Here is a 162,702-nt window from a genome sequence, read left to right as displayed (position 1 = left end):
CCAAAACGAAAGGAGCTAAAAACACAGAACAGCTAAACTTATCCACAACCGAATAAGCCAATTCTTTAAAAACCAGTGGCTCAATATTCGATGCAAACACTGGCTCAGTTTGTCTGGCTAATCAACACTTTGCTGCTGTGTGCCATCTCTGGTCTCAAGCGTTACGCCAGAAAAATTGGTTGTACCGTCGGCGTTCTGTATGGGCGTGTCGTCCAGATATACCGATTGGAGCCCATCGACCAAGCCCTCAATCTCTCCCTCGGAAATGAGATCAACAACCCGTGCATAGGCTTTGGAGCGTAAGCTGTCAGGCGCTTCTTGGGCTACGCGTGCGCTAGCACCTCCGCCCCCTTTGCCACCACCTCCTGCGCCGATGATTAGTTCAGTCATGCAGGAATCTCGTCGACATCAATACCTGCACTGATCACAGCCGAGCCCACAATCAATCGACCATAACCCACAGGCACGGGGTGACCCTGTGCCGTCGTGTTGACTGCACCGTTGAAGCTGTAGCTTGGCTTGTTTTCTGGACGCTCAGATGGTTCAGTTGCTTTAGGTGTGGGTGCAATCATCTGCGCAACACCGCCAAGAATCATGGCTGTGCCCACCGAATAGAGCGTGGCCTGAGACAGAAATGCACCTGATGCAGCCCAGCCAAGTGGGTTCCACCATGCGACGGCAAGCAATGCTGCGCCAAGCAAGATTTGCCCCAAACCATCTCCGCCAGCGCCAGACAATACCGGCGCAATCGTGATGCGCTGGGAGCTGGTGGGCTCGTGCAATCGCTCCAAATTAAGGGAATCTCGGCCAGCAAGCACCCGGTAGCCAACCCCGCGTTCACCGGACGCAACCAACTCCCTCTCAAAGGATGGAAAGTTGGCACTAAGCGCGCGAATCGCTTCTGCGGCTGATGAAATGGCAAGGGTATGCCTGCGCCCAAAGCTGCGTCCGAGTTCACCGAGAAGTATGACTGTGACCATATCGAATGACGTGCGTTGTAACTTTTTGCCAGTACCCACCGTAGATATCCCGGCTGGAAAGACGTCCTTGCAAGTGATGCAGGATCAGTCCATCCCCGAGATAGACGGCAGCGTGATTGGGAACAGGCGAAGCAACCTGCATCAAGATGCAATCGCCCATTTGGATTTCCTCTGGCTTGACTTGCGTAAAACCTACTTTTTCGAAGTTGTCGATGTACAAGTTCTCACCACGTTTCCACCAATCATCAAAGCGCACGAAGTTTGGAAGCACAACCCCACGCTCCGACTGGAACCAGTCCCGCAGTAACGCGTAACAATCAAGAACACCGTGAGACCATTCACGCCCCACAAGCGGTGCGAGATAGCCAGAAGGCTGAATTTGCGCCCATTGACCACTGGGAAAACTGATGATGTGCCAAGGCAAACCACTGGCTTCACAAGCCACGCGATCGGCCTGACTCGCTGTCGGAGGTAAGCCCGGATGGCTGTGCACCACGCCTACGATCTGCCCCCTCGAGTCAGCTTGTGCGAAGTCCTCGGGATGAATAACGAATTGATCGGTGCCCACGCCGATGTTTCGGCAAGGCACATACACCTCACGGCCCCGGCGGATCACAAGCAAGCCACAAGATTCGCGCGGATACTCCTCGCGGGCGTGATCCATTGCCAGAGACTGGTTCTCGCTTTGCATCAACGAATCAACCCAGCTGCGGGGAAACCGCCGAATGGAAGCTCAGCGTTTTGTCCAAACCGCACTTGGCATGAAGCCAATCGCTTGCCACAGATATCCTGAATGCTTGAAACTACCGACTGATCGTTAGCGTTGAAATAATTTGAGCCTGTGTAGCCACACTCAGATCCCCGGTAACGCCAGGGACATACGTTTTGAACGATCTGCCTGCGCGGCAAAGTTACGCCCTCAAGATCAAATGAAGCCGCGAGTTCGAACTCAACAACATCTCTAGTCTCACGCGACTTTCGATCCACGTAATAAATGTCATCGGCAAACTCCGCCAAAGGGTCAGCAGTTGGGTTTGATCCACCGGAAAAATTAACTGCGTCAAGGTATTTGGCAAGCGTTCGCTTGCGTGTGATCTTGGCACCCACCAAGTCCTGATAGGTCAGTACAAGCGCCGTAATGGCTCCAGTGACGTTCGCCACGCGCAGACGCGGCCTTGGCACCTGGCCATTGCCGTTGAACTCGAAACCCTCGACCTCAATTGGAAATGCTTCGTAGGCGTTCCCCTGCCAGACCACGCGCTGCTGCAACGCATTTGTACCTGCATGAAAGCGCACTGGCCCCTGTCCAAAGATCGCCAGATCCAAAACGAACAGCTCAATGACACTACTGGGTGCGAGCTTCTGGATTTCCGAAGAGATGGCGACAGCAGTCATGAGAGATCAAATACCTGCTTAAAAGTTGCTCGGACAGATTCAATATTTGGCTCGTCCACGGAACGACTCCATTCATCACAAACAAACTTGGCAGGCAATCCACCTGGAGGCGTCCAATCAAAGGCCTGGACTGCACCACGAGCCCGAAGAAAGTTGTCGATTGCTACGGCATCACTACTGGTGCGTCCGCGAAACTCCAGCGACCACACCTGCGGCTGTGTATTGATTCCGAATCCCAAGCGCTGTTCATAGCCATCACCAAAGGAGACACGGCGCACTGTGGGACGCATTGACAAATTGGCACCAACAGAAGGAGTCCAAGTAAATGTGGCCATTTACGCCCCCCTGCGACCGTCAAGCAGGCCACCGGCACGTTTTTGCGCAAGGAGTTCTTGCCGCACTGCACTTGCTATAGCGCGGCCTAAATCGCGCCCACCTGGGTCATCACCACGGCTAGATGCACCTGAGTCAGTCAAACTGACGGAAATGTTGAAGACATCCCCACCGCCCCCAGCCCCACTCATGGTTACGGGAATTGAACGACCATCAGGCAGCGGTACATAGGCTTCTGGGCGAGAGCCTTCACCAAAAAGGGCTAACTGAGGTGAGTTGGCAATACCCCCGCTGGCATAACTGCGCAGTGCAGTTGGACCTGCAGAAGTCATGACACCTCCGCTGGCAAAACCAAAAAACCCGGCCATGGCGTTGGCCAGGGGCAGTGTGATGGCCCTCTGAATCTGAATCCTGATCAAGTCAGAAATGATGGAGTTTGCCAAGGTTCTGAAATCAAGCTTGCCGGTCATCACAAAGTTCACCAAAGCATCGGTCATCCCGTTAAATGCTCGGGTGGTGGCTGACTCCATTTGCTTGCCAACCTGCTCGGCCTCTTCGGCAACAGAGCGCAGGCCCTTGGCAAAGCCAGCTTCCGGATCAGACAGTTCCTTGACACGTAAAGTCAAAAGAGATGCGCCATCAGCTGCCTGTCGAGCCGCTTCCTCGATTTTTCTGAGGGCATCTGCTAGCTTTTCGTTACCAGGCGCTGCCTCAGCCAATTCACGTGCCTGTCGAGCAAGCGCTGACAATTGAAGACCACTTTCTTGGCGTGCCGTTGCCAGTTGCTGCAATGATTTCAGTTCACTGATAGCGCCCGTTTCACGCAAAGTTTTGATTTGCTCTTCAACCGCACGAAGCTCCCCAAGCCCTCGGGCTGCTTGCTCTTGCAGATCCTTCATCGACTCGCCAGGCAACCGAATCTGGCGCTCCAAATTCGACTGTTGAGCTTCACGCTCTAGTCTTTGCCGTTTTAAAGTGATTTCAGCCAGACGATCCTGAAGCTTAAGTTTGTCTTGGGTGGTCTTAGCGACTGTCTCTAGGCCTCTGCGCAAGATCGTCTCTTCATCTGCAGACAGTGCACGAAGCTTTTCCGTGAAGTCCTCTTGCGCAGCCAAGCGCGCCTCACTTGCATCTTTAAAGCTCAGGTAGCCCTGACTTTCGTAGAGGTCGATGATTCTTTGCCTGTCCTTGAGGATGGCACTTTCGACATCCACCTGCCCCTGAAGACGCTTAATCTCGCTGTCTATTCCGGCCATTGCATTGGCCGAAACAGCGCCAGTCGCAGTGCTGTAATTCAACTGCTTTCTGGGAGCGGCTGCCTGAGTGGCTGCGTTGGAAGCCTCCGTACCTTTGCGGATCTCGTCAAATCGTTTAGTTACCGCATCCGCCAAAAGCGGCATATCCCAGAGCTCAACGTAGTTCTGGTTGGACTGCGCCACGATGGCATTTCGCTTTTCAAGCGCGGCCTGCAAGCGAGAACGGTTTTCATCTGAAAAAGGATTGAGCCCTTTACCCCCCGCCAAGAATGTTCCCGCCAATTCAATATCGGCCCAAACAGCAGAAAAGCTGCCGATGACCGATTTGATTGTGTGGCCAATACCTCGAAGTGCATCAATAACGACGGCAATCGCATAGGCCGTTTTCTCTGCCCAGTTGGTCAGCGTACCTTCAGCGCGCATGCGCTGAATTCCCTCTACTGCGTTATCTGTTCCCAGAAAAACACGCTTGAGTTCTTGTGTCAAAACGGACATTGAAGGAATTGCCGCTGTCACCAAAGTCTGAGCAACGAAATTCGACTCTGCTCTCATGCGGCCCATTGCCTTGGAGGCGTTGTCTGCCTCCTCAATTTGCTTAGCCGTTAAGCGAATATTTAGGTCTTGGTTTTCAGCCAAATCTTTAAGGAACGGGAGCATGGTGGCCCCCGACTTTCCAAAGAGCTCCATTGCAATTGCGGTTTTTCCAGCACCGTCCTCAAACTCCGCCAATTTGAGCGCGACATCATTCATGACCTCTGCAGGATCACGCAAAGTTCCACTGGCTTCTTTTGCGCGAATACCTAAAAACTGCAGCGCCTTCGTTGCCCCAGCAGTCTCATCATCAACACCTGCCAAGCCTTTGGAGAGTTTGGCGAGATTGCCGCCAATTGCCTCCATGGCCGTGCCTGAAATAGTGGCCACGGGTGCAAAGCCTGAAAGGGCCGCAGCACTTGCGCCTGTCTGCTCTGAAAGACCCTGAAGAGCCGCAGCGGCTTCGATGGTCTGACTAACAAAGTCTCTCAAGGCGGCAACAGAGGTCGCACCTATCGCTACCGCAAAGGTTGTCCTGGCAATGGATGAGACCTGCTGCAGCGAGGTCTTCATGTCATTGGCATGTCGATCTAAAAGTCGCGCCGTCCGTCCTAGATCGGCACGAAACTCAGAGGTTTCCGCCGAAAGCTTTACGACAAGTGAGCCAAGATCAGCCATGCTTTTTGACCCTGTGTGCAAACATTGACTTAAGACGAGCGACGTTCAATCGGGCCTCATCAATTGGCTCGGGTCGGTCGATAAATGGCATGAAATCTTCTGGCGTAAAAGGACGTGCGTGCTTGGTACGGTTGGCGTTGGCAAAGGTTGACGCAATCACACCACTTCTCAAATCAGCCCGCATGTCGCCAAAGGGTTCCAGTTGATAAAAGGCCATCCACTCGGTGATCTCGTCTGATCCGATCCGCTGCAATAGCTCACGAACCGGCATGCCCAGCGCAAGCGCCAAGCGAAAAGCGAAGCGACGAGTGAGATTGGCCTTTAGTCCTTTTTTGCTGATTCAGCCTGCTCGATACCGATACCGTTTAGACGCTGAGCAACAGCGAAAACCCTGTCTAGTGCACGCGCACTTTTTCGGCCAAGCGCAACAATTTCACCATCTTCAAAAAGACGGCTGCCCGTCGCATCGCAAAGGGTTAGAGCAACAAGTCTGGCTCGAACGTTTTCCATACGACCATCCTTTGCACCATCGCGAGCAATAAGGCTGCTCTCAAAGGCATCGCGGTCCGTACCGCTCATGGTGCGGACGTAGACGTCTCCGCCCCACTCAGGTACGAGGACTGTTTCGCGCGGCAGATCATCGGCTGCAAGGATGGCTTCTTTGGTCAAAATATTCATAGTCTTTATGCCTCCGTGATGTCGCCATCGATTTCGATCGTGACGCTGGCTTCAACTACAGCATCCACACCACCTTGAACACTGAACTGTGTAACGTAGCCGTAGAAAGTCCATGTCGCAGCGGGCGTGGTGTCGGTGAAGGTGATCTTGAACTGGCGGCGCACGCGATTGGCTCGATCTGTACGAAGGCCCTGATGGACCGTGTCGTCAGGATTGAAGTGCAGGCTCAGTGAGAGTTGACCTTCATCGCGAAGACCGACTCTCTTCTCTTTGGCTGTTGAAGCAAGATTGGTGACGTCAATAACTGAGGCTTGACCCCCAGGCCCCTGAAAGGAGACTACGTTGGGGATGGTCTCAAAGGTTGTGGTTCCAAAACGGGCAATGGTGATGCCCTGCGCGGTGATGGCAGTACTAGGCATAAAAGGCCTCCATAAAAAAATGAAAAGACAACCTGACCACCGTTACCGGTAGTAGGTGAAGTCCACGGATATCCGGTAAGTACCGGCTTCATCGTCGAAATCGGTAAGGCCCATGCGTACATCGGCCACCGTTTTGATACTGACTAGCAATGCCGCAAGGACCTGCTCTTGCAGTTGTTCGCAAGCGACCAGCGTTAGTGCGTACGCATCGACTTGCACTCGCGAGCGCCGCAGCTGGTTTGGTCCGTCAAGCGACGCAACGTTTGACTGATCAATAGGGGTGTAAACAAGCGTCGGATACTGAGCACCCGCAGGTGCAACGATGGCGTACACCTGCCCAGCGGCCAGATGTTTGATCGCGTCATAGAAGTCCTGCATCGTTATCGACCATTCAAGGCTCGCGCTTCTATCTCGATGCGCTGGGTCAGTCGCTGCTTAATGGCATCAACGGCTTGGCGACGTCGAGATTCCAGTGCCGGACGCAGAAATGGACGAGCCGCCATCTTGCGAGTACCGAATTCAACAAAGCGCCAATACCAAGCATCTTGCGATAGGTTCCCTCGCTTGCCCTGATTGCGGTACTTTTTACCGTGGCGCACCAAAACATAAAAGGTCTGGCGACCCCCACCAGATAGCTCGCGAACGTGCTTCATGATCACCGAACGCTTGAGCGTTCCGGGTGGTGGTTGCTTAGAGCCAAGCGACTGCGCAGCTTTTGGAGCCTGAGTACGCGCCTCATCACGTATGACCTTTGCTCCTGCGTAAACCGATGCCCTGAGCCCTCGATTAGCAACACGGTCAGGCAGTTCGCGAAGTGCACGATCAAGTTGTGCCAGTCCTTCAATGCGAACTGTTTCAACTTTAGCCATTGCGCGCCCCTTCACTTGCCAAAAGCATGATCGAGACATTGGCCTCGTCTTCATTAAGGGCAGCATGGATTGAAAAAATACGATCTCGAAACAGAACTCGCATTTGTGAAACGCTTTTGGGGTCGTTGAACTCGGATCTGTAACGCACAGTAATTTGATGACTCACCACCGCAGCTATACGATCTGCAATTCGTGCCTCGCGCCCTGATATCGGTTGGATATCAGCCCAGACAGTCGCTATATCGCTCCAGGTCTGTGTCGGCGCACCCAATGCATCCTTTGCAACAGTGGGCTGCTGAATGCGAACACGCTGGCTCATCTGACCTGCACTGATTAAGCTCATACAACGCTCACGCGGTAACCGTCTAAAAGTCCATCTACAAATGACAATGAGTCGATACGACCGCGCGTTAGCACTGCAATTTCCTCACGATGTCCGTAGAGACTTCCCACTCGCAACTTGATCCAACTCTTGATTCCCTCTGGAACTTGCGCTGCGGTTCCGTACCCGGCATCGAATGTGACCGACACTGCACCTATTTGCGGCAGGCAAATAGGCCAGATCTGTCCGAATACGGGCGTGATACGCGCAGGCTCACACGCCGCGTCCACGGTATAAGACAAGGCAGGCATGGTCTGATTCACTGAACTCATGTCCAGGTAATTGATCGACACCACGGACTGCACCGGTGCCTTGGCCAGCAAAATTGCATGGCCTGGCAAAGTGAAAGCCTGACCAGCTGGTACACCCATCAGCGACGGTTCCGGGAAGCAGTCAAGCACTTGCTTCCAGCGGGCAGTGATGAACTGCCTGCCAGTCAAGGTCTCTGCTGCTTGCCTGGCCGCCGTGATGAGCGATGCAATCAGCGTGTCATCATCGTCAAAGTCCACCCGCAGATGCAGCTTTGCCTCAATGAGGGTCACTGGTTCCTCAGCGGGTGGCGTGACGAGTTGAATGGACATTTAGATGACCTGCACCACAGACGATTGGTTAGAAGCTTCAGCAGGCGCAAAGCGCGGATTGACACCAAGCACCTGGGCTGCAGTCTGGCTTGCAGCCACACCAACCGTAATTGACAGGCGTACAAAGCCAAAGCCGTTCACCGTGTCGAGCTCTTCGGGCTTGACGTTGATCAAGGCCTGCTTGTTGTCGCCAGTGGCTTTAACGATCTGGGTGATCGCTTTGCCAGTGATGTCCTTGGCGCTGGTGCCGGTTGAATCAACCGCCTGCTGCAACTTGGCATCTACTGTGGCGCTGGTGCCCAGCACTCCCGTCTGGACCAGAGAAAGAAATCCGTGGTGGTTGGCCACAGAAATCCAGCCCGTGGTGATTGTTCCTGCCGCTTGTGCGGCAGGGTCGATGGTGGCGAGAACGGACAGCAGTTCGCTGCCTTTTGCGTTGGGAAACATAGTTTTCTCCTAAGGTTTGGGCTGCTTAGCGCGCGCCCAGTTGGATGAAGGGCGACATCGTTGTGCTGCCTTTGGCAGGCGTGATGGGGCTGTTGAGCTTGGACTGGCCGTCCATACGGAAGGTGGTTCGAAACGCCGTGAGATCAGCATCGAAGTACAGGTGCATCGATGTGGCGGTCTGCATGCCACCTGCCTTGGTGATGGTCTGGTAGTACTTCAGGTCCACCAGCAAGATGTCCCCTTGGGCCGAGAAGGTGTTGGCGTGCTGAGACACAAACACCGGGCGACCCAGCAGCGTGCCGTAGGGAGAGACCTGCATGCCGCCAACGTTCAATCCGGTAGGCAGGTAGATCGGGTAGTTCCCCAAGGTTAAGGTGAACAATGCTGGCAGCACGTCGTTGTTGACGATCCATACCGCATTGGCCAGGCTGCCCGAGGGAAGTCGCGCAATCATCTTGGCCAGGTTTTGCGGAAGCAGCGTTTGAGTCAACTGCCCAGTCTCCTTGGCCACACTGACCGTAGCGCCAGCATTGAGTGCACCTACCGGTACGCCAGAGCCCGAGCCGAACAGGATGGATTCATTGGTTTTCCAGCGAATGGAGTGTGCAATTTTCTCGGGCAGATAGGTCGACAAGGCATTGGCGTCTTCCAACAACTCATCGGTTGTTGGCACCAGAGCCATCAGCTTTTTGAGCCGCAAAGTAGACAGTCCTAACACGGGCTTGGTGGTCACCGAAGGCGCCGCTTCGCCTTGCCAGTAAGCGCGAATGCCGTTGGTGCCCCAGGGCGTGGTTTCATCCTTAGGAAACGCCATGGTGTTTCCGCTGATCTCCACATTGTCAGTAAGCGGCAGCAATGAGTCCTCGCCCAAAGACAGCTGGAAAATCTCCTTTGAGAACTGTGGCGGTACAAAGAAGCCACCGTCTTGACCGGAGCCTTCACTGCCAAAGGTGGCTGGAGCGGCAGCACCACGACCGCTGCCAATCAGCAGGCGATCGTCTATCGGGTTGCCTGGCTTTTGCGCATGGCAGACGTTTTGCAAAAAGTCACCCAGGCTTTGAAACCCATGTTTGGGGTCGAGTTCGCGGTTATCGCTTACCACGACGCTTGGGAATACCGAACCATGACCAACACCAGAGTGGTTGCCTACATGCGCCCCCATCTGAACCTCTTCAGAAATCAAGGCCGACTCGCGGTCAATTGCCGCCGATGCGGTTTCAATTCGACTCTTGAGTCCATTGAACTTGGTCACCTCCTCATCTGAGAGGTCACGGTTTTCTTGGGCGGCGATGTCCGTTAAGGCACGAGCCTCTTTGACAAGATCAGACTTACGAGCTTGAAGCTCGCGCAATTGCTTACTCATTTGGGTTTCTCCAGACGTAAAAAAACCACCTCTTGGGTGGCGGGTTTGCAAAGATTAAAAAATGCGCGAAGCTAGTCACGCATGAGGGTTGCGACCTACGGGTCGCCGTTCGGACCGGAGGCGCTCAACGGAGCAACTCCTGAGCAGTCCAAATTACAAAATCCCAAGCTCTGATCGGGCTTGGGCCAATCGGGAGGTTTTGGGCTTGGCAGGTGGACTGGACTTAGCACTTGACGCCGCGTCTTTATGCATCTTGCTCAAGACCTGATCAAAGCTGGCGATGCCGTCCACCATGTTTTGAGCCAAGGCTGCATCAGCCCCCAGGACACGGCCTTGGCCCATGCCATCGCGGACCTGGGTGATGGGCACACCACGCCCCTTGGCCACAGCCTTGGTAAATGCGGCGTAATAGTCATCTACGCGGGACTGCATAAATCCTTGCGCTTCTTCGTCCAGTGGTGCATAGGGATTGCCCTCGACCTTGAACTTGCCCGCCGATATGAGCGTGGTCTTAACGCCTGCCTCGTCCATGGCTTTGCTGTAGTCCTGGTGCGCCTGCCACACGCCAATCGAGCCCACTTCGCCACCGGCGGTGACGTAGAACTCACTGGCCTGGGAACCGACCCAGTAAGCAGCCGAAGCTGCCAGACTGTTCGCAATCGCCACCACGGGCTTTTGTGCACGGGCACTCAAAATCGCATCACCCAGTTCAGAAACGCCGTAGACGCTGCCGCCAGGGCTGTCGATATCGAGCAGGATCTGACTGACCGCGTCGTCGGCAACAGCTTGTCTGAGCATTTGGGTGACGATCTGGGTGCTGACCATGCCAGGGCCGGAGACGTCATCCACCATATTTCCACGCTGTGTGATGACGCCGTAAATCGGGATGACGGCAATGCCGCCACCCGAAATGGCAGCCGAGGTCTGTCTGCGGGTGTCTCGCAGCACCCGGTCTGTTTGGACCTGAAACATGGCAGCGTCGCTGGCAGGCGCGCCTTGTGTCCACCGGGAAATGACGGTGACCAGAGCACTTAAACGCTCAGGCATCAAGGCCCAAGGCGTTGCCAAAAATTCAGCCACTAAAAGTTGGTTTTTCATAAATTCTGTCCGAGAGAGATAAGTGATTCGGTAAGCTTTTTTTGATCTAGCGGCTCGTCTATCTGGCTTGCCCAAAGCTGAACCTGGTCTAGCGGTACGGCCAAGGCTTTGGAGATCAACAAGATGTCTTTTTCTGCCAGATGATCTGATCGGCTGATGCGGCGAGCAAGTCGCTCAGAGGTCGTTTGAACAAGGGCGCTATATCGCCCACTGAGTCGGGTAACACTCTCATCCTCCGAAAGCTTGATCGCTTTTTTCTCCAGTGGCTCTGCCGCTTCTGCTTGTGTATCGATTTCCAAATCCTCTGCCACGTCCTCCTCGACCATATTGAGTGGTCGTAGTGGCTGATCAAGTCCGTCAATGGGATTGAGGTTTTCTGCAATGCGTGCTTCGTTGCGGGTGAGCCAGCCGTTCTGAATTCCGCTTTGGTAGTAGCTTGAGCGGCTAGACGCATCGCCGCGCATCAGATTGGCGAAATCAAACTCAATTTCTATATCGTCACTCTCAAGAAGTAACTCAGATTGAATGCTGGCCTCCCAGCGCTCAGCCCAGGGCGTCATGGTGTGCATGACGAACTCCAGACTCTGCTGCTCGATATTGGAGAAGGTCGCTCTATCAAGATCAGCAATCATGTGCGGTGGCACACGAAAGAGTCTGGCCACGTCGGTGATCTGAAACTTGCGCAGTTCCAGAAACTGGGCGTCTTTGTTGGTGACGCCCACTTCGTGAAACTTCATGCCGTTTTCTAACACCAGGACCTTGCCCCGGTTGGAGCCGGACTGCGCCTGCTGATAAGACTCACGAAACACCTTCTTAGCCTCGGAGTCCTTGAACGAGCCAGGAAATTCAATCCACCCTCCTGTGGGCTTGGCGTCATTGGCAAAGAAACGTGCGCCATAGCCTTGGGCTGCTAGTGCAGTACCGAGATTCTCCCGGGCAAGCTCAATCGGGCTCATACCCATCAAGCCGTCCGAGGACAGGCCACGCAAATGCCAGACCTCCCCTCTTGGCAAGATCACCTCAGAGCCAGAACGATCGCTAATTCGGTAGCGGTATTCACCTGATGGCAACAACTCAATCTTGACCCGGTCCGGGTGGATCGGCATGAGTTCGATAATCTCGCCACGCGGGTTGGTGATGATCTGGTTGAAGGCGTTACCTCGCAAAGCCAGGTGCCCTTGCAGCATCTCACGCCACTCAAAAGGATTTTGAAACCGATTCGGCCGCTTGGCCATCAAGCGGTAAAGCCAGTGGTCCGTGACCCTGTCCTTGCCGCCGTCAGGGCGGCGCTGGTAAACCACCAACGGCAGTGATGCAATTGTTTCGGCCAGGATCCGCACGCATGCATACACAGCAGCTAGGCGCAGCGCGCTATCGGGCGAGACACGCATGCCACTGCTGGTACGCGCAGATATCGACTCAAATGAAAAGTCACCCCATGGCGACCTATCTCCACCTGAGGCGTTGGAGCTACCAGATCCGCGAAAGCGATCAAAAAAGGTAAACAGTCCCATCAGTTCATAGCAACATCAACTCGTAGTCGGATCCCAGCACCACCGAGTCGCCCGGTTTGATCGCGCGCGACAGCGCCATGATCAGTGCCACGATGCCGTCGATCTTGTTTTCTGCTCGCTCCTTGCGTGGATAAATGTTGTCTTTGGCGTCCAGGTGGGCCACCACGTTGCTGACCATCCAGCCGAGCACCGGGTCACCGTCGTGAACCAATTTCTTTTGAAGCACCAGGGCTTCAAGCGTCTTCATCGGCTCTGAAAAATTCAGCACCGTCGGACGCACTTCAATCATGGGCAGACCCTCACTCATCATTCGGGTCGAAAGTTGCGTCGCCTGAAACGGATCAAAGGCGACGGCCTGCACCGCAAAGCGGGAAGACAGGTCGTTCAAATCCGCTTCAATCCAACTGAAATCAATCACATTGCCTGGCGTCACCGTCAGCCTGCCCGTGTGCATCCATCCGGGGTACTGACTGTTGCCATTGGCATTGACCGTGTCCTCTGGCAGGTAGTACTTGCCAAAGACTGCGAACGCATCGGCAATCTCAGGATGGGCAAACACAATGACCAAGGCGGCAATATCCGTCTTGCTGGCCAGGTCCAGACCCACCCAGCAGGGCTGGCCCGCAAAGGACTCGATGTCCAAGTCCTGATCAGCACAGGCGTCCCAGGAGCGCATGTCCATCCATGCGGTGTCTGCATTCACCCACTCGTTCAAGTGTTTGGTCTTGAAGTTGTTCATCGCACTGGGCAACTGCATGGCCTTGGCCTGCAGAGGTCCCAGAATTTCCGGGCGCACAGAGATACCCCAGTTGGGGTTGGCCTTCATCAGCGAGTCTTCGCTGGTCCAGTCGTCCCCGTCATCCAGCCCGTAGACGATGCCAAACTGGCTGTCATCCTCGAACACGCCATCGAGCAGTCGGGTTACAAAGGTGCGTACCTCGTAGCAAATACCTGCGCGATTGCTGCCAGCGGTGGTGATCACCCACAGAAGTGAGTTGTCTCGCTTGCCGGTGCCGGTCTCGACCACGTCGTAGACGGTGCGTGTCTTGTGGGCGTGCAACTCGTCAATGCAGCCAAAGTGAATGTTCAAGCCATCGAGCGTCGAGCCTTCAGCCGAGAGTGCTTCAAACTTGGAGCCTGTCTGCAGCACGTTCATGTTGTGCGCGCCGACGTTGACAGAAAAACGGCTGCGAAAGCCCTGTGACCTGCGCGCCATGGTCTGCGCATCACCAAACACGATACGCGCCTGGTCACGGGTGGTGGCCAAGGAGTAAACCTCAGCACCGCCTTCGCCGTCAGCGGCTAGCATGTACAGCGCAAGCGCAGATGACAGGGTCGACTTGGCGTTGCCGCGTGGCACTTCGATGTACGAGCGCCGAAAGCGACGGTTACCGTCGGGCTTGACCCAGCCGAACACAGTGGTCAGGATGAACACCTGCCAGGGTTCCAATTTGATCGTCTCGCCTGCCAGCGGCCCCTTGACGTGGGGCAGCCGCTCTATGAACGCGCACAGGTTGTCGGCGGGATGGAACTCCCGCCCGTCCTTGTCGGTGAGCTTTGGGTTGAACTGGTAGGGACTTGCCTTGCCCTTGAACTTTGCCAGATCGTTCAACTGCCTTTGGCATGCTCGCTGGACCCATTTGCAGGTCAGGATGTCACCGGCAACGACTGCCTGCGCATACTTGCGGGCTACTGCTGCGTAGCTTTGCTGCCGACCTTGACCCTGTACATCCATGTGTTTACATTCATTTCTTCTTGGGTTAAGATGTACATGTACATCCAAAAGGGGTTCACCATGGCCAATACCAAACTTTTCAAGAACGGCAACTCGCAGGCCGTTCGCATCCCCGCAGAACTTGCCTACAGCACGTGGGACGTTGATCTGGTCATCGAGCGCCAAGGAGACGAGTTGCGCATCCGCCCGGCGCAGCGCCGCATGGGCGATGTGCTGGGAAAACTTGCCAAGTTCTCACCAGACTTCATGGCCCAAGGCCGAGGCGAAAACGTCGAGGGCGAACGCGAAGCTTTATGAATCCAAAGTACATGCTCGACACCAACATCTGCATCTACCTCATGAAGCACCAGCCGCCTGAGGTGCGCGAGCGATTCGCCCAGTGCTTTGTGGGGGACGTGGTGATTTCAGCGGTGACTTTGGCTGAGCTTGAATTTGGTATCGCGTGCTCAAGCACTGCGGCACAGGAATCCAACCGGTTGGCTCTGGAAAGCTTGCTCGACGACATCATGGTTGCGCCTTTTGATGCACAAGCTGCCAAGGCCTATGGCCCCATCCGAGCTGCCTACAAAGATCGCAACCGCGATGCTCTGGACAAACTCATCGCATCCCATGCGGTCGCTTTAGGGGTGACACTGGTCACCAACAACGAAGCGGACTTTGTGAACTACACCGGGCTGCATGTTGAAAACTGGGTCAGCAACCACTGAGATCAAATCTCTTTGATCCAATTCACTATTTCATAAGGCCACTTTCATGACCAGCACACCAGATATAAATTCAACTGCTGTGGCTCAGGACTGCTTGGATCAAGTGCGACTCACGATGGACGAGGAACAAATGCAAAAGTTCATGGCGCTTTTAGATGCCCCACCGGTGGACAAACCCAAGTTGGCCAAACTAATGTCCACCCCATCGCCTTGGGAACAAAAAACGGTTCAGCGCTGATCAACAACAAGCTGACTTCAGCCTGCAATATCGGCCCAAGGATCCAAATCGATCTGCGTGTCGGTGGGCTGCGTGATGCGCGAACGTGATGCTGGCGTGAAGCCCATCTCCACCGCCGCTTTGGTCATGATCTGGGCCTGCTTGTTGGCGATGGCCAGGTACGGCGACTGCATCGGCACACCGGTGTTCGGCGCTTTGATCAGCAGTCCCGTCTTGGTGATTCCGATCTGGGCCTTGCGGTATAGGTCAGCGGCGCAGGACCAAACCTCCAGCACCGACATATCGAGCTTGCGCAGCAAATGCTCGGGCGCGCTGTCAATGGCATAGCGCCAGGCCTGCTTGGCTCCGTCCGACATGTACTCGGGCGGCGCAACCAGATCCCCTTGGGGCTGCGGCTCATGCGGGTTGGTCCTGCACTTTTGCAGGGTTCCCCTGAGCTTTTTAATCTCCGTGGGGAGTGGTTTTCTTCCGGCCATCTGGGTTCAGTCGTTGGTAATCGTTAACATGGAGGCTTCAAACCCACCGGAAAACTCCCAGTGCGCAAAGCCGACGTCATCGCAAAATGCCTCGTTCAGTCCGCTCTGGCGGCTGATATGAAAGCTGGGCGTGAGGCGGTCCGATCTGCGTTTGACAAGAGCGTGACGGACAAGAGCTTTTCCAAATGGAACAGCGTCGTTGAAGAAAACGTCGCCAACTCCATCATTCGCTCGGTGGGGAAATCCAAAGCCATCAATATCGAAAAGTTCATCGCCGATCTCAACTGATCGGCTCTTAGCCCCGACCGGCGAAGCCCGGCATTAGGCTGCCTTCGGGGTAACCCCCCTAGGTTTCAATTTGCACGCGCAAAAATCTTGGCAGGCGCACGCATCTCTGGCCGTCGTCTGTAGAGATTGAGACCCCCCTACCCCCTATGGGGGAGTGGTCAGCGCCGACCTGCGGTCTCGCGCGCCGTCTTTCGGTTGTGACATGAGACGCACAGCGCCTGCAGGTTGGCCGTGTCAAAGCGCGCACCGCCGTCCTTGAGTGGCGTGACGTGGTCAGCCACGACGGCTGTCACCACGCGACCACGCTGCTCACACGCGCCGCACACCGGGTGCTGACGCAAGAAAGCGGCACGCACCGCACGCCACTGGGCTGATTGATAAAACCCCAGCTCCGCATCGAAGCTGCGCCGGGCACGACCGTAGTCACGGTGCACCGCCTTGCGATGGGTATCGCAATAGCCCGGCCTTGCCAACACAGCACCACAACCGGGGTGTCTGCAAGGGGTTGGCGCTGACAGTGGCATGAAGTCGACAGTCTTAAAAATGTTCGCAACTATTTGCGGGACTTGTGGGTTCAGGACTTGGCTTTACTTGTGTTCAGAGCGTTCATACGAACACCAGCAACAACCCAAAGGAAACAAGGCATGTCCTACACCAGCAACGAATTCACGGTCGACGAGGTCGGCTTCATCCAGATCGCATTGACCAAGGTCTTAGCAGCGGTTGCTCGCGGAGAGCTAGACCTCAACCGACTGGCTCGCGAAGAGCTCGCATCACGTGGGTTGAACGACCAGGGCAACTGGATCGGCTTTGACGCCGCCAAGAAGCACCACAACGTTTAAGAGGCCGCACCATGAGCAACAGCACCCGAGACCAGCAACTCCAGCAAATCGCACTGGAACACTTGTTTATCGCAACCCTTGAGACTCGCAGCAGCGACAGCCTCGACTTCCATGACGTGAGCGTGTGGGCCATCAAGACCGCCTTGCTAGCCGCCTTTGAGGCAGGCCGCAACGCCGCTGCCAACCATTCACAAACCCAAGCAAAAAAGTAATCAGGAGATCGACATGACCACACCAGCCACAGCGCAACTGAGCGCATCGCAGCAACAGATCCTCAACCACGCCGCCGTCAACACGGATGGCAAACTGGTCTGGTTTCCCGAGACCCTCAAGGGCGGTGCCAGAAAGAAAGTTCTCGACAGCCTCTTCAACCGGGCGTTGATCACGACTGACGGCACACATTGGTTCGTAGCCGCTGAGGGCTACGAAGCGCTGGGGATACCGCGTCGAGCGCCCATCACGATGGCGGCTCTGGAAACAGTGATTGAGTCTGCTGAAGCAAGTCCTGCAGCCAAGCCACGCACGCGTGACAACAGCAAGCAAGCCCAGGTGATTGCGATGCTCAAGCGAGCCGAGGGCGCAACGATCACGCAAATCTGCGAGGCCACCGGATGGCAATCCCATACGGTGCGCGGCACCTTTGCCGGAGCCTTTAAAAAGAAACTCGGACTGGAGATCACCTCCAGCAAGTCCGAAGGCAGCGAGCGGACCTACCGCATCACCACGAATTGAGACCAGCCATGACATCCATGACCATCACCATTGAACGCACGCCTCGCACCCTGCAATTTGAGGGCACTGCCATTGAGGTTGAGGAGCTGAGCGTTCGCCTGCCATTTGCCCGCAAACCCGCCGACCTCAGCGAGGTGGGCGGCGAAGGCAACTACAAAGTGTTTGTGACCGAGACCCGGGAGATGACCCCTGCGGAGTTCGATGGCTTTGCCTGCCAACTGCTCAAGTCACGCGACTGGCTCAATGGCAAGGGTGGCTACCTTGCGGATGGCAGGCTTTGCGTTGAGGTCCGTGCCAGCGGCAGGCCCACCTTGTACGTCGACCCCTCCGGTGGAGATTACGGTAGGTACGTTGCCCGTCTGGGTTAAATCGTTGAAGGCCACTCCGTCGTTTTGACGGGTAGCTTGCTTGCCACTGAAGTCCTGCCAGCGTTTGACGATCACATCCACGTACTTTGGATCGAGCTCAATGAGTCGGGCACGACGGCCCGACTTTTCACAGGCGATGAGAGTGGTGCCAGAGCCACCAAACGGGTCCAGCACGATGTCTCGTGTTTTGCTGCTGTTGCGCACCGCACGCTCCATCAACTCCACCGGCTTCATGGTCGGGTGCAAATCGTTCTTGTGTGGCTTCTTGATGTGCCACACATCACCCTGGTCGCGTGCACCGCACCAGTAATGCTGAGCACCGTCTTTCCAGCCGTAGAGGATGGGCTCGTACTGGCGCTGGTAATCCGCGCGGCCCATGGTGAAGGTGTTCTTGGCCCAGATGATGAAGGTGGACCATTTGCCGCCTGCGGCGCGAAACGCTGCCTGCAAGGTATCGAGTTCAGATGAACTCATGGCGATGTAGACCGCACCCTTGGTGACGTCCAGGATGTTCTGGCATGCCGACTGCAAGAACGCTCCAAAATCAGCGCCCATGTTGTCGTTCAGGATGGGACGGTCCTTGCCGCGCATCTTGTCCTTGGCCGTGTTGGCGTAGTTGACGTTGTAGGGCGGATCGGTGGCAGTCATGTCCACCAGTTCATCGCCCAGCAGCGCCTTGTAGTCTTCTGCTTTGGTGGCATCGCCACACAGCAGCTTGTGCTCGCCAAGGACCCAGATGTCGCCGGTTTTGGAGACGGCTGTCTCGGCCACCTCGGGTGCCTGGTCTTCGTCGGTCAGGCCGTCGTTGCTGGGATCGCCCGCGATGAGCTTGTCCCACTCTTCGGCGGTAAAACCGGTAAGACCCAGATCAAAGCCAGCTTCCTGCAGCTCAGCCAGTTCAAGGCCCAGCAGGTCATCATCCCAGGAGGCGTTCTCGCCGATCTTGTTGTCGGCCAGGATCAGTGCTTTGCGCTGGATCTCGGTCAGGTGTTCCATGGCCACGACGGGCACCTCGGACATGCCGAGCTTGCGGGCAGCAAGCAGTCGGCCGTGACCAGCGATGACGTTGTTTTGTCCGTCCACCAGGATGGGGGCACCCCAGCCAAACTCGGTGATGCTGGCCGCGATCTGTGCCACATGGGCGTCCGAGTGCAGCTTGGCATTTCGGGCGTAAGGGATCAGGGACTCAATCGGCCGGTATTGGATTTTGATGGTGGGCTTCATGCTGCTTCGAAAACGAAAAAGCCCGCAAGAGTCTTACTCGTCGCGGGCTGTTGAATGGGGGTGGCTGCAAGACACATCTCTCGCAACCGTAGACAAAATGTAAGCGAAATTCCGGTAAAACGCGACACGCTCAAATCCGCGTTTTCTCCGCAACAGCCCGCAGGAGCACGTATCACTTGTATCTGGCACGCAACTACCTGCAACTACCTCACCAAACTTCCCCGCACTAGATTGCTGGCCACGATGTACATGGCAATTTCCCAGCGGCGCTGAGCAGTGCGTGGTGCGCAGCCGAAGCGTTTGCCAATGTCGTACCAGCGGTAACGCGCTGCCCGCATCCAGACCAGGTGGCGCTGCTCGACCTCGAGCCACTGGACCCAGCCCATGACCTCGAGCATGCAGTCCACCTCGGCCGGGGTGGGTGGAAACCGGTAGACGGGGGCATCGTCACTGGCCATGCGCTCGTAATCGGTTCGCACAATGGTGGGCCAGACGTTGAAGTGGCCCTGCACCCGAACTGGCGGGAGTTTGTGGGCCGTGCGTGAGGCCTGGATGAAATAGTCGGCAACCTCGTCCGCCGACCAGCCGCCCCGTGGTGTTGGTATAGCCATCTCACACCTCCTGCGTGTCAATGGCCCAATGCAAGAGCGCCAGCGCATCGGCCTCGTTGTCATCGGTAACCGGGTGGCCCAGCAGGCGCATGGCTGCAATCACTTCGCCCTTGCCCGCGTTGCCTTTGCCGGTGGCGTGCTTTTTGATCGTGCCCACTGGCACGCCCTGATAGGCAATGTTGTGGTGCTCGCACCAGGTGGTGAGCGTGGCCATCAGGCCGCCGTAGACATGGGCTGCGTCCACCCCTGCGTGGCGACGCACTTCCTCGAAGTAGACGGTGTGGATGTCGGTGGCCAGCGCTTTGATCTCGGTGAGCCAGCGTTTAAAGCGCAGGTAGCGCATACCGCCGCCTTCAAACCGCTGTGGTTTGAAGCTGGCAAAGCCGTGCGCGATCTGTCCGTCTTTGGATCGCAGTGCCCAACCGGTTGTTGTCCCCAGGTCGATGGCCAGTACCACCACCCGGTTTCCCGGCGACGGTGTATCGACCGATGAAACACTCCGACGTAGGTCAGAGGGAACCACAGGTCCCTCTCCTACGTAGTAGGAGGGGAGTTTTCTCCAACTGGATTTTTCAGGAAAACCCAGCATCCATGCGGGTTTGCGGCCAGTTGGCAAGTTGGCAGCGTTGCCAACTGCCAACTTTGCCAACTTACGCGTAAGTGGTTGATCTATATGGGAATGAAGTTGGCAAGGGTCTGCCAACTGAATCCAGTTGGCAAAAAGTGGGGTCCAGTTGGCAAAAGTTTTGCCAACTTGTTTGCGCAAACTCTTGCGGGCCCCTGCGTACTCCTGCGGGTCCATGCCAGCCGTTGCTAACGGATGGCCATTGTGGGTGTTTGCAGGTGGGTGCGGGTCAATGCGGGCGTATGACAACGCTGTACCTGTGCGGGTTCTATCTTGGCAAATCGTGTTCATTCTTGCTCCTGCGGGTCGTTGCTAATTTCTTGATAAACCCACACATCCGGGTTTTCGACGGGCATCGCGGCCCCGGATTGCGGGCATTTGTAGTGGGTTGGAAGCACCCCGAGCGGGCGCAGTGGCAGCTCGCCGGTGTCTGGATCGGGCTCACCTGTGTGCGTGTTCAGGACCATGCCCTCGACGCACAGGTAGCCAAACTTGGAGCGCCCAATGGAGGGCAGCCCGTAGTCCGTGCTGTTGCGGAAAAACTTAATGTAGCCCTGCGTGGACAGGGCCGAGATCCGCTCGCGGATCGTGCGCTCGCCGCCCAGACCAGCCTTGCCCTCAAAGGACTCGGCCAGTTGGTTGGCGGTGTAGCAGCGCCCCTGGGCCGCTTCTTCAAAAAGGATCTGCAAAATCGCATCGCGCTTTCGCCTGCGCTCAGCATCGAGCCGCTCGCCGTACTCTTTGAGCACCAGCCTGTCGTTCACGTCGACCTCGTGCCACTGGCCGTCCATCTTGTCGACGAACTTGGTCTCAATGGCCGGGCCGTTGCGCAGCTCGTAGATCAGGTGTCGGGTGGATTGCGCCTCATCGGGGCGAAACAGCAGCATCCCGGACGAGTAGTAACCGCGCAGGCTGCCCGCACCCGCCAAGGCCTGAAACGGGTCTTCCTCAAACTGGCGCTTGCCCAGCTTCTTGGTGTGGTGCGCCAGGATCACGCCTGCTTCGGGGTTCACGGCCTGACGAATGCGCTCCACGCGCTGCGACAAGAAGTACAGCATCGCGCCGTTGTCGTTCTCGCCGCCTGCGTCGCCGCCGTCAAATACGTTACGGATCGGGTCGATCACGATGATGTCTGGGGTCTGACCGTTGAAGGCGGCCACCATGGCCGGGATGACCTGCGCCAGCCCGTCGTCGTCCAGGATCAGGCGCAGTTGCGGCGTGGCCATGAAATTGGTGCGCGCCAGAATCAGGTGTTCTGGCGAGAGGCGAATGCCTTTCACCCGCTCGCGCAGGTAGTGGTACTGGACCTCGGCTTGAAGGTAGAACACCCTCAGTGGCCGGGGCGGCCTCATCCCCAAAAAGGATGCACCAGCGGCCATGTGGGTGAGCCAGGCCAGCAGAAAGTCGCTTTTGCCGACCTTGGGCGCACCGCCAAACACCAGCAAGCCGCCTGGTGTCAGCACGCGCGGCTCAATCAAATCTTCGGGCAGCGGCGAGTCATCATCAAGCAATGCGCCAAGCGTGAAGGTCGGCACCATAGGCACTGCCGCTTTGATCACCCGACGCTCAGCCTGCGCGATGAAGGCGGCGCAGTCAAAGCCATCCTGCGCTGCGTCGGCAGCATCCCACTTGAGCGGCTTGTCAGCAGGCGGCACGAGGATAGCCACCGACTGGCAACCAACGGCTGCGCAGGCGCGTGCAGCGCTCTCAGCGTAGTCCCAGCCCGGCGCATCGCGGTCGGGCCAGATCAGCACCTCTTTGTTCTTGAGCGCAGACCAGTCAGTCTTGTCCACCGGTGCTTTGGCCCCGTTCATGGCGGTGGTGGCAACGATGCCTGCGCCAATCAAGGCGTCGGCGCACTTTTCACCCTCGACCAGGATCACGGTTCGGGCCGTCATCAATGCTGGCAGGTTGTAAAGCGGGCGCGGATCGGGGGCACGCCACATCCGTGCGCGGACATCCCAAGGCCTGAACTCCTTGCCCGATGGTGGGTCGTAGCGGTAGACGCAGGCAATCAGCTCGCCATCGAGCCCGACGTAATCCCACTTGGCGGTGTAGGGACCGAGTTCATCCATCGGGACCGTTCGCATATCGCGCCTGGCCCCAGGATCCACGGGCGGCGCAAAGCCAAGCCACTGACGGATTTCATCGGCGATGCGCGGAAAGTCCTGCTGCGTCGACAGCCCCCGTGACTTGGCCCAGGCTGCGATCAGGTCGCCGCCATCGTCATCGGCGAAATCCTTCCACAGCCCGCGCCGGGGACCATCAAGCTCCACCACCAGGCTCTTGCCCGGCGCGCCATCAATGTCACCCACATAAAACTTGTTGCCGCGAATGCGGCCACTGGGAAACAGGTACAGCAACACCGATTAGAGCCGGTCCAGCAAACCATCACGCAGCGCCTGCGTGTCAGCCGCTGTTTCCAGCCTTTGTTCTGGGGCGTTGTTGTAGTCCAGCCAGACGATGTTTCCAGCCGTCATTGAGTCCCCCAGCAGCGGTCCTGCCAAGCGCAGAACTTGCACTCCATGTGGGTAGGTGTGGTGGCAAAGCGCGGCAAGACCTCGCTTGCGCTGGTGGCGGTGATCACGCGCACGGCGCGGTCGGACATACGCTGCGCCAGCCCGCCGTCAAAGGGCAGCAACTCGAACCAGATTTCCTGGGTGTCTTTGTTGATGGCGGTGAAAAGCGCCGGGTTGGCAGAGATGCCCGGAATGCTGGCTTCCATGTAGGCCTGGTAGACCGCGACCTGCGCGGCATAGACCGGCTTGGACTTGGCAACCCCGTGCTTGACGGTGTCGCGCCAGGACTTGTCGTTCATGGTCTTGAACTCCCAGAGCGCCGGGTAGCTCACGCCCAGATCGGCCGGACCGGTGTTCAAGATCCCGTCGACGTGACCACGGATCCGTCCACCTGCCACGGAGAAGCCGAACTGCCCCCCTTGAACTTTGCGCGTGTACAAATCAAACCCCGCCATGCGCAACCAGCGGATGGCCAAGTCTTCCAGCGTGTGGCCTACCTCAAAGATGCGCAGCAGGCGGCCTGAAAAATCACGGCCGTCGTCCACTGGTGTTTGCGTGTACTCGTATTGCAGCGCGCGCTCACACGAAACGCCCAAGCGCGATGCGCCCAGGTAGTCGCGTGGTGTCTGGCCATCGCGCTCGCGGGTCAATGCTGCATCAATGAGCTGGCTGATCTGCTCCTGAATTTTGGGGCGGGCGTTGAAGTCCAGCATCACACACGACCCTTCTGCAAGCTCAGGCGCTCTTGCAAAAACGCACGGTCGCGCGCAGCCATACGTTCGTGTTCAGCCGTCATCTGGCACTGGTAGGCCGTGACCACGACATCAATCAGTGTCAGCACCTCAATGCGGCTGTAACTGGCCAGCGGACGGTCCATACCAATTGAGCCCACGAACTCGCCCAGTGGTTGCAGGCACGCGCCCATGGCGGTGGTTTCCATTTCACTTGGATCAATCATTTGTCCCTCCGTCTCATTCATGAGTGTTGAGAAGGCGTTTTGGCAGCGGCGCGAGCAAAACACCCATTGGTCTGAGTAGCGACCGGGGTCGCTTCGTTTGAGGCTGGGGTTAAACCAGCCGTAGCCTTTGGCCTGGCGGGCACAGACCGCGCACTTCAAGCTGCCTCCAAAACATAGGGGTAGCTGCTGTGGCTGGTGGCGCTGCCGTGATGCGCGTCATTGGCAGCGGTGACCAGGCGCTGAATCTCTTTGCGGTTGAACTGAAACGACAACAAAGCGGAGGCCTGGTAGCGGGTCATGCCAAAGTCGGTCCGCATCGCCTCTGGCAGGTAGACCAGTTGCTTGACCGTGGGTGGTTCGTTGAGCCAGCGCCGGGTCTTGTGCGCCGAGTCGGCAGACTCGTGGTCGTTGAGCCAGTCATCAGCGCGCGCCATGCACACGGTGCGCTCGCCCACAGCCAGCAGGGTGGGACGCAGCGACTTGGCTCCACCAATGGCATGCCAGCGCCCATTCAGGAAAAACACGCCGCCCCAGGCCGTAAAGCCCGTGGCCATCAATGCGTCGTCACAACCAAACAGATCGCACCACCGGAAATTCGAGCGCTTGAGCAGATCGATTTCACTCATTATGAAATCCGACAGTGCGCCGGTGTCCTCTGGCTGGCGCTCCCAGACATGGCCGCACAACGGGCACTCCATGCAGGACAGCGGCACTACGGCCTCGCACTCCGGACACTCTTTGGTGGGGGCTTCACCCTCATGCGTGTGGCCATCGAGGTTGACCTCTTGCTCCAGCGCACCGTGCATCAGACTGGCTGTGCCGAAATCCAGCACCACGCAATCGGACTTGATGACGCCAGGAAACTCCTGCGGATCCACTGTGCGAAGACCACGCCCAACCATCTGAATGAAGGTCGACTTGTAGGAGCTCGGGCGTAGCAACACCACACAAGACGTGGGTGTGTAGTCGTAGCCCTCGGTGAGCACCGCCACATTGACCACCACCTTGGCGCTGCCGGTCTCAAATGCTTGCAGCCTTGTTTGGCGTTCAACCTGCGACAGCTCGCCATGGATCAGCACGGACGACACACCGGAAGCCACAAACGCATCGCAGACACTCTGCGCGTGGGCCACGGTGGAACAAAAAACGATGGTCTTGCGGTCTGCCGCTTTTTGCTTCCAGTGCGCAATCACGGCCTCAGTGATTAGCGATTTGTTGAGAATCGTGGCCACCTGCTCCATGTCGAAGTCGATCGCTGTGCGGCGCACGTTCTGCAATGCTTCCTGCGCACCGACATCAATCACAAAGGTTCGCGGTGAGACCAGATGGCCGCTGGCGATCATCTCGCCCAGACTGATCTGGTCGGCCACGTTAGAGAACACCTCGCGCAGGCCCTTTCCATCACCCCGGTTGGGCGTAGCGGTCAGCCCGCAAATGGCAGCCTTGGGATTCTTGGCCAACACCTGGTCGATGACCACCCGGTAGCTGGGTGAGGACGCATGGTGCGCCTCATCGATGACCAGTAAATCAAGCGTGGGCATCTGAGCAAGGTTCATGGGCCGCGAGAGGGTTTGCACCATCGCAAAGGTGGCATCACCCGCCCAGGACTTTTCCTGGGCATCAAACACCGAGGTGCTCAAGCCCGGATTGACGCGGGAGAACTTGGCCCGGTTCTGACTGGTCAGTTCGGTGCGGTGTGCCAGCACACAGGCCTTGGCATCCGGTTCAGACAACATCTTGCCGACCACCGCCGACAACATGATGGTCTTGCCAGACCCGGTGGGCGCGACAGCCAGCGTGTTGCCATGCTGGGCGAGAGCGTCCAGGGTGCGTTGGACCAGCAGGGATTGGCGGGGTCGAAGCATCATGGTGGTGACCCTCGCTTACTGCGCCCAGCTCGGACGACCGGGAACCGGCGTACGACCTGTGGCTTGGGCATAGGCATTGGCTGCGGGCGCAGCACCGGCAGATGCAGAAGCTGGAGCTGGTGTACGCGGCGCACCCATGGCAGCGGCGTAGTCCTTGTTGTCAGGCGTCACTGCCGCCTTGATGACCGCCTTGTCCTGGCCGTTCTGGTCTTTGTCCCAGTCCACCTTGCCCAGGAACTCAATACCATCCAGATCCGCAAAGCCACTGATACGCCGGGCGTTTTGCGCGGCCTGGCTGTTGTCACCCGGCTGGACGTTGCGCGCCGAGTTCAGGATGGCCTTCACCATGGTGCGGCCCATGTTGGCCCACTCAGGTCCCTTGGGACTGTGCAGACCAATGAGTGACCACATCTTGCGGCGTGCAAACTCACCATCGGTCACCACGAATTCGCAATTCAGGTATACCGAGCCGGTGCTGCTACTCCTGGTGGCGTAACCGCCGGTCCAGCCTTGCGAGGCGTCGTCGAAGCCGCCGGGTTTGATGGTCATGCGCACGCGCACCAGCGTGCCTTTGGGGATCAGGTCGAAAGAGGTTTGTTCAGATGCGGAATTGAAATCGAAGTAAGTCATGTTCAGGACTCCTGAGTGGGGTTGAAGGAAGTGGGGTCGAAGCTGGTGTCTGTGCTTGTCTCAGCTGAGGTGCGGGCTTCTGGCAAAGCAGGAACATTGCTGGCGGGCCTTGCAAAGTCGAGCCGCTCTGGTGCGGGCTTGGCCGGGCCAGCAATCTTTTCCATGAGGCGGCCCAGGTCGGGCTCCTCAATGGCGTCCAGGCGACCCGAACGGTCTTTGGCCGGATAGCCCCAGTTGTTGAGCGTGTGGCAAACAAAGGCGCGGTAGCTGGTGCCGTCATCACCTTTGAGCTCGGTCAGCGTGACCACCTCATCGACGATGCCGGGCAACTCCAGTCCGGTTTTGGATCCATCAACCTGCAGAGAAAAAACGCGGCGGTTGAAGTCGTCCAGCGCTTCGTTCAAGATACCGACGAACCACACGTTCTTGCGACGGGTGTGCTGCAAGTGGGTGAGCCATCCGATCATTTCCTGACCCATCAAACCGTAAGCACCCCGGCTATCAGGCTTGCCGGTTTTTTCTGAAAATGCCTGGGGTTGTCCTTTGCACCACTGCAGGCACAAACGCCCAGCCACGGTGATCGAGTCCACGAACACGGTGTCGTACTTGTCCATGGCCGAGGCCTGGCCAAAGCGCTGGCACACCGCATCAAAGTGCGCCTGGCTGTAGGGCTGGTCATCGCGCAGCGCCGGGTTGGGGCCGCCAATGAAGACGGCAAAGTCACGGCACTCCTGCCATGTGCGTGGGCGCACCGTGTCACCGGCCCAGCCTTCTACTGCGAGGTCGCCCGCTTCCAGGTCAAAGAACAAAGTGGCGCTGGGTTTGAGGGTCCACAGCTGCGAGGTTTTGCCGATGCCGCTTTTGCCGACGAGTACGCCTTTGACGCCACGGCGTTCGGCCAGCCGCTGGTCAGCCGTGATGATGGGAAGGCTCATTTGTTTTCTCCTTGAAGTGCGAGGCGAAAGCCCGGCTTGCCGGTTTTCAGGGTGCGGGCCGCAGAGAACGAACTCTTGAGCGATTCGGGCCACGCGTTGAACTTGGTTTCCGAGACGCGGTAGCTGATCTCGACGTACTCGGCCGGGTTGTCGCCGTTGGCGGCAATGCGCTGCGTGATGTCAGCGAGGCGGGCCTGGTCCCACTCGATCTTTTTGGGAAGATCAGCAGTGATGTGCACGCGGCCGTCATCGAAATGAACCACGCCGGTGTCTTTGCCTGCAGCCAGGCGCAGTTGGTGGGCCTGCGCTGAGTACTTCAAATCCAGCGCGCGGTCGATGTGCTCGACGATGGTCTTGGCCATCACCAAAAAATCGGCTGCATTGTTTTTGAGCTGGAACAGCGACTCGCCGGATTGCTCAGCCAATGTGCCCACGGGAATGGACAAAATTTGATCGGGATGATCAAGCGGTAGCGTGCTCATGCTGCACCTCCCACTGCACTGGAGGTGCTTTGGCGCAAGCTGTCGGACTCGAAAGCTTCGATGTCTTCGACGCGGTACAGCACGCGGCCCTGGATCTTCATGAAGACCGGACCGATGCCGTCGCTGCGCCATCTTTCTAGCGTCGCTTCAGCGACGTCCCAGCGCTCTGCTAACTGGGTTTGGTTGAGGTGCTTGACCTTTTCTGCGAATTGCAATTGAATCTCCTTGGTGTTGAAAAAACCCCGGTTTTTTGAAGCTCGTTTGCCTCGCTAACCAGTGAGATGAATTTCAACAATCGGGATTCCTCAAGCCGTTCCTCAGACTCCTCAGCGGCATTCCTCAAATGCGTTTCGTGCGGACAAAATGCAAAAAACCCGGGCTCGTACTAGTGAGCGCCGGGTTTGGGATGGACCTGCGGGCTGTTGCAGGTTAAAGCTTAGGCTTGAGAGGTTTGCAGTGACTCAGGTCAGCCAGTCACGGTCTTCCTCCGGTATTTGCAAGGCGTAAACGCCGTCACCGGACTGGTACTTGATGAATTGCTTGTAGACCACCGGAATTCGTTCAAACACCTTGCTTGGCGAAAACGAATCGGCTTGTGATCTGCATGCTGTACGCAATGCATCACGGTCCATCTCACGATCAAAATCGTCCATCAGCGCCAGCAATAAATCTTTCTGTCGTGGCTCCAGCGCATAGTCAACGCCATCCACGCGCGCCTTGCTCTCAGTGCGAACCAGGCGCAGGGTAGTTCGAAACTTGGGGTCCTCAACCGGAGCGGCAACGGGCACGGTCATGCGGTCACTGAAGAACTCAAACTTGCTTTGCGAGATGCGTGCAACGTCACTGAGGTGGACCACATCAAAGTCACTCAGGGGCGAGCCCTCGGGCAGTGGCAAAGCGCTGCTGGTGAGCACCTTTGCAGACTTGTGCGCCTGGTCCTGCTTGATAGTTTCCACCAGCCGCTGCGCCACCCTGTGGTCATGCAGGTGGCGAGCAAAGTACCAGGTCAGCGGCTTGCCGCGCACAGGCTCCGTGACCCCGATACGCCAGGCCACCTCGGTGGCAACTTCTTTCTTGACGTTGGGCTGGATTCCCAACCCAAGCATCAGCCGATCGATGAACTTGGGCAGGCTCACCTTGTAGGTTTCTTGCAATGACCTCGGGCTATTGACTTCGCCGCATTCATCGCAGGAGAGCAGGATGTTTTCATGGGCGAGATCACGAACGACGCGCGCCAATTCCACTCCACACTCAGGGCAGGTCACATGCGAGAGTGACGCGCCAACCACGAGCAGTCGTTCACGCAACAAATCTCGTCCGGCGTTTCCATATTCACCACCCAACAGAGTCATGCCATTGACCTCGGGCTTTTCTCGCTCAAGGAGTTGGCACAACACGCTGGTGGCACTGATTTGCGCAAGACTCACGCCGCAACCTCTTCTGCTTCGATCACATTCAGTGAACGCAGGACAGCCAGCGCCGTTGGCTGATTCTTGTCGGACAAGTTTTTGATGGTCGAAGAGCCCGTGGCGGAGATGTCAAAGCTGAAGTGTCCGGCCTTGCGGCTTTCGGTAGCCAGTGTGTAGACGATGACCGAGGCACTGCTCATGTTGTACTCCGACTCGAAAGAGTGATGCACCCTGAGGCCTTTCAGCGCCAGCCGGATTGCATCGTCCTGGTCTTTGGCTGGTAGTGCTTCCACCTGAAACGAAATGCCGGTGCGTCCCATGGGTGTAAAGCGTGCACGACGCAAACGAACCTTCTCGACGCCATAAGCTGACCAGTCCTCAAACGGCTCCATCATGCCGTCGCGCAATGCGTTGAGTTTGTAGCGCGTCTTCTCAATTTCTTCAGGCTTGATGGCTGTCTCCACCACATGCTTGCCAAAGAGTTCCAGCACTGCGCCATGGTTTTTAGCGCCACCCTTGACGATGGTTTCAATGAAGCCGGTCGACGGCTGGTACACCAACGCGGTCTCCAGCGCGATGCGGGTGTTGATGCGCTTAAAACTATTCTCGGAAAAATGTGCGATCGCCGTGACGGGGCCTTCGATGTAAATGGTCAGTTGCACGCTACCGTCGGCGGCCCGTTTGCTGACCTCAATGTGAGTGCCATCGCCACCGCCCACGCTTTTGTAAAGCTTGGCCACCTCGTGGCAAAAGGCATCGAGTTTGATGCGGTCTTGCATTGGGTCGAGCCCAGGCTGGATGCGGTGTTTTTTCCAGTACTTGCCATTGGACTTGGCCTGAAAGGCAATGTGCAATTCAACTTGGCGAAACAGGTCATCCCGAAAGGTCAGCATCCACAGCGACTTTTCACGGGCGTCCCGGCTGACAAATGCCTCCCGAACCTCGCGGTCACCGGCGCACGACGTTTGAAACTCTTGGATGGAGAGATCGTTGGCCATCAGGTGTGCACGGCGCAAGTCGTCGTGCCAGAGGTGCAGCTTGTATTCAACCGACTCGCGCTCGGCTTGCGTCATCTCTGCACCCTGCATAGTCGCTTCAAGCAACGCGACTGCGTCATTGACCACGGTGGGCAACAGTTCCTGCGCCAGGCTCCAGTCAATGGCCAGGCCCTGGCCCAGGGGATGCGCGTCGGTGAATTCGCGCAGGGTGGGCATCGAAATGTGACGCAGGAAATGTGCAGGGTTGAATATTTTCATTATTGGTTTGCCTCATGAGTATTTGCGCACAAGGCCAACCAAAACCCCAAAAATCTCAAGTTTGCCGTTGGGCCGGATGGTGGGGAAATCCGGGTTGGCGGGAAGCAGGTGATATCCGTCTTTGTCTCGTCCGAGTGTTTTTAGTGTGAATTCATCATCAACGACCGCGACCACCACTTCTCCGGGGTTGGCCTGGCTGCGTCGCTCGACCACAGCCAGATCTCCGCTGTGGATCCCGGCATTGATCATTGAGTCGCCTTTGACCCGCACCAGCACCGTGTTGGCTGGCCGGGCGATCAAAAATCGGTCCAGCGTCATCTGCTCGCCACCCTCGTCGGCTGTTGGCAGGGGCATGCCAGCGGCAACCGGCAGGTTGGCAATTGAGCGGTCAAAGAAGCGATCAGTCGGGGACCAATCGCCATCAGAGGTGCGCTCCAGCATGCCCGCAGCCTCCAGCCGCTCCAGCACCTTTTTGATACCGGACTTGGAGGCGAACCCCAGGAGCGACATCAGACGGGTGTACGAGGGCAACACCCGGTGTTGGGCGTAATAGTCCTGCAAGGTGGCCAGGTGTTCGAGATCGTTGATTGTTTTCTTCACGGAATCATTGTAGAGAACGATCGTTCACTTTGCAATGATCTTGTGTCTTCAATCGCAAAAAACCTTTTTTACGATGATTTCAGGCGTTAACCCGCAGGAACCCGCACTAACCCACACCAGCCCGCAACTCCCTGCTGGCCTTGGAAGCAGCCCTTAAAGACAATTTTGTCTACACAAGTTTGTCAACACGGAACGCTACCCAATGAGCCTAAAAAACAGCATCAACCACCTCCCGCCAGAGCGCATGACACCTGATCAGCGTCGGCTGGAGATCGCCGCCATCCTCGCAAAGGGCCTGGTCCGGCTGCGCCAGTCAAACCTGGTCAAGCGTCAGATACCTGCCACTGAGCGCAAAGTTTTACTTGGCTTCTCTGGTGACCAGAGCGTTCATACAGACCTCATCAACAAATGAACGAGGTTCACATGAAAACAAGCAAAACGCCCGCAACCGCACCCCGGACTGCGGTGGCACAGGTGCATGAACTGCCCAACCTGCCGTTTCCCGAGATCAAAGCCCTGTGGCGAAAGCTGTTTGGCGGAGAAACACCTACCCACAACCGCCAGTTTCTGGAGCGCCAGCTTGCCTACAAACTTCAGGAGGTCGAATTTCGCAAAGTCGACCCGGGGCTGCTGGAGCGCAACAACAAGAAGATCGCCTCGCTGATTGCCACCGGCAAGCTCAGAAAGCGCGACCGGGATTTCCACCCCACGCCCGGCACACTGTTCACACGCGAGTACCACGGCAAGGTGCACCAGGTGATCGCCACGGCCGACGGCCAGTACGAATTTGAAGGTCGCCCTTACCGCAGCCTCTCGATGATTGCGCGAGAGATCACCAGCAGCCGCTGGTCTGGGCCTGTCTTTTTTGGACTCAAGGACTACGCCGCCAAATCCACCGCCAAGAAAGGCGGCTCCAAATGAGCGAAGTATTGAAACGCCGCATGCGCTGCGCGGTTTACACGCGCAAGTCCAGCGAAGAAGGACTGGACCAGGAATACAACTCTATTGATGCCCAGCGCGACGCCGGGCATGCCTACATCGCCAGCCAGCGCGCCGAGGGCTGGATCGCTGTGGCCGACGACTACGACGACCCAGCTTTCTCCGGCGGCAACATGGAGCGGCCCGCACTCAAGCGACTGATGACCGACATTGAGGCCGGGAAAATTGATGTGATCGTGATCTACAAGATCGACCGGTTGACCCGCAGCCTGGCTGACTTCTCCAAGATGGTCGAAGTCTTTGAGCGGCAAGGCGTGTCCTTTGTCTCGGTCACCCAGCAATTCAACACGACCACGTCCATGGGCCGACTCATGCTCAACGTGCTGCTGTCCTTTGCGCAGTTTGAACGCGAGGTGACTGGCGAGCGAATCAGGGACAAGATTGCAGCAAGCAAACGCAAGGGGATGTGGATGGGCGGCATCCCCCCGATTGGCTATGACGTTGCCAACCGTCGTCTGATTCCCAATGACGCCGAAGCCAAGACGATCGCGCACATCTTCCAGCGCTTTGTGGAACTGGGCTCGACCACCAAGTTGGTGAAGGAATTACGACTGGACGGTGTGACCTCAAAAGCCTGGACTACTCAGGACGGTCGAGTACGGGAGGGCAAGCCCATCGACAAGGGGCTGATTTACAAGGTCCTGAACAACCGCACCTACCTGGGTGAGTTGCGTCATAAGGAGCTTTGGTACCAGGCGGAGCACCCGCCGATCATCACGAAGTCCATTTGGGACGATGTCCACGCGATCCTCAGCACCAATGGACGTGTGCGAGCCACCACGACCAGAGCCAAGACGCAGTACCTGCTCAAAGGCATCGTCTTTGGGAGCGACGGCCGCGCGATGTCGCCATTTCAAACCGCCAAACAAAACGGTCGCCGCTACCGTTACTACGTGCCCCAGCGCGATATCAAGGAGCACGCCGGTGCATCGGGCCTGCCCCGCATGCCAGCGGCGGAGTTGGAGTCGGCGGTACTGGAGCAACTGCGTGGCCATTTACGCTCGCCGGATGTGGTCAGAGATGTTCTGCCGCAGGCCCAGAAATACGACCCTACGCTGGACGAGGCCATCGTCACGGTGGCCATGAAGCGGCTCGACGATGTCTGGGACCAGTTGTTCCCTGCCGAGCAGATGCGGATTGTGCGGTTGCTGGTTCGTCAGGTGAATGTCTCGCCCAACAACATGTCGATGGATTTGCATCCCACAGGTATCCAGCGACTGGTGCTTGAGTTGCATCACAATAAACTGCAGCCCGAGCCAGCCACAGAAATGGAGTCGGAGGCCATGGCATGAGCGAGATTCAAATCAGATCCACTGGCACTACAGAAGTAATTCAATCCAGCGACGGACGGATCACGCTTTCGGTACCGATTCAGATCAAGCGCCGCAGTGGGCGCAAACAAATGACGCTGCCTAACGGGCAATCAGGTCAGCCGGGCAAACTGCTACGGCCGTGGGACGTGGCGGCCACACCGCTGCAACTGGCGCTGGCCAGGGGCCACAGGTGGCTGGCCATGCTGGAGTCCGGCAAGGTGAAAAACCTGACTGAAATTGCAGCACTGGAGGGAGTCGACAACAGCTACGTCAGCCGCATGGTGAACCTGACCACGCTGGCACCCGACATCGTCGAGGCAATCCTGGAGGATGGGCTGCCGGACCACCTGACGCTGTTTGATCTTGCTGTGGATCCGCCTGCGCTGTGGGAGGAGCAGCGGGAGCGGATTTGGTGATACGGCGACTGTAAAAGAATAGTCATGGCGACTGACTTCAATGCAGCGGTTGCTGCCGTTCGAGTTTTCAACGTGAATGCCCTTGGCGTGCCGGATTGCGATCACTCCTATTCATGCATCGTGGTAATGCGCAGAGACAGGTTTCAGGCGCGCAGTTGACATTGCTAGAGAGTTGACAACAGCGTGCAGAGATCTGCAAGCTCGACGAGCAAGACTGCAGCAGCATCAAGCATGGTGCGATCAATCACCTGGGCGTGTCGCCAGCGTTGATGGCTTACCGCGAGCACAAGGCCATGCTGGGCAAGACTTAGGCCGGCGAGAAGTTCCCGGCGGTTGTGATGATGGGGGCTGGCTGGATGGTGGTCCCCGACATCAAACCAGGCAAGTGATGGTGAGTGGCTGACCCGCCCTGGGTCAGCCACTCAGTCGGGATCGCTGTTTGCAGGTGATCCCGTCCTTTTTGTCAGTTGGCGCAACAGCGCTGTGGCCAACCAGCCATCACTTTGATCCACCCGAAGCCTTGGCCACGTAGGCCGCCAGGGCGGCAATTTGCGCATCACTGAGTTTGCCGTTGTAGGACGGCATCTGCCCAATGCCGTTGCGCAGCGCGGTGGCCACGCGCTTGGCATCGGGCTTGAGCTCGTCCAGGCTGGGGCCCACGGCGCCTTCGGCTCCCGCGTCCTTGAGCGCATGGCACAGGGCGCAGGCAGGCACCGCGCCTTGGCCGAACAACACCTTGCCTTGTTGAAGTTGCGCGGCATCGTCGGCGGCGTGCACGGGCAGCACTGTGAATGCCAACGACCACAGGGCAGCGACCAACGCGTGTTTTTGGATTGTGCGCTTCATGCCACGCTCACTTTCACGGCGTGGTCGGCCCAGCTGGTGTTGTTGTAGCCGCCCGCGTTTTCCATGCGTTGTTCGGGCTGCACGTTGCCTGCGGTGTCGGTGGCTCGGCTCGCCAGGGTGAACTGGCCCGCCGGCAGGCGCGCCGCAAAAACAAACTGCCGCCACGCAAAGCGGCCGAGGTCGGGCCCCACCATGCGCGCGAGCTGCCAGGTTTTTCCGCCGTCCAGAGAAACCTCGACCTTGGCCACCGCGTTCATGCCGCCAAACGCCACGCCATGGATCTGTGTGTCACCCGCTTTAAGCGGGGCGCCGTCCGTGCCGGGACCGTTGATCCACGACTTCACCGTCATTTCCTGCACCGATGGCTGCGACGGGTCGCCCTTCGCGCCGGGCGGTGAAATGCGGTAGCCGTGCGACATGATGCGTGCGTCGGTCTCCTGAGCGGTGAAGGCCAGGCGTTTGACGTACTTGATGTTGTTCACGCCCGTGTAACCCGGCACGATCAAGCGCAGTGGGCCGCCGTGGGCCAGCGAAATCGGCACACCGTTCATTTCCCAGGCCAGCAGGGCATCGGCGAGTGCGGCAGCAGGCACCGAGCGTTCCACGATCACGCTCTTGGGGTCCAGTCCATCGGGGAGTTTTTCGCCGCCTGTGCCGGTGAGGTAGGCCATGCCGGCCTCCACGCCGCCCAGGGCATCCACCACCCAGCGCACCGGCACACCGCTCCACACCACACAGCCTGCTGCGCCCACTTGCCAAGGCGTTCCACTGGGCTTGTTGGGGAAGTAGCCGCGTCCGTTGCCAGAGCATTGCAACACCATCGCCGTGGTCTCGATGCCTATGCGCTTGAGGTCGCCCAGCGTGAGTTTGCGCGGGTTCTTCACCCCCTCGATGTTGATCTCCCAGGCATCGCGGTTGCCCAGGATCGAGGCGTCGGGCGCGGGCAGGTTGTTGCGGATGTAGAGCTGCTCGGACGGCGTGATTACGCTGGTGCCGAACACACTGCGCTTGGTCTCAATGGTGGTGCTGCTGTGCACGATCAGGCTGGCCGGGTCCTTCCAGCCCACGTACGCTGGCAGAGGCTTGGCAGCACCGGCCAAGGCGACGGGCGCGGTCTCACCAGCAGCGGCTGCGGTGCGGCCAAAGCTGGCCAGACCAACGGCAGCCAAAGCAGCGCCGCTGCCGGCCAGCAGGTGGCGCCGGGGGAGCGAGGTGGGTTGTTGGTTCATTTCTGGGGTCTCCGGTGGTTGGGCGTCGTGCGCCGGTTGGGGTGAAAGGGGTGAGCGGTTGATTCGTTGACAGGGACGCGGTGCCTCAGCCTGGCCCGGACACGGGAGGTGCCTGCAGTGCCGTCTGCGCGACCGCCAGTGCCTTCTTTTTCTGGGCCACCAGCAACAAGGGCTTGCCCTCGCGCGAGCGGATCACCTTCCAGTGCACGTTGCTCCACCAGCCGCTGGCCTCGCGCAGGTCCACAGACTGGTCAAAGGCATACACCGTCACCATGCCGCCCTTCTCGAAGAACGTGGTGAGGTGGTAAGCGAGGTGACCTTCGATATCGCATGGCCGCATGAGTTGGGGAAACCCGGGCACCACGTTGGCGTCCCGCATGCCCAGGTGCATGAGCAACTGGCGCTGCTCCATGAAACTGCCCCGCAAGCTGCGCTCGTGGTATTCGTGGTCGATCGCGTCGCGCACCATCGCTGGCGGTCGCACGGCGAGCACCCCGCCGCTGGTGCCACCGGCCAGCAAAAGCGCAGCCAGAAAACGCTGCAAGCCGCGTCGCGCCAGCAGCGGCTGCGGCTTTCGGTACAGGTGTGCCGGTGCGTCGCTGGCCTCTAAGGCGATCGCCAACTTGGCGCGCGCGCGCAAATCGAATTCGCTGTCGGGCAGGAAAGGCGCGTCGGTATCGGGGCTCATGTCTTGGTCCTGCGAAACGGGGTAACGTTGACATCGGCCTTGGGTGTCGCAGGTACCCCCATGGCCAGCTTCAAAGCGTCGCGCGCACGGGCTAGGCGCGACAACACCGTGCCGGGCGCGATCTCCAGCGCCTCGGCCATCTGGGCGGTGGGCATGTCGTCGAAATAAAACAGCACCAGCACCTCGCGGTGGATGGGCGCCAGGCGCGCGAGCGCCTTGACGACATCGAGTTTGTCGTCCAGCCCCGCGTCGGGCGCCGCTTGCTCGGGCTGCTCTTCATCGTCCAGCGACTGCATGCTGGGTGCGGCCTGGCGAAAGGCGGCGCGGCGCATGATCTGAAAGAGCCAAGCCCGTGCCAGCGCAGCGTCGCGCAGTTGCTCCCGGTGCTTCCAGGCGTTGGCAAAACAGTCTTGCACCACGTCTTCGGCAATGGCGCGCGAACCAGTGAGCGCCCACGCACTGCGCAGCAAAAAACGGTAGTGCTCACGCACCCATTGGTTATAGCGGGACTCGGCAGACTGGAACAGCATGGTGATCAAGAGCGCTGCATGGCTTGGTTCATTCCGTGGCGCTCATTGGTACTTTCCCTAGGGCTGTCGATCAAGGCCCCCGCGTCCCACCCAGCGACGGAAATTCCGCTTCCGCACCTTTGGCTGTGCGCTGCTGCAGGGTGTGCAGTCGGCGTTGCATGCTCTGGATCTCCACCGTCTGCCCGGCAATGATTTCCTCGGCCAACTGCCGGGTGACAGGATCGCGCCCATGCTGCAACACCAGCCGCGCCATGTCCACAGCGCCGGCGTGGTGCGGAATCATCATCGCCAGAAAGTCCTGGTCGGCCTGGCCTGCGTAGCCCGGGCTGTGCATGGCCTGCATCATGCGGGCCATCGATTCGTCCATATCCCGCTGGAATGCGCTGGTGTGCGCGGCGCTGGCGCCGTGGCTGGTGTGCGCGCCGCTCATGCCGTCTGGCCCTTCTCGCCCACACGCACGTAGACGAGGTTGATGCTCTTTTTGTTGCGCAGCGCGCCAGAGGGCAGCGTCAGATTGCCCAGGGGGATCTGCGCAATGAAGGTCGGGCGCAGCGGGTCGCTCACATCAAATGCACTGCACACGGTCTGGCCCGCGTTGGGCGTGCCGGGCAGCTCGTCCTGTTCGTGGGCCACATACAGCAGCGTGTTCTCGGGGTTGGTCCACAACCCGTGCGACTCGCGGCCACGGCTGGAGAAGGTGCCCACCACCTTGCGCTGTCCGCCCGGAGCGCTGCGGTCGATGATGGCGATCGGGCTCGACGCCACGCCGCCGGGGCCACCATCGTCGATGCGCGCCAGGCTGGCATAGACCACGCTGCCGCGCGCATTGCGCACGAACTCAACGTGGTTGGGCCGAGCGCCCATGCCGAGTGGCACGGTGTCGATCAGGTCGAAGCCACCCTGCGTCGAGCGGCAAGACACCGCATCAGCCAGCTTGTGCGAGAACCACACCTCGGCACCGTCGGGTGTGGTCTTCATGAAGGGCGTGAAGCCGGGTTTGTCCTGTGCGCTGATGTCCAGCGTGGTCAGCCGCTGCGGTTGGCTGTGGCCATCCGCGCCGGGGTTGACGCGGAACACGTCGATCTTCGACACCTTCTGGCTGGCCACAAAGGCCAACGTACCCTCACGGTTGAACCACACCTGCGCCGGGCCGCTCAGTGTGGGCAGGTATTGGCGAACCGCGCTGGAGCCCGGGCTGTCGGCCCCCTTGAGCTGGCGAACGGCACGATCGACGCCGACGATGGCAATACGGTCTTCACCGCGCAGCGTGACCCACAGCTCGCGGCCGTTGCGCGTGAAAGTGGGCTCGTGCGGTTCGCGGCCCAGCAGCAGGCCACTACTCAGGCGCTCGGGGTTGGTGGTGGGCCCAGACGCAGGGTTGGGTGTGTTGCCGATCACGCGGCGCTGCTCGGCGTCGATCAGATAAATGTTGCTGGAGCCGCGCCCGCTGGTGGCCAGCAGCCGGCCGTCGGGCGACGGCACCGCGCCGTGGGCGTCGATGCAGCCGTGGTACAGCGGCTTGTGGATCATCGCCGCGTGTGTCGGCGCCACGCCGGCGGTGACGTAGCGAAATGGAGGCCGCGGGTCTTCGTCGAAGCTGGTCAGGTTGATCGTGCTCTCGACGGTGTTCGTCTTCGGATCGATGACGACCAGCGTGTTGGAGTCTTCATTGGTGATGAAGACGCGGTCGCGCGGGTCGATGCCGGTGGCTGCGGCTCCCGCTGAAGCGCCGGACGGGGCCTGGGCATGTGCTGCGGGCAGCGCGCTGGCTGCCGCGGCGGCCAGGGTGTACTTGAGAATGTCGCGGCGTTGGGTGGTCATGTGTGCTTTCTGAGTTGGTGTGGAGAGTGATCGCTTGGGTCGTGGGCCGGGAGCCGCCGATGAACCACTGCCCAGCGCTTGCTTCAGGTCAAGAGCGCGGCTCGGGCCGTTTCATTCCCTGGGCATGCCGACAGCGCGTCGCGCCGACGCCGCCCTGGCCTTCAGCGCGGGGTGCCAAGTTGCCGATAGACCTCGGCCGACACCTGCGCCAGCACGCTGCGGTCGGCGTCGGACGACAGGGCGTAGCCGAAGGGACCGTCGACCCAGTAGAAGACATTGACCACACCTTCGCGTGCGAAGCGGAAGGCCGTGTCTGTGTTCTTCACGCTGGCCTGCAGTGCCTTGTCCGGCCCCGCGGCACTGCCCACGTCGGCGACATCGTTGGATACGTACAGCGTCAGTTTGCTGCCGAGCTCGTTGCGGTACATGAACTGCGCCACCGGCCCCTGGCCGCCCGGCAACAGGCGCCCGCCTTCCAGCGTATAGCCCTGGGCCTGCAGGTACGGCGGCTTCATCGGCGCGCCCATGCGCTTGGACAGCCAGGCCACGAGCTGGTCTTCGTGCGCCGCGTCCACCTCGACCGGGCGGCGCGGGTCGGGACTGTATACCGCGTGAGCCACCGCCGCGCGCTGCGCGAAGCCGCCCGCTGACGCCAGCGTCAGGCCGCGCTCGGCGGGTGCCGCGGCGGCCATGCGGCCGGCATCGTCGCCCCCCGCGGGCAGGCCGCCCCGCAAGCCCCAGCCTGTGGCGCCGCTGATGACGGCGATGGCGATCCCAGCGGCCAGGCGCTGGAGGTACCAAGGCGTCTGCGGCACGGCGCGCGGGCGCGCCGATTTCAGCAGGCGCTGCGGCGGCTGTTCATCCAGCACGGGATCGAACAAGGCGTGCAGTTCGCGCTTATGCGCCCAGTAGGCCTCCAAGCGCTGCGCGTCTTCAGGGCGTGCGGCCAGATAAGCGGCGATCTCGACCTGGCGCTCAGCGGGCAGGCGGCCATCAACGAACGCATGCAGGTCGGCCTCGGTGACCGGGGGAATGGACGGTGGCGGACGGTCGGTATTCATGGGTTGCTTCGCAATACATTCATTTGACGACTTTCAGCCGCACCGGTTCTGCGCGGCCTTCCATCAGGCCGCGCAGGCGCTTACGGCCTCGCGACAGGCGCGACATCACGGTGCCGATGGGGATACCCAGGGCCTGCGCCACATCGGCATAGGCCATGTCTTCCAGCGTCACCAGAAGAAGCACTTCCTTCTGCTCGACGGGCAGCAAGTCCAGTGCAGCCTGCAGATCCAGTACAGCCAGCCTGTCGGTTTGTGTCGGCGCCACCGGCACTTCGGGCGTGTCGTCGTCCATGGTCACGGTGTGCAGCCTGGGACGGCGCACGCCATCGACGTGCAGGTTGTGCATGATGCTGAAGAGCCAGGCGCGCATGTCGGCCACGCCGCCCCACAGGTTCGACTTGGCCCAGGCCCGCTCCAGCGTGTCCTGCACCAAATCGTCGGCGTCGTCACGGTTGTTCACCAGTGCGCGCGAATAGCGGCGCAGGCGCGGCACCCAGCTCAGCAGGCTTGCGTCGTCTTGCATCGGGGGGTCGTGGCCTGAGGGTCTGGACGGAAGTCGACAGCAAATGTCATTCCTTGATGATGTGCCAGACGTCTTTGAAGTTGTCGCCGGCGCGGTCGCCGGGCTTCTGGTCGGCCTGGTAGGTGTACACCGGCTTGCCCTTGTAGGCCCACTGGCGCGCACCGTCGTCGCGCATGACGATCGTGTATGCACCGGCGGGTTGGTCGCTGGCGGCGGCCATCGCGGGCGGCCACAGCGCGGCGCAGCCGCCGTTGCAGGTGCTTTTGCCGCTGCCTGCCACGTCCTTGTCGAAGGTGTAGAGCGTCATGCCCTTGGCGTCGACCAGCGCGCCGTTGGCGAGCTTGGCCGGCGCGTCGGCAGCCATAGCGCCGGTGAGTGGTGCCGCGAAGGAAGCCGCTGTGATCAGCAGCGCGGCCAGAGTCGAAAGGTGCTTCATGGGGTTGTCCTTTAGGGTCTGGTGGAGAGTAGCCACGCTGCGTGCCGTTCAGTAAGCCGCAGCCACCGCCAGCTTGGGGTCGATCTGCCAGGTTTCACTGACGATCTTGCCTTCACGGAACGTCAGCACGTAGCGCACCTTGATGGGCATCTTGCCTTCGAAGACGACGTTGGCCGAGACGGTGGCGCCCTTGGGGTTGGCCGATTCTTCAATCTGGCCGACTGTGAGCTTCAGTGGGCCGACGGCCTTGCCGAACTTCTCCCAGGTGCCGCGAATGGCATCGGTGGTGGCATAGGTGCCGTCGAGTGGGCCGCCTACCCAGTTCAGCTGGGCCTGGTCGGCATAGGCACGCATGACGATCTGGGTGTCGCCCGAGGCGATGGCCTGGAAGTGCGTGCGGGCGTCGTCGCTGGGGGCGGCGAAGGCGCTGCCGGAGGCGAGCGTCAGGGCGGTGGCGGCGAAAGCGAAAGTCTTGAACATTGTGGGCTCCGATGAAGGGTTGGTGTGAAGTGAAGGGGGGTGAGTGCTGGACGAAGGGTCCGATAGGTCCCGACAAAAGAGCAGACGGCGTCGGCATGCGGTCTATTCCAGAGCGTGCAAAGAAATTTAGGGTCAGGGCCCTGGGCCGTGAATTCGAGGCTTCAGCCCAGCAGGGCCGGCACCCAGCGGTTGATGAGCGCGCCTCCGACGATGAGCCAGCCGAACAAGATCAACGCCAGCAGCAGCGGCTTGGCCCCGGCCTTGCGAATGGCGCCGATGTGCGTGGCCAGGCCGAGCGCAGCCATCGCCATCGCCAGCAGCGCGGTGTCAATCTCGATCGTCACTGCCACCACCGACGCCGGCAGCCATTGCAGCGAATTGAGCAACACAACCGCGACGAAGCCGAAGGCGAACCAGGGCACAGCGAGTTGACCCTTGGCGTGAGCATGCTCTGCCTCCACCAGGGCTTGCAGGGTGCTGTCGCGCGCCAGCCAAGCCGACAGCATCACCAGGAACGGCGCCAGCATCATTACTCGAACCATCTTCGCGATGACGGCCGAGTTGGCTGCGTCCGGGCCCACCGAACGTGCTGCGGCCACCACCTGGGCCACCTCGTGGATGGTCGATCCGACGTAGATGCCGAACCCGTTGGCGCCGCCGGGGATCAGCGCCCAGTGCCGGTTCAGCTCGAACAGCGCCGGGTACAGGAAGATCGCCAGCGTGCCGAACACCACCACCGTGGCCACCGCCACCGTGACCTGCTCGGCGCGCGCCTTGACCACCGGCTCGGCGGCCATCACCGCAGCAGCGCCGCAGATGGCACTGCCAGCGCCGATCAGCATCGCCGTCTTGCGCTCCAGGCCCAGCCAGCGCGTGCCGATGAGGCAGGCCAGTGCGAAGGTCGAGCCCAATATCATTGTGTCGATGGCGACACCAGCTATGCCAACATGGTCAATGTCCTGCACGGTGAGCCGCAGGCCGTACAGCACCACGCCCAGGCGAAGCAGGTTCTGCTTGGAGAAGTTGACGCCGGCGCCGCTGGCTACCGCCCAGCGCGGGGCCCACGGGTAAACCGTGTTGCCCACGATCATGCCCAGCACGATGGCCAGCGTCAGCGCACTGAAGCCATGGTCCTGCAGCCAGGCGATGCGGCCCAGCGCGATACCGGTGGCAGCCAAGGCGCCGCTCAGGGCCAGGCCGGGGAGCATGCGTGCGAAAGCCGATGCAGAGGCCGATGTGCGTGGCTCAGGAAGTACGTTGATGGTCATGCTGCTTGCCTCCGGTTGAAGTTCATGAGGACGAAGCTTCCGGCTTCATAGATGACCCGTCAAACGGGTTGTATCGCTAAGATGTACCCATCTGATCGCTTTGCAAACAAATCCGCCATGAATACCCTTCGCCTCACGCTGCGACAGCTGCAGATCTTCGTGGCGGTTGCGCGCAGCGGCACTACCACGGCAGCCAGCGCCGAGATCGCGCTGTCGCAGTCGGCCACCAGCTCGGCCGTGAATGAACTTGAGCGGCTGCTGTCGCTGCGCCTGTTCGACCGCGCGGGCAAGCGCCTGCTGCTCAACGACAACGGCCGTGCGTTACTGCCGCGGGCCCTGGCGCTGCTGGACGGTGCCGCCGGCATCGAGTTGATGTCCCGCGATGGCAGCGCCCAGGCGCAGTCGCTGCGCATCGGCGCCAGCACCACCATCGGCAACTATGTGCTGCCCAGGCTGCTGGCCCGTTTTGTCGCAGCGCAACCGGGCCATGCCAGTGCCTGGCGCTCAAAGGTCGTGATCGGAAACACGGCGGCCATCTGTGACGCGGTCGCTGCGTTTGAACTGGACGTGGGCCTGATCGAAGGGCCTTGCCACCAAGCGGCGCTGGCCGTCACGCCATGGCACCAGGACGAGATGGTGGTCGTTACATCGCCCGACAGCGCGTGGGCACGAATGAGCCTGGCCGGCGAGCGGGTGCCAATGCGGACACTGCGTGAAGGGGTCTGGCTGGTGCGTGAGTTGGGCTCGGGAACGCGCGAGGCCACCGACCAAAGTCTGCTGCCCCACTTGCGCTCCTACCGTCGAAGCATCGAGCTGGGAAGTTCGGAGGCGATCAAACATGCGGCCGAGGCGGGTATGGGGGTGGCCTGCCTTTCGTCGTGGGTCGTGAGCGACGCTTTGGAGGCCGGCCGCCTGTGCCGCATCGCCACGACCTTGCCGCGGCAGCTCCGACAATCTCACCTGGTCGTGCATCGCGACAAACAGCCCACCGCTTCGCTGCTGGCATTTGTCGACCAGGTATCTGGCGCCGAGAAAACGGCGCCATGAAATGTGACTCCATCGAGGTCAGGCCTGAGCAGCTCGCCAGTCGGCGCTCAAGCTTATCCACGCACCTTCAACGAGATTCACGGCAGGCTCACCTGCACAAATGCCGGATGCGGATGGCGAGGTCAAGACTGCCGCATATCCACATACCGCACGCGATGTCTTGGGCATTGCGATCCAACGGCCACCCCTTGTCTCCTTCTTTATTTGCGGCGAGAGCAATGATCAGAATGTTGCAACAGCATCAGGTCAAAGTGAACTATTGCCCGTCTATCACGCACTTTGAGGAGCACTGGGAACCCGGGTGGCGGGTATTGCGCTACGGACACTGAAGGACCAAAAGAAGTGATTCGCCCTCCCTGCTGGCGCTTGAAGAAGGCCTGCCCAGGGTCCAGAACACCGTTTCGTCCGTGACGCAAAGGGCCATTCCAGAACTTTGCACTTCGCTACAGTGCCGAACGACCGGTACAGGTAATCGATCGGTCGCTTGAGATCCTGACCGGTGAGCGACCGCTTGCGGTGGCGCCCATGGACTCTGCCGTCGAACCTAAGTGGCAGCAATCAGCCTTAAACAGTCATTGCCTCAGCCCACCAAAGCGACAAAAAAACCGCTTGATTCGTCCGCGCGTAACCCGTTGATTTATATAGGGGTGACGGGTGAGCCTTCCGGACTTCGGCCTGCGCTGGGTGGGGAGGGTCGGAGAGAGAATGTGCAAACGGAGAGTAAAACCTGCCGGTCACTGGCAGAAATGGCTCTCTCCGCAGTCCGCAAGAACCCGCAGGAACCCGCGCAAACACGCGGTAGTAGGCAAAAAAAAGCCAACCGGTTAGGGTTGGCTTTTAAGGTATTGGTGGCACGCAGAAATATGAATGCGATTTTTTTGCGACAAATTAGGTCTCATTTCAGCGTGATCCCAAAGCTTGCACATCGGCCAAATTGAAAACCTGCTTCAAATCGTTACAAAACGAGCTTGGCAAGCGCCCCATATGCTGAAGCTGACCGACAACAATGCCAGGAGCAATCTCATGCTCTTTGGAAAATTGTTTGATTGCCACCTTGCTGATCGGCTTTTTTTGGGCAAACACAGTCAGCATCCGCCTGGGAATTAGCTCATTTTGAGCAAACTCATTTGCCTCGTTCTCTTTTGCTACATCGAGACCATTTGTTCCCTCAAGGAACAGTTCTTTTTTTCCATGCAGGAGAATGTGACCTGCCTCATGAAAAAACGTAAACCACAGGTGGTCATCGGTCTTGTAGCGCAAGCTAAGCTGTATCAGCGCCTTGTTTGTGTTGAGCCAGCGGGTTGCACCGCTGACGCCCGTTTTGGGTAAGGACGGCACAAACACCACTGCGACACCCGCTTGAGCGCAAAGTTCACGCATGCGAGGCACGAACACATCTGGCGAAAAAGTAGTTAGGCGTCGAATCTCATCCAACGCTTGTCGAAACTTCACTTTGTCATACGATTCACACAAGATCGTAGAAGCTTCAATCTCACCCCGTCGCAACCATGCCGAAACAGCTTCGGGGTGAATTTCATGAGCGTTGTGCTGCCGATAAGCAACCCCTAAGTTGGGCCACATGTCATCCCACTGGTCAACGCTGGCAATGCCAAAAAATCGAAGCACTTCAATCAACTGGGCTTTAGGCTCCTTGTGCTTGTCAATCCAGCCTAACTTGGTCATCAACAGAACCGGAATCCGCTTAAGCCAGTCCAAATCACGGGTGAGTCTCTTTTCCTCAGCGACACGCGCCAAGACCTCCTGGTATTGACTCTCCAAGTTCATCCAGTATTGCGCAGGCATGCCAATCGCGCGCTCAAGTTTGATAGCTGTCTCGGGAGTTATTGCAGACTTGGCGTTGACCAAGGCACCAATGTGCTTCGGCGTCAGCCCTGTTCGTTTGGCCAACTCTTGCTGCTTCATTCCTCTCGTTTCCAACTCAAGCTCGAGCACGGCCCCTGGCGATACAGCGTAGTCGGGCCTGTATTCGTTTAATGTTTGCTTATCCATGGGTATCCTTAATTTCAACAATCACGATGGCGGTCACTGCCTTCCAGTCCAATCCACCTTCTGCACGCATGGGTAGTGGGTCATGGTTGGGCCTGATGATCAGCCGATAGGGGTGATCCAAGTCCATAGTGATCTGCCCTTTACGGTTGCCCGTGAGCTCATGACAGCGATGGGGCGGGCTCATTGGCGGCGCGAAAATACTCAATGTCGGTGCGGCACGCAACGCCGTCATGACAATTTTGAGTCTCTTAGAGCGAGTCGCTCCGTGCGCCTTGACCATAGCTTTTTCCTCGCTGAGCTCTTTTTGGAGCTTTTTTGTCGCGAACCGTATGTCCATGTGAATTTCTAAATTTCATGAACCTCAGAGGTTACCACTTTTTTCAAAATGGCGCCTGGCTTTGGCTAGCTCGCTTAGATTTAGCATCGAATTTTCAGAAATTGACTCACTGACACAGCCCCAAGATAGGCTGCGACCGTGTTCGACATCCTTCCGATCCTGAGATGATGCGGGCTATGAGCGACATCCCCACCGATTTACCGGAGTCAACACCACCGCCACCGCAGCGCTGCGCGGTCTACACCCGTGTGTCGATGGATAACGCTGAGGACGACAAGCTGAGCTCGGTTCAGGCGCAGTTCATGGCCTGCCATGAACTCATTGCAAGTCAGTTCGGCAAGCACTGGGTCCCCATGGACCGAATTTACGAAGACCGGGGTTATTCGGGCAGCAATATCCGCAGGCCTGGTTTGCAGGAGTTGTTATCGGATGTGGCCGACGGGTTGGTGGACATCGTGGTGGTGCATCGCTTGGACAGACTCTCTCGCCACATGGGAGATTTCACCGCGCTGATGCAAGACTTTGAGCGCCACGGGGTGGCATTGGTATCGGTGACGCAGTCGATTGACACCTCAGGCCCGCAGGGGCGCTTGACGCTGAACCTGCTGACTTCATTTGCACAGTTCGAGCGAGAGATCGCGGGGGAGCGTGGCCGGGAAAAACGTGCCGCTTCGCGCCGTCAAGGGGTGTGGCAAGGCGGTGCTCCGCCGCTGGGCTATGGCCTTACACAGCAACGCTTGGTGGTGGAACCGGTTGAGGCCAAGACAGTACGGAATATTTTTGAGCGGTTTTTACAGCAGCCATCAGTGACGACGCTGATTCAGGAGCTCAGTGAACAAGGCGTCAAAACCAAAGCTTGGCAAACCAAAGCTGGCCTGCTGCGCGGTGGTCGCACCTTTGACAAAAACGTGCTTTACAAATTGCTCAACAACCGGATGTACCTGGGCGAGTTGTTCTATGACGATGCTTGGCATGCCAGCAGCCACAAACCCCTCATTGATCAACCCCTGTGGGACGAAGTTCATGATTTGATGGCCTCGCGAGCACGTCGAACCGGCGTTCTAAATCGTGAAACGCCAGAGTGGCAATTCCCACTCAAGGGCTTGGTGTTTGGAGAGGATGGTCGGAGCATGACGCCCTGGTTTTCATCAAAGCAACGGGGGCGACAACTTGGCTATTACATCCCCCAGAAAGAGATTACCGTTGGGGCCGGTGCCTCCGGTCTGCCAAGGCTTTCCGCACATCGATTACATACGCAGGTGTTAGATCATCTGTACGAGAACTTTAGGGACCCCGCACAGTGGCTAGCTGCATTGCCGCAATCACTCACAGAACATCCAACGTTCGATCATGAACTTATTACTGAGCGGCTGCGCAAAGCGGCCAGCGTGTCCGACCACTTCACGTTGCGTGCGAAGGCGCAACTGATACGTCTGTTGGTCGAGCAAGTGGTTGTTGGGCCCAATGACTTCCTTGTACGCGTCAGCGCCAAAGGGGTGTTTGAGCTGATCTGTGATCTCATGCAAGCCCATAAAACAGACTGGATCTCACAAATACCAGACCAAACGCCGCGAAAGTGACGGCTTAGCCAGTGCCTAATTCAGCACCATCAGTTTGCAAACCTAATCAGACTATGGCGGTTGCAAGGACTGCATTTTTCAGCTCTTTAATCTGGAAATGACTTGGCTTTTGATCGTAAAAGAGCGTTCATGGAGGTCCGCAAACCCTTCTTGGAAAGCTGAGCCGATGAATGAAGCATATCGAATCGCCCTGATGAAAATCGTCACCTTGAACACCCTGCCAAAGCCAATTCTGTGGACCGTTTGGGATAAGTACTTTCCACGGCGTCCACACCGCAGCCGGCGTTACTTGGAGACCCAGCTTGCCTTTCTGTTTCAGAAATAAGCCTACGACGAAATGATCGCCGTCATGCCCCAGAAACGGGTCAAAGCTAGCGTCAAAGCCAGCCTGCTAACACGGCAGATCAAAAACCAATGACTGGCGGATTGGATGAGGATTCATATTCTTTTTTACTCGCTCGCCAAGTGATCTGGGCCTCGCGCCATCCCCTCAACCTAGCAATGCCACAAAAAAACCGATTGATTCGTCCGCGCGTAACCCTTTGATTTATATGAGGGTGACGGGCGCGCCTTCCGGACTTCGGCCTGCGCTGGCTGGGCCGGGTCGGAGAGAGAATGTGCAAACGGAGAGTAAAACCTGCCGGTCACTGGCAGAAATGCCTCTCTCCGCAGTCCGCAAGAACCCGCAGGAACCCGCGTAAACACGCGGTAGTAGGCAAAAAAAAGCCAACCGGTTAGGGTTGGCTTTTAAGGTATTGGTGGAGCTGGGGGGATTTGAACCCCCGTCCATAAGTCTTTTTCGTACAGTTCTACATGTGTAGTCGTCTGATTTGAGTCTCGCCAAATGAACCGCGCAGCGACACGCTGAACACCCAGCCAGTACCCTTTTTTCTCACACCACCTCAAGGTACCCGAGGTGATGCCAGCCCATATGTTTTACCTTGCAGCTAGGACTTTGAGGGGTTTAACCCCCTCATCACCCTAACCCAGCCTATCGGCCAACTGTTGCAAGGCTCACCGGATTAAGCGGCGAGTGCGAAACGTTCGTCGTTTGCAGTTAGTTTTTTTTCCGAAGATTAACGAGGATCAGAACCTCGACATGCCCTGCCACGCGTCCGAACCCATGTCGAAACCAGTGCAGCCCCTGAGGGATCTATTTTAGGCGCTCTTGAGGAATTTCAAGAGGTCCATCGGCGAATCAATGTGCAAATGGGCATTCCAACGCGAAATATCGGTCTGCACGCCCAAATAACCATAGGTGGCAGCAACAGTGCCCATGCCTGCCGCCAAGCCCGCCACGATGTCGCGCTCGTCGTCACCCACATACACACACCGGGTTGGGTCTACCGACATACGGCGTGCGGCCTCAAACAGGGGCTCAGGGTGTGGCTTGGCGTGCGGCGTGGTGTTGCCGCTGACAATCGCACCCGCAGATTGGAAAAGCGGCATGGCGGACGTCAAGGGGTCCGTAAAACGGTTGGACTTGTTGGTCACCACCCCCCACGGCATGCCTTGCGCCACCAGGCTGGCAATCAGGTCAACCACACCGTCAAAAATACGGGTCCGCTCGGTCATGCAGCGCTCGTAATTGACGAAAAACTCTTCCTTCATCGCCTCAAACTCGGGGTGCTCGGGGGTCATGTCGAAAGCGATGCCCAACATGCCTCTGGCACCTGCTCCGGCCATGTGGCGGTAATGCTCCAGCGGAAAAGAAGACAAACCACGGTCAACCCGCATTTTGTCCACTGCAGCGCCCAAATCTGGGGCGCTGTCGATCAAGGTACCGTCCAGATCAAACAAGACCGCTTGTACTTGGTGAAACATGTTCAGGCTTTCCGGCAAGCCAGCAGATAGTTCACGCTGGTGTCTTGGCTGAGCCAATAACGCTTGGTGAACGGGTTGTATTCCATGCCTTTGAAGCCTTGGGGCTGGAGCCCAGCATCTCGCGCCCAAGTGGTCAACTCGCTCGGCTTGATCAGACGGGCAAATTCGTGGGTGCCTTTGGGCAAGAGTTTGAGGATGTATTCGGCCCCGACAATCGCAAACAAAAAGGACTTGGGGTTGCGGTTGAGCGTGGAAAAGAACACCCAGCCACCGGGCTTGACCATTTGCGCACAAGCCCTGACCACCGAGGCCGGATCGGGCACATGCTCCAGCATTTCCATGCAGGTGACCACGTCGAACTGTTCCGGCTGCTCTACCGATAAGGCTTCTGCGCTGATTTCGCGGTACTGAACGCCTGTGGTGCCGGCTTCTAAAGCATGCAACTGCGCCACTTTGAGGGATTTGGTGGCCAGGTCAATGCCCAAAACCTGCGCACCTTTGCGGGCCATGGCATCGGCCAAAATACCGCCGCCGCAACCGACATCCAACACATTCAGACCGGTGAGCGGCACCAAGCCGTGAATCCACTCGAGGCGCAAAGGATTGATTTGGTGCAGAGGACGGAATTCGCTTTCCGGGTCCCACCAGCGGTGGGCCAGATCGGAGAATTTGGCCAGCTCGGCCGGATCGACGTTGGATGCTTCAGGGTTCATGGGGTGAGATTGTCATCCATGCAGCACATGGATGTGGCACAGACATAAAAAAAGCCCCATCTCTGGGGCTTTTGGTGTGACCTGAAACAGATCAGTTAGGGCGTGTACCGACCACTTCGATTTCCACGCGGCGGTTCTTGGAACGGCCAGCAGCAGTGCTGTTGTCAGCCACTGGCTGCTTCTCGCCTTTGCCTTCGGTGTAAACGCGGTTTTTCTCGATGCCCTTGGACACCAAGTAAGCCTTCACAGCGTCAGAACGCTTGACAGACAGCTTCTGGTTGTAAGCATCGGAACCCACGGAGTCGGTGTGACCCACAGCAATGATGACTTCCAGGTTGATGCCTTTGACTTTACCGACCAAATCGTCCAACTTGGCTTTGCCTTCGGCTTTCAACACCGATTTGTTGAAGTCAAAGAAGGCGTCAGCAGCGTAAGTCACTTTGGTAGCGGCAGCAGGCGCAGGAGCGGCAGCAGGGGCTGGGGCAGCTTTAGGCGCTGGGGCAGCAGCTGGTGCGGGAGCAGGTGCTGGAGCTGGAGCAGCTTTAGGGGCCACGATGGCACCATCGCAACCAGCAGCGGCTGTAGCAGGTGTCCAGTTGGCATTACGCCAGCACAGTTCGTTGGTACCGTTTTTCCAAGCGTCGCCGGAAGCATTGCGCCAGTTGTCGACAGATTGCGCGCCAGCGGCTGTTGCGAGAGCTGCGGAGGCAATCAACATCGCTACTTTGTTGAAATTGTTCATGGTCTTCCTCTTTTGAGATAAAGCCGCAGACTCGCTGCGAAAAAAATACGTTTCAGATGACCTCCACCTGAACCGTTGGGTTTTATTGTGCCATAGACATGAAACCCAATCGTTAAACGGCGTACACACGAGACAGCAAGGCCCATGATGAATGACAAATGTTGCATATACGCGACACGCACTTGCACCTAAAATGCATGTTTTAAAGCGCCAATCCCCTTCTTCTATATATGACACAGTTCGCCAAAGAAACACTGCCCATCAGTTTGGAAGAGGAAATGCGGCGCAGCTACCTCGATTACGCCATGAGCGTGATCGTCGGTCGCGCCCTGCCAGATGCCCGCGACGGCCTGAAACCCGTGCACCGTAGGGTCTTGTTCGCGATGCACGAGCTGAACAACGATTGGAACCGTCCTTACAAAAAGTCCGCCCGTATTGTGGGTGACGTGATCGGTAAGTACCACCCCCACGGTGACCAGTCGGTTTACGACACCATCGTGCGCATGGCCCAAGACTTTTCCATGCGCCACATGCTGGTCGATGGCCAAGGCAACTTCGGCTCGGTCGACGGCGACAATGCCGCCGCCATGCGCTACACCGAAATCCGCTTGGCCAAGATCGCCCACGAAATGCTGGGTGACATTGACAAGGACACCGTCGACTTTGGTCCCAACTACGATGGCTCCGAAAAAGAGCCCCTGGTGCTGCCTTCACGCCTGCCGAACTTGCTGATCAATGGCTCGGGCGGTATCGCGGTCGGCATGGCCACCAACATCCCGCCGCACAACCTGAACGAAGTGGTGGATGCTTGCCTGCATTTGCTGCGCAACCCCGAAGCCTCGATCGACGAGCTGATGGAAATCGTACCCGCGCCCGACTTCCCGACAGGCGCCATCATTTATGGCATGACCGGCGTCAAGGACGGCTACCGCACCGGACGCGGCCGTGTGGTCATGCGTGCCAAGTGCCACTTTGAAGACATCGACAAGGGCCAACGCCAGTGCATCGTGGTCGACGAGTTGCCCTACCAAGTCAACAAAAAGACCTTGCAAGAGCGCATGGCAGAGTTGGTGCACGAAAAGAAGATCGAAGACATCAGCCACATCCAGGACGAGTCCGACAAGTCGGGCATGCGCCTGGTGATCGAGCTCAAGCGCGGCGCGGTGCCCGAAGTGGTGCTGAACAACCTGTACAAACAGACCCAGCTCCAAGACACCTTCGGCATGAACATGGTGGCCTTGATCGACGGCCAGCCCAAGCTGTGCAACCTGAAAGACCTGATCCAGGTCTTCTTGCAGCACCGCCGCGAAGTGGTGACACGACGCACCGTGTTCGAACTGCGCAAAGCGCGCGATCGTGGCCATGTGCTGGAAGGCCTGGCCGTGGCTTTGGCCAACATCGATGATTTCATTGCCATCATCCGCGGCGCACCCACTCCCCCTGTGGCCAAGGTGGAACTGATGAACCGCGGCTGGGACAGCCAGATGGTGCGCACCATGCTGACCCGTGCACGCGATGACGGCTCGGTGGTCAATGCCGACGACTACCGTCCAGAAGGTCTGGAGCGCGAATACGGTCTGGGTCAAGACGGTCTTTACCGCCTGTCGGACACCCAAGCACAAGAAATTTTGCAGATGCGCTTGCAGCGCCTGACCGGCCTGGAACAAGACAAAATCGTGGCCGAATACAAAGAGGTCATGTCCGAAATCGAAGACCTGCTGGACATCTTGGCCAAGCCTGAGCGTGTGTCCACCATCATTGGCGACGAACTGGGCACCGTGCGCCAGGAATTTGGCCAGACCAAGATCGGCGCACGCCGCAGCGAAATCGAACACAGCGCGCAAGACCTGTCCACTGAAGACCTGATCACACCCACCGACATGGTGGTGACGCTCAGCCACAGTGGTTACATCAAGAGCCAGCCCCTGTCGGAGTACCGCTCGCAAAAGCGTGGTGGCCGTGGCAAACAAGCCGCCGCTACCAAAGAAGACGACTGGATCGACCAGCTGTTCATCGCCAACACACACGACTATTTGCTGTGCTTCTCGAACCGCGGCCGCTTGTATTGGCTCAAAGTCTGGGAAGTGCCTGCGGGCTCACGCGGCTCACGCGGTCGCCCGATCGTCAACATGTTCCCGCTGCAAGAAGGCGAAAAGATCAACGTGGTGCTGGCCTTGACTGGCGAAGCACGCACCTTCCCCGAAAACCAATACGTTTTCATGGGCACCTCGATGGGCACGGTCAAGAAGACATCCTTGGACGAATTCAGCAACCCGCGCAAAGGCGGCATCATTGCGGTGAACCTGGACGAAGGTGACTTCTTGATCGGTGCGGCTCTGACCGATGGCAAGCACGACGTGATGCTGTTCTCAGACGGCGGCAAGGCTGTACGCTTTGACGAAAACGATGTGCGCCCCTTGGGCCGCAGTGCCCGCGGTGTGCGCGGCATGATGATCGAAGAAAGCCAAAGTGTGATCGCCATGTTGGTGGCGGGCGACGAGACACAAAGCGTGCTCACAGCCACTGAAAACGGTTATGGCAAACGCACCTCGATCACCGAGTACACCCGCCATGGCCGCGGCACCAAAGGCATGATCGCCATCCAGCAATCCGAGCGCAACGGCAAAGTGGTGGCCGCCACCTTGGTCCATGCCGACGATGAAATCATGCTGATCACCGACACCGGCGTGCTGGTGCGCACCCGCGTGGCCGAAATCCGCGAACTCGGCCGCGCCACACAGGGCGTGACCTTGATTGGCTTGGACGAAGGTGCCAAGCTGTCGGGCCTGCAACGCATTGTCGAAAACGATGCCAATGTGGCTGAGGGCGAAGTGGCTGATGGCGAAGCGGGCGATGCCAATGCCACGCCAGATGACGACGCACCGGCAGCGGAATAAGTGATGGGGCGCGCTTTCAACTTCTCGGCAGGCCCTGCCGTCATGCCCGAAGCCGTGCTGCAGCAAGCTGCAGCCGAGATGCTGGATTGGCATGGCTCAGGAATGAGCGTGATGGAAATGAGCCACCGCGGCAAAGAGTTCATCAGCATTTACGAGCAAGCCGAAAACGATTTGCGCGAATTGCTCGCCGTTCCAGCCCACTTCAAAATTCTGTTCATGCAAGGCGGTGGCTTGGCCGAAAACGCCATCGTGCCCATGAACCTGTCGCAAGGCGGGGCCATGGACTTTGTGCTCACCGGCAGCTGGAGCCAGAAGTCCGAAAAAGAAGCGGGCAAATACGGCACCACCCGCGTGGCCGCATCGGCTCAGGCAGAAGGCTTTACCACCCTGCCCGACCCGGCCACTTGGCAGCTGGGCGCAGACAGCCGCTATGTGCACATCTGCAGCAATGAAACCATCCACGGTGTTGAGTTTCATGAGCTGCCTGACCTCAAAGCCTTGGGCAGCGATGCACCCCTGGTGGTGGATTTTTCATCCCATGTCGCATCGCGCTCGGTGGACTGGTCACGCGTGGGTTTGGCTTTTGGTGGCGCACAAAAGAACCTGGGGCCAGCAGGCCTGACCTTGGTCATCGTGCGCGAAGACCTGATGGGCCAAGCCCTGTCGCATTGCCCAAGTGCCTTTGACTACAAACTGGTGGCCGAGAACCAGTCCATGTACAACACGCCACCGACTTACAGCATTTACATCGCGGGCTTGGTGTTTCAATGGCTCAAAAAGCATGGCGGCATCGCGGCCATGGAGCAGCGCAACATCGCCAAAGCTACTTTGCTGTATGACTTTCTGGACAGTTCCAGCCTGTACGTGAACAAAGTCGCCATGAATTGCCGCTCGCGCATGAACGTGCCCTTTTTTCTGCGCGACGAGTCACGCAACGATGCGTTCTTGGCCGGGGCCAAAGCGGCCAACTTGCTGCAGCTCAAAGGACACAAATCGGTGGGCGGGATGCGTGCCAGTATTTACAACGCCATGCCCTTGGATGGTGTGCAGGCCTTGGTGGCCTACATGCGCGAATTTGAAAAAACACAGGCCTGACGCTTTCACTCGAAACAGTCTGCCATAAAGAACACGAGACATGAGCCAACAACCCATTCAGTCGGATGCCCTGGGCGCGTTGCGCGTGGAAATCGACGCGCTGGACAAGCAGCTGCTCAGCCTGTTGAACCAGCGCGCCCATGTGGCCGAAAAGGTCGGCGAAATCAAACGCGCCGAAGGCTCGCCCTTCTTTCGCCCCGACCGCGTCGCCCAGGTCATCGACAAGATCACCCAGGCCAACCCTGGTCCACTGAAAAATGAACACGTTGCCTCCATCTGGCGCGAGATCATGTCGGCCTGCCTGGCACTCGAAGCGCCGCAACGTGTGGCGGTGCTGGGGCCTCAAGGCACCTTTTGCGAACAAGCCGCGATTGAGTTTTTTGGCAGCGCCGCCAACCTGATTTACTGCGCCAACTTCGACGAAGTCTTCCACGCCACCACAGCGGGCACCGCCCAATACGGTGTCGTGGGGATGGAAAACACCACCGAAGGCGTGGTGGCCCGTTCGCTCGATTTGTTCTTGCGCTCGCCTGTGCATGTGGTGGGCGAAGTCAGCCTGCAGGTGCGCTTCAATTTGCTGCGCCAGCTCAACTCCGATGCAGGCATCGAAGTCGTGATGGCCCACCCCCAGGCGTTGGCGCAATGCCAAGGCTGGTTGTCCAAGCACCTGCCACATGTGGAGCGCCGCGCGGTGTCGAGCAACGCCGAAGGCGCACGCTTGGCCGCCACCAATCCGGCTTGGGCGGCCTTGGCCAGCGAACGCGCCGCCAGCCAGTTTGGCCTGCACATCGTGCACCACGCCATCCAAGATGAGGCACTCAACCGCACCCGGTTTGCCGTCATCACATTGCCCCAGACCCTGGCCACGCCACCTGCTTCGGGCAAAGACTGCACCAGTTTGGTGGTGTCGGTGCCCAACCGCCCGGGTGCGGTGCACGATTTGCTGGTGCCGCTCAAAAACAACGGCGTGTCCATGACCCGCTTTGAGTCGCGCCCCGCCAAATCGGGTCAGTGGGAGTATTACTTCTACATCGACCTGCAAGGGCACATCAGCGAGCCGCATGTGGCGGCGGCTTTGCAAGAGCTACAAGGCCTTTGCGCGTTTTACAAGGTGCTGGGTTCCTACCCCGTGCCTGAGTGAGTGCGCGGTGAAATTTGAACGCCTGGCCCTGATTGGCTGCGGCCTGATGGGCGGCTCGTTCGCGCTCGCCTTGCGCGAAGCCGGTCTTGTGCAACACATCACCGGCTTCAGTGCCTCTGAAAAAACACGCCAACGCGCACTTGAGCTGGGTGTCATCGACCAAGCCTGCCGCAGCGTGGCCGAGGCGGTGCAAGGTGCCGATTTGGTCTTGCTGGCCGTGCCCGTGGGGGCCATGCACAGCAGCTTTGCTGCGCTGCGAGACACCCTGTCACCCGGCGCCTTGCTGATGGATGTGGGCTCGACCAAGTGCGATGTGATCTCGGCAGCCCAGGCCACTTTGGGCGAACGCCTGAGCTGCTTTGTGCCCGCCCACCCGATTGCGGGCAAAGAAGTGGCGGGCATCGAGCATGCTGAGGCTTCGCTTTACCAAGCGCGCCGGACCATCCTCACGCCCTTGCCGCAAAACAGCATCCGCCACATCCAAACAGCGAGCGAAGTCTGGACTGCCATCGGCAGCCATGTGAGCCACATGACCCCCGAGGCGCATGACGCCACTTTTGCAGCCGTCAGCCACCTGCCTCACCTCTTGGCCTTTGCGGCAGTGAATGCGCTCACTGCCCAGCCGCAAGGCGCAGCGTTTTTGGAGATGGCAGGCCCTGGCTTTCGCGATTTCTCTCGCATCGCCGCATCGGATGCGTCGGTCTGGCGAGATATTTTGAGCGCCAACCAGTCTGAAGTGCTCACGCAAATGGCGCACTTTCGCGCGGCGCTTGATCAATTTGAAAACACCTTGAAGCAAGGCGACACAGCAGCGCTGCAGCAACTGATTCAACAAGCCAGCGATGTGCGCTCGGCCTGGACGCTGCAAGCGGGCAACGCTTGCAACAAAGCCTCTGAAGACTGACCCCATGTTCTCCACCGCCTTCCTCGACATTCCTGCGCTGCAAGGCGCGTCCGGCACCGTCACCCTGCCCGGCTCCAAAAGCATTTCCAACCGTGTGCTGCTGCTCTCGGCACTGTGCGAAGGCACGACCGTGGTGCACGACCTGCTCGACTCGGACGACACCCGCGTGATGCTGGCTGCGCTGCGCCAATTGGGCTGTGGGGTCGAGGTGGCAGGCACCACAGTGACCATCACCGGCCTGGGCGGTCGCGCCTGGCCCACTGAAGCGATTGAATTTTTCATGGGCAACGCGGGCACGGCAATGCGCCCGCTCACCGCTGCACTGGCGGTGCAAGGCGGTGACTTCACGCTCAAAGGTGTGCCACGCATGCACGAGCGCCCGATTGGCGACCTCGTGGACGCCCTGCGCGAGCTGGGTTGCGCCATCGACTACCTGGGCAACGAGGGCTACCCGCCACTGCGCGTGCGCCAGCCTTCGCTGCAGCTCGACAAACCCATCCCCGTGCGCGGCGATGTGTCCAGCCAGTTCCTTACGGCCTTGCTGATGGCCCTGCCCTTGGCGGCCCAAGACCGCGCCATCACCATCGAGGTGGTGGGTGAACTCATCAGCAAGCCCTACATTGAAATCACGCTCAACCTGCTGGCGCGCTACGGCATTCAAGTCGAGCGCCTCGGTTGGGAACGTTTTGTCATCCCGGCGGGCAGCCGCTACCAGTCCCCGGGCACGATCCATGTCGAAGCCGACGCGTCTTCGGCCAGCTACTTTATCGCGCTGGGAGCCATTACCAAGGGCGACGGCATCCGCATCCAGGGCGTTGGGGCCGACTCGATCCAAGGCGACATCCGCTTCATGGACGCCGCCGAACAGATGGGCGCCAAAATCACCAGTGGGCCCAACTGGCTCGAAATAAAGCGAGGCGCCTGGCCACTCAAGGGCATCACGCTCGACTGCAACCACATCCCCGACGCGGCCATGACCTTGGCCGTGATGGCGCTGTATGCCGACGGCCCCACCACGCTGCGCAACATCGCCAGCTGGCGCGTGAAAGAAACCGACCGCATTGCGGCCATAGCCATCGAAAGCCGCAAGCTCGGTGCCACCGTCGAAGAAGGTCCGGACTGGATCACCATCCACCCCCTGCCCGCCAATCAATGGCAGCGCGCCAGCATCCACACCTACGACGACCACCGCGTGGCCATGTGTTTTTCCCTCGCGGCTTTCAACGCCGATCAGGTGCCGGTTCGCATCGAAGACCCTAAATGCGTGGCCAAGACCTTCCCCGATTACTTTGAGGCCCTGTTCTCGGTGGCGCATACAGCGGCTGCGAACATTCCAGTCATCTGCATCGACGGCCCCACGGCCTCGGGCAAAGGCACGCTGGCCAGCCGGGTTGCTGCGCAGCTGGGTTACCACTACCTGGATTCAGGCGCGCTCTACCGCGTCACGGCCCATGCCGCTTTGCAAGCGGGCCTGACCTTGGAAGCCACCGATGAAGCTGCGATTGCCAAATTGGCCCGCAGTCTGCCCGTGCGCTTTGAAGGCGAGCAGGTGCTGCTCAGCAACGTCGACGTGACCGATGCGATCCGCAGCGAACAAGGCGGCATGAACGCCTCCAAAGTGTCCGTATTGCCAGCCGTGCGAGATGCTTTGGTCGACCTGCAACACAGTTTTCAGCGCCTGCCAGGCCTTTTGGCAGACGGCAGAGACATGGGCACGGTGATCTTCCCGAAGGCGCCTTTGAAGGTTTTTTTGACCGCCAGCGCCGCCAAACGCGCTGAAAGACGTCATAAGCAATTGATTTCTAAGGGTTTTTCGGCTAATATCGACGCTCTTCGCGCTGACTTGGAAGCACGCGACGCCCGGGACATGTCTCGCAGCGTAGCGCCACTCAAGCCAGCACAAGATGCCTTGCAACTGGACAACTCGTCCTTGACCATCGAAGCCTCGGTGGAACAGGTGATGGTCTGGTGGCAAAGCCGGCAGGTTTTCGGTTTTCCAACCTAAAACGGCCACCCCAGCCCGCCCTGTGTGGGCTGACCTGAAGTTCCACCCGGCTCTCATCGTGCAGCTTGCTCACTGGCCAGGTGGTTTTTTAAAAAACCAACCGCGGCTCACGCCGCAAACCAATCGCCACTGTCAGCTCCTGGAAACGACGCATGTCGCGCTCGTCAGTCCTGAACTTGTGGATGAGGAAATACCATGTCTGAATCATTTGCCGCCCTATTCGAAGAATCACTGACGCGCACCGAAATGCGCCCAGGTGAAGTCATCACCGCTGAAGTCGTGCGCATCGAGCACAACTTCGTTGTGGTCAACGCCGGTCTCAAGTCCGAGTCGTATGTGCCCCTCGAAGAGTTCAAGAACGACCAGGGTGAAATCGAAGTCCAGGTCGGCGACTTTGTCTCGGTGGCCATCGGCTCCATCGAAAACGGCTACGGCGACACCATCTTGTCGCGCGACACCGCCAAGCGTTTGGCTTCGTGGATGTCTTTGGAAAAAGCCCTGGAATCTGGCGAGTTCGTCACTGGCGTGACCAGCGGCAAAGTCAAGGGTGGCCTCACGGTGCTCGTCAACGGCATCCGTGCTTTCTTGCCCGGCTCTTTGGTCGACACACGTCCCACCAAAGACCTGTCACCCTATGAGAACAAGACCCTGGAATTCAAGGTCATCAAGCTCGACCGCAAGCGCAACAACGTTGTGTTGTCACGCCGCGCTGTGGTGGAAGCCTCGATGGGCGAAGAGCGCGCCAAGCTGATGGAAACATTGCGCGAAGGCTCCATCGTTCACGGTGTGGTCAAGAACATCACCGAATACGGTGCGTTCGTGGACTTGGGCGGTATCGACGGCTTGCTGCACATCACCGACATGGCATGGCGCCGTGTCCGTCACCCTTCCGAAGTGGTCACGGCTGGTCAGGAAATCACCGCCAAGATCCTCAAGTTCGACACCGAGAAAAACCGCGTGTCCTTGGGTCTGAAGCAAATGGGCGACGACCCATGGATGGGCGTGAACCGCCGCTACCCACAAAGCACCCGCATGTTCGGCAAGATCACCAACATCGCCGACTACGGCGCGTTTGTGGAACTCGAGCCAGGCATCGAAGGCTTGGTGCACGTCTCCGAAATGGACTGGACCAACAAGAACGTGGCACCTTCCAAGATCGTTGCTTTGGGTGACGAAGTCGAAGTCATGGTCCTCGAGATCGACGAAGACAAGCGCCGCATCAGCTTGGGCATGAAGCAGTGCCGTGCCAACCCATGGCAAGAGTTCGCTCAGAACACCAAGCGCGGCGACCGCGTCAAGGGCCCGATCAAGTCGATCACCGACTTCGGCGTGTTCGTGGGCTTGGCTGCCGGCATCGACGGCTTGGTGCACTTGTCTGACTTGTCTTGGAACGAAACCGGCGAAAACGCTGTGCGCGAATTCAAGAAGGGTCAAGAAGTTGAGGCTTTGGTCTTGGCTGTGGACGTGGACCGCGAGCGCATCAGCTTGGGCATCAAACAGCTCGACTCCGATCCTTTCACCACTTTCGTGTCGATCAACGACAAAGGCCAGACCGTCACCGGCAAGGTCAAGACTGTGGATGCCAAGGGCGCTGAAATCGACCTGGGCGAAGACATCATCGGTTACCTGCGTGTGTCCGAAATCTCGCGTGACCGCGTGGAAGATGCCAGCCATGTGCTGAAAGTCGGCGACGAAGTGACCGCTGTGGTGGTGAACGTGGACCGCAAGACCCGCAACATCCAGTTGTCGATCAAAGCCAAAGACGCTGTGGACCAACAAGAAGCCATGGCTTCCTTGTCACAACAGTCCAAGAGCGAAAACGCTGGCACCACCAGCCTGGGCGCTTTGTTGCGTGCCAAGCTGGATAACAACTGATCTTTTTGATCTGAAGACGCTTGCTGTCTGAAAAGCCTGCCCCTGTGATGGGGGCAGGCTTTTTTAAGAGGGGTGCCAGACACCTGCAAGTGCCATCCACAACGAAGTGACAACATGACCCGATCCGATCTGGTTGAAGAACTCGCCGCACGCTTTGCGCAGCTGACCCACCGTGACGCCGAATTGGCCGTCAAAACGGTGCTCGACGCCATGAGCGACGCGCTGGTTAAAGGCCACCGCATTGAGATCCGTGGCTTTGGCAGCTTCTCCATCAACCGCCGTCCACCGCGTGTGGGCCGCAACCCCCGCTCTGGCGAGAGTGTTCAAATTCCCGAAAAACGGGTCCCCCATTTCAAACCCGGCAAAGCTTTGCGAGAAGCCGTGGATTCGGGCACAGCCAGCCAAAGTTCTGGTGCAGCCAAAGACTGAGCGCCCAGCCCTGCCGCATGAATGGCGATTGCCGCATCAGGCCCATCCGGCACCTTGCTTAGGCGGGTGGCCCGTTAGAATGCAGCCAGATTCCGAGGTCATCCATGAAACGTCTGCTTCGGCTGCTTCAGTGGCTACTGAAAGCCGCTGTCTTTTTCACCCTGTTTGCTTTTGCGCTGAACAACCAGCAAGAAACGCGCGTCAATTTCTTTTTCGGCACCTTTTGGTCAGCACCCACCGTTTTGGTGGTGCTGTGCGCGTTTGGCTTGGGTGTCGCCGTGGGCGTATTGGGCATGGTGCCCCGTTGGTGGCGACACCGCCAAGCGCTGCGCATGAACACTTCGGCTCCCACTGAGCCCATCCCTGAGCCTGCGAAACCCTATGGAACTTGACCTGACCTGGATTTTGGTGGGCCTGCCCGCCGCGTTTGCCCTCGGCTGGATTGCCTCACGCCTGGACCTTCGACAAATGCGCATTGCCAACCGCCAGGCACCTCGCGCTTATTTCAAAGGGCTCAATTACCTGCTCAATGAACAGCAAGACCAGGCCATTGACGCCTTCATTGAGGCCGTGCAAAACGACCCGGACACGTCTGAATTGCATTTCGCTTTGGGCAATTTGTTCCGCCGCCGTGGTGAGTATGACCGTGCGGTGCGTGTCCATGAGCACCTGCTCTCCAGGGCTGACTTGAGCAGCGCCGATCGCCAGCGTGCCCAACACGGCTTGGCACTCGACTTCTTGAAAGCGGGACTGCTGGACCGCGCCGAAGAAGCCTTGCGCAAACTGGAAGGCACCTCGTACGAAGGTCAGTCGCGACTGGCGCGGTTGGCGATTTACGAGCGCTCGCGCGAATGGCCGGAGGCTGCCCAAGTGGCTCGACTTTTGGAAAAGTCGGGCGAAGCCAATTTTGAGATGCGTCTGGCGCATTACCAATGCGAGCAGGCCCGTGAAGCGGTGCAACAAGGCGATGCAGTCAAAGCCCTGCAATTGCTCACCACAGCCCTGCAAACCACCCCCGAAGCCGCCAGACCGCGTATTTTGCTGGGGCAGCTTCAACTGTCCCAAGGACAAGCCGCAGAAGCCTTTGCCACTTTGTCGGTCTTGTTTGAACGCAGCGATGCCGCGGCCACACTGGCTGCGCCCAGCTTGGTCAAGGCCGCGCAGGCGGCTTCTTTAGGCGAGCAGGCCATACAGCTTTTGCAAAAGCATTACGACAAACAGCCCAGCATCGATGTGCTGGACGCCATCACCGCGTTGACAGCCACCTCGCCAGAGGGCCAAGCGGCATCGCACCAACGCTACCTCGACCACTTGAGCCAACACACCTCGTTGATGGCGGCTGCTCGTTGGTTGTCAGACGAAAGCCCCGCCACGCCCGCCTTGCCAGCTCCTGTCCAAAAAGCACTGGAGCAGGCCATTCGGCCCCTGGCCCGTTACCGCTGCGCAGCCTGCGGGTTTGAAGCCAAAGAACATTTTTGGCATTGCCCAGGTTGCCAAGCTTGGGACAGCTACCCACCCCGTCGCATCGAAGAACTCTGAAGCCTGCTTGAAACAACTGGTTTCAAGTGCAGCGCCCTAGGCCTTGCACCGGTATCTCATCGGTGCCCAAAATGCGGGCTGCTGCAGGGTTTTGCAGCCCTGCACCAGGAGAGGTCAAGATGATCCAAAACATCGCCATCAGCACCATAAAAGCCATTGCCATCAAGGCCATCGCCGTCAACATTAGCTTCGGCCTAATGGCATCGGTGGCTTGGGCCCAAGTGGACCTGAACCAGGCCACAGAAATTGAGCTCGATGGCCTGAAAGGCTTGGGCCCAGCCATGACGCGGCAAATCATAGACGCACGCCAAAAAGCGCCTTTTCGAGATTGGCCAGACGTGATGCAACGCGTCAAAGGCATCGGCCCTAAAAAAGCGGCCAGTTTGTCAGAACAGGGCATTCGGGTGCAAGGGCAGACCTACGGCCAAGCCCCTAGCGCATCACCGAAAAAACCCTGATCCACCACCGACTGACCTAAGTGCCCACTGTGGGCTCGCCGAACCCGCCTCCACCCGGCGTGTGGATCTCAAACACATCGCCCGCCTGCATCTCAACTTGGCCAATGTGTGCCAACTCTTGCACGCTGCCATCTCTGCGCACCACGCGGTTGATGCCCGGCAGGCCGCTGTGACCACCCGCCATGCCAAAGGCCGGATGGACGCGCCCGTTAGACAAAATGCCCGCCGTCATCGGCTCCAAAAAGCGCACACGGCGCACCCCGCCGTCGCCACCGTGCCAGCGCCCCGCGCCGCCTGAGCCCTCTCGGATCGCGTAACTCTCCAGCCGCACCGGAAAGCGGAACTCCAGCACCTCCGGGTCCGTGAGGCGTGAATTGGTCATGTGAGTTTGCACCACCGAGGTGCCGTCAAAACCACCGACCAACTGGCCTTGTGCGTCAAAGCGACCACCCGCTCCGCTGCCACCCGAAATGGTTTCGTAGTACTGGACCCGCGAATTGCCGAAGGTGAAGTTGTTCATGGTCGGCTGGCTGCCCGCCATCACACCCAAAGCACCGAACAGCGCATTGGTGATGCAAGTCGAGGTCTCCACATTGCCTGCCACCACCGAAGCCGGGGGGTTGGGGTTGAGCATGGAGCCCTGAGGAATAATCACCTTGAGCGGCTTCAAGCAACCGGCATTCAACGGGATGTCATCGTCCACCAGGCTGCGGAAAACGTACAGGACGGCTGCCATGCACACCGCACGCGGCGCATTGAAGTTGTTGGACAGCTGAGCGCTGGTGCCGGTGAAGTCGATCTCGGCCGTGCGCTCTGCGGCATTCACGCGCACCGCCACCTGGATCTGCGCCCCGTTGTCCAAGGGAAAAGTGAACGTCCCGTCTTTGAGGCGCGTGATGACGCGGCGCACGGACTCTTCGGCGTTGTCCTGCACATGGCGCATATAGGCCTGCACCACATCCAAGCCGAATTGATCGACCATGCGGCGCAGCTCTTGCACGCCTTTTTCATTCGCGGCAATTTGCGCCTTCAAATCGGCCATGTTTTGCGCCGGGTTGCGCGAGGGGTATTCGCCGCTTTGCAGCAGCGCGACCATCTCGGCCTCGCGCAAATGGCCCGCCTCGACCAGTTTGACGTTGTCGATCTGCACGCCTTCTTCTTCGATGCGCGTGGAGAACGGCGGCATGGAGCCCGGCGTCAAGCCGCCCACATCGGCGTGGTGACCGCGTGAGCCGACATAAAACACAGGGTCTGCTTGGCCGTCTAGGTACACCGGGGTGATCACCGTGATGTCGGGCAAGTGCGTGCCGCCGTGGTACGGATCGTTCAGCACAAACACATCGCCTGGCTGCATGCGCCCCTTGTTTTCTTGGATCACCGTCTGGATGCTCTCGCCCATCGAGCCCAAATGCACCGGCATGTGCGGCGCGTTGGCAATCAAGTGCCCTTCTGCGCTGAACAAGGCGCAAGAAAAATCCAAGCGCTCCTTGATATTGACCGAGTAAGCGGTGTTTTGCAGCTGCAAGCCCATTTGCTCAGCAATGTTCATGAACAGGTTGTTGAACACCTCCAGCAGCACCGGGTCGGCCTGCGTGCCTGCGGCATGCTGTACCGCACGCGCCTGCACCCGCACCAGCAGCAAATGGTCAAGCGCAGTCAACCGCGCTTGCCATCCGGGCTCCACCACCGTGGTGGCATTTTTTTCGGCAATGATGGCCGGGCCATCGATCACATCGCCGGGGCGCATGTCTTCGCGCACCACCAGCGCAGCGCCCTGCCACTCGGCCACGCCTTGAGCATTGGCGGCATAGACCTGCACGGTGTCGCGACGTGGCACCTCGCGCTCAGCGTTCAGCGCATGAACAGCCTCTTCGGGCGCATCACCAGGCAGCACCGCCTCGACCGACACCGCTTCGACCACCAAAGCCTTGCCCTGCATCAAAAAGGCAAAGCGTTGGCGATACGCCGCTTCAAAACCGGCCACCAATTGGGTCTGATCGCCCCAGGGTACGACCAGCGCCGAGTCGGTACCTTCGTAGCGCAAATGCACGCGTTGGCGCAGCTCGATGCGGTCGGCACTGGCGGCCTCTGCGCCCATTTGAGCCAACAGGGCTTGACGCGTGGTTTCACCCAAGACTTGCAAGCGCTCGGCCATCAAGGGCATGGCGGCCGCATCCAAGCGCCGCTCAATCGATTCTTCGCGCATCACGTTCTGGTCGGCCAGGCCCATGCCATAAGCCGACAGCACACCCGCCAGCGGGTGCACCAGCACCTGCGACATGCCCAAGGCATCGGCCACCAAACACGCATGCTGCCCGCCCGCACCACCAAAGCACTGTAGGGTGTAGCGCGTCACGTCGTAGCCACGGGCCACCGAGATTTTCTTGATCGCGTTGGCCATCTGCTGCACCGCGATCTGGATGAAGCCATGCGCCACGTCTTCGGCAGCACGCCCGGTTTGTGCGGCCAATTTTGCAAAATGCCCGCGCACCACTTCAGCATCCAGCGGCTGGTTGGCTTCAGGCCCAAACACCGACGGGAAAAATTTCGGTTGCACCTTGCCCACCATCACGTTCGCATCGGTCACGGCCAGCGGCCCGCCGCGTCGGTAACTGGCCGGCCCCGGATTGGCACCCGCGCTTTGCGGCCCAACCCGAAAGCGTGCACCGTCATAGGCCAACAGCGAGCCACCACCCGCCGCCACCGTGTGGATGCTCATCATCGGTGCACGCATGCGCACACCCGCGACCTGGGTTTCGAACTCGCGCTCGAACTGCCCGGCAAAGTGCGACACATCTGTGGACGTGCCGCCCATGTCAAAACCAATCACCTTGTCGTGCCCCGCCAGCTGCGCCGTGCGGGCCATGCCCACAATGCCGCCCGCCGGGCCGCTCAAAATCGCGTCCTTGCCCGCAAACACCTGGGCGTCCGTCAAGCCGCCCGAAGACTGCATGAACATCAGTTTCACGCCTGGCATCTCGCTGGCCACTTGGTTCACATAACGCCCCAAAATCGGCGACAAGTACGCGTCCACCACGGTGGTATCACCCCGGCTGACCAGCTTCATCATCGGGCTGGTTTGGTGCGAGGTGCTGACCTGGGTGAAACCAACCTCATGCGCCAGCCGCGCTGCAGCCTGCTCGTGCGCCGTGTGCCGCCAACCGTGCATGAACACGATGGCCACCGAGCGCACACCTTGTTGGTGCGCATCAACCAATTGGGTGCGCAAATGCACCTCGTCGAGCGGCTGCAACACCTCACCGTCCACCGCCACGCGCTCCTGCGCCTCCACCACCGCGCTGTAGAGCAACTCAGGCAACACGATCTGGCGGTCAAACAAACGCGGGCGGTTTTGATACGCAATGCGCAGCGCGTCGCCAAAGCCTTGCGTGGTGACCAGCAGCGTGGCCTCGCCCTTGCGCTCCAGCAGCGCATTGGTGGCCACGGTGGTGCCCATCTTCACGCACTCGACCAGCTCGGGTGTGACGGGTTCTCCAGCTTTGAGGCCCAGCAAATGGCGAATGCCCGCCACCGCCGCGTCGCGGTATTGCTCTGGGTTTTCAGACAGCAGTTTGTGCGTGACCAAAGTGCCGTCGGGCCGCTTGCCCACCACGTCGGTGAAGGTGCCGCCGCGGTCAATCCAGAACTGCCAACGGTTTTTGCCAGCGGGTGTGGTGTGGGATTCGGTCATATGTTGCTCAAAATTCAAATTCAAAAACCAGTTTCACAAAGAGGCCGCCGCACGCGCCGCTTGGTCGTACATGCCCGATAGCACACGCAGCAATCGGGCCAGCTCGCCAATGTCGCGGTTCAAGCCATCGTCGGCCTTGAGAGCGTCGATCAAGCAGCTCTCGCGGATTTCGCGGTAGCGCTGCACGTAAGAACGGCCCTCGTCGGTGGCGGCATAGGTCACGTCCTTGCCATTCTTTTGCGACACCACCACGCCCAGGCCTTGCAGCTTTTTCAGGGCGTAATTCACCAAATGCGTGTCTTCGATGTTCATGATGAAACAGATATCGGCCAGGCGTTTGTCACGCGCACGGTGCGTGACGTGGTGCAGCACCAGCACATCCAAGGGCGTCAAATCCTTCAGACCTGCGGCCGCCATGCAATGGATGATCCAGCGGTGAAAGGCATTGCCCGCCACGATCAAGCCAAACTCGAACTCGCTCATCTCGGCGCTGTCCGGCGAGACCAGATGGGCCGAGGACACGATGGGGCTGGCGGCTGAGGTGCTCAGGGAATTTTTGCGCGGCATGGTTTCCGTCAAGGCTGGAGAGATGAGAAAGTCTATGCCCGATGTCGACAATTTACCAACAATTTGTTGACATTAAGGGAAAACACCGATCACGCCGAGCCACCAACTTGCCTAAAGTGAAGAGCTGTCAGATGCACCCGATGCGCGCACCCAGCGGGCACCTTTCTTGCACTGCCCGTTTGACCGTTCAATTCATCTTTCACAGGAGTTTTCATGCAACGTCGCGCCCTTCACCTCAGCCTGCTGGCTGGCTTGCTCGCTGTTTCCGGCTTTGTGTCGGCCCAAAACAAATGGGACCTGCCCGCCGCCTACCCTTCCAGCAATTTCCATTCGCTGAACTTGGCCCAGTTCGCCACCGATGTGGACAAGGCTTCGGGCGGCAAGCTGAAAATCACCGTGCACGCCAATGCATCGCTGTTCAAAGCCCCCGAAATCAAGCGCGCCGTGCAAGGCGGTCAGGCCCAGGCCGGTGAAATTTTGTTGGCCAACTTCAGCAACGAGTGGCCTATTTACGCGGCCGACGGCCTGCCCTTTTTGGCCGACAGCTACGACGAAGGCATGAAGCTCTACAAGGCCCAAAAACCCTTGATGGAAAAGAAACTGGCCGAGCAAGGCATGGTGCTGTTGTACTCGGTGGCCTGGCCACCACAAGGCATTTACAGCAAAAAGCCCATCAACACCGCGGCCGACCTCAAGGGCATCAAGTGGCGCTCTTACAGCCCGTCCACGGCCCGAATTGCCGAGTTGGTGGGTGCTCAGCCTGTGACCGTTCAAGCGGCTGAATTCACACAGGCCTTGGCCACCGGCGTGGTCGAGTCGACCATGACGTCGGGTGCCACAGGCGTGGACAGCAAACTCTATGAACACCTCAAGTACTACTACGATGTACAAGCCTGGTTGCCCAAGAACGCCGTGATCGCCAACAAGAAGGCATTTGACGCGCTCGACAAGCCAACACAAGACGCGCTCATGAAAGCGGCAGCAGATGCCGAAGCCCGTGGCTGGGCCGATTCGCGCAAGGTCAACGACACGACACTGGCCACCCTCAAAGCCAACGGCATGACGGTGACAGCCCCATCGGCGCAACTCAAAGCAGACATGGCCAAAGTGGGCGACACCATGCTCAAGGAATGGCTGGACAAATCAGGCGCAGAAGGCAAAGCCCTGGTCGATGCCTACAACAAGAAATAAGCCCACATGAGCTCCAGCCACACAGCCCATACCGGCCCACTTCGCCGCTTTCTGGACGGTTTGTACCTCCTGGGCGGCAACCTGGCTGCGCTGTGTGTGCTGGCCATTTTGGTCTTGATGATTGCCGCATCTATCGGGCGCGTGTTCGAGTGGCGCGTGTCTTGGGTCAACGACATCGTGGCCTGGCTGTGCGCGGCTGCGGCCTTTTTGGGCATGGCCTACAGCTTTCGCAACGGCGACTTTGTGCGCGTGACACTGGTGCTCGAATCGGTGTCTGCGCCGGTGCGCCGTTGGCTGGAGTTGGTCTCCTTGTCCGTCGCTGCAGTGGCCATCGGCTACTTGGGTTACTGGGCAGCGCGCTTCACCTGGGAAAGCTACGAGTTCAACGACATCGCAGGCAACATGGTGGCGATCCCGATCTGGATTCCGCAAATGAGCTTCGTCGTCGGATCGGCCATTTTGGTGATCGCGGTGCTCGACGAATGTGTGTGTGTTTTCCGGGGCAGCAAGCCCAGCTATGTGGCGCGCGTCGAAGAACGGCACGCCCGTGGTGATTTTTCCGAGGAATTGTGATGGGCCTGCTTGAAATCGGAGGCCTGCTCCTCTTTTTGATGTTGTTGATGCTCAGCGGCGGGGTTTGGATCGCCATGACACTGGCCATTGTGGGCTGGGTCGGTCAGGCCTTCTTCACCAACACACTGCCTGGCAAGAACTTGTTTTCATCCTTTTGGGAAACCTCGGCCAGCTGGGAACTCGCTGCCCTGCCCATGTTCATTTGGATGGGCGAAATTTTGTACCGCACCAAGCTGTCCGAGCAGATGTTTGACGGCCTGTCGCCCTGGCTGTCCAAGGTGCCGGGCCGCCTGATGCACACCACCATTTTGGGTTGCGGCATTTTTGGCTCGGTGTCGGGCTCTTCGGCCGCCACTTGTGCCACGATCGCCAAAGTCGCCCTGCCCGAGCTGGAAAAGCGCGGCTATGACCGCAACATTGCGCTGGGCTCTTTGGCCGCCGCGGGCGGTCTGGGCATTTTGATTCCGCCGTCCATCACCATGGTGGTGTATGCCGTGGCGGCTGACGCCAGCGTGATCCGACTGTTCCTCGCAGGCTTTTTGCCCGGGTTCTTGCTGATGGGTCTGTTCTCGGGCTACATCATCTGGTGGAGCCTGCGCAACCCAGACAAAGTGCCGCCTGCGGAAGCACCCACGACCTTCATGGAAAAAATGCGGCGCTCGGGCAGCTTGATTCCCTGTGGCTTGCTGATCGTGTTCATCGTGTGGGTGCTGGTGGCGGGCATTGCCACCGCCACCGAATGCGCGGCCTATGGCGTGCTGGGGTCGCTGGCCATTGCAGCCGCTGGGCGCAGCCTGACTTGGCAAAATTTCTGGCAAGGCCTGGTGAGCGCCACCCGGGTCAGCTGCATGATCATGTTCATTCTGGCGGGCGCCGCCTTCTTGACCAAGACCATGGCCTTCACGGGCATTCCGCGTGAATTGGCCGAGGTGGTGCACGCGATGAACCTCTCGCCTTTTGGGTTGATTGGCGTGCTGGTGGTGGTGTATCTGATTTTGGGTACGGCGCTGGACGGCATTTCGATGATCGTGCTGACCAGCGCGGTGGTGTTGCCCATGATCCAGAAGGCCGGATTCGATCTGGTGTGGTTCGGTATCTTCATCATCATGTTGATCGAGATCGCCGAAATCACGCCCCCCGTGGGCTTCAACCTGTTTGTGTTGCAGAACATGACCGGCATCGACAGCAACCGCATCGCGACGGTGACCCTGCCCTTTTTCGGCTGCTTGCTCCTGGGTATTGGCTTGATCACCGTGTTCCCATCCATCGTGACCATCCTGCCCGACATGATGATGGGCGTGGCCAAATAAAAGCCGCGTCACTCCGGTAAGATGCCGCGCTGGCCCTGAAGGGGCATGAAAGAGTGACGGATGTTTAAAAATGTGATGGTTTACCGCATCGGCGAGGGCTTTGCGCCCACATTGGCCGATGTGCAAGCGGCGCTGGAGCCGGTTCAATTTGTGGAGTGTGGCGCCAGCCAGGAAAAGTCCATCGGCTGGGTTCCGCCACGGGGCGAGGCCCATGGCCCGCTGGTCGAATCGGTCTCGGGTCAGTGGATTTTGAAACTCATGATCGAGTCCAAGGCCGTGCCCGGCAATGTGGTGCGCCGCAAGGTGGACGAACGTGTCGCCGAAATAGAAGCCGCCACCGGCCGCAAGCCTGGCAAAAAAGAAAAGCGCGACCTGATGGACGACGTGCTGTTGTCGCTGCTGCCTCAAGCGTTTGCACGCCAATCCTCGGTGCTGGTGTGGATGGACCTGGAAAACCGCCGCTTGGTGCTGAATGCAGGCAGCCAAGGCAAGGCCGACGAAGTCATGTCGGCACTGATGAACGTGATGGGCGGCTTATCGGTCTCGCTGATCCAGACCGTGACCTCCCCGCAAGCCGCCATGACGCAGTGGCTGCTGGCCCTCACCCCCGACGAGTGGCCGTCAGATTTGACCGTGGAGCGCGAAACCGTGCTCAAGTCCACTGGCGAAGACGCTGCCAGCGTGCGCTTTACCCGCCACCATCTGGCCAACGACGACGTGCGCAAGCATGTCATGGAAGGCAAACTGCCCACCCAGCTGGCACTCAGCTGGGATGGTCGCGTAGCGTTTGTTTTGACCGAAACCCTGCAGCTGAAAAAAGTGCAGTACCTCGACGGCGTGATGGACGAGTCGGGCACCGACAAAACCGAAGACCGCTTTGACGCCGATGTGGCCTTGTCCACGGGTTTACTGGGGCCACTGATCGACAGCCTGATCGAAGCCTTGGGCGGCGAAATGGAATTGGGCGCGGCGTCGGCCGATCAAGCCCTGCCCAACCCCACGCGCACGGTGGTGAATTCGACCCTTAAGGCAGGTTCAAATGCCACGGCGAGCGACGACGAAGATCCACCGTTTTAATGGTCGTGAATCCAAGTCATCAACCCAAGCCATAAGCCCAAGCCGAGAGGACCCCAGCCATGCTCACAGTGACCGCGATTTGCATTGGCGCTTGTGTGGGCGCTCTCTCGCGCTGGCAATTGGGGCTTTGGCTCAACCCCGCCAGTTCAGGCCTGCTGCCTTGGGGTACCTTGGCCGCCAACCTGATCGGCGGCTATTTGGTGGGTGTGTGCGTGGGGGTCTTCCAGCAACTGCCCGAACTTGACCCCATCTGGCGGCTGGCTTTGGTCACTGGGTTTCTCGGGGCTTTGACCACGTTCTCCAGCTTCTCAGCAGAAGTGGTGTCTCTGCTGCAGCAAGGACGTTTTGCACTGGCCACAGGCAACGCTGCCCTGCATTTGTTCGGCTCCCTGGCTTTGACCTGGTTGGGCCTGAAAACCGCTGCACTCTGGGCTGCCCAAGCCTGAAGGCAGTCTGCCCGGCACCATCGCACTGCCGAAGATTCGCAGTCCGATAGAAGTGGGCTGTTACGCTGCTGTCAAAGGTAAGCGATGGCGACCGCGGCCACCACAACCACCAGACCCAAACCCCACATCCATGCCGGCAAACCCGATGAGGCCTGGTTCGGTACAGGCGCAGATCCGAGGCTCAGGGGTTCTGGCACTGGCGGGTAACGTTTTTCGAGTTCCGCTTCAAAGCGCTTGAAAAAGTCTTCGGCCATGTTCTTGGCCACACCATCGATCAAACGTTGTCCCAATTGCGCGATTTTTCCGCCCACAGACGAGTGCACGGTGTAATGCAATTCACAGCCCTTTTCCAACGGCTTGATCTCGACCGCAGCCTCGCCTTTGCCAAATCCAGCCACGCCGCCTTGGGCATCGAAGTTGAGTTTGTAGCTCTGCGGAGCAACGATGTCCGTCAGCTGGACGCTGCCATTGAACAAGGCCGATACCGGCCCCATCTTGATGCCCGCTGCCACCGCGAATTTTTGATTGCCTGAAGGCTCAAATTTTTGGCAACCAGGGATGCAGGCCTTGAGGATTTCGGGGTCATTGAGTGCCTCCCAAACCTGCTGCTGGGTCACTTGGAGTGTGCGTTGGCCAGTCATGTCCATGGTGGGTGTCTCCTGTCAAAACAAAATAGGGGAAATGCTTGAGCGCTTCATGATCTTGACCGCTTCATCAGTTGGCCAATGGCTTGTGCAAGGTCTTCCAGCTTGCTGAGATTATGAACCGCGAGCATGCCATCGGCGTGCTGGTGCAATACCTGCGCACCGCTGGCCAATGGGGCATAACCCTCAAAGCGCAAGAGCGGGTTGAGCCAAAACAGTTGCCGGCAATGCCTTTTGAGCCACTGCACTTCGGATTGCAAGTGGGCAGGCTCTCCGGTGTCCAGACCGTCGCTGATGAGCAGCACCACCGTTCTGCGCCCGATCAGGCAACGCGCATGGTGCTCTCGCAAAGTGGCCAGCGAATCACCCAAGCGTGTCCCCCCGGCAAAATCAGCAATCCGCTTGTTGGCCTCCTCAAGCATGCGGTCGGTGTCCTTGTGCTTGAAAGCGGGACGCAGATCGGTGAGGTCGGTGCCGAAAGCAAAAACAGCGCGTGGGTGAGTTCGTGTGGCTTGGTGCAAAAACGCCAAGAGCAAACGGGCATACCGCTCCATGGACCCGGAAATGTCCACCAGCACCAGCAGGGGTAAAGCCTGTGGTCGACGCGCACGTTGAGGCAACCACAACAACTCGCCTTCCGAACGGCCCGCTTGCTGCATGGCCGCAGGCCAATGCGGGCGTTGGCCACGCAGACCAGCGCGCGTTCTCCGGCCTGGTACCGGTTCCAAGGACAAAGGAATGTCGCGAACCAGCCGTTCAATCAGGCGAAACTCACTGGCGTTGAGTGTTGCAAAGTCTGCATGCTGCAGCCGCTGGCGGTCACTGGCGGTCATGGCCGCATCGAGTTGAATTTCACTTTCCTGGCGTGGGCCCGCTTCGGTCTTCTTGGGGGCAGCCAAAGCCTCTTGCACCCTGGCCTTGCGCGAGGGTGGTTGGCCCTGGCGCACTTTGGGCAACATTTGAGCCAGCAGTTGTTGCGCCAATTCGGGGTTTCTGAACAAGGCTGAAAACAACTGGTCAAAGACCTCGATGTCTTGCTGGCGGTTGATCAACACAGAACCCAGAGCCGCATGCAGGTCGTCTTTTCGCTCAAGACCCACCAGGCGGGCCGCTTCAATGGCCAGGGCCATGCGCTGGCTGTCGATGGGCACACCTGCCCTGCGCAAAGCGCGGCCAAAACCAATGATGTTTTCGGGCAGCTTGCCGCTGCGCGCATCACCGAGTTTCATGCGCTCAAGCCTGCGAAGGCGCAGGTCGCAGAAGTTCGTCGATCAGGGGCACCAGGGCGGCCACATCTTCACGCTGCTTGAACAAGATGCCGGCTGTGTCCTGGATCACTTCCGGGTCCAGCGCGAGGGTGTCGAGCGCCACCAGCGCCTTGGCCCACTCCACGCTCTCGGCAATGCCCGGCGAGCGCTGGAAAGCATTGGCAAAGGGCAAAGAACGCAGGCGCGAGACAAATTCTGTGACGGCTTCGGTCAACAAAGGGCCGGCGTTGGGCACTTGGCTTTGCACAATGGCGTGCTCGCGTTCACGCTCGGGGTAATCCATCCACTGGTAAAGGCAGCGACGTTTGACCGCATCGTTCATGTCACGCGTGCGGTTGCTGGTGAGGATGGTGATGGGTGCGACTTGGGCCTTGATCGTGCCCAGCTCGGGAATAGTCACCTGGTATTCGCCCAGGTATTCCAGCAAAAAGGCCTCAAAAGGCTCATCGGCACGGTCGACCTCATCGATCAGCAACACAGCGCCCGGAGCCGGTGCCTCCAAAGCCTGCAACAAGGGCCGGCGGATCAGAAAGCGCGATTGGTAGACGGCCTGCTCGATCTCGGCCGCAGTCTGTGTGGTTTGCGCAGCGCGCATGTGCAGCAGCTGGGCCGTGTGGTTCCACTCGTACAAGGCCTCGCGCTGCTCCATGCCGTCGTAACACTGCAGGCGCAGCATGGGCCGCCCCAACACCTTGGCCAGGGCTTTGGCCAATTCTGTTTTGCCAACACCCGGCTCGCCCTCCAGCAGCAGCGGCCTGCCCAGCTTCATCGCCAGAAAAACCGATGTCGCCAGACGACGATGTGCGTGGTAACCCACACCCTCTAGGGCGTGGATCAATGCATCGATGCTGACCAACTCGTCAATGGGTTCACGCATTGGCCTGTTGCACCGCCCGCTGAGTCTGAACCTTGATCAACTGGGCACGGTAAGCAGCGCTGGCATGCAAGTCGCCATTGAGCTCGCTCGCATCGATCGTCACGCCTTCCACCGCCTCGGGCGTGAAACTCTTGGACAAAGCGGCTTCGAGGCCGGCATGGCGAAACACCCCATTGCCCGCGCCCGTGATGGCCACGCGAACGCCTTGATCAGTTTGCGCCACAAACACACCCACCAGCGCAAAGCGCGAAGCAGGTTGGCGGAACTTGGCATAGGCCGATTTTTTGGCCAAGGGGAAATGGATGGCCGTGATCAACTCACCCTCTTCCAAAGCCGTGGTGTACATGCCCTGGAAAAAATCATCGGCAGCGATCTTGCGCTTGTTGGTTTGCACGGTGGCACCCAATGCCAAGACGGCGCTGGGGTAACAAGCTGCAGGGTCGTTGTTGGCCACCGAGCCACCCATGGTGCCCATGGCACGAACTTGGCGGTCACCGATGTTGCCCGCCAAGTCAGCCAATCCCGGAATCGCGGATTTGACTTCGGCGCTGTCGGCCACAAATTCATGGCGCGTCATGGCGCCAATCACCAATGTGTTGCCTTCTTTTTTGATCCCGCTCAGTTCAGGGACACCGCCCAAGTCAACCAAGCTGCCGGGCTGGGCCAGGCGCTGCTTGAGCGAAGCGATCAGGGTCTGACCACCGGCCAGCGCTTGGCCTCCGGCAGAAATTTTGGCCACCGTGTCGGCCAAAGAGGCGGTGCGTTCGTAGGCGAATGCGTACATGTTGTGGTTCCTCAGGCTTTGGCTTGTTGAATGGCGGTCCACACCCGGTTCGGGCTGGCGGGCATGTCCAGGTCCTTCACACCCAGCGGTGCCAAGGCGTCGAGCACAGCGTTCATGACCGCAGGGGGAGAACCGATGGCACCGGCTTCGCCGCAGCCTTTGGTGCCCAAGGGGTTGGTGGTGCAAGGGGTGCACACATGGCCAATGGTGAAGGCTGGAAAATCGTCGGCACGCGGCATGGCGTAGTCCATGAAGGAGCCTGTCAAGAGTTGACCGGTCTCGCGGTCATACACGCAGTGCTCCATCAGCGCCTGGCCGATGCCCTGAACCAAACCACCGTGCACCTGGCCTTCGACAATCATCGGGTTGATGATGGTGCCAAAATCATCCACAGCGGTGAAACGGTCCACACGAACGACACCTGTTGCAGGGTCAATCTCGACCTCGCAAATGTAAGTACCGTTCGGGAAGGTGAAGTTGGTCGGGTCGTAAAAAGCGGTCTCGTTGAGACCTGGCTCCAACTTGTCAAGCGGGTAGTTGTGCGGCACATAGGCCGTCAGCGCCACTTGGCCAAAAGTGACCATTTTGTCGGTGCCCTTGACCTTGAACTCACCACCGGCGAAGTCCACATCGGCATCGCTGGCTTCCATCAGGTGGGCGGCGATCTTCTTGGCCTTGGCTTCAATTTTGTCCAGCGCGCGCATGATGGCCGAGCCACCCACCGAGATGGAGCGCGAGCCATAAGTGCCCATGCCGAAAGGAACACGACCTGTGTCGCCGTGCACGATATCCACTTGCTCAGGCGAGAGGCCCAAGCGAGCGGCCACTACCTGTGCAAACGTGGTTTCATGGCCTTGGCCATGGCTGTGTGAACCGGTGAAAACGGTCACGCTGCCTGTGGGGTGAACACGCACTTCGCCGCACTCAAACAGACCCGCCCGCGCACCCAAAGCACCCGCCACGTTGGACGGCGCCAAACCGCAAGCCTCGATGTAGCTGGAATAACCCAAGCCACGCAGCAAGCCCTTGGCTTTGGATTGCGCTTTGCGCTGCTCCAAGCCCGCCACATCGGCCAATTGATTGGCTTGCTCGATGCAGGCGTGGAAGTCACCTGTGTCGTACTGCAAAGCCACTGGGGTCTGGTAAGGGAACTCGGTGATGAAATTGCGGCGACGGATTTCGTCTTGCGAAAGACCCATTTCCCAGGCAGCGCGAGAAACGATGCGCTCCAGCAAATAAGTGGCCTCGGGTCGGCCAGCACCTCGGTAGGCGTCGACTGGGGCCGTGTTGGTGAACCACGAATCCACCTCCACATAAACCTGTGGCGTCTTGTACTGACCCGCCAGCAATGTGGCGTACAGAATGGTCGGCACGGCGGTTGAGAAGGTCGACAGGTAAGCACCCAGATTGGCGTCGGTGTGGACACGGAAGCCCAAGAACTTGCCATCTTTGTCCATGGCCAGCTCTGCATGGCTGACATGGTCGCGGCCATGGGCGTCAGAGAGGAAGGCCTCTGAACGGTCGCAGTTCCACTTGATGGGGCGGTTGAGCTTTTTAGAAGCCCAAGTCAGGCACACATCTTCGGCGTACAGGTAAATTTTGGCACCAAAGCCACCACCCACATCGGGCGCAATCACACGCACTTTGTGTTCTGGCAGGCCCATCACAAACGCTGTCAAAAGCAAGCGCTCGACGTGCGGGTTCTGGTTCGAGACATACAAGGTGTAGTCGTCACCGGCCCGGTTGTAGTGCCCGATGGCTGCACGCGGCTCCATGGGGTTGGGTGCCAAACGGTTGTTCACCAGGTCCAGCTTGGTCACATGCGCGGCATTGGCAAATGTGGCATCGACGGCCGCCTTGTCACCGATGGCCCACTTGTAGCATTGGTTGTCTGGCGCAACATCATGGATCACAGGTGCACCCGGGGCTTGCGCGTCACGCACATCCACCACTGCGGCCAAGGGCTCGTAATCCACCATCACCAACTCGGCCGCGTTGCGGGCTTGCTCATAGGTTTCGGCCACGACCATGGCCACATGGTCGCCCACATAACGCACTTTTTCGAACGCCAAAATCGGGTGTGGCGGCTCTTTCATGGGTTCGCCATTGGTGCTGGTGATCAACCAACCGCATGGCAAGCCATTGATCTTGTCTGCGGCCACGTCTTGGCCGTCCAAAATGCCGATGACGCCCGGCGCTGCCAGAGCAGCCGTTTTGTCGATGCTGCGGATTTTGGCGTGGGCATGGGGTGAGCGGACAAAGAAGCAATGGGACATGTTGGCCAGCACGATGTCGTCGGTGTATTGGCCTGCGCCCGTCAAGAAACGGTAGTCCTCCTTGCGGCGGAGGGATTCCCCAATGTGGGGGAGATTGGCAAAATCGGAAGCACCCATGTTCGATCTCCTTAAGACTTCATGGCCGCTGCACCTTGCAGAACGGACTTGACAATGTTTTGGTAACCGGTGCAACGGCAAATATTGCCTTCCAGCGCCTCGCGCACCTCTTGTTCGCCTGCATTGGGATGACGCTTGCAAAGGTCGAGCGCGCTCATGACCATGCCAGGGGTGCAAAAACCGCACTGCAGTCCGTGGCACTCCTTGAAGGCCGCTTGCATGGGGTGCATGGTGCCGTCAGTGGCAGCCAAACCTTCGATGGTCTCGACATCGCTGCCAGCCGCCTGCGCCAACAGCATGTTGCAGGACTTGACGGCCTTGCCATTCATGAGCACGGTGCACGCGCCGCATTGCGCCGTATCGCACCCAACGTGCGTACCCGTGAGTTTGAGTTGCTCGCGCAACGCTTGAACCAGCAGCGTATTCGGCGCCGCATCCACCACAACGGCTTTGCCGTTGACCTTGAGTTGAACCTGCATGCCTATCTCCTGTTTGAAAGGGTTATCACTCGCCATTTCAACATGCACAGATGAGGGCTTCCATGGGTGAAAGCCCTAGGTTTTCAGCAAAGTAAGGCGAACCTAGAGACGACTCATTTGCTGGCGTTAGGGAAGAACAATTGTTCGCCACCAATTTTGTAATCGGCCACTGTGGCTTGGCCAGCGGCTGAAGTGATCCAATCCACAAACTTCTGCGCATCGGCCCGTTTGACGTGCGCATGTTTCGCCGGGTTGACCACCATCACGCCATATTGGTTGAACAAGCGGTTATCGCCCTCCACCAAGATGGTCAGATCGGCGCGGTTCTTGAAATTGAGCCAAGTGGCACGATCGGCCAACACATAAGCACCCGAAGACGCTGCAATGTTGAGGGCTGGGCCCATGCCGCAACCACATTCTTTGTAGCCGCTGCCCTTTTTGTCGGTCAGCGCGGCCAGGGTCCAAAAACGCAGTTCGGCCGCGTGGGTGCCACTCTTGTCACCCCGCGAGACAAAGGCCGCGTTGCCCGCCGACAACTTGGCCAAAGCCGCCACAATGTCTTTGCCTTTGGCGGCTGCCGGGTCAGCCTTGGGTCCGATCAGCACAAAGTCGTTGTACATCACGGGCAAGCGCTTGATGCCAAAGCCATCGGCCACGAATTTTTCTTCCGCCACTTGGTCGTGCACAAACACCACATCGGCGTCACCGCGACGCGCCATGTCCAGTGCCTGACCCGTGCCCAACGCCACCACTTTCACGTCCAACCCACTGGCTTTTTTGAAGGCCGGCAAGAGGTGCGCAAACAAGCCCGACTGCTCGGTCGAGGTGGTGGACGACATCACGATGGACTGGGCTTGTGCCCACACCGAAGTGGTGGCCAAAACCGCACACACCAAGGCGCGACGGGTCATAGAAGATGGAAAGGTCATGAAAGTTCTCCTTGAACAAAAGCATGGGCTGCCGGGCTGCGTTCAGCCAGCAAAACGGGGTTGAAAAAATCGGCCACAGGCAAGTCGGCCATGACTTGACCGAACTCCAGATAAATGACTCGGGTGGCCAAGCGCTTGACTTGACCCAGGTTGTGGCTGGCCCAGACCAAGGTCAGAGGGCGTTCTGGCGCACAGGCAAATTCGGCCATCAGGGCTTCGACTTCGCGTTTGGCATGCGGGTCCAGGCTGGCCGTGGGCTCATCCAAAAGCAGCACATCGGGCTGTCGCGCCCAAGCACGGGCCAAAGCCAGGCGCTGCTGCTGTCCACCCGACAACTGGCGGCCGTTTTGCTGCGCCACAGACAACAGGCCCACACGCTGCAAAGCCTGCAGCGCCAGCGCTTTGGCTTGTGTCCAACTCAGGCCCCGTTCACGGTCCAGCCACAAGCCCAGCGCCACATTGTTCAAGGCCGACAGGCGCAGCATGTGCGGCCTTTGGAACAGCATGGCTTGGCGCACACCCGGCGCTTGTTGCACCTGGCCTTGCGAGAGAAGCACCAAGCCATGCAAGGTACGCAGCAAAGTGCTCTTGCCCGAGCCATTGGCCCCCACCAGCGCCACGCGCTCACCCGCCGCAATGCGCAAGCTCACGTCCTTCAGGGCCTGTTGCGCCCCCAGCTGGACACTCACCGCATCCAGCGTGATCTGCGCGGCGTTCATGGCTGCGCACCCAACAGGCCATGGGCTGTCGCTGGCCGCGAATAACGTGACTCACCCCAGCGCCGCAGACCCGCCACCAGCGCATTGAGCAACAACACCACCGCCAGCAGCACCATGCCCAGCCCCAGCGCCAGCGGTAAATCGCCTTTGCTGGTTTCCAGCGCAATGGCGGTGGTCATGACGCGGGTGAAACCGTCGATGTTGCCGCCCACGATCATGACGGCGCCCACCTCCGAGATGGCGCGGCCAAAGGCTGTCACGGCAATCGTCAGCAAGGCCAAGCGTTCGTCCCAGGCCAGCAACAAGCTGCGCACCCAAGGGCCTGCGCCCAGCGACGCCCACTGCTCCCCGTGTTGCCGCTCCACGTCTTCGACCACCTGGCGCGTGAGCGCAGCCACCACCGGCACCACCAAAATGAACTGGGCCAGCACCATGGCCTTGAAGCTGAACATCCAACCCAAAAATCCCAAAGGCCCACTGCGCGAGAGCAGCAAATACACCACCAGGCCCACCACCACCGAAGGCAGCGCCAGCAGGGTGTTCAAACCCACCAGCACCGCGCCCCGGCCACGAAAACGCGACACGGCCAACCAAGCGCCCAGCGCCACGCCCACGCCATAGGCCAGCAGGCAGGCCGTGGCACTGACAGCCAAAGACCGTGTGACGACCACCCACAGGGCAGGATCGAAAGAAGTGACGAGGTTCAGCGCCGTCAGGACGCTGTCGGAGAAAGTATTCATAAGCGCCGTGGATGCTACGGGACACGCGCCCTGCAAGGCATGAGGGGTGTCCACTATGAAGAGGTTTGCATAGGTCGGAAGCAAGACACTCTGGCAAGCACTCGCCGTTCAGGCAAACTCGCGTTTGTGCAACACATTGACCTCTCTTACCACTGGACGCCGCATCAAATTGACGAGGTCGTCCGCGATCGACTCAGCCCCTTGCAAAACCCACTCATGGACACCCTCCAGGCTGTGCGGGAATGCGGCTCCATCGCGGCGGCAGCCAAATCGATGCAGCTGTCCTACCGGCATGTTTGGGGCGAACTCAAGCGTTGGGAACAAACCCTGGGCCAACCGCTGATTCTTTGGGAAAAGGGCCAATCTGCCCGACTCAGTGAGTTTGCAGACAAATTATTGTGGGCCGAAAGGCAAGCCCAAGCCCGGCTCGCGCCCCAAATCAGGGCTTTGCAAGCCGAGCTGGAAAAAACCTTTTCGGTCGCTTTTGACCCCGAGCACCATGTATTGCCCATTTTTGCCAGCCATGACGATGCCCTGGTTCGGTTGCGGGAACATGCTGCAACCCAATCTTTGCACCTGGATTTGCGTTTTTGCGGCAGTGTGGATGCGATCCGTGCCTTGAACGAAGGCCGGTGCATCATGGCGGGCTTTCACGCCCCATCACAACCTGCGGCCCATTCTTTGGTGGCGCGCACCTACAAACCGCTGCTCAAAACCGGTTTGCACAAACTGATCGGGTTTGCCAGCCGACAGCAGGGCTTGATGGTGCAAACGGGCAACCCCTTGAATTTGCATGAATTGCAACACCTTCTGAAACCGGGCGTGCGCTTTGTCAACCGCAGTCCCGGCACAGGCACCCGCTTGCTGCTGGACCAATGGCTGAGCGCTGCAGCACTCAAAGGGGAAGACATCGTGGGCTACACCCAAGAAGAACCTTCTCATGCGGCCGTGGCCGCCAGCATTGCAGCCGGTCAAGCCGATGTGGGTTTGGGCATCGGCTCGGCAGCGCAGGCGCAAGGGCTGGATTTTGTGCCTTTGGAACACGAAGACTATTGGCTTGTTTGCCTGAAAAGTGCTGTCGATTCGCCACCCGTGCAGCAGCTTCGCCGCATGCTCCAATCCCCAGAGTGGACCGAACAACTCAACACCATGCCGGCCTACCACACGGGCAACACCTCGGGACAGGTGCAGTCCTTGAAACACCGACTGCCTTGGTGGGCACACCGTTCGGAAAAAGCCTGAACGTAAGGGGTATTACTTACCCCAAGGATCCATCCGCTTGTGTTTGGTACCGATTGATGGAAATTCAAGCCAGGTACAGAAAAAATCAAACAATGGATTCATCAAAACGCCATGGAAGGGCACGGGCGTTGTTACCATTGGCCCCTTGCAAAGCGGGAGCCTTGCGCGCGGGCCCAATACAGGCCCCTTGTCATTTATGGATTGGAGAGATGTCTTGACTGCCTTACTCAAATTTGCACGTTTCATGGATTGGCTCAGCAATGGCTTTGGCATGGTCGCTTCGTGGGCCGTTTTGTTGGCTGCCATGATTTGTGCGGGAAATGCCTTTGTCCGCTACGGCTTCGATTGGAGCTCGAACGGCCTGATCGAAATCCAGTGGTACATGTTTGCCTGGGTGGTGATGGTGGGAGCGCCCTATGTACTCAAAGTCAATGAGCATGTCCGGGTGGACCTGATTTACGGCAAGCTCAAAGGCAATGCCCCTGTTTATGTCGATATTTTCGGCATCATCGTTTTCCTGATGCCCATCATGGGCTACCTGGCGTGGTTGTCTTACCCCTATTTCATGAACACCTTGGTTTCGGGTGAAATGAGCCAAAACGCAGGCGGCTTGATCCGTTGGCCCGCCACATTGGCCTTGCCTTTGGGCTTTGCCCTGGTCTGGTTGCAAGGCTTGGCCGAATTGATCAAGCGCGTGGGCTACCTCTCGGGACAATACGCGATGGACACCCACTATGAGAAACCCCTGCAGTGAGCTTCAGGGCCTGAAAAACCTCAATACATAACAACAAATAGGACTTCCAATGCAAATGGAAAATTTTGCCCCGATCATGTTCGCGGGCCTTGTCGTGGTGATGCTGGTGGGCTTTCCGGTCGCCTTTTCTTTGGCGGCTTTGGGCTTGGCCAGTGGGTTTTATGCGATCGAGATGGGCTGGTTCCCCGTCGCCTTCATGAGCAACTTGCCCATTTCGATTTTTTCGATCCTGAGCAATGACCTGTTGCTGGCCATTCCCTTCTTCACCTTCATGGGCACCATCCTGGAAAAGTGTGGACTGGCCGAAGACATGCTCGATTCCATGGGCCAACTTTTTGGCCCCATGAAAGGCGGCCTGGGCTATTCGGTGATCCTTGTCGGCTTCATTTTGGGTGCCATCACGGGCACCGTGGCAGGCCAAGTGATCGCGATGGCGTTGATCTCTTTGCCGGTGATGATTCGCTATGGTTACAACATGCGCTACGCCACCGGGGTCTTGGCCGCATCGGGAACGATCACACAGCTGGTACCGCCCTCATTGGTTCTGGTGGTTTTGGCCGACCAGCTGGGCAAGCCTGTGGGTGACATGTACAAAGGCGCTTGGGGCCCCTCGCTGATTCAGATTGGCATGTTCGCGCTATACACCTTTGCCGTGACCCGGATCAAACCCGATTTTTTACCTGGAATTCCCAAGGAAGATCGAACCCTCAATGGTTGGCCTTTGTGGAAAAAATGCCTCAAAGGCATCATTCCATCCGCCATGCTGATTTTCACCGTGCTGGGCTCCATGGGTGGTTTGCCATTCCAAGACTCTGCGCTGGCAACCCCCACTGAAGCGGGTGCGATGGGCGTGGTCGGCGCTTTGATCCTGGCGGCTTCGCACAAACGACTCAATTTCAGTCTTTTGTGGGAGGCCATGCACGGCACCATGCGCCTGACCGCCATGGTGGTGTTCATCTTGATCGGTTCACGCGTGTTCAGCCAAGTGTTCCAAGGCGTGGATGGTGCCAAGTGGGTGGAGCACCTGCTCACAGGCCTGCCGGGAGGACAAACAGGTTTCTTGGTCGTTGTGAACATTTTTGTGTTTTTCCTGGCGTTTTTCCTCGACTTTTTTGAAATCGCTTTCATCATCGTTCCGATGCTGGCCCCCGTGGCCGACAAATTGGGCATTGACCTGATTTGGTTTGGCGTGTTGTTGTGCGTCAACTTGCAGACCAGCTTCATGCACCCGCCCTTTGGATTTGCCTTGTTCTACCTCAGAGGTATCGCAGACACCTTGTTCAAAGACAAACGCATTCCCTTTGCGGTCAAGTCCAACGACATTTATTTGGGCTCCATCCCCTGGGTGATCATGCAACTTCTGTTGGTGGTCATCGTGATCTTTGTGCCCCAAACGGTCACGGCCTTCTTGGACAAAGAAGTCAAAGTGGACATCGACAAAGTGGTCATCGAGATGCCCCAAGACAGCGCGGCGGCCCTAGAAGCCACAGCGCCGGCAACCGGTGCGGAACAAGAAAAAACCGACAAAGATGCGCAGGACAAGATCGACGACTTGTTCAAGAAATAAAGCGCTCTAACCCCCAAACGCCTCGATTTCGAGGCGTTTTTTCATGGACTCCACGCAATGACATCGCCCATCCCCCCTGATTTGACCGAGCACTTGGGTCCTGCCCCCTTTCGCTTCACACCCCGTGAAGAAACCATGAGTTCGCAAGCCTTCAGCTTGCCTTTCAAAGTCTTGGCCGTCACGCTCTTGCTGGGTTTGGCCTTCTGGGCTTACCAACTGCATGGCTCCCAAGTGGTTCAGACCGATTACCTCTGGATCTGGGCGGCCTGGGGCATCATGGCCTACACCGTGGGTCACTTGCTGTTGGGCAAAACAAGGCTGACCGCCGAAACCCTGGAGCAAACCTGGATCTGGCACAAAAAAGTCGAACTGCGCGACTTGGCTTATGTGAAACTCATCCGCGTGCCGGGAATGGATGCCGTCATTGCACCCCGCTTATATGCCCGCACTCTGATGGGGAAATTCACAGTCATTTACGCCTGCAACCCTGAAATGATCGAGGAGTTCAAACGCATGGGCGCAGAGCTCAAAGCCTTTCGGGCCATGCGTTGACCCTCCTGGTCTTCATTTCGAGCCCCTTTCGGGCACAAAAAAACCGGCCAAGGCCGGTTTTTTTGTGGGTGAATCCAATCAGAGCTTTTGGGCTTGCATGAACTTGTCAAAAGACATTTCAGTGAAGCGGAACCACAGGTTTTGGTCCGCTTGGAATTTGCGGTAGTCACCGTAAATTTTCTTCCAGTCGGCGTTTTTGCCATTCAGCTCGTCATAGACTTCCATGGACTGCTTGAAGGCTTCCTTCAAGACCGCTTCTGGGAATGCACGCAGCTTGGTGCCCTTGCCCACGAGCTCTTTCAAAGCACCCGGGTTTTTGGCATCGTACTTGGCTTGCATGGTGGTGTGGGCCACAGCCGTGGCCGCGGTCACGATGGCCTTGTTTTCGGCCGACAGCGCGTCGTAGGCTTTTTGGTTGATGAAGAAGTCCAACTGAGGACCACCTTCCCACCAGCCTGGGTAGTAATAGAACGGGGCCACTTTGTTGAAGCCCAGCTTCTGGTCATCGTAAGGGCCAATCCACTCGGCCGCATCGATCGTGCCTTTTTCCAAGGACGTGTAGATCTCGCCGCCAGGGATGTTTTGGGGCACAGAGCCCATGCGCTCAAGGATACGGCCAGCAAAGCCGCCAATGCGCATTTTCAGACCCTTCATGTCCGCGACGGTCTTGATTTCTTTGCGGTACCAACCACCCATTTGAGCGCCGGTATTGCCGCCCAAAAAGTTGATGATGTTGTACTGGGCGTAAAACTCGCGCATCAGCTTCAGGCCATTGCCCTCGAGCATCCAAGCGGTCATTTGACGGCTGTTCAGACCAAACGGAATGGAGCAACCCAAGGCGAATGTTTCGTTTTTGCCGAAGAAATAGTAAGGGGCTGTGTGGGCCATCTCGATGGAGCCTTGCTGCACCGCATCCACCACACCAAATGGCGGGGTGATTTCACCGGCAGCGTGCACCGAAATTTCGAACTTGCCGCCCGACATGGCTTTGACGCTGTTGGCGAACACATCGGCTGCGCCGTGAATGGTGTCCAGCGCTTTGGGGAAGCTGGAGCTCAGACGCCAACGGATGGCGGCTTGTGCGTGAACGGCAGGTGCAACACCAGCGGCCAAGACGCCAGCCAAGCCAGCGTTTTTAATGACGGAACGACGATCCATGAATGGACTCCTAAAGAAAATGAAAGACACGCCCGAGACAGGTGAGCGTTGACTCTGTGGTCAATCCCTATTGTAAGAAACTGCCACAGCCAAAAAGCAGGGGTTTACCCTTTTTGCGAGATCAAAAATTAATAAAAGAACTGAAATTCACAAAACTTGAAATAAATTCAAACGGCGTTTGAATCGCCACCTTGAGGCCAGCGTTGTTCTATGGATTGCGCGATGCCAGAGGCGTCCAAGCCTTGCAAGGCCAGCAACTTGACCGGGTCGCCATGTTCGATGAATTCGTCGGCAAAACCCAATTGCAACAAGGGCCGCACCAGACCCGCCGCTTGCAAAGCTTCGGACACCGCACTGCCCGCGCCGCCCATGATGCAGCCGTCTTCCACCGTGACCAAGCGCTCGTGGGTTTGAGCGATTTGGCTCAAGAGTTCGACGTCCAGCGGCTTGACCCAACGCATGTTGACCACGGTGGCGTTGAGTTTTTCTGCGGCCTCCAGTGCTGGCGCCAGCAAGGTGCCGAAAGCCAAAATGGCGATTTTTTCGCCTTGGCGACGCACTTCGCCTTTGCCAAAAGGCAAGGTGTCCAGATCGCGTCCAGGGACCGCGCCCACGCCCGCACCGCGCGGGTAACGCACCGCCACCGGGTGGTTTTGGGCATAAGCGGTGCTCAGCAGCTGGCGGCATTCGCGCTCGTCGGCCGGGCAAGCCAAGCTCATGTTGGGGATGCAGCGGATGAAAGCGATGTCATACGCTCCCGCGTGGGTGGCACCGTCGGCCCCCACCAAGCCGGCTCGGTCAATCGCAAACACCACGGGCAAATTCTGCAGCGCCACGTCGTGGATGAGCTGGTCGTAACCGCGTTGCAAAAAGGTGGAGTAAATGGCCACCACGGGCTTGAGGCCCTCGCAGGCGATGCCGGCTGCAAAGGTCACAGCGTGTTGCTCGGCAATGCCCACATCGTAATAACGCTTGGGAAAGCGCTGGTGAAATTCGACCATGCCCGAGCCTTCGCGCATGGCGGGTGTGATGCCGACCAAGCGCAGGTCTTTTTCGGCCATGTCGCACAGCCACTGGCCAAACACCTGGGTGAAGGTGGTTTTGGCGGGCGTGACCGCAGGCACCAGGCCCACGCTCGGGTCAAACTTGCCGGGGCCGTGGTAGGCCACCGGGTCGGCTTCGGCCTTGTCGTAGCCTTGGCCTTTTTTGGTCACCACATGCAAAAACTGCGGGCCGCTCAAGTGCTTGATGTTTTCCAGCGTCGGAATCAGCGACTCCAGGTCGTGTCCGTCGATCGGGCCGATGTAGTTGAAGCCGAATTTCTCGAACAGCGTGGCGGGCACCACCATGCCCTTGGCGGTTTCTTCGAAACGCTTGGCCAACTCAAACAGGGGCGGCGCATTTTTCAAGACGTTCTTGGCACCCGCCTTGGCGGCCGAGTAAAAACGCCCACTCATCAGCTGCGCCAAATAGCGGTTGAGCGCGCCCACCGGTGGGCTGATCGACATGTCGTTGTCGTTCAGAATCACCAGCAGTTTGCAATCTTCAACACCCGCGTTGTTCAAAGCTTCAAAGGCCATGCCAGCCGTCATGGCCCCATCTCCGATCACGGCAATCGAATGGCGGGACTCCCCTTTTTGACGGGCCGCCACGGCCATGCCCAAAGCGGCAGAAATGCTGGTGGACGAATGGGCCGTGCCGAAGGTGTCGTATGCGCTCTCGTCGCGGCGCGGAAAGCCCGACAAGCCGTCGAACTGGCGCAGTGTGGGCATGCGATCGCGCCGACCTGTGAGGATTTTGTGCGGGTAAGTCTGGTGGCCCACGTCCCAAACGATGCGGTCTTCGGGGGTGTTGAACACATAGTGCAAAGCCACCGTCAACTCCACTGTGCCGAGGTTGGAGCTCAGGTGCCCACCGGTTTTGGACACGTTGTCCAAGACGCACTGGCGCAGCTCATCGGCCAGGCGAGGCAGTTCGTTGCGCGGCAATCGCCGCAGGTCTGCGGGCTGGTCGATATGGGGAAGCAAATGGGTCATGTCAATTGTTTCTGTTGACCACCATGGCGGTCAGGGCACGCAAAGCGGCCAAACGGTCCTCGGGAAAGCCGGTATCAGCCAATGCCTGCATGGCCTGAGCGGCCAAGGTGTCGGCATAGGCTTTGGCCGCGTCCAGACCCATCAAGGCCACATAGGTGGGTTTGTCGGCGGCTTCGTCTTTGCCCGCCGTTTTGCCCAGGGTGGCCGAATCGGCGGTCACATCCAGCACATCGTCGACCACCTGAAAGGCCAGGCCCAGGACCTCGCCAAAACGCTGGAGCGCCGCTTGCACAGGGGCTTGAACACCCGACACGCAGGCCGCGCCCATCTGCACGCTGCACAACAGCAAGGCCCCTGTTTTGAGGCGGTGCATTTGGCGCAACTGGTCCTCAGTCAAGCGCTGCCCCACACTGGCCAGGTCAATCGCTTGCCCCCCAGCCATGCCTTGGTAGCCCGAAGCCCGGGCCAGCAAACCCACACAAGCTGCTTGTACCGCAGCGCTCACGCTGGCGTCTTGGGGCGTGAGCAGTTCAAAAGCCAAGGTCTGCAGGGCGTCACCGGCCAGCAAGGCTTGTGCTTCGCCAAACTGAACATGCACTGTGGGTTTGCCGCGCCGAAGCACGTCGTTGTCCATGCAGGGCATGTCGTCGTGCACCAACGAATACGCGTGGATCAATTCAATGGCGCAAGCCGCATTGAGCGCGGCCGGGTTGCTTGAAGCGCCGCCTACGGCCTCGGCAGTGGCCAGCACCAGCAAAGGACGCAATCGCTTGCCGCCGTCCAACACGGCGTAGCGCATGGCCTCGCCCAAAGCGGCGGGCGAGTGGGCCTCAATGCCCTCTGACAAGGCGCGCTCAACGCGCTCAAGGTGCGGCTGCATCCATGCTTTGAGGTCCAACTGGCTCATGCGCCACTCCAAGGTTTGAGTTGTCCGCCATCCAACACCTGGATTTGGTCTTCGACGGCTTTGAGCTTGTCACGGCAAAAGGCGAGCAAAACAGCACCACGCTGGTAACCGGTCAAAAGCTGGTCCAAAGGCATTTGCCCAGACTCGAGCTGCCCCACCAAGTTTTCCAGTTCCGACAAAGCCGCTTCATAGGTGGCAGGCAAATCAGCCGGAGCGGCATCGGCGATGACAGGTTGAGCAGCCTTGGGCATGGGATCTTCCGACAAAAAAACCGATTTTAGGCTTTAAGCCTGGACTTGGCCGACCGTTGAGATGGTCAAGTCATCAAGATGCAGGGGGATGGGCAAATTGCCCTGGCTCAGCATCAGGCCCAGGCTTTCAGATGGAATGGCATGGCACGCCCCAATCGGCGGCGGCCCCCGGGTTAGAATCGCGGCTCCTCGACAGGGATTCCCTGTCATTTTTTGCGCCGTTTTCCTTGAATTCAGCGCTTTGTTCCTGCCCCTTCATAGGGGGAGTCTCTAGGTCAGGTCACCCATGTCTGATTTAAGTCTTCAACTGCAGCAGGCCGCAAGCCAACTACCAGTTTCCACTTATTTCGATGAAGCGCTGTTCCAGCGCGAATTGAACACGCTCTTTCGGCAAGGCCCTCGTTATGTGGGCCACCAGTTGTCGGTGCCCCATCCGGGCGACTACTACGCCCTGCCCCATGAGGCCGAAGGCCGCGCCTTGGTGCGCAACGCCCAGGGCGGGGTCGAGCTGGTTTCGAATGTCTGCCGCCACCGCCAAGCCGTGATGCTGGGTGGCCGGGGCAATCTGCACACCCAGCAAAAAGGCAGCGCGGGCGGCAACATTGTGTGCCCCCTGCACCGCTGGACTTACGCGCCTGACGGCCAGTTGCTGGGCGCCCCTCACTTTGCACAAGACCCCTGCTTGAACCTGAACAACTACAAGTTGCAGGAATGGAACGGTCTGCTTTTTGAAGACAACGGCCGAGACATCGCCTCGGACTTGAGGGGCATGGGCCCCCGCAGCCAACTCGATTTTTCGGGTTATGCGCTCGACCGCGTGGAGCTGCACGAGTGCAACTACAACTGGAAGACCTTCATCGAGGTCTATCTGGAGGACTACCACGTCGGCCCCTTCCACCCCGGGCTGGGCCAGTTCGTCACTTGTGACGACCTGAACTGGGAGTTCAAGGAGCACTACTCGGTGCAAACCGTGGGCGTGTCGGGCGGCTTTGGCAAGCCTGGCTCTGACGCTTACAAAACATGGCACGAAGTGCTGCTCAAGTACCGCAACGGCCAACTGCCAGAGCGTGGTGCGATCTGGCTGACCTACTACCCGCACATCATGGTCGAGTGGTACCCGCATGTGCTCACCGTGTCGACCTTGCACCCGGTCAGCGCCCACAAAACGCTGAACATGGTGGAGTTTTATTACCCCGAAGAAATCGTGGCTTTCGAGCGTGAATTTGTCGAAGCCCAGCAAGCGGCCTACATGGAAACCTGCATCGAGGACGATGAAATTGCAGAGCGCATGGACGCGGGCCGCAAAGCCCTGCTCGCCCGCGGCGACAACGAAGTCGGCCCTTACCAAAGCCCCATGGAAGACGGCATGCAGCACTTCCATGAGTGGTACCGCCGGCAGATGAACGACCTCTGAACCGAAGGCAACCATGCAAGCCTCCTGGATGATCTTGGCATCCTTGTTCTTCTCGACGATGGGGGTTTGCATCAAATACGCGTCGGTCCACTTTCAGACCTCTGAGCTTGTTTTTTTTCGGGGTCTGATCGGCATGGTGTTCATGGCCTCCCTCTGCCGGGCAAAAGGGGTGCCTTTGCGCACGCCGATCCCCATGATGCATGTCTGGCGTTCGGTGATCGGCGTCACTTCACTGGCCGCCTGGTTTTATGCGATTGCCCACCTGCCACTGGCCACCGCCATCACGCTCAATTACATGAGCGGCATCTGGGTGGCTGTTTTTCTGGTGGGTGGCACCCTGGTCATGGGGAAACTGCAAGAAGCGACCCGACAAGGGCCCATCGTGCTGACGGTGATTGCAGGTTTTGGCGGCGTCATCTTGTTGCTGCGCCCGACCATCGAACAAGACCAGTTGTTTGCCGGCATCGTCGGTCTGCTCTCGGGCCTGATCGCGGCTTTGGCTTACATGCAAGTGGCCGCTTTGGGACGTCTGAACGAGCCCGAAGCGCGCACGGTGTTTTATTTTTCCGTCGGAACAACCGTGGTGGGCGCTGCGCTCATGCTCGTCACAGGCTTGAGTCCATGGGTGTGGCCCAGCATGTTGTGGTTGCTGCCCATTGGTGTGCTGGCCGCCCTGGGCCAGTTGTGCATGACCAATGCTTACAGCCGGGGCTCGACCCTGGTGGTGGCGAACTTGCAGTATTCGGGCATCGTTTTTGGTGCCTTGTTTGGCCTGATGCTGTTTGGCGACCACATCCCGCTCATGGGCTGGTTGGGCATGGCCCTCATCATGGCCAGCGGCATCGCCTCAACCGTGCTGCGCAGCCGCGCGCTGCCACTCGCCCCCGCAGAAGACCACTGAATTTTTGGAGACTCACCCCATGCACACCTTGCTGATCACCGCCACCCAATTGCAAGACCTGCAAGCCCAAGGCACGCCTTGCGCCGTGCTCGACTGCAGCTTTGATTTGATGAAGCCGGAGTTGGCCGATGGCTTGTTTGCTGCCGAGCACATCGCCGGCGCTTGGCATGCCCATCTGGACCGAAACCTGAGCACGCACAACGCGGATGAAGCTGTCAATGGCGGGCGTCACCCCTTGCCCAAGCGCGAGATCGTGGCCCAGTGGTTGGGCAGTTTGGGCATCCACAACGGCATGCAAATCGTGGTGTATGACCAGAACAAAGGCTTTTACTGTGGCCGCTTGTGGTGGATGCTCAAGTGGCTGGGACACGAAGCCGTGGCGGTACTGGACGGTGGACTGCAGGCGTGGAAAGACATTGGCGGTGCACTTGCCTCGGGACCCGGCCCCTCGCCCTTACCTGTACCTGTGCCTGCGAACTTTGAATTGAAAGCCCCCCTGCGGCAGCTGGTGTTGACCGAGGCTGTTGCCAATGGCTTAGGCCGCCCTGAACAAACCATTGTGGATGCCCGTGCCGGTGCGCGCTTCCGAGGCGAGACGGAGCCGCTTGACCCGGTGGCTGGGCACATTCCCGGGGCTTTGAACCGGCCGTTCACCGAGAACTTCAACGAAGACGGCCGATTCAAAAGCCCAGAACTGCTCAAAGCCGAATGGGATCATCTGCTGGCTGGCCGCTCAGGCAGCAGCGTGGTGCACCACTGTGGCAGCGGCGTGACGGCCGTACCCAATGTGCTGGCCATGGAGTTGGCCGGTTTCGGCCCCACGGCTTTGTACGCTGGCAGCTGGAGCGAATGGAGCAATACGCCGGGACTGCCCTGCGCGAAGGGCTGAAGCCCTTGGGCTCAGTGGCTGTGTCCTGCCAATGTGCTGACCAGCACCACCATGCCCATGCCGACAGACAGCCAGATGATCTGCGCTGCTGTCTCACGCGCACTCAGGCGCTTTTGTAACTGAGGAATCAAATCGGCCAAAGCGACATAGATGAAGCTGCTGCTGGCCACGACCAGGAAAAACGGCAGCCAGTCGTGCAAGGCATCCACCAGCACGTAGCCCACCGCCCCACCGAAAGCGGTGATGGCTCCCGCCATGGAGACCTTGACGATCGCCGCACGGCGGCTGCTGCTGCCCTGCCGCAACACCGCCAGATCGCCCATGTGGTGGGGCACTTCGTGCGCCAGCACTGCCAAGGCGGCGATCACGCCCAAGCGCATGTCAGCGATGAAAGCAGAGGCGATCAAGATGCCATCACCAAAACAATGCACGCTGTCTCCCGCCAAAATGGCCCATTGACCACGCGGCGTCTCATCCGAATCGGCGCTCCCATGTGCATGCACTTTGGCATCGGCTTCAGCATGGCCCCCATCAGGCGAATGACCGTGGTCATGGTGACCCTGCCCATGCCCATGCCCGTGGGCGTGTTCGTGCCCGTGGTGCCAGAGCTCCGCCTTGTCGAGCAAAAAGAAGAACACCAAGCCCAGCAGCAAGGTCATGAACAAAGTGTGTGGTGCCAGATCGCTTTCAAAAGCCTCGGGCAACAGGTGTAAAAAAGACGTCGCCATCAAAGCGCCTGCCGCCAGACTGAGCATGTGCTGGGTGTAACGGCTCAAAACGCCAAAGCTCAGCCAAGCGGCCACCCAGACGCTGCCGATGCCCGCCACCAAAGTGCCCACCAAAATCGCCAAAAAAGTCATCGTGTTTCCCGAGGTGCACTGCACCCCAAAACAAACCGCCTCTTAGGGCGGTTTTAAAAATTTCGCCCCGAAGGGCGGTTTAAGCACTCACAAAGTCAGGCCACGCCGTTGCGTTTAAGCCAGGCCAGCAGACGTTGCCAGCCGTCGTCAGCAGGTCCCTTGCGGTAGCTGGGGCGGTAATCGGCGTGAAAAGCGTGCGGAGCCTCAGGATAAACCACAAACTCGCTGGCTTTGGCAGCGGCGGACCCTTGGGCCAGTTCGGCTTTCATCTTATCAACTGTGTCAAGAGGGATGCCGGTGTCGGCCCCGCCGTACAAACCCAGCACTGGGCCCTTGAGGCTGCCCACCAAGGCCACAGGGTGTGCGGGCGTCAGCGCCGTGGCATTGCCCACCAATCGGCCGTACCAGGCCACACCGGCCTTGATCTTGGGCTGGTGCGCGGTATACAACCAAGTGATGCGGCCACCCCAGCAAAAGCCGGTGATGGCCAATTTGTCGGTGTTGCCGCCGTTGGCTGCCGCCCAAGCCACGGTCGCATCCAGATCACCCAGCACCTGGGCGTCGGGCACCTTGGTGATGACTTCGGCTTGCAGTTTGGGAATGTCGGTGTAGTTTTTAGGATCGCCTTGGCGCACAAACATGTCGGGGGCAATGGCCAGGTAACCGGCCTGGGCCAAGCGGCGTGTGACGTCGGCGATGTACTCGTGCACCCCAAAAATCTCGCAGATCACCAGCACCACCGGCAAACCGGTCTTGCCCGCAGGCGCGCTGCGGTAAGCGGGCATTTTGAAGCCATTGACGTCGATGGTCACCTCACCCGAAACCAGACCTTCAGCGGAAGTTTTGACGGCGGTTTGCGCCATGATGGGCAAAGCGGCTGCGGCGTAACCCACGCCCAAAGCCGCTTGCAGGGCCACGCGGCGGGTGGTGCCGCTCGCGTCCACTCGGCCACCCAAAAGGGCTTGGCCATCGTTGATCAGGTCGTTGTTCAAAGCAAGTCTCCAGGCACCAAAATAAGAGGATGCTTATCTTGACACAGGTGTTGCGGGCTTGGACCAGAGCGGCGATTTAAACTGCCCACATGTCTGCCGTTGCACTGCCCGCCTCTGCCCTGCCTGTTTTGTACTCGTTTCGCCGTTGCCCCTACGCCATGCGGGCACGCTTGGCGCTGCACGCCAGCAGCATCGCCATCGAACACCGCGAAGTGGTGTTGAAAAACAAACCCGCCCACCTGCTGAGCCTCTCGCCCAAAGGCACGGTGCCGGTCTTGTGGCTGCCCGGCGCTGGCGGCGGGCAGGTGCTGGAACAAAGCCTGGACATCATGCTTTGGGCTCTGGGCCAGCACGACCCGCTGGGCTGGCTCCCTGCGTCGGATGCGGGCATGGCCGATGCGCTTGCGCTGATCGCGCACAACGACGGGCCTTTCAAGCAGCAACTGGACCGTTACAAGTACCCGAATCGCTCTGGGCTGGGGAGTGGCCTCGCCGACCGAGACCTGGCCGTCGTCTGGCTGCACGGGTTGGATGCCCGCTTGCAGGCACAGCCCTTTCTGGCAGGACCCTGTTTTGGCTTGGCCGACGCCGCCATCGCCCCTTTTGTGCGGCAATTCGCCCACACCGACCCAGGCTGGTTTGCGGTGCAGCCTTGGTCAGCATTGGCGAATTGGTTGGCACCGTTTGAGGGGTCTTCGCTGTTTGAGGCCATCATGCAAAAGCATGTGCCATGGCAAGCACCGTCACCTGTTTTGTAGGAGACCACCCCGTGGTCGGTGGTCTGCGAGGGCTTTCGCGGCGAGGGCGCCGCTCCCACACGCCACAGGTCAGTGCGCCTGCTCCCAGTTCGGTCCAAAGCCCACTTCGGCCAAGAGCGGCACCTTCAAGTCCGCCACACCCGCCATGAGGCGCGGCACCTCGGTGCGCACCCACTCGACTTCTGATTCAGGCACCTCGAACACCAATTCGTCGTGCACCTGCATGATGACTTTGGTGGCCTTGCCTTGTTCGTCGAGCGCTTTTTGCACCGCCACCATGCTCAGCTTGATCAGGTCGGCCGCTGTGCCCTGCATGGGCGCGTTGATGGCGGCGCGCTCGGCCCCGGCGCGGCGCGGGCCGTTGGGGCTGTTGATCTCGGGCAACATCAGGCGGCGGCCAAAAACGGTCTCCACATAGCCCAGCGCCTTGGCCTGCTCGCGGGTGGCGTCCATGTAGTGTTTGACGCCCGCAAAACGCTCAAAGTAGCGGGTGATGTAGTTCTTGGCGGCGGTGTTGTCGATGCCCAGCGCCTTGGCCAGACCAAACGCGCTCATGCCGTAAATCAAACCGAAGTTGATGGTCTTGGCGTAGCGGCGCTGCTCGCTGCTCACCGTGTCTGGCGTCGCGCCAAACACTTCGGCCGCCGTGGCTTTGTGCACGTCCAGCCCTTCATGAAAGGCCTTGAGCAAGGCCGCGTCGTCGCTCAGGTGCGCCATGATGCGCAGCTCGATCTGGCTGTAGTCGGCACTCGCAATCACGCAGCCTGCAGGGGCCACAAAGGCCTCACGCACTTTGCGCCCTTCGGCGGTGCGCACCGGGATGTTTTGCAGGTTGGGCTCGTTGCTCGACAAACGGCCCGTCACGGCCACGGCCTGCGCATAGTGGGTGTGCACGCGGCCGGTGCGCGGCAAAGCCAGTTGCGCCAGCTTGTCGGTGTAGGTGCCTTTGAGCTTGGAGAGACTGCGGTGCTCCAGGATGCGGGCGGGCAGCGGGTAGTCTTCGGCCAGTTTTTCCAGCACCTCTTCGTCGGTGCTGCGTGCGCCGGTGGCGGTTTTCTTGATGACGGGAAGGCCCAGCTTGTCAAAAAAGATCTCGCCCAGCTGTTTGGGGCTGGCTAGGTTGAAGGGTTGTCCCGCGATCTCGTAGGCCTCGGTTTCGAGCTGCACGATGCGCTCGCCCAGCGCCTGGCTTTGCGCAGCCAGTGTGGGCGCGTCGATCAGCACACCATTGCGTTCGATGCGGTACAGCGATTCGCTGGTGGCGATTTCCAACTCGTAAACGTACTTCAGACCGGCATGCGCTTCTATCTGCGGCCACAGGGCCAAGTGCACGTCCAGGCACTGGTCGGAGTCTTCGCAGGAGTAGTGCGCGGCTTTGTCCACGTCCACCTGCGCAAACGGGATCTGGTGCGCACCCTTGCCGCACAGGTCTTCGTAAGTCACGCCCCGGCGGCCCACATGCCGCTCGGCCAGGCTGGAGAGGCCATGCGGCTTGTGCACTTCAAGCACATAGCTCTCCAGCATGGTGTCGTGCGCATAGCCCTGCACCTCGATGCCGTGGTTGGCGAACACATGGCGGTCGTATTTGATGTTCTGGCCCAGCTTGTGGCGGGCGGGGTTTTCCAACCAGGGCTTGAGCTTGGCCAGCACCTCGGCCAGCGGCAGCTGCTCGGGGGCACCCGGGCCGTTGTGGGCCAGCGGAATGTAGGCCGCCTCGCCGGGCGTGACACTCAGCGAGATGCCCACGATCTCAGCCCGCATGGCGTCGAGCGAAGTCGTTTCGGTGTCGATGGCGGTGAGTGGGGCTTGTTCGATGCGGGCCAGCCAGGTGTCGAACGCGGCCCAGTCGAGCACGGTGTCGTATTTCAGTTCGCCTTGCACCGAGCTGGCGGCGGTGTCGAGCACAGGGGCTGCTGCTGGTTCATCTTCTTGAGCTGAACCGAACAAATCCCCCATGCCCGTGTCTTTGGGTTTGGCCGCTTTGGCTTTGGCCGCAGGCGCAGGCAAAGCCCCACCCAGCGACTGCACCAGCCCTTTGAAACCATAGGTCTGGTAAAAATCGAGCAGTTTGTCTTTGTCAGGCTCGTGCAGGTGCAGGCTGGCCAGCGAGGGCAAATCGGGCACCCAAGCGTTCAGGTCGCAATCTGTTTTCATGGTCACCAGCGCCCGGCCCTTGGGCAGCCAATCCACCGCCTGGCGCAGGTTCTCGCCCGCCACGCCCTTGATGTCGTGGGCGTTTTCCATGAGCTTGTCGAGCGAGCCGTATTCCATCAGCCACTTGGCCGCCGTCTTGGGGCCCACCTTGGCCACACCCGGCACGTTGTCCACCGTGTCGCCCACCAGGGTCTGGTAATCGATCATGAGTGATGGCGGCACGCCAAACTCGGCGGTCACGCCCGCCACATCGCGCACCTTGCCGTTCATGGTGTCGATGATGGTGATGTGCTCGTTCACCAACTGGCTCAAGTCCTTGTCGCCACTCGACACCGTGACTGGGATGCCTTGCTGCGCGGCCACATGCGCCAGCGTGGCGATCACGTCGTCGGCTTCCACACCGGGCACGTCCAGCACCGTCCAGCCCATCAGGCGCACCAGCTCGTGGATCGGCTCGATCTGCGAGCGCAAATCGTCGGGCATGGGGCTGCGGTTGGCTTTGTACTCGGGGTACATCTCGTCCCGAAACGTCGGGCCCTTTGCGTCAAAAACGCACACGGCATACACGGCAGGTACATCCTTGCGCAGCCGCTCCATCATGTTGATCATGCCGCGAATGGCGCCCGTAGCAGCACTCGTCGGATCGCCCGGCACGGCCCGCAGGTCGGGCATGGCATGGAAAGCGCGGTACAGGTAGCTGGAGCCGTCGACCAACAAAAGGCTGGGCTGAATGGGGGTCGGGGCAGTGTCGGTGTCAGGGGTGTTTTCGCTCATCCCCCGATTGTGTACCGGGTTAAGGGCTTGACCGTCAAACGACCCCATGATCGGTTGGCCGGTCCTGCGCCAGGGCGATGTGGCAAAGCGAAGCGTCAATAAACTCTGCCGAACTCCCAGATGGTGTGTGGGGCCTGCGCTGAGGCGATGTGGCAAAGCGAAGCGCCTCTGAGCCTCGGCGCAGGCCCCACACACCATCGCTCCGCCAGCAAGGCAAACAAACACGGGCAGACCCGCAAAGGGCTAACTGCACTGGGCCTCAGAGGCGCTTCGCTTTGCCACATCGGCCCAGCGCAGTCAGCCCTTTGCGGGTCATTGATCGCTTTTCGCCCTCTACAATCGTCACTTTCTCACCTCAGCCAGAACCACTCCTGGCGCTTTGACCCTCTTCCCATGGCGGTATTCACCGAAGTCACTCCCTCGCAGGCCGACAGCCTGATGCAGTCCCTGAACCTGGGGGCCTTGACCGAATTGCGCGGCATCGAAGGCGGCATCGAGAACACCAACTACTTCGCCACCACGACCCAAGGCGAGTACGTGCTCACCTTGTTCGAGCGCCTGACACAAGAGCAACTGCCCTTTTACCTCTACCTGATGAAGCACTTGGCAGGTTGCGGCATTCCGGTGCCCGACCCCGCGGCCAACCGCGATGGCGACATCCTCCACACCGTGAGCGGCAAACCGGCCGCCGTCGTCAACAAACTCGCAGGTAAAAGCCAGCTGCAACCGCAGGCCATGCACTGCGCCGCCGTGGGCGACATGCTGGCGCGCATGCACCTGGCCGGGGCCGATTACAACCGCAGCCAACCCAACCTGCGCGGTCTGCCCTGGTGGAACGAGACCGTGCCCGTGGTGCTGCCTTATTTAGAAGAAGCCCAAGCCGCCTTGCTGCGCAGCGAACTGGCCTTCCAAAACCACATCGCCAGCAGCGCCGCTTATGCCGCCCTGCCCCGTGGCCCGGTGCACGCCGACCTGTTCCGCGACAACGTCATGTTCGACGGCGAGCAGCTCACTGGCTTTTTTGACTTCTATTTCGCAGGCGTGGACACCTGGCTGTTTGATCTGGCCGTGTGCCTGAACGATTGGTGCATCGATTTGCCCAGCGGCACGCACGACGCACAACGTGCCCAAGCCATGCTCAGCGCCTACAACCAAGCTCGCCCATTGAGCGCCACTGAGCGCGAATTGTTGCCTGCCCTTTTGCGCGCAGGGGCTTTGCGTTTTTGGATTTCCAGGCTTTGGGACTACCATTTGCCCCGCGAAGCGTCGATCCTCAAACCCCACGACCCGACCCATTTTGAACGCGTCTTGCGTGGCAGGGTCAACCACCCCCTTGCTGCGTCTGCCCTGATCTGAACCCATGAACTTGCAAATTGTTCCCGCCAAAGCGGGCCTTAAATGGGCACGCCAGGGCATGCGCACCTTTTGGCGTCAGCCTTTGGCCATGTCGGGCCTGTTTTTTTTGTTCATGGCCACGGTGTCGGTGGTGTCCATGGTGCCCTTCATTGGGGGTGCCTTGGCTTTGGTGGTTTTGCCCGCCCTCACACTGGGCATGATGGCTGCAACCCAAGTGGCCTCTGACGGCAAATTCCCGATGCCCAGCGTGCTGTTTGTGGCCTTCAAAGCCGGGCCGCATCGCCAGACGATGTTCATCTTGGGGAGCTTGTACGCCGTGATCTTTTTGGTGGTGATGGGCTTGTCCACACTGGCCGATGGCGGGACTTTTGCGAAGGTCTATTTTGGCGGGGCACCCATGACGCCGGAGGTGGTGACTTCGGACTCGTTTCAAAACGCTTTGTGGGTGTCCATGTTGTTTTACGTGCCGCTGTCCATGATGTTCTGGCACTCACCTGCTCTGGTCCACTGGTATGGCATGCCTGCCGTCAAAAGCCTGTTTTTCAGCTTCATGGCGTGTTGGCGCAACCTCAAGGCCTTCACGGTTTATGTGATCGCCTGGGGCGTGATTTTCATGTCGGCCGGGATATTGGCCATGGTGATCGCGAGCTTTTTGGGCAACCCGGAGTTGATGATGGCCGCCTTCATGCCGCTGGCCATGATGGTGGCAGCCATGTTCTTCACGTCCATGCTGTTTTCAGTACGTGACTGTTTTGCGACCGATGTCTACGACGAACCACCCGCCAGCGCGGAGCAGCCCGACTGATTCACTCAATGGTGGTGGCCGTGTGCGCCGTGCGCGTGTCGGTGCGTGATCTCATCGGCTGAAGCGGCCCGCACTTCTTGCACGGTCAAAGTCAGCGTCAGGTGTTGACCGGCCCAAGGATGGTTGGCGTCCAAAATCACCTTGTCGCCCTTGATCTTGACCACGTTGAACACCTGTTCCTGGCCTTCGGCCGAGCGACCGCGCAGCTGTCCCCCCACCTTCACGCCTGGCGGAAATTCGCTTTTGGGGATGGTTTGCACCAGGCTCTCGTCGCGCTCGCCAAAGGCGTCGGCCGGCGCCAGCTTCAAAGTGGTGGTGAAACCCACTTCTTGGCCTTCCAACGCCGCTTCAATTTTGGGGAAGGTGTTGTCATAACCGCCGTGCAGGTAGGACGTGGGCTCTTGCGTTTTGTCGAGCAACTGGCCTTGGGCGTTCACCACTTTGTGGTGCATGGTGACAACGGTGTCTTGGGTGATTTTCATGGGGTGCTTTCTAAAAAATTCAAACCAGGGTGAGTTTGGCCACGCTCAGCGCCAGCCATTTCACGCCATGGCGCGGGAAGTTGACCTGGGCACGGGCATCGGCCCCCACGCCCTCTACAGCCAGAACTTTACCCTCGCCAAACTTGGTGTGGAACACGGTCATACCTGCCGCGATGCCGTGTTCGGGTGCAGCTTTTTGCACCGGTACGGGTGGGCTTTTGTAGGTTTCGGTGCTCAAGCTGCTTTGGCCCCAAGCCGGACGGGCGTGGCGGTTGAAGGCTGGCGTTTGTGGCCAGCCCCCTGAACCGCCCGAAGCGCTACCGCCCCCGCCACCTGCGCTGCCCAAGTTAGAGAAGCCGCCGTTTTTGGGCGTGACCCACTTCAGGCACTCCTCGGGCAGCTCTTCCAGAAAGCGGCTTTTCAGGTTGTAGCGGGTCTGGCCGTGCAGCATGCGGGTTTGCGAATGACTCAGGTACAAGCGCTTGCGGGCACGGGTGATGGCCACATACATCAAGCGGCGCTCTTCTTCGAGGCCGTCAAAGTCGTTCATGGCGTTTTCGTGCGGGAACAGGCCTTCTTCCAGTCCGGTGATGAACACCGCATCGAACTCCAAGCCCTTGCTAGCGTGCACCGTCATCAACTGGACCGCGTCTTCACCCGCCTGCGCCTGGTTGTCCCCGGCCTCCAAAGAGGCGTGCGTGAGGAATGCGGCCAGCGGGCTCATGATCACGCCGTCTTCGCTGAACTCATCGACCGTGCCCAGGTCGGATGCAGGCGCAGCGCTCAATCCCTGGCTGGCCGGGCTTTGCGACAAGGCTTGCGGCATGGCCACCGCGCTGCGGCCAAAGCCTTCTTGGGTGACAAAGCTCTCGGCCGCGTTGACCAGTTCTTCCAAGTTTTCCACCCGGTCAGCACCTTCTTTTTCGGCGCGGTAGTGGTTGACCAGGCCGGTCTTGTCCAGCACCAGGTCAATGATTTCGCGCAGCGTCAGACCTTCGGTCTGCTCGCGCAGCACATCGACCATGGCCACAAACGCGGCCAGATTGGCCCCGGCCTTGCCGGTGGTGGCGCTCACCGCATCGTGCAGCGAACAGCCTGCGGCGCGGGCCGCGTCTTGCAATTGCTCGATGCTGCGGGCCCCAATGCCACGCGGCGGAAAGTTGACCACCCGCAAAAAGCTGGTGTCGTCGTTGGGGTTCTCCATCAGGCGCAAATAGGCCAGGGCGTGCTTGATCTCGGCGCGTTCAAAAAAGCGCAAACCGCCATACACGCGGTACGGGAACCCGGCGTTGAACAAAGCCGTCTCCAGCACCCGGCTTTGCGCGTTGCTTCGGTACAGCAACGCCACTTCCTTGCGCTCAAAACCGTCTTGCCTGACCAACTGACGCAACTCTTCCACCAGCCATTGCGCCTCGGCAAAGTCCGACGGCGACTCCACCACCCGCACCGGCTCGCCAGCGCCTTGATCGGTGCGCAGGGTTTTGCCCAAACGGGTCTTGTTGTGGCTGATCAGGTGGTTGGCTGAATCGAGGATATTGCTGAAACTCCGGTAGTTCTGCTCGAGCTTGATCTGGTGCTTGACCTGAAATTCCCGCACAAAGTCGGCCATGTTGCCGACACGGGCACCCCGAAATGCATAAATGCTCTGGTCGTCGTCGCCCACGGCCAAGATGGCGCATTCGCCCCCCTCGCCCGGCAGCCCGGCCAGCTGCTTGAGCCAAGCGTATTGCAGTTTGTTGGTGTCCTGAAATTCGTCCACCAGGATGTGCCGAAAGCGGCGGCGGTAGTGCTCGCGCACATGCACGTTGTCACGCAGCAGCTCATACGAGCGCAGCATCAGCTCGCCAAAATCCACCACGCCTTCGCGCAGGCATTGCTCTTCGTAGAGCTGGTACAGCTCCACCTTGCGGCGCGTTTCGTCGTCGCGCACCGGCACATCGCCCGGGCGCTGACCGTCTTCTTTGCAACCCGAGATGAAGTACTGCACCTGCTTGGGCGGAAAGCGGTCTTCGTCCACATTGAACTGCTTGCACAGCCGCTTGACAGCCGAGAGCTGGTCTTGCGTGTCCAAAATTTGAAAAGTCTGCGGCAAACCCGCCAGCTGGTAATGGGCCCGCAAAAACCGGTTGCACAGCCCGTGGAAGGTGCCAATCCACATGGCGTTCACATTTACCGGCAGCATGGACTGCAAACGCAGCTTCATCTCTTTGGCCGCTTTATTGGTGAAGGTCACCGCCAAAATGCCGCCGGGCGAAACCTGCGAGGTTTGCAGCAACCAAGCGATGCGGGTGGTCAGCACCCGTGTTTTGCCCGAACCAGCGCCCGCAAGGATCAAAGCATGCTCGGCAGGCAAGGCCACAGCCCTGTGCTGCTCGTCGTTGAGCTGGGCAAGCAAAGGCGAAGTGTGTGCCGTGGGATCGGAAAAAGGAGACATCATCCCAGTGATTGTAGAAAGGTCCGCAAGCAACCCTGAGTGTTGGCTTCGCCATCGCTGCAGAGCGTTGCAGACTCCGAAAACCTAAGACAAACCCTAGCTGTCTGGGTGTAATCCTGTATTTACAGCAGGCTATCTTGAAGCTAAAACCCTGTACACGGTTTGCGCAGAAAGGCCCGTTGTGTCACTCATCCACTCTTTGGTATCAAAAATCAGCCGAATCCCTCAGGATCTGGCTTGTTTTTTCTATGTGCCATCGGCCACGGGTTCTTTCGAACAGGGCCATCAGAGCTTGGGACCCACGGCTTCGTCAACTGTTTCACACCACAATTGGCCAGAGGCCGCTCGCAAGCCACGGCCCATGATCAAGATTGCGCCCCGCATCAAACATTGAAGGCGGCGCCACCAAAATGACGCAAACTGTCAGCCGATTCCAGTAGAATCAGACACCGGGCCCAAGATTCTTGCGCCCGGTTTTTTTTGTCAAAAAACCGGCCAGGCCAAGCGCTCACTCGTTCTTTCAACGAATCCTTTTTTGGAGCTTGGTTTTCTCATGGAAATTTTTGATTACGACAACATCCTGCTTTTGCCACGCAAGTGCCGCGTGGAAAGCCGTTCTGAGTGTGACGCGGGCGTCGAGCTGGGCGGCCGCAAGTTCCGCCTGCCGGTGGTCCCTGCCAACATGAAAACGGTGGTGGACGAGTCCATCTGCCTGTGGATGGCGCAAAACGATTACTTCTACGTCATGCACCGCTTTGACCTGGACAACGTCCAGTTTGTGCGCGACATGCACGGCAAGGGCGTTTACGCCTCGATTTCGCTGGGCGTCAAAGCCCCCGACCGCGCCACGGTGGACCAGCTGGCTGCCGAGAACCTGGTGCCCGAGTACATCACCATCGACATCGCCCACGGCCATGCCGACAGCGTGCGCGACATGATTGGCTACATCAAGGGCAAATTGCCCAAGAGCTTCGTCATCGCGGGCAACGTGGCCACACCCGAAGCCGTGATCGACCTGGAAAACTGGGGCGCCGACGCGACCAAAGTGGGTGTGGGCCCCGGCAAGGTCTGCATCACCAAGCTTAAGACCGGTTTTGGCACGGGTGGCTGGCAGTTGTCGGCGCTCAAGTGGTGCGCCCGCGTAGCGACCAAACCCATCATTGCCGACGGTGGCATCCGCAGCCATGGCGACATCGCCAAGAGCATCCGCTTTGGCGCGAGCATGGTCATGATCGGTTCGTTGTTTGCCGGTCACGAAGAGTCGCCCGGCAAGACCGTTGAGGTCGATGGCGAGATGTTCAAGGAATACTACGGCTCGGCCTCGGACTTCAACAAGGGCGAGTACAAGCACGTTGAAGGCAAGCGCATTCTGGAGCCGATCAAAGGCAAGCTGGCCAACACGCTGATTGAGATGGAGCAAGACGTCCAAAGCTCGATCAGCTACGCCGGTGGCACCAAGCTGATGGACATCCGCAAGGTGAACTACGTGACTTTGGGCGGCGACAACGCGGGCGAACACCTGTTGATGTAAACCCGTCGTCGCTTGAACAAAAAAGGGAGCCTCATGGCTCCCTTTTTTTGGGGTTCAAAGGCGTCAGCGCAAAGCCCTGAGTGCCAGCATCAGGCCGCTGACAACCAACAAGCCGCAAATGATCTGTCGCAGCCGGGCCACGGGCACATGGTGTGCCACGCGGTGCCCCAACCAGACGCCCGTGAGGGCCACACCAATCAACACCAACCAGCGTTGCCAAAGCAAGTCGCTGCTCAAACGCCCCTCCCACCCCATGCCCGCCAGCACGGTGCTGGCGGCCACGGTGATGATCATGGGTGTGCTGGCACGCATTTGCTTCACATCGGCCACACGGCGGCTCAGCCACGCCACCACGAGCGGCCCCGCGGTGCCAAAGAGCATTTCAACCAAGCCAATGGCCGTGCCCACCGGATAAGCCCAGAGGGGCGCGGGCAGACCTGTGCGCTGCGCCGCCGGGCGCAAGGCATTGACGCCCACAGCCGCCACATACAAGCCCAGCAGCAAGAGTGGCCAGCGGGCCTGCAAATGCGGCATGAGCCACAAACCCAGCACAGTGCCCACCACCAGCCCGGGCACCAAACGCCGCAACTCACGCCACTGCACCTGCCGCCAGTTCAGCCCACTGTGAAACGCTGAAGCGGGCACATCCATCAGCAAAGTCAACGCCACCACCTCAGGCAAGGGCCACTGCCAAGCCAACAGCGGCACGATGACCAGCGCCGAGCCAAAGCCCGTCAGCCCCAGTACCGTGTAACCCAGCAAAACCACCCCCATGGGGTCAAGCCATTCCTGCATCGTGATTCCTTTTTGGCCGTCAATCGGTCAAGTGTTTTTGGACAAATTCGCCAAACACCGACATGGCTGGCAACTCGCTGCGGCCGACCAAGGTGATGAGGCCCAGCCGAGCCTGCGCTTTCAGCGGTGTTTGCATCGGCAACTCGACCAAACCGCCTTGGGCCATGCCCTCGCGCGCAGCGCCCACGATGCCCAAGTAAATCGCATCGGTCTGCCCCACCACATCGATGAGGCTGGCGATGTCTTCACACTGCAAGGTGGTCATTTGTGCGGGGTTGGCCTGAGGGCCGTAGTGGTCCACCAGCAAGCGGGCCACCTCTTGCGACAGCGGGATAGAGGCGATGGGGAAAGCCAGCAATGCGTCAAAGGGCACGCCATCGGGGTGAAGGCTCAGCAGTGGGTGCCCCTGGCGGCACACGAAGCCAGCACGCATCTCCACCACATGCGCCATCTTCAAGTCCGGTGCGGCTTCCACCTGCCGCACGTCCACCACCAAGGCGTCGAGCTGCCGCTCGCGCAGCTGGGTCAATTGCAGCTCGGTGGACCCGCGTGAGACGGTCACCTGCACCGTGGGGTGGTACTTGGCCATGTAGACCAGCCAAGGCGTCATCAGCATGGCGCCGGGGCCAGAGCCCAAGCCCACCCGCAAAGTGCCCAAGCCGCCTTGCTGCAGCAAGGCAGCGCCCTCTTTGAGTTCTTGGGCTTCGTGCACGATGCGCCTTGCCCGATCCAGGACCGACCGGCCCAAAGGCGTCAGCTCATTTTTTTTGCCGATGCGGTCCACCAATATCCCGCCCAAGTCATCTTCGAGCGCCTGGATGCTGCGGCTCAAGGCCGACTGGGTGATGTGCAGCTTTTCTGCCGCACGGCTGAAGGAGCCGGTTTCGGCCAGTGCCAGCCAATGCTCCAAGTGTCTGAGGTTCATGTATTCATTTTACGAATCAATATCAGAAAAATAAGTCATTGGACACATTGAATTGGCATTTTTACGATGCACCCATGGTCATTTCAACCATGCAGAACTTCAAACCGAACGGAGACACTATGAACGTCAAAACCCTTCTCAGCAGCCTGGTCGTGGTCGCCAGCGCCTTTGGCCCTGCCATGGCGCAGACCTATCCCTCGAAAACCATCAACCTGATCGTGCCCTACCCAGCCGGTGGGCCGTCTGACTTTTTTGCCCGCAAGGTCCAGCCCGACGCGGCAGCCAAACTGGGTCAGACCATGATCATCGAGAACATTGGCGGGGCCGGTGGTGCGATCGGCATGGCCAAATTGGTCAACGCACCGGCCGACGGTTACACCCTGAGCTTGGGCAGCCCCATGGAGCTGGTTCTGGCCCCCATGGCCATCCAGGGCGTGAAGTACAAATCCGAAGACTTCAAGCTGGTTGCGCAATTCGCCACCACCACGACCATCTTGGCGGTGCGCAACTCGCTTAACGTCAAAACCGTGGACGAGCTGCTGGCATTGGCCCGCAAGAATGCCGATAAGCCGCTGAGCTACGGCAGCGTGGGCCCCGGCTCGCTGTACCACCTGGTGGGCGAGAAATTCTCCCAACTGACCCAGGTGCAAATGTTGCATGTTCCCTACAAAGGAATTGCGCCGCTTTTGACCGACCTGATGGGGGGCCAAATTGACATGGCTTTCCTGCCCCTGGCCGGCTCGATTCCGCAAACCCTCATCGACGGCAAGGTCCAAGGCTTGGCCGTGACCGCCAAAACCCCGCACGCGCTGTTCAAGCAATTCCCGGCCATGGCCGCCATGAAAGGTCTGGAAGGCATGGACTTTGACATCTGGGCCGGTGTGCAAGTGCACAAAAACACCCCGGACGCCGTGGTCAACACCCTGAACAAAGCCTTTTATGCGGCCGCTGAAGTGCCCGAAACCCGCAAGGCACTGGAAGCCAGCGGCAACGTGGTGCTGCCTTCACGCACCCCCACGGAACTGGCTCGCATTTACCTTGGCGACATCGAGCGCTACCGCGCCATCGCCAAATCGATTAATCTGCAAGCTCAGTAATCCACTCCCCCAAGAGGCTTTTCATGAACGCACCCAGCGAAGCTTTTCTGCACGACAAACTGCACGCCTTGCATGCCCAGGCGGATGAATTCATCGCGGTGCGCCGTGACATCCACAAGCACCCGGAGATGGGCTACAAGGAGTACCGCACCAGCGATCTGGTGGCAGAGCAACTGAGCGCCTGGGGCTACCAAGTCACGCGGGGTTTGGGCGGCACGGGCCTGGTAGGCCAGCTCAAAAAAGGCTCAGGAACGAAAAGCATCGGCATCCGTGCCGACATGGACGCCTTGCCAATTGACGAGGCCACTGGCCTGCCTTACGCCAGCTGCAACGTGGGCATCATGCACGCCTGCGGCCATGACGGCCACACCGCCATGTTGCTGGCAGCAGCCAAGCACATCGCCCAAAAAGGTGAGTTTTCGGGCACTGTGAACCTGATTTTCCAGCCCGCCGAAGAAGGCCTGGGCGGCGCTAAGAAGATGATGGAAGACGGTCTGTTCAAGCGCTTCCCCTGCGACGCCATCTTTGCCATGCACAACATGCCCACACACCCGCAAGGCCACCTGGTTTTGCGCGATGGCTCGGCCATGGCGTCTTCTGACAACGTGACCATCACCTTGCACGGGAAAGGCGGGCACGGCGCCATGCCGCATGTGGCCGCTGACCCGGTGGTGGCGGGCTCGGCCATCGTCATGGGGCTGCAAAGCATCGTGGCACGCAATGTCGATCCGCAGCAAATGGCCATCATCACCGTGGGTGCGTTCAATGCGGGCGTGGCCAACAACGTGATCCCGCAAACCGCCACGCTCAAACTGAGTGTGCGCTCGCTGGACCGCGATGTGCGCATCCTGCTCGAAAAGCGCATCACCGAACTGGTTCACGCGCAAGCGCAAAGCTACGGCGTGACAGCCGACATCGACTACCAACGCGGCTACCCCGTGCTGGTGAACCACTTGGCTGAAACCGACTTCGCTCGCGATGTGGCCGAAGAACTGGTGGGGGCGGATAAAGTCGTGCGCCAAGGCCGCGCCTTGAACGGCAGCGAAGACTTCGCCTTCATGCTCGAAGAAGTGCCAGGCAGCTACTTGCTGATCGGCAATGGCGATGGCTCGGGCGACGGCCACGGCGCCTGCATGGTGCACAACCCGGGCTACGACTTCAACGACAAGAACGTGGCTGTGGGTTCAGCCTATTGGTCATTGCTGGTCGAGCGTTTCTTGCCTGCTTGAACCCCAACACCCTTCAAGCAAAAGGGCAAGCCTGATGGCTTGCCCTTTTTTTGCAGCGTCAGTTTCGATCAGGCGGGTGGCAGCTCAATCAAGGTTTTGGCCAATGCATTCAAACGGCTGCCGACACGGGTCAAATCCGTCACCACGCTGAAGTGGTTCAAGCCAGGCAGATCCTCACACACGGGCACGGTTTTGGGTCCCCAAGCTTGGTGAATCAAGCGGTTGTGCCGCAAAAATTCGGGGCTCTCATCGCCTCCCACCACGGTGAACAGCACGCCTTTGCGAGGACGCTGCCATTTGGCTGGACTGGCCATGCGCACATGCTGAGGCGTCAGTCGCAGATCGCCCTGCACAAACGGTGTTTTGCGCACAGGCTCGAGATCAAACAGCCCGGAAATCGACATGGTTTTACGCACCAGACCCACCGGCAAATCGCGCCCCACGGCCTTCCAATCACAGCCCAGCATCATGGCCGCCAAATGGCCTCCCGCCGAATGGCCGATCACGGTGATGTTGCTGCGGTCACCGCCATGCTCGGCAATGTGTCGCCAGACCCAGGCTGTGGCCCGGGCCATTTGCAAGGCGATGTCAGGTACCGTCACAGGCTGCGCGTCGGTTCCGGGACACAAGGCGTAATTGACCACCACCACACTAGCGCCCATATCGCGCAAAGCTGGGGCCACAAATGAATGGTCAGCCTTGTCCAAGCTGCGCCAGTAGCCGCCATGGATGAAAACCACGACAGGCGCGTTGGCTTGGGCCGCCGGAAAGATGTCCAACGTTTCATTGGGGCCGTCGCCATAAGGGATGTCCAGAAGCGGCTTGAGCGACTCACGCGCTTGAACCGAGGCCCCTTTCCAGTGCGCAAAGTGGTCTGCAAAATCGGGCACCAATGCCCGGTTGTTGTACATGCGGTCGTGCCAAGCGGCGTCTTTGATGGGCATGGGTGTCTCCTTTTTTGGATTTAGATTTTCATTTCGAGGCGCAGCTGGATGTTGCGCCAATTGCGGTCTGTGGTCTTGGCTGTCTCGTGCTGCGCGCCTGTCAAGAAGGTGGTGGCGGTCTCATAGTCTCTTGGCACCAGGTTGCTCACCGTCAAGCGCAAGGCGGTTACCGAAGAAAAACGCCACTGGCCGTAGACATCCAAAACGCGCTTGACGCCTTGGTACGACCACTGCTCTTGGCTGCGGCGTGTGTCGTAATCCGGATTCCAGTTGAGGTTGCCACCCAAGGTCAGCGGCAAGCTGCGCAAACGGTAATCGCCCCCCAGGTTGGCGGTCATGTTGGGCTGCTGGTCCAGGCGGTTGTTCGGGCCAGGAATGTCTAAAACTTTGGAACGGAAAAAACTGATGTTGCTGCGAATGTCCACAGGCCAAGCCTCAGCCCAGGCTTGGTTCAAGCGGAACTTGGCTTCCAGCTCGACGCCCTGGGTGACGGCATCTCCAACGTTCAAGGGCGTGGAGACCCATCGCTGTTGGGTTGACCAAGCGACCGTTTGCAAACGGGTCTGGTATCGGATCAGGTCTTGGATGTTCCGACGGAACACATTGGCGCTGAGCACGCCGCCGCCCTCCAGATAGCGTTCAAACCCGAGGTCAATGCCGGTCGCCAATTCGGCCCGCAGGTCGGGGTTGCCCACGCGGTCGGGCTGGGTGGGTACGTTGTTACCAGACGAAGGGAAGTCGCGTGAATACCGCAGTGGTGCGACCAAGTTGTAGAGCGTTGGCGTCTTGTAGCTGCGCGTCAGGCTCATGCGCACTTGGTCTCGCTTGGCCGGGTCAGGCTTCCACAAGGCATGGAGCAGCGGTGTCCACACCTGGCTTTTGTTGCGCTTGAGCTCCTCCATCACTTGGCCTTCGGTCAGAATGGTTTCGTAGCGAATGCCCGCATAGGCCGACCAGTTCGGATTGATCTTGAACTCGTCTTGCGTGTAGGCCGCCCAACGCGCGGTGCGCGCCTTCAGGTTGCCACTCTCGTCGCCCGCACCGGCGCTGGCTTCTTCCACGCGGCGCACGCCTTCATGCTCCAAGCCACTGACCAGCTGGTGGCCACTGTCTAGGACTCGGGTCCACTTCGCGTTCAAACTGGTGCTGCGGTCTGTGAAGCGTTGCTCATCCAAGGCATTGAACAAAAGCCCCGTGCTGGCCACCGCGGTCTGCATGAGGTGCTGGTCGTACTTGGCCTGACCCAGGCCAAAACGCACCTCCAAACGGTCATCGGCCGACAAGCGCTGGCCCCACTGGCCGTTCAAACGGGCAGCAGCGTACCGGCTTTCGTTGTCGGTCAAAGCTGTGTCGGTGATGGCGTTTGACGAGAGCCTTTGGGCATTGATGCGGCCATGGGCGGCAAATTCGGAATAAATCAGAAAAGGCGTCAAGGTCAGGGTTTTGCCCTGCTCACCTTTCCACTGTAAGCGGGCATTGGCGTGGACGCCCTGGCGACGCCCCGAGGACTCTGTCGTGCGCACTTGGTCATCGCGGTAATCCGAATCGATCTCGGTCAGGCTTTGGTCGGCACGTTGGTTGTCCATGGCCGACAGCGTGAAAGTACCGCTCAAGGGTGCCGTGTTCAGGTTGTGCACCCAATTCACCATGCTCGAGCCTTGGCCATTTTCTTGGCTGCGGGTGATTTTCAAATCGTCGGGCGTGGCTTTTTGCCCCTCGCGCAGCACGATGTTGATGGTGCCCGCGATGGCGCGAGCGCCCGTCTCTGCGGTCGGTGCACGCAAAATTTCAATGCGCTCCACCTGTTCAGGGGTCAAAGAGTCCACCGAAAAACCAGGCGGCATGCGCTCGCCGTCCAGCAAAATTTGGGTGTAACCGCTACCCAAGCCGCGCATGCGAATCGCGCCGCCTCGACCTGGCGCTCCCTGCACAGTGATGCCCGGCAAGCGCTTGAGCACTTCGCCCAAACTGGCATCGCCTTGTTTCTCAATCTCTTCACGCCCAATCACGATTTTGGAAGCGGTGGACTGTTGCCGCGCTTCAGTGTCGGTGTTGCGGGTGCCACGAATTTCGACTTGCCCGAGGTCGGTTGAGGGGGCAGCAGATGAAGGTGCTTGCGCCAATGCCATGCCTGGCGCAGCCATCCAAACGACTGCCGATGTGACCAAGCCTAGATTCAAAGCGGGCCAGTGGCTCTTCAAAGGAAGGGCCACAAAAGGAAAAGGAGGGGTAGAACAGGTATCGCGCATGGCGTCATTTTGACAGCCTCAAATGACACCCGATTGAAGCCCTGTGAAAGACCGGGCATCCAACCCGATCATCTCAAGCGCCTGCCCGGTTGGGCGAGCACTTGCAAGCTACTTACTCGCCCGATTTGAACAAGGCCGCCACTTTGCGCTTGGGCTTGATGTTGGCCGAAATCGACGACCGAGCTGTTTTCGGGCCGCTGGGCTCCCAACTCGCTTTGGCTTCGGTGACGGCGGGCTCGTAGGGTTTTTGGAAGAATGGATCGCGGTTGATCGGCGCAGGGCGGAAGCCGCCGCGTCGCTCATTCGGTGTATCCAACGCGTCTCGGGGATCGTGCTCACGGCGACGGCCCTCGTAGGCGCGAGGCGCACGGGGGCGGTCTTCGGCGCGTTCACCCCACTTTTCAGGGGGTGGGCCTGCGGGGCGCGTGTCCAACTGCAGGGTTTCCACTTCCAGCTTCTTCTTGATCAGCTTTTCAATGTCACCCACCAAGCGAGCATCTGAAGGGCTGACCAGCGTCACCGCCAAACCAGAAGCCCCGGCACGGCCGGTACGGCCAATGCGGTGCACATAGTCTTCGGCGTTGAAAGGCACATCGAAGTTGAACACGGCTGGCACATCTTTGATGTCCAGACCGCGGGCGGCCACATCGGTACACACCAACAAATCGACTTCGCCTTTTTTGAAGGCTTCCAACGCCTTCAAGCGTTCATCTTGGCTCTTGTCGCCGTGCAAAGCTGCAGTGCGCAGGCCTTCACGCTCCAAAGAACGGGCCAGACGGCCGCAACCGAGTTTGCTGTTCACAAAAATGAACGCCTGTTTGATGCCACGGTCGTCCAGCACCTTGCGGATCACGCGGCGCTTGTCATCGTCTTGTGCGGCGTAAAAACGCTGCTCGACCGTCGAAGCCGTCTCATTGGGACGGGCCACTTCGATGGTGATGGGGTTTTGCAGGTAACTGCCGGCCAGGCGCTTGATCTCGGGCGAGAAGGTGGCCGAGAACAGCAAGGTGGTGCGCTGCTTGGGCAAAAAGCTCAGGATGCGCTGCAAATCGGGCAAAAAGCCGATGTCCAACATGCGGTCGGCTTCGTCCAGCACCACATATTCCACCTGGTTCAAGACCGCGTTTTTGGCTTCGATGTGGTCCAGCAAACGGCCCGGTGTGGCGACCAGCACCTCAACGCCTTTTTTCAGCTCCAAGGTCTGGGGCTTCATGTCCATGCCGCCAAACACCACCGCGCTGCGCAGCTGGGTGTATTTGGCGTACATCTTGATTTGTTGGGCCACCTGGTCGGCCAGCTCACGCGTGGGCAACAACACCAAAGCGCGCACTGGGTGACGGGCGGGCGATGTGGAGGGGTTTTCGTGTTTGAGCAGGCGCTGCAGCAAAGGCAGCGAAAACGCCGCCGTCTTGCCTGTGCCCGTCTGGGCTGCGCCCATCACGTCCTGGCCCGTCAACACCACCGGAATGGCTTGGGCCTGGATAGGGGTCATGGATTCGTAGCCCATTTCGGCTACGGCTCGTGCCAGCGTAGGCGCCAGCGATAAATTGGAAAAAGAGTCGGTCATTAACCCGCTATTGTCTCATTTTGGGGTGACGGGCCAAAAACCGGGTTTTGAACCTCAGGTTTTGGGCAAAGTCACGCCCACTTGGCCTTGGTATTTGCCACCGCGGTCTTTGTAACTGGTTTCGCAGACTTCGTCGCTCTCCAAGAACAACACTTGGGCACAGCCCTCACCCGCATAAATCTTGGCGGGCAGTGGCGTGGTGTTGCTGAACTCCAGCGTGACATAGCCTTCCCACTCGGGCTCAAAGGGTGTCACGTTCACGATGATGCCGCAGCGGGCGTAAGTGCTTTTGCCCAAACAAATGGTCAGCACATTTCGCGGAATGCGGAAATACTCGACCGTGCGGGCCAGTGCAAAACTGTTGGGCGGGATGATGCAGACATCGCCTTCGATGTCCACAAAACTGCGTTCATCGAAGTTTTTCGGGTCCACCACGGTGCTGTAAATGTTGGTGAACACCTTGAATTCGGGCGCGCAGCGGATGTCGTAGCCATAACTGCTGGTGCCGTAGCTCACAATTTTTTCGCCAGCCGCGTTTTGCCGAACTTGGCCAGGCTCAAACGGCTCGATCATGCCGTGCTGCTCAGCCATGCGGCGGATCCACTTGTCGCTCTTGATGCTCATGGTGTGCCCTTTGTGTCAATCGCGCTATTTTAGGGTCTTGCCCAGGCACTTGGGCCCAGGCTGAGTGCTCAACGGCTGATACGGCCGACCACGCCCTGCACCATGTAGTTCATGCCCAAAATCTGGGCATCACTCAAGGCTTGGCCTGCGGGTAAAACCAATTTACCCTCGTTGTCGGTGATCGGGCCTGCAAATGGTCTCAATTGGCCTGAACCCACCGCTTTTTGCTTGGCCATAATTTCATCTTGCACCGCCTTGGGCACCTTGGGTCCAAAGTCGCCCACCCGGATCATCCCGTCCTTGACGCCACCCCACACACTGCCTGAAGTCCAGCTGCCGTTCAGGGCGGCTTTGACGCGGGCCGTGTAGTAGTCACCCCACTGGTGGGTGACAGCAATGATTTGGGCATCTGGCCCCACCTTACGCATGTCGGAGTGGTAGGCCACCGCCATCTTGCCGCGCTCTTGTGCCGCCGCCATCACAGCGGTCGATCCGGTGTGAAACGCGATCACGTCCACATCTTGGTTGAAAAGGGCCATGGCCGCTTCGCGCTCTTTCGGTGGATCGAACCAAGCATTGAGCCAGACCACTTTCACGGTGGCTTGGGGGTTGACCGAGCGCATGCCCAAGGTGAAGGCATTGATGCCTTGCAGCACCTCAGGGATAGGGAAACCCGCCACATAACCAGCCACGTTGGACTTCGTCATGCGACCTGCGGCAATGCCCGCCAAATAGCGGCCTTCGTAATAACGGGCGTTCGACGCCGCCACGTTGGCAGCCGTCTTGAACCCGGTCACCGATTCGAACTTCACATTCGGAAACTCTTTGGCCACCTTGAGCGTGGGCTCCATGTAACCAAAGCTGGGCGTGAAGATGATCTGGTGGCCTTGTTGCGCCAGGTCGCGGATCACACGCTCCGCGTCAGCGCCCTCGGCGACATCGGCCACAAAGGTGGTCTTGACCTGATCGCCCAAAGCCTTCTCAACGGCCTTGCGGCCCTCGTCATGTTGTTTGGTCCAGCCCGCCTCGGTGATGGGCGAGACAAAGACAAAACCCGCCTTGATGGGCTCGGTCAATTTGGACGGCGTTGGGGTTGGCGTTTGTGCCTGAACGGCAGGAAGAAAAAAGCAGGCGGCCACGAGCGTGGCAGCGAGGTTTTTATACATGGTAGTCCTCTACATGGCCCCGGTGATACACAAAACGAAGCCCGCCGAGACAGCGGGCTTCGGGGTGGATTTTAACCACCGCGCAGACGCGCCTTAGTCCTGCTCGTCAAACCCCTGAAAGCAAGCTTTCAATTCATGCATCCATCGGTGCTTGTCTTCCTCGGGCGCAAAGCTCGCTTCAATGCTGTTGGCGGCCAGCTTGTAGGCTTGCTGGGCGTTCAGGTGCAAAGCGGCAAAGGTCTGCACGTAGTTGTCGTTCAGGTAGCCGCCAAAGTAGGCCGGGTCGTCCGAGTTGATGGTGATGCACAGGCCTGCGTCCAGCATCTGGCCCAGGTTGTGTTCGGCCAGTGTTTTGAACACGCACAGCTTGAGGTTGGACAGCGGGCACACCGTGAGCGGCATGTGGCTGTCGGCCAGGCGCTTCATCAACGCGGCATCGTGGATGGCTTGCACGCCGTGGTCGATGCGCTCCACCTTCAACACATCGAGTGCACTCCAGATGTAAGCGGGCGGACCCTCTTCGCCTGCGTGGGCCACCACATGCAGACCCAGTTCACGGGCACGGGCAAAGGCGCGGGCAAACTTTTCGGGCGGGTGACCCAACTCGCTCGAATCCAGACCCACGCCAATGAAGTGCTTTCGCCAGGGCATGGCTTCTTCCAAAGTGGCCAAAGCGTCGTCTTCGGACAGGTGACGCAAGAAACACAAAATCAAATCGGCGCTGATGCCCAGCTGCGTCTGCGCATCGCGGCATGCGCGGTGCAGGCCTTCGATGACCGCCCCCATGGCCACGCCGCGTGCCGTATGGGTTTGCGGGTCAAAAAACAACTCGGCCCGCACCACATGGTCGGCGGCGGCTTTTTCAAAATAGGCCCAAGCCATGTCGTAAAAGTCCTGCTCGTGCAGCAGCACGCTGGCGCCTGCGTAGTACAGGTCCAGAAAACTTTGCAGGTTGGTGAAGGCATAGGCGCTGCGCAAAGCGGCCACATCGGCAAAAGGCAGCTGCACACCGTTGCGGTGGGCCATTGCAAAGATCAGCTCGGGCTCCAATGAGCCTTCGATGTGGATGTGCAGCTCCGCTTTGGGCATGGCGCGCAGCAAATCGGGCAAGCGCTTGGGTGGAATAGCGTGGACTTTGAACATGGTCATTCCTGAAAAAATTGGTCGCGAATCAAGGCCTCGTCGAGTTGGGCCAAGGTGGTGTTGTGACGGTCCGTTAAAGGCCCACCACCAGGCAGAACTTGACCATGCGGGTCGTAGCCGATGGCTTTGAACTTCCAAAGACCGTTGATCCATTTGAAGTTGCCCACATGCAATCCTGACAGATCGTGCAGGGCATAAACGCCATCGTTGATTTTTTTAAGTTGCATCGTGTGTTGATCCTCAGGGCCTCAGCGGCTCTGGAAATCGCCCCGCTCCATCCACCACGACACCGCGAAGCCCGCCACCAGGCCCCAAAAAGCCGCGCCAATGTTGAACAAGCCGATGTCGGCCACCGTAACCAGCAAACTGACCAAGGCCCCGAGTGAAAACTTGCCCGTACCAAATGAAGCCACAAACGCGCCCTGCAGCACGCGCAACATGGCCAAACCGCCCAACACCATGATGAATTCTTTGGGTGCGGCCAGCATCAAGCCCGTGAAAGTGGGTGCCATGAGGCCGAACAACAAGGCCAGTACCCCAAACATCAAGGCCCCGGTGTAATGGCGCGACTTGTCGCCAGACGAGGTGAGCAAGCCATTGGTCGGCCCCGTCAGACAACTGCTGACGGCCCCAAACACGGCGCTGACGGCTGCGCCCAAGCCGCAGGCCACGGCAATCATGTTGACGGGTGGCTCGTGCCCGGCATTTTTCAGCACGGCCACACCCTGCCCGTTTTGCACCACCAACACCGTGATGGCCAGCGGCACCACCAGCTCCAGCATCGCGGCAAACGACCAGACTGGCGCTTGGATGAGCGGTTGGGCCAAGGTCAACTGACCCACGGCAGAGGTGTCGAGCCTGCCCGATACCGCCACCGCCAAAGCCCCCACCAACAAAGCGCCGATCACGGGCGGCAGGCGTTTGCCCCAATCGGCTTTGGCTGAGAGCAACAAAAACACGGCCACCATGGGCGCGGCGATGGCTACATCGCTTTGCAGCGCCCGCACGATGTCGAGGCCAAAACGCAAAAACACCCCGGCCACCATGCCCATGACGATGGGCATGGGCAGCGCCGCCATGACGCGCTTGACCCACCCGCTCAAGCCCAGCAACAGAACCAAGGCACTGGTCACATAAAAAGCACCAATCACCTCGGGAAAACTCAGGTGCTGTAAGGCAGGCCCCACCAACACGGTGCCCGGAATCGTCCAGCCAAAAGCCAAGGGCGTGGTGTAGCGCCAGCTCATCAACAAGCTGACCAAGCCATTCACAAAAAACACCCCGAACACCCAGGACGCCAGCTCTTGCGGCGACAAACCGCCCCGCGTGCCCACCGACAAAATAACGGCCACCGGCCCGGTGGCCGCAAAAATGAAACCGATCAGCGCATTGGCGGCGTAGGTGCTGCCGAAGTCAGCGCGGATCTGCCGCCAACTCTTGCTGGTGGCGCTTGGGGATTCCAAATGGTTGAACAAAACTTGGCCTTTGAAAAATGCGGGACGGGTCCCAGCGTATCAAACCCGTTCAGTTTTGACGTCGCCAAGGGGCCAAGCGCATAAAAAAGCCGCCTGACTTGCGTCAGGCGGCTCTGGATTCCGGCACAGGGCCGGAATGACCCGAGGGCTTACTTGCCGCCAGGGATCTTGCCTTCCACGCCCTTGACGTAGAACATCACGCCACCCAAGAACTTGTCATCGGCAACAGCGTCTTTGGCCAGCACTTCTTTACCAGCTTGGTCCACGATCGGGCCTTTCCAGATGGAGAAGGTACCGGCTTTCAAACCTGCTTTGATTTCGTCGATTTTCTTCTTGGTGTCTTCTGGCACGTCAGCGGCCACGTTGACCATGTCGATCGCGCCTTCTTTCACGCCCCACCAGCTTTGGCCAGTGCTCCACTTGCCTTCCAGGGCTTCACCCACGGCCTTGACGTAGTAAGGGCCCCAGTTGATCACAGCCGAACCCAGGTGAGCCTTGGGGCCGTAAGCGGTCATGTCGGAATCCCAACCAAAAGCACGCTTGCCCAATTTTTCAGCGGTCTGCAACACGGCCGACGAGTCGGTGTTTTGCATCAGCACGTCAGCACCACCGTTGATCAATGAAGTGGCAGCTTCGGTTTCTTTGGGTGGGTTGAACCACTCGTTCACCCAAACCACTTTGGTCTTGACCTTGGGGTTGACCGACTGGGCACCCATGGTGAAGCTGTTGATGTTGCGCACCACTTCAGGGATGGCGATCGAAGCGACCACACCCAATGTGTTGGTCTTGGTCATCTTGCCGGCGATCACGCCAGCCATGTAGGCGCCTTCGTAGGTGCGGCTGTCGTAAGTGCGCATGTTTTCGGCGGTTTTGTAGCCGGTGGCGTGCTCAAACTTCACGTCTTTGGTGTCGGCAGCCACTTTGAGCATGGGCTCCATGTAACCGAAGGTGGTGCCAAAAATCAGTTTGTTGCCTTGGGCGGCCATGTCGCGGATCACGCGCTCGGCGTCAGCGCTTTCTGGCACTTTTTCGACAAAACTGGTCACGACTTTGTCACCAAAGGCTTTTTCGACTTCTTTGCGACCGTTGTCGTGTGCAAAAGTCCAGCCGCCGTCGCCCACAGGGCCCACATAAGCAAACGCGATCTTCAGGGGCTCCGCCTTGGCAGGCGCTGCAGCTGGGGCCTCGGCCTTAGGGGCTTCTTCTTTTTTGCCACAACCGACCAATGCGGCGGCGGCCACAGCGGTCAGGGCCACCATCTTGACGATGGAGCGCTTGGAGATGTCTGTCATGTCAGGTCCTTTAGAACAGGGTTACAGGGGTTAGAAAAACAAGATTATGAACCGGGATAAAACGGCTTGCCCAGGGATGCGGGCATGTTCACCCGAATCCAGGTCGGGTTGCGAGAGATCAGCGCCAACACCACGATGGTGGCGATGTAAGGCAAAGCGGTGAGCATTTGGCTGGGCACCTCAACACCCATGCCCTGCAAATGGAACTGCAACATGGTCACGCCACCAAACAGATAAGCGCCCAGCAACACCCGCGCCGGCCGCCAAGTGGCAAAGGTGGTCAGGGCCAGCGCGATCCAGCCCTTGCCCGCCACCATGCCCTCGACCCAGAGCGGGGTGTAGCTCACCGAGATATACGCCCCAGCCAAGCCGCACAAAGCGCCCCCAGCCACCACCGCCGCCAAGCGGATGCGGCGCACCGGGTAGCCCAAGGCGTGGGCTGAGGCGGGCGATTCGCCCACCGCCCGCAGCACCAAGCCGGTACGGCTTTTGTACAAAAACCAAATCAGGGCCACCACCAGCAACATGGCACCGTAGACCAGCGGGTGTTGCTTGAAGAGCGCAGGCCCCAACAAAGGAATGTCCGCCAAACCCGCAATCGCGTAACTGGGGCGCTCGGGCAATTTTTCTTGCACATAGCCAATGCCCACAAAGGCCGAAAAGCCCACGCCAAACAAGCTCAGCGCCAGACCTGTGGCGTACTGGTTGGTGCCCAGCCAGATGACCAGCACCCCAAAAATGGCCGCCAACACGGCGCCTGCGCCCATGCCCGCCGCAAAGCCCAGCCAGTCGTTGCCGGTGTGCACCACGCAGGCAAAGCCCGCAATGGCGGCGCACAACATCATGCCCTCGGCGCCGAGGTTGACCACCCCGGCTTTTTCATTGATCAGCAAACCCAGAGCGGCGATGGCCAGCACCGTGCCCGCGTTCAGGGTGGCTGCGATCAGCAATGCATACGACTCCATCACACGCCCCCTTTCTTGACACCCGCCCAGCGCAGGCGATAAGCCACCAGCGTGTCACACGCCAGCAAGCAAAACAAAAGCAAACCCTGGAACACGCCGGTGATCGACTTGGGCAGCCCCAAACGCGATTGCGCGAGTTCACCGCCGATGTAAAACATGCTCATCAAAACTGCCGACAGCACCATGCCTGCAGGGTGCAAGCGCCCCACAAAGGCCACGATGATGGCGGCAAACCCGTAGCCTGCAGGCACATAGGGTGTGAGCTGACCAATGGGTCCAGCCACCTCCAACGCCCCCGCCAAACCCGCCGCACCGCCCGAGGTGAGCAAAGCCACCCATAGGGCTTTGCGCGAAGAAAAGCCCGCATAACGCGCAGCCGCCGGGGCCAAGCCGCCCACTTGCTGGGCAAAGCCCGCACGGGTTCGGAACAGAAATACCCACAACAAGCCCGCGCCCACCAAGCCGAGCAACAAGCCCACACTGACCCGCGAGCCGCTCATCAAACGCGGAATCTGCGTGACCACCTCAAAGGTTTTGGACTGGGGAAAGTTAAAACCCGCCGGGTCTTTCCAAGGGCCATAGACCAGGTAGCTCAGCACCATGTCGGCCACATACACCAGCATCAGGCTGACCAAAATCTCGCTGGCGTTGAAGCGGTCGCGCAATAGCGCGGTGATGCCTGCCCACAACATGCCGCCCAGCACACCCGCCAGCAAAACGGCCAGCACGATCCAACGGCCTGTGTCTTTGTCGGCCATCAAGGCCACCCCCCCGGCGCACACCGCACCAATGACAAACTGCCCCTCGGCGCCGATGTTCCAGACGTTGGACCTGAAGCACACCGACAAACCCAGCGCGATGATCAACAAAGGCGTGGCCTTGACCATCAATTCACCCAAGGCATAGCTGGTTTTGATGGGCTCCCAAAAGAACATTTGCAGACCACGCACCGGGTCTTTGCCCAAGGCCATGAAAAGCGCCACCCCCAAGAGCACGGTGAGCACCAGCGCCAGCAAAGGCGAGGCGTAAGTCCACAGGCGAGACGACTGGGGACGGGGTTCAAGCTTGAGCATGCTGCGCCTCCTGTGCCTTGTCGTTCTTCGAGACAGGCCACAAGCCGCTCATCCAATCGCCAATCAGTGCCACCGTGGCTTCGGTCCGCGCCACCGAAGGCGACAAACGCCCCTTGGCAATCACATGCAATCGGTCTGATAACTCAAACAATTCGTCCAACTCCTCACTCACCACCAGCACCGCGCAACCCGCGTCGCGCAGCGCCAAAATCTCGGCGCGAATCTGCGCCGCCGCGCCCACGTCCACGCCCCAAGTGGGTTGCGAAACGATGAGCAGCTTCGGAGCAGCGCTGATCTCGCGCCCCACAATGAACTTTTGCAAATTGCCGCCTGAGAGCGACTGCGCTGCAGCGTCCGGCCCGGATGCTTTGACCTTGAAGCGCTCAATCACGCTGCGGGCCTGATCGGCCAGCGCGCCCATGCGCACCCAGCCGCCCGCACCCACGGCCTCGCTGCGCGTGAGCAACAAGTTTTGCGAAAGGCTCAGCGAGGGCACAGCGCCTCGGCCCAGGCGCTCTTCGGGCACAAAGTGCAAACCCATCTGCCTGCGCGGCACTGGCCCCATGGCCGCAACCGCTTGGCCAGACAAACTCACACTGGCTGCGCCGCACTGCACGCCTGCGCGGGTGTCTTCACCCGACAAGGCCCACATCAATTCTTTTTGGCCATTGCCCGAAACGCCCGCCAGGCCCACCACCTCGCCCGCACGCACCTGCAGGCTGATGCCGTCCAGGTCCACACCAAACGGGTCTTGCCGCGTCAGGCTCAAGCCTTGAACCGACAAAACCACCTCGCCCGGCGCACGCGCCACATGCTGCAAAGCCGGAGGCTCGGCCCCGATCATCAAGCGGCTGAGCGAGGCATTCGTTTCTTCACGCGGATCGCACACGCCCGTGAGCTTGCCGCCGCGCAGCACGGTGCAGGCGCTGCACAGCGCCCGAATTTCGTGCAGCTTGTGCGAGATGTACAAAATGCTCACGCCCTGGCTGACCAGCTTGTGCAGCACCACAAAGAGTTTCTCCACGGCCTGAGGCGTGAGCACCGAAGTCGGCTCGTCCAAAATCAAAAGCTTGGGTTCGGTCAGCAAGGCGCGGATGATCTCCACCCGCTGCATCTCGCCCACGCTCAAAGTGTGCACCGGGCGCTCGGGCTCCAGGTCCAGGCCGTATTCGCTGGCCTTGGCCACGATGCGCTCGGTCACTTCAGCCAAGCTCAAAGATTTGTCCAGCCCCAGCCAAACGTTTTCGGCCACGGTGAGCGTGTCAAACAGGCTGAAATGCTGGAACACCATGCTGATGCCCAACTTGCGTGCTTCTTGCGGGTTGCGGATGTTGACCGGCTGGCCGTTGAACACCACCTGGCCTTCGTCGGGTTTGACCGAGCCGTAGATGATTTTCATCAGCGTAGACTTGCCCGCGCCGTTTTCGCCCAGCACGGCATGGGCTTGGCCAGACATCACGGTGAGCGAAACGTCTTGGTTGGCCACCACGCCCGGATAGCGCTTGGTGATGCCTTGCAAAGACAATAGGGGTGTGGTCATGGGGGATGACGGTGGGTATCAAAAATAAAGCACCTGCAAGGTTTGCGCCAGACAGGCGGTCTCGGGCCTTGCAGGCAAGGAGATTGCCGCACAATGTACCACCTGGCGCGGTCCACTCCTGACCGTATTGCCCCCTGAAAACCCCAGTGCTTGCCCCGTGTATGAGCCCCGACAAAACATTGACCGAATTGCAAGGCTGGCGCGCAGGCCTGCTCTGGTTTCCCAACCCGCAACACCCCCTCGCACAGCACGAAAGCGACGGCCTGTTGGTCACTGCCCGTGAAGCAGACGGCATCGTCCGAATCCAAGCCCTGGGTTCTTACCGCGACCTGGCCCCGCAATACCCCGATCTGCCAGCCACCCACTGGCCGGGCCTGTGCATCGCACCCGGCTTTGTCGATCTGCACATCCACTACCCGCAGACCGACGTGATCGGCTCGCCCGCTGACGGCCTGCTGCCGTGGCTGGAGCATTACACCTTTCCACACGAAAAACAGTTTTCGGAGCCCGCTTACGCGCACGAGGTGACGAGTTTCTTTCTGGACGAGTTGATGCGCCATGGCGTGACCACAGCACTGTGTTTTGCAACCGCCCACCCCGAATCGGTGGATGTGTTCATGGCCGAGGCGCAAAAGCGCCGTCTGCGCATGGTCACCGGCAAAGTGCTGCAAGACCGCCACAGCCCCGACGGCCTGCGCGACACCGACACCAACTTGAGCCTGCGCCAAACCGAAGACCTGATTCGCCGATGGCATGGCGTGGACCGCCTGGGTTACGCCATCACGCCGCGCTTTGCACCCACCAGCACACAGGCCCAGCTGCACGGAGCGGGCGAGATTGCGCAGCAGTTCCCCGACGTATGGGTCCAGTCGCATGTGGCCGAAAACCTGGACGAGATCTGCTGGGTGCAGGAACTCTTCCCAGAAGCACGCAGTTATCTGGACGTGTACGACCGCGCCGGGCTCTTGCGTCAGCGCTCGGTCTACGCCCACTGCATCTACCTGGACGAGACCGACCGCCGCCGCATGGCCGAGGTCGGCGCAACCGCCGCCGTCAGCCCCACCAGCAACCTGTTTCTGGGCAGCGGCTTTTTTGACTACGCTGCATCGGATGCGGCTGGCCTGCGTTATGGCTTGGCCAGCGACGTGGGCGGCGGCACCAGTTTCAGCCCCTTTCACACCATGCACGCGGCCTACACCGTGGCTCGCCAGAACGTGGGAAGACCCGGGATCAGCCTGGCCCCTGAGCACCTGTGGTGGCAACACACGGCGGGCGCTGCCGCCGCGCTGGATTTGGGCGGAAAAGTGGGCAACCTGCTGCCCGGTTGCGAGGCCGACTTTGTGGTGATCAATCCCCAAGCAACACCCTTGTTGGCACGCCGCTCATCTCAAACCGATAGCCTCGCAGAATGGTTGTTTGCCCTGATTGTGTTGGGCGACGAGCGCCTGATTGCGCACACGGTGGTGCAGGGGCAGGCCGTCAACATCGCTCGTTAGGCCGGCGCTGACCAACGACAATTGGGCATGACCTCGAACGAAGAGCACCCCATCATCGACCCCTACGCATCCCAGCGCGCTTCAGTGCGCCGGGGCATTGCGCAATTTCAGGAACGCCTGAAAGCCGCAGGCCACAACTTCCGAGAGCCGCCACCGGAGCCAACATCGTGCTGCGGGCGAGGATGCAATGGCTGTGTGTGGGAAAGCTACGACGCGGCACTGATGTTTTGGTACGAAGACGCGGGCGCTTTGCTGGCTTAAGGCTCGCCAGGCCCTGTTCAATCAAGCAGAGGCAGGCTGTTGGAACACCCGAATGCGTGGCGCAATGGCATCAGTGAGGGTTCGAGCGGCCTGGCGCATGTCGTACTCGGTTTGCAGGTTCAGCCAAAAACGGGGCTCCATGTTGAAAAAAAGCCCCAAACGCAAGGCAGTATCGGCCGTCACAGGACGGTTGCCATTGACCAGATCGCTGATTCGGCTGGGCGAAACATCAATGTCAGCAGCCAGCTGACGCGCCGTAATCCCCATGGGCTTCATGAAGTCTTCCAGCAAGATTTCGCCTGGGTGGATTTCGTCAAGTAATTCAGTCATCTTCAACTCCTCAGTGGTAGTCCACGATTTCGACTTGGTAAGCGCCGTTGTCGTGCCAAGCAAAACAGATTCGCCATTGATCGTTGATGCGAATGCTGTGCTTTCCTTTTCGATCGCCCTTCAAGGCTTCCAGGTGATTGCCAGGTGGCACTCTCAAACTGATCAATTCAGTGACCGCATGCAGCTGCAACAACTTACGCCGAGCCACGCGCTCGATATTGTTGAACTTGGGCACCACCTGGCTTCGAAACAAAGCCTCTGTGTCGGCACAAATGAACGAATGGATCATGAAATGATTTTATTCCGCGACACGGAATCCGTCAAACAGTTCCGGAAACATGAAATCAGGGGCCCCACCACCCCATCAAGCCTTCGACATTGCGCTTTCAATGTCCTGCGCGGCCGCAGGCCTCACCAATCGATCCACTTCCTGTCCATCGCGCAACAACAGCAAAGTGGGCCAAAGTTTGATACGGTAACTTCGGCCCAAGGTACGGCCCGAGCCATCTTCAACCTTGAGGTGTTGCCACTGAGGGTGCTGCGCCAACGCCTGAGCCACCACAGGCTGCGCAGCCCGGCAGTGGCCGCACCACTCGGTGCCAAATTCCAGCAAAGTCAGACCAAGCAAGGCGTCCACATCGGCGCGACTGGGCGCTTCGGTTTCGCTGAGGTAAGGTTTGAAAGTGCTCATGTTGTGCCCTGACTTGAACTGAACAATTGCGAGACCGTCTCGCGCAACCACTGCAAGCCAGGGTCCTTGTCGAAACGCTGGCTCCAGTGCATGGAAACGGTGAAGTCACGCCGCGGCAAATCGGGCTCGATGATGGCCATGCCCCCAGCCTCGGCAAAACCTTGGGCAAAGTTGCGTGGCATCAACACGGCCAAATCGCTGCTGCGCACAATGCCGGGCAGTGACAAAAAGTGGCTGACCGTCAATCGCAAGCGGTGCTGCCAATGCATCAACTCCAAAATGCGCAGAGTGTCGGAATGGGTGCGCACGGCGGCGAATTCAAGTTCGGCCAGCACGTCTTGGGATGGATCGACCCCGGCCTGCGATTTTTGCAACTGACGCCAACGCTGCACCACCGGGTGGCCCTGTCGCAGCAACACCACATACCGATCGCTCAGCAAGGGCTGCTGCAGCGTGTCGATCACTTCAGGTAAAAAACCAATGGCCAAGTCAAGCTGGCCGTTGTCCAGCGCGGGGCCGATCTTGTCGTGCGACAGCGGGACGGCTTCCAGCCGGATGCCCGGCGCATGGCGCTGAAGGGTTTGCACCAGCTCAGGCAAAAAACGCGCCTCGCCAATGTCGCTCAGGTGCACGCGCAGCACCCGCGTTGAGCGCATAGGGTCAAACACCTGCGAGACATTGAGCGCATCCTCAATCGTGCCCAGCGCCAATTGCACCGCCTGCGCCAGTCGGTCGGCGCGGGGCGTCGGCCGCACGCCTGCGCCACTGCGTTCAAACAAGGCATCGCCCAACACCGCTCGCAAACGCGCCAGGCCTTGGCTGGCCGCAGGCTGTGACATGCCCAATTGCTGCGCCGCCAAGCTCACGCTGCGCGTGCGCCACACCGCGTCAAACAAACGCAAGAGGTTCAAATCCAAGTCTTTGATATTCATTCAGCGCATACCGGTTATTCGGAATATTTTATGCACTTATACGTAAGATGGTCTTTAGCAGCCCCTTGTGGGCGACACAACGCAAGGAGCGCACTTTGGAAGTTTCATTTCACGAAGAAATCAAGGCCCTGCGCATGGGCGAGGGCGAGGTGTTTCATGGCGAGGGCATTCTGGCCATCACCAAGGGTCTGCTGCAATCGGGCGTGAGCTATGTGGGCGGCTACCAAGGCGCGCCAGTCTCGCACCTGCTTGATGTGATGGTGCAGGCCAAGCCCTATATGGACGAGCTGGGCGTGCATGTGGAGGCCTGCTCAAACGAGGCCTCGGCCGCGGCCATGCTGGGCGCGTCCATCCACTACCCGATTCGCGGTGCCGTGACCTGGAAGTCGATTGTGGGCACCAACGTGGCGGCTGACGCGCTGTCCAATTTGTCCTCGCCCGGCGTGACGGGCGGCGTGCTGATCGTGGTGGGCGAAGACTACGGCGAAGGCGCCAGCGTCATCCAAGAACGCACACACGCCTATGCACTCAAGTCGGGCATGTGCTTGCTGGACCCGCGCCCCGAGCTGGGCCAGATGGTCAACATGGTCGAGCACGGTTTCAGGCTGTCCGAAGCGTCCAACATGCCGGTGATGATGGAGCTGCGCATCCGCGCCTGCCATGTGCGCGGCCAGTTTGTCGCCAAGGACAACCAGGCCCCCAAACTCTCCAAAAAACACCTGATCGACGAGCCCGCCGGCTTCAACTACATGAAGCTGGCGCACCCGCCCGTGACCTTTGCGCAAGAAAAACGCAAAGTCGATCACCGCTTGCCCGCCGCCCGCCAATACATTGCCGAGCAGCGTCTGAACGAGCACTTTGAAGGCAGCACCCACCGCCACCTGGGTCTGATCGTGCAAGGCGGTTTGTACAACACACTGATCCGCGCTTTGCAGCAGTTCGACTTGGCCGATGCCTTTGGCGTGACCAGCCTGTCGGTGCTGGTGCTGAACGTGACCTACCCGCTGGTGCCCGACGAGTTGGTGAATTTCTGCAAGGACAAATCGGCGGTGCTGCTGCTCGAAGAAGGCCAGCCCGAATACATCGAGCAAGAGCTGGCTCTGATGCTGCGCCGCCTCGATCTGCAAACCCCGCTGCACGGCAAAGACATGTTGCCGTCGGGTGGTGAATACACCGCTGAGGTCATGGCCCAAGGCCTGCTCAAATTCATGGACCGCCACCAAGCCGACGCCGTGCCCGAGGCCACGCGCCAATGGCTGGCCACCAATGGCGAGCGCCGCCAGCAAGTGCAAGCCCTGCTGGGCACCCCGTTGCCTGCGCGGCCACCCAGCATGTGCATTGGCTGCCCCGAGCGCCCGGTGTTCTCGGCCCTCAAGCTGGCCCAGCAAGATGTCGGGCCCGTGCACATTTCAGGCGACATCGGCTGCCATGCGCTGGCCACTTTCGAGCCGTTTTCGGTGGGCCACTCCATCTTGGGCTATGGCATGAGCCTGGCCAGCCGGGCGGGCGTGTCACCGGTCATGAAGCGGCGGGTTTTGTCGGTCATGGGCGATGGCGGCTTTTGGCACAACGGCCTGCTGACGGGCGTTCAAAGTGCGCTGTTCAACGGCGACGATGCGGTGCTGCTGATCTTCAAGAACGGCTACACCTCGGCCACCGGCACACAGGACATCATCAACACGCCCACCGACATCGCCAAAGAACTGGCGGGTGACAAACGCCAGAGCATGGTGCACACCAACCAAACCATCGAGTCCACCCTCAAAGGCCTGGGCGTGCAATGGCTGCGCACGGTGCACACCTATGAAGTCAGCCACATGCAGGCCACTCTGACCGAAGCTTTCACCACCGAGTTTCAAGGCCTCAAAGTCATCGTGGCTGAAGGCGAATGCCAGCTGGAGCGCCAGCGCCGCATCAAGCCCTGGCTGGCCTCGCTGCTGTCCAAAGGCGAGCGGGTGGAACGCGTGAAATACGGCGTGGACGAAGACGTTTGCAACGGCGACCACGCCTGCATACGCTTGTCGGGCTGCCCGACCTTGACGCTGAAAGACAACCCCGACCCGCTCAAAGTAGACCCGGTGGCCACCGTGATCGACGGCTGTGTGGGCTGCGGCCTGTGCGGCGAAAACGCACACGCCGCCACGCTGTGCCCCTCTTTTTACCGCGCCGAAGTGGTGCAAAACCCCAAGCTGCACGAGCGCCTGTGGGCCCGCTGGCAAGGCCTGGCCACCCGTTGGTTGCAACCCGCCTGATCCGAGAAAAACACCATGACCCAACCGATTTCCATTTTGTTGTGCGCCCTGGGCGGCGAAGGCGGCGGCGTGCTGGCCGACTGGCTGGTCGACGTGGCCCGCCACGCAGGCTACCCGGCGCAAGCCACCTCCATTCCTGGCGTGGCGCAACGCACCGGGGCCACCACCTATTACCTCGAGGTCTACCCCCTGCCCCACAGCCAACTGCAAGGCCGCTTGCCGGTACTGGGCCTGAACCCGCTACCTGGGCGACTGGACGCGCTGGTGTCTTCCGAGTTGCTGGAAACCGCACGCCAAATTGGCAATGGCCTGGCTTCAAGCGACCGCACACTGGTGATCAGCGCCTCGTCGCGGGCACTCACCACCGCCGAGAAGATGACCATGGGCGATGGCCGCCGCCCTGAAGGTCCGCTGCTCGATGTGGTGGCCGCGCACAGCCAGCGCCACCATGTGATGGACATGGCCAGCCTGTGCCAGCAAAGCGGCACTATGGTCAGCGCCGTCATGTTGGGGGCCATTGCGGGCAGTGGCTTGCTGCCTTTTGCACGGTCGCATTACGAGGCCGTGTTGGCGGGCCCCAGCAGCTCGGCTAAAGCCAGCTTGCGCGGCTTTGCACTGGCCTTTGATGTGGTCACGCGCCAGCGCGAGCAGGCGCAGTATGTCGAGCATGTGATGAAGCCTGCTGTGGCTGCGCCCTCTACATCTGAATCTTCATCGGCTGCCCTGCCTGCAGATGTGGCCGCCAAGTTTCCCGCCGTGCTGCACCCCCTCATGGGCTTGGCGCACCAGCGCTTGCTGGAGTACCAAGGCCCAGCCTATGCCCACCTGTATGTGCAGCGGCTCGAACGCCTGCTGAATGCGGAATCCAACTCACCCGACAGCACCCGCCCAGTGACCGCTGAGACCACCCGCTGGCTGGCCCTGTGGATGGCGTTTGACGACATCATCCGGGTGGCCGACCTGAAAAGCCGTGCCAGCCGCTGGGACCGCGTGACGCAAGAGGTCAAGGCCAAAGAAGGCGATGTGCTCAAGGTGTACGACCACTTCAAGCCCGGCGTGCCCGAGCTGGCCGCCCTGTTGCCACAAAGCCTGGCCAACCTTCTGCTGCGCTGGGACCGCGCCCGCGTGGCCAGAGGCCTTGCGCCATGGTCCATGCCGCTCAAGGTGGCACGGCATGCGCTGTGGGGCATGGCCAGCTTGCGCCTCTTGGCCAGCCTGCGCGTGATTCGCCCCCTGGGCAGCCGCTATGCCACCGAACAAGCCTTGATCGAAGAATGGCTGGGCGGCATCGAGGCGGCCACACGCCTCTCACCCGCTTTGGGTCTGGAGTTGGCGCGTTGCGGGCAGCTCATCAAAGGCTACGGCAGCACCAACGAGCGCGGCAAAGACAACCTGCTGCACATCCTGCGCCATGTGTGTGGCCCAGCCTCCAAAGTGCCTGTCGCCGAGCAAGCTGAGGCCGTGACCCGCATTCGCAACGCAGCCTTGCAAGACGAAGCCGGTCAAGCGCTCGACCAAGCCTTGCTGCAACACGGCGCGCCAGCCCGCCCCGTGAAAGAACAACCCGTGCTCTGGATGAAAAATCCGAGACTGCAAAAAAACTGATGCTGCGGCATCATGGTCAGACAAAAACCAACAACCACCATCAGGAGACAAGCATGAAAAAAACCGGTTTATTCACCCGCCGAGGACTGGTCACCACACTGGCCGCAATCATCACTGGCCCGGCCTTGTGCCTGAGCGCCGCCGCGCAAAGCTGGCCCACCAAGCCGGTCAAGATCGTGGTCAACTTTCCGCCGGGTGGCGCGGCCGACCAGATTGCCCGCGCCATTGGCGTACCGCTGGGCGAGGCACTGGGCCAGCCGGTGGTGGTCGAAAACCGGGGCGGTGCCAATGGCAATTTAGGTGGTGAGGTAGTCGCCAAATCACCAGCCGACGGCTACACGCTTCTCATGAGCTCCGGCGGCATGGTGTCGGTCAACCCGCACATCTACGCCCGCATGCCCTTTGACCCGGCCAAAGACCTGGTGGCCGTGGCCTCGGCCGCCCGTGTGCTGGTGTTTTTGGTGGCCAAGCCCAACTTTCCGGCCAACACCATTCAAGAATTTTTGGCCCATGTGAAGGCCAACCCCGGCCGCTTGTCGTATGGCTCGGCAGGCAATGGCAGCTCGCCCCACTTGGCTGGCGAAATGATGAAAAGCCAAGCCGGTCTGTTTGCGGTGCATGTGCCCTACCGGGGTGCAGCTCCTGCGCTTCAAGATGTTCTGGCCGGTCAATTGGACTTTTACTTTGACCCCGGCATTGGCCTGGGCCAAGTGCGCGCAGGCAAACTCAAGCTGCTGGCTGTGGGCAGCATGAAGCGCTCGCCCCTGTTTCCGAACGTGCCCACCTTGGACGAAGCAGGTCTGAAAGGTTTTGATGCCGATTCGGTGTTTGGCTTTTACGCGCCTGCGGGCACCCCGGCCGATGTGGTCAACCGCGTCAACCGAGAAGTCAACAAAATTTTGAGCACGCAAGCCCTGAAAGACCGCATCCAAAACCTGGGCGGTGAGGCTCTACCCTTGACCCCTGCTGAGTTTGGTGCCCGTGCAGCGGACGACTCCAAACGCTTTGGTGCCATCATCCGCGAGCGCAAAATCGTGGGCGACTGACCCTCTAGGCCCGGACTTGGGGCCGGGCTCAAACCCCTGCCAAATCCCGCAAGGCTTGGGGATTGGGCAGACCCATCACACGGCCAGTGCCGCTGATCAGCTTTTGCTCCCTCAAATGGCGCAGTACGCGTGAAAAGGTTTCGGGTGCAATGCCCAATTGGGCGGCGATGGTGCGTTTGCGCTCGGTCAGCTTGACCATCAAGCGGCCCGTCTGGTCTACGGATGCGGCATGGCGCAACAGCCATTCAGCGCAGCGTGCATCGGCACTTTTAGCCAGTCTGTTCACCGCCATTTCCGTTTGTTGCCTTTGCGAACGGGCCATGTCCATGAGCAGATTGCGTGAGGCTTCGGGCAGGGCTTGCGCCTCGGCCAAAAAACAGGCAACACTCACGCAGCGCAACAGCACTTCGGTCTCGGCCACCGCATCGACCGCGTGGTGCAACCCCAACAGGCCTGAAGCGGCCTCCAGCCAGAAAGGGCCCTCCACCACGCCCAGCTGATGGGCCATGACGCCACCGACCATGATGCCCAGAACCACCCTGCCCTGCAAAACGTGCAAGATGTTTTCGACTGCGTCACCCCTGCGCAACAAAACGCTGCCCGTTGAAGCAGCCAAATCGTCCTTTGCACATTGGGCCGCAGAAAAAGGGAATGAGGGCAAAGTGTGTTCCAACATGATGACCCGAATTTGCCAGAGCATGTTGGACGGCCATTTGACTCACATCAATGCAGTCGCTCAATGCGAACAAATCGCCGGGGGGCCTTACCATTCAAGGCTGCAGTGTGAACGCCTCATGGACGGCAGATTGCACCCCACCGCCCAAAACGGCGCCTCCTCCCGCCACATAAATCCAGTCGCCAATGGCCACGGCACCTACAGCGTGGCGTGGGGTCGGCATGGCTGCATGAGACAGCCAAGAGTCGGTCTTGGGGTCATAACTCTCCATTTGACCAAACACGGTTTGCTGCCCAGGTCGGTTGATGATGCCGCCCTCACCGCCCATGGCAAAGAACCGGTCTCGGTAAATCACCAAGCCATGTCCAGACCTGGCACTGGGCATCGGGGCACGCAACTCCCAAGTGTCACGATCAGGCAGGTACACATGGTGCAGGGCCGTGTTGTATTCAAAGGTATTGAATCGCCCGCCCACCACATGGATGCGGTTTTGGTAGGCCACGCAGCCCACATGGTCGCGCGCACCTGGCAACGCTTTGCGCCGACTCCAGCTGTCGGTTTGGGGGTCGTAGACCTCGTGCCACCCCACACTGGCGCGCTCTTCAGTGGGGGACGAAGCACCGCCAATCAAATGCACCTTGCCATTCAAGGCCATGGCCGCTGCTGCGCCGCGAGGTCGAGGCATAGGGGCCACACTTGACCATTTGTCTTGGCTCACGTCATACACATAGGCATGGGTATCGGGGTTGCGGTTTTGCTCAATGAAACCGCCAAAGGCGTAAATGCGTCCATCCAAAGTGACCACCGCCACATGGTTGGCACCACGCGGCAATGCCGCTGCGTTGTGCCACACATCGGTCGAGGGGTTGTACACATGGTGGTAACCACGGTCTACACGCCCTTCGCCGTATCCGCCAATGACATGCAGACGCCCTGCCGACTCGGTAGCCCAGGCCATCTCACTGCGTGGAATCGGCAGCGCTGCTCTGGCCAGCCAACGACCTTTGGGGCCTTGGGGGGCCGGGCTGTCGAAAGAACGCTGTGCTGTTTGATCTGCCGTCAAATGGTGCGGTTGACCCCCCTGTAGCCGCGCATAAGGTTCTGCAGCGGAAGGCAATACCGGCAAATCGGGGTGATGGTGGTGTGGCTGAGAAAAAGCCGCGTCGACTGCCAGTGTCGATGCGGCTGCAAAGAATGTTCTGCGACTGATGGACATGCCCTGTCTCCTTCAAAAATTACAGCACCAGCAACACCCGGAAATCGTTCACATTGGTGTGTGTGGGGCCGGTGATCACCAAGTCACCCAAGGGCTCAAAAAAACCATAGGCGTCGTTGCGTTGCAGGTGGTCAGCCACTTTGTGACCCAAAGCCGCTGCCCGCTCCAAAGTATCAGGTGTCACTTGAGCACCTGCGTTGTCTTCGATGCCGTCGATGCCGTCGGTGTCAGCAGCCAATGCCCACACCCCCGGCTGGCCTTGCAAAGCCTCGGCCAAGCCCATGCAAAACTCACCTGCCCGTCCACCGCGCCCACGGGGTGTGCCCGCAGGCTGGGGCTTGATGGTCACAGTGGTTTCGCCACCGCTCAAAATCACACAGGGCTTTTGGAAGGGCCCCAGGCCTTTGGCCGCGGCCCGCGCCAGCGCCGCGTGCACCTTGGCCACCTCACGCGACTCTCCCTCGATTTCGTCGCTCAGAATGTACGCGTTCAGGCCTTGGGCTCGGGCTGCCTCGGCTGCAGCCTGCAGCGATTGCTGCGGTGTGGCGATCATGTTGACGCTGTGGCCCGCAAACACAGGCGAGCCGGGTTTGGGCGTTTCCCAAGTCCCCGAACGCAAAGCCTGTGACACCTCAGGCGGCACCGCAATGGCGTAACGCTGCAAAATAGCCAAGGCATCTGCGCAGGTGCTGGCATCCGGCACCGTGGGGCCACTCGCGATGATGGACGGGTCATCGCCCGGCACATCGCTGATGGTGAGTGTGACCACCCGTGCAGGACTGCACGCCGCCGCCAAACGACCGCCCTTGATGCGAGACAGGTGCTTGCGCAGGCAGTTCATCTCGGCAATGTTGGCCCCGCTGGCCAGCAACTGGCGGTTGATGTCTTGTTTGAGGTTCAGACTGATGCCGTCTGCAGGAAGCGTCAACAACGCTGAGCCGCCACCCGAAATCAGGCACAGCACCAGATCGTCGGCTGTCAGACCTTGTGTCAATTCCAAAATCCGCTCGGCCGCGTTCAAACCCGCCGCATCGGGCACAGGGTGCGCCGCCTCAACCACCTCGATGCGCTCAGTCAAACCGGCTGGGCGTGGTGGTGTGTGGCCATAACGCGTGACCACCAACCCTGAGAGCGGTGCGTCTTGTGGCCACAAGGCCTCTACAGCCTGCGCCATCGCGCCCCCGGCTTTACCGGCGCCCAGCACCAAGGTGCGGCCTTTTGCAGGATCTGGCGGTGCTGGCAAATGGGCAGCGGTGTTGTGCAGGGGCAAGGCACGTTGCACGGCCACTTCGTAGAGGTGGCGCAGCAGGGCAAGAGGGTCAATCGTGTCTGGCATGTTGCAAGTCAGGTGAATATCGATGGAGGATAAACGCATTCACCCCTCAGGCACGCAGGCGTCAAGGCCACTTTCAATCGGCGTACACACCAGCCGACTTGATGATCGGTGCCCACTTGCTCACTTCAGACAACACAAAGGCTTTGTGGGCCGCCGGGTCGTTGCGCGCATCGTTGATGACGGTGGCACCACCAGCATCCTGCTTGCGGATGAAATCGGGGTCTTTGACGGCGACCTTGAGGGCGTCATTGAGCTTTTTCAAAACGGCAACCGGTGTGCCTTTGGGTGCGTACAGGCCTTGCCAAATCGTGACAGAGAAGTCTTTCAGGCCTGCCTCTTGCATGGTGGGCATGTCTTTCAACACGGGCGAAGTCAAACGCGTGGGCGTGGTCACCGCGAACGATTTAACCTTCTTGCCTTCGATCTGCGGGATGGTGGTGGTGGTCTGGTCACACATCAGATCCACCTGACCACCGATCAGGTCGGTCATGGCCGGAGCCGTGCCTTTGTAGGGCACCGAAGTCATGTCCACCTTGAGCGTGGATTGAAACAACATGCCGCACAGGTGCGAAGCCGAACCAGGCCCGGCATTGGCGATGTTGATCTTGCCTTTGTTGGCGTTGATCCAAGTCACCAGTTCGGCCATGTTGTTGGCCGGCAAGCTGGGTCGGCCGATCAGGTTCATGGGGTTTTCGCTGACCAGGCCCAAGTGCTCGAAGTCCTTCTCGACGTTGTAAGGCAAGGTGCGAAAAAAGCTGGGCAAGGTGGCTTGGGCAATGTGGGTGAACAAAAGCGTGTAACCGTCGGCTGCCGCCTTGGCCACCTTGTTGGCACCGATCGAGCCAGAAGCGCCTGCCGAGTTGTCGATCACGATGCTGTGCCCGCCCATGGCCTTGCTCATGGACTGGGCCAAGTCCCGTGCAGCTTTGTCGGTGGGACCACCTGCCGCATAAGGCAATACGAAAGTGATCGTTTTATTGGATGCGGGGTAGTCTTGCGCAAACGCGTTCGCGGACAAGAGCAAAGCACAAGCGAAAGAAACCGGCAGAAACTTGGAGCGCATGTTCAGACCTTTCAAACATTGAGGTAAAAAAATGATTCACCACCCAAGAGCAAACGGGTGTGGGCTCGTATCACGGTGTCAAGCCAAAGCTTTGCAAACCGCCTGGGTGACATCGTCCGTTCGGGCTTGGCCACCCAGGTCACCTGTGTGCAAGGCCGGGTTGCCGGTGACACCCTCGATGGCCGCCATCAGCCGTTGGGCCGCAGCTTGTTCGCCCAAGTGCTCTAGCAGCATGACACAACTCCAAAAAGTTCCTATAGGGTTTGCCAACCCCTTGCCCATGATGTCAAAGGCCGAACCGTGGATGGGCTCGAACATGCTGGGGTAGCGGCGCTCGGGGTCGATGTTGCCTGTGGGCGCAATTCCTAGGCTGCCTGCCAGCGCTGCGGCCAGGTCGCTCAAGATGTCGGCGTGCAGGTTGGTGGCGACGATGGTGTCCAGCGTGGCTGGTCGGTTGACCATGCGGGCGGTGGCGGCGTCCACCAGTTCCTTGTCCCACTTCACGTCAGGAAATTCTTTGGAAATTTGCACCGCGATTTCGTCCCACATCACCATCGCATGGCGCTGGGCATTGGATTTGGTCACAACGGTCAGGAGTTTGCGGGGGCGCGACTGCGCCAGTTTGAAGGCGTAGCGCATGATGCGTTCGACGCCAGCACGGGTCATGATGGACACATCCGTGGCCGCTTCGATCGGGTGGCCCTGGTGCACACGCCCCCCCACACCGGCATATTCGCCTTCGGAGTTTTCGCGCACGATGACCCAATCCAAGTCTTTGGGGGTGCATCGCTTGAGCGGTGCATCGATGCCAGGCAGGATGCGCGTCGGGCGCACGTTGGCGTACTGGTCAAAGCCCTGACAAATCTTCAGGCGCAGGCCCCACAGCGTGATGTGGTCGGGAATGTGCGGGTCACCCGCGGAGCCAAACAAAATCGCATCCATGTGGCGCAACGCATCCAGCCCATCTTTGGGCATCATCTCGCCGTGGGTCCGGTACCAGTCGCCTCCCCAGCCAAAGCTGGTGAACTCGAATTTGAAATTTTGGCTGGCTGCGGCCAAAGCTTGCAGGACTTTCTGGCCCGCGGGAATCACCTCTTTGCCAATGCCGTCTCCGGGAATGCACGCGATGTTGTAGGTCTTCATGGACTGTCTTTCAAAAAAAGTTCTGATCGACTTTAAGCGTTTGATGCCAAGACACAAGCCCACAGAGTTAAAGTGGCGACACTCCCCAAAACCCGCTTGTTTCATGACCACGCTGCTCATCCACCGCGCCCGCTGCATTGCCACACAAGACGATGTGAACACCGAACTGAAAGACGCCTCGCTCTTGATCCGCGACGGCCGGATCGAGCGCATCATTCCTGCCAGTCAAAACACCGACGAGCTGCTCAAGCAGGTCGACGAAGTGATCGACGCCCGACACCATGTGGTGGTGCCGGGCCTGATCAACACGCACCACCACATGTACCAGTCGCTCACGCGGGCGATTCCGTTGGTGCAAAACGCCGAGCTGTTTTCTTGGCTCAAAGGCCTGTACCCGATCTGGGTGGGCCTGACGCCCGAGATGGTGCGTGTGTCGGGCCAAGTGGCCATGGCCGAGTTGTTGCTCAGCGGTTGCACCACCAGCTCAGACCATTTGTACATTTACCCCAACGGCGTGCGGCTGGACGACAGCATCGAAGCGGCGCACACCATCGGCATGCGCTTCACGGCCACACGCGGCAGCATGAGCGTGGGCGAGAGCCAAGGCGGCTTGCCACCAGACCGCGTGGTCGAGCAAGAACCCGCCATCCTGAAAGAAACCCAGCGCCTGATCGAGACCTGGCACGACGCCAGCTTCGGCGCGATGACGCATGTGGCCGTGGCGCCCTGCTCGCCCTTCAGCGTGAGCCAGGACCTGATGCGTGAATCTGCAAAGCTCGCCCGTGCCCATGGCGTGCGCCTGCACACCCACCTGGCCGAAAACGACCACGACATCGCTTACACCAAAGAAAAGTTCAACTGCACCCCAGCGCAATACGCCGAGGACTTGGGATGGGTGGGCCACGACGTGTGGCACGCCCACGGCGTGAAGCTGGACGATGAAGGCACATACTTGTTTGCCCGCACGCGCACCGGCATTGCCCACTGCCCCTGCAGCAACATGCGCCTGGCAAGCGGCATCTTGCCGCTGCGCAAAATGCTCGACGCAGGCGTGCCGATTGGCTTAGGCGTAGACGGCAGCGCCAGCAACGACGCGGCGCACTTGCTGAACGAAGCGCGCCAAGCCATGCTGCTGGCGCGTGTGGGTCGAGCGATGGAACCACCGCGCGTCGAAGACGGGCGCACCGTGTTTGGTTGTGACCGAGGGCCCGCTGAGATGACACCCCGCGATGCTTTGCGATTGGCCACACGCGGTGGGGCTGAAGTGCTGGGGCGCGCCCATGAGTTGGGGCAAATCACCGAAGGCTATTGCGCTGACATCGCGATGTTCCGCACCGACACCCTGAGCATGGCGGGTGGCGCGGTGCACGACCCGGTGGGTGCGCTTTTATTGTGCGCCAGTGACAACGCCGACTACACCATCGTCAACGGGCGCTTGGTGGTGCGCCAAGGTGAGATCGCGACGGTGGACATGGGGCCGTTGATTGAGCGGCATAACCAGTTGGCGATGCAATTGGCGCTGGGGGCCTATTGATAAAGACACTTTTGCGTTGTCGGGCTTACGCCCTGGATGCGAGCGTCATTAATTGACCGCCATAATCCCTGTGCGTTTCGTTCGACAATGATTCAAGGCATCTGTCATCCAACGAATTTTTTCATCAACAGATCAGCCTTTTATGCACCGCACCATTTTTGACACACCGATCGTGAACACGGTCTTGAGATCGGGCTCCTCGGTTTTTCTCAAGTGGACAGGCTGGACTGTGCAGGGGGCGTTGCCGCCGGGCATCGAAAAGTGCGTGGTCATTGCCGCGCCCCACACCAGCAATTGGGACCTGCCCTACACCCTGATGGTGGCGTATGTCTTGCGCCTGCAGATTTACTGGATGGGCAAAAGCAGCATTTTCTCGTTCCCTTTTGGTCCGATCATGCGCTGGCTGGGCGGCATTGCGGTGAACCGCACACAAGCGAACAACTTGGTGGACTCTTGCGCACAAGAACTGGTCAAATCCGAAGGTGCGGTGCACCTGGTGGTGCCGCCCGAAGGCACTCGCAGCAAAACCCGCTATTGGAAAACCGGTTTTTATTACATCGCACTGCAAGCGCAAGTGCCCATCGTGATGGCTTACATGGACTATTCACGCAAGGTGAGCGGCTTGGGGCCTTTGTTCTACCCCACGGGGGACATCGATAAAGACATGGTCGCCATCAAAGCGTTTTATGCGCCCTTCAAGGGCAAAAACGCAGACCAGTTTGAAACACCACCCGAGAACCACTAACGCTTAAAACTCAAGGCCACTCATGGGCCTTGACTTCGGAAGTTGGTTAGAAGTCGACATGGCTCCTCGAGGCCATGTCACTGGTTTCATCAATCGGTCTTGGCACCTGCCTGAAACCAGCGACCGATCAGGGCGCGGTCATCTTCGGTCAGACCTGTGGCGTTGCCCATGGGCATTTGCTTGGTCACCACCACCTGCTGGTACATGTTTTGCGCGTTTTGCTTGATCAAATCGGGGCTGTCCAGGCGCACGTTTTTCATTTGCACCTGCGCACCGTGGCAGCCGATGCAGTGCTGACCCACGAGGCTTTGCACTTGAGCAAAACCCACCGGCTGTGCAGGCACTGCAGAGACTTTAGGCGGCGCAGGCCGCAAGGCCACGATCACACCCAAAATCATCACCACACCCACTGCTGCAAAAGGCCAAGGGTTGGCGGCGCGGCCCAAGTGAAAGGCGTGGCGCTGCACAAAGAACTGGCGAATCAAGGCACCCGCCAGCATCATCACAAACAGCAGCACCCAGCGGTGCTCATGGGTGTACAAAAAGCTGTAGTGGTTGCTCAACATCGCAAAGATGACGGGCAGGGTGAAATAGGTGTTGTGCACACTGCGCTGCTTGCCACGCTTGCCGTGGATGGCCAAAGCATTGGCGTCATACGTTTCACCAGAGGTCATGGCGGCCACCACTTTGCGCTGGCCGGGGATGATCCAGAAAAACACGTTGGCGCTCATGGCGGTCGCGATCATGGCGCCCACCAGCAAAAAGGCTGCGCGGCCTGCAAACAATTCATTGGCCAGCCATGCACAAAACGCCACGACCACGATCATCAGGCCTGCGACGATCAACTCGCCGTTTTTGCGAAAACCGAACACGCGGCAAATGCTGTCATAGACCAACCAAAAGGCCACCAGCAGCCCTACGGCCGCCGATCCGGCCACCACGGGCGTCCATGCCATCAGCGACTTGTCGATCAGGAAAGTGCCCGCGTTGTAGAGGTAGAGCACGGTGAACAGCGCAAAGCCACTCAGCCAAGTGGAGTAACTTTCCCAATAAAACCAATGCAGCTTGGTGTGGATGATCTTGGGCGCGACCATGTACTTTTGCGGGTTGTAAAAACCGCCGCCGTGCACCGCCCACATCGCGCCGCCCACGCCTTTTTCGAGCAGGTCGGGCGAATTGGGTTTTTGCAGGTTGTTGTCGAGAAAGACAAAGTAGAACGAGGAGCCAATCCAGGCGATGGCGGTGATGACGTGCACCCATCGCAACAACAAATTGGCCCATTCCAGAAAATACGATTCCATGAAGGATTCTCCAACCTGCTCACCACCGCGGGCCCTGTGAGCGGGTATTCGGTCGCGAACATGAACCTGAAGATCCTTGCGCCGCTGCGACCAGTGCACTGAAGTGTATACAGTTTAAGTGGCCGAATCCAGCATTCCTTGGCGCTGCTGGCCTAGGGAAAACCATTGACAGGCTTCAAAGCAATTGCAAAAGTTGTGCAGCCACCGCCACCGCGATCACCTCGGGCTCCTTGCCAGCGATGCCGGGAACACCAATGGGGCATGTAATGCGGGCGATTTCTTCTGCCGCAAAACCCCGGTCCTCCAAGCGGTGCCGAAAGGTGGCCCATTTGGTTTGGCTGCCAATCAGGCCCACAAAAGGCAAGTCATCCCGCTCACGCAGGCGCTTGAGGCAAGCCACCACAATGTCCAGGTCTTCTGCATGGCTAAAGCTCATGATCAGCACTCGGCTGCCTGAGGCCAGATCGGCCACGGCCGCTTGCACCGGATTGGAGTGTTCGCAATCCACGCCAGCGGGCACATCCACCGGGAAAATTTCGTCGCGGCTGTCAATCCAGCGCACAGCAAAGGGCAATGACGCCAGCGTTTGTACCAAAGCCTTGCCCACATGACCGCCCCCAAAAAGCGCCAAGGGCGTCTGGGGTGGCATCAACTGCGTGCGTAACCGTTGGACATCGGCAGCGCTGACACGCTCAAAACTGAGATCCACAGCCCCGCCGCAGCACTGCCCCAAACTGGGGCCCAAGACTTGGCGCAAGTCCGTTTGCTGGGTTTGCCCCGTCAGCAAAAGCCGTGCATGCGCCAAGGCCTGAAACTCCAAGTGTCCACCACCAATCGTGCCCCACTCACCCTGTGCGAACACCACCATGCGCGTACCGGGCCCACGAGGCACAGAGCCCTGCGTGGCTTGCACAGTCACCACCACCGCCATCTCTGTCTTCAGCCGTTTGAGGGCCTGCTCAATCCAATTCACGCTTTTACTTCCAGTCAAAGTTGGGGGATGTGGCTGACTTGCTCATCAGGCCGTGAGGGTGCCACAATCCACACCACCTCTGAGTATGCCAAGGACTAGGGCTCACCATGAAACCACGCTTGCAATCTCTTCACAGACCTCTCGGTCACAGCTTGTGGGCTCTAAGCGCCGTGGCTTTCGCTTGGCTCAGTGGCTGCAGCAGCCCACCCGCACCCGTGAAACCAACGGCAACGTCTGCGCCGGCACTCGTGACGCCTGCAGCCAAAGTACCCGAAAAAATTGTCGAGCCCAGCGGTCCCACATCACTGGCCCGCAGCAGCAAAGAATATCGCAAGGACGCTGCCAGCCATTTGTATGGCCTGCATGCACACCGCATTTACAAAGGCCGCATGCCCCCCATGCTCGAAGCCGTCGGGGTTTTGAATGTGGACATCGATCAAAAGGGTTCTGTCAAAGCCGTCAACTGGATGCGTGCACCCAAACATGCACCCCATGTCATGGCCGAAATTGAACGCATGGTCAAAACCTCTGCGCCCTATCCGGTTCCTAAAAACATGCGGCAAGTGACCTACACCGATGTGTGGCTTTGGCACAAAAGCGGGAAATTCCAGCTCGATACCTTGACCGAGGGTCAAGACTGAGGCCCTGAATCACGGACCGTCATGCGACAGCAGATTGTTCGTGCGCTGCGCCAGGCAGCAAGGTCAAAATGAGGGTAGTGGCCACCGAAAAGCCCGCCAGCAGCAAAAGCGAGTTGCCAAAGCCCATGGCCTTGACCACCGGCCCCAAGGCCCAGACCGACAAGGAGCTGACCGCGAACGACACGCCTAAGCGCATGCCCGATACGCGGGAACGCAGACGGTCGTCCACATAGCGAGCGATCATAAAATCGGTGAAGGGAATCGCCCCGAAGATGAACACCATGACCCCAATCAGCGCCGCAAACAGCCACCAGCCCTGCGCCTGAGAGGCCAGCACCAGCATGGGAATCTGCGCCATGACCATGAACATGAAAAAGCGCTTGAGTGGGAATCGGTTGATCAGGTGCCCCACCACCACTTGGGCCACCGAGGCCACGGCGTACACCAGCGCCAGCAACAGGCCTAAGCTGGCAGAATCTTCCATCACGCCTTTGAAGCGCTCGGTGATCAAGGGCCCGTTGCCGTTGGTGGTGAAGTTGAACAACACGCTGCTGGTCACAGCGGCCGCTGTCATCACAACCAGGGCTCGGGCCAGCAGGGGTGCAGGCAGGCTGACTTTGGCGCCGCCTTTGCGCTTGGCGGGGGAAGATATTTCCTGAGGGCAAGCGCGTGCAAAAACCCAGCCACACACCAGCGCCATGACGCCGGGCAAAACAAAAGCCGCACGCCAGCCCAACCACTGGATCAGAAAACCCGTGAGCAAAGCGGCAACCGCCACGCCCAAATTGCCCGCCAGGCCATTGAAGCCAATCGTCGCCCCCGGGTTAGACGAGCGCTCCAGCAACATCGGAATGCCCACCGGGTGGTAAATGGCCGCAAAAACGCCGATCAGCGTCAGACAGGCCGCCAGTTGCCAAGGCGTTTGAGCGAAGGCGGTCAAGATGGCGGCTGCGCCGATGCCAAAAAAGAAGATCAGCATCATGCTGCGGCGGCCCCACAAATCGCCCAAGCGCCCGGCGGGCAAAGAGCCCAGTCCGAACATGAAAAACGCACCCGCACCGTAAGGCATGAGGTCTTGCCACTGGGCCAGACCCATGTCAGCGGCGATGGTGCTGACCGCCGCCGCAAAGATCAGCAAGAACAGATGGTCCAGCGCGTGGGCGATGTTGAGCAAGCCCCGCACCACACGAGGGTGGTCGGCAGGTTGTTCGGTCATGGGGGCTGCAGAAGAGGTCAAGTTCGTCATGGTCAATTTCAGCTTTCAGACACGCTTACTTACCCGTGCCAGGATGCCCCAACACTGTGCGCCCAAAGCCACTTGAACGCTGTCGCTTGGGTCACAGCGGGGGCTCATCCAGCGCACATCACAAAGGCGCATTGGCCTGGGCTTTCCGGTCCCAAATGTGCGCACGCCAATACACGGCCATGGCCCCGGTCAAGAGCAGCCCCAAAGCCGAATACATGCCGGCTGTGGCCGCATAGCCCCAACTGTCAATCAGCGACCCCGACAACAGCAAGCCCAAAGGCAAGCCCCAGATGGCCAGCATGCGCATGCCCATCACCCGGCCCCGGTAGGCGGGCTCGGTGGCGCGCAGCATCACAGCGGCCAGGGGCGTCATGCTCAGGCTTTGCGCCAGACCCGCCACCCACAACAAGGCCATGCCCACGCCCAGATGCGTGCTGAAGGCGAACAGCACATCCACCGCAAACCACACCGCTGCCGCCAGCACCATGGTTTGCGCGGCGCGAAAAGCAAAGCGGTGCGAACTGAGCACCACTGAGCCCACCAGCCCCCCAAATGCAAAGCTAGCCCCCAACCAGCCGAGGCCCGTCTGGTCGGTCAGGTAAATGTTCTTGGCCACATAGGGCAGCAAGCCCAAAGAAAAGGGAAAGGCCAGCAGGTTGACCAAGAACGCCAGCGCCATGGCCGCCATCAACACGGGACGGGTCCACACATAGCCAAAAGCCAGTTGCAAATCCCGTACGGGTGACAGGCGTGGAACATCGTTGACGGTTGTTTGCGCAGGCCCATCGGACACCCCGCGAGACAGCACAAAGCTGAGCATATAAAGCGCGGTGATCAGCGCGTAAGCCCAGGTCATGCCCAGCCAAGCGACCACACCCGCACCGGCCAATGCTCCCGCAATGCGGGCCGAATCCGAGGTGATGCGCGAAATGCCCAGTGTGCCCAGCAAATGCCGGGGCGGCAAAGTTTGTGCAATCAAGGCATTGCGCATCATCATGTCCGAGGGGCGCACCAGGCCTGCCAAAGCGGCCATGATCAACACGATCATGGGCGTGAGGGCTTGCGACCAAGCCAGCAGCATGAAGGCGGCGGCCAGCGCCGCATAGAGAGCTCGCGACAGGACCAGCATGCGGCGGTAACCCAGCCTGTCACCCGCCACGCCAAACATGGGCGAGACCAAAGAACCCAGGTACTGCAAGGAGCCAAACACCACCAGCATCATCACCGAGCCGGATTCGACCAGGATGAACCAGCCCAGTACGATGGACTCCATTTCGAAGGCCCAGGATGTGGCCAGATCGGCAGGCCACTGAAAGCGGAAACTCCGGACCTGGAACGGGTCTCGCCAGTGCATGGCGGGTGAAGGTTCAGCAGTGGATGCGGCCTGGCTCACAACCGTGGCCTTGTGCAGAACAAAGTATGGGTAAACAGCGCACGGCGGCCGGGGCACGGGCGCAGGCCGCTCATGCGCTCAATCCTGCCCGACGCGAGGCGACTGTGGGGAGGTGTCGCTCTTGGCAAGGCGGTCTGGCTGCGCCACAGGCTCAGCCATGAAACACATCTTCTCGCCATCCCAGCGCTGGCCGCACCAGCACAGGCCTTCGGCGTTGATGATGCAAGTGCCAGTGCCGCAGCACCGTGGATCGTCTGACATGGGCCTGCTCCTGTGGGCTGGATGAATCTAATCAAAAGGATGCCTGAAACTGCTTCAGGCATCCGCCTCAAGCCCTCACAACCCTGCAGTGGCCTTGGCTTTTTCGCACGCCATCAGGATGCGCTCGGGCGTGGCCGGTGCGTCCATGTACACCACGGCTTTGTGGTCGGCGCTGGCAGCCACCGCATCGCGCAAGGCAAAGAAGGCCGACAGACCCAGCATCAAAGGCGGCTCGCCCGTGGCCTTGCTGTTGAAAGGCGTGGGCTTGTTGTTTTGGTTTTCAAACAAGGACACTTTGAAGTGCTCTGGAATATCGCCTGCCACCGGAATTTTGTAAGTGCTGGGGCCGTGCGTGAGCAACTTGCCCTTCTTGTCCCAAATGCACTCTTCCATGGTGAGCCAGCCCATGCCTTGCACATAAGCGCCTTCGATTTGGCCTTTGTCCAATGCGGGGTTGATGCTGCGGCCCACGTCGTGCACGATGTCCACGGCCTTGAGCCACCACTCGCCAGTGCGGGTGTCGATTTCCACTTCACTCACGGCAGCGCCGTAGCAGTAGTAATAGAAAGCGCGGCCATTCAGGGTCGCGAAGTCGTATTTGATTTCGGGCGTCATGTAGAAGCCCGTGACCGACAAGCCCACACGCTCCATGTACGCTTGCTTGGTCACGTCAGCCCACTTCACAGCTTTACCGCCGCCGTGGACTTCGTTGTTCGCGAAAGTCACATCACCTTCAGCGCAACCCAACATGCGGGCAGCCACAGGCTTCAAGCGCTCACGCATTTGCATCGTGGCATTCATGATGGCCGCGCCGTTGATGTCAGCGCCGCTCGAAGCCGAAGTGGCCGAAGCGTTGGGTACTTTTTGCGAATCGGTCGCGGTGATGCGCACATGGTCCACGCTGATACCCAAACCATCGGCACAGACTTGCGCCATCTTGGTGTTCAGGCCCTGGCCCATTTCGGTGCCGCCGTGGTTGCAGCTGACCGAGCCGTCCATGTACACCACCAGCAACGCGCCGCCTTGGTTCAGGTGGGTGGCGGTGAAGCTGATGCCGAACTTCAAGGGCACAAGCGCCATGCCGCGCTTGCGGGTTTTGCTCTTGGCGTTGAAGGCTTGCACCGCCGCGCGGCGCTCGGCGTATTTGGATTCCTGCTCGACCTGATCGATCACCTTGTCACCCACCCAGTCTTCAATCAACTGGTTGTATTGGGTGGTCATGGTGTCGGGCGTGCCGCTGATGGCCGGGTCTTTGTAGAGGTTGAGCTTGCGCACTTGCAGTGGGTCTTTGCCCAAAGTCATCGCGATCTCGTCCATCACTGTTTCAATGCCGAACATGCCCTGTGGGCCGCCGAAACCACGGAAAGCGGTGGCGCTTTGCGTGTTGGTTTTGCAGCGGTGGCTCACCAGCTTGAGCGCAGGCAAATGGTAGGTGTTGTCGATGTGCAAGCAAGCACGGTCGTTCACCGGGCCCGAGTAGTCGGTGCTGTAACCGCAGCGTGACATCAGCGTGATGTCTGCGCCCAAGACGCGGCCGTTGTCGTCAAAACCCACTTCGTAGTCGATGCGGAAGTCGTGGCGCTTGCCAGTGATGGTCATGTCGTCATCGCGGTTCACGCGCAGCTTGACGGGCTTTTGCAGCTTGTGCGCGGCCAAAGCAGCGCTTTGGCTGAAGATGCTGGCGTTGCCTTCTTTGCCACCAAAACCACCACCCATGCGTCGGCAAATCACTTCGACGTCGTTGGTGTGCAGGTTCAGGGCGTGCGCGGCTTCGCGTTGGTTGCCGTCGGGGTGCTGGGTCGACACGTACAGCGTGAGCTGGCCGTCTTCTTTGGGCACTGCATAGGTAATTTGGCCTTCCAGATAGAACTGTTCTTGCTGGCCGGTGTTGGTGCTGCCCTTGATTTTGTGCGGCGCGTTGGCAATGGCCGACGCAGCGTCACCGCGGGTGATGCCTTTGGGCGGCATGATGAAGCTGCTCGCCGCCATCGCGTCTTCGATGGTCAAGATAGGCGTGAGTTCTTTCACCAGCACCTTGGCTTTTTTGGCGGCTTCGCGGGCGTAGAGCATCTCGCGCGCCACGACCACAGCCACGGCTTGGCCGATGAACTCGACCTTGCCTGCGGCCAGGAAAGGGTCGTCATGGATGATGGGGCCGCAGTTGTTTTCGCCGGGGATGTCTTTGGCGGTGTAAACGGCCACCACACCGTGTTCACGCAAGATGGCTTCGCGGTCGATGCCGTCGCCGATCAACTCGCCATGCGCCACGGGCGACAAGATGAGTGCGGCATACAAGGTGCCGGCGTGCTCAGGGATGTCGTCGATGTAGGTGGCAGAGCCCGTGACGTGCAGGTGCGCGGACTCGTGCACCAGCTCTTTGCCTTGCTGAACGCCCGAAACAGGCAGCAGGTTTTTGAGTGCGGTAGGAGCGTTCATTCAAGCCACCTCTTTCTGTTCTTCGATGAATTCAAGGGCCAAGTTGCGGGCAACCAAAGCACGGTAAGCCCATGTGGCGCGCAAGCCGTCACGCGCGGTGAAGCTGGCGGTGATCGCGGCGTCCAGATCGGCGGCTTTCACGTCCGAAGGCGACTTGCCCTCGAGCACGGCTTCCAGTTTGGGGGCACGGCAAGGCGATGGGGCCAGACCGTTATAGGCCAGCTTCACGCCGCTCAGCTTGCCGCCTTGCAGCGTGTAGCTGATGGCCGCGCAAGTGGCCGAAATGTCCTGTTCAAAACGCTTGCTCACCTTGTGGGCGCGGAACACCTGGCCTGACACGGGCTTGGGCAATTCCACAGCTTCGATGAACTCGCCGGGCTCCATCACGTTTTTCTTCATGCCCGTGTAGAAGTTGTCCAGCAGCACCTTGCGGGTTTTGTCGCCACGGCGCAGCACCAGGCTGGCACCCAGCGCCATCAGGCAAGGCATGGTGTCGCCAATCGGCGAGCCGTTGGCGATGTTGCCCGCCAGCGTGGCGGTCGACCGGATGGGGGGTGAGCCAAAGCGGCGCAGCACTTCGGTGAAGTCGGGGTAAGCCTGGGCCACCAGCGCTTCAACTTGAGTGAGCGACACGGCCGCGCCAATGCGCCAGGCGCTGGCGGTCTCGGTCACTTGGCGGAGTTCTTTGACGTTGCCCAGATACATGATGTGGTCAGGACGGCTGAACTGCTTGTTCACTTGCAAGCCAATTTCGGTGCTGCCTGCCAACAGGGTGGTGGTGGGGTTCTTGACCAGATAGTCGGCCACTTCGGCGATGGTGGCGGGGGAGACGAATTCATTGCCTTTGCGGGTGCGCACCACGGGCTGCACGATGATGTCGCCGTCCAGGCTCAGTGTCGGCACGCTGGCGCGTTGGATTTCTTTCAGCAGTGGCACATCGGCACTGTCGTCCAGTTTCAAAGCCTCGGGCTTGGCACAAGCCTTGGTGGCCGATTCAATGATTGGCTTGTAGCCGGTGCAACGGCACAGGTTGCCACTGAGCGAATCAGTGATCTGCTGGCGGTTGGGCATGGGCAAAACCTGCACCAAGTTCACCAGGCTCATCACGATGCCGGGCGTGCAAAAGCCGCACTGCGAGCCGTGGCACTTGATCATCTCTTCTTGCACGGGGTGCAGCGTGCCGTCGGCTTTTTTCAGGCTCTCGACGGTCTTGACCGATTTGCCGTCCAGCGAAGGCAGCAACTGTATGCACGAGTTGGTTGCCACATAGTCCACCCCGGTGCCTGCGGCGTTGAGTTCACCCACCATCACCACACAAGCGCCGCAATCGCCTTCTGCGCAGCCCTCTTTGGTGCCGGTGCGGTGGAGCTGCTCGCGCAGGTAATCCAGAACAGTGGTGGTGCGGCGTTCGCCCTGGGCTTCGACAATTTGGCCGTCGAGCACAAAGCGCACGGTGTTGGTGACTTGGGTCATGGTGCGGGGGGGTAAATAAACGGTAAGGCCTGATTTTAGTGAGTTGGCCCCAAGATGCCCAGCCCAGCAGGCGCTGGATAAAAAAATAGATCGGTGCGTCAGCTGACGGGCCTGAACTCACCAATTGCCTACACTGTCCAGATGCAATCCAAAGACTACACCCCTTGGTATATCTCTCCCAAGCGCTCATGCCAACTTTCAGACTTTGACACCGCGCCTCCGTCCAAAGAACGCCCCTCGGACAGTGAGTTGGATGACCACTTGGTCGACATGGGCGAAAAGCTCAATAAATTGCAAAGCACCCTGCACGCGGCGAAATCCAAGGGCTTGCTCGTTGTGTTCCAAGGCATGGACACCGCGGGCAAGGACGGCGTGATCCGCAGCGTTTTCAGCCACGTCAGCCCCTTGGGCGTTCGGGCCGAAGCTTTTGGCGTGCCCACCGAGTTGGACAGTCGGCATGACTTTTTGTGGCGCATCCACGCCAAAGCCCCAGCACTGGGCGAAATGGTGATTTTTAACCGCAGCCACTACGAAGATGTGCTGGTCACCCGCGTGCGGGGATTGATCGATGAGAAAACCTGCCAAAAACGCTTAGACAACATCTTGCACTTCGAGTCTTTGCTGCAAGACGCGGGCATCACCGTGTTGAAGTGCTACCTGCACATTTCCAAATCCGAGCAAAAGAAACGCTTGCAAGCCCGGCTGGACGACCCGCGCAAACATTGGAAGCTGCAAGCTTCGGATTTTGAAGACCGTGCCTTGTGGCCCAAATTCACCCAGGCCTACGAAGCGGCAATGGGTGCCACCAGCACGCCCGAATCCCCTTGGTACGTGGTGCCCGCCGACAACAAGTCCTACCGAGACAGTTTTGTCGCAGGGCTGATCGTGCAAACCCTGGAAAACATGAAACTGAAGACTCCGAAACCCACATTTGACCTGTCTAAAGTCAAATTGGCATAAGCCCGCCTCAAGTTAAACGGTCTTCACGACCCGCGGTAGGTCGAATAACTCCACGGACTGGCCAGCAGGGGTACATGGTAATGCTGGTCTTCGTGTGCCACACCAAAGTCCAGCGACACGCGGTTCAAAAAGTTGGGTTCGGGCAGTTCCACGCCTTTGGCCTTGAAGTAGTCGCTCACATTGAAGACCAAGCGGTAAGTGCCTTGGCGCAGGCTGGCGTGGTCGTACAGCATGCCGTCAGGGTTGCGCCCGTCGTGGTTGAGGGTGAAGCTTTTGACCAGCGTGGCCTGCTCGCCTTGTGTGGTGTACAGCGCAACCTGCATGCCAGCGGCTGGGCAGCCGTGCATCGTGTCCAGAACGTGAGTGCTCAATCCCATGGTGTGCTCGCTTTGATTGGTGAGGGGTTGAAAAAGGTGGTTTTTGCAGGCTTTTACAGCCTGGCTCAAATCAGTCGACCAAAGTGTATACAATTTTGCATCGAGTGGCTATGATTTGAGCCACAGGATCTAAATCCACCCAAAAACACCCGCAAAAGGGACAGCGAGACATGGAAACCTCCACCACGCACCACATCGTCGAGTCGCTGACCAAAGCCATTGTGGAGCATCGGCTTTTGCCCGGGTCCAAGCTGGCAGAACAAAAACTGGCCGACCACTTTGGCGTGTCCCGCACTTTGGTCAGACAAGCCTTGTTTCAGTTGTCACAAAACCGTTTGATCAAGCTCGAACCCGCACGGGGCGCTTTTGTGGCCGCACCGTCGGTCGAAGAAGCCCAGCAGGTCTTTGCCGTGCGCCGCATGCTGGAGGCCGAAATGACCCGCGCCTTCGTGCAGCAGGTCACGCCTGAGCAAATCACCGCGCTCAAAGAACACATCCAGCAAGAGCGTGAAGCCGTGACGCAAGGCGACGTGACGGGCCGGACCGAGTTGCTGGGTGACTTTCATGTGCGCATGGCCGAGCTGATGCACAACGATGTGTTGGCCCAAGTGCTGGGCGAGTTGATCTCGCGCTGCGCCCTGATCACGCTGATGTACCAGTCGCGCAACGAAGCCGAACACTCGACCGACGAACACGTTGCCATCGTGGCGGCCATGGAAGCCAAGAACAGCGACCAAGCCGTGCAGCTGATGCACGAACACCTGCTGCACGTCGAGCAAAGCCTCACTTTTGACCGCCAAGTGCCGACCCACGACATTTCTCTGGCCCTGGCCTGATCCCTTGCACTGAACACCGCCATGAGCACCTACGACTCCACCCTCCCCTACCCCCGCGACTTGAAAGGCTACGGCCGCCATGTGCCGCACGCCCAATGGCCGGGCGGCGCACGCGTGGCCGTGCAGTTTGTACTCAACTACGAAGAAGGCGGCGAAAACTCGGTGCTGCACGGCGATGCGGGCTCCGAGCAGTTTTTGTCTGAAATGTTCAACCCCGCGTCCTTCCCCGAGCGGCACATCAGCATGGAAGGCATTTACGAATATGGCTCGCGTTCTGGCGTGTGGCGCATCCTGCGCGAGTTTGAAAAGCGTGGCCTGCCACTCACCGTGTTTGGTGTGGCCACCGCGCTGCAAAAGCACCCCGAGTTAACCGCTGCCTTCCAAGAACTTGGCTACGACATCGCCTGCCACGGCCTCAAGTGGATCCACTACCAACATATCGACGAAGCCACCGAGCGCGCCCACATGGCCGAGGCCATGGAGATCATTCAGAAGCTGACCGGTGAACGCCCCTTGGGCTGGTACACCGGCCGCGACAGCCCCAACACGCGCCGCTTGGTGGCCGACTTTGGCGGCTTTGAATACGACAGCGACTACTACGGCGACGACCTGCCGTTTTGGATGAAAGTGCGCAAGTCAGACGGCACCGATGCGCCGCAGCTGATCGTGCCCTACACCCTGGACTGCAACGACATGCGCTTTGCGCTGCCGCAGGGCTATTCGCACGCCGATCCGTTTTTCCAATACATGAAAGACACATTTGACGCGCTGTACGCCGAAGGCAACCCGGATGGCGACAACGCCCCCAAGATGATGAGCATCGGCATGCACTGCAGATTGCTGGGGCGCCCCGGCCGCATCACCGCGCTGCAACGCTTTTTGGACCACATCCAGTCGCACGACAAAGTCTGGGTGGCGCGGCGCATCGACATCGCACGGCACTGGAAAGCCACACACCCCTACAAGGACTGAACATGCCTTTGACATTGGAACAACTCAACAGCGCATCGCACGCCGATGCCGCGCAGATGCTCGACGGCCTGTACGAGCATTCGCCCTGGATCGCCGAACAGGCTCTGTCTCAACGCCCATTCACATCGCTGGCGCAACTCAAACACGCCATGTGTGAAGTGCTGGCACACGCCGGGCGCGACGCGCAGCTGGGCCTGATCCGCGCACACCCCGAGCTGGCAGGCAAGGCCATGGTCAGCAAGTCGCTCACAGCCGAATCCACCAACGAACAAACCAAGGCGGGTCTGACCGACTGCACGCCTGAAGAGTTTGCCAAGATCCAGAAACTCAACGCCGACTACAACGCCAAGTTCGGCTGGCCCTTCATCCTGGCGGTGCGCGGCCCGCGTGGCGTGGGCTACAACAAACAGCAGATCATCGACGCCTTCGAGCGCCGCCTGTTCGGTCACCCCGACTTTGAATTGGCGGAGTGCCTGCGCAACATTCACCGCATCGTCGAAATCCGCCTGAACGACAAGTTTGGCGTGGAGCCCACATTGGGCCACCTGGTCTGGGACTGGCAAGAAAAGCTGGCGCAACACTCCGACCCTGGTTTTGCCGAGTTGGGCCAACTCACGGTGACATACCTCACCGACGCACACCGCGCCTGCGCCCAACGCATCACGCAAAACATGCGCGATTGCGGCTTTGACGAGGTCTACACCGACGCCGTGGGCAACGTGGTGGGCCGCTACCACCCGGCCACCGCAGGCGGCAAATACCTGATGACGGGCAGCCACTACGACACCGTGCGCAACGGCGGAAAGTACGACGGGCGCTTGGGCATCTTTGTGCCCATGGCCTGTGTGCAGCAGTTGCACCAGCAAGCCAAGCGCCTGCCCTTTGGCATTGAAGTCGTGGCCTTTGCCGAAGAAGAAGGCCAGCGCTACAAAGCCACCTTCCTCGGCTCGGGCGCGCTGATTGGCGACTTCAAGCACGAATGGCTGGACCAGCAAGACGCCGACGGCATCACCATGCGCGCCGCCATGCAGCACGCGGGCCTGTGCATCGACGACATCCCCAAAATCCAGCGCGATCCCGCCCAGTATTTGGGCTTTGTCGAAGTCCACATCGAGCAAGGCCCGGTGCTCAATGAAGTGAACATCCCGCTGGGCGTGGTCACGTCGATCAACGGCAGCGTGCGCTACCTGTGCGAAGCCTTCGGCACGGCCAGCCACGCGGGTACCACCCCCATGGACCGCCGTCGCGACGCAGCCTGCGCTGTGGCCGAACTGGCGCTGTACATGGAGCAACGCGCCGCGAAAGACGGCGACAGCGTGGCGACGATGGGCCAGCTGCAAGTGCCCAACGGCTCGATCAACGTCGTGCCCGGCCGATGCCTGTTCAGCCTGGACATGCGCGCCCCCACCGATGCGCAGCGCGACGCGCTCGTCGCCGACGTGATGAGCCAACTTGACCAAATTGCCGAGCGCCGAGGTGTGCGCGTCAAAGCCGAACTCACCATGAGCGCGGCAGCCGCGCCCAGCGCCCCCGAGTGGCAAGCCCGCTGGGAAAGCGCCGTTTCAGCTTTGGGTGTGCCGCTCTTCAAACTGCCCAGCGGCGCAGGCCACGACGCGATGAAGCTGCACGAAGTCATGCCGCAAGCCATGCTGTTTGTGCGCGGCGAAAACGGGGGCATCAGCCACAACCCACGCGAATCCACCACCAGCGACGACATGCAACTGTGTGTCGATGCCTTCACCCATGTTTTGAACCAACTCTCTCAGGAATTGTCATGAGCGCTACTGAAAACCAATACCAACAACTCGACGCCTGGATCGACGCGCACTTCGACGAACAGGTCAAATTTTTGCAGGCTCTGGTGCAAGTGCCGACCGACACCCCACCCGGCAACAACGCACCACACGCCGAGCGCACCGCCGAGCTGCTCAAGCCCATGGGCTTTGACGCAGAAAAGCACCCTGTGCCCGCCTCCGAAGTCAAGGCCTATGGCCTGGAGTCGATCACCAACCTGATCGTGCGCCGCAAATATGGCGAGGGCAAAACCATTGCCCTGAACGCCCACGGCGACGTGGTGCCCCCCGGGGAAGGCTGGACACACCCGCCCTACGGCGGCGAGATCCATGGGGGTGCCATGTACGGCCGCGCCACCGCCGTGAGCAAGTGCGACTTTTCCACCTTCACCTTTGCCACGCGGGCGCTCGAATCACTCAAAGCCCCCCTCAAAGGCGGTGTGGAACTGCACTTCACCTACGACGAAGAGTTTGGCGGCGAAATGGGCCCCGGCTGGCTGTTGGCCAAGGGCCTGACCAAGCCTGATCTGATGATCGCTGCAGGCTTCAGCTACCAGGTCGTTACCGCACACAACGGCTGCCTGCAAATGGAAGTCACCGTGCAAGGCGAGATGTCGCACGCCGCCATCCCCGACAGCGGCACCGATGCGCTGCAAGGCGCGGTGCACATCTTGAGCGCCCTGCTTGCGCTCAACACGCAATACCTGAAAGTCACGTCCAAGGTCGAGGGCATCACCCACCCCTATCTGAACGTGGGCCTGATCGAAGGCGGCACCAACACCAACGTGGTGCCCGGCAAAGTCAGCTTCAAGCTCGACCGCCGCATGATCCCCGAAGAGAACCCGGCCGAAGTGGAAGCCAGCATCCGCCAAACCATTGCCGACGCCGCAGCCAGCTTCAAGCCCCCACGCGGTGGCCATGAGCTGAAAGTGGATGTGCGCCGCATGCTGCTGGCCAACGCCATGAAGCCCCTGGCGGGCAACCAACCTCTGGTCAGCGCCATCCAAAAACACGGCGAACAAGTCTTCGGCGAAGCCATCCCCGCCCTAGGCACCCCGCTCTACACCGACGTGCGCCTGTACGTGGAACGCGGCATCCCCGGCGTGATCTACGGCGCAGGGCCGCGCACCGTGCTCGAATCCAACGCCAAACGTGCCGACGAACATGTGCAGCTCGATGACCTGCGCCGGGCGACCAAGGTGGTGGCGCGCACCTTGCTGGATTTGCTGGCCTGATGGCAGCGGGGCCCACGCCCTGCTGACCACGCTTCTTGACCCCGAATCGCCATCGATGCTACATTTGTAGCAATCAACTTCAAGGTGAATCACATGGGCATGCCTGTCCGCATTGACGACGCACTTTACGAACAAGCCAAGGCGCACGCCAGCGCCGAGCGCCGCACCATCGCTGGGCAAATCGAGTTTTGGGCGATGGTCGGTAAAGCCGCTCTCGATAACCCCGATCTGCCCATCGATTTTGTGCGCGAACTCATGGTGGCCCGTGCGGAAGGCCCCCTGCTGGCTACGCCGTTTGTGCCCCAATCCAGCATCTCATGAGCATTCAGGTTTTTCAAACTGCCGCTTTTGCCAGGGCGTACAAAAAGCTGCACACAAACCAACAAACGGATGCAGACGAAGCCGTTGCGGCCATCGTGGCCGACCCAGCTTTGGGCGAACCCAAAAAGGGCGATTTGTCTGGTGTGTTTGTCTACAAATACCGAAGCCAGCAGCAGCTGATGCTCTTGGCTTATGAATACGACCCCGGCACGCGCATGCTGCTGCTGTTGGGATCGCACGAAAACTTTTACCAAAAACTCAAGCGATGAGCAGCTTGATGGCCACTTGAGTTAACACCGCTGTACTGAAAGCCGCCGCCCTTCGGGGTTCAGGCGGTTTTTTGCATCCGGGGCACATTGACCTTAAATACACAGGGTTTTCACGCATCACAGCCCCTTCATTTTTGTATACAGTTTCGAACACAAAGAAGCACACATCTAGTTTCTTTGCGGTTTTCCCCTCTGTTTACTTTTCAGGAGACCCCTCCATGAGTTCAACCATCCACCCCGTGGACGAGCATTTGCCCAACGGCAAGCTCGCCGCTTTGGGCCTGCAACATGTGCTGGTGATGTATGCCGGTGCTGTGGCGGTGCCCCTGATCGTGGGTCGCGCCCTCAAACTGAGCCCGCAAGACGTGGCCTATTTGATTTCGGCTGACCTGTTTTGCTGCGGCCTGGTGACTTTGATCCAGTCGCTGGGTGCCACACAGTGGTTTGGCATCCGCCTGCCGGTGATGATGGGCGTGACCTTTGCATCGGTGGCCCCCATGGTGGCCATGGCCAACAACAACCCAGGTGAAATGGGCGCGCAGCTGATCTTTGGCTCCATCATCGGGGCGGGCATCATCTCGATCCTGATCGCGCCGCTGGTCAGCCGCATGCTGCGCTTTTTCCCGCCTGTGGTCACGGGCACCATCATTGCCGTGATCGGCATCAGCTTGATGCGCATCGGCATCAACTGGATTTTTGGCAACCCCTTTGGCCCCACAGCGCCCAGCATCGTGACGCCTGAGCACAAGCAATGGCTGGACGCAGCCGCAGCGGCGGCCAGCGCACCCGGCTCCACCTTGCCGGCCATGCCCAAAGACCTGGCACTTTTGCCCAAGATGCCCAACCCCAAATACGCCGACCTCACGGGTGTGGGCATTGCCGCTCTGGTGCTGGCGTCGATCTTGCTGATCGCACGTTTTGCCAAAGGTTTTGTGGCCAACATCTCGGTGCTGCTGGGCATCGTGATCGGTGGCGCGGTGGCCACGGCGATGGGCCTGATGAACTTCGACAAAGTGGGCAAAGCCGCTTGGTTCGATGTGGTCATGCCTTTCCATTTCGGCATGCCCATTTTTGAGCCGGTGCTGATTCTGACCATGACCTTGGTCATGATCGTGGTGATGATCGAGTCGACAGGCATGTTCCTGGCCTTGGGCGAGATGACCGACAAGAAGGTCGACCAAGCCGCACTCACACGCGGTCTGCGCACCGATGGTCTGGGCACGCTGATTGGTGGCATCTTCAACACCTTCCCTTACACCAGCTTCTCGCAAAACGTGGGCTTGGTCGCGGTCACGGGCGTCAAGAGCCGCTTTGTCTGCGTGGCCGGTGGTTTGATTTTGGTGGCGCTGGGCCTGCTGCCCAAGATGGCCGCACTGATCGAGTCACTGCCCACCGTGGTGCTGGGTGGCGCGGGTCTGGTGATGTTCGGTATGGTGGCGGCCACTGGCATCCGCATTCTGGGCGCAGTGGACTTCAAAAACAACCGCGGCAACGCCATTGTTGTGGCGGTCTCGATCGGTATCGGCATGATTCCTCTGATCGCACCCAACTTCAAACAGTGGATGCCGCATGGCCTGCACCCGCTGATCGAATCGGGCATCTTGCTTGCCTCCATCACCGCAGTGGCTTTGAACCTGTTTTTCAATGGCGCCAGCGGTGACAACCGCGATGCAATTGAGGCCGCCAAACAAGCCGAAGCGCATTAAACAGGTGCGCGGATACTTTTAACCCCATTTTGGTGCCAGAGTGGCCTCACTTCGGCACCAAAACAGGGGGTTTCTAGGGGATGAACCTGACACAGCTTGTCAGGCCCATGGTCGATAATGGCACCGAATTTGCTAGTCAAATTACACCGTTTATTAGACTCTGGAGCCCCTCATGAACAAGCGTTTCCTTCTCAAGGCGACCGCCATTTTGGCCGTCGCCGCCGCTTTTGGCACTGCCCAAGCCCAAACCACCCCCATCAAATTCCAGATGGACTGGCGCTTTGAGGGCCCAGCTGCTTTCTTCTTGGTGCCGGGTGCCAAGGGCTATTTCAAGGACGCCAAACTGGACGTGACCGTGGACTCGGGCAACGGCTCGGGTGGCGCAGTCACCCGGGTGGCTTCGGGCACTTACGACCTGGGCTTTGCCGACCTGGCCGCCCTGATGGAGTTCCACGCCAACAACCCCGACGCGCCCAACAAGCCTGTGGCCATCATGATGGTTTACAACAACACACCCGCTTCGGTGATGGCTTTGAAGAAGTCCGGCATCAAAACACCTGCCGACTTGGCTGGCAAGAAGCTGGGCGCCCCTGTGTTTGACGCCGGTCGCCGCGCATTCCCCATCTTCCAGAAAGCCAACGGCATTGGCAACGTGGCCTGGACGGCCATGGACCCCCCTTTGCGCGAGACCATGCTGGTGCGCGGTGACGTGGACGCCATCACTGGCTTCACTTTCACCTCGCTGCTCAACATTGAAGCGCGTGGTGTGAAAGCCGAAGACGTGGTCGTGATGCAGTACCCCGACTTTGGTGTCAAGCTTTACGGCAACGCGATCATCGCTTCGCCAAAAATCTTGAAAGAAAACCCAGCGGCTGTGAAAGCCTTCCTCGCCGCCTTCACCAAAGGCGCCAAAGACGTGATGGCCGATCCGGCCAAGGCGATCGAAACGGTCAAGGCGCGCGACGGCATCATCAACGTTGAGTTGGAAACCCGCCGCCTGCAATTGGCCATCGACACCGTGATCAACAGCCCATCGGCCCGCGCCGAAGGCTTTGGTCAAATCAACGCCCCCCGCATGACCCTGATGGCGTCACAAGTGTCTGACGCGTTCAACACCAAGACCCGCGTCAAGTCCGAAGACATCTGGAACGGCTCGTTCTTGCCCACCGCCAAAGAGCTGGACATCTTGCCCAAAGGCAAGAAGTAAATCTGCGCAAGCTTCGGGGCATTCAACCCCGGCGCTCCGGGCCCACCGCCACCCTGCTCGGGTCGGTGGGCTTTTACAGGGCGTAGCGTGTATACACTTTCGAACACCATTTTCGAGCTCTCACCATGACCCAAGAATCATTCGTTGATTTCCAGAATGTCTGGCTGGCCTACAACGACGAGTTGCTGGCGCAAAACCACTTCGCTGTCGAAGACATCAACCTGCAGGTCAAACAAGGCGAGTTCATCGCCATCGTCGGGCCATCAGGCTGCGGCAAGTCCACCTTCATGAAGCTGACCACGGGCCTGAAGATGCCCAGCAAAGGCCGCATTTTGGTCGACGGACAACCGGTGACCGGCCCGCTCAAGATCAGTGGCATGGCGTTTCAGGCCTCATCCCTCTTGCCTTGGCGCACCACGCTCGACAACGTGCTCTTGCCGCTGGAGATCGTGGAACCTTACCGTTCCAACTTCAAGCAAAAGAAGGCCGAATACGTGGAGCGTGCACGCAAGTTGCTCAGCACCGTGGGCCTGGCTGGCTATGAGGACAAGTTTCCATGGCAGTTGTCGGGCGGCATGCAGCAACGCGCCAGCATCTGCCGTGCTTTGATTCACGAGCCCAAAATGCTGCTGCTGGACGAGCCCTTTGGCGCGCTCGACGCCTTCACCCGCGAAGAGCTGTGGTGCATCTTGCGCGACCTCTGGACCGAGCAAAAGTTCAACGTGATTTTGGTCACGCACGATCTGCGCGAATCGGTGTTTTTGGCTGACACGGTGTACGTGATGAGCAAGAGCCCCGGCCGCTTTGTGGTGAAAAAAGAAATCGATCTGCCCCGCCCGCGTGATCTGGAGATCACCTACACACCCGAATTCACCAACATCGTGCACGAGCTGCGCGGCCACATCGGTGCCATGCGCAAGACCGGTGCAGCGATCAACCAATGAGCGGGAGCCCCACATGAACAAGAAATCCCTCGAAACCTGGTCACCCTGGATCTTGCTGGTGCTGAGCATCTTGATTTGGGAAGGCCTGTGCCGTGCTTTCAACGTGTCGGAATTCATCTTCCCCAGCCCTTGGCGCATTGCACAGCAAACCATTGAATACCGCGACGTGATCGCAGGCCACGCTTGGCGTACCTATTGGGTGACCATGGTGGGCTTTGGCATCGCCATCGTGGTGGGCGTGCTGCTGGGTTTCATCATCGGCAGCTCGCGCCTGGCTTATGCCGCCGTGTACCCACTCATGACCGCCTTCAACGCCCTTCCCAAAGCGGCCTTTGTGCCGATTTTGGTGGTGTGGTTTGGCATCGGCATTGGCCCCGCCATCCTCACGGCTTTCCTCATCAGCTTTTTCCCCATCATGGTGAACATCGCCACAGGTCTGGCCACACTGGAGCCTGAACTCGAAGACGTGCTGCGCGTGCTGGGCGCCAAGCGCTGGGACGTGCTGGTCAAAGTCGGCCTGCCCCGCTCCATGCCTTACTTTTACGGCTCGCTCAAAGTCGCCATCACCTTGGCCTTTGTCGGCACCACCGTGTCCGAGATGACGGCGTCGAACGAAGGCATTGGCTACTTGCTGATTTCTGCGGGCTCAGCCATGCAGATGGGCCTGGCCTTCTCAGGCCTGGTGGTGGTGGGCGCCATGGCCATGGTCATGTACGAGCTCTTCAGCTACATCGAAAAGCACACCACAGGCTGGGCACATCGCGGCTCGCAGGGTGAATGAAACGTGTGAACGGTTTGGTGTGAAGTTGGACAAGCTCATCGGCTGCGCCTTATGACTTGGCTGGCACGTCTTGATTTGGACTACACGCTTGAATCCGATCGGAGCGTGGCCCGCTACCTGCACGAGGGCCCGCTGCGCATCCTGCAAAGCCTCTACCCCGAAGGCGATGCGGTGTGCCACAACGTGCTGGTGCACCCGCCCAGCGGCTTGGTGGGTGGCGACACGCTCGACATGCGCGTCACTGTTGGGCCCGGCGCACATGGCTTGGTGACCACACCTGGCGCCACGCGCTTTTACAGAAGCGATACGGGCTTGGCCACGCAACAGGTGCATGCCCGTTTAGAAACAGGTTCACGACTGGAATGGCTGCCACTCGAAGCCATTGCCTACAACGGCTGTGAGGTTATCAACCGCGCTGTGTTCGACCTCGCGCCCGGGGCTGAGTTGATCACATGGGACATCACCGCTTTGGGCTTGCCAGCGGCAGACATGCCCTTCACGCAAGGCGCATTCCGCCAACACCTGGAAATTCCAGGCGTGTGGTTGGAACGCGGCATGCTCAGCGCCAGCGACACCCGCTTGCTGAACAGCCCACTGGGCCTGGCAGGGCAACGCTGCATGGCCACGCTGGTGTTTGCAGCGGGCAGCGCCATCGCTTCAGAGCGCGCCGATCGCGCCCTGGCCTGTGCGCGTGAGTTGCTTGAAGCATCTGAACTGCGGCTGACCGCGGGGGCTACATCGCCTCACCAACAGGTGATCGTGCTGCGGGTGCTGTCACCCGTGACCGAGCCGGCCTTTCAACTGCTGCGAAAGGTGTGGGCTGCTTGGAGACAAGAGATGTGGGGGTTGCCAGGCAACGTTCCGCGGTTGTGGAACATGTAACCCCAGAGATCTTTTCTCGCAAGCGCCAGTTCATCAAACATTCAGCAGGGCACAGGCTCGTTTTCCAAGGCCTGGTTCAATCAGAGAGTGATCTGGATCACTGTTAGGCGCTGGATCTCATGTTCAGATGCGGATGATGTTTGTCTTGCCATGAACTCCACTGCACATTGGACAGGTTTGTTGACCGCCCTCGGGGTGGGCTTGCTGATCGGTGTGGTGCGCGAGCGACGACACCAACCCGGTAGAACGAAGGCTGGCACGCGGACGCACTTGCTCGTGGCGATACTCGGCAATGTGAGCTGGAGTTTGGGCACTTCGCCATTTGTGGCCACGGTCTTGGTGGTCGGCGCGCTGGTGATCGGCGGTTATCAGGCCACCGCCCAAAGCGATCCCGGCCAGACAGGTGAGGCGGCTCTGCTGACGACACTGATGTTGTCGGCGCTTGCGCAGCAAAACCCGAGCTTGTCTGCGGCTCTCGGCGTGCTGGCTGCCGCAATGCTGCATGCCAAACAAGCGTCGCAGCACATCAGCCGTGTTCTGATCACGGATCAGGAGTTGCAAGACGCACTGATCTTGGCAGCCGCAGCACTGGTCGTGATGCCGCTGCTGTCAGACCAAGCGATGGACCCCTGGGGTGTGCTGCAACCCACCACGCTGTGGCGCATCGTGGTACTGGTCATGGCGGTCGGCATGCTGGGCCATGTCGCACAGCGTGTGCTGGGGGGTCGTTGGGGTATGCCACTGGCGGCATTCTTTTCGGGTTTTGTGTCCTCCACTGCCGTGGTCGTCAGCACGGGTCAGCGCGTGCGGTCAGGGCAAAGCGATGCACTGCCTGCAGCGGCTTGTGCCCTGCTGGCCAATCTGGCGTCGTTGACGCTGTTTGCAGGGGTGCTGGGGGCGGCATCACCGACGCTGCTGTTTGCCATGCGCTGGCCACTGGTCTTGGCGGTCCTTGGCTTGCTTCTGGTGGTGCTGCTCGCCTTGCGTCGCATCGATGGGGACGGTGCCAAGACCCCAATAGGGCGTGCCTTCAAGCTCACCCATGCCCTCGGCATGGCCAGCATCATCGCCTTGATGTCCTTGCTTGCCGCTTGGCTGCAACATTTTTTTGGCGATGTGGGTGTGCTGGTGGCTGCCCTGTGTGTGGCCTGGGTGGAAGTGCATGCCGCCGCTGCCAGCATTGCGCAGCTGATTCAGACAGGTGGGATGACGCCTGAGTGGGCGCACTGGGCACTGGTGGCCGTTCTCGCCTCAAGCGCAGTGGCCAAAACCACTTTGGCGATGGCCAGCGGCGGGATTCGCTACGGTCTGACCGTAGGACTGGGATTCGTGGCCATGGTGGTGGGCGGCGTGGTGGGCGTGTTGTGGTTTGTCTGAATTGAGCCAGCAGGCTTGTGATGGATGAGAGTCTGCTTTAGGCCTTGGATTCAACCGATCGATGCAACACACTAGAAACTGCTTTAGCAGAAGGAGTGTTGCAGATGAAGCGAAGACCTAGAATTTACTACTCTGATAGCCAGAAGGCCCTAATGTGGGAACGCTGGAAA

162 protein-coding genes, 1 other RNA gene and 1 pseudogene are annotated in these 162,702 nt (G+C 59.4%); 62 read left to right on the top strand and 102 right to left on the bottom strand.

Features of this window, described 5'->3' with window-relative positions:
• Positions 1-129 precede the first annotated feature (129 nt).
• From B9Z40_RS17375 to B9Z40_RS16260, 18 genes and pseudogenes are all read right to left on the bottom strand, one after another.
• Positions 130-390: pseudogene (locus tag B9Z40_RS17375) on the bottom strand (hypothetical protein); the annotation flags it as partial.
• A complete protein-coding gene (locus B9Z40_RS16340) occupies positions 387-980 on the bottom strand; it encodes a tail assembly protein (protein WP_100174411.1) in 594 nt (197 codons plus the stop codon). The pseudogene B9Z40_RS17375 and the gene B9Z40_RS16340, both read right to left, overlap by 4 nt.
• Positions 955-1,671, bottom strand: coding sequence for a C40 family peptidase (locus B9Z40_RS16335; protein WP_100174410.1), 717 nt, complete (start codon positions 1,669-1,671; stop codon positions 955-957). Before B9Z40_RS16335 ends, B9Z40_RS16340 begins: the two co-directional genes overlap by 26 nt.
• The gene (locus B9Z40_RS16330; protein ID WP_100174409.1) at positions 1,671-2,375 is read right to left on the bottom strand and encodes a phage minor tail protein L; all 705 of its coding nucleotides are present in this window, start codon (positions 2,373-2,375) and stop codon (positions 1,671-1,673) included. Before B9Z40_RS16330 ends, B9Z40_RS16335 begins: the two co-directional genes overlap by 1 nt.
• Entirely contained in the window at positions 2,372-2,710 is a 339-nt protein-coding gene (locus tag B9Z40_RS16325) for a phage tail protein (protein ID WP_081504913.1), read from the bottom strand. The genes B9Z40_RS16330 and B9Z40_RS16325 overlap by 4 nt, the downstream gene beginning before the upstream one ends.
• The gene (locus B9Z40_RS16320) at positions 2,711-5,173 is read right to left on the bottom strand and encodes a phage tail tape measure C-terminal domain-containing protein (protein WP_100174408.1); all 2,463 of its coding nucleotides are present in this window, start codon (positions 5,171-5,173) and stop codon (positions 2,711-2,713) included.
• Complete coding sequence (locus B9Z40_RS16315; RefSeq protein ID WP_116798695.1) at positions 5,166-5,462, bottom strand: DUF4035 domain-containing protein; 297 nt, start codon at positions 5,460-5,462, stop codon at positions 5,166-5,168. The genes B9Z40_RS16320 and B9Z40_RS16315 overlap by 8 nt, the downstream gene beginning before the upstream one ends.
• Positions 5,463-5,494: 32 nt before the next feature.
• Positions 5,495-5,851, bottom strand: coding sequence for a hypothetical protein (locus B9Z40_RS16310; RefSeq protein WP_026039272.1), 357 nt, complete (start codon positions 5,849-5,851; stop codon positions 5,495-5,497).
• A 5-nt stretch (positions 5,852-5,856) separates the two neighbouring features.
• Positions 5,857-6,270, bottom strand: a complete 414-nt coding sequence (locus tag B9Z40_RS16305) for a phage tail tube protein (protein WP_019425644.1) — start codon at positions 6,268-6,270, stop codon at positions 5,857-5,859.
• A 42-nt stretch (positions 6,271-6,312) separates the two neighbouring features.
• Positions 6,313-6,648 carry a DUF3168 domain-containing protein gene (locus B9Z40_RS16300; RefSeq protein ID WP_100174407.1) on the bottom strand — a complete coding sequence of 112 codons (336 nt, stop codon included), beginning with the start codon at positions 6,646-6,648 and terminating at the stop codon, positions 6,313-6,315.
• A gap of 2 nt (positions 6,649-6,650) precedes the next feature.
• A complete protein-coding gene (locus tag B9Z40_RS16295) occupies positions 6,651-7,139 on the bottom strand; it encodes an HK97-gp10 family putative phage morphogenesis protein (RefSeq protein ID WP_158238112.1) in 489 nt (162 codons plus the stop codon).
• On the bottom strand, positions 7,132-7,482 hold the full coding sequence (locus tag B9Z40_RS16290; RefSeq protein WP_100174405.1) for a phage head closure protein: 351 nt from the start codon (positions 7,480-7,482) through the stop codon (positions 7,132-7,134). The genes B9Z40_RS16295 and B9Z40_RS16290 overlap by 8 nt, the downstream gene beginning before the upstream one ends.
• Positions 7,479-8,102 carry a head-tail connector protein gene (locus tag B9Z40_RS16285; protein ID WP_100174404.1) on the bottom strand — a complete coding sequence of 208 codons (624 nt, stop codon included), beginning with the start codon at positions 8,100-8,102 and terminating at the stop codon, positions 7,479-7,481. The genes B9Z40_RS16290 and B9Z40_RS16285 overlap by 4 nt, the downstream gene beginning before the upstream one ends.
• On the bottom strand, positions 8,103-8,549 hold the full coding sequence (locus tag B9Z40_RS16280) for a hypothetical protein (RefSeq protein WP_100174403.1): 447 nt from the start codon (positions 8,547-8,549) through the stop codon (positions 8,103-8,105). It abuts the gene before it with no gap.
• 25 nt (positions 8,550-8,574) lie between these two features.
• Entirely contained in the window at positions 8,575-9,912 is a 1,338-nt protein-coding gene (locus B9Z40_RS16275; RefSeq protein WP_100174402.1) for a phage major capsid protein, read from the bottom strand.
• Between the two features lie 153 nt (positions 9,913-10,065).
• Positions 10,066-11,010, bottom strand: a complete 945-nt coding sequence (locus tag B9Z40_RS16270) for a S49 family peptidase (RefSeq protein WP_100174401.1) — start codon at positions 11,008-11,010, stop codon at positions 10,066-10,068.
• Positions 11,007-12,524: a phage portal protein gene (locus B9Z40_RS16265; protein WP_100174400.1), complete on the bottom strand. Its 1,518-nt coding sequence runs from the start codon at positions 12,522-12,524 to the stop codon at positions 11,007-11,009. Before B9Z40_RS16265 ends, B9Z40_RS16270 begins: the two co-directional genes overlap by 4 nt.
• Before the next feature lie 4 nt (positions 12,525-12,528).
• Positions 12,529-14,259 carry a terminase large subunit gene (locus tag B9Z40_RS16260; RefSeq protein WP_100174399.1) on the bottom strand — a complete coding sequence of 577 codons (1,731 nt, stop codon included), beginning with the start codon at positions 14,257-14,259 and terminating at the stop codon, positions 12,529-12,531.
• Positions 14,260-14,319: 60 nt separating this feature from the next.
• On the opposite strand from B9Z40_RS16260, the gene B9Z40_RS16255 reads away from it, so the two are divergent.
• Genes B9Z40_RS16255 through B9Z40_RS16245 form a run of 3 tightly spaced genes read left to right on the top strand, consistent with a single transcriptional unit; the run spans position 14,320 to position 15,204 of the window.
• Entirely contained in the window at positions 14,320-14,556 is a 237-nt protein-coding gene (locus B9Z40_RS16255) for an antitoxin (protein ID WP_100174426.1), read from the top strand.
• Positions 14,553-14,966, top strand: a complete 414-nt coding sequence (locus B9Z40_RS16250; protein WP_100174398.1) for a type II toxin-antitoxin system VapC family toxin — start codon at positions 14,553-14,555, stop codon at positions 14,964-14,966. The genes B9Z40_RS16255 and B9Z40_RS16250 overlap by 4 nt, the downstream gene beginning before the upstream one ends.
• A gap of 46 nt (positions 14,967-15,012) precedes the next feature.
• Entirely contained in the window at positions 15,013-15,204 is a 192-nt protein-coding gene (locus B9Z40_RS16245) for a DUF1778 domain-containing protein (RefSeq protein WP_100174397.1), read from the top strand.
• 17 nt (positions 15,205-15,221) lie between these two features.
• On the opposite strand, the gene B9Z40_RS16240 is transcribed toward B9Z40_RS16245, so the two are convergent.
• Positions 15,222-15,680 carry a phage terminase small subunit P27 family gene (locus B9Z40_RS16240; protein ID WP_100173235.1) on the bottom strand — a complete coding sequence of 153 codons (459 nt, stop codon included), beginning with the start codon at positions 15,678-15,680 and terminating at the stop codon, positions 15,222-15,224.
• A gap of 60 nt (positions 15,681-15,740) precedes the next feature.
• Here B9Z40_RS16240 and B9Z40_RS17185 point away from each other — a divergent pair, with 60 nt between their 5' ends.
• The gene (locus B9Z40_RS17185; protein WP_143474000.1) at positions 15,741-15,968 is read left to right on the top strand and encodes a hypothetical protein; all 228 of its coding nucleotides are present in this window, start codon (positions 15,741-15,743) and stop codon (positions 15,966-15,968) included.
• A gap of 158 nt (positions 15,969-16,126) precedes the next feature.
• On the opposite strand, the gene B9Z40_RS16235 is transcribed toward B9Z40_RS17185, so the two are convergent.
• On the bottom strand, positions 16,127-16,492 hold the full coding sequence (locus B9Z40_RS16235; RefSeq protein ID WP_100174396.1) for an HNH endonuclease: 366 nt from the start codon (positions 16,490-16,492) through the stop codon (positions 16,127-16,129).
• A gap of 120 nt (positions 16,493-16,612) precedes the next feature.
• On the opposite strand from B9Z40_RS16235, the gene B9Z40_RS16230 reads away from it, so the two are divergent.
• Genes B9Z40_RS16230 through B9Z40_RS16220 form a run of 3 tightly spaced genes read left to right on the top strand, consistent with a single transcriptional unit; the run spans position 16,613 to position 17,542 of the window.
• On the top strand, positions 16,613-16,810 hold the full coding sequence (locus B9Z40_RS16230) for a hypothetical protein (RefSeq protein WP_143473999.1): 198 nt from the start codon (positions 16,613-16,615) through the stop codon (positions 16,808-16,810).
• Positions 16,811-16,821: 11 nt separating this feature from the next.
• Complete coding sequence (locus B9Z40_RS16225; RefSeq protein WP_100174394.1) at positions 16,822-17,022, top strand: hypothetical protein; 201 nt, start codon at positions 16,822-16,824, stop codon at positions 17,020-17,022.
• Between the two features lie 13 nt (positions 17,023-17,035).
• Positions 17,036-17,542: a DUF3489 domain-containing protein gene (locus B9Z40_RS16220; RefSeq protein WP_100174393.1), complete on the top strand. Its 507-nt coding sequence runs from the start codon at positions 17,036-17,038 to the stop codon at positions 17,540-17,542.
• Positions 17,543-17,769: 227 nt separating this feature from the next.
• On the opposite strand, the gene B9Z40_RS16210 is transcribed toward B9Z40_RS16220, so the two are convergent.
• The 14 genes from B9Z40_RS16210 to B9Z40_RS16145 all read right to left on the bottom strand — a co-directional run bounded on the left by B9Z40_RS16210 (position 17,770) and on the right by B9Z40_RS16145 (position 31,027).
• Positions 17,770-19,134, bottom strand: a complete 1,365-nt coding sequence (locus B9Z40_RS16210) for a site-specific DNA-methyltransferase (RefSeq protein ID WP_100174391.1) — start codon at positions 19,132-19,134, stop codon at positions 17,770-17,772.
• Between the two features lie 203 nt (positions 19,135-19,337).
• The gene (locus tag B9Z40_RS16205; protein ID WP_100174390.1) at positions 19,338-19,745 is read right to left on the bottom strand and encodes a DUF6362 family protein; all 408 of its coding nucleotides are present in this window, start codon (positions 19,743-19,745) and stop codon (positions 19,338-19,340) included.
• A 1-nt stretch (position 19,746) separates the two neighbouring features.
• Positions 19,747-20,205, bottom strand: a complete 459-nt coding sequence (locus B9Z40_RS16200; protein WP_100174389.1) for a crossover junction endodeoxyribonuclease RuvC — start codon at positions 20,203-20,205, stop codon at positions 19,747-19,749.
• Between the two features lie 452 nt (positions 20,206-20,657).
• Complete coding sequence (locus B9Z40_RS16195) at positions 20,658-22,736, bottom strand: AAA family ATPase (RefSeq protein WP_233204945.1); 2,079 nt, start codon at positions 22,734-22,736, stop codon at positions 20,658-20,660.
• Between the two features lie 110 nt (positions 22,737-22,846).
• Entirely contained in the window at positions 22,847-23,602 is a 756-nt protein-coding gene (locus B9Z40_RS16190; protein ID WP_100174388.1) for a PD-(D/E)XK nuclease family protein, read from the bottom strand.
• Positions 23,602-23,847 carry a DUF6511 domain-containing protein gene (locus B9Z40_RS17370; RefSeq protein ID WP_233204944.1) on the bottom strand — a complete coding sequence of 82 codons (246 nt, stop codon included), beginning with the start codon at positions 23,845-23,847 and terminating at the stop codon, positions 23,602-23,604. Before B9Z40_RS17370 ends, B9Z40_RS16190 begins: the two co-directional genes overlap by 1 nt.
• Positions 23,848-24,002: 155 nt before the next feature.
• On the bottom strand, positions 24,003-25,715 hold the full coding sequence (locus tag B9Z40_RS16180; protein WP_100174386.1) for a DEAD/DEAH box helicase: 1,713 nt from the start codon (positions 25,713-25,715) through the stop codon (positions 24,003-24,005).
• A 15-nt stretch (positions 25,716-25,730) separates the two neighbouring features.
• On the bottom strand, positions 25,731-26,345 hold the full coding sequence (locus B9Z40_RS16175; protein WP_100174385.1) for a hypothetical protein: 615 nt from the start codon (positions 26,343-26,345) through the stop codon (positions 25,731-25,733).
• Positions 26,346-26,347: 2 nt separating this feature from the next.
• Positions 26,348-27,280, bottom strand: coding sequence for an ATP-binding protein (locus tag B9Z40_RS16170; RefSeq protein ID WP_100174384.1), 933 nt, complete (start codon positions 27,278-27,280; stop codon positions 26,348-26,350).
• Positions 27,277-27,762, bottom strand: coding sequence for a hypothetical protein (locus B9Z40_RS16165; RefSeq protein ID WP_100174383.1), 486 nt, complete (start codon positions 27,760-27,762; stop codon positions 27,277-27,279). The genes B9Z40_RS16170 and B9Z40_RS16165 overlap by 4 nt, the downstream gene beginning before the upstream one ends.
• Positions 27,759-27,977: a helix-turn-helix domain-containing protein gene (locus B9Z40_RS16160; RefSeq protein ID WP_100174382.1), complete on the bottom strand. Its 219-nt coding sequence runs from the start codon at positions 27,975-27,977 to the stop codon at positions 27,759-27,761. The genes B9Z40_RS16165 and B9Z40_RS16160 overlap by 4 nt, the downstream gene beginning before the upstream one ends.
• Positions 27,978-28,223: 246 nt before the next feature.
• A complete protein-coding gene (locus B9Z40_RS16155) occupies positions 28,224-29,189 on the bottom strand; it encodes a TFIIB-type zinc ribbon-containing protein (RefSeq protein ID WP_100174381.1) in 966 nt (321 codons plus the stop codon).
• Complete coding sequence (locus tag B9Z40_RS16150) at positions 29,186-30,427, bottom strand: glycine hydroxymethyltransferase (protein ID WP_233204943.1); 1,242 nt, start codon at positions 30,425-30,427, stop codon at positions 29,186-29,188. Before B9Z40_RS16150 ends, B9Z40_RS16155 begins: the two co-directional genes overlap by 4 nt.
• 12 nt (positions 30,428-30,439) lie before the next feature.
• A complete protein-coding gene (locus tag B9Z40_RS16145; protein WP_199172586.1) occupies positions 30,440-31,027 on the bottom strand; it encodes a LexA family transcriptional regulator in 588 nt (195 codons plus the stop codon).
• A gap of 202 nt (positions 31,028-31,229) precedes the next feature.
• Between B9Z40_RS16145 and B9Z40_RS16140 the strand changes: the two genes are divergently transcribed.
• Genes B9Z40_RS16140 through B9Z40_RS16125 form a run of 4 tightly spaced genes read left to right on the top strand, consistent with a single transcriptional unit; the run spans position 31,230 to position 33,755 of the window.
• A complete protein-coding gene (locus tag B9Z40_RS16140; protein ID WP_100174380.1) occupies positions 31,230-31,439 on the top strand; it encodes a hypothetical protein in 210 nt (69 codons plus the stop codon).
• Between the two features lie 11 nt (positions 31,440-31,450).
• Positions 31,451-31,948, top strand: coding sequence for a DUF2924 domain-containing protein (locus B9Z40_RS16135; protein WP_233204942.1), 498 nt, complete (start codon positions 31,451-31,453; stop codon positions 31,946-31,948).
• Complete coding sequence (locus B9Z40_RS16130) at positions 31,945-33,318, top strand: recombinase family protein (RefSeq protein ID WP_100174378.1); 1,374 nt, start codon at positions 31,945-31,947, stop codon at positions 33,316-33,318. Before B9Z40_RS16135 ends, B9Z40_RS16130 begins: the two co-directional genes overlap by 4 nt.
• Positions 33,315-33,755 (top strand): LacI family transcriptional regulator, encoded by a 441-nt coding sequence (locus tag B9Z40_RS16125; RefSeq protein ID WP_100174377.1) that lies wholly within the window; start codon positions 33,315-33,317, stop codon positions 33,753-33,755. Before B9Z40_RS16130 ends, B9Z40_RS16125 begins: the two co-directional genes overlap by 4 nt.
• 498 nt (positions 33,756-34,253) lie before the next feature.
• Here the strand turns inward: B9Z40_RS16125 and B9Z40_RS16120 are convergent, their stop codons facing one another.
• The 11 genes from B9Z40_RS16120 to B9Z40_RS16070 form a co-directional block, all read right to left on the bottom strand.
• On the bottom strand, positions 34,254-34,601 hold the full coding sequence (locus B9Z40_RS16120) for a cytochrome c (RefSeq protein WP_008904214.1): 348 nt from the start codon (positions 34,599-34,601) through the stop codon (positions 34,254-34,256).
• Positions 34,598-35,830, bottom strand: coding sequence for a sulfite oxidase (locus B9Z40_RS16115; RefSeq protein ID WP_041484972.1), 1,233 nt, complete (start codon positions 35,828-35,830; stop codon positions 34,598-34,600). The genes B9Z40_RS16120 and B9Z40_RS16115 overlap by 4 nt, the downstream gene beginning before the upstream one ends.
• An 85-nt stretch (positions 35,831-35,915) precedes the next feature.
• Positions 35,916-36,518, bottom strand: coding sequence for a hypothetical protein (locus tag B9Z40_RS16110; RefSeq protein ID WP_100174376.1), 603 nt, complete (start codon positions 36,516-36,518; stop codon positions 35,916-35,918).
• Positions 36,515-37,048, bottom strand: coding sequence for an RNA polymerase sigma factor (locus tag B9Z40_RS16105; RefSeq protein ID WP_050813810.1), 534 nt, complete (start codon positions 37,046-37,048; stop codon positions 36,515-36,517). The genes B9Z40_RS16110 and B9Z40_RS16105 overlap by 4 nt, the downstream gene beginning before the upstream one ends.
• A 70-nt stretch (positions 37,049-37,118) precedes the next feature.
• On the bottom strand, positions 37,119-37,478 hold the full coding sequence (locus tag B9Z40_RS16100; RefSeq protein WP_008904210.1) for a DUF305 domain-containing protein: 360 nt from the start codon (positions 37,476-37,478) through the stop codon (positions 37,119-37,121).
• Positions 37,475-38,869, bottom strand: coding sequence for a YncE family protein (locus tag B9Z40_RS16095; RefSeq protein ID WP_062405660.1), 1,395 nt, complete (start codon positions 38,867-38,869; stop codon positions 37,475-37,477). The genes B9Z40_RS16100 and B9Z40_RS16095 overlap by 4 nt, the downstream gene beginning before the upstream one ends.
• Before the next feature lie 161 nt (positions 38,870-39,030).
• Complete coding sequence (locus B9Z40_RS16090) at positions 39,031-39,930, bottom strand: anti-sigma factor (RefSeq protein ID WP_100174375.1); 900 nt, start codon at positions 39,928-39,930, stop codon at positions 39,031-39,033.
• Between the two features lie 19 nt (positions 39,931-39,949).
• Positions 39,950-40,453, bottom strand: coding sequence for an RNA polymerase sigma factor (locus B9Z40_RS16085; protein ID WP_100174374.1), 504 nt, complete (start codon positions 40,451-40,453; stop codon positions 39,950-39,952).
• Positions 40,454-40,499: 46 nt separating this feature from the next.
• A complete protein-coding gene (locus tag B9Z40_RS16080; protein ID WP_231624607.1) occupies positions 40,500-40,817 on the bottom strand; it encodes a hypothetical protein in 318 nt (105 codons plus the stop codon).
• A 120-nt stretch (positions 40,818-40,937) separates the two neighbouring features.
• Positions 40,938-41,369 carry a nuclear transport factor 2 family protein gene (locus B9Z40_RS16075; RefSeq protein WP_008904227.1) on the bottom strand — a complete coding sequence of 144 codons (432 nt, stop codon included), beginning with the start codon at positions 41,367-41,369 and terminating at the stop codon, positions 40,938-40,940.
• Between the two features lie 161 nt (positions 41,370-41,530).
• Complete coding sequence (locus B9Z40_RS16070; RefSeq protein ID WP_100174373.1) at positions 41,531-42,637, bottom strand: YeiH family protein; 1,107 nt, start codon at positions 42,635-42,637, stop codon at positions 41,531-41,533.
• Between the two features lie 117 nt (positions 42,638-42,754).
• Between B9Z40_RS16070 and B9Z40_RS16065 the strand changes: the two genes are divergently transcribed.
• Complete coding sequence (locus B9Z40_RS16065; protein ID WP_100174423.1) at positions 42,755-43,684, top strand: LysR family transcriptional regulator; 930 nt, start codon at positions 42,755-42,757, stop codon at positions 43,682-43,684.
• Positions 43,685-44,584: 900 nt separating this feature from the next.
• Here the strand turns inward: B9Z40_RS16065 and B9Z40_RS16060 are convergent.
• Positions 44,585-45,694 (bottom strand): HigA family addiction module antitoxin, encoded by a 1,110-nt coding sequence (locus B9Z40_RS16060; RefSeq protein WP_100174372.1) that lies wholly within the window; start codon positions 45,692-45,694, stop codon positions 44,585-44,587.
• Positions 45,687-46,031 (bottom strand): type II toxin-antitoxin system RelE/ParE family toxin, encoded by a 345-nt coding sequence (locus B9Z40_RS16055; RefSeq protein WP_100174371.1) that lies wholly within the window; start codon positions 46,029-46,031, stop codon positions 45,687-45,689. Before B9Z40_RS16055 ends, B9Z40_RS16060 begins: the two co-directional genes overlap by 8 nt.
• Before the next feature lie 176 nt (positions 46,032-46,207).
• Here B9Z40_RS16055 and B9Z40_RS16050 point away from each other — a divergent pair, with 176 nt between their 5' ends.
• Positions 46,208-47,611, top strand: coding sequence for a recombinase family protein (locus tag B9Z40_RS16050; protein ID WP_158238111.1), 1,404 nt, complete (start codon positions 46,208-46,210; stop codon positions 47,609-47,611).
• Positions 47,612-48,367: 756 nt separating this feature from the next.
• Here B9Z40_RS16050 and ssrA read toward each other — a convergent pair.
• The 4 genes from ssrA to ompA form a co-directional block, all read right to left on the bottom strand.
• Positions 48,368-48,756, bottom strand: a transfer-messenger RNA (tmRNA) gene (gene ssrA / locus B9Z40_RS16040).
• A gap of 13 nt (positions 48,757-48,769) precedes the next feature.
• A complete protein-coding gene (locus B9Z40_RS16035) occupies positions 48,770-49,435 on the bottom strand; it encodes an HAD-IA family hydrolase (protein WP_100174368.1) in 666 nt (221 codons plus the stop codon).
• A 2-nt stretch (positions 49,436-49,437) separates the two neighbouring features.
• Entirely contained in the window at positions 49,438-50,148 is a 711-nt protein-coding gene (ubiG, locus tag B9Z40_RS16030; RefSeq protein ID WP_100174367.1) for a bifunctional 2-polyprenyl-6-hydroxyphenol methylase/3-demethylubiquinol 3-O-methyltransferase UbiG, read from the bottom strand.
• A gap of 91 nt (positions 50,149-50,239) precedes the next feature.
• Positions 50,240-50,890 carry an outer membrane protein OmpA gene (gene ompA / locus B9Z40_RS16025; protein WP_100174366.1) on the bottom strand — a complete coding sequence of 217 codons (651 nt, stop codon included), beginning with the start codon at positions 50,888-50,890 and terminating at the stop codon, positions 50,240-50,242.
• A 230-nt stretch (positions 50,891-51,120) separates the two neighbouring features.
• Between ompA and gyrA the strand changes: the two genes are divergently transcribed.
• From gyrA to B9Z40_RS15975, 10 genes are all read left to right on the top strand, one after another.
• On the top strand, positions 51,121-53,787 hold the full coding sequence (gyrA, locus tag B9Z40_RS16020) for a DNA gyrase subunit A (RefSeq protein WP_100174365.1): 2,667 nt from the start codon (positions 51,121-51,123) through the stop codon (positions 53,785-53,787).
• 3 nt (positions 53,788-53,790) lie between these two features.
• A complete protein-coding gene (serC, locus tag B9Z40_RS16015; protein WP_100174364.1) occupies positions 53,791-54,882 on the top strand; it encodes a 3-phosphoserine/phosphohydroxythreonine transaminase in 1,092 nt (363 codons plus the stop codon).
• 40 nt (positions 54,883-54,922) lie between these two features.
• Positions 54,923-56,023 (top strand): prephenate dehydratase, encoded by a 1,101-nt coding sequence (gene pheA, locus B9Z40_RS16010; protein WP_100174363.1) that lies wholly within the window; start codon positions 54,923-54,925, stop codon positions 56,021-56,023.
• Positions 56,024-56,030: 7 nt separating this feature from the next.
• Positions 56,031-56,927 (top strand): prephenate dehydrogenase/arogenate dehydrogenase family protein, encoded by an 897-nt coding sequence (locus B9Z40_RS16005; protein WP_100174362.1) that lies wholly within the window; start codon positions 56,031-56,033, stop codon positions 56,925-56,927.
• A 4-nt stretch (positions 56,928-56,931) separates the two neighbouring features.
• Positions 56,932-58,932, top strand: a complete 2,001-nt coding sequence (locus B9Z40_RS16000; protein ID WP_100174361.1) for a bifunctional 3-phosphoshikimate 1-carboxyvinyltransferase/cytidylate kinase — start codon at positions 56,932-56,934, stop codon at positions 58,930-58,932.
• Between the two features lie 195 nt (positions 58,933-59,127).
• Positions 59,128-60,807 carry a 30S ribosomal protein S1 gene (gene rpsA / locus B9Z40_RS15995; RefSeq protein WP_100174360.1) on the top strand — a complete coding sequence of 560 codons (1,680 nt, stop codon included), beginning with the start codon at positions 59,128-59,130 and terminating at the stop codon, positions 60,805-60,807.
• A 72-nt stretch (positions 60,808-60,879) separates the two neighbouring features.
• Positions 60,880-61,236 (top strand): integration host factor subunit beta, encoded by a 357-nt coding sequence (locus B9Z40_RS15990; protein ID WP_255408278.1) that lies wholly within the window; start codon positions 60,880-60,882, stop codon positions 61,234-61,236.
• A 104-nt stretch (positions 61,237-61,340) separates the two neighbouring features.
• Positions 61,341-61,628 carry a lipopolysaccharide assembly LapA domain-containing protein gene (locus B9Z40_RS15985; protein ID WP_100174358.1) on the top strand — a complete coding sequence of 96 codons (288 nt, stop codon included), beginning with the start codon at positions 61,341-61,343 and terminating at the stop codon, positions 61,626-61,628.
• Positions 61,618-62,775, top strand: coding sequence for a lipopolysaccharide assembly protein LapB (gene lapB, locus B9Z40_RS15980; RefSeq protein WP_100174357.1), 1,158 nt, complete (start codon positions 61,618-61,620; stop codon positions 62,773-62,775). The genes B9Z40_RS15985 and lapB overlap by 11 nt, the downstream gene beginning before the upstream one ends.
• Before the next feature lie 119 nt (positions 62,776-62,894).
• A complete protein-coding gene (locus tag B9Z40_RS15975) occupies positions 62,895-63,233 on the top strand; it encodes a helix-hairpin-helix domain-containing protein (RefSeq protein WP_199172584.1) in 339 nt (112 codons plus the stop codon).
• A 16-nt stretch (positions 63,234-63,249) separates the two neighbouring features.
• Here B9Z40_RS15975 and B9Z40_RS15970 read toward each other — a convergent pair whose 3' ends face one another.
• Both B9Z40_RS15970 and B9Z40_RS15965 read right to left on the bottom strand, forming a co-directional pair.
• On the bottom strand, positions 63,250-66,924 hold the full coding sequence (locus B9Z40_RS15970; RefSeq protein ID WP_100174356.1) for a hydantoinase B/oxoprolinase family protein: 3,675 nt from the start codon (positions 66,922-66,924) through the stop codon (positions 63,250-63,252).
• A 33-nt stretch (positions 66,925-66,957) separates the two neighbouring features.
• Positions 66,958-67,491 carry a winged helix DNA-binding protein gene (locus B9Z40_RS15965; RefSeq protein WP_100174355.1) on the bottom strand — a complete coding sequence of 178 codons (534 nt, stop codon included), beginning with the start codon at positions 67,489-67,491 and terminating at the stop codon, positions 66,958-66,960.
• A 213-nt stretch (positions 67,492-67,704) separates the two neighbouring features.
• Between B9Z40_RS15965 and B9Z40_RS15960 the strand changes: the two genes are divergently transcribed.
• The 5 genes from B9Z40_RS15960 to crcB are packed head-to-tail and all read left to right on the top strand — an operon-like array spanning position 67,705 to position 72,088.
• Positions 67,705-68,682 carry a TRAP transporter substrate-binding protein gene (locus tag B9Z40_RS15960; RefSeq protein WP_100174354.1) on the top strand — a complete coding sequence of 326 codons (978 nt, stop codon included), beginning with the start codon at positions 67,705-67,707 and terminating at the stop codon, positions 68,680-68,682.
• Positions 68,683-68,688: 6 nt separating this feature from the next.
• Positions 68,689-69,255, top strand: coding sequence for a TRAP transporter small permease (locus B9Z40_RS15955; protein WP_100174353.1), 567 nt, complete (start codon positions 68,689-68,691; stop codon positions 69,253-69,255).
• On the top strand, positions 69,255-70,565 hold the full coding sequence (locus B9Z40_RS15950) for a TRAP transporter large permease (protein ID WP_100174352.1): 1,311 nt from the start codon (positions 69,255-69,257) through the stop codon (positions 70,563-70,565). The genes B9Z40_RS15955 and B9Z40_RS15950 overlap by 1 nt, the downstream gene beginning before the upstream one ends.
• A gap of 60 nt (positions 70,566-70,625) precedes the next feature.
• Positions 70,626-71,642 carry a recombination-associated protein RdgC gene (locus B9Z40_RS15945; protein WP_100174351.1) on the top strand — a complete coding sequence of 339 codons (1,017 nt, stop codon included), beginning with the start codon at positions 70,626-70,628 and terminating at the stop codon, positions 71,640-71,642.
• 59 nt (positions 71,643-71,701) lie between these two features.
• Positions 71,702-72,088 (top strand): fluoride efflux transporter CrcB, encoded by a 387-nt coding sequence (gene crcB / locus B9Z40_RS15940; protein WP_100174350.1) that lies wholly within the window; start codon positions 71,702-71,704, stop codon positions 72,086-72,088.
• A 71-nt stretch (positions 72,089-72,159) separates the two neighbouring features.
• Here crcB and B9Z40_RS15935 read toward each other — a convergent pair whose 3' ends face one another.
• The 9 genes from B9Z40_RS15935 to B9Z40_RS15895 form a co-directional block, all read right to left on the bottom strand.
• On the bottom strand, positions 72,160-72,735 hold the full coding sequence (locus B9Z40_RS15935; RefSeq protein ID WP_100174349.1) for a CoxG family protein: 576 nt from the start codon (positions 72,733-72,735) through the stop codon (positions 72,160-72,162).
• A 47-nt stretch (positions 72,736-72,782) separates the two neighbouring features.
• Positions 72,783-73,961 (bottom strand): VWA domain-containing protein, encoded by a 1,179-nt coding sequence (locus B9Z40_RS15930; protein WP_100174348.1) that lies wholly within the window; start codon positions 73,959-73,961, stop codon positions 72,783-72,785.
• A 4-nt stretch (positions 73,962-73,965) separates the two neighbouring features.
• Entirely contained in the window at positions 73,966-74,877 is a 912-nt protein-coding gene (locus B9Z40_RS15925; RefSeq protein WP_100174347.1) for a MoxR family ATPase, read from the bottom strand.
• Complete coding sequence (locus B9Z40_RS15920; RefSeq protein WP_100174346.1) at positions 74,870-75,661, bottom strand: xanthine dehydrogenase family protein subunit M; 792 nt, start codon at positions 75,659-75,661, stop codon at positions 74,870-74,872. The genes B9Z40_RS15925 and B9Z40_RS15920 overlap by 8 nt, the downstream gene beginning before the upstream one ends.
• Positions 75,662-75,672: 11 nt before the next feature.
• A complete protein-coding gene (locus tag B9Z40_RS15915; RefSeq protein WP_100174345.1) occupies positions 75,673-78,054 on the bottom strand; it encodes a xanthine dehydrogenase family protein molybdopterin-binding subunit in 2,382 nt (793 codons plus the stop codon).
• Positions 78,055-78,065: 11 nt separating this feature from the next.
• Positions 78,066-78,533, bottom strand: a complete 468-nt coding sequence (locus B9Z40_RS15910) for a (2Fe-2S)-binding protein (RefSeq protein WP_100174344.1) — start codon at positions 78,531-78,533, stop codon at positions 78,066-78,068.
• Positions 78,534-78,646: 113 nt separating this feature from the next.
• A complete protein-coding gene (locus tag B9Z40_RS15905; RefSeq protein WP_369823486.1) occupies positions 78,647-79,444 on the bottom strand; it encodes a substrate-binding domain-containing protein in 798 nt (265 codons plus the stop codon).
• Between the two features lie 14 nt (positions 79,445-79,458).
• On the bottom strand, positions 79,459-80,181 hold the full coding sequence (locus B9Z40_RS15900) for a phosphate ABC transporter ATP-binding protein (protein WP_100174342.1): 723 nt from the start codon (positions 80,179-80,181) through the stop codon (positions 79,459-79,461).
• Positions 80,178-80,921, bottom strand: a complete 744-nt coding sequence (locus B9Z40_RS15895; RefSeq protein ID WP_100174341.1) for an ABC transporter permease — start codon at positions 80,919-80,921, stop codon at positions 80,178-80,180. The genes B9Z40_RS15900 and B9Z40_RS15895 overlap by 4 nt, the downstream gene beginning before the upstream one ends.
• A 126-nt stretch (positions 80,922-81,047) precedes the next feature.
• Here B9Z40_RS15895 and B9Z40_RS15890 point away from each other — a divergent pair, with 126 nt between their 5' ends.
• The 4 genes from B9Z40_RS15890 to B9Z40_RS15875 all read left to right on the top strand — a co-directional run bounded on the left by B9Z40_RS15890 (position 81,048) and on the right by B9Z40_RS15875 (position 85,036).
• Positions 81,048-82,163 carry a substrate-binding domain-containing protein gene (locus tag B9Z40_RS15890; RefSeq protein ID WP_369823481.1) on the top strand — a complete coding sequence of 372 codons (1,116 nt, stop codon included), beginning with the start codon at positions 81,048-81,050 and terminating at the stop codon, positions 82,161-82,163.
• Between the two features lie 214 nt (positions 82,164-82,377).
• Positions 82,378-82,917 (top strand): TRAP transporter small permease subunit, encoded by a 540-nt coding sequence (locus tag B9Z40_RS15885; protein WP_100174421.1) that lies wholly within the window; start codon positions 82,378-82,380, stop codon positions 82,915-82,917.
• A 49-nt stretch (positions 82,918-82,966) separates the two neighbouring features.
• On the top strand, positions 82,967-84,484 hold the full coding sequence (locus B9Z40_RS15880; RefSeq protein ID WP_100174339.1) for a TRAP transporter large permease subunit: 1,518 nt from the start codon (positions 82,967-82,969) through the stop codon (positions 84,482-84,484).
• A gap of 57 nt (positions 84,485-84,541) precedes the next feature.
• Positions 84,542-85,036, top strand: a complete 495-nt coding sequence (locus tag B9Z40_RS15875; RefSeq protein WP_100174338.1) for a hypothetical protein — start codon at positions 84,542-84,544, stop codon at positions 85,034-85,036.
• Positions 85,037-85,114: 78 nt separating this feature from the next.
• On the opposite strand, the gene B9Z40_RS15870 is transcribed toward B9Z40_RS15875, so the two are convergent.
• From B9Z40_RS15870 to xseB, 4 genes are all read right to left on the bottom strand, one after another.
• Positions 85,115-86,194 carry a TRAP transporter substrate-binding protein gene (locus B9Z40_RS15870; protein WP_100174337.1) on the bottom strand — a complete coding sequence of 360 codons (1,080 nt, stop codon included), beginning with the start codon at positions 86,192-86,194 and terminating at the stop codon, positions 85,115-85,117.
• A 167-nt stretch (positions 86,195-86,361) separates the two neighbouring features.
• Complete coding sequence (dxs, locus tag B9Z40_RS15865) at positions 86,362-88,230, bottom strand: 1-deoxy-D-xylulose-5-phosphate synthase (protein ID WP_199172583.1); 1,869 nt, start codon at positions 88,228-88,230, stop codon at positions 86,362-86,364.
• Between the two features lies 1 nt (position 88,231).
• A complete protein-coding gene (locus B9Z40_RS15860; protein WP_100174335.1) occupies positions 88,232-89,137 on the bottom strand; it encodes a polyprenyl synthetase family protein in 906 nt (301 codons plus the stop codon).
• Entirely contained in the window at positions 89,134-89,388 is a 255-nt protein-coding gene (gene xseB, locus B9Z40_RS15855) for an exodeoxyribonuclease VII small subunit (protein ID WP_100174334.1), read from the bottom strand. The genes B9Z40_RS15860 and xseB overlap by 4 nt, the downstream gene beginning before the upstream one ends.
• Before the next feature lie 286 nt (positions 89,389-89,674).
• Here xseB and B9Z40_RS15850 point away from each other — a divergent pair, with 286 nt between their 5' ends.
• From B9Z40_RS15850 to B9Z40_RS15840, 3 genes are read left to right on the top strand one after another with little or no spacing between them, the layout of a single operon-like run.
• The gene (locus B9Z40_RS15850; RefSeq protein ID WP_100174333.1) at positions 89,675-90,802 is read left to right on the top strand and encodes an aromatic ring-hydroxylating dioxygenase subunit alpha; all 1,128 of its coding nucleotides are present in this window, start codon (positions 89,675-89,677) and stop codon (positions 90,800-90,802) included.
• A gap of 13 nt (positions 90,803-90,815) precedes the next feature.
• Positions 90,816-91,703 carry a DMT family transporter gene (locus B9Z40_RS15845; protein ID WP_100174332.1) on the top strand — a complete coding sequence of 296 codons (888 nt, stop codon included), beginning with the start codon at positions 90,816-90,818 and terminating at the stop codon, positions 91,701-91,703.
• A 19-nt stretch (positions 91,704-91,722) separates the two neighbouring features.
• A complete protein-coding gene (locus B9Z40_RS15840; RefSeq protein WP_100174331.1) occupies positions 91,723-92,592 on the top strand; it encodes a sulfurtransferase in 870 nt (289 codons plus the stop codon).
• 11 nt (positions 92,593-92,603) lie between these two features.
• On the opposite strand, the gene B9Z40_RS15835 is transcribed toward B9Z40_RS15840, so the two are convergent.
• Entirely contained in the window at positions 92,604-93,452 is an 849-nt protein-coding gene (locus B9Z40_RS15835) for a ZIP family metal transporter (RefSeq protein ID WP_100174330.1), read from the bottom strand.
• Between the two features lie 95 nt (positions 93,453-93,547).
• Positions 93,548-94,444 carry a dienelactone hydrolase family protein gene (locus tag B9Z40_RS15830; protein WP_100174329.1) on the bottom strand — a complete coding sequence of 299 codons (897 nt, stop codon included), beginning with the start codon at positions 94,442-94,444 and terminating at the stop codon, positions 93,548-93,550.
• Between the two features lie 89 nt (positions 94,445-94,533).
• Here B9Z40_RS15830 and B9Z40_RS15825 point away from each other — a divergent pair, with 89 nt between their 5' ends.
• The gene (locus tag B9Z40_RS15825; protein ID WP_100174328.1) at positions 94,534-95,202 is read left to right on the top strand and encodes a glutathione S-transferase; all 669 of its coding nucleotides are present in this window, start codon (positions 94,534-94,536) and stop codon (positions 95,200-95,202) included.
• Between the two features lie 69 nt (positions 95,203-95,271).
• Here the strand turns inward: B9Z40_RS15825 and polA are convergent, their stop codons facing one another.
• Positions 95,272-98,130, bottom strand: a complete 2,859-nt coding sequence (gene polA, locus B9Z40_RS15820; RefSeq protein WP_100174327.1) for a DNA polymerase I — start codon at positions 98,128-98,130, stop codon at positions 95,272-95,274.
• A gap of 393 nt (positions 98,131-98,523) precedes the next feature.
• Here polA and B9Z40_RS15815 point away from each other — a divergent pair, with 393 nt between their 5' ends.
• Positions 98,524-99,486, top strand: a complete 963-nt coding sequence (locus B9Z40_RS15815; RefSeq protein ID WP_100174326.1) for a homoserine kinase — start codon at positions 98,524-98,526, stop codon at positions 99,484-99,486.
• Between the two features lie 4 nt (positions 99,487-99,490).
• A complete protein-coding gene (locus tag B9Z40_RS15810; protein ID WP_100174325.1) occupies positions 99,491-100,291 on the top strand; it encodes a BPSS1780 family membrane protein in 801 nt (266 codons plus the stop codon).
• Between the two features lie 5 nt (positions 100,292-100,296).
• Here the strand turns inward: B9Z40_RS15810 and B9Z40_RS15805 are convergent, their stop codons facing one another.
• Positions 100,297-100,773 (bottom strand): peptidylprolyl isomerase, encoded by a 477-nt coding sequence (locus B9Z40_RS15805; RefSeq protein WP_100174324.1) that lies wholly within the window; start codon positions 100,771-100,773, stop codon positions 100,297-100,299.
• A gap of 19 nt (positions 100,774-100,792) precedes the next feature.
• Positions 100,793-103,210, bottom strand: coding sequence for a UvrD-helicase domain-containing protein (locus B9Z40_RS15800; RefSeq protein WP_233204941.1), 2,418 nt, complete (start codon positions 103,208-103,210; stop codon positions 100,793-100,795).
• A 550-nt stretch (positions 103,211-103,760) separates the two neighbouring features.
• Between B9Z40_RS15800 and B9Z40_RS15795 the strand changes: the two genes are divergently transcribed.
• Positions 103,761-104,738, top strand: a complete 978-nt coding sequence (locus tag B9Z40_RS15795) for a GMP reductase (protein ID WP_100174323.1) — start codon at positions 103,761-103,763, stop codon at positions 104,736-104,738.
• Between the two features lie 63 nt (positions 104,739-104,801).
• Here B9Z40_RS15795 and B9Z40_RS15790 read toward each other — a convergent pair whose 3' ends face one another.
• Together B9Z40_RS15790 and B9Z40_RS15785 are read right to left on the bottom strand one after the other, a co-directional pair.
• Entirely contained in the window at positions 104,802-105,533 is a 732-nt protein-coding gene (locus B9Z40_RS15790; RefSeq protein ID WP_100174322.1) for a sulfite exporter TauE/SafE family protein, read from the bottom strand.
• A gap of 19 nt (positions 105,534-105,552) precedes the next feature.
• Complete coding sequence (locus B9Z40_RS15785) at positions 105,553-106,458, bottom strand: LysR family transcriptional regulator (RefSeq protein WP_100174321.1); 906 nt, start codon at positions 106,456-106,458, stop codon at positions 105,553-105,555.
• Positions 106,459-106,577: 119 nt separating this feature from the next.
• Between B9Z40_RS15785 and B9Z40_RS15780 the strand changes: the two genes are divergently transcribed.
• Both B9Z40_RS15780 and B9Z40_RS15775 read left to right on the top strand, forming a co-directional pair.
• On the top strand, positions 106,578-107,555 hold the full coding sequence (locus B9Z40_RS15780) for a tripartite tricarboxylate transporter substrate binding protein (RefSeq protein ID WP_100174419.1): 978 nt from the start codon (positions 106,578-106,580) through the stop codon (positions 107,553-107,555).
• A 23-nt stretch (positions 107,556-107,578) separates the two neighbouring features.
• Positions 107,579-108,784, top strand: a complete 1,206-nt coding sequence (locus tag B9Z40_RS15775; protein WP_100174320.1) for a M20 aminoacylase family protein — start codon at positions 107,579-107,581, stop codon at positions 108,782-108,784.
• A gap of 68 nt (positions 108,785-108,852) precedes the next feature.
• On the opposite strand, the gene B9Z40_RS15770 is transcribed toward B9Z40_RS15775, so the two are convergent.
• From B9Z40_RS15770 to B9Z40_RS15715, 12 genes are all read right to left on the bottom strand, one after another.
• Entirely contained in the window at positions 108,853-109,728 is an 876-nt protein-coding gene (locus tag B9Z40_RS15770) for an alpha/beta hydrolase (protein WP_100174319.1), read from the bottom strand.
• Between the two features lie 20 nt (positions 109,729-109,748).
• Positions 109,749-111,977, bottom strand: a complete 2,229-nt coding sequence (locus tag B9Z40_RS15765; protein ID WP_100174318.1) for a TonB-dependent siderophore receptor — start codon at positions 111,975-111,977, stop codon at positions 109,749-109,751.
• A gap of 112 nt (positions 111,978-112,089) precedes the next feature.
• Positions 112,090-113,544: a DEAD/DEAH box helicase gene (locus B9Z40_RS15760; RefSeq protein ID WP_100174317.1), complete on the bottom strand. Its 1,455-nt coding sequence runs from the start codon at positions 113,542-113,544 to the stop codon at positions 112,090-112,092.
• 54 nt (positions 113,545-113,598) lie between these two features.
• A complete protein-coding gene (gene dcd / locus B9Z40_RS15755; protein ID WP_100174316.1) occupies positions 113,599-114,168 on the bottom strand; it encodes a dCTP deaminase in 570 nt (189 codons plus the stop codon).
• Positions 114,169-114,236: 68 nt separating this feature from the next.
• Positions 114,237-115,334 (bottom strand): BMP family ABC transporter substrate-binding protein, encoded by a 1,098-nt coding sequence (locus B9Z40_RS15750; RefSeq protein WP_100174315.1) that lies wholly within the window; start codon positions 115,332-115,334, stop codon positions 114,237-114,239.
• A gap of 93 nt (positions 115,335-115,427) precedes the next feature.
• Positions 115,428-116,477 (bottom strand): adenosine deaminase, encoded by a 1,050-nt coding sequence (locus B9Z40_RS15745; RefSeq protein ID WP_100174418.1) that lies wholly within the window; start codon positions 116,475-116,477, stop codon positions 115,428-115,430.
• A 2-nt stretch (positions 116,478-116,479) separates the two neighbouring features.
• Complete coding sequence (locus tag B9Z40_RS15740) at positions 116,480-116,704, bottom strand: hypothetical protein (protein ID WP_100174314.1); 225 nt, start codon at positions 116,702-116,704, stop codon at positions 116,480-116,482.
• A 21-nt stretch (positions 116,705-116,725) separates the two neighbouring features.
• Positions 116,726-117,952, bottom strand: coding sequence for a benzoate/H(+) symporter BenE family transporter (locus B9Z40_RS15735; protein WP_100174313.1), 1,227 nt, complete (start codon positions 117,950-117,952; stop codon positions 116,726-116,728).
• Positions 117,953-118,101: 149 nt separating this feature from the next.
• Complete coding sequence (locus tag B9Z40_RS15730) at positions 118,102-119,244, bottom strand: BMP family ABC transporter substrate-binding protein (protein ID WP_100174312.1); 1,143 nt, start codon at positions 119,242-119,244, stop codon at positions 118,102-118,104.
• 44 nt (positions 119,245-119,288) lie between these two features.
• Positions 119,289-120,209 carry an ABC transporter permease gene (locus B9Z40_RS15725; RefSeq protein ID WP_100174311.1) on the bottom strand — a complete coding sequence of 307 codons (921 nt, stop codon included), beginning with the start codon at positions 120,207-120,209 and terminating at the stop codon, positions 119,289-119,291.
• Complete coding sequence (locus tag B9Z40_RS15720) at positions 120,209-121,282, bottom strand: ABC transporter permease (RefSeq protein WP_100174310.1); 1,074 nt, start codon at positions 121,280-121,282, stop codon at positions 120,209-120,211. Before B9Z40_RS15720 ends, B9Z40_RS15725 begins: the two co-directional genes overlap by 1 nt.
• Complete coding sequence (locus B9Z40_RS15715) at positions 121,269-122,822, bottom strand: ABC transporter ATP-binding protein (protein WP_100174309.1); 1,554 nt, start codon at positions 122,820-122,822, stop codon at positions 121,269-121,271. The genes B9Z40_RS15720 and B9Z40_RS15715 overlap by 14 nt, the downstream gene beginning before the upstream one ends.
• A gap of 161 nt (positions 122,823-122,983) precedes the next feature.
• Between B9Z40_RS15715 and guaD the strand changes: the two genes are divergently transcribed.
• Together guaD and B9Z40_RS15705 are read left to right on the top strand one after the other, a co-directional pair.
• Positions 122,984-124,318 (top strand): guanine deaminase, encoded by a 1,335-nt coding sequence (gene guaD / locus B9Z40_RS15710; protein ID WP_100174308.1) that lies wholly within the window; start codon positions 122,984-122,986, stop codon positions 124,316-124,318.
• A 27-nt stretch (positions 124,319-124,345) separates the two neighbouring features.
• Positions 124,346-124,579 (top strand): oxidoreductase-like domain-containing protein, encoded by a 234-nt coding sequence (locus tag B9Z40_RS15705; protein ID WP_100174307.1) that lies wholly within the window; start codon positions 124,346-124,348, stop codon positions 124,577-124,579.
• Positions 124,580-124,600: 21 nt separating this feature from the next.
• Here B9Z40_RS15705 and B9Z40_RS15700 read toward each other — a convergent pair whose 3' ends face one another.
• The 4 genes from B9Z40_RS15700 to B9Z40_RS15685 all read right to left on the bottom strand — a co-directional run bounded on the left by B9Z40_RS15700 (position 124,601) and on the right by B9Z40_RS15685 (position 126,532).
• Positions 124,601-124,909 carry a HigA family addiction module antitoxin gene (locus B9Z40_RS15700; RefSeq protein WP_100174306.1) on the bottom strand — a complete coding sequence of 103 codons (309 nt, stop codon included), beginning with the start codon at positions 124,907-124,909 and terminating at the stop codon, positions 124,601-124,603.
• A 10-nt stretch (positions 124,910-124,919) separates the two neighbouring features.
• Positions 124,920-125,198, bottom strand: a complete 279-nt coding sequence (locus tag B9Z40_RS15695; protein WP_100174305.1) for a type II toxin-antitoxin system RelE/ParE family toxin — start codon at positions 125,196-125,198, stop codon at positions 124,920-124,922.
• A 75-nt stretch (positions 125,199-125,273) separates the two neighbouring features.
• On the bottom strand, positions 125,274-125,600 hold the full coding sequence (locus tag B9Z40_RS15690) for a thioredoxin family protein (RefSeq protein ID WP_100174304.1): 327 nt from the start codon (positions 125,598-125,600) through the stop codon (positions 125,274-125,276).
• A complete protein-coding gene (locus tag B9Z40_RS15685; RefSeq protein WP_100174303.1) occupies positions 125,597-126,532 on the bottom strand; it encodes a LysR family transcriptional regulator in 936 nt (311 codons plus the stop codon). The genes B9Z40_RS15690 and B9Z40_RS15685 overlap by 4 nt, the downstream gene beginning before the upstream one ends.
• A 95-nt stretch (positions 126,533-126,627) precedes the next feature.
• Here B9Z40_RS15685 and B9Z40_RS15680 point away from each other — a divergent pair, with 95 nt between their 5' ends.
• From B9Z40_RS15680 to B9Z40_RS15670, 3 genes are read left to right on the top strand one after another with little or no spacing between them, the layout of a single operon-like run.
• Entirely contained in the window at positions 126,628-128,784 is a 2,157-nt protein-coding gene (locus tag B9Z40_RS15680) for an indolepyruvate ferredoxin oxidoreductase subunit alpha (RefSeq protein WP_100174417.1), read from the top strand.
• Positions 128,785-128,799: 15 nt separating this feature from the next.
• Positions 128,800-130,389 carry an indolepyruvate oxidoreductase subunit beta family protein gene (locus B9Z40_RS15675; RefSeq protein ID WP_100174302.1) on the top strand — a complete coding sequence of 530 codons (1,590 nt, stop codon included), beginning with the start codon at positions 128,800-128,802 and terminating at the stop codon, positions 130,387-130,389.
• Between the two features lie 53 nt (positions 130,390-130,442).
• On the top strand, positions 130,443-131,435 hold the full coding sequence (locus tag B9Z40_RS15670) for a tripartite tricarboxylate transporter substrate binding protein (RefSeq protein ID WP_100174416.1): 993 nt from the start codon (positions 130,443-130,445) through the stop codon (positions 131,433-131,435).
• A 28-nt stretch (positions 131,436-131,463) separates the two neighbouring features.
• Here B9Z40_RS15670 and B9Z40_RS15665 read toward each other — a convergent pair whose 3' ends face one another.
• From B9Z40_RS15665 to B9Z40_RS15645, 5 genes are all read right to left on the bottom strand, one after another.
• A complete protein-coding gene (locus B9Z40_RS15665) occupies positions 131,464-132,135 on the bottom strand; it encodes a Crp/Fnr family transcriptional regulator (protein WP_233204940.1) in 672 nt (223 codons plus the stop codon).
• A 70-nt stretch (positions 132,136-132,205) separates the two neighbouring features.
• Complete coding sequence (locus tag B9Z40_RS15660; RefSeq protein ID WP_100174301.1) at positions 132,206-133,327, bottom strand: kelch repeat-containing protein; 1,122 nt, start codon at positions 133,325-133,327, stop codon at positions 132,206-132,208.
• A 19-nt stretch (positions 133,328-133,346) separates the two neighbouring features.
• Complete coding sequence (locus B9Z40_RS15655) at positions 133,347-134,663, bottom strand: glycerate kinase (RefSeq protein WP_100174300.1); 1,317 nt, start codon at positions 134,661-134,663, stop codon at positions 133,347-133,349.
• Positions 134,664-134,736: 73 nt separating this feature from the next.
• Positions 134,737-135,726 carry a tripartite tricarboxylate transporter substrate-binding protein gene (locus B9Z40_RS15650; protein WP_100174299.1) on the bottom strand — a complete coding sequence of 330 codons (990 nt, stop codon included), beginning with the start codon at positions 135,724-135,726 and terminating at the stop codon, positions 134,737-134,739.
• Between the two features lie 78 nt (positions 135,727-135,804).
• Complete coding sequence (locus B9Z40_RS15645) at positions 135,805-136,869, bottom strand: tartrate dehydrogenase (RefSeq protein WP_100174298.1); 1,065 nt, start codon at positions 136,867-136,869, stop codon at positions 135,805-135,807.
• Between the two features lie 103 nt (positions 136,870-136,972).
• Between B9Z40_RS15645 and B9Z40_RS15640 the strand changes: the two genes are divergently transcribed.
• Together B9Z40_RS15640 and B9Z40_RS15635 are read left to right on the top strand one after the other, a co-directional pair.
• Complete coding sequence (locus B9Z40_RS15640; protein ID WP_100174297.1) at positions 136,973-138,403, top strand: 8-oxoguanine deaminase; 1,431 nt, start codon at positions 136,973-136,975, stop codon at positions 138,401-138,403.
• A 142-nt stretch (positions 138,404-138,545) separates the two neighbouring features.
• A complete protein-coding gene (locus B9Z40_RS15635) occupies positions 138,546-139,148 on the top strand; it encodes a lysophospholipid acyltransferase family protein (protein WP_100174296.1) in 603 nt (200 codons plus the stop codon).
• 89 nt (positions 139,149-139,237) lie between these two features.
• Here B9Z40_RS15635 and B9Z40_RS15630 read toward each other — a convergent pair whose 3' ends face one another.
• Both B9Z40_RS15630 and xdhC read right to left on the bottom strand, forming a co-directional pair.
• Positions 139,238-140,449, bottom strand: a complete 1,212-nt coding sequence (locus B9Z40_RS15630; RefSeq protein ID WP_100174295.1) for a urate hydroxylase PuuD — start codon at positions 140,447-140,449, stop codon at positions 139,238-139,240.
• 175 nt (positions 140,450-140,624) lie between these two features.
• Entirely contained in the window at positions 140,625-141,380 is a 756-nt protein-coding gene (gene xdhC / locus B9Z40_RS15625; protein ID WP_199172587.1) for a xanthine dehydrogenase accessory protein XdhC, read from the bottom strand.
• 149 nt (positions 141,381-141,529) lie between these two features.
• Here xdhC and B9Z40_RS15620 point away from each other — a divergent pair, with 149 nt between their 5' ends.
• The gene (locus B9Z40_RS15620) at positions 141,530-142,063 is read left to right on the top strand and encodes a hypothetical protein (RefSeq protein WP_100174293.1); all 534 of its coding nucleotides are present in this window, start codon (positions 141,530-141,532) and stop codon (positions 142,061-142,063) included.
• 19 nt (positions 142,064-142,082) lie between these two features.
• Here the strand turns inward: B9Z40_RS15620 and B9Z40_RS15615 are convergent, their stop codons facing one another.
• From B9Z40_RS15615 to xdhA, 5 genes are all read right to left on the bottom strand, one after another.
• Entirely contained in the window at positions 142,083-143,309 is a 1,227-nt protein-coding gene (locus tag B9Z40_RS15615) for an MFS transporter (RefSeq protein ID WP_233204939.1), read from the bottom strand.
• A 118-nt stretch (positions 143,310-143,427) separates the two neighbouring features.
• Positions 143,428-144,702 carry an MFS transporter gene (locus tag B9Z40_RS15610; protein ID WP_199172582.1) on the bottom strand — a complete coding sequence of 425 codons (1,275 nt, stop codon included), beginning with the start codon at positions 144,700-144,702 and terminating at the stop codon, positions 143,428-143,430.
• A gap of 78 nt (positions 144,703-144,780) precedes the next feature.
• On the bottom strand, positions 144,781-144,963 hold the full coding sequence (locus B9Z40_RS15605; RefSeq protein ID WP_100174292.1) for a hypothetical protein: 183 nt from the start codon (positions 144,961-144,963) through the stop codon (positions 144,781-144,783).
• Between the two features lie 75 nt (positions 144,964-145,038).
• Complete coding sequence (gene xdhB, locus B9Z40_RS15600; RefSeq protein WP_100174291.1) at positions 145,039-147,399, bottom strand: xanthine dehydrogenase molybdopterin binding subunit; 2,361 nt, start codon at positions 147,397-147,399, stop codon at positions 145,039-145,041.
• On the bottom strand, positions 147,400-148,872 hold the full coding sequence (xdhA, locus tag B9Z40_RS15595; RefSeq protein ID WP_100174290.1) for a xanthine dehydrogenase small subunit: 1,473 nt from the start codon (positions 148,870-148,872) through the stop codon (positions 147,400-147,402).
• A gap of 141 nt (positions 148,873-149,013) precedes the next feature.
• Here xdhA and B9Z40_RS15590 point away from each other — a divergent pair, with 141 nt between their 5' ends.
• The gene (locus B9Z40_RS15590; protein ID WP_100174289.1) at positions 149,014-149,832 is read left to right on the top strand and encodes a PPK2 family polyphosphate kinase; all 819 of its coding nucleotides are present in this window, start codon (positions 149,014-149,016) and stop codon (positions 149,830-149,832) included.
• A gap of 23 nt (positions 149,833-149,855) precedes the next feature.
• Here B9Z40_RS15590 and uraH read toward each other — a convergent pair whose 3' ends face one another.
• Complete coding sequence (uraH, locus tag B9Z40_RS15585) at positions 149,856-150,209, bottom strand: hydroxyisourate hydrolase (RefSeq protein WP_100174412.1); 354 nt, start codon at positions 150,207-150,209, stop codon at positions 149,856-149,858.
• Positions 150,210-150,379: 170 nt separating this feature from the next.
• On the opposite strand from uraH, the gene B9Z40_RS15580 reads away from it, so the two are divergent.
• The 12 genes from B9Z40_RS15580 to B9Z40_RS15525 all read left to right on the top strand — a co-directional run bounded on the left by B9Z40_RS15580 (position 150,380) and on the right by B9Z40_RS15525 (position 162,532).
• Complete coding sequence (locus tag B9Z40_RS15580; RefSeq protein WP_100174288.1) at positions 150,380-151,045, top strand: GntR family transcriptional regulator; 666 nt, start codon at positions 150,380-150,382, stop codon at positions 151,043-151,045.
• Between the two features lie 21 nt (positions 151,046-151,066).
• Positions 151,067-152,017, top strand: a complete 951-nt coding sequence (puuE, locus tag B9Z40_RS15575) for an allantoinase PuuE (RefSeq protein WP_100174287.1) — start codon at positions 151,067-151,069, stop codon at positions 152,015-152,017.
• Between the two features lie 2 nt (positions 152,018-152,019).
• On the top strand, positions 152,020-153,795 hold the full coding sequence (uraD, locus tag B9Z40_RS15570; RefSeq protein WP_100174286.1) for a 2-oxo-4-hydroxy-4-carboxy-5-ureidoimidazoline decarboxylase: 1,776 nt from the start codon (positions 152,020-152,022) through the stop codon (positions 153,793-153,795).
• Positions 153,792-155,045 carry a M20/M25/M40 family metallo-hydrolase gene (locus tag B9Z40_RS15565; RefSeq protein WP_100174285.1) on the top strand — a complete coding sequence of 418 codons (1,254 nt, stop codon included), beginning with the start codon at positions 153,792-153,794 and terminating at the stop codon, positions 155,043-155,045. The genes uraD and B9Z40_RS15565 overlap by 4 nt, the downstream gene beginning before the upstream one ends.
• 93 nt (positions 155,046-155,138) lie before the next feature.
• A complete protein-coding gene (locus B9Z40_RS15560; RefSeq protein WP_100174284.1) occupies positions 155,139-155,366 on the top strand; it encodes a ParD-like family protein in 228 nt (75 codons plus the stop codon).
• Entirely contained in the window at positions 155,363-155,635 is a 273-nt protein-coding gene (locus B9Z40_RS15555) for a type II toxin-antitoxin system RelE/ParE family toxin (RefSeq protein WP_100174283.1), read from the top strand. The genes B9Z40_RS15560 and B9Z40_RS15555 overlap by 4 nt, the downstream gene beginning before the upstream one ends.
• 218 nt (positions 155,636-155,853) lie before the next feature.
• The gene (locus B9Z40_RS15550; protein ID WP_100174282.1) at positions 155,854-157,341 is read left to right on the top strand and encodes a nucleobase:cation symporter-2 family protein; all 1,488 of its coding nucleotides are present in this window, start codon (positions 155,854-155,856) and stop codon (positions 157,339-157,341) included.
• Between the two features lie 172 nt (positions 157,342-157,513).
• The gene (locus tag B9Z40_RS15545; RefSeq protein ID WP_100174281.1) at positions 157,514-158,548 is read left to right on the top strand and encodes an ABC transporter substrate-binding protein; all 1,035 of its coding nucleotides are present in this window, start codon (positions 157,514-157,516) and stop codon (positions 158,546-158,548) included.
• A gap of 125 nt (positions 158,549-158,673) precedes the next feature.
• The gene (locus tag B9Z40_RS15540; RefSeq protein ID WP_100174280.1) at positions 158,674-159,492 is read left to right on the top strand and encodes an ABC transporter ATP-binding protein; all 819 of its coding nucleotides are present in this window, start codon (positions 158,674-158,676) and stop codon (positions 159,490-159,492) included.
• Positions 159,493-159,505: 13 nt separating this feature from the next.
• On the top strand, positions 159,506-160,273 hold the full coding sequence (locus B9Z40_RS15535; protein ID WP_100174279.1) for an ABC transporter permease: 768 nt from the start codon (positions 159,506-159,508) through the stop codon (positions 160,271-160,273).
• 51 nt (positions 160,274-160,324) lie between these two features.
• On the top strand, positions 160,325-161,155 hold the full coding sequence (locus tag B9Z40_RS15530; RefSeq protein WP_100174278.1) for an urease accessory protein UreD: 831 nt from the start codon (positions 160,325-160,327) through the stop codon (positions 161,153-161,155).
• Positions 161,156-161,305: 150 nt separating this feature from the next.
• Positions 161,306-162,532, top strand: a complete 1,227-nt coding sequence (locus tag B9Z40_RS15525) for an MgtC/SapB family protein (RefSeq protein WP_100174277.1) — start codon at positions 161,306-161,308, stop codon at positions 162,530-162,532.
• The last annotated feature ends 170 nt before the right edge of the window (positions 162,533-162,702 follow it).

The sequence above is a fragment of the Limnohabitans sp. 15K genome (genome assembly GCF_002778285.1).
In the GTDB taxonomy this organism is placed as follows: domain Bacteria; phylum Pseudomonadota; class Gammaproteobacteria; order Burkholderiales; family Burkholderiaceae_C; genus Limnohabitans_A.
This window is presented reverse-complemented; position numbering and strand designations above follow the sequence as displayed.

Coding starts and splice junctions, on each gene's coding strand:
- B9Z40_RS16340 (WP_100174411.1), bottom strand. CDS start 980: ATGGTCACAGTCATACTTCTCGGTGAACTCGGACGCAGCTTTGGGCGC.
- B9Z40_RS16335 (WP_100174410.1), bottom strand. CDS start 1,671: ATGCAAAGCGAGAACCAGTCTCTGGCAATGGATCACGCCCGCGAGGAG.
- B9Z40_RS16330 (WP_100174409.1), bottom strand. CDS start 2,375: ATGACTGCTGTCGCCATCTCTTCGGAAATCCAGAAGCTCGCACCCAGT.
- B9Z40_RS16325 (WP_081504913.1), bottom strand. CDS start 2,710: ATGGCCACATTTACTTGGACTCCTTCTGTTGGTGCCAATTTGTCAATG.
- B9Z40_RS16320 (WP_100174408.1), bottom strand. CDS start 5,173: ATGGCTGATCTTGGCTCACTTGTCGTAAAGCTTTCGGCGGAAACCTCT.
- B9Z40_RS16310 (WP_026039272.1), bottom strand. CDS start 5,851: ATGAATATTTTGACCAAAGAAGCCATCCTTGCAGCCGATGATCTGCCG.
- B9Z40_RS16305 (WP_019425644.1), bottom strand. CDS start 6,270: ATGCCTAGTACTGCCATCACCGCGCAGGGCATCACCATTGCCCGTTTT.
- B9Z40_RS16300 (WP_100174407.1), bottom strand. CDS start 6,648: ATGCAGGACTTCTATGACGCGATCAAACATCTGGCCGCTGGGCAGGTG.
- B9Z40_RS16295 (WP_158238112.1), bottom strand. CDS start 7,139: ATGGCTAAAGTTGAAACAGTTCGCATTGAAGGACTGGCACAACTTGAT.
- B9Z40_RS16290 (WP_100174405.1), bottom strand. CDS start 7,482: ATGAGCTTAATCAGTGCAGGTCAGATGAGCCAGCGTGTTCGCATTCAG.
- B9Z40_RS16285 (WP_100174404.1), bottom strand. CDS start 8,102: ATGTCCATTCAACTCGTCACGCCACCCGCTGAGGAACCAGTGACCCTC.
- B9Z40_RS16280 (WP_100174403.1), bottom strand. CDS start 8,549: ATGTTTCCCAACGCAAAAGGCAGCGAACTGCTGTCCGTTCTCGCCACC.
- B9Z40_RS16275 (WP_100174402.1), bottom strand. CDS start 9,912: ATGAGTAAGCAATTGCGCGAGCTTCAAGCTCGTAAGTCTGATCTTGTC.
- B9Z40_RS16270 (WP_100174401.1), bottom strand. CDS start 11,010: ATGAAAAACCAACTTTTAGTGGCTGAATTTTTGGCAACGCCTTGGGCC.
- B9Z40_RS16265 (WP_100174400.1), bottom strand. CDS start 12,524: ATGGGACTGTTTACCTTTTTTGATCGCTTTCGCGGATCTGGTAGCTCC.
- B9Z40_RS16260 (WP_100174399.1), bottom strand. CDS start 14,259: ATGGATGTACAGGGTCAAGGTCGGCAGCAAAGCTACGCAGCAGTAGCC.
- B9Z40_RS16255 (WP_100174426.1), top strand. CDS start 14,320: ATGGCCAATACCAAACTTTTCAAGAACGGCAACTCGCAGGCCGTTCGC.
- B9Z40_RS16250 (WP_100174398.1), top strand. CDS start 14,553: ATGAATCCAAAGTACATGCTCGACACCAACATCTGCATCTACCTCATG.
- B9Z40_RS16245 (WP_100174397.1), top strand. CDS start 15,013: ATGACCAGCACACCAGATATAAATTCAACTGCTGTGGCTCAGGACTGC.
- B9Z40_RS16240 (WP_100173235.1), bottom strand. CDS start 15,680: ATGGCCGGAAGAAAACCACTCCCCACGGAGATTAAAAAGCTCAGGGGA.
- B9Z40_RS16235 (WP_100174396.1), bottom strand. CDS start 16,492: ATGCCACTGTCAGCGCCAACCCCTTGCAGACACCCCGGTTGTGGTGCT.
- B9Z40_RS16230 (WP_143473999.1), top strand. CDS start 16,613: ATGTCCTACACCAGCAACGAATTCACGGTCGACGAGGTCGGCTTCATC.
- B9Z40_RS16225 (WP_100174394.1), top strand. CDS start 16,822: ATGAGCAACAGCACCCGAGACCAGCAACTCCAGCAAATCGCACTGGAA.
- B9Z40_RS16220 (WP_100174393.1), top strand. CDS start 17,036: ATGACCACACCAGCCACAGCGCAACTGAGCGCATCGCAGCAACAGATC.
- B9Z40_RS16210 (WP_100174391.1), bottom strand. CDS start 19,134: ATGAAGCCCACCATCAAAATCCAATACCGGCCGATTGAGTCCCTGATC.
- B9Z40_RS16205 (WP_100174390.1), bottom strand. CDS start 19,745: ATGGCTATACCAACACCACGGGGCGGCTGGTCGGCGGACGAGGTTGCC.
- B9Z40_RS16190 (WP_100174388.1), bottom strand. CDS start 23,602: ATGCTGGACTTCAACGCCCGCCCCAAAATTCAGGAGCAGATCAGCCAG.
- B9Z40_RS17370 (WP_233204944.1), bottom strand. CDS start 23,847: ATGATTGATCCAAGTGAAATGGAAACCACCGCCATGGGCGCGTGCCTG.
- B9Z40_RS16180 (WP_100174386.1), bottom strand. CDS start 25,715: ATGATGCTTCGACCCCGCCAATCCCTGCTGGTCCAACGCACCCTGGAC.
- B9Z40_RS16175 (WP_100174385.1), bottom strand. CDS start 26,345: ATGACTTACTTCGATTTCAATTCCGCATCTGAACAAACCTCTTTCGAC.
- B9Z40_RS16170 (WP_100174384.1), bottom strand. CDS start 27,280: ATGAGCCTTCCCATCATCACGGCTGACCAGCGGCTGGCCGAACGCCGT.
- B9Z40_RS16165 (WP_100174383.1), bottom strand. CDS start 27,762: ATGAGCACGCTACCGCTTGATCATCCCGATCAAATTTTGTCCATTCCC.
- B9Z40_RS16150 (WP_233204943.1), bottom strand. CDS start 30,427: ATGAAAATATTCAACCCTGCACATTTCCTGCGTCACATTTCGATGCCC.
- B9Z40_RS16140 (WP_100174380.1), top strand. CDS start 31,230: ATGAGCCTAAAAAACAGCATCAACCACCTCCCGCCAGAGCGCATGACA.
- B9Z40_RS16135 (WP_233204942.1), top strand. CDS start 31,451: ATGAAAACAAGCAAAACGCCCGCAACCGCACCCCGGACTGCGGTGGCA.
- B9Z40_RS16130 (WP_100174378.1), top strand. CDS start 31,945: ATGAGCGAAGTATTGAAACGCCGCATGCGCTGCGCGGTTTACACGCGC.
- B9Z40_RS16125 (WP_100174377.1), top strand. CDS start 33,315: ATGAGCGAGATTCAAATCAGATCCACTGGCACTACAGAAGTAATTCAA.
- B9Z40_RS16120 (WP_008904214.1), bottom strand. CDS start 34,601: ATGAAGCGCACAATCCAAAAACACGCGTTGGTCGCTGCCCTGTGGTCG.
- B9Z40_RS16115 (WP_041484972.1), bottom strand. CDS start 35,830: ATGAACCAACAACCCACCTCGCTCCCCCGGCGCCACCTGCTGGCCGGC.
- B9Z40_RS16110 (WP_100174376.1), bottom strand. CDS start 36,518: ATGAGCCCCGATACCGACGCGCCTTTCCTGCCCGACAGCGAATTCGAT.
- B9Z40_RS16105 (WP_050813810.1), bottom strand. CDS start 37,048: ATGCTGTTCCAGTCTGCCGAGTCCCGCTATAACCAATGGGTGCGTGAG.
- B9Z40_RS16100 (WP_008904210.1), bottom strand. CDS start 37,478: ATGAGCGGCGCGCACACCAGCCACGGCGCCAGCGCCGCGCACACCAGC.
- B9Z40_RS16095 (WP_062405660.1), bottom strand. CDS start 38,869: ATGACCACCCAACGCCGCGACATTCTCAAGTACACCCTGGCCGCCGCG.
- B9Z40_RS16090 (WP_100174375.1), bottom strand. CDS start 39,930: ATGAATACCGACCGTCCGCCACCGTCCATTCCCCCGGTCACCGAGGCC.
- B9Z40_RS16085 (WP_100174374.1), bottom strand. CDS start 40,453: ATGCAAGACGACGCAAGCCTGCTGAGCTGGGTGCCGCGCCTGCGCCGC.
- B9Z40_RS16080 (WP_231624607.1), bottom strand. CDS start 40,817: ATGGCTGCCGACGCGCCGGCCAAGCTCGCCAACGGCGCGCTGGTCGAC.
- B9Z40_RS16075 (WP_008904227.1), bottom strand. CDS start 41,369: ATGTTCAAGACTTTCGCTTTCGCCGCCACCGCCCTGACGCTCGCCTCC.
- B9Z40_RS16070 (WP_100174373.1), bottom strand. CDS start 42,637: ATGACCATCAACGTACTTCCTGAGCCACGCACATCGGCCTCTGCATCG.
- B9Z40_RS16065 (WP_100174423.1), top strand. CDS start 42,755: ATGAATACCCTTCGCCTCACGCTGCGACAGCTGCAGATCTTCGTGGCG.
- B9Z40_RS16060 (WP_100174372.1), bottom strand. CDS start 45,694: ATGGATAAGCAAACATTAAACGAATACAGGCCCGACTACGCTGTATCG.
- B9Z40_RS16055 (WP_100174371.1), bottom strand. CDS start 46,031: ATGGACATACGGTTCGCGACAAAAAAGCTCCAAAAAGAGCTCAGCGAG.
- B9Z40_RS16050 (WP_158238111.1), top strand. CDS start 46,208: ATGAGCGACATCCCCACCGATTTACCGGAGTCAACACCACCGCCACCG.
- B9Z40_RS16035 (WP_100174368.1), bottom strand. CDS start 49,435: ATGTTTCACCAAGTACAAGCGGTCTTGTTTGATCTGGACGGTACCTTG.
- ubiG (WP_100174367.1), bottom strand. CDS start 50,148: ATGAACCCTGAAGCATCCAACGTCGATCCGGCCGAGCTGGCCAAATTC.
- ompA (WP_100174366.1), bottom strand. CDS start 50,890: ATGAACAATTTCAACAAAGTAGCGATGTTGATTGCCTCCGCAGCTCTC.
- gyrA (WP_100174365.1), top strand. CDS start 51,121: ATGACACAGTTCGCCAAAGAAACACTGCCCATCAGTTTGGAAGAGGAA.
- serC (WP_100174364.1), top strand. CDS start 53,791: ATGGGGCGCGCTTTCAACTTCTCGGCAGGCCCTGCCGTCATGCCCGAA.
- pheA (WP_100174363.1), top strand. CDS start 54,923: ATGAGCCAACAACCCATTCAGTCGGATGCCCTGGGCGCGTTGCGCGTG.
- B9Z40_RS16000 (WP_100174361.1), top strand. CDS start 56,932: ATGTTCTCCACCGCCTTCCTCGACATTCCTGCGCTGCAAGGCGCGTCC.
- rpsA (WP_100174360.1), top strand. CDS start 59,128: ATGTCTGAATCATTTGCCGCCCTATTCGAAGAATCACTGACGCGCACC.
- B9Z40_RS15985 (WP_100174358.1), top strand. CDS start 61,341: ATGAAACGTCTGCTTCGGCTGCTTCAGTGGCTACTGAAAGCCGCTGTC.
- lapB (WP_100174357.1), top strand. CDS start 61,618: ATGGAACTTGACCTGACCTGGATTTTGGTGGGCCTGCCCGCCGCGTTT.
- B9Z40_RS15975 (WP_199172584.1), top strand. CDS start 62,895: ATGATCCAAAACATCGCCATCAGCACCATAAAAGCCATTGCCATCAAG.
- B9Z40_RS15970 (WP_100174356.1), bottom strand. CDS start 66,924: ATGACCGAATCCCACACCACACCCGCTGGCAAAAACCGTTGGCAGTTC.
- B9Z40_RS15965 (WP_100174355.1), bottom strand. CDS start 67,491: ATGCCGCGCAAAAATTCCCTGAGCACCTCAGCCGCCAGCCCCATCGTG.
- B9Z40_RS15960 (WP_100174354.1), top strand. CDS start 67,705: ATGCAACGTCGCGCCCTTCACCTCAGCCTGCTGGCTGGCTTGCTCGCT.
- B9Z40_RS15955 (WP_100174353.1), top strand. CDS start 68,689: ATGAGCTCCAGCCACACAGCCCATACCGGCCCACTTCGCCGCTTTCTG.
- B9Z40_RS15950 (WP_100174352.1), top strand. CDS start 69,255: ATGGGCCTGCTTGAAATCGGAGGCCTGCTCCTCTTTTTGATGTTGTTG.
- B9Z40_RS15945 (WP_100174351.1), top strand. CDS start 70,626: ATGTTTAAAAATGTGATGGTTTACCGCATCGGCGAGGGCTTTGCGCCC.
- crcB (WP_100174350.1), top strand. CDS start 71,702: ATGCTCACAGTGACCGCGATTTGCATTGGCGCTTGTGTGGGCGCTCTC.
- B9Z40_RS15935 (WP_100174349.1), bottom strand. CDS start 72,735: ATGGACATGACTGGCCAACGCACACTCCAAGTGACCCAGCAGCAGGTT.
- B9Z40_RS15930 (WP_100174348.1), bottom strand. CDS start 73,961: ATGAAACTCGGTGATGCGCGCAGCGGCAAGCTGCCCGAAAACATCATT.
- B9Z40_RS15925 (WP_100174347.1), bottom strand. CDS start 74,877: ATGCGTGAACCCATTGACGAGTTGGTCAGCATCGATGCATTGATCCAC.
- B9Z40_RS15920 (WP_100174346.1), bottom strand. CDS start 75,661: ATGTACGCATTCGCCTACGAACGCACCGCCTCTTTGGCCGACACGGTG.
- B9Z40_RS15915 (WP_100174345.1), bottom strand. CDS start 78,054: ATGGGTGCTTCCGATTTTGCCAATCTCCCCCACATTGGGGAATCCCTC.
- B9Z40_RS15910 (WP_100174344.1), bottom strand. CDS start 78,533: ATGCAGGTTCAACTCAAGGTCAACGGCAAAGCCGTTGTGGTGGATGCG.
- B9Z40_RS15905 (WP_369823486.1), bottom strand. CDS start 79,444: ATGACCCGTCGCGCCTTGGTGTGTGCGGTTTTGGCCACCACTTCGGTG.
- B9Z40_RS15900 (WP_100174342.1), bottom strand. CDS start 80,181: ATGAACGCCGCGCAGATCACGCTGGATGCGGTGAGTGTCCAGCTGGGG.
- B9Z40_RS15895 (WP_100174341.1), bottom strand. CDS start 80,921: ATGAATACTTTCTCCGACAGCGTCCTGACGGCGCTGAACCTCGTCACT.
- B9Z40_RS15880 (WP_100174339.1), top strand. CDS start 82,967: ATGCAAATGGAAAATTTTGCCCCGATCATGTTCGCGGGCCTTGTCGTG.
- B9Z40_RS15875 (WP_100174338.1), top strand. CDS start 84,542: ATGACATCGCCCATCCCCCCTGATTTGACCGAGCACTTGGGTCCTGCC.
- B9Z40_RS15870 (WP_100174337.1), bottom strand. CDS start 86,194: ATGGATCGTCGTTCCGTCATTAAAAACGCTGGCTTGGCTGGCGTCTTG.
- dxs (WP_199172583.1), bottom strand. CDS start 88,230: ATGACCCATTTGCTTCCCCATATCGACCAGCCCGCAGACCTGCGGCGA.
- B9Z40_RS15860 (WP_100174335.1), bottom strand. CDS start 89,137: ATGAGCCAGTTGGACCTCAAAGCATGGATGCAGCCGCACCTTGAGCGC.
- xseB (WP_100174334.1), bottom strand. CDS start 89,388: ATGCCCAAGGCTGCTCAACCTGTCATCGCCGATGCCGCTCCGGCTGAT.
- B9Z40_RS15850 (WP_100174333.1), top strand. CDS start 89,675: ATGTCTGATTTAAGTCTTCAACTGCAGCAGGCCGCAAGCCAACTACCA.
- B9Z40_RS15845 (WP_100174332.1), top strand. CDS start 90,816: ATGCAAGCCTCCTGGATGATCTTGGCATCCTTGTTCTTCTCGACGATG.
- B9Z40_RS15840 (WP_100174331.1), top strand. CDS start 91,723: ATGCACACCTTGCTGATCACCGCCACCCAATTGCAAGACCTGCAAGCC.
- B9Z40_RS15835 (WP_100174330.1), bottom strand. CDS start 93,452: ATGACTTTTTTGGCGATTTTGGTGGGCACTTTGGTGGCGGGCATCGGC.
- B9Z40_RS15825 (WP_100174328.1), top strand. CDS start 94,534: ATGTCTGCCGTTGCACTGCCCGCCTCTGCCCTGCCTGTTTTGTACTCG.
- polA (WP_100174327.1), bottom strand. CDS start 98,130: ATGAGCGAAAACACCCCTGACACCGACACTGCCCCGACCCCCATTCAG.
- B9Z40_RS15815 (WP_100174326.1), top strand. CDS start 98,524: ATGGCGGTATTCACCGAAGTCACTCCCTCGCAGGCCGACAGCCTGATG.
- B9Z40_RS15810 (WP_100174325.1), top strand. CDS start 99,491: ATGAACTTGCAAATTGTTCCCGCCAAAGCGGGCCTTAAATGGGCACGC.
- B9Z40_RS15805 (WP_100174324.1), bottom strand. CDS start 100,773: ATGAAAATCACCCAAGACACCGTTGTCACCATGCACCACAAAGTGGTG.
- B9Z40_RS15800 (WP_233204941.1), bottom strand. CDS start 103,210: ATGATGTCTCCTTTTTCCGATCCCACGGCACACACTTCGCCTTTGCTT.
- B9Z40_RS15795 (WP_100174323.1), top strand. CDS start 103,761: ATGGAAATTTTTGATTACGACAACATCCTGCTTTTGCCACGCAAGTGC.
- B9Z40_RS15790 (WP_100174322.1), bottom strand. CDS start 105,533: ATGCAGGAATGGCTTGACCCCATGGGGGTGGTTTTGCTGGGTTACACG.
- B9Z40_RS15785 (WP_100174321.1), bottom strand. CDS start 106,458: ATGAACCTCAGACACTTGGAGCATTGGCTGGCACTGGCCGAAACCGGC.
- B9Z40_RS15780 (WP_100174419.1), top strand. CDS start 106,578: ATGAACGTCAAAACCCTTCTCAGCAGCCTGGTCGTGGTCGCCAGCGCC.
- B9Z40_RS15775 (WP_100174320.1), top strand. CDS start 107,579: ATGAACGCACCCAGCGAAGCTTTTCTGCACGACAAACTGCACGCCTTG.
- B9Z40_RS15770 (WP_100174319.1), bottom strand. CDS start 109,728: ATGCCCATCAAAGACGCCGCTTGGCACGACCGCATGTACAACAACCGG.
- B9Z40_RS15765 (WP_100174318.1), bottom strand. CDS start 111,977: ATGCGCGATACCTGTTCTACCCCTCCTTTTCCTTTTGTGGCCCTTCCT.
- B9Z40_RS15760 (WP_100174317.1), bottom strand. CDS start 113,544: ATGACCGACTCTTTTTCCAATTTATCGCTGGCGCCTACGCTGGCACGA.
- dcd (WP_100174316.1), bottom strand. CDS start 114,168: ATGAGCATCAAGAGCGACAAGTGGATCCGCCGCATGGCTGAGCAGCAC.
- B9Z40_RS15750 (WP_100174315.1), bottom strand. CDS start 115,334: ATGTATAAAAACCTCGCTGCCACGCTCGTGGCCGCCTGCTTTTTTCTT.
- B9Z40_RS15745 (WP_100174418.1), bottom strand. CDS start 116,477: ATGTTCAAAGTCCACGCTATTCCACCCAAGCGCTTGCCCGATTTGCTG.
- B9Z40_RS15740 (WP_100174314.1), bottom strand. CDS start 116,704: ATGCAACTTAAAAAAATCAACGATGGCGTTTATGCCCTGCACGATCTG.
- B9Z40_RS15730 (WP_100174312.1), bottom strand. CDS start 119,244: ATGACAGACATCTCCAAGCGCTCCATCGTCAAGATGGTGGCCCTGACC.
- B9Z40_RS15725 (WP_100174311.1), bottom strand. CDS start 120,209: ATGGAGTCGTATGCATTGCTGATCGCAGCCACCCTGAACGCGGGCACG.
- B9Z40_RS15720 (WP_100174310.1), bottom strand. CDS start 121,282: ATGCTCAAGCTTGAACCCCGTCCCCAGTCGTCTCGCCTGTGGACTTAC.
- B9Z40_RS15715 (WP_100174309.1), bottom strand. CDS start 122,822: ATGACCACACCCCTATTGTCTTTGCAAGGCATCACCAAGCGCTATCCG.
- guaD (WP_100174308.1), top strand. CDS start 122,984: ATGAGCCCCGACAAAACATTGACCGAATTGCAAGGCTGGCGCGCAGGC.
- B9Z40_RS15705 (WP_100174307.1), top strand. CDS start 124,346: ATGACCTCGAACGAAGAGCACCCCATCATCGACCCCTACGCATCCCAG.
- B9Z40_RS15700 (WP_100174306.1), bottom strand. CDS start 124,909: ATGACTGAATTACTTGACGAAATCCACCCAGGCGAAATCTTGCTGGAA.
- B9Z40_RS15695 (WP_100174305.1), bottom strand. CDS start 125,198: ATGATCCATTCGTTCATTTGTGCCGACACAGAGGCTTTGTTTCGAAGC.
- B9Z40_RS15690 (WP_100174304.1), bottom strand. CDS start 125,600: ATGAGCACTTTCAAACCTTACCTCAGCGAAACCGAAGCGCCCAGTCGC.
- B9Z40_RS15685 (WP_100174303.1), bottom strand. CDS start 126,532: ATGAATATCAAAGACTTGGATTTGAACCTCTTGCGTTTGTTTGACGCG.
- B9Z40_RS15675 (WP_100174302.1), top strand. CDS start 128,800: ATGACCCAACCGATTTCCATTTTGTTGTGCGCCCTGGGCGGCGAAGGC.
- B9Z40_RS15670 (WP_100174416.1), top strand. CDS start 130,443: ATGAAAAAAACCGGTTTATTCACCCGCCGAGGACTGGTCACCACACTG.
- B9Z40_RS15665 (WP_233204940.1), bottom strand. CDS start 132,135: ATGCTCTGGCAAATTCGGGTCATCATGTTGGAACACACTTTGCCCTCA.
- B9Z40_RS15660 (WP_100174301.1), bottom strand. CDS start 133,327: ATGTCCATCAGTCGCAGAACATTCTTTGCAGCCGCATCGACACTGGCA.
- B9Z40_RS15655 (WP_100174300.1), bottom strand. CDS start 134,663: ATGCCAGACACGATTGACCCTCTTGCCCTGCTGCGCCACCTCTACGAA.
- B9Z40_RS15650 (WP_100174299.1), bottom strand. CDS start 135,726: ATGCGCTCCAAGTTTCTGCCGGTTTCTTTCGCTTGTGCTTTGCTCTTG.
- B9Z40_RS15645 (WP_100174298.1), bottom strand. CDS start 136,869: ATGAAGACCTACAACATCGCGTGCATTCCCGGAGACGGCATTGGCAAA.
- B9Z40_RS15640 (WP_100174297.1), top strand. CDS start 136,973: ATGACCACGCTGCTCATCCACCGCGCCCGCTGCATTGCCACACAAGAC.
- B9Z40_RS15635 (WP_100174296.1), top strand. CDS start 138,546: ATGCACCGCACCATTTTTGACACACCGATCGTGAACACGGTCTTGAGA.
- B9Z40_RS15630 (WP_100174295.1), bottom strand. CDS start 140,449: ATGGAATCGTATTTTCTGGAATGGGCCAATTTGTTGTTGCGATGGGTG.
- xdhC (WP_199172587.1), bottom strand. CDS start 141,380: ATGGCGGTGGTGGTGACTGTGCAAGCCACGCAGGGCTCTGTGCCTCGT.
- B9Z40_RS15620 (WP_100174293.1), top strand. CDS start 141,530: ATGAAACCACGCTTGCAATCTCTTCACAGACCTCTCGGTCACAGCTTG.
- B9Z40_RS15615 (WP_233204939.1), bottom strand. CDS start 143,309: ATGACGAACTTGACCTCTTCTGCAGCCCCCATGACCGAACAACCTGCC.
- B9Z40_RS15605 (WP_100174292.1), bottom strand. CDS start 144,963: ATGTCAGACGATCCACGGTGCTGCGGCACTGGCACTTGCATCATCAAC.
- xdhB (WP_100174291.1), bottom strand. CDS start 147,399: ATGAACGCTCCTACCGCACTCAAAAACCTGCTGCCTGTTTCGGGCGTT.
- xdhA (WP_100174290.1), bottom strand. CDS start 148,872: ATGACCCAAGTCACCAACACCGTGCGCTTTGTGCTCGACGGCCAAATT.
- B9Z40_RS15590 (WP_100174289.1), top strand. CDS start 149,014: ATGCAATCCAAAGACTACACCCCTTGGTATATCTCTCCCAAGCGCTCA.
- uraH (WP_100174412.1), bottom strand. CDS start 150,209: ATGGGATTGAGCACTCACGTTCTGGACACGATGCACGGCTGCCCAGCC.
- B9Z40_RS15580 (WP_100174288.1), top strand. CDS start 150,380: ATGGAAACCTCCACCACGCACCACATCGTCGAGTCGCTGACCAAAGCC.
- puuE (WP_100174287.1), top strand. CDS start 151,067: ATGAGCACCTACGACTCCACCCTCCCCTACCCCCGCGACTTGAAAGGC.
- uraD (WP_100174286.1), top strand. CDS start 152,020: ATGCCTTTGACATTGGAACAACTCAACAGCGCATCGCACGCCGATGCC.
- B9Z40_RS15565 (WP_100174285.1), top strand. CDS start 153,792: ATGAGCGCTACTGAAAACCAATACCAACAACTCGACGCCTGGATCGAC.
- B9Z40_RS15560 (WP_100174284.1), top strand. CDS start 155,139: ATGGGCATGCCTGTCCGCATTGACGACGCACTTTACGAACAAGCCAAG.
- B9Z40_RS15555 (WP_100174283.1), top strand. CDS start 155,363: ATGAGCATTCAGGTTTTTCAAACTGCCGCTTTTGCCAGGGCGTACAAA.
- B9Z40_RS15550 (WP_100174282.1), top strand. CDS start 155,854: ATGAGTTCAACCATCCACCCCGTGGACGAGCATTTGCCCAACGGCAAG.
- B9Z40_RS15545 (WP_100174281.1), top strand. CDS start 157,514: ATGAACAAGCGTTTCCTTCTCAAGGCGACCGCCATTTTGGCCGTCGCC.
- B9Z40_RS15540 (WP_100174280.1), top strand. CDS start 158,674: ATGACCCAAGAATCATTCGTTGATTTCCAGAATGTCTGGCTGGCCTAC.
- B9Z40_RS15535 (WP_100174279.1), top strand. CDS start 159,506: ATGAACAAGAAATCCCTCGAAACCTGGTCACCCTGGATCTTGCTGGTG.
- B9Z40_RS15530 (WP_100174278.1), top strand. CDS start 160,325: ATGACTTGGCTGGCACGTCTTGATTTGGACTACACGCTTGAATCCGAT.
- B9Z40_RS15525 (WP_100174277.1), top strand. CDS start 161,306: ATGAACTCCACTGCACATTGGACAGGTTTGTTGACCGCCCTCGGGGTG.